The 230,686-nt window shown below is 52.5% G+C and carries 210 protein-coding genes, 1 tRNA gene, 1 other RNA gene, 3 pseudogenes and 1 other annotated feature (2 of these 216 running past the window's edge); of the genes and pseudogenes, 110 read left to right on the top strand and 105 right to left on the bottom strand.

Annotated features, from left to right (window positions below; genetic code table 11):
* Window positions 1–148, top strand: the end of a protein-coding gene (locus AC534G_RS19145; RefSeq protein WP_038638234.1) for a YajQ family cyclic di-GMP-binding protein. The gene continues 344 nt to the left of window position 1, outside the view; only the last 148 of its 492 coding nucleotides appear in the window; its start codon lies off the left edge, out of view; it ends in the stop codon at window positions 146–148.
* Window positions 149–227: 79 nt separating this feature from the next.
* Here the strand turns inward: AC534G_RS19145 and AC534G_RS19140 are convergent, their stop codons facing one another.
* The gene (locus tag AC534G_RS19140; RefSeq protein ID WP_038638246.1) at window positions 228–1,592 is read right to left on the bottom strand and encodes an MFS transporter; all 1,365 of its coding nucleotides are present in this window, start codon (window positions 1,590–1,592) and stop codon (window positions 228–230) included.
* Window positions 1,593–1,774: 182 nt separating this feature from the next.
* Here AC534G_RS19140 and AC534G_RS19135 point away from each other — a divergent pair, with 182 nt between their 5' ends.
* Genes AC534G_RS19135 through AC534G_RS19125 form a run of 3 tightly spaced genes read left to right on the top strand, consistent with a single transcriptional unit; the run spans window position 1,775 to window position 3,059 of the window.
* The gene (locus AC534G_RS19135; RefSeq protein WP_003021598.1) at window positions 1,775–2,257 is read left to right on the top strand and encodes an Hcp family type VI secretion system effector; all 483 of its coding nucleotides are present in this window, start codon (window positions 1,775–1,777) and stop codon (window positions 2,255–2,257) included.
* Between the two features lie 11 nt (window positions 2,258–2,268).
* Window positions 2,269–2,736, top strand: coding sequence for an STM2901 family protein (locus tag AC534G_RS19130; protein ID WP_110498637.1), 468 nt, complete (start codon window positions 2,269–2,271; stop codon window positions 2,734–2,736).
* On the top strand, window positions 2,736–3,059 hold the full coding sequence (locus AC534G_RS19125; RefSeq protein ID WP_110498636.1) for a DUF1493 family protein: 324 nt from the start codon (window positions 2,736–2,738) through the stop codon (window positions 3,057–3,059). Before AC534G_RS19130 ends, AC534G_RS19125 begins: the two co-directional genes overlap by 1 nt.
* A gap of 57 nt (window positions 3,060–3,116) precedes the next feature.
* Here the strand turns inward: AC534G_RS19125 and cyoE are convergent, their stop codons facing one another.
* The 7 genes from cyoE to AC534G_RS19090 form a co-directional block, all read right to left on the bottom strand.
* A complete protein-coding gene (gene cyoE / locus AC534G_RS19120) occupies window positions 3,117–4,007 on the bottom strand; it encodes a heme o synthase (protein ID WP_003831005.1) in 891 nt (296 codons plus the stop codon).
* Between the two features lie 11 nt (window positions 4,008–4,018).
* Window positions 4,019–4,348, bottom strand: a complete 330-nt coding sequence (locus tag AC534G_RS19115) for a cytochrome o ubiquinol oxidase subunit IV (protein ID WP_003831006.1) — start codon at window positions 4,346–4,348, stop codon at window positions 4,019–4,021.
* The gene (locus tag AC534G_RS19110; protein ID WP_003831007.1) at window positions 4,348–4,962 is read right to left on the bottom strand and encodes a cytochrome o ubiquinol oxidase subunit III; all 615 of its coding nucleotides are present in this window, start codon (window positions 4,960–4,962) and stop codon (window positions 4,348–4,350) included. Before AC534G_RS19110 ends, AC534G_RS19115 begins: the two co-directional genes overlap by 1 nt.
* Complete coding sequence (cyoB, locus tag AC534G_RS19105; RefSeq protein ID WP_038638255.1) at window positions 4,952–6,943, bottom strand: cytochrome o ubiquinol oxidase subunit I; 1,992 nt, start codon at window positions 6,941–6,943, stop codon at window positions 4,952–4,954. The genes AC534G_RS19110 and cyoB overlap by 11 nt, the downstream gene beginning before the upstream one ends.
* A 10-nt stretch (window positions 6,944–6,953) precedes the next feature.
* Entirely contained in the window at window positions 6,954–7,910 is a 957-nt protein-coding gene (gene cyoA, locus AC534G_RS19100; protein WP_038638258.1) for a cytochrome o ubiquinol oxidase subunit II, read from the bottom strand.
* A 585-nt stretch (window positions 7,911–8,495) separates the two neighbouring features.
* Window positions 8,496–9,971 (bottom strand): muropeptide MFS transporter AmpG, encoded by a 1,476-nt coding sequence (gene ampG / locus AC534G_RS19095; protein ID WP_038638261.1) that lies wholly within the window; start codon window positions 9,969–9,971, stop codon window positions 8,496–8,498.
* A gap of 44 nt (window positions 9,972–10,015) precedes the next feature.
* The gene (locus tag AC534G_RS19090) at window positions 10,016–10,594 is read right to left on the bottom strand and encodes a lipoprotein (RefSeq protein ID WP_003021617.1); all 579 of its coding nucleotides are present in this window, start codon (window positions 10,592–10,594) and stop codon (window positions 10,016–10,018) included.
* A 306-nt stretch (window positions 10,595–10,900) separates the two neighbouring features.
* Between AC534G_RS19090 and bolA the strand changes: the two genes are divergently transcribed.
* From bolA to fadM, 9 genes are all read left to right on the top strand, one after another.
* Window positions 10,901–11,218, top strand: coding sequence for a transcriptional regulator BolA (bolA, locus tag AC534G_RS19085; RefSeq protein WP_038638264.1), 318 nt, complete (start codon window positions 10,901–10,903; stop codon window positions 11,216–11,218).
* Window positions 11,219–11,564: 346 nt separating this feature from the next.
* On the top strand, window positions 11,565–12,863 hold the full coding sequence (gene tig / locus AC534G_RS19080) for a trigger factor (protein ID WP_003021622.1): 1,299 nt from the start codon (window positions 11,565–11,567) through the stop codon (window positions 12,861–12,863).
* Between the two features lie 247 nt (window positions 12,864–13,110).
* Window positions 13,111–13,734, top strand: coding sequence for an ATP-dependent Clp endopeptidase proteolytic subunit ClpP (clpP, locus tag AC534G_RS19075; RefSeq protein WP_032939995.1), 624 nt, complete (start codon window positions 13,111–13,113; stop codon window positions 13,732–13,734).
* Between the two features lie 126 nt (window positions 13,735–13,860).
* On the top strand, window positions 13,861–15,135 hold the full coding sequence (gene clpX, locus AC534G_RS19070; protein WP_003831013.1) for an ATP-dependent protease ATP-binding subunit ClpX: 1,275 nt from the start codon (window positions 13,861–13,863) through the stop codon (window positions 15,133–15,135).
* Between the two features lie 184 nt (window positions 15,136–15,319).
* Entirely contained in the window at window positions 15,320–17,674 is a 2,355-nt protein-coding gene (lon, locus tag AC534G_RS19065; protein ID WP_038638272.1) for an endopeptidase La, read from the top strand.
* A 209-nt stretch (window positions 17,675–17,883) separates the two neighbouring features.
* Entirely contained in the window at window positions 17,884–18,156 is a 273-nt protein-coding gene (hupB, locus tag AC534G_RS19060; RefSeq protein ID WP_003021629.1) for a nucleoid-associated protein HU-beta, read from the top strand.
* A 267-nt stretch (window positions 18,157–18,423) separates the two neighbouring features.
* Window positions 18,424–20,298: a peptidylprolyl isomerase gene (ppiD, locus tag AC534G_RS19055; protein WP_085047635.1), complete on the top strand. Its 1,875-nt coding sequence runs from the start codon at window positions 18,424–18,426 to the stop codon at window positions 20,296–20,298.
* Between the two features lie 146 nt (window positions 20,299–20,444).
* Window positions 20,445–20,819 carry a helix-hairpin-helix domain-containing protein gene (locus tag AC534G_RS19050; RefSeq protein WP_038638279.1) on the top strand — a complete coding sequence of 125 codons (375 nt, stop codon included), beginning with the start codon at window positions 20,445–20,447 and terminating at the stop codon, window positions 20,817–20,819.
* Between the two features lie 104 nt (window positions 20,820–20,923).
* Complete coding sequence (gene fadM / locus AC534G_RS19045) at window positions 20,924–21,322, top strand: long-chain acyl-CoA thioesterase FadM (RefSeq protein WP_038638282.1); 399 nt, start codon at window positions 20,924–20,926, stop codon at window positions 21,320–21,322.
* Window positions 21,323–21,380: 58 nt separating this feature from the next.
* Here the strand turns inward: fadM and queC are convergent, their stop codons facing one another.
* Window positions 21,381–22,076, bottom strand: coding sequence for a 7-cyano-7-deazaguanine synthase QueC (gene queC / locus AC534G_RS19040; RefSeq protein ID WP_110498635.1), 696 nt, complete (start codon window positions 22,074–22,076; stop codon window positions 21,381–21,383).
* Between the two features lie 64 nt (window positions 22,077–22,140).
* Window positions 22,141–23,841, bottom strand: coding sequence for an SgrR family transcriptional regulator (locus tag AC534G_RS19035; protein ID WP_110498634.1), 1,701 nt, complete (start codon window positions 23,839–23,841; stop codon window positions 22,141–22,143).
* A 143-nt stretch (window positions 23,842–23,984) separates the two neighbouring features.
* Between AC534G_RS19035 and cof the strand changes: the two genes are divergently transcribed.
* Complete coding sequence (cof, locus tag AC534G_RS19030; RefSeq protein ID WP_069323962.1) at window positions 23,985–24,803, top strand: HMP-PP phosphatase; 819 nt, start codon at window positions 23,985–23,987, stop codon at window positions 24,801–24,803.
* Between the two features lie 50 nt (window positions 24,804–24,853).
* Here cof and AC534G_RS19025 read toward each other — a convergent pair whose 3' ends face one another.
* Window positions 24,854–25,909, bottom strand: a complete 1,056-nt coding sequence (locus AC534G_RS19025; RefSeq protein WP_110498633.1) for a PLP-dependent cysteine synthase family protein — start codon at window positions 25,907–25,909, stop codon at window positions 24,854–24,856.
* Between the two features lie 116 nt (window positions 25,910–26,025).
* On the opposite strand from AC534G_RS19025, the gene decR reads away from it, so the two are divergent.
* The 5 genes from decR (at window position 26,026) to amtB (ending at window position 31,945) form a co-directional block, all read left to right on the top strand.
* Window positions 26,026–26,484: a DNA-binding transcriptional regulator DecR gene (gene decR / locus AC534G_RS19020; RefSeq protein ID WP_003831023.1), complete on the top strand. Its 459-nt coding sequence runs from the start codon at window positions 26,026–26,028 to the stop codon at window positions 26,482–26,484.
* Window positions 26,485–26,528: 44 nt separating this feature from the next.
* Complete coding sequence (locus AC534G_RS19015; protein ID WP_110498632.1) at window positions 26,529–28,301, top strand: SmdA family multidrug ABC transporter permease/ATP-binding protein; 1,773 nt, start codon at window positions 26,529–26,531, stop codon at window positions 28,299–28,301.
* Complete coding sequence (locus AC534G_RS19010; protein ID WP_110498631.1) at window positions 28,294–30,072, top strand: SmdB family multidrug efflux ABC transporter permease/ATP-binding protein; 1,779 nt, start codon at window positions 28,294–28,296, stop codon at window positions 30,070–30,072. Before AC534G_RS19015 ends, AC534G_RS19010 begins: the two co-directional genes overlap by 8 nt.
* 216 nt (window positions 30,073–30,288) lie before the next feature.
* Window positions 30,289–30,627 (top strand): P-II family nitrogen regulator, encoded by a 339-nt coding sequence (gene glnK / locus AC534G_RS19005; protein ID WP_006685697.1) that lies wholly within the window; start codon window positions 30,289–30,291, stop codon window positions 30,625–30,627.
* A 31-nt stretch (window positions 30,628–30,658) separates the two neighbouring features.
* Window positions 30,659–31,945 (top strand): ammonium transporter AmtB, encoded by a 1,287-nt coding sequence (amtB, locus tag AC534G_RS19000; protein ID WP_085047630.1) that lies wholly within the window; start codon window positions 30,659–30,661, stop codon window positions 31,943–31,945.
* A 72-nt stretch (window positions 31,946–32,017) separates the two neighbouring features.
* Here amtB and tesB read toward each other — a convergent pair whose 3' ends face one another.
* Window positions 32,018–32,878, bottom strand: coding sequence for an acyl-CoA thioesterase II (tesB, locus tag AC534G_RS18995; RefSeq protein WP_038638304.1), 861 nt, complete (start codon window positions 32,876–32,878; stop codon window positions 32,018–32,020).
* A gap of 211 nt (window positions 32,879–33,089) precedes the next feature.
* Between tesB and AC534G_RS18990 the strand changes: the two genes are divergently transcribed.
* A complete protein-coding gene (locus tag AC534G_RS18990; RefSeq protein ID WP_038638307.1) occupies window positions 33,090–33,659 on the top strand; it encodes a YbaY family lipoprotein in 570 nt (189 codons plus the stop codon).
* A gap of 30 nt (window positions 33,660–33,689) precedes the next feature.
* Here AC534G_RS18990 and AC534G_RS18985 read toward each other — a convergent pair.
* Window positions 33,690–34,079 (bottom strand): annotated as a pseudogene (locus AC534G_RS18985) (MGMT family protein).
* 84 nt (window positions 34,080–34,163) lie between these two features.
* Here AC534G_RS18985 and ffs point away from each other — a divergent pair.
* The 3 genes from ffs to AC534G_RS18970 all read left to right on the top strand — a co-directional run bounded on the left by ffs (window position 34,164) and on the right by AC534G_RS18970 (window position 34,881).
* Window positions 34,164–34,260, top strand: an RNA gene (ffs, locus tag AC534G_RS18980) — signal recognition particle sRNA small type.
* A gap of 154 nt (window positions 34,261–34,414) precedes the next feature.
* Complete coding sequence (locus AC534G_RS18975; protein WP_038638313.1) at window positions 34,415–34,666, top strand: hypothetical protein; 252 nt, start codon at window positions 34,415–34,417, stop codon at window positions 34,664–34,666.
* Window positions 34,663–34,881, top strand: a complete 219-nt coding sequence (locus AC534G_RS18970; protein WP_038638314.1) for a hypothetical protein — start codon at window positions 34,663–34,665, stop codon at window positions 34,879–34,881. Before AC534G_RS18975 ends, AC534G_RS18970 begins: the two co-directional genes overlap by 4 nt.
* A 59-nt stretch (window positions 34,882–34,940) precedes the next feature.
* On the opposite strand, the gene yczR is transcribed toward AC534G_RS18970, so the two are convergent.
* Complete coding sequence (gene yczR, locus AC534G_RS18965; RefSeq protein WP_110498629.1) at window positions 34,941–36,368, bottom strand: MocR-like transcription factor YczR; 1,428 nt, start codon at window positions 36,366–36,368, stop codon at window positions 34,941–34,943.
* Window positions 36,369–36,457: 89 nt separating this feature from the next.
* On the opposite strand from yczR, the gene yczE reads away from it, so the two are divergent.
* Together yczE and AC534G_RS18955 are read left to right on the top strand one after the other, a co-directional pair.
* The gene (gene yczE / locus AC534G_RS18960) at window positions 36,458–37,087 is read left to right on the top strand and encodes a membrane protein YczE (protein WP_038638321.1); all 630 of its coding nucleotides are present in this window, start codon (window positions 36,458–36,460) and stop codon (window positions 37,085–37,087) included.
* 64 nt (window positions 37,088–37,151) lie between these two features.
* On the top strand, window positions 37,152–37,505 hold the full coding sequence (locus AC534G_RS18955; protein WP_038638323.1) for a DUF1428 domain-containing protein: 354 nt from the start codon (window positions 37,152–37,154) through the stop codon (window positions 37,503–37,505).
* A gap of 51 nt (window positions 37,506–37,556) precedes the next feature.
* Here the strand turns inward: AC534G_RS18955 and pdeB are convergent, their stop codons facing one another.
* Window positions 37,557–39,110 carry a cyclic di-3',5'-guanosine monophosphate phosphodiesterase PdeB gene (gene pdeB, locus AC534G_RS18950; RefSeq protein ID WP_038638327.1) on the bottom strand — a complete coding sequence of 518 codons (1,554 nt, stop codon included), beginning with the start codon at window positions 39,108–39,110 and terminating at the stop codon, window positions 37,557–37,559.
* 188 nt (window positions 39,111–39,298) lie between these two features.
* Here pdeB and AC534G_RS18945 point away from each other — a divergent pair, with 188 nt between their 5' ends.
* Both AC534G_RS18945 and ykgO read left to right on the top strand, forming a co-directional pair.
* Window positions 39,299–39,559 carry a type B 50S ribosomal protein L31 gene (locus tag AC534G_RS18945; RefSeq protein WP_038638331.1) on the top strand — a complete coding sequence of 87 codons (261 nt, stop codon included), beginning with the start codon at window positions 39,299–39,301 and terminating at the stop codon, window positions 39,557–39,559.
* A 1-nt stretch (window position 39,560) separates the two neighbouring features.
* A complete protein-coding gene (gene ykgO / locus AC534G_RS18940; protein ID WP_005125190.1) occupies window positions 39,561–39,701 on the top strand; it encodes a type B 50S ribosomal protein L36 in 141 nt (46 codons plus the stop codon).
* Window positions 39,702–39,774: 73 nt separating this feature from the next.
* Here the strand turns inward: ykgO and AC534G_RS18935 are convergent, their stop codons facing one another.
* The 6 genes from AC534G_RS18935 to acrA form a co-directional block, all read right to left on the bottom strand.
* Window positions 39,775–40,245, bottom strand: a complete 471-nt coding sequence (locus AC534G_RS18935; protein WP_069323967.1) for a YlaC family protein — start codon at window positions 40,243–40,245, stop codon at window positions 39,775–39,777.
* Between the two features lie 116 nt (window positions 40,246–40,361).
* Window positions 40,362–40,913, bottom strand: a complete 552-nt coding sequence (gene maa, locus AC534G_RS18930; protein WP_110498628.1) for a maltose O-acetyltransferase — start codon at window positions 40,911–40,913, stop codon at window positions 40,362–40,364.
* 185 nt (window positions 40,914–41,098) lie between these two features.
* Window positions 41,099–41,317: a hemolysin expression-modulating protein Hha gene (gene hha, locus AC534G_RS18925; protein WP_002892050.1), complete on the bottom strand. Its 219-nt coding sequence runs from the start codon at window positions 41,315–41,317 to the stop codon at window positions 41,099–41,101.
* A 27-nt stretch (window positions 41,318–41,344) separates the two neighbouring features.
* On the bottom strand, window positions 41,345–41,719 hold the full coding sequence (gene tomB / locus AC534G_RS18920; RefSeq protein ID WP_003021733.1) for an Hha toxicity modulator TomB: 375 nt from the start codon (window positions 41,717–41,719) through the stop codon (window positions 41,345–41,347).
* Between the two features lie 487 nt (window positions 41,720–42,206).
* A complete protein-coding gene (gene acrB / locus AC534G_RS18915) occupies window positions 42,207–45,356 on the bottom strand; it encodes an efflux RND transporter permease AcrB (RefSeq protein ID WP_038638345.1) in 3,150 nt (1,049 codons plus the stop codon).
* A 22-nt stretch (window positions 45,357–45,378) separates the two neighbouring features.
* Window positions 45,379–46,572, bottom strand: coding sequence for a multidrug efflux RND transporter periplasmic adaptor subunit AcrA (gene acrA / locus AC534G_RS18910; RefSeq protein WP_038638348.1), 1,194 nt, complete (start codon window positions 46,570–46,572; stop codon window positions 45,379–45,381).
* A 141-nt stretch (window positions 46,573–46,713) separates the two neighbouring features.
* Here acrA and acrR point away from each other — a divergent pair, with 141 nt between their 5' ends.
* Both acrR and mscK read left to right on the top strand, forming a co-directional pair.
* On the top strand, window positions 46,714–47,364 hold the full coding sequence (gene acrR / locus AC534G_RS18905; protein ID WP_069323969.1) for a multidrug efflux transporter transcriptional repressor AcrR: 651 nt from the start codon (window positions 46,714–46,716) through the stop codon (window positions 47,362–47,364).
* Between the two features lie 127 nt (window positions 47,365–47,491).
* A complete protein-coding gene (gene mscK / locus AC534G_RS18900; RefSeq protein ID WP_069323970.1) occupies window positions 47,492–50,857 on the top strand; it encodes a mechanosensitive channel MscK in 3,366 nt (1,121 codons plus the stop codon).
* Window positions 50,858–50,896: 39 nt separating this feature from the next.
* On the opposite strand, the gene AC534G_RS18895 is transcribed toward mscK, so the two are convergent.
* The 3 genes from AC534G_RS18895 to priC form a co-directional block, all read right to left on the bottom strand.
* Complete coding sequence (locus tag AC534G_RS18895) at window positions 50,897–51,820, bottom strand: Rpn family recombination-promoting nuclease/putative transposase (protein WP_038638355.1); 924 nt, start codon at window positions 51,818–51,820, stop codon at window positions 50,897–50,899.
* Between the two features lie 69 nt (window positions 51,821–51,889).
* Window positions 51,890–52,057, bottom strand: coding sequence for a pleiotropic regulatory protein RsmS (rsmS, locus tag AC534G_RS18890; protein WP_006685679.1), 168 nt, complete (start codon window positions 52,055–52,057; stop codon window positions 51,890–51,892).
* A gap of 14 nt (window positions 52,058–52,071) precedes the next feature.
* Window positions 52,072–52,599 carry a primosomal replication protein N'' gene (priC, locus tag AC534G_RS18885; RefSeq protein ID WP_110498627.1) on the bottom strand — a complete coding sequence of 176 codons (528 nt, stop codon included), beginning with the start codon at window positions 52,597–52,599 and terminating at the stop codon, window positions 52,072–52,074.
* Window positions 52,600–52,668: 69 nt separating this feature from the next.
* Between priC and AC534G_RS18880 the strand changes: the two genes are divergently transcribed.
* From AC534G_RS18880 to hemH, 8 genes are all read left to right on the top strand, one after another.
* The gene (locus AC534G_RS18880) at window positions 52,669–53,046 is read left to right on the top strand and encodes a DUF454 family protein (protein WP_038638360.1); all 378 of its coding nucleotides are present in this window, start codon (window positions 52,669–52,671) and stop codon (window positions 53,044–53,046) included.
* Between the two features lie 194 nt (window positions 53,047–53,240).
* A complete protein-coding gene (apt, locus tag AC534G_RS18875; RefSeq protein WP_006685676.1) occupies window positions 53,241–53,792 on the top strand; it encodes an adenine phosphoribosyltransferase in 552 nt (183 codons plus the stop codon).
* A gap of 117 nt (window positions 53,793–53,909) precedes the next feature.
* Window positions 53,910–55,838, top strand: coding sequence for a DNA polymerase III subunit gamma/tau (dnaX, locus tag AC534G_RS18870; protein ID WP_110498626.1), 1,929 nt, complete (start codon window positions 53,910–53,912; stop codon window positions 55,836–55,838).
* Window positions 55,171–55,235 (top strand) — a sequence feature (DnaX frameshifting element). (Overlaps the previous gene by 65 nt.)
* Before the next feature lie 57 nt (window positions 55,839–55,895).
* Complete coding sequence (locus AC534G_RS18865; protein WP_003021764.1) at window positions 55,896–56,225, top strand: YbaB/EbfC family nucleoid-associated protein; 330 nt, start codon at window positions 55,896–55,898, stop codon at window positions 56,223–56,225.
* Entirely contained in the window at window positions 56,225–56,830 is a 606-nt protein-coding gene (gene recR, locus AC534G_RS18860; RefSeq protein ID WP_003021767.1) for a recombination mediator RecR, read from the top strand. Before AC534G_RS18865 ends, recR begins: the two co-directional genes overlap by 1 nt.
* A gap of 110 nt (window positions 56,831–56,940) precedes the next feature.
* Window positions 56,941–58,815, top strand: a complete 1,875-nt coding sequence (htpG, locus tag AC534G_RS18855; RefSeq protein WP_110498625.1) for a molecular chaperone HtpG — start codon at window positions 56,941–56,943, stop codon at window positions 58,813–58,815.
* A gap of 231 nt (window positions 58,816–59,046) precedes the next feature.
* A complete protein-coding gene (adk, locus tag AC534G_RS18850) occupies window positions 59,047–59,691 on the top strand; it encodes an adenylate kinase (RefSeq protein WP_003021773.1) in 645 nt (214 codons plus the stop codon).
* A gap of 181 nt (window positions 59,692–59,872) precedes the next feature.
* Window positions 59,873–60,835, top strand: coding sequence for a ferrochelatase (hemH, locus tag AC534G_RS18845; protein ID WP_038638369.1), 963 nt, complete (start codon window positions 59,873–59,875; stop codon window positions 60,833–60,835).
* On the opposite strand, the gene aes is transcribed toward hemH, so the two are convergent.
* Window positions 60,832–61,791, bottom strand: coding sequence for an acetyl esterase (gene aes / locus AC534G_RS18840; protein WP_110498624.1), 960 nt, complete (start codon window positions 61,789–61,791; stop codon window positions 60,832–60,834). The two genes, hemH and aes, sit on opposite strands and share 4 nt — an antisense overlap.
* A 151-nt stretch (window positions 61,792–61,942) precedes the next feature.
* Here aes and gsk point away from each other — a divergent pair, with 151 nt between their 5' ends.
* On the top strand, window positions 61,943–63,247 hold the full coding sequence (gene gsk / locus AC534G_RS18835; RefSeq protein ID WP_038638375.1) for an inosine/guanosine kinase: 1,305 nt from the start codon (window positions 61,943–61,945) through the stop codon (window positions 63,245–63,247).
* Between the two features lie 89 nt (window positions 63,248–63,336).
* On the opposite strand, the gene ybaL is transcribed toward gsk, so the two are convergent.
* Both ybaL and AC534G_RS18825 read right to left on the bottom strand, forming a co-directional pair.
* The gene (gene ybaL, locus AC534G_RS18830; RefSeq protein ID WP_110498623.1) at window positions 63,337–65,016 is read right to left on the bottom strand and encodes a YbaL family putative K(+) efflux transporter; all 1,680 of its coding nucleotides are present in this window, start codon (window positions 65,014–65,016) and stop codon (window positions 63,337–63,339) included.
* A gap of 225 nt (window positions 65,017–65,241) precedes the next feature.
* Window positions 65,242–66,462, bottom strand: a complete 1,221-nt coding sequence (locus AC534G_RS18825; protein ID WP_038638381.1) for an MFS transporter — start codon at window positions 66,460–66,462, stop codon at window positions 65,242–65,244.
* A 174-nt stretch (window positions 66,463–66,636) separates the two neighbouring features.
* Between AC534G_RS18825 and ushA the strand changes: the two genes are divergently transcribed.
* Window positions 66,637–68,289: a bifunctional UDP-sugar hydrolase/5'-nucleotidase UshA gene (ushA, locus tag AC534G_RS18820; RefSeq protein ID WP_110498622.1), complete on the top strand. Its 1,653-nt coding sequence runs from the start codon at window positions 66,637–66,639 to the stop codon at window positions 68,287–68,289.
* 93 nt (window positions 68,290–68,382) lie between these two features.
* Here ushA and ybaK read toward each other — a convergent pair whose 3' ends face one another.
* The 3 genes from ybaK to copA all read right to left on the bottom strand — a co-directional run bounded on the left by ybaK (window position 68,383) and on the right by copA (window position 72,461).
* Complete coding sequence (gene ybaK / locus AC534G_RS18815) at window positions 68,383–68,862, bottom strand: Cys-tRNA(Pro)/Cys-tRNA(Cys) deacylase YbaK (protein ID WP_003831056.1); 480 nt, start codon at window positions 68,860–68,862, stop codon at window positions 68,383–68,385.
* A 202-nt stretch (window positions 68,863–69,064) separates the two neighbouring features.
* The gene (locus tag AC534G_RS18810; RefSeq protein WP_069323976.1) at window positions 69,065–69,859 is read right to left on the bottom strand and encodes a TraB/GumN family protein; all 795 of its coding nucleotides are present in this window, start codon (window positions 69,857–69,859) and stop codon (window positions 69,065–69,067) included.
* A 100-nt stretch (window positions 69,860–69,959) separates the two neighbouring features.
* Window positions 69,960–72,461, bottom strand: coding sequence for a copper-exporting P-type ATPase CopA (gene copA / locus AC534G_RS18805; RefSeq protein ID WP_069323977.1), 2,502 nt, complete (start codon window positions 72,459–72,461; stop codon window positions 69,960–69,962).
* A 109-nt stretch (window positions 72,462–72,570) separates the two neighbouring features.
* Here copA and cueR point away from each other — a divergent pair, with 109 nt between their 5' ends.
* Complete coding sequence (cueR, locus tag AC534G_RS18800; RefSeq protein ID WP_069323978.1) at window positions 72,571–72,981, top strand: Cu(I)-responsive transcriptional regulator; 411 nt, start codon at window positions 72,571–72,573, stop codon at window positions 72,979–72,981.
* On the opposite strand, the gene AC534G_RS18795 is transcribed toward cueR, so the two are convergent.
* From AC534G_RS18795 to AC534G_RS18780, 4 genes are read right to left on the bottom strand one after another with little or no spacing between them, the layout of a single operon-like run.
* On the bottom strand, window positions 72,978–73,694 hold the full coding sequence (locus tag AC534G_RS18795) for a DUF3142 domain-containing protein (protein ID WP_110498620.1): 717 nt from the start codon (window positions 73,692–73,694) through the stop codon (window positions 72,978–72,980). The two genes, cueR and AC534G_RS18795, sit on opposite strands and share 4 nt — an antisense overlap.
* Window positions 73,664–75,808, bottom strand: a complete 2,145-nt coding sequence (locus AC534G_RS18790; protein ID WP_110498619.1) for a PA5441 family protein — start codon at window positions 75,806–75,808, stop codon at window positions 73,664–73,666. The genes AC534G_RS18795 and AC534G_RS18790 overlap by 31 nt, the downstream gene beginning before the upstream one ends.
* A gap of 20 nt (window positions 75,809–75,828) precedes the next feature.
* Window positions 75,829–76,287 (bottom strand): NfeD family protein, encoded by a 459-nt coding sequence (locus AC534G_RS18785; RefSeq protein WP_085047615.1) that lies wholly within the window; start codon window positions 76,285–76,287, stop codon window positions 75,829–75,831.
* Entirely contained in the window at window positions 76,284–77,201 is a 918-nt protein-coding gene (locus AC534G_RS18780) for an SPFH domain-containing protein (protein ID WP_003831073.1), read from the bottom strand. Before AC534G_RS18780 ends, AC534G_RS18785 begins: the two co-directional genes overlap by 4 nt.
* A 402-nt stretch (window positions 77,202–77,603) precedes the next feature.
* Between AC534G_RS18780 and fetA the strand changes: the two genes are divergently transcribed.
* Window positions 77,604–78,281, top strand: a complete 678-nt coding sequence (gene fetA, locus AC534G_RS18775; protein ID WP_110498618.1) for an iron efflux ABC transporter ATP-binding subunit FetA — start codon at window positions 77,604–77,606, stop codon at window positions 78,279–78,281.
* Window positions 78,268–79,047 (top strand): iron efflux ABC transporter permease subunit FetB, encoded by a 780-nt coding sequence (gene fetB, locus AC534G_RS18770; protein ID WP_038638405.1) that lies wholly within the window; start codon window positions 78,268–78,270, stop codon window positions 79,045–79,047. Before fetA ends, fetB begins: the two co-directional genes overlap by 14 nt.
* A 78-nt stretch (window positions 79,048–79,125) precedes the next feature.
* Here the strand turns inward: fetB and AC534G_RS18765 are convergent, their stop codons facing one another.
* The 3 genes from AC534G_RS18765 to tesA form a co-directional block, all read right to left on the bottom strand.
* A complete protein-coding gene (locus AC534G_RS18765; protein WP_069323982.1) occupies window positions 79,126–79,980 on the bottom strand; it encodes a co-chaperone YbbN in 855 nt (284 codons plus the stop codon).
* Window positions 79,981–80,038: 58 nt separating this feature from the next.
* Window positions 80,039–80,809, bottom strand: coding sequence for an SDR family oxidoreductase (locus AC534G_RS18760; RefSeq protein ID WP_069323983.1), 771 nt, complete (start codon window positions 80,807–80,809; stop codon window positions 80,039–80,041).
* Window positions 80,810–80,972: 163 nt separating this feature from the next.
* On the bottom strand, window positions 80,973–81,590 hold the full coding sequence (gene tesA, locus AC534G_RS18755; RefSeq protein ID WP_087051704.1) for a multifunctional acyl-CoA thioesterase I/protease I/lysophospholipase L1: 618 nt from the start codon (window positions 81,588–81,590) through the stop codon (window positions 80,973–80,975).
* On the opposite strand from tesA, the gene ybbA reads away from it, so the two are divergent.
* The 6 genes from ybbA to AC534G_RS18725 all read left to right on the top strand — a co-directional run bounded on the left by ybbA (window position 81,558) and on the right by AC534G_RS18725 (window position 88,784).
* On the top strand, window positions 81,558–82,244 hold the full coding sequence (gene ybbA, locus AC534G_RS18750; protein ID WP_079938336.1) for a putative ABC transporter ATP-binding protein YbbA: 687 nt from the start codon (window positions 81,558–81,560) through the stop codon (window positions 82,242–82,244). The genes tesA and ybbA overlap by 33 nt on opposite strands.
* Window positions 82,241–84,655: a putative ABC transporter permease subunit YbbP gene (gene ybbP / locus AC534G_RS18745; RefSeq protein ID WP_038638413.1), complete on the top strand. Its 2,415-nt coding sequence runs from the start codon at window positions 82,241–82,243 to the stop codon at window positions 84,653–84,655. The genes ybbA and ybbP overlap by 4 nt, the downstream gene beginning before the upstream one ends.
* Before the next feature lie 187 nt (window positions 84,656–84,842).
* The gene (locus AC534G_RS18740; protein WP_110498616.1) at window positions 84,843–85,976 is read left to right on the top strand and encodes a porin; all 1,134 of its coding nucleotides are present in this window, start codon (window positions 84,843–84,845) and stop codon (window positions 85,974–85,976) included.
* 245 nt (window positions 85,977–86,221) lie between these two features.
* Entirely contained in the window at window positions 86,222–87,052 is an 831-nt protein-coding gene (locus AC534G_RS18735) for a MetQ/NlpA family ABC transporter substrate-binding protein (protein ID WP_038638419.1), read from the top strand.
* A gap of 63 nt (window positions 87,053–87,115) precedes the next feature.
* Entirely contained in the window at window positions 87,116–88,132 is a 1,017-nt protein-coding gene (sfbB, locus tag AC534G_RS18730; protein WP_038638422.1) for a virulence-associated ABC transporter ATP-binding protein SfbB, read from the top strand.
* Window positions 88,125–88,784 (top strand): methionine ABC transporter permease, encoded by a 660-nt coding sequence (locus AC534G_RS18725; protein WP_003831085.1) that lies wholly within the window; start codon window positions 88,125–88,127, stop codon window positions 88,782–88,784. Before sfbB ends, AC534G_RS18725 begins: the two co-directional genes overlap by 8 nt.
* Here the strand turns inward: AC534G_RS18725 and mnmH are convergent, their stop codons facing one another.
* Complete coding sequence (mnmH, locus tag AC534G_RS18720) at window positions 88,785–89,879, bottom strand: tRNA 2-selenouridine(34) synthase MnmH (protein ID WP_110498615.1); 1,095 nt, start codon at window positions 89,877–89,879, stop codon at window positions 88,785–88,787.
* Between the two features lie 69 nt (window positions 89,880–89,948).
* A complete protein-coding gene (gene allS, locus AC534G_RS18715; RefSeq protein WP_038638428.1) occupies window positions 89,949–90,875 on the bottom strand; it encodes an HTH-type transcriptional activator AllS in 927 nt (308 codons plus the stop codon).
* 227 nt (window positions 90,876–91,102) lie between these two features.
* Between allS and allA the strand changes: the two genes are divergently transcribed.
* The 10 genes from allA to glxK all read left to right on the top strand — a co-directional run bounded on the left by allA (window position 91,103) and on the right by glxK (window position 102,952).
* Complete coding sequence (gene allA / locus AC534G_RS18710) at window positions 91,103–91,585, top strand: ureidoglycolate lyase (RefSeq protein ID WP_038638430.1); 483 nt, start codon at window positions 91,103–91,105, stop codon at window positions 91,583–91,585.
* Window positions 91,586–91,660: 75 nt separating this feature from the next.
* Window positions 91,661–92,482, top strand: a complete 822-nt coding sequence (allR, locus tag AC534G_RS18705) for an HTH-type transcriptional repressor AllR (protein WP_038638433.1) — start codon at window positions 91,661–91,663, stop codon at window positions 92,480–92,482.
* 84 nt (window positions 92,483–92,566) lie between these two features.
* Window positions 92,567–94,348 (top strand): glyoxylate carboligase, encoded by a 1,782-nt coding sequence (gene gcl / locus AC534G_RS18700; RefSeq protein ID WP_199981051.1) that lies wholly within the window; start codon window positions 92,567–92,569, stop codon window positions 94,346–94,348.
* A gap of 12 nt (window positions 94,349–94,360) precedes the next feature.
* Window positions 94,361–95,137, top strand: coding sequence for a hydroxypyruvate isomerase (gene hyi, locus AC534G_RS18695; RefSeq protein WP_087857075.1), 777 nt, complete (start codon window positions 94,361–94,363; stop codon window positions 95,135–95,137).
* A 100-nt stretch (window positions 95,138–95,237) separates the two neighbouring features.
* On the top strand, window positions 95,238–96,116 hold the full coding sequence (gene glxR, locus AC534G_RS18690; protein WP_087857076.1) for a 2-hydroxy-3-oxopropionate reductase: 879 nt from the start codon (window positions 95,238–95,240) through the stop codon (window positions 96,114–96,116).
* 67 nt (window positions 96,117–96,183) lie between these two features.
* Entirely contained in the window at window positions 96,184–97,434 is a 1,251-nt protein-coding gene (locus AC534G_RS18685) for an MFS transporter (RefSeq protein ID WP_038638443.1), read from the top strand.
* A gap of 98 nt (window positions 97,435–97,532) precedes the next feature.
* Window positions 97,533–98,993 (top strand): allantoin transporter, encoded by a 1,461-nt coding sequence (locus AC534G_RS18680; RefSeq protein WP_085047603.1) that lies wholly within the window; start codon window positions 97,533–97,535, stop codon window positions 98,991–98,993.
* A gap of 71 nt (window positions 98,994–99,064) precedes the next feature.
* The gene (gene allB / locus AC534G_RS18675; protein WP_110498613.1) at window positions 99,065–100,426 is read left to right on the top strand and encodes an allantoinase AllB; all 1,362 of its coding nucleotides are present in this window, start codon (window positions 99,065–99,067) and stop codon (window positions 100,424–100,426) included.
* 58 nt (window positions 100,427–100,484) lie between these two features.
* Window positions 100,485–101,783 carry a uracil/xanthine transporter gene (locus AC534G_RS18670; RefSeq protein WP_110498612.1) on the top strand — a complete coding sequence of 433 codons (1,299 nt, stop codon included), beginning with the start codon at window positions 100,485–100,487 and terminating at the stop codon, window positions 101,781–101,783.
* Between the two features lie 20 nt (window positions 101,784–101,803).
* A complete protein-coding gene (gene glxK, locus AC534G_RS18665; protein ID WP_110498611.1) occupies window positions 101,804–102,952 on the top strand; it encodes a glycerate 3-kinase in 1,149 nt (382 codons plus the stop codon).
* 79 nt (window positions 102,953–103,031) lie between these two features.
* Here glxK and allE read toward each other — a convergent pair whose 3' ends face one another.
* Genes allE through allD form a run of 3 tightly spaced genes read right to left on the bottom strand, consistent with a single transcriptional unit; the run spans window position 103,032 to window position 106,134 of the window.
* Window positions 103,032–103,817 carry a (S)-ureidoglycine aminohydrolase gene (gene allE / locus AC534G_RS18660; RefSeq protein WP_087857081.1) on the bottom strand — a complete coding sequence of 262 codons (786 nt, stop codon included), beginning with the start codon at window positions 103,815–103,817 and terminating at the stop codon, window positions 103,032–103,034.
* Window positions 103,818–103,827: 10 nt separating this feature from the next.
* A complete protein-coding gene (allC, locus tag AC534G_RS18655) occupies window positions 103,828–105,063 on the bottom strand; it encodes an allantoate deiminase (protein ID WP_061381596.1) in 1,236 nt (411 codons plus the stop codon).
* A 21-nt stretch (window positions 105,064–105,084) separates the two neighbouring features.
* On the bottom strand, window positions 105,085–106,134 hold the full coding sequence (allD, locus tag AC534G_RS18650) for an ureidoglycolate dehydrogenase (protein WP_069323995.1): 1,050 nt from the start codon (window positions 106,132–106,134) through the stop codon (window positions 105,085–105,087).
* Window positions 106,135–106,450: 316 nt separating this feature from the next.
* On the opposite strand from allD, the pseudogene AC534G_RS18645 reads away from it, so the two are divergent.
* From AC534G_RS18645 to AC534G_RS18630, 4 genes and pseudogenes are all read left to right on the top strand, one after another.
* Window positions 106,451–108,117: pseudogene (locus tag AC534G_RS18645) on the top strand (acyl-CoA synthetase FdrA).
* 9 nt (window positions 108,118–108,126) lie between these two features.
* Window positions 108,127–109,386 carry a YlbE family protein gene (locus tag AC534G_RS18640; RefSeq protein WP_110498609.1) on the top strand — a complete coding sequence of 420 codons (1,260 nt, stop codon included), beginning with the start codon at window positions 108,127–108,129 and terminating at the stop codon, window positions 109,384–109,386.
* 11 nt (window positions 109,387–109,397) lie between these two features.
* Window positions 109,398–110,207 carry an oxamate carbamoyltransferase subunit AllH family protein gene (locus AC534G_RS18635; RefSeq protein ID WP_110498607.1) on the top strand — a complete coding sequence of 270 codons (810 nt, stop codon included), beginning with the start codon at window positions 109,398–109,400 and terminating at the stop codon, window positions 110,205–110,207.
* Between the two features lie 3 nt (window positions 110,208–110,210).
* Window positions 110,211–111,104, top strand: a complete 894-nt coding sequence (locus tag AC534G_RS18630; RefSeq protein ID WP_085047596.1) for a carbamate kinase — start codon at window positions 110,211–110,213, stop codon at window positions 111,102–111,104.
* Window positions 111,105–111,145: 41 nt separating this feature from the next.
* On the opposite strand, the gene purK is transcribed toward AC534G_RS18630, so the two are convergent.
* From purK to ppiB, 4 genes are all read right to left on the bottom strand, one after another.
* Window positions 111,146–112,213, bottom strand: a complete 1,068-nt coding sequence (gene purK, locus AC534G_RS18625; protein ID WP_110498606.1) for a 5-(carboxyamino)imidazole ribonucleotide synthase — start codon at window positions 112,211–112,213, stop codon at window positions 111,146–111,148.
* Window positions 112,210–112,719, bottom strand: a complete 510-nt coding sequence (purE, locus tag AC534G_RS18620; RefSeq protein WP_042309959.1) for a 5-(carboxyamino)imidazole ribonucleotide mutase — start codon at window positions 112,717–112,719, stop codon at window positions 112,210–112,212. The genes purK and purE overlap by 4 nt, the downstream gene beginning before the upstream one ends.
* Window positions 112,720–112,957: 238 nt before the next feature.
* A complete protein-coding gene (gene lpxH / locus AC534G_RS18615) occupies window positions 112,958–113,680 on the bottom strand; it encodes a UDP-2,3-diacylglucosamine diphosphatase (RefSeq protein ID WP_110498605.1) in 723 nt (240 codons plus the stop codon).
* Between the two features lie 2 nt (window positions 113,681–113,682).
* On the bottom strand, window positions 113,683–114,177 hold the full coding sequence (gene ppiB, locus AC534G_RS18610; protein ID WP_003021875.1) for a peptidylprolyl isomerase B: 495 nt from the start codon (window positions 114,175–114,177) through the stop codon (window positions 113,683–113,685).
* A gap of 173 nt (window positions 114,178–114,350) precedes the next feature.
* On the opposite strand from ppiB, the gene cysS reads away from it, so the two are divergent.
* The gene (gene cysS, locus AC534G_RS18605) at window positions 114,351–115,736 is read left to right on the top strand and encodes a cysteine--tRNA ligase (RefSeq protein WP_085047594.1); all 1,386 of its coding nucleotides are present in this window, start codon (window positions 114,351–114,353) and stop codon (window positions 115,734–115,736) included.
* An 89-nt stretch (window positions 115,737–115,825) separates the two neighbouring features.
* Here cysS and AC534G_RS18600 read toward each other — a convergent pair whose 3' ends face one another.
* From AC534G_RS18600 to folD, 3 genes are all read right to left on the bottom strand, one after another.
* Entirely contained in the window at window positions 115,826–116,350 is a 525-nt protein-coding gene (locus tag AC534G_RS18600; RefSeq protein ID WP_069324001.1) for a metal-dependent hydrolase, read from the bottom strand.
* A gap of 124 nt (window positions 116,351–116,474) precedes the next feature.
* A complete protein-coding gene (gene ybcJ, locus AC534G_RS18595; protein ID WP_016152124.1) occupies window positions 116,475–116,687 on the bottom strand; it encodes a ribosome-associated protein YbcJ in 213 nt (70 codons plus the stop codon).
* A gap of 1 nt (window position 116,688) precedes the next feature.
* On the bottom strand, window positions 116,689–117,555 hold the full coding sequence (gene folD / locus AC534G_RS18590; protein ID WP_003021887.1) for a bifunctional methylenetetrahydrofolate dehydrogenase/methenyltetrahydrofolate cyclohydrolase FolD: 867 nt from the start codon (window positions 117,553–117,555) through the stop codon (window positions 116,689–116,691).
* A gap of 573 nt (window positions 117,556–118,128) precedes the next feature.
* Here folD and fimA point away from each other — a divergent pair.
* The 6 genes from fimA (at window position 118,129) to sfmF (ending at window position 124,213) form a co-directional block, all read left to right on the top strand.
* The gene (gene fimA / locus AC534G_RS18585; protein WP_038638492.1) at window positions 118,129–118,698 is read left to right on the top strand and encodes a type 1 fimbrial major subunit FimA; all 570 of its coding nucleotides are present in this window, start codon (window positions 118,129–118,131) and stop codon (window positions 118,696–118,698) included.
* Window positions 118,699–118,775: 77 nt separating this feature from the next.
* Window positions 118,776–119,309 carry a type 1 fimbrial protein subunit FimI gene (fimI, locus tag AC534G_RS18580; RefSeq protein ID WP_087857085.1) on the top strand — a complete coding sequence of 178 codons (534 nt, stop codon included), beginning with the start codon at window positions 118,776–118,778 and terminating at the stop codon, window positions 119,307–119,309.
* A gap of 41 nt (window positions 119,310–119,350) precedes the next feature.
* Entirely contained in the window at window positions 119,351–120,043 is a 693-nt protein-coding gene (gene fimC, locus AC534G_RS18575; protein ID WP_038638498.1) for a type 1 fimbria chaperone FimC, read from the top strand.
* A gap of 7 nt (window positions 120,044–120,050) precedes the next feature.
* Window positions 120,051–122,672, top strand: a complete 2,622-nt coding sequence (locus AC534G_RS18570) for a fimbrial biogenesis usher protein (protein ID WP_069324005.1) — start codon at window positions 120,051–120,053, stop codon at window positions 122,670–122,672.
* Window positions 122,673–122,676: 4 nt separating this feature from the next.
* Window positions 122,677–123,684 (top strand): type 1 fimbria D-mannose specific adhesin FimH, encoded by a 1,008-nt coding sequence (fimH, locus tag AC534G_RS18565; protein WP_038638504.1) that lies wholly within the window; start codon window positions 122,677–122,679, stop codon window positions 123,682–123,684.
* Complete coding sequence (gene sfmF, locus AC534G_RS18560; RefSeq protein WP_038638506.1) at window positions 123,677–124,213, top strand: fimbria assembly protein; 537 nt, start codon at window positions 123,677–123,679, stop codon at window positions 124,211–124,213. The genes fimH and sfmF overlap by 8 nt, the downstream gene beginning before the upstream one ends.
* Before the next feature lie 49 nt (window positions 124,214–124,262).
* Here the strand turns inward: sfmF and fimZ are convergent, their stop codons facing one another.
* From fimZ to fimW, 3 genes are all read right to left on the bottom strand, one after another.
* The gene (gene fimZ / locus AC534G_RS18555) at window positions 124,263–124,895 is read right to left on the bottom strand and encodes a fimbria biosynthesis transcriptional regulator FimZ (protein WP_038638509.1); all 633 of its coding nucleotides are present in this window, start codon (window positions 124,893–124,895) and stop codon (window positions 124,263–124,265) included.
* A 586-nt stretch (window positions 124,896–125,481) separates the two neighbouring features.
* On the bottom strand, window positions 125,482–126,204 hold the full coding sequence (gene fimY / locus AC534G_RS18550; RefSeq protein WP_110498847.1) for a fimbria biosynthesis regulator FimY: 723 nt from the start codon (window positions 126,202–126,204) through the stop codon (window positions 125,482–125,484).
* A gap of 386 nt (window positions 126,205–126,590) precedes the next feature.
* Window positions 126,591–127,184, bottom strand: coding sequence for a fimbria biosynthesis transcriptional regulator FimW (gene fimW, locus AC534G_RS18545; RefSeq protein WP_110498604.1), 594 nt, complete (start codon window positions 127,182–127,184; stop codon window positions 126,591–126,593).
* Window positions 127,185–127,221: 37 nt separating this feature from the next.
* Between fimW and AC534G_RS18540 the strand changes: the two genes are divergently transcribed.
* Window positions 127,222–127,401: a hypothetical protein gene (locus AC534G_RS18540; RefSeq protein ID WP_038638517.1), complete on the top strand. Its 180-nt coding sequence runs from the start codon at window positions 127,222–127,224 to the stop codon at window positions 127,399–127,401.
* Between the two features lie 38 nt (window positions 127,402–127,439).
* Window positions 127,440–127,516, top strand: a tRNA-Arg gene (locus tag AC534G_RS18535).
* Between the two features lie 204 nt (window positions 127,517–127,720).
* On the opposite strand, the gene uspF is transcribed toward AC534G_RS18535, so the two are convergent.
* The 5 genes from uspF to cusR all read right to left on the bottom strand — a co-directional run bounded on the left by uspF (window position 127,721) and on the right by cusR (window position 131,654).
* Window positions 127,721–128,149 carry a universal stress protein UspF gene (uspF, locus tag AC534G_RS18530; RefSeq protein WP_110498603.1) on the bottom strand — a complete coding sequence of 143 codons (429 nt, stop codon included), beginning with the start codon at window positions 128,147–128,149 and terminating at the stop codon, window positions 127,721–127,723.
* 163 nt (window positions 128,150–128,312) lie between these two features.
* A complete protein-coding gene (locus AC534G_RS18525) occupies window positions 128,313–129,116 on the bottom strand; it encodes an MBL fold metallo-hydrolase (protein ID WP_110498602.1) in 804 nt (267 codons plus the stop codon).
* An 83-nt stretch (window positions 129,117–129,199) separates the two neighbouring features.
* Window positions 129,200–129,409, bottom strand: coding sequence for a PcoE/SilE family metal-binding protein (locus AC534G_RS18520; protein ID WP_110498601.1), 210 nt, complete (start codon window positions 129,407–129,409; stop codon window positions 129,200–129,202).
* A gap of 120 nt (window positions 129,410–129,529) precedes the next feature.
* Window positions 129,530–130,981, bottom strand: a complete 1,452-nt coding sequence (locus AC534G_RS18515; protein WP_110498600.1) for a Cu(+)/Ag(+) sensor histidine kinase — start codon at window positions 130,979–130,981, stop codon at window positions 129,530–129,532.
* Entirely contained in the window at window positions 130,971–131,654 is a 684-nt protein-coding gene (gene cusR, locus AC534G_RS18510; RefSeq protein WP_038638530.1) for a copper response regulator transcription factor CusR, read from the bottom strand. The genes AC534G_RS18515 and cusR overlap by 11 nt, the downstream gene beginning before the upstream one ends.
* Before the next feature lie 195 nt (window positions 131,655–131,849).
* Here cusR and AC534G_RS18505 point away from each other — a divergent pair, with 195 nt between their 5' ends.
* The 4 genes from AC534G_RS18505 to AC534G_RS18490 all read left to right on the top strand — a co-directional run bounded on the left by AC534G_RS18505 (window position 131,850) and on the right by AC534G_RS18490 (window position 138,136).
* A complete protein-coding gene (locus AC534G_RS18505) occupies window positions 131,850–133,232 on the top strand; it encodes an efflux transporter outer membrane subunit (RefSeq protein WP_110498599.1) in 1,383 nt (460 codons plus the stop codon).
* A gap of 32 nt (window positions 133,233–133,264) precedes the next feature.
* Window positions 133,265–133,612 carry a cation efflux system protein CusF gene (gene cusF / locus AC534G_RS18500; protein ID WP_069323108.1) on the top strand — a complete coding sequence of 116 codons (348 nt, stop codon included), beginning with the start codon at window positions 133,265–133,267 and terminating at the stop codon, window positions 133,610–133,612.
* 76 nt (window positions 133,613–133,688) lie between these two features.
* The gene (locus tag AC534G_RS18495; RefSeq protein ID WP_110498598.1) at window positions 133,689–134,981 is read left to right on the top strand and encodes an efflux RND transporter periplasmic adaptor subunit; all 1,293 of its coding nucleotides are present in this window, start codon (window positions 133,689–133,691) and stop codon (window positions 134,979–134,981) included.
* Between the two features lie 11 nt (window positions 134,982–134,992).
* Complete coding sequence (locus AC534G_RS18490) at window positions 134,993–138,136, top strand: CusA/CzcA family heavy metal efflux RND transporter (RefSeq protein ID WP_496594452.1); 3,144 nt, start codon at window positions 134,993–134,995, stop codon at window positions 138,134–138,136.
* Between the two features lie 52 nt (window positions 138,137–138,188).
* On the opposite strand, the gene rclR is transcribed toward AC534G_RS18490, so the two are convergent.
* Complete coding sequence (gene rclR, locus AC534G_RS18485) at window positions 138,189–139,043, bottom strand: reactive chlorine-specific transcriptional regulator RclR (protein WP_110498596.1); 855 nt, start codon at window positions 139,041–139,043, stop codon at window positions 138,189–138,191.
* A 235-nt stretch (window positions 139,044–139,278) separates the two neighbouring features.
* Between rclR and rclA the strand changes: the two genes are divergently transcribed.
* From rclA to AC534G_RS18455, 6 genes are all read left to right on the top strand, one after another.
* Window positions 139,279–140,604: a reactive chlorine resistance oxidoreductase RclA gene (rclA, locus tag AC534G_RS18480; protein WP_110498595.1), complete on the top strand. Its 1,326-nt coding sequence runs from the start codon at window positions 139,279–139,281 to the stop codon at window positions 140,602–140,604.
* Between the two features lie 168 nt (window positions 140,605–140,772).
* Window positions 140,773–141,003, top strand: a complete 231-nt coding sequence (gene rclB / locus AC534G_RS18475; RefSeq protein WP_038643060.1) for a reactive chlorine resistance periplasmic protein RclB — start codon at window positions 140,773–140,775, stop codon at window positions 141,001–141,003.
* Window positions 141,004–141,014: 11 nt separating this feature from the next.
* Complete coding sequence (gene rclC / locus AC534G_RS18470; protein ID WP_038638553.1) at window positions 141,015–141,575, top strand: reactive chlorine resistance membrane protein RclC; 561 nt, start codon at window positions 141,015–141,017, stop codon at window positions 141,573–141,575.
* A gap of 568 nt (window positions 141,576–142,143) precedes the next feature.
* Complete coding sequence (locus AC534G_RS18465) at window positions 142,144–142,839, top strand: flagellar brake protein (RefSeq protein WP_085047572.1); 696 nt, start codon at window positions 142,144–142,146, stop codon at window positions 142,837–142,839.
* Window positions 142,840–142,860: 21 nt separating this feature from the next.
* A complete protein-coding gene (locus tag AC534G_RS18460) occupies window positions 142,861–143,442 on the top strand; it encodes a helix-turn-helix transcriptional regulator (RefSeq protein ID WP_170973229.1) in 582 nt (193 codons plus the stop codon).
* A gap of 99 nt (window positions 143,443–143,541) precedes the next feature.
* Complete coding sequence (locus tag AC534G_RS18455) at window positions 143,542–144,309, top strand: putative bifunctional diguanylate cyclase/phosphodiesterase (protein ID WP_110498594.1); 768 nt, start codon at window positions 143,542–143,544, stop codon at window positions 144,307–144,309.
* A gap of 144 nt (window positions 144,310–144,453) precedes the next feature.
* Here the strand turns inward: AC534G_RS18455 and AC534G_RS18450 are convergent, their stop codons facing one another.
* The 3 genes from AC534G_RS18450 to AC534G_RS18440 form a co-directional block, all read right to left on the bottom strand.
* Window positions 144,454–153,792, bottom strand: coding sequence for an autotransporter outer membrane beta-barrel domain-containing protein (locus tag AC534G_RS18450; RefSeq protein ID WP_199983061.1), 9,339 nt, complete (start codon window positions 153,790–153,792; stop codon window positions 144,454–144,456).
* 194 nt (window positions 153,793–153,986) lie between these two features.
* Window positions 153,987–154,565, bottom strand: coding sequence for a helix-turn-helix transcriptional regulator (locus AC534G_RS18445; protein WP_038638567.1), 579 nt, complete (start codon window positions 154,563–154,565; stop codon window positions 153,987–153,989).
* A gap of 617 nt (window positions 154,566–155,182) precedes the next feature.
* Window positions 155,183–156,358, bottom strand: a complete 1,176-nt coding sequence (locus AC534G_RS18440) for a coiled-coil domain-containing protein (protein WP_087857102.1) — start codon at window positions 156,356–156,358, stop codon at window positions 155,183–155,185.
* Window positions 156,359–156,650: 292 nt separating this feature from the next.
* On the opposite strand from AC534G_RS18440, the gene pheP reads away from it, so the two are divergent.
* Entirely contained in the window at window positions 156,651–158,045 is a 1,395-nt protein-coding gene (gene pheP / locus AC534G_RS18435) for a phenylalanine transporter (RefSeq protein WP_038638573.1), read from the top strand.
* Between the two features lie 54 nt (window positions 158,046–158,099).
* On the opposite strand, the gene AC534G_RS18430 is transcribed toward pheP, so the two are convergent.
* Window positions 158,100–159,344: a mechanosensitive ion channel family protein gene (locus AC534G_RS18430; RefSeq protein WP_110498592.1), complete on the bottom strand. Its 1,245-nt coding sequence runs from the start codon at window positions 159,342–159,344 to the stop codon at window positions 158,100–158,102.
* A gap of 71 nt (window positions 159,345–159,415) precedes the next feature.
* Window positions 159,416–160,855 carry an MFS transporter gene (locus AC534G_RS18425; protein WP_496594451.1) on the bottom strand — a complete coding sequence of 480 codons (1,440 nt, stop codon included), beginning with the start codon at window positions 160,853–160,855 and terminating at the stop codon, window positions 159,416–159,418.
* A gap of 107 nt (window positions 160,856–160,962) precedes the next feature.
* Between AC534G_RS18425 and AC534G_RS18420 the strand changes: the two genes are divergently transcribed.
* Entirely contained in the window at window positions 160,963–161,826 is an 864-nt protein-coding gene (locus tag AC534G_RS18420) for a helix-turn-helix transcriptional regulator (RefSeq protein WP_085047567.1), read from the top strand.
* Window positions 161,827–161,872: 46 nt separating this feature from the next.
* Here the strand turns inward: AC534G_RS18420 and nfsB are convergent, their stop codons facing one another.
* The 3 genes from nfsB to AC534G_RS18405 form a co-directional block, all read right to left on the bottom strand.
* Window positions 161,873–162,526 (bottom strand): oxygen-insensitive NAD(P)H nitroreductase, encoded by a 654-nt coding sequence (gene nfsB, locus AC534G_RS18415; protein WP_069323119.1) that lies wholly within the window; start codon window positions 162,524–162,526, stop codon window positions 161,873–161,875.
* A gap of 118 nt (window positions 162,527–162,644) precedes the next feature.
* The gene (locus tag AC534G_RS18410; protein ID WP_038638590.1) at window positions 162,645–163,013 is read right to left on the bottom strand and encodes an MmcQ/YjbR family DNA-binding protein; all 369 of its coding nucleotides are present in this window, start codon (window positions 163,011–163,013) and stop codon (window positions 162,645–162,647) included.
* A complete protein-coding gene (locus AC534G_RS18405) occupies window positions 163,013–163,594 on the bottom strand; it encodes a TetR/AcrR family transcriptional regulator (protein WP_370620829.1) in 582 nt (193 codons plus the stop codon). Before AC534G_RS18405 ends, AC534G_RS18410 begins: the two co-directional genes overlap by 1 nt.
* Window positions 163,595–163,784: 190 nt before the next feature.
* On the opposite strand from AC534G_RS18405, the gene AC534G_RS18400 reads away from it, so the two are divergent.
* Together AC534G_RS18400 and AC534G_RS18395 are read left to right on the top strand one after the other, a co-directional pair.
* The gene (locus AC534G_RS18400; protein ID WP_110498591.1) at window positions 163,785–164,897 is read left to right on the top strand and encodes an MBL fold metallo-hydrolase; all 1,113 of its coding nucleotides are present in this window, start codon (window positions 163,785–163,787) and stop codon (window positions 164,895–164,897) included.
* Window positions 164,898–164,914: 17 nt separating this feature from the next.
* A complete protein-coding gene (locus AC534G_RS18395; RefSeq protein WP_003021996.1) occupies window positions 164,915–165,256 on the top strand; it encodes a RamA family antibiotic efflux transcriptional regulator in 342 nt (113 codons plus the stop codon).
* A gap of 21 nt (window positions 165,257–165,277) precedes the next feature.
* On the opposite strand, the gene AC534G_RS18390 is transcribed toward AC534G_RS18395, so the two are convergent.
* A complete protein-coding gene (locus AC534G_RS18390) occupies window positions 165,278–165,526 on the bottom strand; it encodes a DUF1158 domain-containing protein (protein ID WP_069323123.1) in 249 nt (82 codons plus the stop codon).
* Between the two features lie 66 nt (window positions 165,527–165,592).
* Complete coding sequence (locus AC534G_RS18385; RefSeq protein ID WP_069323124.1) at window positions 165,593–166,711, bottom strand: YbdK family carboxylate-amine ligase; 1,119 nt, start codon at window positions 166,709–166,711, stop codon at window positions 165,593–165,595.
* Window positions 166,712–166,854: 143 nt separating this feature from the next.
* Here AC534G_RS18385 and AC534G_RS18380 point away from each other — a divergent pair, with 143 nt between their 5' ends.
* Complete coding sequence (locus AC534G_RS18380; protein WP_110498590.1) at window positions 166,855–167,559, top strand: GNAT family N-acetyltransferase; 705 nt, start codon at window positions 166,855–166,857, stop codon at window positions 167,557–167,559.
* Window positions 167,560–167,579: 20 nt separating this feature from the next.
* Here the strand turns inward: AC534G_RS18380 and entD are convergent, their stop codons facing one another.
* Together entD and AC534G_RS18370 are read right to left on the bottom strand one after the other, a co-directional pair.
* Window positions 167,580–168,257: an enterobactin synthase subunit EntD gene (gene entD / locus AC534G_RS18375; protein WP_496594450.1), complete on the bottom strand. Its 678-nt coding sequence runs from the start codon at window positions 168,255–168,257 to the stop codon at window positions 167,580–167,582.
* Window positions 168,258–168,306: 49 nt separating this feature from the next.
* Window positions 168,307–170,580: a TonB-dependent siderophore receptor gene (locus AC534G_RS18370; RefSeq protein ID WP_069323126.1), complete on the bottom strand. Its 2,274-nt coding sequence runs from the start codon at window positions 170,578–170,580 to the stop codon at window positions 168,307–168,309.
* A gap of 253 nt (window positions 170,581–170,833) precedes the next feature.
* Between AC534G_RS18370 and fes the strand changes: the two genes are divergently transcribed.
* From fes to wzz(fepE), 4 genes are all read left to right on the top strand, one after another.
* Window positions 170,834–172,051, top strand: a complete 1,218-nt coding sequence (gene fes / locus AC534G_RS18365; RefSeq protein WP_080700403.1) for an enterochelin esterase — start codon at window positions 170,834–170,836, stop codon at window positions 172,049–172,051.
* Window positions 172,052–172,081: 30 nt separating this feature from the next.
* Window positions 172,082–172,300 (top strand): MbtH family protein, encoded by a 219-nt coding sequence (locus AC534G_RS18360; protein ID WP_038638608.1) that lies wholly within the window; start codon window positions 172,082–172,084, stop codon window positions 172,298–172,300.
* Window positions 172,297–176,187, top strand: a complete 3,891-nt coding sequence (gene entF, locus AC534G_RS18355) for an enterobactin non-ribosomal peptide synthetase EntF (protein ID WP_110498588.1) — start codon at window positions 172,297–172,299, stop codon at window positions 176,185–176,187. The genes AC534G_RS18360 and entF overlap by 4 nt, the downstream gene beginning before the upstream one ends.
* Window positions 176,188–176,415: 228 nt before the next feature.
* Window positions 176,416–177,549, top strand: a complete 1,134-nt coding sequence (wzz(fepE), locus tag AC534G_RS18350) for an LPS O-antigen length regulator Wzz(fepE) (RefSeq protein ID WP_110498587.1) — start codon at window positions 176,416–176,418, stop codon at window positions 177,547–177,549.
* A 45-nt stretch (window positions 177,550–177,594) separates the two neighbouring features.
* Here wzz(fepE) and fepC read toward each other — a convergent pair whose 3' ends face one another.
* The 3 genes from fepC to fepD are packed head-to-tail and all read right to left on the bottom strand — an operon-like array spanning window position 177,595 to window position 180,385.
* Window positions 177,595–178,392, bottom strand: coding sequence for an iron-enterobactin ABC transporter ATP-binding protein (fepC, locus tag AC534G_RS18345; RefSeq protein WP_038638617.1), 798 nt, complete (start codon window positions 178,390–178,392; stop codon window positions 177,595–177,597).
* The gene (gene fepG / locus AC534G_RS18340; protein WP_085047549.1) at window positions 178,389–179,381 is read right to left on the bottom strand and encodes an iron-enterobactin ABC transporter permease; all 993 of its coding nucleotides are present in this window, start codon (window positions 179,379–179,381) and stop codon (window positions 178,389–178,391) included. The genes fepC and fepG overlap by 4 nt, the downstream gene beginning before the upstream one ends.
* The gene (fepD, locus tag AC534G_RS18335) at window positions 179,378–180,385 is read right to left on the bottom strand and encodes a Fe(3+)-siderophore ABC transporter permease (RefSeq protein WP_069323129.1); all 1,008 of its coding nucleotides are present in this window, start codon (window positions 180,383–180,385) and stop codon (window positions 179,378–179,380) included. Before fepD ends, fepG begins: the two co-directional genes overlap by 4 nt.
* Before the next feature lie 109 nt (window positions 180,386–180,494).
* Here fepD and entS point away from each other — a divergent pair, with 109 nt between their 5' ends.
* Window positions 180,495–181,730, top strand: coding sequence for an enterobactin transporter EntS (gene entS / locus AC534G_RS18330; RefSeq protein WP_069323130.1), 1,236 nt, complete (start codon window positions 180,495–180,497; stop codon window positions 181,728–181,730).
* A gap of 39 nt (window positions 181,731–181,769) precedes the next feature.
* Here entS and fepB read toward each other — a convergent pair whose 3' ends face one another.
* Entirely contained in the window at window positions 181,770–182,726 is a 957-nt protein-coding gene (gene fepB / locus AC534G_RS18325) for a Fe2+-enterobactin ABC transporter substrate-binding protein (RefSeq protein ID WP_069323131.1), read from the bottom strand.
* A 187-nt stretch (window positions 182,727–182,913) separates the two neighbouring features.
* On the opposite strand from fepB, the gene entC reads away from it, so the two are divergent.
* From entC to AC534G_RS18290, 7 genes are all read left to right on the top strand, one after another.
* Window positions 182,914–184,089: an isochorismate synthase EntC gene (gene entC / locus AC534G_RS18320; RefSeq protein WP_110498586.1), complete on the top strand. Its 1,176-nt coding sequence runs from the start codon at window positions 182,914–182,916 to the stop codon at window positions 184,087–184,089.
* 9 nt (window positions 184,090–184,098) lie between these two features.
* Window positions 184,099–185,709, top strand: coding sequence for a (2,3-dihydroxybenzoyl)adenylate synthase EntE (gene entE, locus AC534G_RS18315; protein ID WP_110498585.1), 1,611 nt, complete (start codon window positions 184,099–184,101; stop codon window positions 185,707–185,709).
* Window positions 185,710–185,722: 13 nt separating this feature from the next.
* Complete coding sequence (locus AC534G_RS18310; protein WP_069323134.1) at window positions 185,723–186,580, top strand: isochorismatase; 858 nt, start codon at window positions 185,723–185,725, stop codon at window positions 186,578–186,580.
* Window positions 186,580–187,335, top strand: a complete 756-nt coding sequence (entA, locus tag AC534G_RS18305; protein WP_110498584.1) for a 2,3-dihydro-2,3-dihydroxybenzoate dehydrogenase EntA — start codon at window positions 186,580–186,582, stop codon at window positions 187,333–187,335. Before AC534G_RS18310 ends, entA begins: the two co-directional genes overlap by 1 nt.
* Before the next feature lie 2 nt (window positions 187,336–187,337).
* On the top strand, window positions 187,338–187,751 hold the full coding sequence (gene entH / locus AC534G_RS18300) for a proofreading thioesterase EntH (protein WP_110498845.1): 414 nt from the start codon (window positions 187,338–187,340) through the stop codon (window positions 187,749–187,751).
* A gap of 184 nt (window positions 187,752–187,935) precedes the next feature.
* Window positions 187,936–190,041, top strand: a complete 2,106-nt coding sequence (gene cstA, locus AC534G_RS18295) for a pyruvate/proton symporter CstA (RefSeq protein ID WP_006685575.1) — start codon at window positions 187,936–187,938, stop codon at window positions 190,039–190,041.
* Between the two features lie 63 nt (window positions 190,042–190,104).
* Window positions 190,105–190,302, top strand: coding sequence for a YbdD/YjiX family protein (locus AC534G_RS18290; protein WP_006685574.1), 198 nt, complete (start codon window positions 190,105–190,107; stop codon window positions 190,300–190,302).
* Between the two features lie 97 nt (window positions 190,303–190,399).
* On the opposite strand, the gene AC534G_RS18285 is transcribed toward AC534G_RS18290, so the two are convergent.
* Window positions 190,400–191,488: an oxidoreductase gene (locus tag AC534G_RS18285; protein WP_110498583.1), complete on the bottom strand. Its 1,089-nt coding sequence runs from the start codon at window positions 191,486–191,488 to the stop codon at window positions 190,400–190,402.
* Between the two features lie 131 nt (window positions 191,489–191,619).
* Between AC534G_RS18285 and AC534G_RS18280 the strand changes: the two genes are divergently transcribed.
* Complete coding sequence (locus AC534G_RS18280; protein ID WP_085047541.1) at window positions 191,620–192,780, top strand: pyridoxal phosphate-dependent aminotransferase; 1,161 nt, start codon at window positions 191,620–191,622, stop codon at window positions 192,778–192,780.
* Here the strand turns inward: AC534G_RS18280 and AC534G_RS18275 are convergent, their stop codons facing one another.
* The 4 genes and pseudogenes from AC534G_RS18275 to dsbG all read right to left on the bottom strand — a co-directional run bounded on the left by AC534G_RS18275 (window position 192,781) and on the right by dsbG (window position 196,643).
* On the bottom strand, window positions 192,781–193,398 hold the full coding sequence (locus AC534G_RS18275; RefSeq protein WP_038638649.1) for an IbrB-like domain-containing protein: 618 nt from the start codon (window positions 193,396–193,398) through the stop codon (window positions 192,781–192,783).
* Window positions 193,383–194,606, bottom strand: coding sequence for a phosphoadenosine phosphosulfate reductase (locus AC534G_RS18270; RefSeq protein WP_038638652.1), 1,224 nt, complete (start codon window positions 194,604–194,606; stop codon window positions 193,383–193,385). Before AC534G_RS18270 ends, AC534G_RS18275 begins: the two co-directional genes overlap by 16 nt.
* 173 nt (window positions 194,607–194,779) lie before the next feature.
* The gene (gene citR / locus AC534G_RS18265; RefSeq protein WP_110498582.1) at window positions 194,780–195,691 is read right to left on the bottom strand and encodes a DNA-binding transcriptional repressor CitR; all 912 of its coding nucleotides are present in this window, start codon (window positions 195,689–195,691) and stop codon (window positions 194,780–194,782) included.
* A gap of 206 nt (window positions 195,692–195,897) precedes the next feature.
* A pseudogene (dsbG, locus tag AC534G_RS18260) lies at window positions 195,898–196,643 on the bottom strand (thiol:disulfide interchange protein DsbG).
* Window positions 196,644–197,009: 366 nt separating this feature from the next.
* On the opposite strand from dsbG, the gene ahpC reads away from it, so the two are divergent.
* Together ahpC and ahpF are read left to right on the top strand one after the other, a co-directional pair.
* The gene (gene ahpC / locus AC534G_RS18255; protein ID WP_004859485.1) at window positions 197,010–197,573 is read left to right on the top strand and encodes an alkyl hydroperoxide reductase subunit C; all 564 of its coding nucleotides are present in this window, start codon (window positions 197,010–197,012) and stop codon (window positions 197,571–197,573) included.
* A gap of 150 nt (window positions 197,574–197,723) precedes the next feature.
* On the top strand, window positions 197,724–199,289 hold the full coding sequence (ahpF, locus tag AC534G_RS18250; protein WP_038638660.1) for an alkyl hydroperoxide reductase subunit F: 1,566 nt from the start codon (window positions 197,724–197,726) through the stop codon (window positions 199,287–199,289).
* A 104-nt stretch (window positions 199,290–199,393) separates the two neighbouring features.
* Here ahpF and uspG read toward each other — a convergent pair whose 3' ends face one another.
* Window positions 199,394–199,822, bottom strand: coding sequence for a universal stress protein UspG (gene uspG / locus AC534G_RS18245; protein WP_016152215.1), 429 nt, complete (start codon window positions 199,820–199,822; stop codon window positions 199,394–199,396).
* Between the two features lie 188 nt (window positions 199,823–200,010).
* Window positions 200,011–200,421: a nucleoside diphosphate kinase regulator gene (gene rnk / locus AC534G_RS18240; protein WP_005120853.1), complete on the bottom strand. Its 411-nt coding sequence runs from the start codon at window positions 200,419–200,421 to the stop codon at window positions 200,011–200,013.
* A gap of 276 nt (window positions 200,422–200,697) precedes the next feature.
* On the opposite strand from rnk, the gene AC534G_RS18235 reads away from it, so the two are divergent.
* Window positions 200,698–201,528 (top strand): alpha/beta fold hydrolase, encoded by an 831-nt coding sequence (locus AC534G_RS18235; RefSeq protein ID WP_038638697.1) that lies wholly within the window; start codon window positions 200,698–200,700, stop codon window positions 201,526–201,528.
* Window positions 201,529–201,624: 96 nt separating this feature from the next.
* Entirely contained in the window at window positions 201,625–202,248 is a 624-nt protein-coding gene (locus tag AC534G_RS18230) for a flavin reductase family protein (protein WP_087857129.1), read from the top strand.
* Window positions 202,249–202,289: 41 nt separating this feature from the next.
* On the opposite strand, the gene rna is transcribed toward AC534G_RS18230, so the two are convergent.
* From rna to citC, 8 genes are all read right to left on the bottom strand, one after another.
* The gene (gene rna, locus AC534G_RS18225; protein WP_069323149.1) at window positions 202,290–203,096 is read right to left on the bottom strand and encodes a ribonuclease I; all 807 of its coding nucleotides are present in this window, start codon (window positions 203,094–203,096) and stop codon (window positions 202,290–202,292) included.
* A gap of 110 nt (window positions 203,097–203,206) precedes the next feature.
* Window positions 203,207–204,670 (bottom strand): citrate/succinate antiporter CitT, encoded by a 1,464-nt coding sequence (gene citT / locus AC534G_RS18220; RefSeq protein WP_069323150.1) that lies wholly within the window; start codon window positions 204,668–204,670, stop codon window positions 203,207–203,209.
* A gap of 25 nt (window positions 204,671–204,695) precedes the next feature.
* Window positions 204,696–205,601 carry a triphosphoribosyl-dephospho-CoA synthase CitG gene (gene citG / locus AC534G_RS18215; protein ID WP_038638706.1) on the bottom strand — a complete coding sequence of 302 codons (906 nt, stop codon included), beginning with the start codon at window positions 205,599–205,601 and terminating at the stop codon, window positions 204,696–204,698.
* Window positions 205,570–206,124 carry a citrate lyase holo-[acyl-carrier protein] synthase gene (gene citX / locus AC534G_RS18210; RefSeq protein WP_038638710.1) on the bottom strand — a complete coding sequence of 185 codons (555 nt, stop codon included), beginning with the start codon at window positions 206,122–206,124 and terminating at the stop codon, window positions 205,570–205,572. Before citX ends, citG begins: the two co-directional genes overlap by 32 nt.
* A gap of 3 nt (window positions 206,125–206,127) precedes the next feature.
* Window positions 206,128–207,660 carry a citrate lyase subunit alpha gene (gene citF, locus AC534G_RS18205; RefSeq protein ID WP_110498580.1) on the bottom strand — a complete coding sequence of 511 codons (1,533 nt, stop codon included), beginning with the start codon at window positions 207,658–207,660 and terminating at the stop codon, window positions 206,128–206,130.
* Window positions 207,661–207,669: 9 nt separating this feature from the next.
* On the bottom strand, window positions 207,670–208,578 hold the full coding sequence (locus tag AC534G_RS18200) for an aldolase/citrate lyase family protein (RefSeq protein WP_069323153.1): 909 nt from the start codon (window positions 208,576–208,578) through the stop codon (window positions 207,670–207,672).
* Complete coding sequence (gene citD, locus AC534G_RS18195; protein WP_003831276.1) at window positions 208,575–208,871, bottom strand: citrate lyase acyl carrier protein; 297 nt, start codon at window positions 208,869–208,871, stop codon at window positions 208,575–208,577. Before citD ends, AC534G_RS18200 begins: the two co-directional genes overlap by 4 nt.
* Entirely contained in the window at window positions 208,868–209,944 is a 1,077-nt protein-coding gene (citC, locus tag AC534G_RS18190) for a [citrate (pro-3S)-lyase] ligase (protein ID WP_038638718.1), read from the bottom strand. The genes citD and citC overlap by 4 nt, the downstream gene beginning before the upstream one ends.
* A gap of 388 nt (window positions 209,945–210,332) precedes the next feature.
* Between citC and dpiB the strand changes: the two genes are divergently transcribed.
* Together dpiB and dpiA are read left to right on the top strand one after the other, a co-directional pair.
* Window positions 210,333–211,994 carry a sensor histidine kinase DpiB gene (dpiB, locus tag AC534G_RS18185; RefSeq protein WP_038638721.1) on the top strand — a complete coding sequence of 554 codons (1,662 nt, stop codon included), beginning with the start codon at window positions 210,333–210,335 and terminating at the stop codon, window positions 211,992–211,994.
* Window positions 211,963–212,643, top strand: coding sequence for a two-component response regulator DpiA (gene dpiA / locus AC534G_RS18180; protein WP_003831279.1), 681 nt, complete (start codon window positions 211,963–211,965; stop codon window positions 212,641–212,643). The genes dpiB and dpiA overlap by 32 nt, the downstream gene beginning before the upstream one ends.
* A gap of 149 nt (window positions 212,644–212,792) precedes the next feature.
* Here the strand turns inward: dpiA and dcuC are convergent, their stop codons facing one another.
* Entirely contained in the window at window positions 212,793–214,175 is a 1,383-nt protein-coding gene (gene dcuC / locus AC534G_RS18175; RefSeq protein WP_110498579.1) for an anaerobic C4-dicarboxylate transporter DcuC, read from the bottom strand.
* Between the two features lie 451 nt (window positions 214,176–214,626).
* On the opposite strand from dcuC, the gene pagP reads away from it, so the two are divergent.
* Together pagP and cspE are read left to right on the top strand one after the other, a co-directional pair.
* The gene (gene pagP / locus AC534G_RS18170) at window positions 214,627–215,190 is read left to right on the top strand and encodes a lipid IV(A) palmitoyltransferase PagP (protein ID WP_038638726.1); all 564 of its coding nucleotides are present in this window, start codon (window positions 214,627–214,629) and stop codon (window positions 215,188–215,190) included.
* A gap of 188 nt (window positions 215,191–215,378) precedes the next feature.
* Window positions 215,379–215,588 (top strand): transcription antiterminator/RNA stability regulator CspE, encoded by a 210-nt coding sequence (cspE, locus tag AC534G_RS18165; RefSeq protein WP_000034825.1) that lies wholly within the window; start codon window positions 215,379–215,381, stop codon window positions 215,586–215,588.
* Window positions 215,589–215,640: 52 nt separating this feature from the next.
* On the opposite strand, the gene crcB is transcribed toward cspE, so the two are convergent.
* Window positions 215,641–216,024 carry a fluoride efflux transporter CrcB gene (gene crcB, locus AC534G_RS18160; protein ID WP_003831281.1) on the bottom strand — a complete coding sequence of 128 codons (384 nt, stop codon included), beginning with the start codon at window positions 216,022–216,024 and terminating at the stop codon, window positions 215,641–215,643.
* Window positions 216,025–216,114: 90 nt separating this feature from the next.
* Between crcB and AC534G_RS18155 the strand changes: the two genes are divergently transcribed.
* The gene (locus AC534G_RS18155) at window positions 216,115–216,903 is read left to right on the top strand and encodes a deaminated glutathione amidase (protein ID WP_110498578.1); all 789 of its coding nucleotides are present in this window, start codon (window positions 216,115–216,117) and stop codon (window positions 216,901–216,903) included.
* 128 nt (window positions 216,904–217,031) lie between these two features.
* Complete coding sequence (gene tatE, locus AC534G_RS18150; protein WP_038638735.1) at window positions 217,032–217,235, top strand: twin-arginine translocase subunit TatE; 204 nt, start codon at window positions 217,032–217,034, stop codon at window positions 217,233–217,235.
* Window positions 217,236–217,332: 97 nt separating this feature from the next.
* Here tatE and lipA read toward each other — a convergent pair whose 3' ends face one another.
* The 10 genes from lipA to AC534G_RS18100 form a co-directional block, all read right to left on the bottom strand.
* A complete protein-coding gene (gene lipA, locus AC534G_RS18145) occupies window positions 217,333–218,298 on the bottom strand; it encodes a lipoyl synthase (RefSeq protein ID WP_038638737.1) in 966 nt (321 codons plus the stop codon).
* Between the two features lie 206 nt (window positions 218,299–218,504).
* On the bottom strand, window positions 218,505–219,146 hold the full coding sequence (lipB, locus tag AC534G_RS18140; RefSeq protein ID WP_110498577.1) for a lipoyl(octanoyl) transferase LipB: 642 nt from the start codon (window positions 219,144–219,146) through the stop codon (window positions 218,505–218,507).
* Window positions 219,147–219,259: 113 nt separating this feature from the next.
* Entirely contained in the window at window positions 219,260–219,523 is a 264-nt protein-coding gene (ybeD, locus tag AC534G_RS18135) for a DUF493 family protein YbeD (RefSeq protein ID WP_003022706.1), read from the bottom strand.
* Between the two features lie 106 nt (window positions 219,524–219,629).
* Entirely contained in the window at window positions 219,630–220,841 is a 1,212-nt protein-coding gene (gene dacA / locus AC534G_RS18130; protein WP_038638745.1) for a D-alanyl-D-alanine carboxypeptidase DacA, read from the bottom strand.
* Window positions 220,842–220,983: 142 nt separating this feature from the next.
* On the bottom strand, window positions 220,984–222,078 hold the full coding sequence (gene rlpA / locus AC534G_RS18125) for an endolytic peptidoglycan transglycosylase RlpA (RefSeq protein WP_038638749.1): 1,095 nt from the start codon (window positions 222,076–222,078) through the stop codon (window positions 220,984–220,986).
* A 10-nt stretch (window positions 222,079–222,088) separates the two neighbouring features.
* Complete coding sequence (gene mrdB, locus AC534G_RS18120) at window positions 222,089–223,201, bottom strand: peptidoglycan glycosyltransferase MrdB (RefSeq protein ID WP_006685529.1); 1,113 nt, start codon at window positions 223,199–223,201, stop codon at window positions 222,089–222,091.
* Between the two features lie 2 nt (window positions 223,202–223,203).
* A complete protein-coding gene (gene mrdA / locus AC534G_RS18115; protein WP_006685528.1) occupies window positions 223,204–225,105 on the bottom strand; it encodes a peptidoglycan DD-transpeptidase MrdA in 1,902 nt (633 codons plus the stop codon).
* A 30-nt stretch (window positions 225,106–225,135) separates the two neighbouring features.
* Window positions 225,136–225,603: a 23S rRNA (pseudouridine(1915)-N(3))-methyltransferase RlmH gene (gene rlmH, locus AC534G_RS18110; protein WP_003022725.1), complete on the bottom strand. Its 468-nt coding sequence runs from the start codon at window positions 225,601–225,603 to the stop codon at window positions 225,136–225,138.
* Window positions 225,604–225,606: 3 nt separating this feature from the next.
* Window positions 225,607–225,924 carry a ribosome silencing factor gene (rsfS, locus tag AC534G_RS18105; protein WP_003022728.1) on the bottom strand — a complete coding sequence of 106 codons (318 nt, stop codon included), beginning with the start codon at window positions 225,922–225,924 and terminating at the stop codon, window positions 225,607–225,609.
* A 254-nt stretch (window positions 225,925–226,178) separates the two neighbouring features.
* A complete protein-coding gene (locus AC534G_RS18100; RefSeq protein ID WP_110498576.1) occupies window positions 226,179–226,790 on the bottom strand; it encodes an adenosylcobalamin/alpha-ribazole phosphatase in 612 nt (203 codons plus the stop codon).
* Window positions 226,791–226,886: 96 nt separating this feature from the next.
* Here AC534G_RS18100 and cobD point away from each other — a divergent pair, with 96 nt between their 5' ends.
* Window positions 226,887–227,981 (top strand): threonine-phosphate decarboxylase CobD, encoded by a 1,095-nt coding sequence (gene cobD, locus AC534G_RS18095; protein WP_110498844.1) that lies wholly within the window; start codon window positions 226,887–226,889, stop codon window positions 227,979–227,981.
* On the opposite strand, the gene nadD is transcribed toward cobD, so the two are convergent.
* The 4 genes in view from nadD to leuS are tightly spaced (at most 14 nt apart) and all read right to left on the bottom strand, a layout consistent with a single transcriptional unit that may run on beyond the window.
* Window positions 227,956–228,597: a nicotinate-nucleotide adenylyltransferase gene (gene nadD, locus AC534G_RS18090; protein WP_087857163.1), complete on the bottom strand. Its 642-nt coding sequence runs from the start codon at window positions 228,595–228,597 to the stop codon at window positions 227,956–227,958. The genes cobD and nadD overlap by 26 nt on opposite strands.
* A 1-nt stretch (window position 228,598) precedes the next feature.
* A complete protein-coding gene (holA, locus tag AC534G_RS18085) occupies window positions 228,599–229,630 on the bottom strand; it encodes a DNA polymerase III subunit delta (RefSeq protein WP_038638754.1) in 1,032 nt (343 codons plus the stop codon).
* A complete protein-coding gene (lptE, locus tag AC534G_RS18080) occupies window positions 229,630–230,223 on the bottom strand; it encodes an LPS assembly lipoprotein LptE (protein WP_038638758.1) in 594 nt (197 codons plus the stop codon). The genes holA and lptE overlap by 1 nt, the downstream gene beginning before the upstream one ends.
* A 14-nt stretch (window positions 230,224–230,237) precedes the next feature.
* A protein-coding gene (leuS, locus tag AC534G_RS18075) for a leucine--tRNA ligase (protein ID WP_110498575.1) crosses the window boundary here: on the bottom strand, window positions 230,238–230,686 show its 3' portion. Its footprint extends 2,134 nt past the window's final position; the window shows 449 of its 2,583 coding nt (coding positions 2,135–2,583); its start codon lies off the right edge, out of view — the gene reads right to left on this strand; its stop codon occupies window positions 230,238–230,240.

Genomic DNA, 230,686 nt, shown 5'->3' with positions numbered 1-230,686 from the left:
AGACAGCAAGCTGAAAGTGCAGGCGCAGATTCAGGGCGAAGAAATCCGTGTAACCGGCAAGGCGCGTGACGACCTACAATCTGTTATGGCGCTGGTTCGCGGCGGCGACCTCGGCCAGCCGTTCCAGTTTAAGAACTTCCGCGATTAAGTCGTAATGCCCGCTTATCCGGCCTACAGGTAGCACACGCTATTTGTCGGCCGGATAAGACGTCGCCATCCTGCAATCTTCACGCCTGGCTGATGGCCTGCTCAACCTCAAATCGATTGGTCACTTTGCTGTCGATTTTTATGTAGGCCGAATGTTCTTGCGCCACAATTAACACTTCGCTTATCCCTTCTTTAGCCAGCAGACGCTGCTTCAGGGTGTCATCCGCGGCAATCTCCGGTGGGATTTCCACGCGCAGGCTGCTAACGTACGGCGGTTCTTTCATTGTGCTGGCCACCAACAACCACACTGCCGCCAGAAGCGCGCCGGCCAGGAATACCGCCTGCCCATCAAACATGTCGACAACCCAACCGCCCAGCGAACCGCCAATCGCCACGCCAAGAAACTGGCTGGTGGAGTAAACGCCCATCGCCGTACCTTTATAGCCAGCCGGAGACTCTTTACTGATAAGCGAGGGGAGGAGGGCTTCCATCAGGTTGAAGGCGAGGAAGAATATCTGCACGCCCGCAATCAGCCCCCAGAAACGAATGTTTGCGCTCCACAATACAATTTCGGCAACAAGAATCAGTAACACGCAGGCGAGGAACACGCGTTTCATCCGGCGTTTCACTTCGGCGTAAATGATGAACGGCACCACGGAAACGAAGGACAGCAGCATCGTCACCAGATAAATTTTCCAGTGTTCGGCGGCGGGGAAACCCGCTTTCGCCAACTGACCTGGCAAGGCGACGAAAGTGGACATCAGTAAAATGTGCAGACACATGATGCCGAAGTTGAGCTTCAGCAGTTTTGGCTCCGCCAGTACTTTGCTGAAGCTACCTTTTACCATGCCTGATTCGCGGTTCAGTACGTGGGTCGTGCTATTGGGAACGACCCAAATGGTCAGCACGATACCTGTGGTAGCAAGGCCCGCGATCATCCAGAACAGCGCGTGTAGCCCCAGCGCGTGGGTAACGATCGGCCCCAATACCATCGCAATGGCGAAGGTGATACCAAAGCTGACGCCGATAAACGCCATTGCTTTGGTTCGGTTTTGCTCGCGGGTTAAGTCGGACAATAGCGCCATTACGGCGGCGGCAATCGCGCCAGAGCCTTGCAGAGCTCGACCAAGAATAATCCCCCAGATTGAATCTGAGAGGGCGGCAATCACGCTGCCGAAAACGAATACCGCCAGTCCGCCGACAATAAGCGGCTTACGACCGATGCGGTCTGACAGCAGACCAAAGGGGATCTGGAAGATGGCTTGCGCCAGGCCATAAATACCGATAGCAAGTCCGATCAAGGCTTCGCTGGCACCCTGTAGCGCCATACCGTACGTGGTCAGAACCGGCAGGACCATAAACATGCCAAGCATGCGCAACGAAAATACGGTCCCTAAACCCCAGGTGGCGCGCAACTCACCGGGCGTCATTTTGTAATCGTTCATTCCCACCTCTGTATTAATTTCGCGCCTAGTGTAAAGCGGGGAAGGGGTGGGGTAAACCTCTACGATATGTGGAATTGTGTAGTGGGATAATTGAAATAATTACTTTAGCAACTAATTTACTTGCGATAATTACAGGTGTAGTCTTTTTGTGGTTGTTACTAATGGAAACAGGGAAAAGGAAAATGGCAATTCCAGGCAATATGTGGATTTATGACGATGGTGGCGCGCTGATAAAGGGCGGGTGTGACGTAAAGGGAAGAGAATACAGTATTGAATTTAAAGGTTTTCATCACAATCTCTCTATTCCCACCGATAATGCAACGGGTAAACCAACAGGCACACGCCAACATTCACCGATGATGATCGTCAAAGAGTTTGACTACTCGAGTCCCTATTTATACAAAGCGGTTGCTTCTGGTCAGAATCTTAAGTCTGCAGAGATTCGTTGGTACAAAATCAATGATGCGGGTCAGGAAGTGGAGTATTTCAACATGCTGCTCGAGGGCGTGCGGATTGTCTCGGTCTCTCCTACGATGGCTGGGCCAGAAGACAAAAACAACAATCACCTTGAAACCATAGAATTACGCTACGAAAAAATCACCTGGAAGCATTGCGACGGGAACATAATCTATACCGACGCATGGAATGATCGGCAGACGGCATAATGGGTGATTGAATGGACACAACTGAAGAAGCGAATGGAACCTATTGGTATCACGGTCACGCTAACGTAACGTCGGGTGAACTGTTTGATTTGATATTCATCGAGCAGTTGGCCGATTCATTAGGTATCACCACGGAAGCTGTTACGCTGGTTTTGATCGGCCAACCATTTATTCCTGTGGAAGGAAAGCTATCAGCAGCCACAAACACCCCAGGCACTAGTATTGCATCAATTCTATGTAGAAAACTTCTGAAAGGGGCTCGGTTCCCGTTTGGTTTAAGACTACACGCTCCTATGGGGAAGTTTTCCAAATTAAAGATGGTTCCAACAAACCAAATAGCAACTTACTTAGGCCGCTGGGTTCCTTTTATCGGGCATGCTCAGTTAATCGTGCTTTTGTTCGCGGTGACAAAACATACCCGCGATAAATACAACCTCATCGCGCGACCCAAAGATCGCATACAGTGGACATCTTTCTGATGAGAAATTATGAAGCTGAAGTTATTGAGTACATCATGAAGAATTACCCAATCAGGGAACGCTGGTTTAGACCTGATCTTAGGCAGGTTACTAAAGAATGGACCCTGGAGGATGATTTTCAGTTTGTTCCGGAAGATGCGTATGATTTTTTAGCTGATTTATTTGAGCATTTTGATATTGAATATTCGAATTTTGATGGGAGGAATTATATTGAACAAGAATACCCTTTCTGGAAAAAAGAGCCTCCCGAAATAGAGTTAAAACCTCTGACAGTAGGGATGATCATTGAGTCAGCAAAGGCCGGGAAATGGCTATATGATTGAATAGTTTTCTTGCTAATAAAAAGGGTGCCAAAGCACCCTTTTCTTATCTGCCGATTCTTACCAGACGTAAGTCAGCAGGTTCTGCGAGTTTGGCACCATAAAGTCGACGGACATCATCACGCTGAGCGCGGTAATGGCGATGATGGAGAAGCCGAACAGCTTGCGCGCCCAGACTCTGTCATCTTCCACTTTATAACCGCGCAGCGCCATGCCCAACCACCAGACGCTCACCGCCGCCGCAACAATCAGGTATTTATAACCTGCATAGCCGCCCAGGGTTAGCATCAGCGTGGCGATAGCAAATGCCACGATATACAGCGTGATATGGTTCTTCGCGACCGAAATGCCTTTTACCACTGGCAGTACAGGGATGTTGGCAGCCTGATAATCCTTGAAGCGGAAAATCGCAATCGCGTAAGAGTGCGGCATTTGCCACAGGCTGAAAATAGCCAGCAGAATCAGCGCACCGCTATCGAACTCACCGGTTACGGCGCAGTAGCCAATCACCGGCGGCGCAGCGCCGGAGAGTGAGCCAATCAGCGTACCGTAAACGGAATGGCGCTTCATATACAGGCTATAGACGCCCACGTATACCACGAAGCCCATCACCCCCAGCCAGCAGGCCAGAGGGTTGGCGCCAAACCACAGCAGCATAAAGCCAGCAATACCCAGCAAGGTGGCGTATACCAGCGAGACGGCAGGAGAAATCAGACCTTTAACCAGCACGCGGTTTTTGGTCCTCTCCATCTTCCTGTCGATATCCCTGTCGATATAGTTGTTAAATACACAACCCGACGCCACAACCAGTGACACCCCAACCAGCGTGTAGATAAACAGGGGATAGTCGATGCTGCCTTTCGAGGCCAGCAGGAACCCCCCAATCACCGAGATCAGGTTGCCAAAGATGATGCCTGGTTTCGTAACTTGCAGGTATTGCTTAAACATCATAATCGCCGCTCTTAGTGCATCATCATGTTGTAGTTAAGGTTCCACATAATCCAGATGGAGCCCACAACCAGAATGGCGATGATTAGCACAGTAAAGACAAAGGCCGTCATGTTCCAACCTTCATCAGATTTGCTATTCATGTGCAGGAAGCACACCAGGTGCACCAGAATCTGTACCACGGCCATTGCCAGAATAGTTCCCAGAATGACGGCCGGAGAGGCAGAACCTGTCATCACCATCCAGAACGGAATGACCGTCAGGATGATCGACAGGATAAAACCTGTCATGTAGGTTTTTACGCTGCCATGGGATGCGCCGCCGCTCTCGTTAGAATGACTCATTACATCGCCCCCATCAGATAAACAACAGTGAACACACAGATCCACACCACATCCAGGAAGTGCCAGAACAGGCTCAGGCACATGATGCGGGTACGGTTAGTACTGGTCAGGCCGCGACGGGCAACTTGCACCATCAGCACCGCCATCCAGATAAGACCGGAGGTGACGTGCAGACCGTGCGTGCCGACCAGCGCGAAGAACGCAGACAGGAAGCCGCTGCGATCCGGGCCCATACCGTTAACAATCAGGTGATGGAATTCATAGAGTTCCATCCCGATGAATCCGGCACCGAACAAGAAAGTCAACGCCAGCCAGGAGATGACCTGGCTCTTGTTGTTCTTATACATGGCGATCGCCGCCATGCCGTAAGTAATGGAGCTAAATAACAGCAGGAATGTTTCAACCAGAACGAACGGCAGTTCAAAAATGTCCTTACCTGTCGGGCCACCTGCGGTGCCGTTCACCAGAACGGCATAGGTTGCAAACAGAATTGAGAACAGAATGCAGTCGCTCATCAGGTAGACCCAGAATCCGAAGATCTTGGTCTGGCCTGCATCGTGGTGCCCGTGTTCGTGCGCGTGGGCAGTCGCGTGCGTTAAAGTATCAGTTGCCATTTTTCAGCCCTGCCTTAGTAATCTCATCGAAATGCTGGTTTTCCAGTTTTTCGACTTCCGGGACCGGCACGTAGTAATCCACGTCTTCATCAAAGCTTTTCACAATCCAGCTAATGATCATGCCTGCGAAGCTTGCAATCGCCAGCCACCAGATATGCCAGATCATGGCGAAACCAAACAGTGTTGCGAAGGCGGTAATGACGATACCGGCACCGCTGTTCTTCGGCATATGAATCTCTTCATAGTGCGTAGGCTGCTTGTACGCTTCACCTTTTTCTTTCATTTCCCAGAAGGCATCACGCTCGTGAACGTGCGGCACAACGGCAAAGTTATAGAATGGAGGCGGGGAAGAGGTTGCCCACTCCAGCGTACGACCACCCCATGGGTCACCGGTCAGGTCACGGTTCTGCTCGCGGTCGCGAATAGACACGTACATCTGAATGAACTGGCACAGGATACCCAGTGCAATCAGCGCGGCGCCACAGGCGGCAACAACCAGCATCGGATGGAACTGCGGATCAATCTGCTGGCTGAGGCGACGGGTCATACCCATAAAGCCCAGCACGTACAGCGGCATAAATGCCACGAAGAAGCCGATGATCCAGAACCAGAATGCGCGTTTACCCCAGGTTTCGTTCAGCGTGAAGCCAAACGCTTTTGGCCACCAGTAGGTCATACCCGCGAAGCAACCAAATACCACGCCGCCGATGATAACGTTATGGAAGTGCGCAATCAGGAACAGGCTGTTGTGCAGTACGAAGTCCGCACCCGGCACCGCCAGCAGTACGCCGGTCATGCCGCCGACTGAGAAGGTGACGATAAAGCCAATCGTCCACAGCATTGCTGAGTGGAATACGATACGGCCCTGATACATGGTGAACAACCAGTTGAAGATCTTCACCCCGGTCGGGATGGCGATAATCATGGTGGTAATACCGAAGAAGGCGTTTACGTTTGCGCCGGCACCCATGGTGAAGAAGTGGTGCAGCCAAACTATGAACGACAGAACGGTGATACACACGGTTGCCCACACCAGCGAGGTGTAACCAAACAGACGCTTACGCGAGAAGGTTGCTGCGACTTCGGAGAATACCCCGAATACTGGCAGGATCAGAATGTACACTTCCGGATGGCCCCAGGCCCAAATCAGGTTGATGTACATCATCATGTTGCCGCCCATATCGTTGGTAAAGAAATGGGTGCCCAGATAGCGATCCAGGGTCAGCAACGCGACGGTAACCGTCAGAATTGGGAACGAAGCGATAATCAGGATGTTCGCGCACAGAGATGCCCAGCTAAATACCGGCATCTTGAACATGGTCATTCCTGGCGCACGCATCTTAATGATGGTCACAAAGAAGTTGATACCGGTCAGGGTTGTACCAATACCGGACAACTGGACTGCCCATATCCAATAATCGACCCCGACGCTTGGACTGTACTCTATCCCCGAAAGAGGCGGATACGCCAGCCAACCGGTCTGCGCGAATTCACCGACGCCCAGAGACAGGTTAACCAGGATTACGCCAACAACGGTGAACCAGAAGCTCAGGTTGTTCAGGAACGGGAATGCAACGTCACGTGCGCCAATCTGTAGTGGAACCACCAGGTTCATCAGACCGATAACAAATGGCATTGCCACGAAGAAGATCATAATCACGCCGTGAGCCGTGAAGATCTGGTCGTAGTGGTGAGGTGGCAGGAACCCCGCTTCACCTGCAGAAGCCAGCGCTTGCTGACTACGCATCATGACGGCATCGGCAAAGCCACGAATCAACATCACGATTGCGACGATGACATACATGATGCCAAGGCGTTTGTGGTCAACCGAAGTTAGCCACTCTTTCCACAGGTAGGTCCACTTACCGAAGTAAGTGATAAGGCCGAGTAAGGCCGCACCACCGATGATAATGGCAGCGATCGTAACCATGACGATTGGTTCATGGAACGGAACTGCATCAAGTGTCAATTTTCCGAACATCGTATTCTTCTCAACCCCTTGAGTTGGCGGATTCCGCGTGGCTCATGTCCATGCCTTCCATACCTTCGTGTGCGCTGTGCTCACCTTCTGGTTGGGTCATGTCCATGCTCTTACCGTGAGCCATAAATTTGTTAATAACATCTTTAAACAAATCAGGTTTCACGTTGGAGAAGTATTCCACCTGGTTGTATTCGCTTGGCACAGCCACTTTTTCGAACGCAGCCATGTCGCTCATGGTGTTCGGAGACTGCTTAGCTTTAGCAACCCATTGGTCGAATTCGGCGCGGTCCTTTGTTGCAATAGCCTTGAATTTCATACCGGAGAAGCCTGGTCCGCTATAGCTTGCGGAGATACCATCATAAGTACCGACTTCATTGGCGATCAGATGCAGTCGAGTCTGCATACCAGCCATGGCATAAATCTGGCTACCCAGACGCGGGATAAAGAAGGAGTTCATCACGGAGTTAGAGGTCACTTTGAAGTAAACCGGAGTGTTCGCCGGGAAAGCGATTTCATTCACGGTTGCAATGCCCTGTTCCGGATAGATGAAGAACCATTTCCAGTCCATGGAAACCACTTCAATGGTAATGGGCTTCTCGTCATGCGCCAGCGGTTTGCTTGGCTCAAGAGCGTGAGTGGTTTTCCAGGTCAGCACGGCAAGGAAAATGATGATTAAGATCGGCACCGTCCAGACCACAGCTTCCACTTTATTGGAGTGTGACCAGTTCGGGCTGTACTTCGCATCTTTATTGCTTGCACGATACTTCCAGGCAAAACCAACAGCCATCAAGATGGCAGGAATAACGACGATCAACATCAGGCCAAATGCCGTCAGTATCAATGACCGTTGTTCCAGTCCAATCTGTCCTTTAGGGTCAAGCAGCGCAGAATTACAGCCACTGAGCAACGCAGTGCCTGCAATTAATGACAACCATCCCAAACTTTTATTGTATTTCCTGAGTCTCATTTAACGACCTCAATTCCACGGGACCGGGTGGCGTTTAAAGTGTGAGGTCATTTTACGGGAAGGTTACATTACTGTAAACATCATTGGATCTGTGTTACCGGGTTCTGCCGAGCGTGTCACATATGTTGCAATATATGTCGGGTTGGCTTTAAGAACCTGTTGCAACATCACGTTATAACGAAAGCAGGCAGGTGAGGGACGTGCGGAGGGCAATTGGTATAACCAATACCAAAATAAAACAATTAATTAACAATTGATTATCAATAAAAAGACAATTACAGAACAAAAAATAAATTTTTCATGGCTGAATCGAGTAAGGAAAATAGCATGTATAAAAGGCGTCAATAATTTCCAAATTCTATGGCGCACAAAATAACAAATAATATTTTTTCTCAGTTGTTGTTTATTTAGCCGTTATAATTACGCAGGGTGATTACAACGGCTAAATATGCTCGTCATACTTCAAGCTACGGGTGTGTTGGCTTTCCTCGCTCACCCCAGTCACTTACTTATGTAAGCTCCTGGGGATTTGCTGCGTCGCCGCCTTCCCGTAACTCGAATTATTTAGAGCATAAATATGCAACATCACGCCAGACGGGTTTTGCGCAATGCCAGATAATCCAGCAATCCGCCGAATACCACTCCGCAGACCGCGACCACCACCGAGATTTCAAGCAGTTCCGGCAGGAAGGAGAAGTTGGTGTAGTCCAGTGCGTTAAGGGTCAGCAACAATAGCCAAACTGCCAGCAAACAGCAGCCCGCGACTAGCGTCATTAATGCCAGACCGTACGCGCCACGAAATTCCGTGCGCGGAATAAAGCTTTCATTTTGCCAGCTATGTTCCAGCGTCTGGCGACAAACCAGCAGCAGGAGGAGTCCAGGCAGCGCGGCAAACACGGAGAACAGATAAAACGTGGGCCACCCGTGCGCTTCGACAAACCAACCCGCTACCGGACCTACGTACACGCGGCCAACCGCTGAAAGCGCGGAGAGCAGGGCGAACTGGGTCGCTGAGAAGGACTTATTGCACAGCGTCATTAATAAGGCGACAAACGCCGCGGTGCCCATCCCGCCACACAGGTTCTCAAAGAAGACGGCGGCGGCCATACTGAACATGTGTTTGTCAGTGACGGACAGCAGCCAGTAACCTGCGTTTGATGCCCCTTGCAGAATACCGAAAATCAATAATGCGCGGAACAGCGAGAGGCGCTGCATCAGGATTCCGCCGTACAGCGCGCCAACAATGGTTGCCAGCAGCCCCAGCGTTTTATTCACCACGCCGACTTCACCCGCATCAAACCCAACCCCGCGGATTAAAAAGGTGGTGGTCAGACTCATGGCGAAGGCATCACCGAGTTTATACAGCACGATGAGGAGCAGAATCAGCCAGGCATTGTTGCGGCCAAAAAAGTCTCGCAGCGGAGCCGCAACCGCCTGTTCCAGAGATTTAGGCACCGGAATAGCATCTGTTGGTTCTGGCGCTAACAGGGTGGCGATGATGCAAGGGATCAGCAGCGCCGCCATCAGCCAATACATTCCCTGCCAGCCGAGCCAGCGGTCGGCCATCCACAGGGCCAGTCCGCCGGAAACCAGCATCCCTAAACGGTAACCCAGTACGCTGATTGCCGCACCTGCGCCACGCTCTTCGGTGGGCAATACGTCGGTTTTCCAGGCGTCAAAGACGATATCCTGCGATGCCGAACAAAACGCGATCACCACCGCCAGCGCGGCCATCCAGCGTAGCTGCGTACCCGGCTCCAGAAAGCCCATCGCGGCGATAGAAATCAATAGCAGTAGCTGGGTCGCCAGTAGCCAACCGCGACGTCGGCCCAAAAACGGCGGCGTATAGCGGTCCATCAATGGAGACCAGAGGAACTTAAATACGTAGGCCTGGCCGACCAGAGAAAAGAAACCGATGGTTTTAAGATCGATATTTTCGACCGTCATCCACGCCTGGAGCGTACCGGATGTCAGTGCGAGCGGTAATCCGGAGGCGAACCCCAGAATGAGCAGGATAGCTGAACGTGGTTGCTGAAAAATACGTAAGTAATGACTGGACATGGGCTTCTATAGGCCCGACGAACGCCGGGCCATATGGGCAGAAATTAACGAGCGTTCTGCTTGATGAAATCGTGAACGCTGGTGTCCTGAGACATATCAGCGATGGTGTCGGTCAGGACGCTGTTAACGGCATCAGCAATATTTTTGTTGGAGGCCTGCAGCGCGCCTTCAACAGAGTAGCTTGCGCGGTAGTTTTTGGTCATCTTGTTACCGTTTGCCGCGGTCGCAATAATAGCGATGTCTGCTTTAGTGGCGATATTGTAACGCACGCTACCCTGAGACACGTCAGCATACAGCTGGCTAACAATGATTTGCAGGTTTACTGCGCCGTTCGGACCAATCATATAACCACGCGCGGTCATCTGTTTTTCCAGCACTTCTTGCAGCAGGAAACGCAGATCGCGGGAAGCGGTCAGGGTAACCAACTGGTTGTCGCGGGTGACTTTTGCCAGCGCCTGATCCTGACGCTGGTCGGCGCCGTTGATACTCACGGTCACGCCCATCAGGCTCGGATCCTGCTGCGGCAGGGTAATTTTAGGGGAGACTTCAATGGTGGTAGGCGGCGTTGCGCATCCTGCCAACATAAACATCGCAACTAACGGGAAGAGGATTTTTTTAAACATGCCAGGGCTCTCAGCGAATCTAAATTGTGTGGTTAGAGAAAATTCCCGCCATCATAACATCGCCAACGATGAGGGGAAGTGGGTAACGCATGTAAATTCATTGTGTTGTCCTTTTTATGACTTTGTGGAGACCAGAAACGGACTTTTTGCAATAAACCAAAGAATGAAATGAGTGAACTTCATTCGTTTGGCTGAGAAAATCAGACAAGCGCTAATTTTTTGTTGCTAAGGTGTAATGAAAACGGTAAAAGCGGCTAGTATTTAAAGGGATGGGTGACATCTCAGCGTTGTCGGAGGAAAAATTTCATGATGATTCGTGAGCAAATAGAAGAAAAATTAAGGGCAGCGTTCCAACCCGTATTCCTCGAAGTTGTGGATGAAAGCTATCGTCACAATGTCCCGGCAGGTTCTGAAAGCCACTTTAAGGTTGTGCTGGTTAGCGATCGTTTTACAGGTGAACGTTTTCTTAATCGTCATCGGATGATTTACGGCACGTTAACGGCGGAACTCTCCACAACCGTACATGCGTTAGCCCTGCATACCTATACCATTAAGGAGTGGGAAGCGTTGCAGGACACGATCTTTGCGTCGCCCCCTTGTCGTGGAGCCGGGAGCATCGCGTAGAAAAACGGATTTGCAACAACCGATGTTTTTCCAGTATGTTGCTACAGAATATGTGAAAACGGCCTGCGGGCCGTTTTGTTTTGTCTGAATTCTGGGGGAGTCGTACAGTATTCAGACAAAAATTAGCCGGGAATTGTGAAAAAAGCCGCAGCAACGCGCGATAACCGTTCTCGACTCATAAAAGTGATGCCGCTATAATGCGCGTCTTATTTTTCGGAATGTCTTCGGGATGATTCTGACGACAGGGAATGTGATTGCTTATGAGAACATCCCAGTTCCGCGAAGCCAACAACCTGTGCTTGCGGAGAAGAGTTGACCGAGCACTGTGATTTTTTGAGGTAACAAGATGCAAGTTTCAGTTGAAACCACTCAAGGCCTTGGCCGCCGTGTAACGATTACTATCGCTGCTGACAGCATCGAGACCGCTGTGAAAAGCGAGCTGGTCAACGTAGCGAAGAAAGTGCGTATTGACGGTTTCCGCAAAGGAAAAGTACCGATGAATGTTGTTGCTCAGCGTTATGGCGCTTCCGTGCGTCAGGACGTGCTGGGCGACCTGATGAGCCGCAACTTCGTTGACGCGATCATCAAAGAAAAAATCAATCCGGCTGGCGCACCGAACTACGTTCCGGGGGAATACAAGCTGGGTGAAGATTTTACTTACGCGGTAGAGTTCGAAGTGTACCCGGAAGTTGAGCTGACTGGCCTGGAAGCAATCGAAGTTGAAAAACCGGTTGTTGAAGTCACCGACGCTGACGTTGATGTAATGCTGGACACTCTGCGTAAGCAGCAGGCTACCTGGAAAGACAAAGACGGCGCTGCTGATGCAGAAGACCGTGTAACCATCGACTTCACCGGTTCTGTAGACGGCGAAGAGTTCGAAGGCGGCAAAGCGTCTGACTTCGTACTGGCGATGGGCCAGGGTCGTATGATCCCAGGCTTTGAAGAAGGCGTTAAAGGCCACAAAGCTGGCGAAGAGTTCACTATCGACGTGACCTTCCCGGAAGAGTACCACGCTGAAAACCTGAAAGGTAAAGCCGCTAAGTTCGTTATCAACCTGAAGAAAGTTGAAGAACGCGAACTGCCGGAGCTGACTGAAGAATTCATCAAACGTTTCGGCGTGGAAGATGGTTCCGTAGCCGGTCTGCGTGCTGAAGTACGTAAAAACATGGAGCGCGAGCTGAAAGGCGCTGTGCGTAACCGCGTTAAGTCTCAGGCGATCGAAGGTCTGGTAAAAGCTAACGACATCGACGTACCGGCTGCTCTGATCGACAGCGAAATCGACGTTCTGCGTCGTCAGGCTGCGCAGCGTTTTGGCGGTAACGAGAAACAAGCTCTGGAACTGCCGCGTGAACTGTTCGAAGAACAGGCTAAGCGTCGCGTAGTTGTAGGCCTGCTGCTGGGCGAAGTTATTCGCACCAACGAGCTGAAAGCTGACGAAGATCGCGTTAAAGGCCTGATCGAAGAGATGGCTTCTGCTTACGAAGATCCGAAAGAAGTTGTTGAGTTCTACAGCAAAAACAAAGAGCTGATGGACAACATGCGTAACGTCGCTCTGGAAGAACAAGCTGTTGAAGCCGTTCTGGCGAAAGCGAAAGTGACTGAAAAAGCCACTTCCTTCAACGAGCTGATGAACCAGCAGGCGTAATTCGTCGCTTTTGTAGCACGAATTTCGTACGCAAGCCCGTCACCTTTTGGTGGCGGGTTTTTTTTTGTCACGCATTTTGCATGGGAAGAGTGCGAAAACAGCGTTTCAGTGTTAGCGTTACAACAAAAGATTGTTATGCTTGAATTATGGCGATGTCGTACCCATTACTGAGGGACTAGCTGATAATCCGTCCATAAGGTTACAATCAGCACAGCAGGTTTTTTCAAATTTTATCCAGGAGACGGAAATGTCATACAGCGGCGAACGAGATAACTTTGCACCCCATATGGCGCTGGTGCCGATGGTCATTGAACAGACCTCACGTGGTGAGCGCTCTTTTGATATCTATTCTCGTCTACTTAAGGAACGCGTCATTTTTATGACTGGCCAGGTCGAAGACCATATGGCTAACCTGATTGTGGCGCAGATGCTGTTCCTGGAAGCAGAAAACCCGGAAAAAGATATCTACCTGTACATCAACTCCCCTGGTGGGGTAATTACTGCCGGGATGTCTATCTATGACACCATGCAGTTTATTAAGCCGGACGTCAGCACCATTTGTATGGGCCAGGCGGCCTCAATGGGCGCGTTCCTGCTGACTGCCGGGGCGAAAGGTAAACGTTTTTGCCTGCCTAACTCTCGCGTCATGATCCACCAGCCTCTGGGCGGTTACCAGGGCCAGGCAACGGATATTGAAATTCATGCCCGCGAAATCCTGAAGGTAAAAGGGCGCATGAACGAACTTATGGCGCATCATACGGGTCAATCTCTTGAGCAGATTGAACGTGATACCGAGCGCGATCGCTTCCTCTCCGCTTCTGAAGCGGTAGAGTACGGTCTGGTCGACTCGATTTTGACCCATCGTAATTAATGCCCAGTGCGCAGGTGTGCCGCTATAATTACCTGGAGCGGCACAACGCTGACTAGCGTCTTGCGCCTGAGAATGGCATTTGCGTCGTCGTGTGCGGCACAAAGAACAAAGAAGAGGTTTTGACCCATGACAGATAAACGCAAAGATGGCTCGGGCAAATTGTTGTACTGCTCTTTTTGCGGCAAAAGCCAGCATGAAGTGCGGAAGCTGATTGCCGGTCCATCCGTGTATATCTGCGACGAATGTGTCGATTTGTGTAACGACATCATTCGCGAAGAGATTAAGGAAGTAGCACCGCACCGTGAACGCAGTGCGCTGCCGACGCCACATGAAATTCGCAATCACCTGGACGATTACGTTATCGGTCAGGAACAGGCGAAGAAAGTGTTGGCGGTCGCGGTATACAACCATTACAAACGTCTGCGCAACGGCGACACCAGCAATGGCGTCGAGTTGGGCAAAAGTAACATCCTGCTGATTGGCCCGACGGGGTCCGGTAAAACGCTGCTGGCTGAAACGCTGGCGCGCCTGCTGGACGTTCCGTTTACCATGGCTGACGCCACCACGCTGACCGAAGCCGGTTATGTGGGTGAAGATGTTGAAAATATTATTCAGAAACTGCTGCAGAAGTGCGACTACGACGTACAGAAAGCGCAGCGCGGGATCGTCTATATCGATGAAATCGACAAGATTTCTCGTAAGTCTGACAACCCGTCCATTACCCGTGACGTTTCTGGCGAAGGCGTACAGCAAGCGCTGTTGAAACTGATCGAAGGTACGGTTGCCGCCGTTCCGCCGCAGGGGGGGCGTAAACATCCGCAGCAGGAGTTCCTGCAGGTTGATACCTCCAAGATCCTGTTTATCTGCGGTGGCGCGTTCGCTGGTCTGGACAAAGTGATCGCTAACCGTGTTGAAACCGGCTCCGGCATTGGTTTTGGCGCAACGGTAAAAGCGCAGTCTGATAAAGCCAGCGAAGGTGAGCTGCTGTCGCAGGTGGAGCCGGAAGATCTGATCAAATTTGGTCTGATCCCTGAGTTCATCGGTCGTCTGCCGGTGGTGGCAACGCTGAGCGAACTGAGTGAAGAAGCGCTGATCCAGATCCTGAAAGAGCCGAAAAACGCCCTGACCAAGCAGTACCAGGCGCTGTTCAACCTTGAAGGTGTCGATCTGGAGTTCCGTGAAGAAGCGCTGGATGCGATCGCCAAGAAAGCGATGGCGCGTAAAACCGGTGCCCGTGGTCTGCGTTCCATCGTCGAAGCCGCGCTGCTTGACACCATGTACGATCTGCCTTCGATGGAAGACGTCGAAAAAGTGGTGATCGATGAGTCGGTGATTGGCGGTCAGAGCAAGCCATTGCTGATTTACGGTAAGCCGGAAGCACAGCAGGCATCTGGCGAATAATTCATCAATTCATACAGACATTTAATTAAAAAGGGGGGATTTTATCTCCCCTTTTATTTTTCCGTAAACATGGCGTTGAATGTGTGGGAAACATCCCCATATACTGACATACATGTTAAAGGTGGTGTGAAGCACAGTCGTACCACCTGATTACCTGGCGGACACTAAACTAAGAGAGAGCTCTATGAATCCTGAGCGTTCTGAACGCATTGAAATCCCCGTATTGCCGTTGCGCGATGTGGTGGTTTATCCGCACATGGTCATACCCTTATTTGTAGGGCGGGAAAAATCTATCCGTTGTCTGGAAGCGGCTATGGACCATGATAAAAAAATCATGCTGGTCGCACAGAAAGAAGCGTCAACGGATGAGCCGGGTGTAAACGATCTTTTCACCGTCGGGACCGTGGCCTCTATTTTGCAGATGCTGAAACTGCCTGACGGCACCGTAAAAGTGCTGGTCGAGGGGTTACAGCGCGCGCGTATTTCTGCGCTGTCTGACAACGGCGAGCATTTCTCTGCAAAAGCGGAGTACCTTGACTCGCCTGCCATTGATGAGCGCGAACAGGAAGTGCTGGTGCGTACCGCTATCAGCCAGTTCGAAGGCTATATCAAGCTGAACAAGAAAATCCCACCAGAAGTGTTGACGTCGCTGAACAGCATTGACGATCCCGCGCGTCTGGCGGACACCATCGCTGCGCACATGCCGCTGAAGCTGGCAGACAAGCAGTCCGTGCTGGAGATGTCCGACGTTAACGAACGTCTGGAATATCTGATGGCGATGATGGAATCTGAAATCGATCTGCTGCAGGTTGAGAAACGCATTCGCAACCGCGTGAAGAAGCAGATGGAAAAATCCCAGCGCGAGTACTATCTGAACGAGCAGATGAAAGCTATTCAGAAAGAACTCGGCGAGATGGATGATGCGCCGGACGAAAACGAAGCGCTGAAACGCAAAATCGACGCGGCGAAAATGCCGAAAGAGGCAAAAGAGAAAGCCGAAGCAGAGCTGCAGAAGCTGAAAATGATGTCTCCGATGTCGGCGGAAGCGACCGTGGTCCGTGGCTACATCGACTGGATGGTACAGGTACCGTGGAATGCGCGTAGCAAGGTCAAAAAAGACCTGCGTCAGGCGCAGGAAATCCTCGATACCGACCATTACGGTCTGGAACGCGTCAAAGACCGTATCCTTGAGTATCTCGCGGTTCAAAGCCGTGTGAACAAAATCAAGGGGCCGATCCTGTGTCTGGTTGGGCCGCCGGGGGTAGGTAAAACTTCTCTGGGCCAGTCCATCGCGAAAGCGACCGGGCGTAAATACATCCGTATGGCGCTGGGCGGCGTACGTGATGAGGCTGAAATTCGCGGTCACCGCCGGACCTATATCGGTTCGATGCCGGGTAAACTGATCCAGAAAATGGCTAAAGTGGGCGTTAAAAACCCGCTGTTCCTGCTCGATGAGATCGACAAAATGTCTTCCGACATGCGTGGCGATCCGGCTTCCGCGCTGCTTGAGGTGCTGGATCCAGAGCAGAACGTGGCGTTCAGCGATCACTACCTGGAAGTGGACTACGATCTCAGCGACGTGATGTTCGTTGCGACTTCGAACTCCATGAATATTCCGGCGCCGTTGCTGGATCGTATGGAAGTGATCCGTCTGTCCGGCTACACCGAAGACGAGAAGCTGAACATTGCTAAACGTCACCTGTTGCCGAAACAGATTGAGCGTAACGCGCTGAAAAAAGGCGAGCTTACGGTCGACGATAGCGCCATTGTGGGCATTATTCGTTACTACACCCGTGAAGCGGGCGTGCGTAGTCTGGAGCGTGAAATCTCTAAACTGTGCCGCAAAGCCGTGAAGCAGTTGCTGCTCGACAAATCACTGAAACATATTGTGATCAATGGCGACAACCTGCACGACTACCTGGGCGTACAGCGCTTTGACTATGGTCGCGCGGACAACGAAAACCGCGTCGGTCAGGTGACCGGTCTGGCGTGGACGGAAGTGGGCGGCGATCTGCTGACCATCGAAACCGCCTGCGTTCCGGGTAAAGGCAAGCTGACCTACACCGGTTCTTTGGGTGAGGTAATGCAGGAGTCTATTCAGGCTGCACTGACCGTGGTGCGCGCGCGCGCGGAAAAACTGGGTATTAATCCGGACTTTTACGAAAAACGCGACATCCACGTTCACGTACCAGAAGGGGCGACGCCGAAAGATGGTCCAAGTGCCGGTATTGCCATGTGTACCGCGCTGGTTTCTTGTCTGACCGGTAACCCGGTACGCGCCGATGTGGCGATGACCGGCGAGATCACTCTGCGTGGTCAGGTGCTGCCAATCGGTGGTTTGAAAGAAAAACTGCTGGCGGCGCACCGTGGCGGCATTAAGACGGTCTTAATTCCAGATGAAAACAAACGTGACCTGGAAGAGATTCCGGACAACGTGATTGCCGATCTGGACATCCATCCGGTGAAACGTATCGAGGAAGTTTTGACGCTTGCGCTGCAAAATGAACCCTCTGGAATGCAGGTTGTGACCGCAAAATAGTGACCTCGCGCAAAGAGCACTAATAAAAACAGGGCTGGCAGGCCATTTCGGACTTGCCAGCCTTTTTTTGTATAGCTAATTTAGATGACGGATTAGGCTTGCCATCATTAACGGGTGTTGTAAGGGCATGGCAGGCCTGATATAACTGCTGCGCGGTCGCACTTTGAAGGATTCAGGTGCGATATAAATTATAAAAGAGGAAGAGAAGAGTGAATAAATCTCAACTGATCGACAAAATTGCTGCAGGGGCTGATATCTCTAAAGCTGCGGCTGGACGTGCGTTAGATGCAATTATTGCTTCTGTTACCGAATCCCTGAAGGAAGGCGATGACGTAGCGCTGGTAGGTTTTGGTACTTTTGCCGTTAAAGAGCGTGCTGCCCGTACTGGTCGCAACCCGCAAACAGGTAAAGAGATCACCATCGCCGCGGCTAAAGTACCGGGCTTCCGTGCAGGTAAAGCACTGAAAGACGCGGTAAACTAAGTGATTTCCCCTTTGGGGATGTGACGAAGTACAAGGGCGCATCAACTGATGTGCCTTTTTTATTTCTGATTCCGGTACTTTCTACGTGTTGTGGGCTGACAATTGCCCCCGTTTCTTGTCACAATAGGCCTTTGTGCGCAGCGTTCAGGAAACGCTATGCTGCGTGAAGCATATATACTCAAAATCCTTGCCGCCGTTGTTGTAACAACGTGCAGGCGGCTTGAAGGATAACGCGTATAGTCATCTACAGCGGAGTGTGGTTACACCATGATGGACAGCTTACGCACGGCTGCTAACAGTCTCGTGCTCAAGATTATTTTCGGTATCATTATCGTGTCGTTCATTTTGACCGGCGTGAGTGGTTACCTGATTGGCGGGGGCAACAATTACGCCGCCAAAGTGAATGGCCAGGAGATCAGCCGCGGGCAATTCGAAAATGCGTTCAATAGCGAACGTAACCGCATGCAGCAACAGTTGGGCGATCAATACTCTGAGCTGGCGGCGAATGAAGGCTATATGAAAACGCTGCGTCAGCAGGTGCTGAATCGTCTTGTAGACGAAGCGCTGCTGGATCAATACTCCCGCGAGCTGAAGCTCAATATCAGCGACGATCAGGTTAAACAGGCTATTTTCGCCACGCCTGCTTTCCAGGTGGACGGCAAATTTGATAACAACCGCTACAATGCGATTGTTAATCAAATGGGAATGACCGCCGATCAGTACGCTGAGGCATTACGTAATCAGCTTACTACCCAGCAGTTGATCAACGGCGTTGCCGGTACGGACTTCATGCTGAAAGGCGAAACCGATGAGCTGGCGGCGCTGGTCGCACAGCAGCGTATCGTGCGTGAGGCGACGATTGACGTTAACGCGCTTGCCGCGAAGCAATCCGTTACCGAGCAGGAAGTTGCCAGCTACTACGAGCAGAATAAAAACAACTTCATGACGCCGGAACAGTTCCGCGTGAGCTACATCAAGCTGGACGCTGCTGCACTGCAGGAGACGGCCAGCGATGCTGATATTCAGTCTTACTATGACCAGCATCAGGACCAGTTCACTCAGCCGCAGCGTAACCGCTACAGCATTATTCAGACGAAAACGGAAGATGAAGCTAAAGCGGTACTGGATGAGTTGAGCAAAGGCGCAGATTTCGCTGCGCTGGCGAAAGAAAAATCAGCCGACATCATCTCTGCCCGTAAAGGTGGCGATATGGGATGGCTGGAAGATTCCACCACTCCGGATGAGCTGAAAAATGCCGGCCTGAAAGACAAAGGCCAACTGTCCGGTGTGATTAAATCTTCCGTTGGTTTTCTCGTTGCGCGTCTTGATGACGTACAGCCTGCGCAGGTTAAACCGCTGAGCGAAGCCCGTGACGACATTGCGGCGAAAGTGAAGCAGGAAAAAGCGCTGGATGCGTACTATGCGCTGCAGCAGAAAGTGAGCGATGCAGCCAGCAACGATAACGAATCCCTGGCGGGTGCGGAGCAAGCTGCCGGTATGAAAGCGGTTGAAACGGGCTGGTTTAGCCGTGACAGTCTGCCGGAAGAGCTGAATTTCAAACCCGTCGCTGACGTCATTTTCAATGGGGGTCTGGTTGGCGAGAACGGTACGCCTGGCAGTAACTCTGACATCATTACCGTGGATGGCGATCGCGCGTTTGTGCTGCGTATTGCAGAGCACAAAGCCGAAGCCGTTAAGCCACTGGCTGAAGTGAAAGAGCAGGTTACTGCGCTTGTTAAGCACAATAAAGCAGAGCAACAGGCTAAGCTGGATGCTGATAAACTGCTGGCGGACCTGAAAGCCGGTAAAGGTGATGAAGCGATGAAAGCGGCGGGTCTGAGCTTTGGTGAGGCGAAAACGCTGAGCCGCACTGGTCAGGATCCTCTGAGCCAGGCAGCCTTTGGTCTGAGCCTGCCAGCGAAAGACAAACCGAGCTACGGCGTGGCGAACGATATGCAGGGTAACGTTGTTCTGCTGGCGCTGGACGAAGTGAAAGCGGGTTCGATGCCTGAAGCGCAGAAGAAAGCGATGGTTCAGGGGATCACCCAGAACAACGCGCAGATTGTGTTCGAAGCGCTGATGAGCAACCTGCGTAAAGCCGCAAAAATTAAAATCGGTGACGCGCTGGAACAGCAGCAATAACCGAGGCAGTTCGCAAAAAATTGCAAAAAGTTGTATTAACCAAAGGCCGCTTTCGCGGCCTTTTCCATTTCTGTTATTTGCCGTTTGTCTGCTGTTCCGCACCTCGCTATCGTGATTCCACTGTTAACAAACACGGAGAAAACAGTATGAAACATGGAATCAAAGCCCTGCTTATCACCCTTTCATTGACCTGCGGCGCTATGGCCCAAAGCGCATTGGCTGCAGAGCCCGTTGCCAAAAACCAGGCGACTCAAACCAAAGCGGATGCTTCCACAGTGGCGCAAAGCAAGGCTACGCAACCCGCTAAAGCAAGCGATGATGAAGGCACCAGGGTAAGCATCAACAGCGCTTCTGCGGAGGATTTAGCGCGAGTGATGAATGGGGTCGGACTGAAAAAAGCCCAGGCCATTGTCAGCTATCGAGAAGAGTACGGGCCATTTAAAACGGTCGATGATTTAAAGCAGGTGCCGGGGATGGGAAGTTCTTTGGTAGAGCGTAACCTGGCAGTTTTAACACTTTAATAACTTGCAGAGCGCTGAAAGTTTGCCAGACTATAGAGGTCATACCAGTTATGGCCTCTTCACCCTGAATATGTACATATAAAAAAACGTAAGGTTTCTGCGCTATGCAAACACAAATCAAAGTCCGTGGTTATCATCTTGATGTCTATCAGCACGTCAACAATGCCCGTTATCTTGAGTTTCTGGAAGAAGCACGCTGGGATGGACTGGAAAACAGCGACAGCTTTCAGTGGATGACCGCTCACAACATCGCTTTTGTGGTTGTGAATATTAATATCAACTATCGCCGTCCGGCGGTGCTGAGCGACCTGCTGACTGTTACCAGTCAGGTACAGCAGTTAAATGGCAAAAGCGGCGTGTTGAACCAGACTATCACCCTGGAGCCGGAAGGACAGGTGGTAGCAGATGCGTTGATTACCTTCGTCTGTATTGATTTGAAAACGCAAAAAGCGCTACCGCTGGAAGGAGAGTTGCGCGAGAAACTGGAACTGATGGTGAAGTAGTGGCTGCGAGTGCTTGCAGGCCGGATAAGCAAAGCGCCATCCGGCATCGCTCAACCCATTACTTTAACCCGGTTTTCTGCTTCATCGCCGTCATCACTGCCGGTTTATCCGCCAGATAATGGTTAAGACCGTTGGCGCGCAGATTACAGGCCGCGCAGTGACCACAACCGTCACCTTTGATACCGTTATAGCAGGTCAGCGTTTCTTCGCGTACCAGGTCCAGCTTGCCCCAGTAATCGGCCAGCGCCCAGGTTTCGGCTTTATCGATCCACATCAGCGGAGTTTCAAAGCGGATATCTTTTGCCATCCCCAGGCTCACGGCATGGTTCAGAGCCTTGACGAACTCATCGCGACAGTCAGGATATCCAGAGAAGTCGGTTTCACAAACGCCGGTAATGACCGTCTCTGCCTGTACCTGATATGCGTAAATCGCCGCCAGCGTTAAAAACAGAATATTGCGTCCGGGCACAAAGGTATTGGGAATGCCGTTCGCATCCGGTTCGTAATCAGGCACCGGAATGTTATCACGGGTCAGGCTACTGACAGCCAGTTCGCTAAGCAGCGTGACATCAAGCACTTTGTGCGCACGCGCGCCGAGTTTTAAGGCCAGATCACGTGCGACATCAATCTCAGCGCGATGGCGCTGACCATAATCAAAGGTCACGCAGTGCACTTCATCATACTGATGTAGCGCTTGCGCCAGACAGGTCGTGGAGTCCTGACCTCCACTGAATACAACAACGGCACGTTTCATGGCTTTTCCTGACAAATAACGAAACCCATATGGTAGCGCCTGGACGTGGTGTCGACCAGCTTCTTCATGCTGAAGGGGGCGGTAACCAGGCTTCGGTGAACTCAAACCAGCCGCGAGGATTCAGGCGAACACCGTTCACGCCCGGTGGCGCGCTAATACGATAGTGATAATTGAACAGCGGAGTCAGCGTGGCATCATGCATCAGCGTGGCGAACACTTGCTGTAACGCCGCGTGACGATCGTCTTCATTGGCCTGGACTTGCAGGGCATCCAGCGTGGTTTGCAAGTGCGTGTATTCAGGCGCATTGAGTACATGTGACCACAGTTGATCGCAACGTAACCACTGTTCGAGGGTATATTCAGGCGCTTCGCCAATCAGTCTGTCTCCCATCATCAGGTCGGCCTGCGCTAAAGGATGATTACCGTCCCAGTTTTTAGCATTATGAAATATAAGCGTTAATTCACAGCCGAGTAGCGCCAGCGTCTGGCGAAGCTGTTCAGCCATGGCATGTAGTTCAACCGGCAGGTGATATGCCAGCGTCAGTTTTTCCGGTAGCGCTACCTCGTTCAACTCATCCCATTGCGGGATCGTCCATCCAGGCAGCAGCGCATTGCTTGGGGTTATCAGGTTTTCATCTACCTCCAGCGTTTGTAGCAGGGAAGAGCGATGGATAATATTGACCAGCCGGCGGGCTTGCAAGGTATTCAGGCGCGCGCTTTTTCTGAGCGTGAGATAGCAAAAACCGAGGCTTATCCCGCTGCTCACCTGGCTTAGCATGGGCAACTCTTCGGGTTTACCTATCGCTATTTGCACCGGATGGCGACAGCTGGTGCCCAAGTCCTGGGAGAAGAGTTGCGGAGTTATCCAGTATTCGATCGCTTTCAGGAGTGGATGACTCAGGTGGTAGTGATCGTGACTCTCGATACGCACCAGCTCAGGGGTAAACAACGTCAACCGGAATGGACCGGTACCCACAAACGGGTGCTCAGGATGTGCCAGGTGACTGCTGTAGCTTGCCAGACGGTGCGCCAGCCAGAAGTCGGGACGATGCAGAATAAAGGTCAGACACTGGGGATGGGTCACCTCAATATGTTTGACGCTGATGAACAGCTTATTCAGCGCGGGTAGTTCTAACAGCTTCAGCAACTGCTGATGTAGCTGCGTACTGCTGACGGCATCGCCGTTATGCCAGTACAGCGTGGAGCGAATATAGAAATCCCAACGCAGGCCGTCGGCGGAGATATTCCAGTGGTGAGCTAAATCACCGCAGGGGCGTTGTGTATGCGTGTCAAACCGGGTCAGGCCAGAGAATACCTGCCCGGCGAGATGTTGCTCTGCGCGGCCAGGGAGAAATCCGGGGTGCAAAGGGTCGAGCTGGCGGTAATAGGGGATACGCAGGGTTGGCGTGTCGTTTTGCCACTGACCGCCCATAAACGGTTGTAGCAGGGTTCTTAATTCACCCGGCGCCAGTTCGGCCAGCTCCAGCACGCTAAGCTGTTCCCCCTTTTGCAGCGCCTGCTCCATCATGGTATTGCGTAGCGAGTCCGGCGTAACTAAAAAGCGTAGCTGCCCGCGTTTACCCCGCCCCGATTGGGCGTGCCACTCCAGCCAGCCTGCATCCTGCGCTTGTTTTAACAAGGTTCGCACGTGGCGTTCGCTGCAAAAACAGCGTTCAGCCAGTTCGCCAATGGTCACCGACTGCGGCTCCCCGTTCGAGGGCTGCCACAGGCGTTGGTACTGGTTCAGGCGATTAAGCAGACGCATTGATACTTTATCCTTCAAGGTGCCCGTTAACGGTTTTTACGCAGAAAACCCGGAACAATTCATTTTATCTATTCACTATTACTTCCGTATATCTCAGGTGATACTGAATCACAAGTTAACCGCCTCACAGTGTGGAGAAAGAAATGGCTCGTCTGGCTGCATTTGATATGGATGGCACTCTTTTGATGCCGAATCACCATTTAGGTGATGAAACGCTTTCAACGCTGGCGCGCCTGCGTGAACGTGATATCACTCTGACATTTGCCACCGGTCGCCATGTGCTGGAGATGCGCCACATTCTGGGTTCTATTTCGCTGGATGCCTTTTTAATCACGGGTAACGGTACGCGCATTCACTCGCTGGAGGGTGATGTGCTGCACCGCCAGGATCTGGATCCGAATGTTGCGGATAGTGTATTGCACCAGAAGTGGGACACCACGGCCAGCATGCATGTCTTTAATGACAACGGTTGGTTCACCGGACAAGAAATTCCAGCGCTGCTTCAGGCGCATGTGTATAGCGGATTTCGTTACCAGATCGTGGATGTGAAACGTATTCCCGCCCACCAGGTAACGAAGATCTGTTTCTGCGGCGATCATGACACGCTGATCCGTCTGCGCATTCAACTCAATGAGGCGCTGGGTGAACAGGCGAATCTCTGTTTCTCCGCGGTTGATTGCCTCGAGGTGCTGCCGCTGGGATGTAATAAAGGTTCTGCGCTGGCGGTATTAAGCAACCACTTAGGTTATTCAATGGCCGAGTGTATGGCGTTTGGCGATGCCATGAACGATCGCGAAATGTTAAGTAGCGTAGGGCGCGGCCTGATTATGGGTAACGCGATGCCGCAACTGATTGCTGAACTGCCTCATTTATCGGTGATTGGGCATTGCCGTAATCAGGCAGTATCACACTTTTTGACGCATTGGCTGGACAATCCGCATCTACCTTATTCCCCCGAATGAGAGATCCCTTCCAGCAAGCCAGACTTCGCGTCTGGCTTTTTTTTGTCTGATTAGTGGGTATTCAGGAGTTGAGCCAGCTCCGCTTTCCACGGCGTTAAATCCCCGATGTGCGCGTCGACCCACTGCGGGTTGTAATAGGTTTCCAGATAACGTTCGCCGCTGTCACACAACAACGTCACCAGCGATCCCGTTTCTCCTGCATCGCGCATACGGGCGGCAAGTTGTAATGCTCCCCACATGTTGGTGCCGGTTGAGGCGCCAACTTTACGGCCCAGCTGTGTCTCCAGCCAGTGCGCGGTGGCCACGCTGGCGGCATCAGGCACGCGCAGCATTTCATCGACCACGTCAGGAATGAAAGACGGTTCTACGCGTGGGCGACCGATCCCTTCGATTTTGCTACCTACCGGGCTGCGTAAGGTTGCATCGCGATCTTGCCAGAAGGGCAGAAAGACCGAGTTTTCCGGATCCACCACCATCAAACGAGTGTCGTAGCCCTGACAACGAATATAACGGCCAATGGTCGCCGAGGTGCCGCCGGTTCCGGCACTCATCACGATATGCCGGGGAACGGGGTTGGGCTCGCATTGCATCTGCCGAAAGATACTGTCGGCAATATTATTGTTACCACGCCAGTCGGTGGCGCGCTCAGCGTAAGTGAACTGATCCATGTAATGGCCGTTCAGCTCACGCGCCAATTGTTCAGAAGCCGCATAAATTTCGCAGGCGCTTTCCACGAAATGACAGCGCCCGCCATAAAACTCAATCTGTTCAATTTTACGTTTCGCAGTACACGAAGGCATAACGGCGATAAACGGTAATCCTAACAGACGGGCGAAATACGCTTCGGAAACCGCCGTTGAGCCGGATGATGACTCGATGATGGTAGTGCCTTCTTTGATCCAGCCATTGCACAGTCCATACAGAAACAGTGAGCGTGCCAGACGATGTTTCAGGCTCCCGGTCGGATGCGTGCTCTCATCTTTTAAATAGAGCTGAATGCCCGGAAACGCCGGGAGCGACAGACGAATGAGATGCGTATCCGCAGAACGTTGATAATCCGCGTTGATTTCATTGATGGCGTTTTTAACCCAGGAGCTATTCATCATTAAAAGATATCCATTTGTCATTTTGTGCCCAGAATAGCGAAAAGCACGGAAAAAATTGTTGCCATTTAGCCTTTAAAATAGAATGTAAGGAGAAAATTCTTCTCTGTGGAGTGGATATGTTAGACAAAATTGACCGTAAGCTGCTCGGCTTACTGCAACAAGACTGCACCCTTTCTTTGCAGGCGTTAGCAGATGCCGTTAATCTGACTACCACCCCTTGCTGGAAACGCCTTAAACGGCTTGAAGATGATGGTATCCTGCTGGGTCGAGTCGCCCTGCTGGATCCCGAAAAACTGGGGCTGGGCTTAACCGCGTTTGTGTTGATCAAGACTCAGCACCACAGCAGCGAATGGTATTGCCGCTTTGTCACCGAAGTCACCGGAATGCCGGAAGTTCTGGGATTCTGGCGTATGGCAGGGGAGTATGACTACCTGATGCGGGTCCAGGTCGCCGATATGAAAAGCTATGACGAATTTTATAAGCGCCTGGTGAACAGCGTGCCGGGCCTGTCTGATGTCACCTCCAGCTTTGCGATGGAACAGATTAAATACACAACTGCTCTACCGATTGAATAATTCTCCCGGCGCTCATTGCCGGAAATCTTGTCAGGACATAACGCGTGCGATTATTTGCTCAATTAAGCTGGTACTTCCGCCGGGAGTGGCGTCGCTACCTTGGAGCAGTGGCTCTGCTTATTATCATCGCCATCCTTCAGCTTATCCCGCCGAAAGTGGTCGGGATCATTGTGGATGGCGTAACAGCGCAACGCTTCACCACCGAGCGGCTGCTGATGTGGGTTGGCACAATCGCCCTGATTGCGGTGGTCGTGTACTTGCTGCGCTATGTCTGGCGCGTACTGCTGTTTGGTGCATCCTACCAACTGGCGGTTGAGCTGCGGGAAGATTATTACCGTCAATTGAGTCGCCAGCACCCCGAGTTCTATCTGCGCCACCGTACGGGTGATCTGATGGCGCGCGCCACTAACGATGTCGATCGGGTGGTGTTTGCCGCTGGCGAAGGCGTGCTGACGCTGGTGGATTCGCTGGTGATGGGGTGTGCGGTAATGATCGTGATGTCTACGCAGATAAGCTGGCAACTGACGCTTATTGCGCTACTGCCGATGCCGGTGATGGCGTTAATGATCAAACGTTACGGTGATCGACTCCATCACCGTTTTAAGCTGGCGCAGGCGGCGTTCTCCAGTCTTAACGATCGTACTCAGGAGAGCCTGACCAGCATTCGCATGATCAAGGCTTTTGGCCTGGAGGATCGGCAGTCGGCGTTATTTGCCGCAGATGCTGAAGACACCGGTAAGAAAAACCTGCGGGTGGCGCGTATTGACGCCCGTTTTGACCCAACGATTTATATCGCCATTGGGATGGCTAACCTGCTGGCGATTGCCGGAGGAAGCTGGATGGTGGTGCACGGTTCGCTGACGCTCGGCCAGCTCACCAGCTTTATGATGTATCTCGGTCTGATGATTTGGCCGATGCTGGCGCTGGCATGGATGTTTAATATTGTCGAACGCGGCAGCGCCGCCTACAGCCGTATTCGCGCCATGCTGGCTGAAGCGCCGGTGGTGGATGACGGTACTGAACCGGTGCCGGAAGGACGCGGCGAGCTGGCGGTGGCGATTCGCGAATTTCGCTACCCATTGACGGCTCAGCCAGCGCTGGAAAACGTGAATTTCCAGCTCAGACCCGGACAGATGCTGGGCATCTGCGGCCCGACCGGCGCGGGGAAAAGTACGGTGCTGTCGCTGATCCAGCGTCATTTCGATATCAGCCAAGGGGATATACGTTTTCATGATATCCCGTTATCGCGCTTACAACTTGATAGCTGGCGCAGCCGGCTGGCGGTGGTTAGCCAGACGCCGTTCCTGTTTTCAGATACCGTCGCCAATAACATCGCGTTAGGACGCCCGCAGGCCACGCAGGAAGAGATCGAACATGTGGCGCGTCTCGCCAGCGTTCATGAGGATATTTTACGTCTTCCGCAAGGCTATGATACTGAAGTGGGCGAGCGCGGCGTGATGCTGTCCGGCGGGCAAAAACAGCGAATCTCTATTGCCCGTGCTTTGCTGTTGAATGCTGAAATTCTGATCCTGGATGATGCGCTGTCGGCAGTAGACGGCCGTACCGAGCATCAGATCCTGCATAACCTGCGCCAGTGGGGCGAAGGCAGAACTGTGATTATCAGCGCTCACCGTTTATCGGCCCTGACGGAAGCCAGCGAGATTATTGTGATGCAGCATGGGCATATTGCTCAGCGTGGTGAGCATGACGTGTTGGTGCAGCAGCCAGGCTGGTATCGCGATATGTTTCGTTATCAGCAACTGGAAGCGGCGCTGTCCGATGCGCCAGAGATAAACGGGGAGGCGGCTAATGCGTAGTTTTGGGCAATTATGGCCGACCCTGAAAAGGCTGCTGAAGTACGGTTCGCCATGGCGAAAACCGCTGGCGATTGCGGTAGTCATGCTGTGGGTGGCGGCTGCGGCTGAAGTCAGCGGCCCGCTGCTAATTAGCTATTTTATCGATAACATGGTGGCGAAAAACAACCTGCCGCTGGCGATGGTCGCCGGGCTGGTTGCGGCGTATGTGGGATTGCAGCTGCTGGCGGCGGGTCTGCATTACGCGCAGTCACTGTTATTTAATCAGGCGGCAGTTGGCGTGGTGCAACAGTTGCGCACCGATGTCATGGACGCAGCGCTTCGTCAGCCGCTCAGCGCCTTTGATACTCAGCCCGTCGGGCAGCTTATCTCCCGAGTGACGAATGACACTGAAGTGATTCGTGACCTGTATGTGACGGTAGTGGCAACGGTTCTGCGCAGTGCGGCCTTGATCGGTGCGATGCTGGTGGCGATGTTTAGCCTGGAGTGGCGTATGGCGCTGGTCGCGATGGTCATTTTCCCGGCGGTGCTGGTGGTGATGGTGATTTATCAACGCTACAGCACACCGATTGTGCGCCGGGTTCGCGCTTATCTGGCGGATATTAACGATGGCTTTAACGAAGTCATCAACGGCATGAGTGTTATCCAGCAGTTCCGTCAGCAGGCGCGATTTGGCGAGAGAATGGGCGAGGCCAGCCGTTCGCACTATATGGCGCGGATGCAGACCCTGCGACTGGATGGCTTTTTGCTGCGTCCGCTGCTTAGCCTTTTCTCGGCGCTGATCCTCTGCGGTTTATTGATGCTGTTCAGCTTTACCTCTGGCAGTTCGATCGAGGTGGGGGTGTTGTATGCGTTTATTAGCTATCTCGGGCGGTTGAACGAGCCGCTTATCGAGCTGACGACCCAGCAGTCAATGCTGCAGCAGGCGGTTGTCGCCGGTGAACGTGTGTTCGAATTGATGGATGGGCCACGTCAACGCTATGGTGACGATGACCAGCTGCTAAAGAGTGGGGATATCGAGGTAGATAACGTTTCATTTGCTTATCGTGACGACAATCTGGTGCTGCAAAACATCAGTCTGTCCGTGCCTTCGCGTAGCTTTGTGGCCCTGGTCGGGCACACCGGCAGCGGCAAAAGTACGCTGGCCAGCCTGCTGATGGGATACTACCCGCTGACGCAGGGGGAAATCCGCCTTGATGGGAGACCGCTGTCTTCGCTGAGCCACGGGGTATTGCGTCAGGGCATCGCGATGGTGCAGCAGGATCCGGTGGTGATGGCGGATACCTTCCTGGCAAACGTCACGCTGGGCCGCGATATCTCAGAAGCGCGGGTATGGCAGGCGCTGGAAACCGTGCAACTGGCGGAACTGGCGCGCGGCCTGAGCGAGGGAATTCATACCCGGCTGGGCGAGCAGGGCAATAATCTCTCCGTTGGGCAGAAACAGTTGCTGGCGCTGGCGCGGGTGCTGGTTGAAACGCCGCAGGTACTGATCCTCGATGAAGCCACGGCCAGTATTGACTCCGGCACGGAACAGGCGATTCAGCAAGCGCTGGCGGCGGTACGTGAACACACCACGCTGGTGGTGATTGCGCATCGCTTATCGACGATTGTCGATGCGGACACCATTCTGGTACTGCACCGTGGACAGGCGGTTGAACGTGGTACGCACCAGCAATTACTGGCGGCGCAAGGCCGTTACTGGCAGATGTATCAACTGCAGCTGGCGGGCGAAGAGCTGGCGGCCAGTACGCAAGAGGATTCCATTATTGCCTGATAGCTGAGACCAACCCGGTTTCGTAGGCCGGACGGCAATCAACAATCTGGTGCAAAAATGTAACGCACTATGCACCGTTATAGTGCGTTTTTTCTTTTTCTCCCCCCACTCCCCTCGGCTGGCCGAATCATCCTGCTTTTTCATTCCTGGCACATCCCTTGCAGTATTCATCTGGTGTATCTGCAGCCACTACTGAATTCTGACTGGAGGGGATCTATGAAGCTGGTTACCGTGGTAATCAAACCGTTCAAACTGGAAGACGTCCGCGAAGCCTTGTCGTCTATTGGTATTCAGGGGCTGACCGTCACCGAAGTGAAGGGGTTTGGCCGACAGAAAGGTCATGCCGAGCTTTACCGTGGGGCTGAATATAGCGTCAATTTTTTGCCCAAGGTGAAGATTGATGTGGCGATTGCCGATGACCAACTGGATGAAGTGATCGATGTCATCAGCAAGGCGGCCTACACCGGAAAAATTGGCGACGGCAAAATCTTTGTCGCCGAGCTGCAACGCGTGATTCGTATTCGTACCGGCGAAACTGACGAAGCCGCACTGTAACGTCTGGCACACAGTGATAGGAAACCAAAAAATGAAGATAGCAACGATGAAAACAGGTATTGCTTCACTGGCGCTGTTGCCGGGACTGGCGATGGCGGCACCGGCGGTTGCGGATAAAGCGGATAACGCGTTTATGATGATCTGTACCGCGCTGGTGCTGTTTATGACCATTCCTGGCATTGCGCTGTTTTACGGCGGTTTGATTCGCGGTAAGAACGTGTTGTCGATGCTGACTCAGGTGACGGTGACATTTGCCCTGGTCTGTATTTTATGGGTGGTTTATGGCTATTCACTGGCCTTTGGCGAAGGGAATAATTTCTTTGGCAACTTCAACTGGGTATTACTGAAGAACATTGCGCTGACGGCGGTCACGGGGAGCTTCTACCAGTATATTCACGTTGCTTTTCAGGGCTCTTTCGCCTGTATCACCGTTGGGCTTATCGTTGGGGCGCTGGCTGAGCGTATTCGCTTCTCGGCGGTACTGATTTTTGTGGTCGTGTGGTTAACGCTGTCTTACATCCCAATAGCCCACATGGTCTGGGGCGGCGGTTTGCTGGCTTCTCATGGCGCACTGGATTTTGCCGGCGGGACGGTTGTACATATTAACGCGGCGATAGCCGGTCTGGTGGGGGCTTATTTGATTGGCAAACGCGTCGGTTTTGGTAAAGAAGCTTTTAAGCCGCATAACCTGCCGATGGTCTTCACTGGCACCGCCATTCTCTACATTGGCTGGTTTGGCTTTAATGCCGGTTCTGCGGGCACGGCGAATGAAATCGCTGCGCTGGCCTTCGTCAATACCGTGGTCGCCACCGCTGCCGCCATCCTCGGGTGGATCTTCGGGGAATGGGCGTTGCGCGGTAAACCGTCTCTGCTGGGGGCCTGTTCTGGGGCCGTTGCGGGTCTGGTTGGCGTAACGCCTGCATGTGGTTATATCGGTGTCGGCGGCGCGTTGATTATTGGCGTGGCAGCCGGTCTGGCGGGCCTGTGGGGAGTGACGATGCTGAAGCGTTTTCTGCGCGTGGACGATCCGTGTGACGTGTTTGGTGTTCACGGCGTGTGCGGCATTGTCGGCTGTATCCTGACCGGGGTTTTTGCCGCCAGCTCGCTGGGTGGCGTGGGGTTTGCCGAGGGCGTGACCATGGGGCATCAGCTGCTGGTGCAACTGGAAAGCGTGGCGATTACCATCGTCTGGTCCGGCGTGGTGGCCTTCATCGGTTATAAGCTGGCGGATATGACGGTGGGTCTGCGCGTACCAGAAGAGCAGGAACGCGAAGGTCTGGATGTGAACAGTCACGGCGAGAACGCCTACAACGCCTGATTTCTCAATATGCCGGATGGCGCTAACGTTTATCCGGCCTACAACGATGTAGCCTGTAGGCCGGATAAGACATCAATTACGATTACGCATGACCCCTTCCTGTACGGTAGAAGCGACCAGCACGCCATCCTGCGTATAAAATTCCCCGCGCACAAAGCCCCGGGCACCGGAGGCGGAAGTACTTTCGACGTTATACAGCAGCCATTCATTGATATTGAACGGACGATGGAACCACATTGAGTGGTCAATGGTGGCGATCTGAATTCCTTTTTCCAGGAAACCAATCCCGTACGGTTGCAGCGCGACGGGCAGGAAGTTCAGGTCAGAGGCATAACCCAGCAGATACTGATGGACGCGCAGATCGTCTTGCAGTTCACCGTTGGCGCGGATCCATACCTGACGGGTCGGAGGTGCGACATGACCTTTTAAGGGGTTATGAAACTCCACCGGGCGCACTTCCAACGGACGATCGTTGATGAACTTTTCTTTCAATAACGGTGGCAGAAGATGCGCCACTGAGCGGGCAATTTCTGTTTCTGATTTCAGCTCATCGGGACCCGGCGCATCCGGCATGGTTTTCTGATGTTCAAACCCGTCTTCTGGTGCCTGAAAGGAGGCGGTCATGTAAAAAATGGGTTTACCATTCTGGATTGCGGCAACGCGGCGCGCGCTGAAGCTGTTACCATCACGCAGGACTTCTACATCATAAATGATGGGTTTTTGGCTATCGCCGGGGCGTAAAAAGTAGCTGTGAAAGGAGTGCACCAGACGTTCTTCCGGAACGGTTTCTTTCGCGGCATACAGCGCCTGACCGACAACCTGTCCGCCAAAAACCTGACGTAACCCTAAGTCTTCACTTTGGCCGCGAAAGAGCCCTTCTTCAATTTTTTCCAGATTTAACAGTGTCAGCAAATTTTTGAGTGCCAGACTCATAGGAGCTCTCCAGGTGATATCGATGTCGCGCGAGTTAGGCAGAGTATAACGCAATTTTAAAAGTGGTCCGATGGGTGCAATTGTCTGAATTACTGGCCTATTACAGGCAAAAACAGCTGTCTTGTGCCACACTTAATCACGTTATGTTTTTGTTAACCACTCTTCTGGCGAGGAAAGTTCTCGCTGGTGCATAGATGATAAGGAGAATTTAATGAAACTCGTGCACATGGTAAGTGGTTTAGCGGTTGCAGTCGCTCTGGCGGCCTGCGCCGATAAAAGTGCAGATATTCAGACACCTGCGCCAAGCCCTAATACGTCAATTTCTGACACACAGTCTAAAATTCAACAGCCGAATGTATCTGGTACAGTATGGATCCGCCAGAAAGTGGCCTTGCCACCGGATGCTGTGCTGACCGTTACGCTGTCGGATGCGTCGCTGGCCGATGCGCCATCAAAAGTGTTGTCGCAAAAAGCGGTGCGTACTGAAGGCAAGCAAGCGCCATTCAGCTTTGTATTACCGTTTAACCCGGCAGATATTCAGCCCAATGCGCGTATTCTGCTGAGTGCGGCAATTACGGTGAATGGCAAACTGGTCTTTATAACCGATACCGTTCAGACGGTTATCAATCAGGGCGGGACGAAAGCCGACCTGACGTTGGTTCCCGTGCAGCAGACCGCAGTTCCGCTTAATGCTGGCGGCGGCGCAACCACCACGGTGCCTTCGACTTCACCAACCCAGGTGACTCCGTCTTCAGCCGTTCCTGCTCCCACGCAGTACTAAAGCAGTCGAACCCTCTCCATGAGGAGAGGGTTAGTACACCCAGCGATAGCGCTGTAAATCGATTTGCCCGCTGCCGGAAACGACAATCCCTTCTGCCAGCAACGCCTGACGTTGTCGTTGCAGATCGGGGCCCGTCAATGAAATAGCGCCGTGGCGATTGACGACCCGGTGCCAGGGCAGGGAACTACCTTCGGGGAGACGCTTAAGTACGCTGCCCACCTGGCGCGCAGCGCGCGGCGATCCGGCAAGTCTGGCGACATCGCCATAGGTGGTGACGAATCCTTCGGGGATTGACGCGACGATTTGCCAGACGCGTTGGGGGAAAGTGTCTTGTATATCCATCATTTATTCCTGCGCTAATCCTTCAGCATAATCCTGAATGGCGAGTGAGTGAAGCCGCATTGCGCAAGAAAACAGCATCCGATGCTGGATGGGTTGCATTTACAGGGTACACCAGTGATAATGCGCCTGCGCGTTGGTTAACAACGCTCTCAATGGGGGCTCTGTTGGTTCTCCCGCAACACTACTCTGTTTACCAGGTCAGGTCCGGAAGGAAGCAGCCAAGGCAGATGACGTGTGTGCCGGGATGTAGCTGGCAGGGCCCCCACCCAATTCTGCCGTCCGGCAATTTCCTTCTGCTTATCTTCTTTTTCTTTGTCACTGTATTGTCATTTTATTGTCATCAAATGCTGTCAATGTGTTTCGGGGATGTTGTTTGACGCTTTTACCGTCGCCGATCACAAGGACTTTTTACAATGTCGACTGCTGTACTGAATGTCAAAATTGATGAAGCGCTGAAAGAAAAACTTCGTCATTACGCCGAAGTGCATAATGAAAATCTAAGTGTCGCGACGGAAAAGCTGCTGCTGATCGCCTTTTCCGCCGTTGAAGAGGCGGGAGTCTCCGCTGAGGATATCGACAGCCAGCATACGGAAGAATCCGTCGTTGATGCACTGACTCCTAAAGAAATCAAAGCATTGCGCAGATTACTGAAGAAGAAAAAATGAAACAACAATCGTTCTCAACCGCCTGTAATTACAGCGAAGCCTGTGAATTGCTGCGATCTGGCTATGTGAAACATGTTCGCCTGAGCTGGAATGTCGGCAGCGATGAGTTCTTCCGTATTGCTTCCGACTGGTGTGATGCCGGGGCAAAAATTAAGAAGGACGGTGAGAATTTTGTGATTTCCCTGAAAGGTTTTCCGGTTCCTCCGCAGTTGTAATTGTGCCGGGACGTTGTTGTCCGTCACAACATACAAAAGCGGGCCCTTTGGCCCGTCGCTTAAATTATTTTGCGCATTTTCCCGCTGCTGGCCTGCAAACGCAGGTTATCCCAAATGGGTTGCAACACCCTGAAGGCGGCGCGTGCTGTATCATCCGGCAATGTGAAGGGCATGCGCAAAAAACGATCGAATGCGCCATCGAGGCCGAAGCGCGTACCGGTTCCTAACTGAATTCCCGCGCTTTCGGCGCGCGCAGCAAAGAGCGTCGCCAGCGTATCGGGCAGTTCGACCCAGAAAGAGAGTCCTCCTTGTGGTTGGGTAAACTGCCATTCCGGGAAATGTGTATGCATCAGGCTGGAGCACAGGTCGCGCTGCGATGCCAGCAAGCGTCTTCTGTCAGGCAGAAAGCGCCCGGCGTTATCCAACAACCAACGGGTGGCGAGTTGTTCAAGTACCGGAGAGCCCAAATCGAAAGTGTCGCGGGTTTGTACCAGGGCGGCAATTGTTCGTGACGAAGCCCGAATCCAACCCAAACGTAATCCTCCCCAAAAGCTTTTCCCTGCCGAACCCAGTGAAATGATTGGGGCATCGCGATTGAACGCGGTAAGCGGCGGTGGTGGCGGGGCGTCGTACCACAGGTTCACCATCGTCTCATCGACGACCAACGTCGTACGTGTTCTTTCGGCAATATCCGCCACGACCTGGCGGGTTGCGGCGTCCATACAACGCCCGGTCGGGTTGTGGAAGTCCGGCATCAGGTAGGCCATTCTGGGCGCCGTTTGCGCAATAGTGGCGACCAGACCCGCCGTATCCCAACCCTGCCCGGGTAGCGACACGCCAACGGGTCGACAGGATGCGCCCTGAATAGCGGCAATCGCCAGTGGATACGTGGGGTGATCAACGACGACGCGATCGCCAGGACCTGTCAGCAAACGCAGGATGAGCGCCAGACCGCTGACCGCGCCATTCACCACCATTATTTCATCGGGCTGCGTTGGGAGTCCGCGCTCGCAATAATGCCGGGCGATGGATTCACGCAAAGCTGGCAGCCCCTGCGGCAGATACCCGGAACTCAGCAGATGCTGCGGCATCGCGAACAACGCTTGCTGATAAGCCTGATGAATTTCGGGACCGGCACTGAGCGCTGCCGTGGACAAATCAAGCGCTGTGCCAGTGCTGGTTCGCGTTGGCACATGGCGAATATGTTCCGGCAGAATAACCCGCGAACCGCTCCCATGACGGCTCTCCAGATAGCCTTCTTCACGCAGTTGCGCCATCGCGCTGGCGACGGTGGTTCGGCTCACTTCCAGAACGGCAGCGAGTTCACGCTCGCCGGGCAAACGGCTATCCAGCGCCAGCCGACCATCGAGAATCAATAGACGTAGCGCTTCTGCCAGCTGTCGCCAGAGGGGCGTTCGCGAGGGGCTTTCCTGCCAGTGGCCGAGCAGGCGCTGCAAAGACTGACTTCCATAACGGCGAGATGACATAGCAGTCCACTTTTTGAAAACTGGACGTTAATCATAGTGCCAATTGCGGGGAAGATGAAAGCTATCTGAGAGTGAGAGGGGGAAAAAGCATGCTGCGTCGTTTACTTCAGCTGTATATCGGTCTGGCGCTGTACGGTGTGTCGACGGCCATGTTTGTTCGCGCCGATTTAGGGGCCGATCCGTGGAACGTGTTTCATCTGGGGGTGGCCAATTTACTGTCGATGAATATCGGCGTGGTGATTATTGTCGTAGGCGTGTTGGTGCTGCTGGCGTGGATACCGCTACGCCAGCGTCCCGGATTTGGCACCCTGAGCAATGTTATTATGATTGGGCTGGCGGCAGATGCCGCGCTGGTGATGATCCCGGGATTCGAATCCCTGCCGGCGCGCAGCGTCCTGCTGGTGACCGCGGTGATCCTGAATGCATTAGCCACCAGTTTATATATTGGCGCTGGTTTTGGCGCGGGTCCACGGGACGGCCTGATGACCGGTATTCACGCGCGTACCGGATGGCCAGTACGACGCATTCGCACCGCAATTGAAGTGTCAGTGTTGCTTATTGGTTGGCTGCTGGGGGGAACCGTGGGGGTTGGCACGGTATTGTATGCGCTGGCTATTGGGCCGTTAATTCAGATTTGCCTGCCGTGGTTTCGCCAACAGCCACAGTCGCGTATCCGAGTCAGGAGTGAACCTGGGGCACGATCGCCTGCTGGCGACTAAACTTAACCTCGACTGACGCGGCCAGAATCGGCTTGCTGCGCAGTACACTTCGGAGGTTTTTCTCATGAAGTATGTTGATGGTTTTGTCGTTGCCGTACCCGCTGAAAACAAGGAGGCGTACATTGCGATGGCGGCGAAAGCAGCTCCGCTTTTCAAGGAGTTCGGCGCATTACGCGTGGTGGAGTGCTGGGCAGATGATGTCCCCGACGGCAAATTAACCGATTTTCGCATGGCAGTGAAAGCGCAGGATGATGAAGAGGTGGTATTCAGTTGGATTGAATACCCTTCCAAAGAGGTCCGCGATGCGGCGAATCAGAAGATGATGTCCGATCCCCGTATGAAGGAATTCGGTGAGTCTATGCCATTTGATGGCAAACGAATGATCTACGGCGGATTTGCGCCCATTATGGACGAGTGATATGACTGGCTGTGCGGCGTGCCGCCAGCCATCTCAACATCTACAGCCATGTCACAGCCGTTTTTCAGCCCACAGAATAAATTCCGCTTTTGGCAGTGCTTTACTGTAAAGCCAGCCCTGACCGTACTGCACGCCATGTTGGCGTAGCCAGGCTGCCTGATTTTCAGTTTCGATACCTTCTGCCACCATTTCCAGCTTCAGCGTTTTGGCAATCTCAATGATATGCGGCGTCACGTTGTTGTACTCCAGGGCATCAACAAAGGATTTATCGATCTTCAGGATGTCCACATCCAGATCCTGTAAATAGCTCAGGCTGGAATAGCCGGTTCCAAAATCATCGATGTATATTGAATGTCCCGCCTGACGATATTTAGCAATAAACGGCGCGCTGTTTTTCGGATCGGCAAACTCGCGTTCGGTCAGTTCCAGCGCGATTTGCGCTGGATTAAGCTGCCAGTGCTTTACCTTCTGGCCTAACAGAGCGGGAAGCGTTTCAGAAGCCAGATCGGCTGACTCAAGGTTAATGGAGATATGCTGATCCGGGTGTTGACGCAGCCATTTTCCTAAATCGTCAAATACACTTTCAATTATCAAACGCGTGAGGGGTTTTGTTAGTCCGGTCTCCTGCGCCATCGCGACAAAAATTTCAGGCGACAGATAGCTCCCATCGGCCTGCTGCCAACGGGCCAGTGCTTCTGCCCCGACCACTTTTCCCGTTGTTAGCGAAATAATGGGCTGGTAATGGACTTTGATATCCCGATGCTGGATAGCATCCTGCAACTGGTGATGGGGGGACTGTAAGCGACGCAAAATGCGCAGAATAAAGGCGGCGGTAAGCAGGCCGATGATAATCCCGGCCGGGAGCCAGATCAGGGCTTGTCGGTGCCAGGTTTTTTGTAATGGTAGGGTAGATGCCCAGGTGACGATCGTGATGCCCAGTTCAGGAAAGGGGCGGGCATTAAAAATATTGCTATCTTTCTGAAAATGAGTGATCGAATGTTCTTGTTTTACATGCTGCAAAACGTCCGATGGCAGCGCGGCGCTACTGGCAACCACCACGTTGCGCGCGGTGCCAATGATAGTGACTTCGATTGGCCATGAGCCAAACGGGATGACGTCAATAAAGGAACCCGGATCGACCATCACGACATAATGCTCGCTACCTAAAGCTGCCATAAAACGCTTGATGCCCAAATCATTTTGCGTAGTAAGCCATGCGCGATATCCATCCGGCGTGACTTTCATTGCTGGTGGAAATGCGGCAGCCTGGCTGTTTTTTTCCAGAGATGAACATTGCGGAACATTGTCTTTGAGATACAGCACTTCCTGAATATAGCGATAGCTATATGACAAGCGACGCATTTCCAGCAGATGCTCATCACTGCAAGGCACTCCCTGAAAGGACTCTATGTGGCGTAATGCTTTCCTGGCCTGCTCGCCGACGCGTTCTGTGCGCAATGCGACTCGTGTTGAGAACATATCGAGTTCATCAATAAACTTTGTTTCGACCTGACGATGTGCCAGCCACATGCTTAAACCTACGGGGGCGAGGATAGAAAGAAACAGCACCCCTGTCACCAGGCTTATCAGATGTCGTGTTGTCACAATGATATCCTTATTAACACAGCGTAAGGAAAGTATATCCGAAAGCCGAAAAAGCTATTCGATTGGCATCATATATTTAGGGCCACTTATCACCCCGTTTGTTTGCCCGTCGCGTAAATCAGGTTGTGATTTAAATACGAGTGGTGTACTTTAATGGTTATGTTATAACGTAACAATTTGGGGTTGCCATGAAACCGGATATCCATCCTTTTTATCGTACCGTGGTGTTTCACGATACCAGTGCCAATGAATACTTTAAGGTCGGTTCGACCATCAAAACCGAACGTGAGATTGAGTTCGAGGGGAAAACGTACCCGTATGTGACCCTTGATATCTCTTCTAAGTCACATCCGTATTACACCGGAAAACAAAAGACCTTTGACAACGAAGGTAGCGCAGCCCGCTTCCAGAAACGTTTTGGTCATTTTATTGGCGCTAAGCGAGGTTAAAATGCAGGTACTCAATTCGCTTCGCAGCGCAAAACAGCGGCACCCTGACTGCCAGATAGTGAAACGCAAAGGGCGTTTGTATGTTATCTGTAAAACAAATCCGCGATTTAAAGCGGTACAGGGCCGTAAAAAAAGACGTTAATTTCTTTGCCGGCATTCAGGGGCTAAAGTGCGTTTCCTTCACAGGGACGCACTTTTTTATGTCAGAGGCGAAATTACTGGCTGGCCTGCGGGCGGGTGAGCGTAAACACATCGTAGAACGAGAGTTCGCCTTTACGTGAAATCATCTTTTGCAGTTGTGTTTTATGCTCGCTATCAACGGAAGGGGAGTGCAAAATAGAGTCGATGAGTGAGGAGGGAACAAAACGCGTGTTGTACCATTCACCGTTATAACAAACTCTGAAATCCAGGACGTCGATGTCTTCATAGCGATAACGCGGCGCCACGTCAAAAAAGAAAAAGCCGTTAAGTATGACAAACAGTACTACCAGCAGCCATACCGAATCGACCAGCGTTTCTGACTGTAGCATTACCGCCAGCGTGGCAAACCATGCCACATACATACCGATAAACAGCCCCGGATGTTTGCGAATAAAACTGATGCTAAAGCGCGGTTTGTTGTCGCGCTTCTCGCGAATATTTAAGTCATCGATTGTTTCGGTAAGCAGGCGCTGTATTTCTGTCATCTCTTGCCTTCGTGATATCTGCAAAATTCAGGAGCGATCGCCCTATTTTAAAAGGGGATACCTGCTGAAGGTAGTAACAGATTAACCGCAATTTAGCATAACAGTTACATTTTAGATCACAGCGTTTTGATGGTCCTCGCGGGATTACCGCCGACTACGCTGTTTGCCGGAACGCTTTTCGTCACCACCGCGCCAGAGGCTACAACGACATTATCACCGAGCGTGACGCCGGGATTGATCACTGCGCGGCCACCTATCCAGACATTGTTGCCGATAGTCACGGGCTTTCCGAACTCCAGGCCACTGTTGCGTTCGGTCGCATCCAGAGGGTGTGTCGCGGTATAGATATGGACGCCGGGTGCCAGCATGCAGTTGTCGCCAATATGGATTGGACAGACATCAAGCATGACGCAGTCGAAGTTGGCGTAAAATTCTTTACCGAGATAGATGTTATAACCGTAATCACAACGGAAAGAGGGTTCAATATATGCACCTTTGCTTTGACCCAGCAGATCATGCAGGATGGCCTGACGCTCACTTTTTGCCTCTGGCGAGGTGAGATTGTAGCGGTGAGTCAACTGACGAGCGCGTAGTCGGTCGTTGCGCAACGTTTCATCTGCCGGGCGATAGTGTTCGCCGGCGATCATTTTTTGCTTTTCTTTACTCATTACGAATTCCCTGTGTCCTGATGATCATTTCAGCACAGTAAAACGCAATGCAAGCAAGGGGAACGTTCCCGTTGATTCGCTGTGATCGTAATCACATGATTTGAATTAAATAACCATTGTAAATACGAAAATGGTCAGTCAGACAAACAAATGTCCCGCTATACCTGACTTAACCTCGAGAGCAATTAGCGAATGAATTTCCAAACGGAAGTTGGAATCTTGTCGTAGAGCTTATTCATGGTCAATTCAGCAAGACGGTGATCCGCTGCTGAGTAAAATACAGCCAGTTCGTTGTCGGACAATTCATATTTATTTTTTTCAATAACGCGCTCAAGCGTGTCAATTGTCTGGCAGCGTCGCAGGCGCATCAAATAATCTGTTTTAGTTAATGGTTTATCAGACATAACTCTTACCTATGATTGTAATAATTTTTAACAAGACAAACTAACAGGATTAGCCCTGGTGGCATTGACAAAACAGCGAAACAGTCGATTACCTGATTTCCGCCATTTCTGCAGATCCTGCGTATTAATACCATAACTGCTGAACAACATAAAAGTGTCATCCAGGTATTCATCTATCTGCGCAATCAGCTTATTGTCCTCATTGTACTTAATTTTATAATTAAGTGCGAAGGTTGCAATATGCTCTATCAGTTCATTGAGCTGCAAGCTGGTTGCAGAGGTAGGGTCGTTAACCCAGCCATGGTTACTTTGTTCAAGGTTTGCAAGACAGTCATGATACAGAGTTTCGCAGAGAAATTTAAGCTGCGCGATATCATGTCTTTTGGGTGAGTATTCATCCATAACGCATCCCCTTCTTCGTGGCTTAAACTAACCGAACACCTTCGGGATGGATACAACAAACTACCTGGAACTTGCCCGCGACTCCTGATGATTTAACTATAATCTAGTCTAAAAAAGATTTCATCGTCATATCACGAAAAATTACAATTATGCAAAATTATGACGTGGCGTCATTTTTACATTTTAACAGATAAGTACAGTTATTTGAAATCGGACAATTTCTTTATTCTTCGGGCAATCATCGGGTTATCTTCATTAGCTATCGCAACGACAGGCAACAACCGCCAGGATGGCGCGATAACCAGGAATAATCTTAATATTTATTAAGGTAAATAAGAACTCTCAACACTTTTTAAGAATAGCCTTTAAGGCTACAGGGATTATATCGCTTATTTAAGCCGGAGAAAATAAACCGAATTTCAATAAGTGGATTTTATGATTTTTCCAGAAAAAAGGCCGCTTGCGCGGCCTTATCTTTAGAAAGGTATCAATGATGATCGACTGAGTGGCTATGCTCAATATCTTCATTTTTGCGGCTAAAGCGGCGGCGTACCACCACAAAGAACACCGGAACAAAGAAGATAGCCAACACGGTTGCCGTCACCATCCCGCCCATTACGCCAGTACCAACGGCGTTCTGCGCGCCGGAACCTGCGCCGGAGCTGATTACCAGCGGCATTACACCCAGAATAAAGGCCAGTGACGTCATGAGGATCGGACGTAAACGCATGCGGACCGCGTCCAGCGTCGCCTCTATCAGACCTTTGCCTTCTTTATCCATCAGATCTTTGGCGAATTCGACGATAAGTATCGCGTTCTTCGCCGACAACCCAATGGTTGTGAGCAGGCCTACCTGGAAGTATACGTCGTTGGTCAGACCGCGGAATGTCGCCGCCAGCAATGCGCCGATAACCCCCAACGGTACTACCAGCATAACGGAGAACGGAATTGACCAGCTCTCGTACAATGCCGCCAGACACAGGAAGACGACGATCAGTGAAATGGCATACAGGGCAGGGGCCTGGTTACCGGACAGTCGTTCCTGGTAGGACATACCCGTCCAGTCATAACCGATACCGGATGGCAGTTTGCTGGCCAGTTGCTCCATCATCGCCATCGCTTCACCGGTACTTTTACCCGGTGCGGCCTGGCCTAAGATCTCCATGGAAGGCAGACCGTTATAGCGTTCCAGACGCGGTGAACCGTATTCCCAGCGTGAGGTAGAGAAGGCGGAGAATGGGACCATCTGTCCATCGCTGCCGCGCACGTACCAGTTGCCAATATCTTCCGGCAACATACGGTATTTCGCTTCAGACATGACGTAAACTTTCTTCACACGACCACGGTCGATGAAGTCATTCACGTAGCTTCCGCCCCATGCGGCACCCAGCGTTGTATTAATATCACTAATGGAAACACCCAGCGCCTGCGCTTTTTCCTGATCGATATCGATCTTGAACTGCGGCGTATCTTCCAGACCGTTAGGACGTACGCCGACTAACAGATCAGGATGTTTCGCAACTTCACCAAACAGTTGGTTACGCGCCTGGGTCAGTTTTTCATGACCCAAACCAGCCTGGTCAATCAACTGGAAGTCAAAACCAGTAGCGGTACCTAACTCCACAATCGCTGGCAGGTTGAAGGCAAAGACCATTGCATCTTTAATCTGCGAGAATGCGCCCATCGCACGCTCGGTAATCGCCTCAACTTTATTCTCTTTACCTGGACGTTCGCTCCAGTCTTTCAGTGAGACGAACGCGATACCGGTGTTCTGACCACGACCCGCAAAACCGAAGCCGTTAACGGCAAATACCGATTCAACGTTCGCTTTTTCTTTCGTCAGATAGTAATCCGTCATTTCATCCAGCACCTTCTGGGTACGCTCTTGCGTTGCACCCGCTGGCAGCTGAGCCATTGACAGGAATACCCCCTGGTCTTCATCTGGCAGGAACGAACTTGGCAGACGAACGAACAGATAGGCCATGCCCACGACGATGATCAGATACAGCGCCAGATAACGACCGGTGCTGCGCAGAATACCGCCCACGCTGTCGGTGTAATGGTGCGTGCTCTTATCGAACATGCGGTTAAACCAGCCGAAGAAGCCTTTTTTACCTTCTCCGTGATCGCCTTTAGCAATCGGTTTGAGCATGGTCGCACACAGGGCAGGGGTCAGAATCAATGCCACCAGTACTGACAACGCCATCGCGGAAACAATGGTGATGGAGAACTGACGGTAAATTGCACCGGTAGAACCCCCGAAGAATGCCATCGGGATAAATACCGCTGACAGCACCATTGCGATACCCACCAGCGCGCCCTGAATCTGGCCCATTGATTTACGTGTCGCTTCCTTCGGCGGTAGTCCTTCTTCCGCCATAACACGTTCAACGTTCTCGACCACCACGATGGCGTCATCCACCAACAGGCCGATGGCGAGCACCATCCCGAACATCGTCAGGGTGTTTATCGAGAAGCCGAAAATCGCAAGGACAGCAAACGTACCCAACAGCACCACTGGCACAGCGATAGTCGGAATCAACGTCGCGCGGAAGTTCTGCAGGAACAGATACATGACCAGGAACACGAGGATGATTGCTTCCGCCAGCGTTTTCACCACTTCGTGAATAGAGATTTTCACGAACGGCGTGGTGTCATATGGGTAAACGATCTTCAGACCTGACGGGAAGAACGGTTCCATCTTCTTCAGTTCATCGCGGATAGCGTTTGCCGTGTCCAGGGCGTTAGCGCCTGTCGCCAGCTTGATACCCAGACCGGATGCTGGTTTACCGTTGAACTTCGCAATGATGTCGTAGTTCTCGCCGCCCAGCTCCACTTTCGCCACGTCACGTAAACGAACCTGGGAACCATCCTGATTCACTTTCAGCAGAATTTTGCTGAACTCATCGGCGGAGGTCAGACGGGTCTGCGCGATGATCGACGCGTTAAGCTGCTGGCCTTTCACCGGCGGCGTACCACCTAACTGACCGGCTGCAACCTGGGCGTTTTGCGCTTTGATTGCGTTGATGACATCAACCGGCGTCAGCTGGAAATTGTTCAGTTTGTTCGGATCCATCCAGATACGCATTGCGTACTGTGAACCGAACAGCTGAACATCGCCCACGCCTGAAGTACGGCTAATGGCGTCCTTCATGTTGGCACCAACGTAGTCGGAAATATCCTCCTGCGTCATGGTGCCATTGGTGTTGATAACACCGACGACCATCAGGAAGCTGCTGGATGACTTCTCAACGCTAACCCCTTGCTGCTGTACTTCCTGCGGCAGTAACGGCATAGCCAGCTGCAGTTTGTTCTGCACCTGTACCTGCGCGATGTCCGCATCAGTACCAGACTGGAAGGTTAGGGTGATCTGCACGGTACCCGTGGAGTCACTGTTTGAGGACATGTACATCAGGTTATCGATACCGTTCATATTCTGTTCGATAACCTGCGTAACAGTATCCTGTACTGTTTTGGCATCAGCGCCAGGGTAGGTCGCGGAGATCGTCACTGCTGGCGGTGCAATAGTCGGATATTGCGCTACCGGCAATTTGAGGATCGCGAGCCCCCCTGCCAACATGATGATAATGGCGATCACCCACGCAAATATTGGGCGATCGATAAAGAAATTAGGCATGTCTTAACGGCTCCTGTTTAAGTTAAGACTTGGACTGTTCAGGCTGGCTACCGCTTGCGGCTTGCTGGTTGTTATCCGCGGTAATCTCCTGGGCTTTTACCTGCGCGCCAGGACGTACTTTTTGCAACCCAGTGACAATCACGCGGTCGCCCGGCTTAAGTCCATCAGTGACTAACCATTTATCGCCAATCGCTTGTGCGGCGACAATTTGACGCATTTCAACTTTGTTATCTGCACCGATAACCAAGGCACTGGCATCGCCACGCGGTGTGCGGGTAACGCCTTGCTGCGGAACCAGTAATGCAGTTGGGTTAGTCCCTTCTTCCAGACGAGCACGGACGAACATTCCCGGTAGTAAGGTGTGATCCGGGTTAGGGAAGATGGCGCGTAACGTAATCGAACCGGTGGTTTGATCTACCGTAACATCGGAAAACTCCAGCGTACCGGCCTGCGGGAACTTGATGCCGTCATTGGTCACCAGCTCGACTTTCGCTTTACCGTTCTCTTGCTTCAGCGTGCCGTTGGCCAACTCTTGTTTCAGGCGCAGGAAGTCGTTACTTGACTGCGTCACGTCTACATAGATAGGGTCCAATTGCTGAACGGTAGCCAGTGCGGTCGCCTGACCGTTTTGCACCAGAGCGCCTTCCGTAACGGATGACTTACCAATGCGGCCGCTGATCGGCGACGTCACTTTGGTATAGGCCAGATTGATGCGTGCAGTTTCTACTGCGGCTTTCGCGGCGACAACGGCGGCGTTCGCCTGCTGTGCGTCTGCCAGCGCGCTATCGTAATCCTGTTGACTGATGTACTTAGTACCCAACAGTTTCTGATAACGTTTGACCGTCAGTTGAGCGATATTTGCTGCGGCTTGTGCTTTGGCCAGATCGCCTTTTGCGCTCTCATAAGCGGCCTGGTAAGTCGCAGGATCAATCTGATAGAGAGATACACCCGCTTCGATGTCACCACCTTCCGTGAAATTACGCTTCAGGATAATACCGCTAACCTGAGGACGAACTTCTGCAATGCGATACGCACTGGTGCGACCCGGGAGTTCGGTTGTTATTTGTAGAGGTTCAGTTTTGAGCGTAACAACTCCAACCTCTGGCATCTGCTGGCCCCCTTGTTGGGCCTGTTTGTCGTCACATCCTGTTAGCGCTAAGCTGCCTGAGAGCATCAGAACGACTGCCAGAGGCGTTAACCCTCTGTTTTTGTTCATATGTAAACCTCGAGTGTCCGATTTCAAATTGATCAATGGCTTAAAGCCCATAAACCCATTGCTGCGTTTATATTATCGTCGTGCTATGGTACATACATTCACAAATGTATGTAAATCTAACGCCTGTAAATTCACTGACCTATGGCACGAAAAACCAAACAACAAGCACAGGAAACACGACAGCACATTCTCGATGTTGCTCTGCGTTTGTTTTCGCAACAAGGGGTATCATCCACCTCGCTTGCGGAGATCGCAAAAGCCGCTGGTGTCACGCGCGGCGCAATCTATTGGCATTTCAAAAACAAATCGGATTTATTCAGTGAAATTTGGGAGCTAGCAAAACCTAACATTGATGAGTTAGAGACTGAGTATCAAGCAAAATTCCCCGACGATCCACTATCAGTATTAAGAGAAATTTTAATTTACGTTCTTGAAGCTACCGTGACAGAAGAACGCCGACGTTTGTTGTTGGAAATTATATTCCACAAATGCGAATTTGTCGGGGAAATGGCCTCTGTTCAGTTGGCTCAACGCAGTCTGTGTATTGAAAATTACGACCGTATCGAACAAACATTGCGGCAGTGCATGAATGCCAACATGCTGCCGGAAAATCTGAACACGCGTCGCGTGGCGGTGCTGTTGCGTAGCTATGTTACGGGAATTATAGAGAACTGGTTATTTGCTCCTGAATCTTTTGATCTGAAAAAAGACGCGCGTGAATACGTCGCAGTACTACTGGAGATGTGTCTTCTCTGCCCAAGCCTGCGGGTTAACGTGGCGAAATCCTGCTAACTTTTGCGGTCTGAACCAGGAATTATCCTGGTCGTTTTGCCTGCTGCTATTCTGCTGCTCACAGCCGTGATATTCTTGCCGCTTGACTATTTCCGGTCACTTTTCCGGTTCAGAAACGTTCATTCTCATGACTATGTTGCAGCTCTATAAACGTTCACAGCATCTTATTGCTATTACCTTTCTTTTCTTCATTCTATTGCTTTCTTGCCAGTCGTCAGCATTTGCACGGGCGCAACAGAGTGGGGATCTGCCGACGAAAGCGGATATTCAGAGCCAACTGGACGCGCTGAATAAACAAAAAGATCTCTCCGCGCAGGATAAGCTGGTTCAGCAGGATCTGACCGATACCATCGCCACGCTGGATAAAATCGATCGCGTGAAAGATGAGACCGTACAGCTTCGGCAGAAAGTTGCCGAGGCGCCGGAGAAAATGCGTCAGGCGACGGATGCGCTAAATTCGCTCAGTGATGTTGATAATGACGATGAAACGCGAAAAACGCTGAGTACGCTCTCCTTACGTCAACTGGAGTCGCGCGTGGCGCAGGTATTGGATGACCTGCAAAGCGCGCAAAATGATTTGGCCGCTTATAACAGCCAACTGGTATCGCTGCAGACTCAGCCAGAGCGCGTGCAAAATGCGATGTACACCGCGTCGCAGCAAATGCAGCAAATCCGCAATCGGCTTGATGGTAATAATGTGGGGGAGGCGGCGTTGCGCCCCAGCCAGCAGGTGCTTCTGCAGGCGCAGCAAGCGCTACTGAACGCGCAGATCGACCAACAGCGTAAAAGCCTTGAAGGCAATACGATTTTGCAGGACACCTTGCAAAAACAACGCGATTACGTGACGGCAAACAGCAATCGTCTTGAGCATCAGCTCCAGCTCCTGCAAGAGGCTGTAAACAGCAAACGGCTGACGTTAACCGAAAAGACGGCGCAGGAAGCGGTATCGCCTGACGAAGCTGAGCGTATTCAGTCTAATCCGTTAGTGAAGCAGGAACTGGACGTCAACCATCAGCTTAGCCAGCGTCTGATCGCCGCGACCGAAAACGGCAATAACCTGATGCAGCAAAATATTAAGGTTAAAAACTGGCTCGATCGCGCGCTGCAATCCGAACGCAATATTAAAGAACAGATCGCCGTCCTGAAAGGCAGTCTGTTGTTGTCACGTATTCTGTACCAGCAGCAACAAACGCTGCCGTCGGCAGATGAGCTTGCTGATATGACCAACCGGATCGCCGATTTGCGTCTGGAACAATTTGAGGTCAACCAGCAGCGTGACGCCCTGTTCCAGAATGATGCGTTTGTCGCCAAACTGGAAGAAGGGCACAGCAACGAAGTCAACGGTGAAGTCCATGATGCCCTGCTGCAGGTCGTGGATATGCGCCGGGAGCTGTTGGATCAGCTGAATAAGCAACTGGGCAACCAGTTGATGATGGCGATTAACCTGCAAATCAACCAGCAGCAGTTGATGAGCGTGTCGAAAAACCTGAAAGGGATCCTCACCCAGCAAATTTTTTGGGTTAACAGTAACCGTCCAATGGACTGGGACTGGATCAAAGCCTTCCCGCAAACGCTTAAAGACCAGTTTAAGTCGATGAAAATCACCGTGAACTGGGAAAAAGCCTGGCCAGCGGTATTTATTGCCTTCCTGGCAGGATTGCCGCTGCTGCTCATTGCCGGGTTAATCCGCTGGCGTTTGAAATGGCTGAAAGAATATCAGGCGAAATTAGCCGCCGCGGTAGGCAACCTGCGTAATGACAGTCAGCTCAATACGCCAAAAGCGATACTGATCGATCTCATCAGAGCGCTGCCAGCGTGTCTGATTATCCTCGCCGTGGGGCTGATTCTGCTTACCATGCAGCTGAATATCAGCGACCTGCTGTGGGCGTTCAGTAAGAAGATGACCGTCTTCTGGCTGGTATTTGGTCTGTGCTGGAAGGTGCTGGAAAAAGATGGTGTGGCGATACGCCATTTTGGCATGCCTGCAAAGCAAACCAGCCACTGGCGTCGCCAGATTGTGCGTATTAGCCTGGCGTTGTTACCGCTTAACTTCTGGTCAGTTGTTGCTGAACTGTCGCCGCTCAATCTGATGGATGATGTGCTTGGTCAGTCCGTTATTTTCCTCAACCTGTTGCTGATCGCCTTCCTGGTATGGCCAATGTGCCGTGAAAGCTGGCGTGACAAAGAGTCGCATGGTCTGCGTCTGGTCACCATTACCGTGCTGTCTATTATCCCGATTGCATTGATGGTGCTGACGGCGACAGGGTATTTCTACACCACGCTGCGCTTGTCGGGCCGCTGGATTGAAACGGTTTATCTGGTTATTGTCTGGAACCTGTTGTATCAGACAGTGCTCCGCGGGTTGAGCGTGGCGGCGCGGCGCATCGCCTGGCGTCGTGCGTTAGCGCGTCGTCAGAACCTGGTGAAAGAAGGGGCAGAAGGCGCAGAACCGCAAGAAGAACCGACCATTGCGCTGGAGCAGGTTAACCAGCAAACCTTACGTATCACCATGCTGGTGATGGTTGCGTTGTTTGGTGTTCTGTTCTGGGCAATTTGGTCCGATCTGATCACCGTGTTCAGTTACCTCGACAGCATTACGCTCTGGCATTATAACGCTACAGAAGCGGGGGCCGCAGTGGTGAAAAGCGTCACCATGGGCAGCCTGCTGTTTGCGATTATTGCGTCAATGGTCGCATGGGCGCTGATTCGCAACTTACCCGGCCTGTTGGAAGTGCTGGTGCTCTCGCGATTGAAGATGCGCCAGGGAGCGTCGTATGCGATCACCACCATTCTTAACTATGCGATCATCGCCATCGGTGCGATGACGGTCTTCGGTTCGCTCGGCGTCTCGTGGGATAAACTACAGTGGCTGGCCGCAGCCTTGTCGGTTGGTCTTGGTTTTGGTTTACAGGAGATTTTCGGTAACTTTGTTTCCGGTCTGATTATTCTGTTTGAGCGCCCGGTACGCATCGGTGATACCGTGACTATCGGAACATTCTCGGGAACGGTCAGCAAGATCCGTATTCGTGCCACCACTATTACCGACTTTGATCGCAAAGAGGTGATCATCCCGAACAAAGCCTTTGTGACGGAGCGTTTGATTAACTGGTCGCTTTCCGATACCACTACGCGTCTGGTGATCCGCATTGGCGTGGCCTACGGTTCGGATCTGGAGAAAGTGAAGAAAGTGCTGTTGCAGGCGGCGATGGAACACCCGAAAGTGATGCACGATCCAGAACCAGCGGTGTTCTTTACCGCCTTCGGCGCCAGCACCTTGGATCATGAGCTGCGTTTATACGTGCGTGAACTGCGCGATCGTAGCCATACGGTTGACGAACTTAACCGTGCGGTCGATCGTTTGTGTCGTGAAAATGACATTGATATCGCCTTTAACCAGCTCGAAGTGCACCTGCATAATGCGAAAGGGGACACCGTGACCGAGGTTAAGCGTGACATCATCAAAGGTGATGATCCGACGCCTTCGGTAGGTTAAGTTGCAATCAGGGCGGCCATTTTGCCGCCCTGATTGTATTTAGTGAGTCAGCGCTGTCAGTTCTTCCTGCGTCAGGCCCGTAAGGTGTGTAATCAGATCCGGTTCCAGGCCGCGGGCGAGCATTTTTTGTGCGATATCACGCGCTTCTGCCTGCCGACCTTCTTCTAACCCTTTTTCCAGCCCTTGCTGCATGCCTTCCGCTCTACCTTTTTCTTCTAACCATTCAGCAATTGTCATCAGCTGTTCCTTGTACTGTGGCGCACTCTGCGCCAGTTGGCGGACAAGTACGCCGGGTTCCGTGGTATTTCCTGCTTTCAGCATGTAATTAATCAAAACGTCGAGCTGATATTCTGTCAGGCGATCCTGCGTTAAGAGCGTAATGAGTTGATCCAATAACTCGCTCAGATCGCGTTGCCGAATATGTTTTTGCAGGAGTTCCAGCATCGCTACCCGTTGATGCTGCATGATCTGATTATCTGGCATAATGGTCAGGTCTACCAGCGCAAATTCATTGCCATAAAGCGCTTTCGCAAGCTGTGGCTCGCTAAACAACTGATGCCAGTTGAGAGTATAGGGCCACGGGCTTTCCGTACCATGATAAAACAGTACAGGTACCACCAAAGGTAAGGTTTTATGCCCGGCGTTAAGGTGATGCTGCATAGCAGCAACAGCGTAGCGCATCAGGCGAAAGGCCATTAATTTATCGGGTTTACTCTGATGCTCAATCAGCGCATAAACGTAGCCGGGTCCATGTGTTGTTTGCAGGGAATAGAGGATATCTGAATAGCAGGTGCGTAAATCGTCCTCAATAAAGCTGCCTGATTCCAGCGTTAATGTTTCCATATCGCATATATTGAGAAACGCTCGAGGCAGATGGATCTGCAAAAAATCTCGGGCGACCTCTTTTTGCGTCAGCATTTGCCGAAAGACCGCATCGTGCGGCGTGGTGGGGAGCCGTTCCATGATCTGTCCGTTATCGTCGTGATGTTGCGACGACTCTGACATCGAAGCCAATGACAGACCAGAGGGCAATCAATCAGTTTGCGAGGCGCCTTCCGCACTTTTAAGCTTATTTTCATAATCGCGCATAACGATCTCCAGCGCGCGTAGCACTGTGCGTGCTGGAAGCTGATTTTCTTCAAGTAAAACAATCAAATCGACGGCCAGTTTGACCTCGTCCGGGGCGTTCTCTAATGACATAAATTCTCCGGGTATTAACGGGTTAAACGCGCCAGCACGGCTTCTATTCTTGCCAGCGCATGGCGACAGCGCGTCAGTCGCGCCTCGAATGCTTCTACTTCACGATGCAATTTCTGTTGTTCTTCAAAACCCGTAGCCAGGGACAGGCGCTCCTTGCGTTCACGCGTCATTTCAACCAGCCGGCGTTCAAATTCCTGGTGTTGAACCCGCTTGCGCTGCCAACGCGCCAGACCGGGAGAGGCGCAGTCCCACTCTCTGAGCGACCAACTGGCTGTTTCGCGTGAAATCGCCTCTAACTGTGAAGCAAGGTGTTCCGCAAGCCAGCTAATTTGGGGGAGTTGTTGCTGATCCACCGCGCGGCGTAGGGCCGTGAGATTATCTTCTGCTTCATCCAGACACGCCTGCAGCAACGTGCTGCGAGTATGAAACAGATGCCTGTCAAAGCGGGCGCTAAGCGTTGTATGATGCGCCAACGGGGCACAACGCTTTCGCAGGCGGTTAAGCTGGTTTTCGAGCGTCTGTAGCAGCATGACGGTTTTCACGACAACACTCCGATGAAAATGAGAACTGTTATGCTAAAGTAGCGATTCTCTGTGTTAAGTATTCATATTATGCAACGCATTATTCTAATCATCATTGGCTGGCTAGCGGTAGTATTAGGAACGCTGGGCGTGGTATTGCCGCTATTGCCCACGACGCCATTTATCCTGTTGGCTGCCTGGTGTTTTGCCCGCTCATCGCCGCGTTTTCACGATTGGCTGCTGTATCGTTCGTGGTTCGGCGGGTATCTGCGCCATTGGCAAAAACACCGCGCGATGCCGCCGGGCGCAAAGCCGCGCGCTATTTTGCTGATATTGATTACGTTTGGTATTTCACTGTGGCTGGTCAATATGATGTGGGTACGCGGCCTGCTGCTGGTTATTCTCGCCTGTTTACTGATTTTTATGTGGCGGATCCCGGTGATTGATGAAAAACAACAAAAGCAGTAAAGCGCAATAATCGCTGTTGCAATTGTCGCTCACAGCCAGTAAATTCGACCGTTTTCGAGCACAGGCGCAGGTGGTCAAAGGTTAAGCAAATGTAACCCTGGCCCTTAATATAGACACAAAATCATTCAAGACACGTCGAGGATGAAGTGTATAGTGCGCCGTGAAGTAATACCGAATTAATCAGGCACAAACTTATGACCGCGACTGCACAGCAGCTTGAGTTTCTCAAAAATAGCATCAAAAGCATCCACGACTACCCGAAACCGGGCATTCTTTTTCGCGATGTCACCAGCTTACTGGAAGACCCGAAAGCCTACGCCCTCAGCATTGAATTGCTGGTTGAACGCTACAAAAATGCGGGTATCACTAAAGTGGTTGGCACCGAAGCGCGTGGCTTCCTGTTTGGCGCGCCGGTAGCATTGGGTCTGGGCGTCGGCTTTGTTCCGGTACGTAAACCCCGCAAGCTTCCGCGTGAAGTGATCGCCGAGAGCTATGAGCTGGAATACGGCACCGATCAGCTGGAAATCCACGTTGATGCCATCAAACCGGGCGATAAGGTACTGGTTGTGGACGACCTGCTGGCAACCGGCGGCACGATTGAAGCCACCGTGAAACTGATCCGCCGTCTGGGTGGCGAAGTGACCGATGCTGCTTTTATCATCAACCTGTTTGACCTGGGCGGCGAACAGCGCCTGGAAAAACAGGGGCTGACCTGTTATAGCCTGGTTCCGTTCCCGGGTCACTAAGTCGGCTATCTCATCTCGGCTGAAGTAATACCGAGACACACAACCTCGCCGTCGCTGCGAGGTTGTGTTAGCATTATCCTCCTGTGAATCCACCCTCCAGCCTTTCAGAGCCTGCCAATGAGTTATCAGGTCTTAGCCCGAAAATGGCGCCCACAAACCTTTGCTGACGTTGTCGGCCAGGAACATGTGCTGACGGCACTGGCGAACGGCTTGTCGTTAGGGCGTATTCATCATGCTTATCTGTTTTCCGGCACCCGTGGCGTCGGGAAAACCTCTATCGCCCGTTTGCTGGCGAAGGGACTAAACTGTGAAACCGGTATTACCGCCACGCCGTGCGGCGTGTGCGATAACTGCCGTGAAATCGAGCAGGGGCGTTTTGTCGATCTGATTGAAATCGACGCCGCCTCACGCACCAAAGTCGAAGACACCCGCGACCTGCTGGATAACGTCCAGTACGCGCCTGCGCGCGGTCGCTTTAAGGTCTATTTGATCGACGAAGTGCACATGTTATCGCGCCACAGCTTTAACGCCTTGCTGAAAACGCTCGAAGAGCCGCCTGCACACGTTAAATTCCTGCTGGCGACCACCGATCCGCAGAAGTTACCGGTGACTATCCTGTCGCGCTGTTTGCAATTCCATCTTAAAGCGCTGGATGTTGAACAGATTCGCCATCAGCTTGAGCATATCCTCAAACAAGAGCATATCGCCCATGAGCCACGCGCGTTGCAACTGCTGGCCCGCGCCGCGGACGGCAGCCTGCGCGATGCGCTGAGTCTTACCGATCAAGCGATCGCCAGCGGCGATGGTCAGGTGTCGACCGACGCGGTGAGCGCCATGCTCGGCACATTGGACGATGACCAGGCGCTCTCGCTTGTTGAAGCGGTTGTCGCGGCTGACGGCGAACGCGTTATGACGTTGGTGAACGACGCCGCCGCGCGGGGTATTGAATGGGAAGCGCTGCTGGTTGAGATGTCGGCTTTGCTGCATCGCATTGCTATGGTACAGCTTTCGCCCGCCGCGCTCGGCAGCGATATGGCCGCCATTGAACAGCGTATGCGCGAACTGGCGCGAATCGTTCCGCCAACTGACATACAGCTTTACTACCAAACCCTGTTAATCGGGCGCAAAGAACTGCCGTATGCGCCGGACAGGCGAATGGGCATCGAAATGACGCTACTGCGTGCGCTGGCTTTTCATCCGCGTATGCCGCTGCCGGAGCCTGAAGTCCCGCGCCAGTCGTTTGCCCCCGTCGCGCCGACTGCGGTGATGACCCCGACGCAGGTACCGCAGCAGCCTGCGCCAGCGCAACAGCAACAGAATGTGCCGCTCTCCGAGGCCACCAGCCAGGTGCTGGCGGCGCGCAGCCAACTGCAACGCGCTCAGGGAGCAACCAAACCAAAAAAGAGTGAACCGGCAGCCGCTTCCCGCGCGCGGCCGGTGAATAATGCTGCGCTGGAAAGACTGGCCTCGGTGTCGGAGCGTGTTCAGGCGCGTCCGGCCGTCTCTGCGCTGGAAAAAGCGCCGGCGAAGAAGGAAGCGTATCGCTGGAAAACGACCAATCCCGTAGCCGAAGTTAAAGAAGCCATTGCCACGCCGAAAGCGTTGAAAAAAGCGCTTGAGCATGAAAAAACGCCGGAACTGGCGGCAAAGCTGGCGGCAGAAGCCATTGAGCGCGACCCCTGGGCTGCTCAGGTGAGCCAGCTTTCGCTGCCTAAACTGGTGGAGCAGGTGGCGCTTAATGCCTGGAAAGAAGAGAATGGCAACGTGGTTTGCCTGCACCTGCGTTCCTCGCAACGGCATCTTAATTCCAGCGGCGCGCAGCAAAAACTGGCCGAAGCATTGAGTACCTTAACGGGGTCAACGGTTGAATTGACCATCGTTGAAGATGATAATCCTGCGGTGCGCACGCCGCTGGAGTGGCGTCAGGCCATTTATGAAGAGAAACTCGCGCAGGCGCGTGAGTCGATTATTGCGGATAATAACATTCAGACGCTGCGTCGTTTTTTCGATGCAGACCTGGACGAAGAGAGTATTCGCCCCATTTGATCGTCAGCCTGATGGTTGGACGGTCGTCATCCCTTAACGTGATTGAGAGAGAAGCCTATGTTTGGTAAAGGCGGTCTGGGTAACCTGATGAAACAGGCCCAGCAGATGCAGGAAAAAATGCAGCAGATGCAGGAAGAAGTCGCCAAGCTGGAAGTGACCGGCGAATCTGGCGCGGGTCTGGTAAAAGTGACCATCAACGGCGCGCACAACTGCCGTCGCGTGGAGATCGATCCAAGCCTGCTGGAAGACGACAAAGAGATGCTGGAAGACCTGGTCGCTGCGGCATTCAACGACGCGGCGCGTCGCATTGAAGAGACGCAGAAAGAGAAGATGGCTTCTGTTTCTTCCGGAATGCAGCTGCCGCCTGGCTTTAAGATGCCGTTCTGATGCAAACCAGCCCGCTGTTAACTCAGCTTATGGAAGCACTGCGCTGTCTGCCGGGCGTTGGCCCGAAGTCTGCGCAGCGCATGGCGTTCACGCTACTTCAGCGCGATCGCAGCGGCGGGATGCGTCTGGCGCAGGCGTTAACGAAGGCGATGTCGGAAATCGGTCACTGTGCCGATTGCCGCACCTTCACAGAGCAGGATGTCTGTAATATCTGTTCGAACCCGCGTCGCCAGGAAAACGGTCAGATCTGTGTGGTGGAGAGTCCGGCGGACATCTATGCCATTGAGCAAACCGGCCAATTTTCTGGACGTTACTTCGTGCTGATGGGGCACCTGTCACCGCTGGACGGTATTGGCCCTGATGATATCGGGCTGGATCGCCTTGAACAGCGACTGGCGTCTGAGCAAATCAACGAACTGATTCTCGCGACCAATCCCACGGTCGAAGGAGAGGCGACCGCCAACTATATTGCTGAGCTTTGCATGCAGTATGGCGTTGAAGCCAGCCGTATCGCCCATGGTGTACCGGTCGGCGGCGAGCTGGAAATGGTCGACGGCACCACGCTGTCGCACTCTCTGGCCGGGCGTCACAAGATTAAATTCTGAACAAACGGAGGCCGCGACGGCGGCTTCCGCTTGAAATCCTTCGCGCTTGTCCCCATTTCACCCTCAACGTGTTTTTACCATTGAAAATGGCATTGTTGAGGTAGATCTACATGAAAGGACAAGAAACTCGTGGTTTTCAGTCAGAAGTAAAACAGCTTCTGCACCTGATGATCCATTCTCTGTATTCCAATAAAGAAATCTTCCTGCGTGAGCTCATCTCTAACGCCTCGGATGCGGCAGACAAGCTGCGTTTCCGCGCACTGTCTAACCCGGACCTGTACGAGGGGGACGGTGAACTGCGTGTGCGTGTCTCCTTCGATAAAGATAAGCGTACGTTGACCATTGCTGATAACGGCGTGGGGATGAACCGTGATGACGTCATCGATCATCTGGGGACCATTGCGAAATCCGGCACCAAATCTTTCCTCGAATCCATGGGCTCCGATCAGGCGAAAGACAGCCAGTTGATCGGTCAGTTCGGGGTTGGCTTCTACTCGGCGTTTATCGTGGCCGATAAAGTGACCGTACGTACCCGCGCGGCGGGCGACAAACCTGAGAACGGCGTGTTCTGGGAATCTGCGGGCGAAGGTGAATACACCGTTGCCGACATCACCAAAGACGATCGCGGCACCGAAATCACTTTGCATCTGCGCGAAGGCGAAGACGAGTTCCTTGATGACTGGCGCGTACGTTCCATCATCAGCAAATATTCCGACCATATCGCGCTGCCGGTAGAGATCGAAAAATCTGAAGAGAAAGACGGCGAGACCGTGGTTTCCTGGGAAAAGATCAACAAGGCGCAGGCGCTGTGGACGCGTAACAAGTCGGAAATTAAAGACGACGAGTACAACGAATTCTACAAGCATATTGCCCACGACTTCACTGACCCGCTGACCTGGAGCCACAACCGTGTGGAAGGTAAGCAGGAGTACACCAGCCTGCTGTACATTCCGTCGCAGGCGCCGTGGGATATGTGGAACCGCGATCACAAGCATGGTCTGAAACTGTACGTTCAGCGTGTGTTCATCATGGACGACGCCGAGCAGTTTATGCCGAACTATCTGCGCTTTGTGCGCGGCCTGATAGATTCCAACGATCTGCCGCTGAACGTTTCCCGTGAGATCCTGCAGGACAGCACCGTCACCCGTAACCTGCGCAGCGCGCTGACCAAACGCGTATTGCAGATGCTGGAAAAACTGGCGAAAGATGACGCCGAAAAATACCAGACCTTCTGGAAACAGTTCGGCCTGGTGCTGAAAGAAGGTCCGGCGGAAGACCACGCTAATCAGGAAACTATCGCTAAGCTGATGCGCTTCGCGTCTACGCACACAGACTCCTCCGCACAGACCGTGTCGCTGGAAGACTATATCTCCCGTATGAAAGAAGGGCAGGAGAAAATCTACTACATCACTGCAGACAGCTATGCGGCGGCGAAGAGCAGCCCGCACCTGGAACTGCTGCGTAAGAAAGGCATTGAAGTGCTGCTGCTTTCTGACCGCATCGATGAGTGGATGATGAACTACCTGACTGAGTTCGACGGCAAGCCGTTCCAGTCCGTTGCGAAAGCCGACGAGTCCATCGATAAGCTGGCGGATGAAGTGGACGAGAGCGCGAAAGAAGCGGAAAAAGCGCTGACGCCGTTCGTTGAACGCGTGAAAACGCTGCTGGGCGATCGCGTCAAAGACGTGCGTCTGACCCACCGTCTGACCGACACGCCGGCCATCGTCACCACCGATGCGGATGAAATGAGCACCCAGATGGCGAAACTGTTCGCTGCTGCGGGTCAGGCCGTACCGGACGTGAAATATATCTTTGAACTTAACCCGGACCACGTGCTGGTAAAACGCACGGCGGATACCCAGGACGAAACGCAGTTTAAAGAGTGGGTTGAACTGCTGCTGGATCAGGCTCTGTTCGCCGAACGCGGCACGCTGGAAGATCCGAACCAGTTCATCCGCCGTATGAACCAGTTGCTGGTATCCTGATAGCCATCATCTAATGCCGGATGGCGCTAACGCGTATCCGGCCTACCATATCTTTTACTCGTAGGCCGGATAAGGTGTGTACACCGCCATCCGGCAATTTCACTCCTTATTTTCAATTTTCCCTCCATTAACCGTTTCAGCGTCGGGCGTCTTCCTTGAGCCAATTGCGTGATGGTGGTATCGTTTAGCGCTTTTTAAAAAATATCGACAACCTTTAAGGGGATTTTCGTAATGCGTATCATTCTGCTTGGCGCTCCGGGCGCGGGTAAAGGAACTCAGGCTCAGTTCATCATGGAGAAGTATGGTATTCCGCAAATCTCCACCGGTGATATGCTGCGTGCCGCCGTGAAATCTGGCTCCGAGCTGGGCAAACAAGCGAAAGACATCATGGACGCCGGTAAGCTGGTGACTGATGAGCTGGTGATCGCGCTGGTAAAAGAGCGTATTGCTCAGGAAGACTGCCGTAATGGTTTCCTGCTCGATGGCTTCCCGCGTACTATTCCGCAGGCTGACGCCATGAAAGAAGCAGGCATCAACGTCGACTACGTTCTGGAGTTCGACGTACCTGACGAGCTGATCGTTGACCGTATCGTGGGTCGTCGCGTACACGCTGCTTCTGGCCGCGTTTACCACATCAAATTCAACCCGCCTAAGGTTGAAGGTAAAGACGACGTAACCGGCGAAGAGCTGACCACCCGTAAAGACGATCAGGAAGAGACCGTACGTAAGCGCCTGGTGGAATACCATCAGATGACCGCGCCGCTGATCGGCTACTACTCTAAAGAAGCGCAGGCGGGTAACACCAAATACGCGAAAGTTGATGGCACTCAGGCTGTTGCTGACGTGCGCGCAGCGCTGGAAAAAATCCTCGGTTAAGTTTTAGCGCAGTCAATGCCGGATGGCGGTGTAAACACCTTATCCGGCCTATGATTTTTTTGTAGGCCAGATAAGCGCAGCGCCATCGGGCAAATTCACATCTTACCTCTCGCAGCAATTAGTTCTTCTTCATCACTTTTCCGCTACAATTATCAACAATTTGAATCGATAAGAGGCGGTAATGCGTCAGACGAAAACCGGTATCCTGCTGGCAAACCTTGGCACCCCCGATGCCCCCACTCCTGAAGCTGTTAAACGCTACCTGCGCCAGTTTTTAAGCGATCAACGTGTAGTTGATACTTCCCGCCTGCTGTGGTGGCCGTTGCTGCGTGGGGTGATCCTGCCGCTGCGTGCGCCACGCGTGGCAAAGCTATACCAGTCAATCTGGATGGAAGAGGGTTCGCCGCTGATGGTCTACAGCAAGGCACAACAGCAGGCGCTGGCACAACGCCTGCCCAATACGCCTGTTGCGCTGGGCATGAGCTATGGTTCGCCTTCGCTTGAAAGCGCAGTCGACGAACTGCTGGCAAGTGGCGTTGAACACATTGTCGTGTTACCCCTGTATCCGCAATATTCCTGTTCGACGGTGGCGGCGGTGTGGGATGAACTCGCGCGCATCCTGGCGCGTAAACGCGGTATTCCCGGCGTCTCCTTTATTCGTGATTACGCCGATGACAGCGCTTATATTGACGCGCTGGCAAAAAGTGCCCGTGACTCCTTCGCCAAACACGGCGAACCCGATTTACTGCTGCTCTCCTACCACGGGATTCCACAGCGTTACGCCGACGAAGGCGACGACTACCCGCAGCGCTGTCGCGATACGACGCGTGAGCTGGTCTCTGCGCTTGGCCTGCCGCCGGAAAAAGTGATGATGACCTTCCAGTCGCGTTTTGGTCGCGAACCGTGGCTGACGCCGTATACCGACGAAACGTTAAAAATGCTGGCGGAGAAAGGGACCCGACATATCCAGGTTATGTGTCCGGGCTTTGCGGCAGATTGCCTTGAAACGCTGGAAGAGATCGCGGTGCAAAACCGGGAGATTTTCCTCGAGGCTGGCGGCCAGCAATATGAGTATATTCCGGCGCTGAACGCCACACCGGAACATATCGAAATGATGGTTAAACTGACCGCAGCCTATCGTTAAAGTTGTGCTTTGAAGTAACGCGCGCCCTCCCGCAAGGCATCGTCGGCGGTTTTCATCATCCGCGAGTAGTGCAGGAAGGCGTGCAGCGTGCCGGGGTACATTTTGTACTGGCAGGGCTGCTGATGTGCCTGTAGCGTCTGAAATAATAAGCGGCTGTCGTCAATCAACGGATCGAACTCCGCGCCGGCGATATAACATGGCGGCACGTCGCGCGTCAGGTCGTTATTGAATAAGCAATAATACGGCGACTCGCGATCGTCGGCGCTACGCAGGTACGCGTTTTCGTACATCTGCAGATCCTCCCGCGATAAACCATCCCACGCTCCGCCCATCAGCCGTCGGCTGGGCGAATCCCGCAGGCCGTAAAGTCCATACCACAGCAATATGCCAGCGACTTTGCCGCAGGCAATCTGTTTGTCCCGCAGCCACAACGCGCTGGCAAGCGCCAGCATCGCGCCAGCGGAATCACCGGCAAAACCAATATGATCCACATTCAAAGAATAGTCGCCCGCGTGTTGGTGATAATACTGACAGACGGCGACAATCTCCTCGATGGCTTGTGGGAAACGAGCCTCCGGCGAGAGAGAATAGTCGATGCCAATTACCGTGCACTGCGTGTAAAGCGCCAGTAAGCGCATAATGCGATCGTGAGTATCAAGATTACCAAGAATGAAACCGCCGCCGTGCAGATAATACAGCGTGGCCTGGCTATGGGGTTGCGGAGAATAAATTCGCGTGGCAACGGGGCCGCGCGCGGTAGAAATGACGCATTCTCGGGTATTCATCTGCGGGGCATCGGCATTCCACAATTGCCGTTCGTGGATATAGTGTTGGCGCTGGGCCACGATGTCATCGGCGGCGGGCCAGGGCGGCAGATCGTCGCGATGAAAATTCACCACGGTTTTCATTTCGTCTGAAATTCTGTCGAGTACGGGGATCTTATTTTCCGGCTTCATAAACGCTCCTTGTGAAGGTGATTTATTGTAGAAATCCCCCCCGTATAAACTGCGATCCCATCGTCCGATATTGAAACTCAGCGCCGCATCGCATGCGTACAGGGGAATGTGCTACCATGCACCGCTCAGCTAATCACCCGTAAAATCGACCATGAAATTTCCCGGTAAACGTAAATCCAAACACTATTTTCCTGTCAGCGCGCGCGATCCGTTGCTGCAACAGATTCAGCCTGAAAATGAAACCAGCGCAGCCTGGGTGGTGGGTATCGACCAGACGCTGGTAGATATTGAAGCCAAAGTTAATGATGACTTTGTAAAGCGTTATGGATTAAGCGCCGGGCACTCTCTGGTGATTACAGACGATGTCGCCGAAGCGCTCTACCAGGAACTGGTACGTGACAATTTGATCACTCATCAGTTTGCCGGTGGAACTATCGGTAACACGATGCACAACTACTCCGTGCTGGCAGATGACCGCTCGGTGCTGTTGGGCGTGATGTGCAGCAATATCGAGATTGGTAGCTACGCGTACCGTTATTTATGTAATACCTCCAGCCGTACCGATCTGAACTACCTGCAGGGCGTTAATGGACCGATTGGTCGCTGCTTTACGCTGATTGGCGAATCCGGTGAGCGCACGTTCGCTATCAGCCCCGGACATATGAATAAGCTGCGGGCGGATAGCATCCCGGAGGCGGTTATTGCCGGGGCCTCCGCGCTGGTGCTGACCTCCTATCTGGTGCGTTGCGAACCGGGCGAGCCGATGCCGGAAGCGACCATGAAGGCGATTGAATATGCCAAAAAACACAATGTGCCGGTGGTCCTGACGCTGGGTACCAAATTTGTTATTGCCGATAACCCACAGTGGTGGCAGGCATTCCTGAAAGAGCATGTCTCCATTCTGGCGATGAATGAAGAAGAGGCCGAAGCGCTGACCGGCGAGAACGATCCGCTGCTGGCGTCCGACAAAGCGCTGGATTGGGTGGATCTGGTGCTGTGCACTGCGGGTCCGGCAGGTCTGTATATGGCGGGCTTTACGGAAGAGGAAGCCAAACGTAAAACCCAGCATCCGCTGCTGCCAGGGGCTATTGCCGAATTCAACCAGTATGAATTCAGCCGCGCCATGCGCCATAAAGATTGTACTAATCCGCTGCGCGTGTATTCGCACATCGCACCGTATATGGGCGGGCCTGAAAAGATCATGAACACCAACGGCGCTGGCGACGGCGCGCTGGCGGCATTGCTGCATGATATTACCGCCAACAGCTACCACCGCAGCAACGTGCCTAACTCCAGCAAGCACAAGTTCACCTGGCTGACCTATTCGTCGTTAGCCCAGGTATGTAAATATGCTAATCGCGTGAGTTATCAGGTGCTGAATCAACATTCACCACGCCTGACGCGCGGTTTGCCAGAGCGTGAAGACAGTCTCGAAGAGTCGTACTGGGACCGCTGAGTTCTTGCCCGATAGCGCTGCGCTTATCGGGCCTACTCTGGTGTGGGAATACGTAGGCCGGATGGTGTAGCGCCATCCGGCACGTAATATTAACTGGCAGTAGCAACGTCACCGGCAGGTGGCGTTTCAATCAGCTCCAGCATAGTGCGGGCGATTTCACGCTCGCCCATGACGACCTGACTGGCCCCGCGGTCGGTAATATATTCCACTTCATCGTCATAATGCGCGCGGGCGATAATCTCAATCGACGGGCACTTTTCGCGAGCGGAAGCGACGATTTCACCAGCTTCATAGCCGTTTGGAATTGTCAGCAGCAGCCAGCGCGCGCAATCCAGATGCGCCAGATTCATTATCTCTTCGTTGGCGGCATTTCCCAGCACCGCGCGGATCCCGCGCTCACGCAGTTCATCCACCCGCGTACGTGAGGTTTCGATAACCACCAGCGGAATCCCGGCAGCCATCAATTTTTCGCCCAGCAGACTCCCGACGCGGCCAAAGCCTACCAGCAGGGCGTGATTGCAGATATCCACCGGAATTTGTTTCTCTTCTTCGATGGCTTCTTCCAGCGTCTGCTCTTCCAGCGTTTCGGTTTTCGCGAGATATTTTTCTAACACCGCGAACAGTACCGGATTGAGCATAATCGACAGAATAGCTCCCGCCAGCACCAGGTTTTGCCCTGCCTGCGGTAACAGGTTTAGCGCCATTCCCAGACCCGCCAGGATGAAGGCAAACTCACCAATCTGCGCCAGGCTGGTGGCAATGGTGAGCGCTGTACGTTGGGAGTGGCCAAACAGGCGCACGAGGAAATAGGCGGCAACGGATTTACCAAAGACGATAATCGCCAGCGTGCCCAGTACCGCCAGCGGTTGCTGGATCAAGATTAACGGATCAAACAGCATCCCAACGGATACAAAGAACAATACGGCGAACGCATCGCGCAACGGCAGGGTGTCATGCGCCGCACGGTGGCTCAGTTCGGATTCGTTCAGCACCATGCCAGCGAAGAACGCGCCCAGAGCAAAGGAGACATCGAACAATTCCACTGCGCCAAACGCGATGCCTAACGCCAGGGCAAGGACTGACAGAGTAAACAGCTCTCGTGAACCGGTGGCGGCGCTACGCGCCATGATCCACGGTACCAGGCGACGGCCAACCAGCATCATAATGGCGATAAACGCCACCACTTTACCAATGGTAATGCCCATATCGACGGCCAGCGATGCAAAGCCGACATCTTCTTTTTCCAGCATTCCGGCGACGGCGGGCAGAAGAACCAGCGTCAGCACCATCATCAGATCTTCAACAATCAGCCAGCCTATAGCAATTTGCCCGCGCTGGCTGTCAATAAGCTGCCGTTCCTCAAGCGCACGCAGTAGCACTACGGTACTGGCGGTTGAAAGACACAGTCCAAAGACGATACCCACCATTAGCGACCAGCCCATCACCGCTGAAAGCGCCATACCCAGTAGCGTCGCCACAGCTATCTGGGCAATCGCGCCGGGAATGGCGATGGACTTTACCGCCATCAAATCCTTCAAGGAAAAGTGTAGCCCCACGCCGAACATCAGCAGAATTACGCCAAGCTCCGCCAGTTCAGGCGCGAGTTTGGTATCAGCAACAAAACCAGGTGTAAATGGACCGGCCAGAACGCCCGCTAACAGATATCCCACCAGAGGAGAAATACGTAGTTTATTGGCAATCATGCCTAATATAAAAGCGAGCACAAGGCCGCCGACAATGGTGGTGATAAGCGGGGTGGCGTGATGCATTCCGTCTCCTTTGGTTGCTGTGTTGATCCTGAAAACCTAAATTCCGAGTAATAGTTTATGACAATTTTAATGTTTATGTTTATGAATAATTATTGAATTTTGATGAAAACGGGATTTTAGACGTAAAAAAGCACGGATCGGAAAACTACAGGGGTATGCGGGGAGTAAAGGCTGATGGTCTCTGTAAGTGAAGACGGCCAAAGTTTACTTTTGGCCGTCAGAAAATCAGGCTTTATGTCGGTTATCAGGTAAGAATATGGTCAGTATCCCCAGAAGAGGCAGGAAAGCACATATTTTATAGACCAAATCAATACTGGTATGGTCAGCAATCAGCCCTAAAACCGCGGCTCCCAAGCCGCCCATGCCAAAGGCAAACCCGAAAAATAGCCCAGAAACCATGCCGATACGACCCGGAAGCAGCTCCTGCGCGTAGACCAGAATGGCAGAAAAGGCAGATGCGAGGATAAAACCAATGATCACGGTTAAAATCCCGGTCCATTCCAGAGTTGCATAGGGTAAAACGAGGGTAAATGGCGCTACGCCGAGGATAGAGCCCCAAATAACATATTTTCTGCCAATCTTATCACCTAACGGTCCACCAATTACGGTCCCAGCCGCAACGGCAAACAGGAAGGCAAACAGATGAAACTGAGCGTTTTGTACCGATAATCCGAATTTTTGCATCAGATAAAAGGTGTAATAGCTGCTGATGCTCGCCATATAGAAGTATTTGGAGAAAATCAGCACCAGCAGAATGCTAACCGCCAGTACCACTTTATTACGCGGTAATGGATTAACAACAGTGACTTTCGGTTTTCCTTTGCTCATCCGATGCTGCGCGGCATACCAACGGCTGATTTGCGCCAGAACCACAATCGCTAATAACGCGGCCAACACAAACCAGGCTACATTACCTTTACCATATGGCGCGATGATGACAGCCGCCAGCAAGGGCCCGAGAGAGCTACCGAAGTTGCCGCCAACCTGGAAAATTGACTGGGCGAGGCCATGACGACCGCCGGAAGCCATGCGCGCCACGCGGGATGACTCCGGGTGAAACACCGATGAACCCGTACCGACCAGCGCCGCGGCGAGTAATACCATATGGAAACTGCCTGCCATGGCCAGCAATACGAGCCCGCTTAGCGTGAAGCACATACCAATAGGCAGCGACCACGGCATTGGATATTTGTCCGTCCAGTAGCCGACAACCGGCTGAAGCAGCGAGGAGGCGAGCTGGAAGGTTAGCGTAATCATCCCGATCTGCATAAACGTCAGCGAGAACTCTGACTGCAAGAGCGGGTAAATCGCCAGGATCAGCGACTGGATCATATCGTTTAGCAGATGAGAGAGACTGATCGCCCCTAAAATGCCAAATGAGGTGCGTGCTTTAGCAACCGACGCTGACGCGCCAGCCACTGGCGGGGTTGGTTCACTTATTGCCATAGAAAGTCACTTCTGTTTGGGTTGCGATTATGAGGGTAATCTATTTTGTTATTATTACCTGCCTAACATACCTGCGGAAGGTGTTTGAAGGAAGTCTCATTTCTGAAAACATTTTCGACTATTATTTCATATCATTGTAATTTCAGTCGTTGATTTTGGCTCAGGGAGAGAAATATGAAGTTTTTAAAGCGGGGCGTGGCGCTGGCGTTATTCGCCGCATTTGCGCTGGCAGGTCAGCCTGCGCAGGCGTACGAAAAAGATAAAACCTACAAAATTACCATTCTGCATACCAACGATCATCACGGCCACTTCTGGCGCAGTGAATATGGGGAATACGGGCTGGCGGCGCAAAAAACGCTGGTGGATGGTATTCGTAAAGAGGTGGCGGAAGAAGGGGGAAGCCTGCTGCTGCTTTCCGGCGGCGATATTAACACCGGCGTACCGGAATCCGATCTTCAGGATGCGGAACCTGATTTTCGCGGCATGAACCTGATTGGCTATGACGCGATGGCGGTTGGCAATCACGAATTTGATAACCCGCTAACCGTGCTGCGCCAGCAGGAAAAATGGTCCAAATTCCCGTTTCTCTCGGCCAATATCTATCAGAAAAGCACCGGCGAGCGGTTGTTTAAGCCGTGGGCCATCTTTAAGCGTCAGGATTTAAAAATTGCCGTACTCGGTTTAACCACTGACGATACGGCGAAAATTGGTAACCCGGAATTTTTCACCGATATCGAATTCCGTAAATCTGCCGATGAAGCCAAACTGGTCATCCAGGAACTCAATATGGGTGAAAAGCCAGACATCATTATTGCGACCACCCATATGGGTCATTATGACAACGGCAATCACGGCTCGAACGCCCCTGGCGACGTAGAGATGGCGCGTAGCCTGCCGGCGGGTTCGCTGGCAATGATTGTGGGTGGTCACTCACAGGATCCGGTGTGTATGGCCTCGGAAAACAAGAAGCAGGTTGATTACGTACCGGGCACGCCGTGCGCGCCAGATAAGCAAAATGGCATCTGGATTGTGCAAGCGCATGAGTGGGGGAAATACGTGGGCCGGGCGGATTTTGAGTTTCGTAACGGCGAAATGAAAATGGTGAACTACCAGCTCATCCCCGTCAACCTGAAGAAAAAAGTGACCTGGGATAACGGTAAAAGTGAGCGCGTACTCTACACCCCGGAAATTGCTGAGAATCAGCAAATGCTCTCGCTGCTGACGCCATTCCAGAATAAAGGTAAAGCGCAACTGGACGTGAAGATTGGTAGCGTCAATGCGCGCCTCGAAGGTGACCGTAGCAAAGTTCGTTTCGTACAGACCAATATGGGGCACCTGCTGTTGGCTGCGCAAATGGCGCGGACCAGCGCTGACTTTGGCGTGATGAGCGGTGGCGGTATTCGTGATTCCATTGAAGGCGGCGATATTACCTATAAGAGCGTGCTGAAGGTGCAGCCGTTCGGCAATATTGTGGTGTATGCCGACATGAGCGGGAAAGAGGTGATTGACTACCTGACCGCCGTGGCGCAAATGAAGCCGGACTCCGGGGCCTATCCGCAGTTTGCCAACGTCAGCTTCGTGGCGAAAGACGGTAAACTTAACGATCTGAAAATCAAAGGCGAACCGGTTGACCTGGCTAAAACTTATCGCATGGCAACGCTGAGCTTCAACGCCACCGGCGGCGATGGTTATCCGCGAATTGATAACAAGCCAGGCTATGTGAATACCGGGTTTATCGATGCGGAAGTGCTGAAAGAGTACGTGCAGAAAAACTCACCGCTGGATGCCAGTGCGTATGAGCCGAAGGGCGAGGTGAGCTGGCAGTAACAGGGCGGAATGCCGGATGGCGGTGCGGCCTACAGGTCAGTGCGGTTTGTAGGCCTTAAAGCTGCGGCCATCAGGCCTACATTCTACAATCGCTTAATCCCGGCGGGCTATGTCGGCGAACTTCGCATCCAGAATTTTCGCCAGATCGCCCGCTGCCAGTTCGATATCCAGCCCGCGTTTGCCACCGGAGACATAAATGGTGTCAAACGTTTGGGCTGGGGCGTCGATGAGTGTCGGCAATCTTTTTTTCTGTCCCAGTGGGCTGATACCGCCTACCAGATACCCCGTTGTTCGCTGCGCAACCATTGGATCGGCCATATCGACCTTTTTGGCCCCTAACGCTTTGGCGACTTTCTTAAGATCCAATTGACCCGCCACCGGCGTGACGGCAACGGCCAGATGCTTCATATCGCCATTTACGGCAACCAGCAGCGTTTTGTAAACCTGGTCTGCATTCAGACCTAACTTGCGTACTACTTCGTCACCAAAGTTTGTTTCGGACGGATCGTGATCGTAGGTGTGGATCTGGAAAGAAATTTTGTTTTTTTCGAGTAATTTAACGGCGGGTGTCATAGCAATTTTTCCTGGCCCAGACAAAATACGAGACAAGCATACGCCTGATGGTGGTCTAAAAAATAGTACCATCTTGCGCAATAGTATTGGCAGGATGATGACTTTGAGCGACAATCGACCTACACCGATGCTTTAAGCACCGGGATCATAATAATGATGAAATTCCTCTTTGACGGGCCAATAGAAATATTGGCCATTTTTTTTACCGTAACATCTCCGGCAAATTGCCTTCTCCGTACAGATGCAGTGCGCCTACGGCCACCACATAATGGCCGGCTGGCATCGCCCTGAGTCGATCGCGCCAGGCGACATTGCGCTGATGCATCAATACGTCATATAACGACTGGCTGAAAGTATTAGGAAGCGTCAATTCGCTATCGCGCGGCGGCGTTTTAAGCCACCAGCCCATCATTTGTTGCAACAACCTGGCGTTGGTATGCCAGTGCGTCAGGGTATCATCCAGAAGAGCCTGGCCATTATCGGGTAACTGGCATAGCAGCTCGATTTGACTGGATGAACCTTCCAGCTCGATCACCGGTTTGTGAGCCTGTTTTGCCGCTTTCAGCAGTTGGTAATCAATCCCGTATTCCGCCCGCAACCCCAACTGTTGTGCCTGCGTCGCCTGTAATACCATGGCTATTTGCCATAAAGGTTGTGTCGATAACAGGGAAGGGGAAATGCCCAATTCACTGGTGACTTTACGCAGATTATCTAATTGTTCTTCACTGATGCGTTCTTCCAGGGCGGCAAAGGTCGGAAGATTAGCAAATGGCGCGTCATCGCCGGAAACATCGGCTTCGACAATCAGCGCATCAGCACGATTGAGCTTTTTGAGTAATTTGGCAGGCAGAGGCGCCATATCACGGCTACCCATGTGAATACTGCCAATCAGATGAAAATGGCGGTTGCCGGGTAAAGAGATATCAATGGCGGGCCAGGTATAGTGGTTGCCGCGCAGTGCAGACCATAATGTTTTTACCCGGTATAACAAATCCATACGACCTCCCTAAGTGGACTTCCATGCTAGCGCGTGGTCCGGGAAGGTGCAACGCGTGAATTGCCGGATAGCGCGGTTGATAGCGCTATCCGGCAAAGGCTTACTCTTTCGGTTTGAAGCGTAGCAGACGGTTAGCGTTGCTTACTACGGTAATGGAGGAGAGTGCCATCGCTGCGCCGGCAACCACCGGGTTGAGCAGCGTTCCGGTGAACGGCCACAGGATCCCGGCAGCAACGGGGATACCGATGCTATTATAGATAAACGCGCCGAGCAGGTTCTGCTTCATGTTGCGCAGCGTTGCCCGTGAGATAGACAGCGCATCCGCAACGCCCATCAGGCTATGACGCATCAGCGTAATCGCGGCGGTTTCAATCGCCACATCGCTGCCGCCACCCATGGCAATCCCTACATCGGCCTGCGCCAGCGCAGGCGCATCGTTGATACCGTCACCGACCATGGCAACCTGACGTCCCTGGCTTTGCAGACGCTTAATCGCCTCGGCTTTGCCGTCCGGCAGAACGCCCGCAATCACCTCATCAATACCTGCCTCTTTGGCAATGGCGTTGGCGGTCGTTGGGTTATCACCGGTGAGCATCACCAGACGATATCCGGCGCGGTGCAGGCGCTGGAGCGCCGCCACGCTGTCGCTACGCAGTGGATCGCGCACCGCTAACAGCGCCGCCGCTTTACCGTCAATCGCCAGCAGTACCGGCGTTGTCCCTTGGGAGGCTTGAGCGGTAATCTCAGCTTCCATTTCAGTGGTATCTACCTGCTGTTCATTGAGCAGCGCCTGGTTTCCCAGCAGCAGCATGTGACCTTCCGTTTCGCCACTGACGCCCAAACCGCGCAGCGTACGGAACCCGTTGACCTGCGGCAACGTGACATCACCGGCTTTGTCCAGAATCGCCCTGGCCAGCGGGTGACTGGAACCCTGTTCAAGGGCCGCAGCCAGGCGAATCGCCAGCGCTTCATCGGTATTGCCAAACGTTTTGATGGCGACAACCTGTGGCTTACCTTCAGTCAGCGTCCCGGTTTTATCAAACACAATGGTATCGAGCGTACTGGCGCGCTGCAGCGCATCGGCATCGCGTACCAGGACCCCAAACTCAGCGGCGCGCCCAACACCGGAAATAATCGACATTGGCGTCGCCAGGCCCAGTGCACAAGGGCAGGCAATAATCAGAACGGTGGTGGCAATCACCAGCGTATAGACAATTTGTGGCGCCGGTCCGAAGAAATACCAGATAGCTGCGCTAACCAGCGCAATAACGACCACCACAGGAACGAATACCGAGGAGATGCGGTCAGCCAGTTTGCCAATCTCCGGTTTACTGCTTTGCGCCTGGCGCACCATGCGAATAATGCGCGACAGCGTGGTATGGCTGCCTACGGCGCTGGCGCGGAATAGCACGCTGCCGTCCTGTACGACCGTACCGGCGTGGACGCTATCGCCTTCGCCTTTTTGTTGCGGGATCGGCTCCCCGGTCAGCATGGCTTCATCCAGCCAGGCTTCGCCCTGAGTGATTTCGCCATCGACCGGAACCCGGTCGCCGGTGGTCAGGCGCAGCAACATTCCCGCCTGAACGTCAGCCAGCGGCACACTCTTTTCACCTTCATCGGTGACGACGCGTGCGGTTGGCGGTGTCAGATCGAGCAGTTTTTCCAGCGCTTTGGAGGAGCGTTGGCGAGCCCGCGCTTCCAGCATATGTCCGAGGTTAATCAGACCGATAATCATCGCACTGGCTTCATAATAAAGGTGTCGCGCTTCCATCGGAAACCACTGCGGCCAGAGGTTGACGCTCATGGAATAGAGCCATGCCACCCCCGTACCCAGCGCCACCAGCGTATCCATGGTCGCGGTGCCATTCATCAGGCTTTTCCACGCATTGCGGTAAAAGTGACCGCCAGCGAAAACCATCACGGCAAGCGTTGCCAGACCAATCGCCAGCCACAGGCTGCGGTTGTCGTCACTCACCATCATGTTATCGCCAATCATTCCCCACACCATGACCGGTATACCCAGCAGCAGCGCGACGGCTGCCTGCCAGCGAAAACGTTTCATGGTCGCAACGGCGGTTTCCTGCTGGCGCTCGCGGCGCTTCGCGTCATCTTCTATAGCTTCAGCGCCGTAGCCCGCTTTTTCCACCGCCTGCACTAAATCTGCGGCGGACGCACTGCCCATTACCAGCGCAGTACGTTCCGCCAGGTTTACCCGTGCCTGGGTGACGCCGGGTACGCTTTGCAGAGCATTTTGTACGCGGGTCACACAACTGGCGCAGCTCATGCCGTTTAACAGCAACTGTTGGCTGTCATCATCAGCCGTAGCTGCCGGAAGCTCGGAAGGGACCGCTGCCAGTGCTTCCGACGGGATTGATGACTCCGTCAGCGGTTTAGCCTTTGGGTGGCTTAACTCCGCGCCGTAACCGGCTTGTTTGATGGTTTCAATCAGCGCTTGTGCACTGGCGCTCCCGGTGATGTGCGCTTCAGTCACAGTGACATCCGCTTGCTCAACGTCCGGGCGTTGCTCCAGACTCTCTTTAACGCGTTTTACGCAGTGACCGCAGGACAGGCCGTCCAGGGTTAGATCGATTGTTTGAGACATAACTAATTTCCTCTATGAATGGTCGGTTACTTATTGACCTTGGCAATCGTTTTGACTAACTGTTATAAAGGTTAAACCTTCCATCAAGGGGAAGGTCAAGGGAGAAGAGATGAATATATCCGATGTTGCTAAAAAAACCGGTTTAACCAGCAAAGCGATACGCTTTTATGAAGAAAAAGGGTTAGTGACGCCGCCGCTGCGTAGCGAAAATGGCTATCGCACATACAACCAACAGCATCTGAATGAACTGACGCTGCTGCGTCAGGCGCGGCAGGTTGGTTTTAACCTGGAAGAGTGCGGTGAGCTGGTAAACCTGTTTAACGATCCGGCGCGTCACAGCGCGGACGTAAAAAAACGCACATTAGAAAAAGTCGCGGACATCGAGCGGCATATCAGCGAGCTACAGGCCATGCGCCTGCATTTACTGGCGCTGGCGGAGAGTTGCCCTGGCGATGACAGCGCCGAATGCCCGATCATGGATAATCTTTCTGGCTGCTGTCATCACAAAGCGAAGGTTTAACGGCGAGGGGGATTAAGCATAAACACCACCGTACCGCGGTACCACGGGGATTTCTCCAGCTGCGCTTCAGCCTGCCGATCCCGGCTACCGTTTTGCACCAGTCCCAGCTTAAATGGAATGCGCAGGCGGCTGAGCGCGGGCAGATACGCCTGGTAATTCGGCACTGTGCGCCGTCCCTGATAGCTCTGCACTACCAGTTCATCAACCGCCAGCGCGTTCAATGTGGCGACGTCGCCCGTTTTGGCCCAATCCAGTAGTCCGGTCACGCCAAGCGCAAACTCGGCCGGTAGCTGATGGCGTAGCTGCTGTAGAAAACGGGCGTAATCGGTTAGCTGGTGGGTCGCCGCGTCAAAATCAACCTGCAGGCCGATGACGTGATTACCAGCGTTCTGCCAGCGTTGCATCAGCCGTATGATACGGGCAGGAATCACCTCCGGTACGTCGAGCGTGGTAAAGCGGACCGTCAGCCAGATTGAGGGAAAAGTCAGTCGACTGACCGGCAGTCCCAGGCGCTGGAAAACCACGTTACCCGACCGAACCAGCACCTCACCCTGATGCAGATAGACCGTTTGCGCGTTTTTCAGCTCGTCACTGGCTTTCACTCCGGACCACAGCCAGAAGGCCGGATGGTCACGCGCGGCGACGATATCCGCCGCCTGTGCCTGGCCCACCAGTAGCGCGGTTACCAGTAATATTTGAGTTTTTGCGCCCACGGGCTTCCCGGATACTGCGTTTTCAGTTGGGTGAACCAGCCCTTACGCTGCAGTTTATCCACGTCTTCACCGCCACATTCGTTAGAGCCAGATGGCGCATAGCACATGATGGCGCGATACAGTGCGAAGCTCTTATCTTCGACTTCCGCGGTGGGTGAGGTGATTATCTGCTGATAGTAGCTTTGCCTGTCGAACTGGCCAAACGGCTCCTTACGAGAAATTGCGGCTTCAAGCACATCGTTGCCGGTGCTGTTTTTCCACAGATCAACATGCGTTTGCGTGGTACGGAAAAATTCACCTAAACAGTTCAGCGCGTGGGCATCATCCGCTTTTTTGCTCAGGACCGTTACCGTTTCATTGAGGCTGCGGCAGGTGTAACCGGCCTGAGCCGCATCGCCGTTCCAGTCAAAAGTGCTCAGGTTGACGTCGTTAAACGCCTCGTCAATGACCGGCGGCGTGATGTCGCTGACAAGCTTTTTATCGTTTAACCAGTCGCCAAAACGATTCTCGGTAAGATCCCGTACCAGCAGCGTATGCAGGGCGATGGTACGCTCTTCGTTATTGGGCCCATGGACGGCCTGCTGGCGCAGTTGTTCCAGTGTGGCCTGCGTTTTCAGCACCTGCGAGCGAAAGCGCAGGTTGGTCACCGCGCTTTCCGGGGCGAAGATTGCCGCTACGTCACCGCTATAAACCAGCGTGGCGGCGAGCTTAGCCTGTACATACTGCCGCTGTTCGTTGTCCTGGCTGAGAGTCAGCAACTGCGGCCAGAAATCACGCGCCGCGGCCCAATTCTTCTGGCCCATCAGCGCTTCGCCGTACAGCACCTGTTCGCTGAAGGCCAGCGTATCGCGCGGTGCCAGTTTTTGCGCTGGCGCGACCGCCTGGATAATCGCCGCATAGTTGCCCGTCGCCAGCCACAGATTCAGTTGCAGATCGCGCCACAGCGGCAGTTTTTGGCTCTGCTCAAACACCGGCTTGCTGGCGTCGAGTTGCGCCTGGGTCAGCGTGGGTTTGTTATCGCTATTCAGACGCAGCGCGCGTAACAGTTCGATGTAGCTGACTCGCGGCGCATCGGGGAAGGCTTCCAGCACGGATTGCTCGTAGAACGCCATGCCGTAGACATTATCGTATTCGATGACAATTTTACGCAGCTGCTGCGCGTCAGCCGCTTGCTGGATCGTCTGCTCATACAACCCGGCCAGTTGCGGCCACGCCTGTAAATACCAGTTAATACGACGCAACATACCGCGGGTGGAGTCGGCGTATTGCCCCTGCGGAAAGCGTTGCAAATAGGCTTGCGCCAGAATCTGAGCCTGAGAGGCGTCCTCGCGGTTAATTTTAGCGATGTCAAAATCGCCATATTCGCCCACGCTGTTCTGACTGCTCTTGTTCAGCGCCGTACGCATCAGCATGTATTGCGCGGTCTCCGCCAGCCACGGGCGATCGCTCTTAGCGAGCTGAGTGAAATCCCGTTCGGCACTGGCATAATCACCCGCATAGAAGCTGGCGGCTGCCGCGAGATAACTTTTGTAGTGTTGAGCTGGCGAATCCGCCGGGAGAGTGGCGAGAGATGACTCAATCTGTTCACGGGTCGCGTCAGAGTACAGCCCCATACGCGCTTGCGCTAAGGCCTGGCGTTGCTCTGCTGTTAACGCGGCATCGGCCAGCAGTGCGGCAAAATACTGGCTGACGCTCTCGGTATTATTCGAAACATGACGGTTCTCATGCTCAGCGTCGTTGAGATTGGCTTCATCCGCATTAATGTTCAGCTCGGCCATCTGTCGGGAGAGGGGGCTATCTTCAGCGGATACCGGGGCAGAGGCTGGTTGTGGGGCTGTTTCATCCCACTGCGGGTGATACGCAAAATAGAAATCGCGGGAGCGGGTGATATCTTCAGGCATCGACTGCACGGGCAGATCAAAAGCTTTTTCCTGGCTCAGCAGTCGCAGCAGGTTGTCGCGGCTGTCGTTTTCCGGGTTAAAGGTCGGCGTTCCTTTCAGCAGGCAGCTGTCGTCGCTCCATTTGCAGTCTTCCATATCGAAGGAGGCAAATGCCTGAGGCGCGCCAGCCAGCAAAGAACAAAGGGCAACGGCGAGAGACGTCTTCCTGATCATAGTCTGAATTCCTGTCTATTTTAGTGTGGTACCGCTTTGATAATCAGGGTAATTCCCTCAACGGCAATGACTTCAACCTGCGTTCCCGCGCTCAAATCGTCGCGGGCGCTGACGGGCCACGAACTGTCGCCGACGCGCATATGTCCGCGACCATTGACCAGGGCGCTTTCCAGAATAAATCGACGGCCAACCAACTGCTGACCGCGCTGGTTAAGATGGCTGTCGGCGGGTTTCTGCTCTTTCACGCGTTTTGCCAGCCACTTCCACCACAGCCAGGCCGCCAGCAGCGTGAGTACAGCAAACATCGCTCCCTGCCACGCCCAGTCGAGCGGGACGAGCCAAACTACCAGTCCGGTTAGCACCGCTGCTACGCCGCTCCATAGCAAATAACCGTTGCCGCCCAGCATCTCGGCGGCGAGCAACAGACCGCCGAGGCTAAGCCAGAAGATGTGCGGATGTACCAGAATCATCGCTATCATGATTTTTTCCGCTCGCTGGCGCTGTCCTTAACCAGTTCCGCGATCCCGGCAATCGAACCCATCAGGCTGCTGGCATCCAGCGGCATCATCACCACTTTGCTGTTATTCGACGAACCGATATGCTGCAACGCTTCGGTGTATTTCTGCGCCACGAAGTAGTTCACGGCCTGGATATCCCCGGCGGCAATGGCTTCAGAAACCATCTGCGTTGCGCGGGCTTCTGCTTCCGCGGAACGTTCACGCGCTTCAGCCTGTAAAAACGCGGACTGACGTTCACCTTCCGCTATCAGGATTTTCGACTGCTTCTCACCCTCCGCCTTGACGATTTCCGCCTGGCGGATACCTTCTGCTTCCAGAATGTAGGCGCGCTTGGTACGTTCGGCTTTCATCTGCGCGTTCATGGCGTCAATCAGTTCCGCCGGTGGGCGCACGTCACGAATCTCAATACGGGTGATTTTGATGCCCCAGGGATTGGTGGCCTCATCAACAATATGCAGCAGGCGCGTGTTGATGTTGTCACGCTGGGAGAGCATTTCATCAAGCTCCATCGAGCCGAGAACGGTACGAATGTTGGTCATGGTCAGGTTGATGATTGCCAGTTCGAGGTTACTGACTTCATATGCCGCTTTTGGCGCGTCGATCACCTGAATAAAGCACACAGCATCAATCGAGACGTTGGCGTTATCTTTGGAGATGACTTCCTGAGAGGGGATATCAAGCACCTGCTCCATCATGTTGATCTTACGACCAATACGATCCATGAACGGCACAACAAGGCTTAACCCAGGTTGCAGAGTTTTGGTGTAACGTCCGAAACGTTCCACCGTCCACTGGTATCCCTGTGGGACGATTTTGACGCCTGCGCCGACGATGACCAGCGCGACAAAAATAAGAATAGGAATAAAAATGAGCATTGATGAAACCTCCTGTTGTGCTGTCCTTTACTGCTTCATTAGTCAAATTATACCCGATTAATCAAGGTGGCTCCCCTATAATAAATTACAGGAATATACCCTTCATACTTCAAGCTGCATGTGCGTTAGCTACGTTATTCGGCCCATCCTTGGGCCTCGCCCCTGCGGGGCCGCTGTAAGCAGCGTTCAAATCTGCTCCCGGCAGATTTGTCGTTCACTCCAGTCACAGAGTTAGCTATGCTCCTGGAGATTAATGAGGGACATCCATGTCCCTCACCGAAGGCCAGCCTTTGGCTGTTCAAATTCGTTCCTGACGAATTTGTCACTCACTTGCCGCCTTCATGCAACTCGAATTATTTTGGGTATAGACTGTCTGCACGAAAGAGGAAAAAAGGATCGATAATGGAAGAAAGCAGCATTTTGCTTCAGTTGAAAAATGTCGCATGGCAGGCAGGGGCGACGCAGGTTCTCAATAACATCTGTTTTAATCTCGATGCCGGAGAATTTAAGCTGATTACCGGCCAGTCCGGCTGCGGTAAAAGTACGTTACTGAAGATAGTGGCGTCGTTAATTAGCCCGAGTTCCGGTGAAATCCTTTTTGAGGGCAAGGAGATATCAACGCTAAAGCCTGAAGCTTATCGCCAGCAGGTCTCTTATTGCGCGCAAACGCCCGCTTTGTTTGGTGACACCGTCTACGACAACCTCATTTTTCCCTGGCAAATTCGCGATAAACGCCCGGAACCGGATATATTTCTGGAAGACCTGGCCCGTTTTGAGTTGCCCGAGAGTATCCTCAAAAAAGGGATCAATGAACTGTCCGGCGGGGAAAAACAGCGCGTCTCGTTAATTCGTAATTTGCAGTTTCTGCCTAAAATCCTGCTGCTTGATGAAATCACCAGCGCGCTGGATGAGTCCAACAAACGTAACGTGAATGAATTAATTCACCACTATGTTCGCGACAAGAAAATTGCCGTGCTGTGGGTGACGCACGATAAAGATGAGATTAATCACGCGGATAATGTCATAACTCTTCAACCGCACGCCGGAGAAATGCAGGAAGTCAGCAATGAACGAGCATAATATTACCAATGAATCACTGGCGTTAGCGATGATGCTGGTGGTGGTCGCCATACTGATCAGTAACAAAGAAAAGCTGGCGCTGGAAAAAGATATTCTCTGGAGCGTTTGCCGGGCGGTGGTTCAGCTTATTATCGTCGGCTATGTGCTGAAATATATTTTCGGCGTCAATCACAGCATTCTGACCTTATTAATGGTGCTGTTTATCTGTTTTAACGCCGCCTATAACGCGCAAAAACGCAGTAAATATATTGATAACGCTTTTCTCTCGTCGTTTATTGCCATTACGGTTGGGGCGGGGTTGACGCTGTCGGTACTGGTGTTGTCCGGCTCTATCGAGTTCACGCCGATGCAGGTGATCCCAATTTCCGGGATGATTGCAGGCAATGCGATGGTGGCGGTGGGGCTGTGTTACAACAATCTGGGGCAGCGGTTTAACAGTGAACAGCAGCAAATCCAGGAAAAGCTCAGCCTCGGCGCGACGCCGAAGGTTGCTTCCGCGCCGCTGATTCGCGACAGCATTCGCGCCTCGCTGATCCCGACGATCGATTCCGCCAAAACCGTGGGGTTGGTGAGTTTACCGGGGATGATGTCTGGGTTGATTTTTGCCGGTATTGACCCGGTAAAAGCGATTAAGTATCAGATTATGGTGACGTTTATGCTGCTTTCGACCGCCAGCCTGTCAACCATTATTGCCTGCTACCTGACCTATCGGAAGTTCTATAATTCACGCCACCAATTAGTCGTAACGCATTTGAAGAAGACGTGATGTGATGCCGGAGGGCGCGGTATTTGTCGAATTTCCAGGCCCGATAGGCGCAAGCGCCATCGGGCAAAATCAAACGGATTAGTACAGCAGCGCGTACAACTGGCGGCGGTATTTCGAGGCCAGCGCATCGCCGGTTCCCAGCGCGGCAAGGATCTCCTGGAAGGTCTTACGCGCCTGACCGTCGGCAGCGGTAAGATCTTTCTTCAGGTGGCTGAACAGCAATTCCAGCGATTCTTCGTTACGTCCGACCTGATGGAGTTGAATGGCCAATTGCGTGGCCAGCGCGGCATCCTGCGGGTTGCTGGCAACCTGTTGCTGCAACTGTTGGATTTCCGGCGTATCCGCCGCCTGCTTCAGCAGTTCAATCTGTGCCATCAGTCCCTGATAACGGGTATCCTGATCTTGTAACGGAATCGTTTTCAGCACCGCTTCGGCATCGTCAGAACGATTGAGGGCGATTTGCGTTTCCGCCAGCAGCAGGCCGATTTCGCTGCTCTGGTTGGAGATTTGCCAGGCTTCTTTCAGCAGCGGCAGCGCATCCGCGTGATTACCGGCTTCGATAAACTCGATAGCCTGGCGTGCTTTCAGCTCTTCTTCGCTCGGCAGCACTTTCTCCAGCAGCGCGCGAATAACCTCTTCTGGCTGCGGACCCTGGAAGCCATCTACCGGCTGACCGTTCTGGAACAGATAAACCGTTGGGATCGCGCGCAGTCCAAACTGGGAGGCGATCATCTGTTCCGCGTCGCAGTCGAGCTTAGCGAGAATAAACTGACCATTATACTGGGCGGCAAGGCTCTCCAGCACCGGCGTTAATTGCAGGCAATGCTGGCTGCGCTCAGACCAAAAATAGAACAGGACCGGCGTGGTCATCGACTGTTCAAGGGTCTGCTGCAGGTTCGATTCATTAATATTAACAATATTCTGTGTGGACATGGAGTTACTCTCTTTTGTCGATTTCTTGTTACATGGGGGCTGACGCGCGAGCTTCAACTCAACCCTGTAAAATTTTGTCCATTATGCGGCCTGGCAGCAGGCGTTTAAGCAGCATAACGGCCCAGGTCACCAGCGTAACCGGATAACGTAGCTTCGGTTTGTCGCTTTCGAACGCGTGACGCACTTTGGCGACAACCGCTTGTGGTCCCAGCGTAAACCGCGCGGCAATGCCGGGATTTTCCACGGGGGCATCGCTTTGTGTCTGGTTGACGTTTTCGGTAAAACGGGTGCGGATGGGGCCCGGTTCAATCAGGCTGACCTTAATCCCACTGTGACGCAGCTCCATACGCAGCGCGTCGGACCAGGCTTCCAGCGCATATTTACTGGCGGCATAGGCGCCACGTCCCGGTGTGGAGATCAATCCCATTACCGAGGAGGTCATCACGATGCGTCCTTCGCCGTGAGGTAGCATGGCGGGCAACAGGCGCATGGTAAGCTGATGCGCGCCAAAAAAGTTGGCGGAAAACTGCTGCTCCATCTGCTCGCGGCTAATCGTGGGCAGTGGGCCGTAGACGCCGTATCCGGCGTTGTTAAAGATCCCATATAAACGATTATCGGTCAGGGCGATCACCTCATCGGCGGCGCGATCCACGCTTTCGGGTGAATCCAGATCCAGCAATACGCCGGTGAATCCCATGCTGTTCATACGCGCGACATCGTCAGGTTTGCGGCAGCCGGCCAGAATTTGAAAACCCTGGCGCTTTAGCTCAAGTGCGCTTTCCAGGCCGATTCCGCTGGAACATCCTGTTATTAAGACCGATTTTTGCATAACTTTACCTGTCAGGATCTCCGTTGTTTTACGAGTCGTGATTTACTATATCCGTCATACTTCAAGTTGTCTGTGCGTTGGCTACGCTCGCTCATCCCAGTCACATAGTTATCTATGCTCCAGGGAACTCTCTCACTTGCCGCCTTCATACAACTCGAATTATTTAGGATAGAAAAGGAGTGAGATGTTGCGCCATCCAGTCGGCAATAAACGGCTGGGCGTCACGATTAGGGTGAATACCATCATCCTGCATCCACTGGGGTTTCAGATAAACCTCTTCCATAAAAAAGGGCAGCAGAGGGATATCAAACTCTTTGGCGAGCTTTGGATAAATCGCGCTAAAGGTTTCATTATAACGGCGACCGTAGTTTGCCGGCAGACGAATTTGCATCAATAGCGGTTCGGCATTTGCCGCTTTCACGTCCTGCAGGATCGTGCGCAGGGTTTGCTCGGTTTGCGCAGGCGCAAAGCCACGCAGGCCATCGTTGCCGCCAAGTTCGACCAGTACCCAACGCGGCTGGTGCTGCTTGAGTAATGCAGGCAGACGGGCCAGGCCCTGCTGCGAGGTGTCGCCGCTAATGCTGGCATTCACCACCGGCGTTTTGGTTTGCCATTTATCATTAAGTAGCGCAGGCCATGCGGCGCTGGCGGACATACGGTATCCGGCGCTCAGGCTGTCACCCAGAATTAATAACGTGTCCGCAGCGGCGGCGCGGAAAGTTAACAGGACCAGGAACAGGAAAGGCCAATGCCAGCGGAAAACATTGTTGAAGTTCATCATCTTAAGAAATCCGTCGGTCAGGGTGATCATGAGCTATCCATCCTTACCGGAGTTGAACTGGTTGTCAAACGCGCCGAGACCATTGCGCTGATTGGCGAGTCGGGATCGGGGAAATCCACGCTGCTGGCGATCCTCGCCGGGCTGGACGATGGTTCCAGCGGTGAAGTGAGTCTGGTGGGGCAGGCGCTACATACCATGGATGAAGAAGCCCGGGCGCAGCTGCGGGCAAGACATGTGGGATTCGTTTTCCAGTCGTTCATGTTAATCCCGACCCTGAACGCGCTGGAAAACGTCGAACTGCCCGCGCTGCTGCGTGGCGAAAATAGTGGTAAAAGCCGCGACGGGGCCAAAACGTTGCTGGAGCAACTTGGGCTGGGAAAACGTCTGGATCATCTTCCGGCCCAGCTTTCCGGCGGGGAGCAGCAGCGCGTGGCGCTGGCACGGGCCTTTAACGGGCGTCCGGATGTGCTGTTTGCCGATGAGCCGACGGGCAACCTCGATCGCCAGACCGGAGACAAAATTGCCGACCTGTTGTTTTCTCTGAACCGGGAACACGGCACCACCCTGATTCTGGTGACGCATGACCCGCAGCTGGCGGCGCGTTGCGATCGGCGCTTACGTCTGGTGAATGGACAGTTGCAGGAGGAGGCATGATTGCCCGTTGGTTCTGGCGCGAATGGCGCTCGCCTTCATTACTGATTGTCTGGCTGGCGCTGAGCCTGGCGGTAGCCTGCGTACTGGCGCTGGGCAACATCAGCGACCGTATGGAAAAAGGGCTGAGCCAGCAAAGCCGCGAGTTTATGGCGGGAGATCGCGCGCTGCAAAGTTCACGTACCGTGCCGAAAGCGTGGATTGACGAGGCGCGGCAGCGGGGGTTGAAAGTCGGCGAGCAGCTGACTTTCGCGACCATGACTTTTGCCCGTGACACGCCGCAACTGGCGAACGTCAAAGCGGTAGATGATGTGTATCCGATGTACGGCACGTTGCAGACCAATCCGCCGGGGCTGAAACCGCAGCCGGGTTTGGTGCTGCTGGCCCCACGCCTGATGGCGCTGCTTAATCTAAAAATCGGTGATTCCATTGACGTCGGAGACGCCACGCTGCGTATCGCCGGCGAGGTGGTGCAGGAGCCAGATTCCGGTTTTAATCCGTTCCAGATAGCGCCGCGCCTGATGATGAGCATGGCGGATGTCGAAAAAACGGCGGCGGTCCAGCCGGGAAGCCGCGTGACATGGCGCTATAAATTTGGCGGAACGCCGCAGCAACTGGACGCGTACGAAAAATGGCTGTTGCCGCAGCTAAAGCCTGAACAGCGCTGGTACGGGCTGGAGCAGGATGAAGGCGCGCTGGGGAAATCACTTGAACGTTCACAACAGTTTCTGCTGCTGTCGGCGCTGTTAACGCTGCTGCTGGCGGTCGCTGCGGTTGCTGTGGCGATGAGCCATTATTGCCGCAGCCGTTACGATCTGGTGGCTATCCTGAAAACCCTCGGCGCGGGCAGAGCGCAACTGCGTAGGCTGATTGTTGGTCAATGGCTGATGGTGCTGGCGTTGTCTGGCGTGACCGGTGGGCTTTTCGGGCTGTTGTTTGAGCACGCGCTGGTGGTGTTACTCAGGCCGGTCCTGCCCGGCGATCTGCCGCCCGCCAGCCCCTGGCCGTGGCTGTGGGCCTTAGGCACCATGACGGTAATTTCGCTGTTGGTAGGGTTGCGTCCTTATCGGCTACTGCTGGCGACGCAGCCGCTACGTGTGTTACGCCGTGACGTGGTGGCAAACGTCTGGCCGCTGAAGTTTTATTTGCCGGTGGTATTGGTTGTTGTGGTCGTCCTGCTCGCTGGACTGATGGGCGGAAGCCTGCTGTTATGGGCTGTGCTGGCCGGTGCGGTAGTACTGGCGCTGGTGTGCGGCGTACTCGGTTGGATGCTGCTTAACGTGCTGCGTGGTCTGACGCTCACCTCGCTGCCGTTGCGTTTAGCGGTCAGTCGACTGTTGCGCCAGCCGTGGTCAACGCTCAGTCAACTGTCGGCATTTTCACTTTCCTTTATGCTGCTGGCGCTGCTGCTGGTGCTGCGCGGCGATCTGCTCGATCGCTGGCAGCAGCAAATGCCGCCGGAAAGTCCAAATTATTTCTTGATCAACATTGCCAGTGAGCAGGTTGTACCGCTGAAGTCATTCCTGTCGGAACATCAGGTGATCCCGGACTCGTTCTATCCCATTGTACGTGCGCGTCTGACAGCCATTAATGATAAGCCGACCGAAGGAAATCAGGATGAGGCGCTTAACCGCGAACTTAATCTGACCTGGCAGGATACCCGCCCGGATCATAACCCGATAACTGCCGGAAGCTGGCCGCCAAAAGCGGGTGAAGTGTCGATGGAAGAAGGGCTGGCGAAGCGGCTAAACGTGAAGCTCGGCGATCGGGTGACCTTTATGGGCGATACCCAGGATTTCAGCGCCACGGTCAGCAGCCTGCGTAAAGTGGACTGGGAAAGCCTGCGGCCTAACTTCTTCTTTATTTTCCCTTCCGGGGCGCTGGACGATCAGCCCCAGAGCTGGTTAACCAGCTTTCGTTGGGAGAACGGCAACGGCATGTTGACGCAGCTTAACCGCGAATTCCCGACCATCAGCCTGCTGGATATTGGCGCCATCCTCAAACAGGTGGGCCAGGTGCTGGAGCAGGTAAGTAGAGCGCTGGAAGTGATGGTGGTGCTGGTTACCGCCTGCGGCATGTTGTTGCTGTTGGCGCAGGTTCAGGTGGGGATGCGTCAACGTCATCAGGAACTGGTGGTCTGGCGCACGCTGGGAGCAGGCAAGAAATTGCTGCGTACCACGCTGTGGTGCGAGTTCGCTATGCTCGGGATGGTCGCCGGGCTGGTGGCGGCCATCGGTGCGGAAACCGCGCTGGCTGTATTGCAAACCCGCGTATTTGACTTCCCGTGGGAGCCAGACTGGCGGCTGTGGGTTGTGCTGCCGCTTTGTGGGGCATTGCTCCTCTCTTTATGCGGCGGATGGCTCGGTTCACGACTGCTTAAAGGTAAAGCGCTGTTCCGTCAGTTCAGTAATTAATTCCTGCCAGTGATGATTACGCACCGGTTTTTTAAATCGGTGCGTTTTTTTATCTATGTAGCACAAATTGATAACCCATTGATATTTAACAGCACAGAACAATAAAAACCCAACAACACGAGTGTATTAATAAACGTTAATATTTGTATGCTTAATAATTGGCAGGCTATCTATCAAGGTACAAATAATGACTATAAAAAAAACGGCGCTGGCGGTATCGATCGGCGCAGCAGTGGCATTAACGACTTTCGCTTCCCAGGCGGAAATCACGATCCTGAAACAAGATCCGCAGGCGGGCGATCCGCTGAGCCGTCTTAACTTCACCGTCGGCGGGAGTATTCGTCCGCAGTTCCAGAATATGGCCGGTGACGATGGTAAGAATGGCTACAAACGTAATGGCTTCGACGGCGGGACGCGTTTCCGCTTCGCCGCAGACTACTATCTGTTTGATGATATCAGTTGGGTGAGCTACTACGAGCTGGGCGTTAACTTCCCGGCCATGTTCAACTGGGATAATCACTACGCTGACGGCGCCAACGATACCACGCGTCGTATGCTGTACACCGGTCTGAAGAGCGCGACCTGGGGTACGCTGACCTTCGGCCAACAGAACAGTATTTACTATGATGTGGTCGGGGCGAAAACGGATATCTGGGATTACGATATGATCGGTCAGGCGCCAGGTAACGGTATCAATGGCGACTATGACGGTTCCTATCGTACACGTAAATCATTGAAGTATAAGAGAACGGTGGGGGATGTTGATCTCTACGCATCTTATCTGTTCAGCGATGATTACAACCCGAACAACGGCCTGCGCTACAAGCGTAAAGGCGGCGGCTCGTTGGGTGTGGATTACCACATCACCGATGACCTGACCTGGGGTACGGCGTGGAACTACACCCGTGCGGAAATGCGTGGCGACACCAGCAAAACCTACGATCAAAACATCGTCGGTACCGCACTGAGCTGGAAACCGGACAACTGGACCTTCTCAATGGGCGGCGGCTGGTATCAAAACTTCATGACCACCAAAAAAGTTTCGGTTAACGACTACTTTGCCGGTGATGCCTGGGGTCTGGAATACTTCGCGGGTTATACCTTCCCGATTGGTCAGTATGCGCTGAAATCTGTTCAGCCGTACTTTATGGGCGATCGTATCGAATACGTGAATGGTCGTAACTATCTGCGTACCGACAACGGTGTGGGTATCAGCTTCCAGTTGGATTACGGTTTCCGTGTGGATTACGAACACGTCTTTACCTCCAGCACCGACAACCTGGGCGATATGAACCTGGTGCGTCTGCGTTACGACTTCTAAGTCAATTTTCCTTCCAAAGCCGGGTAGCCAGGGCGTTATCCGGTTTTTTACTCTCCGTTGCCGAAAAACGCATAAGCACCTTCCTTGCACATTCAACGACATACTTCGCAACATCATGAAATAATTTCAAGGACAGCGGGTTGTGATCTGTGTCATGTTAGAAATCTGCCTGTTATCAGGCCAACGAGAACAACGCCGCATGAACGGCGTGAGACATGACACCACAACGTTAAAATGGAGAAAATATGGGATTGCGTCAGAGTTTACGCGTCGCGACCGGGGCGCTGTTACTGGCCTGCGGCTTACAATTTGCTCATGCGAACAGTGACCCGCATACCATCGTGTTTGGCGTCGCGCCTGGACCGTACGGCGATATGGTGAAACAGGCTATTGCCCCTACGCTGAAAGAGAAAGGCTATAAGGTGGTGGTGCGCGAATTCAGCGACTACGTGCAGCCGAATATGGCGCTCTCCAACGGCAGCATTGATGCCAACCTGTTCCAGCACTCGCTCTATTTTGACAAATTCACCGCCGATAAAGGGCTGAAGCTGAGCAAGCTGATTGTGGTCCCAACGGCCGGGATGGGGTTTTACTCGCACAAAATCAAAAGTCTGGATGAGTTGAAAAAAGGGGATGTGATCACGCTGTCCAACGATCCGACCAACCTGGCTCGCGGTCTGCGTTTCCTGCAATCCATTGGCCTTATCACCATCAAAGACAATATCGATCCCACGAAAGCCTCCGAGCGTGATATCGCCAGCAACCCGAAAGGGCTGGTGTTTAAACCCTTGGAAGCGGCGCAACTGCCGCGCACTTTGGACGGTGTGACCGGCGCGCTGGTCAACGGTAACTTTGCCGTGGCGGCAAAACTGGATCTTTCCAGCGCCATCAAGCAAGAGCATCTGGATGAAAACCTGAAAAATATCATTGCGGTACGCAGTGAAGATGCGGATAAACCGTTCGCGAAAGATATTGTTGAAGCGGTGAAGTCTCCGGCGTATCGCGCGGTGATCGACGATCCGCAAAACATCTACAGCGCTTTCCAGAAACCGGAATGGATGTCGGCAGCCCAATAATCGCTGCATGCAAGGGTTAACAGGGGCAGCGGCGACTGCCCTTTTCGCATTTCTGAGGTGGATATGATTGAGATAGAAAAGGTTTGCGTGGATTTTACCGCAGGCCGTGGACCCTCAACCCGGGCGGTTGATGACGTCAGCTTGCATATTGGCGCGGGCGAGATATTTGGTATTGTCGGGACCAGCGGCGCGGGGAAAAGTACGCTACTGCGCACCTTGAACGCCTTAACGCGTCCGAGCAAGGGAAGTGTGAAGGTGAACGGCGTAGAAGTTTCTGCGCTGGAAGGCGCTCAGTTACGTAAAGCGCGTCAGCGCATTGGCATGATTTTTCAGCACTTTAATCTGATGCATACCCGCACCGTGGCGCAAAACGTCGCCTTTAGTCTGAAAGCTGCCGGGTGGGAACGCAGCAAGATTGCTCCACGCGTCACGGAGATTCTGGCGCTGGTCGGACTGTCTGATAAGGCGAACCGTTTTCCGGTTCAGCTCAGCGGTGGTCAGAAGCAGCGCGTAGGTATTGCCCGTGCGATTGCTAATCATCCGGATGTGTTGCTGTGCGATGAACCCACTTCCGCGTTAGATCTCGAAACCTCGGCCACGATTCTGGCGCTGCTTAAGCAGATCAACCAACAGTTGGGGATCACGATCGTGCTGATCACTCACGAGATGAACGTGATCAAATCGATTTGCGATCGCGTGGCGGTGATGTCAGGCGGCAAGGTGGTGGAGTCCGGGGAGGTGTTTGACGTTTTTGCTCACCCACAGCACGCCTTCACCCAGCAACTGGTGTCGCATACCCTCAATCTGACGCTACCTGAGCGTCTGCGCCAGCATCTGCCCGGCCAGTTGCTGAAAATTCTTTTTATCGGCGATTCGGCGGAACAGCCTGTGCTGTCAGAAGTTGCGGTTAAATTTGGCGTGGCGGTGAACATTCTGCACGGCAAAATTGAATATATCGGAGAACGCGCGCTGGGGATTCTGGTGGTGCAACTCACCGCGCCGCATAACCCTTCTGCGGTGGATGTCGCCGTGGAACATATTCGTCAACGTACTGCTCAAGTGGAGGTGATTCGTGGATGATTTATTGCCTGATTTGACGCTGGCGTTTAATGAAACCTTCCAGATGCTGAGCATCTCAACGGTGCTGGCGATTATTGGCGGTTTGCCGCTCGGTTTTCTAATTTTCGTCACCGATCGGCATTTATTCTGGCAGAACCGTTTTGTGTATCTGCTCAGCTCCGTGCTGGTAAATATTATCCGCTCGGTACCGTTTGTGATCCTGCTGGTGCTGCTGCTACCGCTCACCCAGTTTTTGCTCGGCAATACCATCGGACCGATTGCCGCCTCCGTGCCGCTTTCCGTGGCGGCGATTGCTTTTTATGCCCGGCTGGTGGATAGCGCGCTACGCGAAGTGGATAAAGGCATTATTGAGGCGGCGGAAGCGTTCGGCGCCAGCCCAATGCGCATCATCTGCACCGTGTTGTTGCCGGAGGCCAGCGCGGGACTGTTGCGTGGACTGACGATCACGTTGGTGAGCCTGATCGGTTACTCCGCGATGGCCGGGATTGTCGGCGGCGGCGGGGTAGGTGACCTGGCGATTCGCTTTGGTTATTACCGCTATGAAACCCAGGTCATGATCGTCACCGTTGTCGCGTTGATTATTCTGGTGCAGGTCGTGCAGGTGCTGGGCGACTGGCTGGCGAAACGCGCGGATAAGCGCGACAGGCATTAATTACTGTGCGTTAAGCCATCCGGCCACGTCCTGCCATGTGCCGCGAAAGACGATTTTCGCGGCTTTCTTTTCCAGTTGATAGCGATACATCGGGTCGTAATACTCGTTGAGCAACGGCACCAGCCAGCCCATGTGGGCGTCGGTACTGCCCGTCGACTGCTGTTCGCGCAGAGCCACGTCAAGTAAGGCTGTCAGCTCGGCAAAGCGCTGTAACCCCAGACGACGGCGAATAGCGAACAGGCCGTGGTGCAGATACTCACTGTATTCCTGCCAGCCCAGGATCTCACCATAAGCGTGGGTAAAATCGTGGTGCATGCGCACGAAATACTCCTCGCGCAGGCGCTCCAGACGCAGCTCAAAAGGATCGTCCACCACCGCAATGGACGCCTCGGTCATGCGCTCGCGCAGGCATTCGGGCAGATGGTTAGCGCCGATCATCCGGCCTTCATCTTCCAGCACCCACTGGCGCAAATTCTGTCGGCTGTCCGTTTTGAGCATTTCGACCGCCAGCAGGTTTTCAAAACTCGCCTGGCTTAGCTGCGGCTCTACGGTACGTCCAAACGAGGAACCGCGATGGTGCGCCAGTCCTTCGAGATCCACACCGTTCGGCTGCTGTTGAACCAGTTGCGTTTTACCGTTCCCGGTACAGCCGCCAATTAAGACGATCGGTTTTTGCACCAATTCTTCCGTTATCCGTATGACCGCCTGGCGCAGAGCCTTATAACCGCCCTGTATCAGCGGGTAGTCAATGCCGGACTCGTGCAGCCACTGCTGCACAATATGCGAACGCTGACCGCCGCGCGCGCAGCATAAATATCCTTTTGGATACTGGCGACAAGCACTCTGCCAGGCGTACATGCGCTGTTGGCGGGTTTCACCCGAGACCAGTTGATGGCCCAATTCCAGGGCAGCCTCAGGCCCCTGACGTTTATAACAGGTACCGACGGCGGCGCGTTCGTCATCGTTCATTAAGGGGAGATTGACTGCGCCCGGCATCGCGCCTTGTTGAAATTCGACGGGGGCGCGTACATCGATAATAGGCGTACCGGCGAGCAGAATCGCGCGATAGTCCTGTGCTGTTTGTGTGTCTTGCATAGTAAAAAACGAAACCTCAAATCATCTTGCGTATCATTTTACGCGCCAAAGAGCAGGATGACTTGATTTTCAATCGCGTGCATTGTTGAAAATTGCTAAAAATCCGGCGATTTCTGGTTTTCGCTGCGTAAATAACGTCACAATATCTTCCACAGCCTTACCTGCGCCAAACTTATGCCAGGCGAGACTTAAGGGTGAAGGGGGGCGCATAGTAGGAATAATGCTACTGACCAGTTGCCCGTTATCAAGCAATGGCTGGCACAGCGGTTGCGGAACAAAGCCGATACCCACCCCAGCAAGATGCGCCGCAATTTTGGTTTCCATGTCCGGGACAATAATCTCTTTTTGGCCGGGAAGCCGCCACGCGACCCGTTTGGTCAGGGTGCGCGCACTGTCTTCAATGTTGATCGCCGGAAAACGGCGCAACTGCGCTTCCGTTAATGGACCACTGACGTCTGCCAATGGATGATTCGCCGACATAACAAACCGCCACTGAACAGACCCCAAAGGATCGAGGGTAAAGGTGTTGGCCATTGGTTCAGTACCCGTGACGCCGATAGCCAGAGAGAATCCTTCATACAGCAGTGAATCCCAGACGCCCATATAGATTTGCCGGGAAAAGTGAAACTGAGTAAAGGGATAGCGGGCGTTAAGCCAGGATAACAGGCGAGCGACGGCTTGCGGGCTATACAGCAGGTTGTTGACCACGATATTCACCTGACGCTCTACGCCGTCGTTCACTTGCTGTAATTCGCTGGGCATGCTGTCCAGCCAGGCGAGCCAGTCCTTTGCTTGAGAAAGAAGATGCGAGCCCGCGGCGGTTAACGTAACGCTGCGGGTGGTGCGAAAGAACAGAGCAACCCCGGTATTTTCTTCCAGAAGCTTAATGCGATAGCTGATGGTGGCCGTGGTTTTACACAAGCGATCCGCCGCCCTGGAGAAACTCCCTGTTTCGGCTACGCCAATAAAAGTACGCAGTGTTTCTGGATCAAACATCGTCAGCTACTCCCTGAATGCTCTTCCGCAAGCCTGATTTCTTGTTCTCTGATTTATAAGTATTTTTACATAATGGCCTTGTTTAAATTGTGGTCTAAATCGAATTTTGGAAAAATATTCCAACTTTTGTGTTGATGTTAAATCCCGAAGGTTTTAGATTGCATGATATTGAAGCCGCTAACTGTTCTGGCTGCGGTTCAGAGGAATTCAGTTACAAGGAAAAGATGATGAAACTTGAGGTATTACCGTTAAATCAGCACACGTTCAGCGCCTATGGCGATGTCATCGAAACCCATAAACGTGATTTTTTTCATATCAATGATGGGTTGGTTGAACGTTATCACGATCTGGCTAATGTGGAGATCCTTGAGCAGGACCGAACGCTCATCAGCATTAACCGCGCGCAACCGGCAGCGATGCCTATTATTGTGCATGAACTGGAGCGCCACCCGCTGGGTACCCAGGCATTTATGCCCATGAAGGGCGAAGCGTTTGTGGTGATTGTCGCGCTTGGTGAGGACAAACCCGATCTTTCTACCTTAAAAGCCTTTATCACCAATGGTCAACAGGGGGTGAATTACCACCGAAACGTCTGGCATCACCCGCTGTTTGCCTGGCAAACCGTGACCGATTTCCTGACGGTCGATCGTGGTGGTAGCGATAATTGCGATGTTGAACGTATCCCGGCACATGAACTCTGTTTTGCGTGACGCTATTGGCCTTCTTGCTTAATATGAGCATATTGTTCATTGTTTATGCTCATATTTTGGGCCGGAGTAAATGTAGTGGAGACGGAAGTAAGACGGCGCGGCAGGCCTGGACAGACGGAGCCAGTTGCGCAGAAAGGCGCTCAGGCGCTCGAAAGAGGTATTGCGATTTTGCAGTATCTCGAAAGAAGTGGGGGGAGTTCGTCAGTCAGCGATATTTCCGGCAGTCTGGATTTACCGCTCTCCACGACTTTTCGCCTGCTAAAGGTTTTACAGGGTGCTGATTTTGTCTATCAGGACAGTCAGTTAGGATGGTGGCATATCGGTTTAGGCGTCTTCAATGTGGGCTCCGCGTATATTCATAATCGCGACGTCTTGTCGGTAGCCGGACCATTTATGCACCGATTAATGCTGCTGTCAGGCGAAACGGTGAATGTCGCGATTCGTAATGGCACTGAAGCGGTGCTGATTGGCCAGAAGGAGTGCAAATCGATGGTCAGGATGTGTGCACCTTTGGGCAGCCGTATGCCGTTGCATGCTTCCGGTGCGGGGAAAGCACTGCTTTATCCGCTGATGGAAGAAGAGTTAATGGACATTGTCGTGAAAACGGGTTTGCAGCAGTTTACGCCGAACACGTTGGTGGATTTTCCTACTCTGCTGCGTAATCTGGAACAGGCGCGCGAGAATGGCTATATCGTTGATCACGAAGAACATGTTGTTGGATTGAATTGCATCGCTTCGGCTATCTATGACGATGCAGGCAGTGTAGTGGCTGCCATCTCTATTTCGGGGCCCGCATCCAGACTGACGGAAGATCGTTTTATTAGTCAGGGGGAGCTGGTACGGGATACAGCACGAGATATCAGTACGGCGCTTGGGTTAAAAGCACCCGTAGCTTAAGTCGCAACCCGCTCAGAGGAGCGGGACTTTTTTGGATTTTTTTAAAGTTGGAAAAATTTTCCAATAAATAGAGGTAGAAAGAAAATGGCAAAAATGAGAGCCGTTAACGCGGCAATGTATGTGCTGGAAAAAGAAGGTATCACCACCGCATTTGGCGTGCCTGGAGCGGCAATCAACCCGTTCTATTCCGCAATGCGCAATCACGGCGGCATTCGTCACATTCTGGCTCGCCACGTTGAAGGCGCCTCCCATATGGCGGAAGGTTATACGCGTGCCGCTGCAGGCAACATTGGCGTCTGCCTTGGCACTTCTGGCCCGGCTGGAACTGACATGATCACTGCACTGTATTCCGCCTCTGCCGACTCTATTCCTATTTTATGTATCACCGGCCAGGCGCCTCGTGCCCGCCTGCATAAGGAAGATTTTCAGGCTGTCGATATTGAATCTATCGCCAAACCGGTCAGCAAAATGGCGGTAACGGTACGTGAAGCGGCACTGCTGCCACGGGTTTTACAGCAGGCATTCCACGTCATGCGCTCAGGTCGCCCTGGCCCGGTGCTGATCGATTTGCCTTTTGATCTCCAGGTTGAAGAAATCGAATTCGATCCCGACATGTATGAGCCGTTGCCGGTGTACAAACCTGCCGCCAGCCGCAAGCAAATTGAGAGAGCGCTGGAAATGCTGAGCCAGGCGGAACGTCCGGTTATCGTAGCGGGGGGCGGGGTGATTAATGCTGATGCTTCCGCACTGCTGCAACGTTTTGCGGAGCTGACCCATGTACCGGTTATCCCCACGTTGATGGGCTGGGGATGTATCCCTGACGATCATGAGTTAATGGCTGGCATGGTCGGGCTACAAACCGCGCACCGCTACGGAAATGCCACGCTGCTTGCTTCTGATATGGTGTTCGGTATTGGTAACCGTTTTGCTAACCGTCACACCGGCTCGGTCTCGAAGTACACCGAAGGGCGCAAAATCATTCATATCGACATTGAACCGACGCAAATTGGCCGTGTTCTGTGCCCGGATTTGGGCATTGTTTCTGATGCCAAAGCCGCGCTGACCTTGTTGATTGACGTCGCTCAGGAAATGCAGAAAGCCGGACGTTTACCTTGCCGGAATAGCTGGGTTGATGAATGCCAACAGCGTAAGCGGACGTTACTGCGTAAAACCCACTTCGACAATGTCCCGGTGAAACCGCAGCGTGTCTATGAAGAGATGAATAAAGCCTTTGGTCGCGACGTTTGCTACGTCACCACCATCGGATTATCACAAATTGCCGCTGCGCAAATGCTGCATGTGTTCAAAGAGCGTCACTGGATCAACTGCGGCCAGGCAGGCCCTCTCGGCTGGACGTTGCCTGCGGCATTAGGGGTTTGTGTTGCCGATCCAACACGCAATGTCGTCGGGATTTCGGGGGATTTTGACTTCCAGTTCCTGATTGAAGAACTGGCGGTAGGCGCGCAATTCAATATTCCTTACATCCATGTGCTGGTCAACAACGCCTATCTGGGCCTGATTCGTCAATCGCAGCGTGCTTTTGATATGGATTACTGCGTCCAACTGGCGTTTGAAAATATCAACTCCAGCGAAGTAAACGGCTATGGCGTCGATCACGTCAAAGTGGCAGAGGGATTAGGTTGTAAGGCTATTCGCGTCTTCAAACCTGAAGATCTCGCTCCGGCGTTTGAGCAAGCCAAAGTCCTGATGGCGCAGTATCGCGTTCCGGTTGTTGTCGAAGTGATCCTTGAGCGAGTGACCAATATCTCGATGGGTAGCGAGCTGGATAACGTGACCGAGTTTGAAGAGGTTGCAGACGGTGCAGTTGATGCGCCAACCGAAACCTGTTTTATGAAATATGAATAGAGGAGGTGACAGATGTTACGGTTCTCAGCCAATCTTTCCATGCTGTTTCTGGAATACAGTTTCCTTGAGCGTTTCGACAAAGCGGCGCAAGCGGGGTTTCGTGGCGTAGAGTTTATGTTTCCCTACGATTACGACATTGACGTCTTAAAGGAAAAACTGCAGACCAACAAGCTGGAGCATACGTTGCATAATCTCCCCGCCGGAGATTGGGCGGCGGGTGAACGTGGTATCGCCTGTATTCCGGGGCGCGAAGAAGAGTTTCGTGATGGTGTGGCCGCGGCTATTCGCTATGCGAAGGGACTAGGTAATAAAAAAATCAATTGCCTGGTAGGTAAAACACCAGCGGGTTTTTCAGCTGAACAGATCCAGCAAACGCTGGTGGAAAATCTGCGCTATGCGGCCAACATGTTAGCGAAAGAAGATATTTTATTGCTGATTGAGCCGATCAACCATTTTGATATTCCTGGTTTCTTTCTCACCGGTACGCATCAGGCGTTAGCGTTAATTGATAGCGTCGGATGCAATAATATCAAAATTCAGTATGACATTTATCATATGCAGCGCATGGAAGGGGAATTAACCCAGACCATGACCACGTGGGCAAATAAAATAGGTCATTTGCAAATTGCTGATAACCCTCGTCGCGGAGAGCCAGGGACCGGGGAAATCAATTATGACTTTATTTTTAAGTTTATTGACAAATCAGGTTATGACGGGTGGGTAGGCTGCGAATATAAGCCGCTGACGACCACCGAAGCGGGATTATCGTGGATTAATCAGTATCGATAATTTGTAAGTAATTTCAGGCAACACTATTTTTTCCACTCTGTTGGAAGGGAATCGTTTTGCCTGAATTCAGGAATACCGACAGATATAAAAGAGGTTGCAAATGAAACTGGGATTTATTGGCCTGGGTATTATGGGATCGCCAATGGCGATTAATCTGGCGCGTGCCGGACATCAATTACATGTCACGACCATTGGTCCGGTGGCTGAAGAGTTGCTGTCACTGGGGGCGGTTAATGTTGAAACTGCGCGTCAGGTGACTGATTTCGCAGACATTATATTCATTATGGTGCCGGATACGCCGCAGGTTGAAGAAGTGCTTTTTGGTGAACACGGGTGCGCTAAAACCGCATTGCAGGGAAAAACCATTGTCGATATGAGTTCTATTTCTCCTATCGAAACCAAGCGTTTTGCTCAGCAGGTTAATGAACTTGGCGGGGATTACCTGGATGCGCCTGTGTCCGGTGGGGAAATTGGCGCTCGCGAAGGGACGCTGTCCATTATGGTTGGCGGTGAAGCTGATGTATTTGAACGGGTGAAACCGCTCTTTGATATTCTGGGAAAAAATATCACTCTGGTGGGCGGGAATGGTGATGGCCAAACCTGTAAAGTGGCTAACCAAATTATCGTGGCCTTAAATATTGAAGCCGTTTCTGAAGCGTTGGTATTTGCCTCTAAAGCGGGCGCGGATCCGGTTCGCGTGCGTCAGGCATTAATGGGCGGGTTTGCCTCATCTCGTATTCTGGAAGTACATGGTGAGCGCATGATTAAGCGCACTTTTGATCCCGGATTCAAAATTGCACTGCATCAAAAAGATCTCAACCTTGCATTACAAAGTGCTAAGGCGCTCTCATTGAATTTGCCTAATACGGCAACCTGTCAGGAGTTATTTAATACCTGTGCCGCGAATGGTGGAAGCCAGTTGGATCACTCGGCAATGGTTCAGGCCCTGGAATTAATGGCTAATCATAAATTGTCATGATCGTTGGTATCGCTGCAATCCTGCAGCGATACATTTTAATCAGACACACTTTGGAAAGGTGCATGTCATGAGTGAAAAAAATACATCCGGTATTGAATACTGGAAGAAGATCGTCGTCGTAATGAGTCTGGGTTGGGTTGCAATATGGATTTATCGCACCGTATTAACCCCTATTTATCCTGAGATTCAGGCTTCCCTGGGCAATGTCAGCAATGCTGAAATTGGCGCCATCGCCAGTTTCTATTTTTTCGCCTATTGCAGTATGCAAATTCCCTGCGGAATTTTGGTCGATAAGCTTGGCCAGAAAATTATGCTGATGTGTGGGTTTACGCTCTTTATTATTGGTACGCTCAGTATTGCAAAAGCCACGGGACTGGTGATGATCTATGCCGGTTCGCTGATGGCAGGAGCGGGCTGCGCCTCTTTCTTTAGTTCCGCGTATTCCCTCTCTTCGGCAAATGTCCCGCAGGCTCGCCGTGCACTGGCAAACGCCATCATTAATAGCGGCTCTGCGATTGGGATGGGGATCGGTTTAATCGGCTCCAGCGTGTTGGTTAAAAGCATGAGCATGGCCTGGCAAAACGTGTTGTTCCTGGTTGCGGCTGTGTTAGTGGTGATGTTGTGCGTATTTACTTTGGTTATCCGCGGTAAGGCAAAAAGCGAAACGGCGGTGTCAGAGCAAAAAACGCAGACGGCAACGATGACAGAAGAGAAAAGTCCGCCGCTGTTTTCGGGTTTGTTATGCAGCGTCTACTTCCTCTATTTCTGTACCTGTTATGGCTATTACCTGATTGTGACCTGGCTTCCGTCCTATCTGCAGACTGAAAGGGGATTTGATGGTGGCGCGATTGGGGTTGCCTCGGCTTTGGTCGCCGTGGTGGGGGTTCCCGGTGCGTTGTTCTTCAGCCATCTGTCCGATAAATTCCGTAACAGCAAAGTCAAAGTCATTCTTGGGCTGGAAATTATGGCCGCCGCAATGCTGGTGTTTACGGTGTTATCGCCGAATACCACGATGTTGATGGTCAGCCTGACCCTGTATGGTTTACTGGGAAAAATGGCGGTGGATCCCATCCTGATCTCCTTCGTGTCTGAACAGGCGTCGGCGAAAACGTTGGGCAGAGCATTTAGCCTGTTTAACTTCTTTGGTATGAGTTCAGCCGTTATTGCGCCAACGTTAACCGGATTTATTTCCGATTTGACTGGCTCAAAAGAGATAAGCTTTGTCATCTCGGCTTGTCTGGTTGTTACCGGAACGCTTATTTTTGCCGGCGTGACGTTATATAAAAAGAAAGCAACACCAGTTACTGCTTCAGCATAAAAATATAATTAAAACTATTTGCATTACTTAATATATTGTTTTTGTTCCACATAGCTAAACCCATTACAACGTTATCCGATACGTGACAAGAGGGATTTATGGAACAGCAAAGAGATCTATACCAACAACGTGGTTATAGTGACGACTTATTACCGAAAACGGCAGCACAACGAAACTGGAAAACATTTAACTATTTTACTTTATGGATGGGGTCAGTACATAACGTACCTAATTATGTTATGGTTGGCGGGTTCTTCATTCTCGGGCTGTCCACATTCAGTATTATGTTGGCTATTATTATTAGTGCATTGTTTATTGCATTAGTCATGGTTATGAACGGCGCCGCCGGAAGTAAATACGGTGTACCTTTTGCAATGATTCTGCGTGGCTCGTATGGCGTACGTGGCGCGCTTTTCCCCGGATTATTAAGAGGCGGGATTGCGGCAATTATGTGGTTCGGGCTGCAATGTTATGCCGGATCGCTGGCTTTTCTTATTCTGATTGGCAAGATATGGCCTGGGTTTTTAACGCTGGGCGGTGATTTTACACTACTGGGGTTGTCTCTGCCGGGGTTAATCACATTTCTTATCTTTTGGCTGATTAACGTTGGTATCGGTTTTGGCGGTGGTAAAGTATTAAATAAATTTACTGCGATCCTGAACCCTTGCATTTATATCGTTTTTGGCGGAATGGCTATCTGGGCGATATCCCTGGTAGGGATTGGCCCCATTCTTGACTACATTCCGGGCGGTGTGCAAAAAGCGGGAAACAGCGGATTCCTGTTCCTGGTAGTGATTAACGCCGTGGTTGCGGTATGGGCCGCTCCGGCGGTGAGCGCATCGGACTTTACGCAAAATGCCCACTCATTTCGTGAACAGGCGTTAGGCCAGACGCTGGGTCTTATTGTCGCGTACGTGTTATTTGCGATTGCCAGCGTGTGTATTATTGCCGGTGCCAGTATTCATTATGGAATGGATACCTGGAATGTGCTGGATATCGTACAGCGTTGGGACAGTCTGTTTGCCTCATTCTTCGCAGTTTTGGTTATTCTGATGACCACAATCTCAACAAACGCTACGGGTAATATTATCCCGGCTGGTTATCAGATTGCCGCAATTGCGCCAACAAAACTAACATATAAAAAAGGTGTATTGATTGCCAGTATTATTAGCTTACTGATTTGTCCATGGAAGCTTATGGAAAATCAGAGCAGCATTTATCTGTTTCTGGACATCATCGGCGGTATGCTCGGTCCTGTTATTGGTGTTATGTTGGCGCACTATTTTGTCGTTATGCGTGGCAAGATTAATCTTGATGAATTATATACCGCCAGTGGTAATTACCAATATTATGATAATGGATTTAACCTGACGGCATTCTCCGTAACGTTAGTGGCGGTAATTCTTTCACTGGGTGGAAAGTTTATTCCATTGCTTGAGCCGTTATCGCGAGTGTCGTGGTTTGTTGGGGTTATTGTCGCATTTGTGGCATATGCCTTACTGAAAAAAAGAACGGTTGGACAACCTGCCGCAGTAGAAAAAGCAACAGGTCAGTTGTAATGAAATCAGTAAACGTAGGTGTAAGCGTGCGTTATTTATAAAACTATCTGTATCCATACAAGGAGTTCGTTATGTCTTTTGATTTAATTATTAAGAACGGTACTGTTATTTTAGAAAATGAAGCTCGTATTGTTGATATTGCCGTCCAGGCAGGAAAAATCGCCGCCATTGGCGAGAATCTTGGGGAGGCACAGCAGGTAATGGATGCGACAGGTCTGGTGGTTTCACCGGGCATGGTCGATGCGCATACCCATATCTCTGAGCCGGGGCGTACACATTGGGAAGGCTATGAGACCGGAACGCGTGCCGCGGCAAAAGGCGGTATCACCACAATGATCGAAATGCCTCTCAACCAACTGCCCGCGACGGTGGATCGCGAAACCATCGAACTTAAATTTGATGCGGCAAAAGGCAAATTGACCATTGATGCCGCGCAGCTTGGCGGTCTGGTTTCTTACAACCTTGATCGTTTGCACGAGCTGGATGAGGTCGGTGTCGTCGGTTTCAAATGCTTCGTTGCCACCTGTGGCGATCGCGGAATCGACAATGACTTCCGTGACGTTAACGACTGGCAGTTCTACAAAGGCGCGCAGAAGTTAGCAGAAATGGACCAGACGGTGCTGGTGCATTGCGAAAATGCGCTCATTTGCGACGAGCTTGGCGAGGAAGCTAAACGCGAAGGCCGTGTGACGGCACATGATTATGTGGCTTCACGTCCGGTTTTCACCGAAGTGGAAGCTATTCGCCGTGTGCTGTATCTGGCGAAAGTCGCCGGTTGCCGCCTGCACGTTTGCCATATCAGCAGCCCGGAAGGCGTGGAAGAAGTGACCCGTGCCCGCCAGGAAGGCCAGGATGTGACCTGCGAATCCTGCCCGCATTATTTTGTGCTGGATACCGATCAGTTTGAAGAGATTGGCACGCTGGCAAAATGTTCTCCGCCGATCCGCGATCGACAGAATCAACAAGGCATGTGGGAAAAACTGTTCAATGGTGAGATTGACTGCCTGGTTTCCGACCACTCGCCATGCCCACCAGAAATGAAGGCTGGCAATATCATGCAGGCGTGGGGCGGCATTGCCGGACTGCAGAGCTGCATGGACGTCATGTTTGATGAGGCCGTGCAAAAACGCGGTATGTCGCTGCCGCTATTCGCTAAATTGATGGCAACCAACGCCGCAGATATTTTTGGCCTGAAACAGAAAGGACGTATTGCCCCGGGTAAAGATGCTGACTTCGTCTTTATTCAACCGGACAGCAAATACGTTCTGAAAAACGAAGACCTGGAATACCGTCACAAAGTCAGCCCGTATGTTGGCCGGACGATTGGCGCGCGCATTACGAAAACTATTCTTCGCGGGGATGTTATCTATGACATCGAGCAGGGATTCCCGGTAGCGCCAAAAGGTCAATTTATCCTTAAACATCAACAATAATGTGATGCGAATTAATGCCCGTCATGCTGGCGGGCATTCTCTATTTTAAGGTATGAATATGCTTCCTGTTATTAACCGCGAAAGTTTGCTATCTGGCTTTCAGTGGTTTTTCTTTATTTTTTGCAATACGGTCGTGGTCCCCCCAACGCTGGTTTCTGCTTTTCATCTCCCCGCGAGCAATCTGTTAATGCTCACGCAATACGCTTTTTTCACGACATCGCTGGCCTGCCTTGCGCAGGTTATTTGTGGCCATCGTCGCGCCATTATGGAAGGGCCTACCGGTTTATGGTGGGGCACCATTCTGACAATTACCCTGGCTGAGGCGTCACGCGGGACACCGCTCAATGATATCGCCACCAGTCTGAGCGTCGGGATTGTCATTTCCGCTGTGCTGACGATGATTATCGGCTTTAGCGGCTTAGGACACCGGTTGGCCCGGCTATTTACCCCAACGGTGATGGTCTTTTTTATGCTGCTGTTGGGCGCTCAGCTCACCACTATCTTTTTTAAGGGCATGTTGGGATTGCCTTTTGGCATTGCTGACACCAGCGTCAAAATTCAACTGGCGCCTTTTAGCCTGGCGGTTGGCGTGATGTGCTTCATCCTTGCGATGATCATTTTTTTACCGCAGCGGATCTCCCGTTATGCCCTGCTGGTGGGGGCGGTAGTGGGATGGGGACTCTGGCGATTGTGCTTTCCATCAACGTCTTTGCCGTCTGGTGAATTAAGCTGGCAGTGGTTCCCGTTAGGCAGTCATGGCAGGCTGTTACCCGGTATTATCCTGACGGCGGTTATCACCGGTCTGGTGAATATCAGTAATACCTATGGCGCGGTGCGCGGCACGGACGTCTTTTATGCGCATCAAGGCTCCAGCAGCTCGCGTTATCGTCGTAGCTTTATCATTTCCGGTTTTATTACACTGGTGACAGTGCCTTTTGCCGTGATTCCATTTTCGCCTTTTGTCTCCTCTATCGGGCTGTTAACACAAACTGGCGACAGTTCGCGAAAATCATTTATTTGCGGCAGCGTATTATTTTTATTGGTGGCGATAGTGACGCCGCTAACCCGCTTATTCTGCGCCATTCCACTGGCGATCAGCAGTGCCGTTATGCTGGTCTCTTATCTGCCGTTGCTCTATTCCGGTCTGGTTTTCAGCCAGCAAATCACCTTTACCGCACGAAATATTTATCGGCTGGCACTCCCGCTGTTTGTGGGCATTTTTTTGATGGGGCTGCCACCGGTTTATTTACAAGATCTTCCACTGACTATTCGGCCATTACTGAGTAATGGCTTATTGGTGGGGATTTTACTGGCAGTGCTTATGGAAAACCTCATTCCATGGGAACGCATTAAATAACAGGATGAAAAGGATTAATGATGAAAATTGTAATTGCGCCAGATTCGTTTAAAGAGAGCTTAAGCGCCGAACAATGCTGCCAGGCAATTAAAGCTGGATTTTCAAGCATATTCCCGGATGCAGAATATATTTGTTTGCCAATTGCGGATGGCGGGGAGGGGACCGTGGATGCCATGGTGGCGGCGACTGGTGGAAAAGTGGTCTCGCTGGAGGTCTGTGGGCCGATGGGGGAAAAGGTCATGGGATTTTATGGCCTGACCGGTGATGGAAAGACCGCCATTATTGAAATGGCTGCGGCGAGTGGACTGATGCTCGTCGAACCGCAGGCGCGTAATCCGCTGCTGGCGTCAAGTTACGGTACTGGCGAACTGATTCGGCATGCGCTGGATGCCGGTATTCGTCATATTATCCTCGGTATCGGCGGGAGTGCGACAGTTGATGGCGGCATGGGGATGGCTCAGGCGCTGGGCGTGCGGTTTCTTGACACGCAAGGGGCATCATTGAGGGCGGGAGGCGGTAGCTTGTCTCGCCTCGCGAGCATTGACCTGCAACAGTGCGATCCGCGGCTTACAGCATGTCGGATCGAAGTCGCTTGTGATGTGGACAACCCATTGGTTGGCCCGCGCGGCGCGGCAAGGGTATTTGGTCCGCAGAAGGGGGCGACGCCGGAAATGGTTGAGAAACTGGAGGAAGGGTTACTCAACTACGCGCATGTGCTGCAAGCGTTGACCGGTGAAGAGGTCTCTCAGGTTGCGGGCGGTGGGGCGGCGGGCGGAATGGGCATCGCCGCGGCTATCTTTCTGCAGGCCATCATGAAACCAGGGATTGAGATTGTGCTGCAGGCTGTGCAACTGGAGCAGTCCATCAAAGATGCATCGCTGGTCATCACCGGCGAGGGACGTATTGATTCGCAAACGGTCGGGGGAAAAGCGCCAATCGGTGTTGCTTCTGTTGCTATGCAGCATCGTGTTCCGGTTATTGGTATCGCCGGGGTGCTGGGGGAAGGCGTGGAGGTGGTTCACGATCATGGTATTGATGCGGTATTCAGTATTTTGCCGCGACTCGCGCCATTGGCGGAAGTGCTGGCGAGCGGTGAAACCAACCTTTATTACTGCGCGCGTAATATTGCTTGCGCGATGAAGCTCGGTCAGGCGATGAATCTGCGTTAAGCATAAAAAAAGCCACGGTGTTAACCGTGGCAAAACCCAACATAGCTAAATAAAAAATTATCAGGCGGGCTGTTCGCCGTTAAATCTCTACATCCCGGTTGCAATCTTTGGAATAGATATAGCTGAATGCTTCGCCACGCCCCACGCCGTAACCCGCCTGCAGGGAGTATGCGCCCATAAAGATGTAGTCGCCTTTTTTCACCGGGATCCATTGGTTATCGAGGTTATAAACGCCCTGGCCTGAGAGAATATAAGCCCCATGTTCCTGTACGTGCGTTTCGATATAACCATGGCTGGCGCCGGGTTCGAATGACAGAATATGCATATTCATATCGAAGCCTAATTCTTTAGGCAGGAAATCCAGCAGGATTACGTCATCCATGCCTTCATAATGAATACGTTCTAACTGGTTGGCATTACCGGAGACCAGCCATGGCGAATGGCCGGCCACCGGCGTATAACGCCGTTTGTATAAAAACAGTTGGCTGTCTTCTGTCTGGGCATTATTAAAGGTGAGCAGTTCACCTGGCGGGCAATACAGATATCCGCCCTGAGACAAAGCAAATGTTTTACCTTCCGCTTTTGCCTCAACTTTGCCGGAAATAACATACACGAACGTTTCAATACCTTCGCCGCCAAAACCGCTGTGGTGGCCGCCGTTCTGGTGTAGGGTCACCAGATAGTCAACAAATGACGCGCCCAGTTTTGGCGTTGAGAGGATGGTGACGTCACAGTTTTCAAAACCCGGAATGATATTTTTAACCAGTCCGTCCGGGGTTAACAGGGCAAAGTTACCGTGTTTTACAATTGCGCGATTAGCCAGTAAATCATCGCGATAACCCGTGACGTTATTCAGATATCCCATGAATGGCTCCTTATTTCTGCCAGGCAAGTTGATGAAGCATTAATGCCAGAGTTTTGACCCCTTCGGCAAGGTCGTTAATGTTTGTGCGTTCAGCGGGGTTGTGGCTGATACCGTTAATGCTGGGAATGAAAATCATGCAGGTCGGTACACGAGGGGCAAAAATCTGCGCATCATGGCCCGCGCCACTGTGCATGACACGGTAGTTCAGTTGTTCCTTTTCACACAGTTCGGTAAGGGTGGAGACCAGTTTACTGTCCATCGGGACTGGCGTTTCATCCATCCACAAATCGATATCAATACCGATATCCATTTCATCACAGATGGCGCGCATGTCGTTTTCCAGTTGCTGAGTAAAATCACGCAGTACGTCGGCATCGGTATGACGGCAATCGATCGTGAAGGTCGTTTTTCCAGGCACCACGTTGACGGTGTTTGGCTGTGGCTCTACTTTACCAAAGGTCAGTACCAGAGGATCGCCATGCTTTTTGGCTTTCTCGATAGACTGGCTGCAGATGCGACTGAAAGCGTAAACGGTATCGCGACGGTAGCTCAGCGGCGTTGTACCTGCATGGTTGGATTCGCCGTTCAGCGTTACCGTATAGCGACGTTGGCCGACAATCGCGCTGACGACGCCTATCGACTGACCATTACTTTCAAGCACGCAACCTTGTTCGATGTGTAATTCAACGAAGGCTTTGATGTCATTACGAGCATGAAGCGGCTCTGCGGGGAGGGTAAAGCCGCAGGCGTTCATTGCGTCAACAAAACGGGTGCCTTTCGCGTCCTGGATGTTACGGACGTCATCAGGATTTGCCAGTCCAAAAATGTTTTTGCTGCCCCAGAATACATACGGGAAACGGCTGCCTTCCTCTTCCGCCATGGAAACGACTTCGACCGTTTTCAGCGGTGCGCCATAGGTGCTCTTGAGCCAGTCAACCGCGAGCCATGCCGCCAGTGCGCCAAACTGGCCGTCAAGATTGCCGCCGTTGACGACGGTATCAATATGCGAGCCGCTTAAAATGACCTGTTCCGGCGATTCGCTCCCGAGCAGACGACCGTATAAGTTGCCCACTTCATCAAAGCGCGTTTCCAGGCCACTGGCGTCCATACGCTTTTTGAATTGCTGTTGTGTTTCAAGCCATTCTGGCGAATACAGCAAGCGCGTCATCCCACCGGTAGGATCCGCGCCAAAGGAAGAGAGCCAGGGAAGGGTTTCTTCAATTGCGTGACGAAAATGGTTGATCATATGAAATTCCTGTTTCAATAATTATTGTGCAAAGGGATTCTTTGTTTCGTATGACTTGAGATAGAGGGCATCGGAAATCAGGTATTGATAAATATCGTCAACAATGTCGATACCATGGACCGCGGCATTGCGTTGATTAATATCTTGATCCTGTCCGGGGTAATAAACTTGTTTAAAGCCGGGGGCCGGAGTAATGTTATTTAACTCTTGCATGGTCTGGCTGAGGTGCTGGCGGAATAATTGGCTGGAGGAGAAAAAGTCGGGATTAATAACCAAATGCAGTTGGCCTAAATTCCGACCGGCATGTAAATCCTCATACATTGAACTGACCTGACGACCAAACGGTAATCCCAATAAAATGCCGGATAACACATCGATCATCATCATCAGGCCATAGCCTTTAGGCCCGGCCGCAGGTAGCAACGCATTGACAGCAAAGGGATCGGAAGTTGGCGCGCCGTTTTTATCGACTGCCCAGGTATTAGGAATCGGCTCGTTGCGGGAGCGGGCATCCAGAACTTTTCCCCATGCCTGCACCGTTGTCGCCATATCAAACGTCATGATGTCGTCGCCTTCTCCTGGCGCAGCGAAGGCTAACGGATTGGTACCGTAGTAAATATCTGCGCCGCCGAACGGTACCACCATCGGGTCGGACTGGCACACGGAGAGGCCGATCAGACCAGCGCGAGCGGCTTGCTGCACAAAGTAAGAAATGGCACCGCTGTGCCCCATTCGGCTAATGCCAACGACGGCGACACCATTTTTTTTAGCAATTTTAATGGCATGCTCCATACCCATCTTTGCTGCGACTTGCCCGGCGGCATTATCGGCATGCAAAATCGCTGTACAGGGACCGGTTTCTTCAAAACGAAATGTGGGTTCGCGGTTAGTGCCGCCTTTTGAAATGCGCTCAGCATAGTATTCAACGCGTACGGCGCCATGAGAGTGAATGCCTCTGGCATCGGCGTAAACCAATACCTCAGCAACCGTTGTGGCGTGCTCACGTTTTAGTCCGGCCTTGCAAAGCTTATTCTCGATAAGCTGGTGGAGTGTTTCCCGACTGATTTTCATCTGTCTTCCTTTTTAACGACGGTGTGAAGCATGACTGCCGTTAACATACCGGGAATAAAAATTGATTATGTGATCCAGACACACAAAAAAATATAGTTAGAATTTATTTGATAATCAGTATGGATTTGCCCTTTCTTTTTAAATAAATAATGCCGTTAGAAAATAATGTTTAATCTTCTGGTGGTTATTAAATTTATTTTGTTAATAATTCCAGTGTGATGCCAGTCACTCTATTTGTGATCCCAGATATATACCTTGAGCTACACATTAACACTACTCGTGCAATTGCCATGGGTGCAATTATTAAGGGGTTGTTATGATCCACGCCTTTATTAAAAAAGGGTGTTTTCAGGACTCTGTCAGTTTAATGATTATTTCACGCAAGCTGAGTGAGTCCGAAAATGTAGACGATGTATCGGTCATGATGGGAACGCCAGCGAATAAATCATTGCTGGAAACGACCGGGTTTTGGCATGACGATTTTAATAATGCGACGCCAAACGATATTTGCGTGGCGATTCGTACTGAAACGGCTGATGAAAGTATTACACAGGCCATTCTGCAACAACTGGATGAGTCGTTGCAGCAGCTGGCGCAGGCCACCGGCGGTAGCCAAACGCTCCTGCAGGTCAGACGCTGGGAAAGCGCGTGCCAGAAACTGCCTGAGGCGAATATGACGCTCATTTCCGTTGCTGGTGAATACGCGGCGGAACTGGCGAACCAGGCCTTGGATCGCAACCTGAACGTCATGATGTTCTCCGATAACGTTACCCTGGACGATGAAATCGCTCTGAAGCGCCGTGCGCAGGATAAAGGTCTACTGGTGATGGGACCTGACTGCGGAACTGCCATGATTGCGGGTACGCCGCTGGCTTTTGCCAACGTGATGCCGGAAGGCAATATCGGTGTGCTGGGCGCCTCCGGGACAGGGATTCAGGAGCTCTGTTCACAGATAGCGCTGGCCGGGGAAGGCATCACCCACGCCATCGGTCTGGGTGGGCGCGACCTGAGCGCCGAGGTGGGGGGGATTAGCGCGCTTACCGCGCTGGAGATGCTTGGCGCAGACGACAAAAGCCAGGTGTTGGCTTTTGTGTCGAAACCGCCGGCGGAGGCTGTTCGCCAGCATATCGTGAACGCGATGAAGGCCACCGGCAAACCCGTGGTAGCTCTGTTTTTAGGTTACACCTCCGCGGTCGCTCGCGATGAAAATGTCTGGTTTGCCGCGACGCTGGACGATGCGGCCCGTCTGGCCTGTTTACTGGCGAGAGTCGCGGCGCGACGCAGCTCGCTTTCAACCACAGGAGACGGTGTGATCCGAGGGTTATACACCGGAGGTACGCTGGCCGCCGAAGCCGCTGGGCTGCTGGCCTCCCATCTGAATGTCGCCGCGGATGCACAACATCATCATGGCATGATGCTGGATGCCGCCGGGCACCAGATTATCGATCTGGGGGATGATTTTTACACCGTCGGGCGGCCGCATCCGATGATTGACCCTGCCTTACGTAATCAACTGATTACGGATCTGGGGGGGCAGCCGCAGGTACGCGTGCTGCTAGTTGATGTCGTGATTGGTTACGGCGCGACGGCAGATCCGGCCGCATCGCTGGTTCAGGCCTGGCAGAAGGCGTGCGCTGCGCGAGACCACGAGCAACCGCTGTATGCGATTGCGACGGTGACAGGTACAGAACGCGATCCGCAGTGTCGCTCACTGCAGATTGCCACACTGGAAGATGCCGGCATTGCCGTAGTGAATTCACTGCCCGAGGCAACGCTGCTTGCCGCCGAACTGATTCGTCCATCTCAACCGTTATCTGACAAATCCGCACCTTCGCTACTGGAAAAGTGGCGGTCATCAATGCCGGGTTACGCAGTTTTGCACTGGATTTACAGGCTGCGGAAATGCCTGTGGTGCATTACCAGTGGGCGCCTGTCGCTGGCGGTAATAAGAAACTGGCTCGTTTATTAGAACGTTTGCAATAAGGGGTTCCAATGTTTACATCAGTGGCGCAAGCCAATGCTGCAGTAATCGAACAAATTCGTCGTGCGCGTCCACACTGGCTGGATGTGCAACCTGCCTCCTCATTAATCCGCGAGCTCAATGAAGGGAAAACGCTGCTGCATGCGGGACCGCCAATGCGTTGGCAAGAAATGACCGGTCCGATGAAAGGGGCCTGTATTGGTGCATGTCTGTTTGAAGGGTGGGCCAATGATGAGATGAGCGCGCTGGCTTTACTGGAGCAGGGCAAAGTCCGGTTCGTACCTTGCCACCATGTTAATGCTGTGGGGCCAATGGGGGGAATCACCTCTGCCAGCATGCCGATGCTGGTGGTGGAAAATATCACCGACGGTAACCGGGCTTACGGCAATCTCAACGAAGGGATTGGCAAAGTGATGCGCTTCGGCGCGTATGGTGAGGATGTCCAGCAGCGTCTACGTTGGATGCGCGATGTCCTGATGCCTGTTTTAAGCGCGGCGCTGGCCAATCTGGAACAGGGTATTGATCTGACCGCCATGATGGCGCAGGGCATTACGATGGGCGATGAGTTTCATCAGCGCAACATTGCCTCTTCAGCTCTGCTGATGCGAACCCTGGCGCCGCAAATTGCCCGTCTGGAACATGATAAGCAGCAGATTGCTGAGGTGATGGATTTCCTCAGCGTGACCGACCAGTTCTTCCTTAACCTGGCGATGGCTTACTGCAAAGCGGCAATGGATGCCGGGGCACTGGTGCGTTCCGGCAGTATTGTGACCGCAATGACCCGTAATGGCGACATGTTCGGGATCCGGGTGAGCGGACTTGGCGATCGCTGGTTTACCGCGCCGGTTAACACACCGCAGGGGCTGTTCTTTACCGGCTTCTCGCAGGAACAAGCTAACCCGGATATGGGCGATAGCGCCATCACCGAAACCTTTGGGATTGGCGGTGCCGCGATGATCGCGGCCCCTGGCGTAACGCGGTTTGTCGGCGCCGGAGGAATGGAGGCCGCGAAGTCCGTTTCCGAGGAGATGGCTGAAATCTATCTGGAACGCAATATGCAGTTGCAGATCCCTGGCTGGGATTTCCAGGGGGCTTGCCTTGGTCTTGATATCCGTCGCGTCGTGGAAACAGGTATTACGCCGCTGATCAACACGGGTATTGCCCATAAAGAAGCCGGTATTGGTCAGATCGGCGCGGGCACCGTTCGTGCGCCGCTGGCCTGCTTTGAGCTGGCTCTGGAAGCGCTGGCTGAAAGTATGGGCATTAGCTAAGAGAGCCGCGCATGATGATCATCCGTCCTCTGATGGGCAGTCAGCAGTCTCCGGATTTTCGCCAGTCATGGCAGCTATCCGGGATCTGGCGGCGCTCGATTAACCTTGTGGCCGAAGGGGGCGCACTGTTAACGCTGCACCGCCAGGGCAGTGGTTTTAGCCCGGGAGGATGGGTGATCCGTGCGTCTGACTTTGATGCGCTGCGTACGGCGTTAAGCGGTAGCGAAACCCCTCAGGCTGTCCCCGAGGGGATTGTGCTGGGACCGTTTCTGTTACGCCAACCGCAGCGTTGTTGTTCGTTGAAAATAACGTCCCGTCCACATGCCCCGCGCCTTGCATCCGCCTGGATGGATCGCGGCGAGGAAACGGGATTATTCGGGCCGTTAATGCTGGCGGCAAATTTGCCTTTGTGCCCCGAGTTACGTCAGTTCCGCCATTGCTTTTTCTCGGCGCTGGCTGGCTTGTCGACAGACTGGCGGCAGTGGTTAGGCAAGGGGCCAGGTTTAACGCCCAGCCATGATGATACGCTGACCGGAATGCTGCTGGCCGCCTGGTATTTCGGCGCGCTGAATAAGGATTCCGGCCATCGTTTCTTTGAATATTCCGGCAATCTTCAACTGGCAACGACCGTGGTTAGCGTGAGCTACTTACGTTACGCGGCATTAGGATATTTCGCTTCACCTTTGCTCCACTTCACTCATGCTTTGGGCCGACAACAAAGGATGGACGCGGCGATAAATTCGCTGCTGGCGCTCGGGCATACCTCCGGCGCAGACACCCTGTTGGGGTTCTGGCTTGGGCAACAAATTATAGAAGGATAGGGAATGAAAACGCTGGTTGTTGCTCTTGGCGGCAACGCATTATTGCAGCGCGGCGAGGCGCTGACGGCAGAAAATCAATATCGTAATATTGCCAGCGCCGTACCTGCCCTGGCGCGTCTGGCACGTTCGTACCGCCTGGCCATCGTACATGGCAATGGGCCGCAGGTTGGTCTGTTGTCGTTACAGAATCTTGCCTGGAAAGAGGTTGAACCTTACCCGCTGGATGTGCTGGTGGCAGAGACTCAGGGCATGATTGGTTATATGTTGGCGCAAAGTCTGACCGCTGAACCGGAGATGCCGCCGGTGACCACAGTGTTAACGCGAATTGTGGTGTCTGAAGACGATCCCGCGTTTATGGCGCCGGAAAAATTTATCGGCCCGGTGTATTCGCCTGAAGAACAAACGCAACTGGAAGCCACCTACGGCTGGCATATGAAACGTGACGGCAAATACCTGCGTCGTGTTGTCGCCTCGCCTGAGCCTCGCCAGATCGTCGAAAGCGATGCCATTAAGCTCTTGCTCAAAGAAGGCCATGTGGTGATTTGTAGCGGCGGTGGCGGCGTGCCGGTGACCGGGGAAGGGGTAGGGTCTGAAGCGGTCATTGATAAGGATCTGGCGGCGGCATTGCTGGCTGAACAGATCGATGCCGACGGTCTGGTTATCCTCACCGATGCTGATGCGGTCTATGAGAACTGGGGCACGCCAGAGCAACGTGCGATTCGTCAAGCCTCTCCTGATGAACTGGCGCCGTTTGCTAAAGCCGATGGTTCGATGGGGCCAAAGGTGACAGCCGTAAGCGGATACGTGAAGCGACGTGGAAAACCCGCGTGGATTGGCGCGCTGTCTCGCATTGAAGACACGTTGGCGGGGAAAGCCGGAACCTGCATTCGTCTGTAAAAGTAACGGGAGGCGTGCGCAGGCGCACCTCCCGTATCGGTTTATTTCAGCTTTGACTGCGCCCAGATGATGCCGCTGGCATATTCCGGCGGCAGCAGGGGAATGAGCGCTTCCAGCGTGGCGCTAAGGCGCGCGGTATCGCTGTCGCTCAGATTCAGGTGTCCCACCTTACGCCCTTCGCGTACCTCTTTGTCATACCAGTGCAGATGCACCAGCGGCAGCTTCAGCCAGTCATAGTTCAGGTCGCTGCCGATCAGGTTTACCATCACCGAAGGATTGTTCACCACCGGCGTCGGCAGCGGCAGGCCGGTAATGGCGCGCAGGTGCAGTTCAAACTGGCTAATGCTGGCGCCGTTTTGCGTCCAGTGCCCGCTGTTGTGCACGCGCGGAGCCAGTTCATTGATCAGCAAATCTTCCGGGGTGATGAAACACTCCATCGCCATCACACCGACATAGCCCAGCTCCTGCATGATGGCAGAGAGCATCGCTTCGGCCTGCGCCTGATGTTTAGCGTTAGCCTGCGGAAATACCACGCTGGTGCGCAGAATGCCGTCCTGATGCAGGTTATGGGTCAGCGGATAGAAGACAGTGCTGCCGTCGTGCGCACGCGCGCCAACCAGCGAGACTTCACCGGAGAAGTTGATTCCTCGCTCGACGATGCACTCGCCGTAGCAGTCGTCTGGCAGTTGTTCGGTTTCATTCGCGCGTAAACGCCACTGTCCACGACCGTCGTAGCCGCCGACGCGACGCTTCACAATCGCCAACTCGCCGAGTTTGTCAAACACCGCAGACCATTCGCTTTTATCCGCCAGCAGTTGCCATGGTGCGGTCGCCAGGTTGAGTTTGTCAAAAAGCTGTTTTTGCGTCAGACGGTCAGCAATAATCGGGAAGACGTCGCGGTTAACAAACGCCGGGTGACGCGCCAGTTCGCGAGTGAGCGCCGTTTCCGGCCAGCGCTCAATCTCAGCGGTAATCACGCTTTGTTGAAAAGGAACGGCAGCGGGTTCGGCGTCCAGCCCGACGGGCCAGACCGCAATCCCCAGCGGCTCACCGGCCTGACGCAGCATGCGTCCTAGCTGACCATTGCCGAGTACACAGACCTGCTTCATGCGACACCTCGCGGGTCCGGGTTCTCCAGTACCTCATCGGTTTGCGCTTTACGCCACTCAGCCAGACGCTGATGCAATTCTTTGTCGTGTGTTGCCAGAATTTGCGCGGCCAGCAGGGCCGCATTGGCTGCGCCCGCTTTGCCGATCGCCAGCGTGCCCACCGGAATACCGCGAGGCATCTGTACGATGGAGTAGAGACTGTCTACGCCGCTCAACGCTGCGCTTTGTACCGGAACGCCTAAAACAGGCACCAGCGTTTTCGCCGCAATCATACCTGGCAAATGTGCAGCACCACCGGCACCGGCAATAATCACCTGATAACCGTTTTCTTCAGCGCCTTCGGCGAAACTGAACAGTTTGTCTGGGGTACGGTGGGCGGAGACGACCTCAACATGGTGTGGAACGTCCAGCATTTCGAAGATTTCGGCGGCGAACTGCATGGTAGCCCAGTCGCTTTTGGACCCCATCACGATGGCGACACGCGCCGGATTATTGCGGGAAGACATGCGTCTGAAAACTCCTGTGGTGCACTACACTCGACTTTTGAGGGCACAGAGAATAGCATAATTCACCGTCAAGGAAAACGATTGCGCGCTTTACACTTCACTCTTCAAGCTGCCTCTTTGTTGGCTGCATCTGCTCACCCCAGTCACTTACTTTAGTCAGCTCCAGGGGATTCACGGATTTGCCGCCTCGATGCAACTCGAATAGTTTTGTGTAAAGAGGAACGGGGTATTTGCAGAATTAAAACGGGAATGCGATCAGTTCAACGTCGTGTGGTGTGACTTTGATCATCGAACCTTCGCTGTGCCAGGCGCCTAATACTACGCGGAACGCGGGTTGCCCATTGGCCGTAAGTTCGTGGACTGCCGGACGGTGGGTATGACCGTGAATTAACCACTGGGCCTGATGTTTTTCCAGCTCGGCAATAACGGCCTGCTGATTCACATCCATGATCTCCAGCGACTTACTGCTGTTGGCTGCTTTGCTGTTGGCGCGCATTTTCGCGGCAATACGTTGGCGAATGAACAATGGCAGGGCGAGGAATAGTTTTTGTAGCCAGTGTTGATGCACTTTGGCGCGAAACGCCTGATAGCCAGCATCGTCGGTGCATAACGTATCGCCATGCATGATCAGCACCTTGCGACCATACAGATCGAGCACTTTCTCTTCGGGCAGTAAGGTCATGCCGCTCTCACGGGCAAAACGTTTGCCGAGCAGAAAATCACGGTTGCCGTGAATAAAAAAGCAGGGAACGCCGGAATCAACCAGTGCTTTTATCGCCGCGGCTATTTGATGATGCAGCGGATTAGGGTCGTCGTCGCCAATCCAGGCTTCGAACAGGTCGCCGAGAATGTACAGCGCATCGGCTTGTCGCGCATCACCGGCTAAAAAACGCAGAAAACCGGCGGTGATCGCCGGTTCTTCTGTGCAGAGGTGAAGATCTGCAATAAACAGTGTCGCCACGATTACTCGCTGACGGTCACGTTTTCGATGATGACGTCTTCTTTCGGCACATCCTGATGCATACCGCTGCGACCAGTGGAAACGCCTTTGATTTTATCAACCACGTCCATGCCTTCAACAACTTCAGCAAACACGCAGTAACCCCAACCCTGCATGCTTTCGCCAGAGAAGTTCAGGAAGTCATTGTCAGCAACGTTGATGAAGAACTGTGCGGTTGCGGAGTGCGGAGCCTGAGTACGCGCCATTGCCAGCGTACCACGGGTGTTTTTCAGACCGTTGTTCGCTTCGTTTTTGATCGCTTCTTTTGTGGCTTTTTGCTTCATGCCCGGCTCGAAACCACCGCCCTGGATCATGAAACCGTTAATAACACGGTGGAAAATGGTGTTGTTATAAAAACCTTCGCGGCAGTAGTCCAGGAAGTTTTTAACTGTTTCAGGCGCTTTATCATCAAACGTTTTGATTACGATATCGCCGTGATTAGTGTGGAAAGTAACCATTTTTGCATCCTGTTCCGATAGATTGGTGCTTCGACCCTGTTAAGGGTCAGAGTTAGGGGTGTGTTATAGCATAACCGCAAGCTGCGATCACCTTGCAAAGTGTGCTGCTTCGATTACGAATAATATGTATTATACGGATATTATTACCCACACACGTCTACACGGAATCTTCGATGTTAAAAATCTTTAATACACTGACGCGCCAAAAAGAGGAATTCAAACCTATTCATGCCGGGGAAGTCGGCATGTACGTGTGTGGTATTACCGTTTACGATCTCTGTCATATTGGCCACGGACGTACTTTCGTTTCTTTCGACGTCGTTGCGCGTTATCTGCGCTTCCTCGGCTATAAGCTGAAGTATGTGCGCAACATTACCGATATCGACGACAAAATCATCAAGCGCGCGAATGAAAACGGCGAGAGCTTTGTCGCGCTGGTCGATCGCATGATTGCGGAAATGCATAGCGATTTCGATGCGCTGAATATTCTGCGCCCCGATCTGGAACCTCGCGCTACGCATCATATCGCCGAGATTATTGAGATCACCGAACAGCTGATCGCCAAAGGTCACGCCTATGTTGCCGATAATGGCGACGTGATGTTCGATGTCCCGACTGATCCGAACTACGGTCAGTTGTCACGCCAGGATCTGGATCAACTGCAGGCAGGCGCACGCGTTGACGTGGTTGACGTGAAGCGCAACCCGATGGACTTCGTGTTATGGAAAATGTCCAAAGAGGGGGAACCGAGCTGGCCATCTCCGTGGGGCGCTGGTCGTCCGGGCTGGCATATCGAGTGTTCGGCGATGAACTGCAAACAGTTGGGCAACCATTTTGATATTCACGGTGGCGGCTCCGACCTGATGTTCCCGCACCATGAAAACGAAATTGCCCAGTCCACCTGTGCGCACGATGGCGAATACGTGAACTACTGGATGCACTCCGGGATGGTGATGGTTGACCGCGAGAAAATGTCCAAATCGCTGGGCAACTTCTTTACCGTGCGCGACGTGCTGAAATACTACGACGCCGAAACCATTCGCTACTTCCTGATGTCGGGTCATTACCGTAGCCAGTTGAACTACAGCGAAGAGAACCTGAAACAGGCGCGTTCTGCGCTGGAACGTCTGTACACTGCGCTGCGCGGCACTGACAAGTCCGTTGCTCCTGCGGGTGGCGAGGCCTTTGAAGCGCGTTTCATTGAAGCGATGGACGACGACTTCAACACCCCGGAAGCGTACTCCGTGCTGTTTGATATGGCGCGTGAAGTTAACCGCCTGAAGGGTGAAGATATGGCGGCGGCGAACGGTATGGCTGCGCATCTGCGTAAACTCTCCAGCGTGCTGGGCTTGCTGGAACAGGATCCAGAAGCATTCCTGCAAAGCGGCGCGCAGACGGATGACGGTGAAGTCGCCGAAATTGAAGCGTTAATCCAGCAGCGTCTGGACGCCCGTAAGGCGAAAGACTGGGCGGCGGCCGACGCCGCGCGTGACCGTCTCAACGAGATGGGCATCGTGCTGGAAGACGGTCCGCAGGGCACCACCTGGCGTCGTAAGTAACTCTGTAAGCCCGGTGGCGCCTACGCTTACCGGGCCTACAAAAGAGCGAGTGTTGGCCGGATAAGACGCAGCGCGTCGCATCCGGCAGATTAATATTTTCGATACCACCACAGCACACCCATCATCATCATTCCCGGTAGCCACACCCATAATAATTCCGAAATAATCACCTGATGCCCGTAAGGGGTCGCGTAGCGTGACAGCGCGAACGGCGCGACTTTAATCACCTGCCACGGCGCGAAAAAGCGTTCATCCGACCACGGCCACAGCCAGCCGACGCCTTTGCCGCCGGTGGTGACAGAATCCAGCACACTGTGCGATAGCAGTGAAACTGTCAGGAATAGCCAGCAGCGAATCAATCCGGCTTTAAACCATCGTCGGCCAATCAATACGCAAAGTAGCGGCACGACAAAGGCGAACAGCAGTGAGTGGGTAAATCCACGGTGGCCAAACACGTTGCCGTAGGCGACGCCAAGCTTAAATGACAGCACGTCGGCATCCGGCAGCATCGCCAGAATGACGCCAGTAAACAGTAATCGTGGGGGGATGACTTTAAGTCCGAGACCTAATCCTAAACAGAGTGGAACGGCCGCGTGAGTAACGATGGTTGGCATGATGTTCGCTTCATGTGGGAAAACGACATGCTAACTGTTCACTGTGAAGTGGGGATGAAGTTATTATCTGAAAATGAGACGGGGAAGCGGCCGGACAGGGCGTTAACCTCATCCGGCACTCGGGTCACGCTACGACGTTAATGCTGTGGCCTTCAAAGCTGACGGTCTGTCCGGCAACGATTTTACAGCGTTTGCGCGTTTCAACCGCGCCATCGACCTTCACCAAGCCTTCGCCAATAGCGATCTTTGCCTGGGCGCCGCTTTCGCTCCAGCCTTCCAGCTTCAGCAAATCGCAGAGTTCAACGTGTGGGTGCTTACCCAGTGAAAATGTGGCCATCTTAAACGTCCTTTACATCATGGTATTCAACACACGCCTGTAGCGTGTTTTCGATAAGTGTGGCGACAGTCATTGGGCCTACGCCGCCCGGTACTGGCGTGATATATGACGCACGTGCGGCTGCATCTTCAAAGACCACATCGCCCACTACTTTACCATTCTCCAGACGGTTGATGCCGACATCAATCACAATCGCACCTTCTTTGATCCACTCGCCGGGTATAAAGCCCGGTTTGCCGACAGCAACAATCAGCAGGTCCGCATGCTCTACGTGGCGACGCAGATCTTTGGTGAATCGGTGGGTGACCGTAGTGGTGCAACCAGCCAGCAGCAGCTCCATGCTCATCGGGCGACCGACAATATTTGAAGCGCCAATCACTACGGCGTTCAGACCATAGGTATCGATGTTGTAACGCTCAAGCAGAGTGACAATCCCGCGCGGAGTACATGGACGCAGACGCGGCGCGCGTTGACACAGACGACCAACGTTATACGGGTGGAAACCGTCTACGTCTTTATCTGGTGCGATGCGTTCCAGCACCTTAACGTTGTCGATACCTGCCGGTAATGGCAGTTGTACCAGGATACCGTCGATGGTGGTATCTGCGTTGAGCGTATCGATCAGCTCAAGAAGCTCCGCCTCGCTGGTGGTTTCAGGCAGGTCATAAGAGCGGGAGACAAACCCCACTTCGTCACAGGCTTTGCGTTTACTCGCGACATAAATCTGCGAAGCCGGGTTGCTGCCTACCAGCACAACAGCCAGGCCCGGGGCGCGTAATCCAGCCGCTAAACGCGCCTGAACTTTTTGAGCAACCTCAGAGCGCACCTGCTGCGCAATCGTTTTACCGTCAATAATCTTTGCTGCCATCAGAGAGAGGATTCCATCTGTTACGTTAAATCGAAGGGGATGTCACTATTTTGTCAGAAGCAGAACGTGCTGTCAGTTTTCGTTTGCGTTTTTACGTGCGATCGCGGGGAGAGCGGTCAGTGAGCAGAGGCGGTTCAGTCGCTGAAGCCCTGCGCATTATTCATGATCATGCTAATTAAATTTAACGTCAATGAAACAACTCATCACCCTGGTATTTTCAAGGTTAATGCACCATAAACCAGTCTGTTACGTTTGATTATGATGTCTTTTACCTCATTTTTACTCGGATTTTTCCTGGATCCCAATAAGAATTAGCCAGGGCCATTAAAAGGATTTGCAGGTATTTTTCATTAATTTAAATGTTTAATTTAACGCTGTGACGAAATAGTCATATTCGCGAAGATTAATTAGTGAATCAAATACTCGGAGAGTTGGGTAAAGGTTAGCTAATTCTCTTGCGATATATATCTTTACAGGATGCAGAGATAATTCGCCTGACATTTAATGTCGATAATGATTCAAACGGATCCCGCAGGACGCCGGAGCCGGATGTGTGTAATTCAAGGGAAATCCATGAAACGTAAATTAATAGCCTCTTCTGTTATTGCCAGCCTGATGTTAGTCGCGGGCGCAGCGGTTGCGGCCGATCCGGCAGCGACCGATCCGGTAAGCGTTAGCGGCGGTACTGTTCATTTTGAAGGTGAACTGGTCAATGCAGCCTGTGCCGTCAGCACTCAGTCATCCGATCAGGTTGTTACGTTAGGCCAGTATCGTACCGCCAGTTTTACTGCAGTCGGTGATACCACGGCACAAATCCCGTTCACTATCGTACTGAACGACTGCGACCCGAAAGTGGCTGCGACCGCCGCGGTTGCTTTCTCTGGCCAGACCGACATCACTAACAATAACCTGCTGGCCGTTTCCTCCTCGGATAACAGTACTACCGCGGGCGGTGTAGGGATTGAAATTCTGGACAATACGTCCACCGCGCTGAAGCCGGATGGAGCAACCTTCTCTACCGCTCAGGCGCTGGTAGAAGGGACCAACACCCTGCGTTTCTCTGCCCGTTATAAAGCGACCGCGACCAGCGCTACGCCGGGTCAGGCGAATGCCGACGCGACGTTTATCATGAAGTACGAATAAGCCGTTCAGATTCGCGCAAGGATGATGTTCGCCTCATTGGATGAGGCAATATCCGGGGATGAAAAAGGATGCGGCAGATGATAGGGAAAGGCGTGGCGCTGGCGGGAATGCTGTGCGTAATGCCTGCGCTTGCTCATACGGTAATACTGGAAAGCGGACGCCTCCACTTACGGGGACAGCTCGTTAACGGCGCCTGTACGGTCGCCACCGACAGCCAGAATTTGCGGGTGCAAATGGGGCAATATCGTACCAATGCCTTCTCCGGAACGGGAAGCTTTGCCTCTACCAGCGTACCGTTTTCACTGCGATTAACATCGTGCAGTTCTGATGTTTATGACCACGTCGGGATTGCGTTTGCCGGTGTGACGCCAGCGGAAGATCCGCAGGTTTTTCTGGCCAGCGGCGATGCGTCTGCATCTTCGGGGGTTGGTCTGGCGTTATTTGACGAGCGACAACGGCAAATAATTCCTAATGCGCTACCGCTTCATTACGCGCCGATTATCACCCAAGAGATGACGTTTCATTTCACTGCTCGCTATCGGGCCGTCTCGGAAAATATCACACCGGGAATACTTCGTTCAGACGTGTGGTTTACGTTGGTTTATCCCTGATTTATTTCCCAACGATAATCGCATCAAAGGTATTTGTAGCTATGTTTAATAATCTAAAATCAGGTTTTATCCTTTTACTGGCCTTATTTTCTGCTGCCAGTGTGCAGGCAGCCGGCGGCATTGCATTAGGCGCTACCCGTGTTATTTATCCAGCTGATGCCAAGCAAACTTCGCTGTCTATTAGCAATAGCGATACCAAAGAACGTTACCTGGTAAATTCATGGATCGAGAATAGCGCAGGGGTTAAAGAAAAATCGTTTGTCGTGACGCCTCCGTTGTTTGTCAGTGAGGCTAAAAGTGAAAACACGTTGCGTATCATCTACGCAGGCGCGCCGCTGCCAAAAGACCGTGAATCGCTGTTCTGGATGAACGTGAAAGCCATTCCGTCAGTCAACAAGAACAGCCTTGAGGGTAAAAACGTTCTGCAACTGGCGATTTTGTCGCGCATTAAACTTTTTGTCCGCCCAAATAATCTGCCGCACATCCCGGAAGATGCTCCCGGCATGCTGCAGTTTTCCCGTTCCGGCAACCACCTGAAAATCAACAATCCGTCTGCGTATTACGTCACTCTGGTCAACCTCACTGTGGGGAAAACGAAGATCGATAACGTCATGGTTGCGCCAAAAAGCGATACGCAGGTGCTGCTGCCAACGGGCGTACAGGGCAACGTTACCTTCCAGACGGTCAATGATTATGGCGCGGTGACCACCGCCCAAACGGTAAGCGTGCGTTGAGATAACGATGAATAAGACAACGTATTTTCCTGACCTGTTACCGGGGGTTACGCCACCGCTGGCGGGGGTGGCGTTGTCCACGCTGGCGGCGCTCTTTCCCTCTTTAAGCCATGGGGAAAGCTATTTCAATCCGGCATTTTTATCTGCGGATACGGCAACCGTGGCGGATTTATCACGTTTTGAAAAAGGTAATCATCAGCCTGAAGGCGTTTATCGTGTGGATATCTGGCGCAATGATGAATTCGTTGCTACCCAGGACATTCATTTTGCCAGCAGTGCGGGAAAGGCAGGGGAGAAGTCTGGCGGACTGATGCCATGCTTTGGACTCGACTGGGTAAAACGCCTGGGCGTTAATATTGCCGCGTTTCCGGCACTCAGTCAGGATCCGAACGCGACCTGTATCAATTTGCCTGAGGCGATTCCCGGCAGTGAAGTTGCCTTTGATTTTTCTACTTTGCGCTTAAACATCAGTTTGCCGCAGGCGTCGATGTTAAACAGCGCGCGCGGCTACATTCCACCGGACGAATGGGATGAAGGGATCCCGGCGGCGCTGATTAACTATAACTTTACCGGTAGCCGTGGGAGCGATACTGACAGCTATTTCCTGAGCATGTTGAGTGGCTTGAACTATGGACCCTGGCGGCTAAGGAACAATGGCGCGTGGAGCTATTCCAAAGGTGACGGATACCATTCACAAAGCTGGAAAAACATCGGTACATGGCTTCAGCGCGCGGTTATCCCGCTGAAGGGTGAACTGGTGATGGGCGACAGCAATACCGGAAATGACGTTTTTGACAGCGTCGGTTTTCGTGGCGCGCGACTCTATTCCTCAGACAGCATGTATCCCGACAGCTTACAAGGCTACGCGCCTACCGTACGTGGCATTGCGCGTACCGCAGCGAAACTGACTATTCGTCAGAATGGCTACGTGATTTATCAAAGTTATGTTTCACCGGGCGCTTTTGCGATAACCGATCTTAACCCGACCTCCTCCAGCGGTGACCTTGAGGTGACGGTGGATGAGAAAGACGGTAGCCAGCAGCGCTATACGGTGCCGTACTCCACGGTTCCGTTGTTACAGCGAGAAGGGCGTTTCAAGTATGACGTGGTTGCCGGGGATTTTCGCAGCGGCAATAGCCAGCAATCCTCACCGTTTTTTTTCCAGGGAACATTAATCGCCGGGTTACCAGAGGGGTATACCGCTTATGGTGGTACGCAGTTAGCCTCACGTTACACTGCGGTAGTTTTAGGTACTGGCCGAAATCTGGGGGATTGGGGGGCAGTTTCCGTCGATTTAACCCATGCGCGCAGCCAACTGGCGGATGACAGTACGCACCAGGGGCAGTCTCTGCGTTTCCTGTATGCGAAGTCATTGAACAATTTTGGCACTAACTTTCAGCTGTTGGGCTACCGCTACTCTACGCGTGGCTTCTATACACTCGACGACGTCGCGTATCGCAGTATGGAAGGCTATGAGTACGAATACGACAGCGAAGGCAATCGCCACGACGTGCCGGATGTGAAGAGTTACCACAATCTGAGCTATAGCAAGAAAGGCCGTTTTCAGATCAACATTTCGCAGAATCTGGGGGATTACGGATCGCTGTATATCTCAGGTAGCCAGCAAACGTACTGGAATACCTCAGACACCAATACCTGGTATCAACTGGGCTATGCCAGTGGTTGGCAGGGGATTAGCTATTCACTCTCCTGGTCGTGGAATGAATCAGTCGGCATCTCCGACACCGACCGCATTATGGCGTTCAATATGTCAATCCCGTTCAGCCTGCTGAGCGGGCGGCGTTACTCGCGTGATAATGCCTTCGATCGCACCTACGCCACCTTTAATGCCAACCGCAATAGCAACGGACAAAATAGCTGGCAGAGCGGGATCGGCGGTACGTTGCTGGATGGCCGTAACCTGAGCTATAGCGTGAATCAGGGTCACAGCAGTACTAATGGTTACAGCGGAAACGCCAGCGCTAACTGGCAGGCGGCCTATGGCACGCTGGGCGTGGGATACAACTACGACCGCGACCAGCATGACTACAACTGGCAGCTCGCCGGCGGTGTGATAGGGCATGAGGACGGCATTACGCTTAGTCAGCCGCTCGGCGATACCAATGTGTTGATCAAAGCGCCAGGCGCTCAGGGTGTGCGGATAGAAAACCAGACCGGCGTGCAGACCGACTGGCGTGGATACGCGGTGATGCCGTATGCCACCGTCTATCGCTATAACCGCGTCGCGTTAGACACCAATTCGATGAATAACAATACCGATGTGGAAAACAACGTCAGCAGCGTCGTGCCAACGCAAGGGGCATTGGTGCGAGCGGCGTTTGATACACGTATCGGTGTGCGGGCGCTGATGACGGCGAAATATGCCGGTAAACCTGTGCCATTTGGCTCCGTGGTGCGTGAAAACACCAGCGGCGTGACCAGTATGGTGGGTGAAGACGGGCAAATTTACCTGAGCGGCCTGCCGCTTAAAGGCGAGTTGCTGATCCAATGGGGGGAAGGCGCAAAAGCTCGTTGCGTGGCGCATTATGCCTTGCCTGAAGAGAGCCTGAAACAGGCGGTGACGCTCACGAATGTGACGTGCGAATCACCAGCGGCACGACAGGAATAATACGATGAAACGACAAACAGGTTTGTTACTGGCAAGCGCGTTACTGCTGATGGCGCAACCGTCCTGGGCAACGGTCTGCCAAAATTCGAATGGCACACCAACGGATGTTTTTTACGATCTGTCGAATGTCTTTAACAGCAGCAACAACCAGCCGGGACAGGTGGTGACGTTGCCGGAAAAATCAGGCTGGATTGGCGTCAATGCCACCTGTCCGGCAGGGACGACGGTGGATTATACCTATCGAAGCTATGTCACTGAACTTCCGGTTCAAAGTACCGAGGGCGGTTTTCAGTACCTGAAACTCAATGACTACCTGCTGGGGGCTATGAGCATCACCGACAGTTACGCCGGGTTGTTTTATCCCCCGCGTAACTATATCCGCATGGGGACTCACCCTAACGTGCCGAAGCAGCAACCTTTTGGCGTAATGGATTCAAAGCTGGTGTTTAAACTCAAAGTGATCCGCTCATTTATTAACATGGTGCCTATTCCCCGGCAGACGATGTTCAGAGTCTATGTCACCACCAGTACCGGAGATGCGCTGAGTACGCCGGTTTACACCATTAGCTACAGCGGTAAGGTGGAGGTTCCACAAAACTGCGAAGTGAACGCCGGACAGATTGTCGAGTTTGATTTTGGCGATATTGGCGCATCGCTGTTTAGCAAGGCGGGCGCGGGCAACAAGCCCGAAGGCATCAATCCGCAGACAAAAACGGTGGCCATAAAATGCACCAACGTTGCCGCTCAGGCCTACTTGACCATGCGGGTAGAAGCGGAGAAAGCCTCCGGGCAAATGATGGTTTCAAACAACCCGGATTTAGGTTTCATTGTTGCCGACAGCAGCGGTAATCCGCTAACGCCTAACAATCTGTCCAGCACTATTCCATTTCAACTGGACGACAACGCCGCGGCGAGTGTTGGGATCCGGACATGGCCGGTCAGCGTGACGGGTAATAAACCCACGGAAGGGCCTTTTACTGCCCGTGGCTATCTGCGAGTGGACTATGACTAATAAGCAAAAGCCCGCCGCATGGGCATTTCTGGCGATTATGCCGATGCTGGCATTCAGCGCGTTATGCCAGGCCGCCTCGTCGCTGGGAGAAATCAATATTGAACTGCGCGGTAACGTGGTGGATTTTACCTGCGCGGTGATTGCCAGCGACAGCAATAAGTCGGTTGATTTAGGCACCTGGCCGACAAAGCAGTTACAGACCAGCGGAGACACCACCCAACCGGTCTCGTTTACGCTGAAGCTTGAAGGCTGTCCGCCGGGATCCGCATCGATAACGTTCTCCGGGACCCCGGCCCCAGGTACTACGCTACTGGCGCTCGATAACGCGCTTATGGCGCAAAAGGTGGCGATTGAGCTGCGCGATAGCGACCGGACGCGATTGCCGCTTGAGCAGGCCAGCCAGACCGTCGGTATTGATGAGAATGGCAATGCCACGCTGACTTTTTTTGCCAACTATATCGCGCTGGCTGATGGGGTGCAGCCCGGGGTCGCCAGGGCCGATGCCACGTTTATGATTAACTATAACTAATCATTGCGCTGACAAAACACTCCCGAACGACATCTCGCCGGGAGTGTTGTTACATTAATTCATGCATTTTGGCGTAGTCGATCAGTTCAACGATGGTATGCAAACCGAGCTTGGAGTAGATATTAGCTTTGTGAGCGCTAATCGTTTTATTGCTGAGTAGCAATTGCTCAGCAATTTCCTTGTTGGATAGCCCGTTTGCCAGATAACGTAAAACCGTCACCTCGCGGTTAGAGAGCGGCATATCATTTAATACACCTTTTTGTACATTTACATTGTTAATAAAGTTCAGTGTATCCGAAGGGAAAAAAGAATATCCTGATAAAATCATTTTTACCGCATTGTAGATATCATTTAGATCCTTTCGTTTACTGACAAAACCATTTGCCCCAGCGCGAATAGCGCGCCCGGCATAAAAAGACTCAGATTTTGAAGACAGAAATAGCACCCGAGTATTCTCCTGCAATGATTTTATTCTCTTGAGTAATGTAAAGCCATCAGAGCCAGGCAGTTCAATATCCAGGATGACAAGATCGACAGGGTACGTGCGTAGATGTTCTATTGCCGCGCGGCTGTCATCGGTTTTCAGCACAACCTGAATATTACTGTTTTTTTCGAGGAGTACTTCTATCGACATTCTGACAATAGGGTGTTCGTCCATAATGATAACGGATGCTGGTTTCATTGTTGTATGCCTCAAACTGTTTGCGTATCTTGCGAATTTGATAAAACATCAGGCGTTATAATATTGTCAAATAGCCAAGAGTTGTTCTGAGGAGAACCGAATAAATACTATTTCGTCCTTGTTTATTCGGTTGTTCTTCTACAGAACAATGAATTTGTGGAACATCCATTTCACACTGGAAAAACTAACAATTAATCAGGAAACAGTGAGGATTATACCTGCTCCACTCTTTCGGAAAAGACTTACAACATCCCGATTGTTAATGGCAGTTAGGATGTTCTGAAAGATCCAGATGTGTTAATGACTATTGGCATTATTTATCTGCGGTTCGAATTATGGCAGATTGAAAATTTATTTTAAATAGTAAAAACGATACAATAAGCTAATTGTTTAGGTTTTGTTAAGTCAGCGGAAACACTATTTTCGAGCGATGTACGCAGAAACAGTAAGGTTAAGTGTTGAAGAGGTGGTATCTATAATACCAGGAATAGTTGTAAATATTAAATATTTGTGAAAATTGGATCAATTTTCTCATGCTAAAATAAGTAATTTCCTAAAAAATCTTACTGGACATAGGGTTATGGTGTTAAATTAAATGATGAGAGGTAACGTTGAGACGATGTATCAGATGCAAAAAGCGCTGCCGGTTTGGTAATCCCAGGCGGGTAATCAACTGGTTCAGGCGATAGATGATGCGGTGGTAGGGTTGTGTCTGTAACTGAGCAATCTTTTTTAAGGAGTTACCTTGTAAAAGTAAGGTCACCATCTCCCAATCGACCTGCTTTATGCGCCTCGAATGAATATAATTTAGCACCGGGGATAATAATGCCTGACGCATCTCTGGGAGGTGTAGACTGCGTGATAAGATATAAAAGGGGCCAGACAGTGATATAAAGCTTTTAAGATCTTCATCATGACTGGAAAGCAATATGAAGATTTGGATATCATTCCGCTGTTTAAGTAGTTGGCGCAGGCACTGAAGAATATCGAAGTAAGAGCTTGTTAAGCCTTCTATATCAACCACTAACTGACTAATGACCGACTTTTGCAGGCAGACCAGCGCCGATTCAATGGACCGGAAGATCGCGGTGCGCGTGCCTGAGAATAAATGGCGGCTCAGTGTATAGGCAAGATAATAGTCTCCTGTAATAATCGCCTGAGATATAGTATCGCCCGGTATGGTGTATTCGATTTTTTGCGCCAGATACTCGATTTGGTCGAATACTTGTGAGGTACAGTGGGGATATTGATGGGTACAGTTAGCGTTTCGTATACGGCGATGTCGTTCCCGGCGTTTTGCGCTGTGCATCCGTTTCCATTCCATTTCTGTTGCGGCAGGTCTGGATAAATTGCTGACAACAAACATCCCTGACCCAAATTTTTCCAGCGCGACGGTGAGTTCCCTTGTGCCGTTGGGTTTCAATGTCTTCAACAATCACCAGACTGGCAATTGAGTATCCCATCAGAATAATCTGCCGGAAGTTTTCTGATGTCTTACTCAATGCCCAAAAGATCGTTTTATCCAGTTCAACCTCTCTCTGGGGTTAGTTAAAATATTACCGGGTGTACCTTTCGGTTACCTCATGAATAGTATGACTGGATTATTCTGGCAGTCAGCTGCCAGGTACAGTAGGAGCCGATACTTAATTGATGGTGAGATATTTCTCAATAAAAAATTAGGCGGAGAGGTTCCACCTAATTTTGTAGAAAGTTCAGATGCGCACGGATGTATCTTAAGAATTGCTGATCGTTTTTCACGTGCAGCTTTTTCATAATGCTGCGACGGGTTGCTTTGGCATGGATATCGCTGATTGAGAGCAGGTGAGCGGTTTCGGCTAACGTATATCCGCTGGCAAGAAACATTAACAACTGGCGCTCTGCAATAGAAAAGTTGCGGGTGGTGCAGTAATGGCAGATAGTCGCCGGTACGCTGTTGCGTAACGCGCGTTTTTGTAAGATGAGGACTAATTTTTTGGTGATCTCGTCAACGTCATCTTCCCGATAGATCAGCGGCAACATGTACAGGCAGGGCCGGAACATCAGCTTATCTTTATCGTTTCTGTTACAGATCACCACCCGGTGTTGGCGCCTGGTGTGAACCGGAACCTGATAGCATTCAGCGCTGAGCCAATCTTCATCCAGTGAGATAAACGCGATGTCGGCGCGATCGATCTCCTCGACAGGCAAAAAACTAATCTCCTGATGCCACTGACTTGCCAGATGGGAAATAATGATTTTCAGTCCGTGTTCGAAGTGACTATTTTCTTCCTTGATGGCGATACTTAACATTGAAGAGTTCCTGAACCGCTGGAAAGAGGGTAAGGGAATGTTAAGCAAAATCATAAATATTCTAAATACATGTATCCTTAAATCTGGCGCTATGCGGGCTGAGTTGTTACCAGGTGATTTCCTGGATACCCTTGAACGAGCAGAAAAAATCAACATTCGTACACTTCACCAGCAACTGAAACAAAAGGCATTGACTCAGCAAGCGCTGACCGTATAATTCACGCGTTTCTCTGCATGAAGTTATCACTTCACAATGCGCCCTTAGCTCAGTTGGATAGAGCAACGGCCTTCTAAGCCGTAGGTCGTAGGTTCGAATCCTACAGGGCGTACCATTTCACAGTAAGCCCAATTCTTAGCTTCTGCATACCGCTACGACGTTTCCTTCTCCAGCCATATTTCTACTTCATTAAGACTGTGTTGCACACATCTTGCTGGCTGAGCGAATTTGCGTGCTGGATAATCAGCACTGAGTGCTGAGCTCAGTCCGAAAAAAAACGGGAGTAAATTTACTCCCGTTTTTATTATGTTAGCCAGTGTCACCGTACAACCAGCACCGGACATTTCGCATGGCGGACTACGGCAGAAGCCGTTGAACCCAGCAGGTAGGTGCTAAAACCAGGCTTATGCGAGGCGATGACGATAAGTTCGGCGTCAACCGCCTCCGCCAGTTTGAGGATCTGATCCTTCGGCGGGCCGTAAACGACGTGGATTTCACTCCTGCCAGCAGGAATGTTGAATTGCTTAACAATCTCTTCGAGTTTTTCGCTGGCCTTGGCCTGCAGACCACTGCGATCCGGGAATTCGCTTGAGTAGGCCAGCCCCAGCGAGGCATAGAACGGAACGGTAGGAATAACGGCCAGAAAATGGACCTTGGCGGTTTTGGCATGCGCCTGAACCTGCGGCACAACATGGCGGGTTAAATCGGCTTCAGAGATATCAATGGGCACCAGAATTGAGCGATACATATTCACTACCTCCTGTTTGTTTACCTCTATCCTGAGTGTACCCAAGGTTGTCTCTGTATAATAAGTGACCAGATCAAGGTTACGTGCATAATTGTCGTCAATGATAAACGGGGAACGTAAGTTCCCGTTTTCTAATGCAGATGTGGGCCACGTTTTACCGCCTTTAGTTCGCCAGCACGATGACATCCCCCGTTGCCGGGGCTTTTGTTCCCGGTAGCCACAACCGTCCCCACGAACCGGTACAATGACAGCCGAGCAGTTTTTCCGGTTGCTGCTGCTTAATAAATTGCCGCGTCCGCCACAGCTTAGCGGGGGAGGCGGCGCGTGAATGGAACCCACCGATGAGGGCGTGAATTTTGCGAATGCCGGTGATGTTCTGGCAATGGCGGACGATATTTTCTATTCCTCGGTGCCCGCAACCGGTAATGATCACCAGCCCACGGTCAGATTTATAGATCAATACGCCTTCATCGCTGATGTAATCCGGCTGAGGTGTTTTCTCGTGAATAACACCGTAGGCCTGCGGTGTGGATACGCTAATTTCCCCGGACCACAAAAAACGATCGCTAATCGCCAACGGTTCGCGGGTGTATTCCATATTCAGGCGAGAGTAGTCGTTATCGCGGGAGAGTTTTTTAATTTGTCGCGGCTTTCCCGCAAGCGTTATCGACGCGTAACGCTCACAGGCTATTTGAGGATGGCAAATAATACGACTGTTATCGGCAAGCCAGGGGACGCCGCCACAATGATCGTAATGACCATGTGACAGCACCACGGCGGTTAATTGTGTCAGGTCGATCCCCATTTGCGCGGCGTTTAGAATGAAGCTGTCATCCGGCCCGGTATCAAACAGTATGTTGGTGGTTTCATCCTGAATTAACATGCTTAATCCAGGCTTTGCCCGTAATGATTTATCTGCGCCAGCAGCGCGCCGGTTTTCAAGCAATACCGTGAGGGTTAAAGCCATGCCTGACTCCAGTATTAAAACGGCATACTGTAACGCACAGCTTTTGAGAGCGCTGTGATCGCAGCGCCCTTTGGCGTTATCCGTTATTGTGCAGAGTTTGCCTGCGCACGGTGTTTTTCCGCCTGTTGCTCATGGGCATAGGAATGAGCATTATTTGTCGACTGATGTACTACCATCGCTTTTTCATGTTCATTCATTTGTGAAAATGATTGTGCATGGGATGACGTTTCTGCCGCATTAACGCCCGCTGAGATAAAAAACGCGATAGCTAAAAAAGAGGACATCTTATTCATCATATTTCTCCTGTGTGGGTTTACGGAAGAAATTATAATTAGCGCACGCTGTCAGCGACGTGACAGGAATATGACGGTTAAGTCAGAGAACAGGAATGACTTAACCGTCGTCACTAAAGATTAAATTGCATGCCGGGGCAGCGTCAGAATAAAGCGGGTGGCATGTGAATCAGATGTCACCGCAACGTTTCCCTGATGGGCAATGACTATCGATTTCACGATCGCAAGGCCAATACCGCTGCCTTCTCCCTTACGTTGCCGGGAAGGATCTACCCGATAGAAGCGGTCAAACAGCCGCGGAAGATGTTGCGGAGGAATTGGCGGGCCGGGGTTCTCAACGACTATCTGCACCTGTTCATCGGCCTCTTTCACCCGCACGGTCACTGACTCGCCTTTTGGCGTGTAGCGCATGGCGTTTGAAAGCAGATTACTCATTGCCCGGCGTAACATTAACGGATCGCCCGATACCCAGCATTCGCGTCCCTCAAAGCGTAAACTAACCTCACGTTCTTCTGCCCAGGCCTCGAAAAAGTCGAACACTTTACTGACCTCATCAGCCAGATTGAGCGCGGTCTTTTCCGGGATCAGTTGATTGTTGTCCGCTTGCGCCAGAAACAGCATGTCACTCACCATCTTCGACATCCGGCCAAATTCTTCGAGATTGGAATACAGCACGTCCTCCAGCTCTTTTTGGCTACGGGTCTGGCTCAGCGCAATTTCTGTTTGCGTGACCAGGTTAGTGATTGGGGTGCGGATCTCATGGGCAATATCCGCTGAGAAATTCGACTGACGTTTAAAAACATCCTCGATGCGTTCGATCATGTGATTAAACGAACTTACCAGCTGTTCCAGTTCAATAGGCACGGCTTGCGGGTCGAGGCGTACGTCGAGATCTTTCGAGGTGATATTTTGGATGCGGCGACTGACATTACGGATCGGTTCATGACCTTTATAAACGGCGAACAGCACGATAAAAACAATCATCATGCTAATCAGTGATGCCGTCATAATCAGCTTGTTTTTCAGGTCATTAATATAGTGCAGATGAAAATCGATCGATAATGCCAGGTACAGCGTATATGCCGGTTTTCCATCGGCAAGCTGGCCTACAGGCAAACGAATCATGCGCCAGTTTGATGATGTCATCTGACCGTGCGTATGTTTGGGCGTTTGCAGTATGGGGCCGGATATAATAAAGACATCGCGGGCTTGGGCATTTTTATCCGGCCTTGCACTGGCGATAAATTGCCGAAGATCCGGGGCGTCAGGTGAATGAAAAATAGCCTTCTGATTGCTATCTTCCAGAGAAATAATGACGTTCGAGTAACCTGCCACGACGTTTTTTAGCGTTTCCAGTCGGCGTGGTTCAGGTTCTTTCGGTTGATTAAGAATACGCTCCAGCGTGGCGCTGATCTCTTGTAAATCATTGATGTCCTGCTCGGCGAAATGCACTTTCACTGAGTGGATCATTATCCATGCGAAGGCGAAAAATGAAGCGATAGTCGCCAGACTGATGAAAAAGGTCAGTCGCGTCGCCAGGGAAAAAGGGCGTTGCCATCGTTTACTGGCCATCAGGAACCTCAAGCATATATCCCACGCCGCGCACGGTCTGAATCAGTTTCGGCTCAAAGTCATTATCGATTTTGGCGCGCAGACGCTTAACGGCGACATCGATGGCGTTGGTATCGCTGTCAAAATTCATATCCCAGACCTGAGAGGCAATCAGCGAGCGGGGTAAAACTTCTCCCTGGTGGCGCAGGAAAAACTCAAGCAGCGTAAACTCTTTGCTGGTCAGGGTGATGCGCGCCCCGCTGCGGGTGACTTTTCTACTCACCAGATCAACCATTAAATCTGCGACCTGAAACTGGCTTTCAACAATTACCGCCGCGCCCCGGCGTAATAGCGTTCTGACCCGCGCCAACAGTTCGGCAAAGGCAAACGGTTTGACCAGGTAATCGTCAGCGCCTAATTCCAGACCTTTAACCCGATGTTCAATGGTACCCAGCGCAGTGAGGAGAAGAATGGGCATGCCTTTATTGGCGCTACGCAGCATGCGTACGATATCCCAGCCGTTTACATCCGGCAGCATGATGTCGAGGATGAGCAGATCGTAATCGCCGGTCATCGCCAGGTGGTACCCGTTCAGGCCGTTATCCGCCAAATCCACGACAAAACCTGCTTCCGTCAGGCCTTTCGTCAGGTATTCACCGGTTTTTTTCTCATCTTCGACTATCAAAATCTTCATCGCATTCTCCTTCTCGCACTGCTTGTGCGGACTTTCAATTCTAGGGAAGCGGGATCGGATAGCAATCGGTTATTGGGAAAATGACAGTTTTGTCATTTTCCTGTCACCGGTTAAACAGAGTCACTTCGTTAAAGTACAACCCTATAAATTCCTACATATTTTAGGGTCATCAGTCCGGTCAGGACGTGAAGAACTATGAGCAAATTTAAGCTTCTTACCCTCAGCGCTATATTCGTTCTCGCCGGTTGTTCATTAGCGCCGGACTATCAGCGCCCGGCTTTGCCGGTGCCACAGCAATTCTCCTTAAGCCAGAATGCGCTGGTGTCAGCCTCTGGGAATTATCAGGACACCGGTTGGCGGACCTTCTTCATTGACGACCAGGTTAAGGTGCTGATTGGTGAGGCGCTGGCCAATAACCGCGATTTGCGTATGGCTGTGCTGAAGGTTCAGGAGGCGCGAGCGCAATATGGCGTCACGGACGCTGACCGCTATCCGCAAATTACGGCAGGATCCAGCGGTACCTACAGCGGTAAATTAAAAGGCGACAGCAGCACCGATCGCGAATTCGAGGCCGGACTGAATCTCAGTTTCGATTTGGATTTTTTTGGTCGGCTGAAAAATATGAGTGAAGCCGATCGACAGAATTTCTTTGCCAGCGAAGAGGCGCGTCGGGCGGTACATATCTCATTAATCTCTAACGTGTCGCAAAGTTATTTCAATCAGCGTCTGGCTTATGCACAACTGCAAATTGCCGAAGAAACGCTGCAAAACTATCAGCGTTCCTACGCCTTTGTTGAAAAACAACTGGTCACCGGTAGCACTAATGTACTGGCGCTGGAACAGGCGCGGGGCGTGATTGAAAGTACGCGCAGCGAAATCGCGAAGCGTAAAGGTGAACTGGCGCAGGCCAACAACGCGCTGCAACTGTTGCTGGGTACCTACGGAAAATTACCCGACGATCGAGCGCGCAGTCGCGGAGATATTAAACCGGTTACGCTGCCGCCATCACTCTCGTCGCAAATACTGTTACAGCGTCCGGATATTATGGAAGCTGAGCACGGATTAATGGCGGCGAATGCCAATATCGGCGCCGCGCGGGCGGCATTTTTCCCGTCGATTACCCTGACCAGCTCCGTGTCCAGTAGCAGCAGCGATCTCTCCAGCTTGTTTAATGCTGCCAGCGGCATGTGGAATTTTGTCCCCAAAATAGATATTCCAATTTTTAACGCCGGACGTAATCAGTCCAGGCTCGATCTGGCTGAAATTCGCCAACAGCAGTCGGTGGTGAATTACGAACAAAAAATTCAGGGCGCATTTAAAGAGGTGGCCGATGCGCTGGCGTTGCGCCAAAGCATTGCCGATCAAATTAGCGGCCAGCAGCGTTATCTGGCGTCATTGCAAATCACCCTACAACGTGCCAGAGCGCTGTATCAGAATGGCGCGGTTAGCTATATCGAAGTTCTGGACGCCGAACGTTCTTTATTTGCCACGCAGCAATCGCTGCTCGATCTTAATTACGCCCAGCAGGTTAATGAAATTAAGCTGTTTGCTGCCTTAGGCGGCGGTTGGGTGGAGTAAACCTTAATATTAACTTTTCAGGAGCATCAACTATGAATACTACCGCCAAAGCCGTGCTGTTAAGCCTTTTCTCTGTGGTCATATTTAACGCTCAGGCCAATGAGCATCAACATGGCGAGATGATGAGTATGCAGCCGGCGGCTCAACAGGAACAACGCATTAGCGCGACTGGGGTGATTGAAGCTGTTGATATGGAAAGTAAAAAAGTCACGATTAAACATGATCCTATTCCGGCGGTGAACTGGCCGGCGATGACGATGCGTTTTACGCTGGTGGCCGACACCAGGGCTGACGATATTAAACCGGGCGATAAGGTCGCGTTTACGTTTGTTCAGCAGGGAAATCTCTCTGTGTTACGCGATATTCACATCAGTAAATAACGTTCTCGCTGGTCTCTTTAATTCTTGCCCGGGTTCTTGCGAGCGCGGGTGAGATTATCGCGCAATGGAAATCATTATGGCGTCTTTAAATATTAAAAATACCGCGCTTATTCTCGCTGGCATGATTGCAGGTGGGATTATTTCTGTCGGTGTTTATACTTATTATTCATCCGCAAAAGTATCGACCGAAACCGGACAGGCTTCGCCAAAAGAAGCCAGAAAAGTTCTGTTCTGGTATGACCCCATGTATCCGAATACGCGTTTTGACAAGCCGGGCAAATCGCCGTTCATGGATATGGATTTAATCCCGAAATATGCCGATGAAGAGACCGCAAGCGCGTCAGCACCTGGCGTGCGCATCGATCCCACTCAGACCCAGAATCTGGGGCTAAAAACGGAACCCGTGCGTCGGGGACCACTGCACTATGCGCAAACTTTCCCGGCTAACGTGAGCTATAACGAATACCAGTTTGTTATTGTCCAGGCACGCTCCGCTGGCTTTATCGAGAAGGTTTACCCGCTTACTGTGGGTGACAAAATCAAGAAGGGTTCTCCGCTCATTGACCTGACGATTCCTGACTGGGTTGAGGCGCAGAGCGAATATTTGCTGCTGCGCGAGACCGGCGGCAGCGCGACGCAGGTGGAAGGGATTCTGGAGCGATTACGCCTTGCCGGTATGCCGGAAGCGGATATCCAGCGTTTAAAGTCGACGCGTAAAATTCAGACCCGCTTTACCCTGAAAGCCCCCATTGATGGGGTGATCACCGCATTCGATTTGCGTACCGGCATGAATATTTCTAAAGACAATGTGGTCGCGAAAATTCAGGGAATGGATCCGGTATGGGTCAGCGCGTCGGTCCCGGAATCTATTGCCTGGCTGATTAAAGATGCCTCGCAATTTCGCATCACTGTTCCTGCCTGGCCGGATAAGCCATTCACCATCAGTAAGTGGAGTATTTTGCCAAGCGTTGATGCTACCACGCGTACCCTCCAGCTGCGTTTGCAGGTTGATAACCCCGACGAAGCGCTCAAGCCTGGAATGAATGCTTACCTGCAATTGAAAACGCAAAGCGAGCCGATGCTGCTGATCCCGTCTAAAGCGTTAATTGATACGGGTACCGAACAGCGGGTGATTACCGTTGATCAGGAAGGTCGATTTGTGCCGAAGCAGGTTGCTGTATTCCATGAATCTCAGGGGCTGACGGCTATTCGCTCAGGCCTGGCCGAAGGTGAAAAAGTGGTGTCCAGCGGCCTGTTCCTGATTGACTCCGAGGCGAATATTTCTGGCGCCCTTGACCGTATGCGCGCCCAGCACAGTGGTGCGCAAGACGCAGGCGCGATGCCAGCCCAGGCGACCCATTCACATTGAGGACATGATAAATGATTGAATGGATTATCCGCCGTTCAGTGGCAAACCGCTTCCTGGTGATGATGGGGGCGCTGTTTCTCAGCATCTGGGGAACCTGGACCATCATTAACACCCCGGTTGATGCGCTGCCCGATCTCTCTGATGTCCAGGTGATCGTCAAAACCAGCTACCCCGGACAGGCGCCGCAAATCGTCGAGAATCAGGTCACTTACCCCCTGACCACCACCATGCTGTCGGTACCGGGCGCGAAGACGGTGCGCGGCTTCTCGCAGTTTGGCGATTCCTACGTCTATGTCATTTTCGAGGATGGTACCGATCCTTACTGGGCGCGCTCGCGCGTACTGGAATATCTCAACCAGGTGCAGGGAAAATTACCGGCAGGTGTTAGTGCCGAAATGGGGCCGGACGCCACGGGCGTCGGCTGGATCTTTGAATATGCGCTGGTGGATCGCAGCGGAAAACATGACCTCGCGGAATTACGTTCTCTTCAGGACTGGTTTTTAAAATATGAGTTAAAAACGATTCCTAACGTGGCGGAAGTGGCCTCGGTGGGCGGCGTGGTTAAACAGTACCAGGTGGTTATCGACCCGATGAAGCTGACGCAATATGGCATCAGCCTGGCGGAGGTGAAATCTGCGCTGGATACGTCAAATCAGGAAGCGGGCGGCTCGTCGGTGGAGATGGCTGAAGCCGAATATATGGTGCGCGCCAGTGGCTATCTGCAAACGCTTGATGATTTCAATAATATCGTCCTGAAAACCGGGGCCGACGGTGTACCGGTTTATCTGTGCGATGTGGCACGCGTTCAGATTGGACCGGAAATGCGCCGCGGGATCGCCGAGCTGAACGGCGAAGGCGAAGTGGCGGGCGGGGTGGTTATCCTGCGCTCCGGTAAAAATGCGCGTGAGGTGATCTCCGCCGTTAAAGCCAAACTCGACACCCTGAAAAGCAGCCTGCCGGAAGGCGTTGAGGTAGTTACAACATACGATCGCAGTCAGCTTATCGATCGCGCCATTGATAACCTGAGCTATAAGCTACTGGAGGAGTTTATCGTCGTTGCGCTGGTGTGCGCGCTGTTCCTGTGGCATCTGCGTTCGGCATTGGTGGCGATTATTTCCCTGCCGTTGGGGCTGTGTATCGCGTTTATCGTGATGCATTTCCAGGGGCTGAACGCCAATATTATGTCGCTCGGGGGAATTGCCATTGCCGTCGGGGCGATGGTTGATGCGGCAATCGTGATGATTGAGAATGCCCATAAGCGGCTGGAAGAGTGGGGGCATCAACATCCGGGTGAAACGCTGGATAACGCCACGCGCTGGAAGGTCATTACTGACGCCTCGGTGGAAGTCGGCCCGGCATTGTTCATCAGCCTGCTGATAATTACGTTGTCGTTTATCCCTATTTTCACCCTTGAAGGGCAGGAAGGGCGGCTGTTTGGTCCGCTGGCGTTCACCAAAACCTATGCCATGGCGGGCGCGGCATTTCTGGCTATTGTGGTTATTCCGATCCTGATGGGATTCTGGATCCGCGGAAAAATACCGGCGGAAAGCAGTAACCCGCTTAACCGCTTTCTGATCCGTATTTACCATCCGCTATTGCTGAAGGTGCTGCACTGGCCCAAAACCACTCTCCTGGTAGCGGTGCTGTCAATACTGACGGTTATCTACCCGCTGAATAAAGTCGGTGGTGAATTCCTGCCGCAGATTAATGAAGGCGATTTGCTGTATATGCCTTCGACACTACCGGGGATCTCGGCGGCGCAGGCGGCGGACATGCTGCAAAAAACCGATAAGCTGATCATGACCGTTCCTGAAGTGGCGCGCGTATTTGGTAAAACCGGTAAAGCGGAAACCGCAACTGATTCCGCGCCGCTGGAAATGGTTGAAACGACGATCCAACTGAAGCCGCAGGATCAGTGGCGTCCGGGTATGACGATGGACAAAATCATCGCCGAGCTGGACAAAACCGTGCGCTTGCCGGGGCTGGCGAATCTGTGGGTGCCACCAATTCGTAACCGTATCGACATGCTCTCTACCGGGATAAAAAGCCCTATCGGGATTAAAGTGTCAGGTAACGTGCTGGCTGATATCGATGCGACGGCGGAACAAATTGAAGAGGTGGCCAGAACCGTGCCAGGCGTCGCCTCTGCGTTAGCTGAGCGTCTGGTAGGGGGACGCTATCTCAACGTGGATATTAATCGTGAGAAAGCGGCTCGTTATGGCATGACCGTTGGCGATGTACAGCTGTTTGTGACCTCCGCTGTGGGGGGCGCAATGGTGGGCGAAACGGTAGAAGGGATCGCGCGTTATCCTATCAACCTTCGCTATGCGCAGAGCTATCGCGACAGCCCGCAAGCGCTGCGTAATCTGCCCATTCTGACCCCTATGAAACAGCAAATCACGCTGGCTGATGTGGCGGATGTCACGGTCGTTTCTGGGCCGTCAATGTTAAAAACAGAAGATGCGCGACCCACCAGTTGGATTTACATCGATGCTCGCGATCGTGACATGGTTTCGGTGGTGAACGATCTGCAAAAAGCGATCGCGGAAAAGGTGCAGTTAAAGCCGGGGACCAGCGTGGCGTTCTCCGGGCAGTTCGAACTGCTTGAACGCGCCAGCCATAAGCTCAAATTGATGGTGCCGATGACGCTGATGATTATCTTCGTCCTGCTTTATCTGGCTTTCCGTCGCTTTGGCGAAGCGCTGTTGATTATCACCAGCGTCCCCTTTGCCCTGGTAGGGGGCATCTGGTTCCTCTACTGGATGGGGTTCCATATGTCGGTCGCGACCGGAACCGGGTTTATTGCGTTGGCCGGCGTGGCCGCAGAGTTTGGCGTGGTGATGCTGATGTATCTGCGTCACGCCATTGAAGCAGAGCCTGCGCTGGAAAACCCGCAAACCTTTACGGCGGATAAACTGGATGAAGCGTTATATCACGGCGCTGTACTGCGCGTGCGCCCGAAAGCGATGACCGTGGCGGTGATTATCGCCGGTCTGTTGCCCATCTTGTGGGGGACGGGAGCCGGGTCAGAAGTGATGAGCCGCATAGCCGCGCCGATGATTGGCGGCATGATCACCGCGCCGCTGTTGTCGCTATTCATCATTCCGGCTGCGTATAAGCTGATGTGGCTGCACAGACATCGCAAGCAAAAGTAACCTTCTCAATCATACGCCTGTCTTCGGTTGGTACCCCGAAGCAGGCGTAGCGCTATGCTTCCAGCGCTTTCACGCGTTTGCGGTACTCGCCCGGCGTACAGCCGAATTCGCGTAGAAAGACTTTATAAAACGATGACTCGCTGGCGTAGCCCACCGATTCAGCTACCACAATCAATGGTTGCGATCCGCGTGACAACATCTGAGCGGCGAATTGCAGGCGCAAAGTGGTTAACACTGCCATCGGTGTGGAGTTTGACACTTCACGGAATAATTGCGCAAAGCTGGCCCGCGACATGTGTACGCGCTTCGCCAGCTCTTCGACGCTCCATGCAAAGGACGGTGATTCGAGCATCAAAAACACCACAGATCCGAGTTTGGGGTGCAGCAGTAAATTCAACACGTTTTGTGCGGGCGATGCTCTGGTTAACCACTCACGAACGGCTAAGGCGAACAGCGTGGCGCATTGTTGGCTGCATACAGCGCTGGAACCCGGCAGCCCACTGATGGTTTCCTGTTGCAATAGCGCAATCACGGCCTTGAGCCAGCAGCTGACGGGACTCTTTTCTTCAGGCGCCAGAATCAGTGCTTCCGGCAGCGCGGTTAAAAAATAGCGTGAGGTGGCGTGCAGTCGCAGGCTACCGCAAACGATATGCGTTTGTTCATCCCCTGACTGGCAAAGTCGATGGGCGGAGTTCTGCGGCAGGATAACAAGAGTCCCTGGCCGCAGGGTGAAAGATGTCCCGTCAGGCATGTCAAGTTGGGCTGCTCCCTGAGTGACTGTATGCCAGCGGATAACGGATAGCTCGCCCGCCGCATGCGGCAGTTGCCAGTTTCTGCTCAACAAACAGTTTTGATCGATCGAGCCTTGCGGGTCGTTAAGCATGAGTAATCGACTAAGGGCATCCATGAAGACTCCTGGGCAGTTTTAATCACTATTGGTTTGGCGGAATTATCTCGTCAAGTTTAAATTAAAGTAATACCTTCAAGATGTTAATTTATTATGCTTATGTGTTTCATGAAAAGAGGTTAAAAGTGATTTAGACGATTTAACAGTTATAAGCGCGTTCTGGATACATTTCCCTTGTCTGGTTACCCCTATACTTCAGTTCAACAAATGAACAGTGACCAGGCGGAGAGAGAGCATGAATCAGTATCAGGCGATTATTATTGGATTTGGCAAAGCGGGTAAAACGCTGGCAGCTACCCTGGCAAAAACGGGCTGGCGGGTGGCGATTGTTGAACAGTCGAATACCATGTATGGCGGGACATGCATCAACATCGGCTGTATTCCAACCAAAACCCTGGTACATGACGCTGAACTTCAACATGATTTTGCTGCGGCGATGCAGCGCAAGGCTGCCGTTGTCAGGTTCCTGCGCGATAAAAACCTCCATAATCTGGCCGACCTGGAAAATGTCGATGTGATCGACGGTCGTGCTGAGTTTGTCGATAACCATACTGTGCGAGTCGTGCAGTCAACAGGCGCGATTGAGCTAAGCGGCGAGAAGATCTTTATTAATACCGGCGCGCAGTCAACGGTTCCAGACGTGGAAGGGTTAACCACCACACCGGGGGTGTTTGACAGCACCGGGCTGTTGAATTTGACGCAACGGCCTGAACGTCTGGGAATTTTGGGTGGCGGTTACATTGGTGTGGAGTTCGCATCAATGTTTGCCAACTTCGGCAGCAAAGTTACCCTTTATGAAGCCGCTCCGCTGTTTTTAGCCCGTGAAGATCGGGATATTGCCGAAACTATCGCCAGGATTTTACGCGATAAAGGCGTTGAGATTATCCTTAACGCCAACGTACAGGCGGTTTCGTCCGGGGACGGCGCGGTACAGGTGAAAATGCCGGGAGGCGTCCAGACCGTGGATGCGCTGCTGGTGGCATCGGGCCGCAAACCGGCGACCGAAAACCTGCAGTTGCAGAAAGCGGGTGTGGATGTAAACGACCGCGGCGCCATTATTGTGAATAAATATTTGCGTACCTCGGCAGATAATATTTGGGCAATGGGCGATGTTACCGGGGGGTTGCAGTTCACGTACATCTCACTGGATGACTTCCGCATTGTGCGTGACAACCTGTCAGGCGAGGGGAGACGTCACACCGGCGATCGTCAAAATGTACCGTATTCCGTCTTTATGACGCCGCCGCTTTCCCGCGTGGGGATGACCGAAGAACAGGCTCGCGCCAGCGGTGCTTCTGTGCAGGTCGTCACGCTGCCGGTCGCGGCGATTCCGCGTGCGCGAGTGATGGATGACACACGCGGCGTACTTAAAGCGGTGGTGGATAGTGAAACGAAACAGATATTAGGTGTTTCGCTATTATGTGTGGATTCGCATGAGATGATTAATATCATCAAGACGGTTATGGATGCAGGATTACCCTATACAACCTTACGCGATCAAATATTTACCCATCCGAGTATGAGTGAATCATTAAACGATCTCTTTTCTCTCGTTAAATAATAAAAGCGTAGTCTGCATGTTTGCCCCACCCGTGTGGGGCTTTTTTTGTCTTTTTAACGGCTGGATACTCATTGACAGTTATTCTGGCGTCCTGGATGAAATAAAATAAATTGGCATGTTTTATTATATTGCCACTGAAATCACTGTTTAATGGAAATAGGAATGAACATGTTTAAAACTACGTTACTAATGACCGCGTTACTGACTGCACCGGTGACATTTTCCGCATTGGCGCAAACCGAAGTTGTCCATGTTAGCGTGTCTGCCATATCTGGTGCGCCTTCAGAGATAGAGGATGCTATTGCGAAACTGGCGCAGGAAAATAATGCAACGTCCTGGAAAATCACCTCAATGCGCATTGATGGCAGCACTCACGCAACGGCAATTTTATACAAGTGAGGAGCGCCTGCATGGAAAAGTATCTGCGTTTACTCAGTAAGGGCGATAAAATTGGATTGACCTTAATTCGCCTGAGCATTGCAATTGTTTTTATCTGGATTGGGTTATTAAAATTTGTACCTTACGAAGCTGACAGTATTACGCCATTTGTTGCTAATAGCCCGGTAATGTCATTTTTTTATGAACATCCAGAAGAGTATAAGCAGCATTTAACCCACGAAGGTGAGTTTAAGCCACAGGAGCGTGAATGGCAGGCGGCGAATAATACCTATACATTCTCCAATGGTCTGGGCGTAGTCGAAGTTCTTATCGCTTTATTGGTGCTGGCAAATCCTGTTAGCCGTTGGCTGGGATTAATTGGCGGCATACTGGCATTTGCTACGCCGATTGTTACCTTATCCTTTTTGATTACCACACCAGAGGCATGGGTAATGCCGTTGGGCGATTTACATCATGGTTTTCCGTACTTGTCCGGGGCCGGGCGTCTGGTATTGAAAGACACGCTAATGCTGGCGGGAGCAGTGATGATCATCGCAGACTCATCTCGATCAATAATTAAGCAGCGGTATTGAATTTTTAACGTTGTACCCTCTGTAAGGTAGCAAGCCACTCTAGTTCTATTCGGTATTTGCCGGGCCAGCAGGATGCTGGCTTTTTTCTGACTTAAGGGAAATTTATTTAATATATAAAATGTAATTATTCACTTTATAACAATCACGCGTCAGGCTGTATTGGCAGTTAATGATATGAAGATGTAAGCATCATACGCACTGACGACAAAAGCGCGACAACCTGCGCATTGCCCAACCATCCCAACACCTTCATTTTTATTTGTTTTTTTCTGTGCAATTCTTGCTATTTGTTATCTCAAAACAGCATCTTAAATAAAATTATTATTCATTTTTGTTATAGTTAATCCATAAGTTCGCGTGGTTTTAAGCGCGGCTTAAGCTAGAATTATCCTGATTAAATGTTTTTACGTATCAATAATTGGCTAAAGATAGTTAAAAACTTAATTTTTAACCAACTGTCTGACATGGAATCCACTATGGTAATTAAGCACCAGGGCGGATGCTGATCTCGCGTTTTTGGGTAACCAAGAGCGGGACATATCTTAAATATGGAAATAAGGGTTTTAGAATGAGCTTTGGATTAGCAAAGGACAACAAGTTTGAAATCATCGCTATCCTTCGTGAAGAGCTGCACAAGAAAACGAAACTGGAAGTCTTATGCGAAAACAGTAGCGTTATCACACAGCTAGAGAAGGTCGATTTCGAACGGTTTGTCATCTCCGGCCATGAAGAGATTGTGCCTGAAAAGGTCCAATACTTTATCCTGCACAGCGAAAGCGGGATTGTAAAATTTAGTGCCAGATTTGAACAAACCCCACCCGCAGGTGCGGAGGCAGGATTATCCTACCTCATCCCGGATATGATTTTCTTTGCCCAGCAGCGACAAAATCAGCGTTTTTCCTTCCTGAAGGGTTATGACTTTTTCTGTTTTGGTCGTTACAAAAACGGAGAAAACTACTCTTTCAGGATTAAAAACATCTCTCAGGGTGGCTGTGCGTTAATTGTTAAAGATGTAAATACCCGCTTTGTTTATAAAGATGCGGTGATTAAAAATGCCTCACTGGAGTTTGATACGTTTGGCAGTTTACAGCTGGATTTAAAAGTGATCGATGTCGTCACGATCAATGAGTTTGATGAGGATAATCAGTTGTACTCCTGTCATCAGATCTCGTGTGAGTTCGATTTTAAAAATCGTCGTGAAGAGGCTGAAGTCGAGAAAATTATTATCAAATTTTTAATGAGTAACAAGATCAGAAGCTTATAAGGAGCGGTAAACAGGATGTTGATGTGTGGCAATGATAATTTTGTGGGCAACGGTATGTTCGCCTACCTGACCAGCAAACATGTACCTGTACAAACATTCCAGTTTGAGGATATGTTGCATCAGTCATCATTATGTCAGCATCAAACCATGATTTTTAATATCATTAATAATGAACAACCGTGTTCAGACGTCGTACAGTTTCTGAATAAAAATCGATTCAAGTTCTATAATAACGTCGTAGTCATTGTAGCTGACAGTTTGGTGGCGAAATTATGCGTGGAGTTATTATATATTGAGAAAGCAATAGTGTTGACTGAGAAATCTTCACTGCGAGATTTCGGTCAATTAGCGACGTTGTCAGTCGGGAAATGGAATCCCCGGCTGTATCGTTCGCAGAAAAGGTTAACCGAAAGGGAACAGCAGATCCTGAGTTTGCTGGTAAGTGGCTATACCGCTAAAGAAATTTCTGAGTTAGTGAGCCTTAACTATAAAACCATTCAGGCTCATAAAATGCGCGTCGTCGCCAAGTTGGGACTGAACAATACTTCTGATTTAAATAAATTAATTGTCAGATTCACCCATCGGATGTCTTTTTTACCCTAGTCTGGTGATTCTTTTCTGATGTAAAACATATCATAGTAGATATAATTCGGGAGCGATGCTGACTGGTTTTAAATTTTATGATTTGTAGAGGTAGAGGGAATGTTTAATTCCAACGAGGTGCTCACCGCGCTTGAACAGGCATTGAATACCAGTCAGTTTTATATGGTTTATCAGCCCATTTTTAATTTGCACACTCAGCAAATTAGCGGATTTGAAGCATTAATGCGTTGGAACAGCCCTCAGATGGGGATGATCTCTCCCGATATTTTTATTACGTTATTGGAAGACAGTGGCAATATCATTTCAATTGAAGACATGGTTACCCACACCCCCTGGGATGTGGCGACGTCCTGGCCCGATCCTCTTGTATTATCAATCAATATTTCCGCACTTGAATTTTGTGACCCTCTCTTACCGCAACGCGTCAGACGTAATCTCACCCTCTGTGGACTACCGCCTTATCGATGCCAAATTGAGGTTACGGAAACGTCACCACTGCGCGACAGCCAGATAGCGGTTAACAATATGCTGGAGCTAAAGGAGATCGGGGTTAAACTCGCTCTTGATGATTTTGGTACCGGTCACGCAAATCTTAATTATCTGCTGAAGTATCCTTTTGATACCCTAAAAATTGATAAGGAATTTGTTGCTGGCATTGAGCCCGATACCCGATCGACAAAGATTGTTGAGGGCATTATTTCACTGGCGCACAATTTTGGTATTGAAGTTCTTGCTGAAGGGGTGGAAACCCAGTCCCAACTGGACCGTTTAACGCAGATTGGTTGTGACAAAATTCAGGGCTTTTTCATTTCTCCGCCGGTGTTAGCAGAAGAAATCTCGTTACTCCTGACGCAGTATAATCGTTAATCCCACCTTTTTACGTTTCCCAACCCCTTGATTGTTCTGCGTTGTCGTTAAGTTCGTAGGACTGATAAGCGTAGCGCATCTGGCAGCCCTGAAAGGCAAAAAAAAGCCCCCTGCAGAACAGAGGGCTGGTGAGTTTATGACTGCTTAGAACGATTTCTTAAAGCCAATGGAAGCATTGATCGGTGCTTCAACTTGCGACTTACTGCCACCGTTGCTGAATTGCGTACCCAGTTCACCGTAGACCTGCACGTTTCTGTCGATTGACCAGGACAGACCGGCCGCAACTTCGGTGCTGGAGTACTGCTGTGAGGATTCGAGCGTGGTGGTGGCGACCGCATTGCTAAAGTGCGTTTTGTCTTTTGAACCCAGACCCTGCCAGACGTTTACCCTGCCGTACGGCTGGAATTTGCCATGGTTGGTGTCATAGTCAGCAACCAGACGTACGCCCAGACGGGCGGTAAAGGAATCAGCGGTATCCATTTTCACTTTCGTTTGGGTCACACCGTCAAGACGACCATTATCAAAATCGCTGTATTGGTAGATTAACTGAGCCTGAGGTTCCAGACTCCAGGCGCTTGAACCCAGACGGAACGATTTACCCACCTCCGTTGACGCCGTCAGCGTGTTGCCTTTGACGGTATAAGAACCGTTATTCCCGGTCGCCGCCAGGCGAGATTTATGGTTACCGTACTGCAGGACGTTATCAACATACATCCCGTCGCCCGAGAACCAGGTGGCGTAACCGCCGACGTAAAACGCATTGTCGTCGATGTTTCCGCCTTTGCCGTCGCTACCCGTCTTCGTGCCTTTCACATTGCTGTCGATGTCAAGGATGCTGGTATACATCCCGGCTTTCCAGCTTTCGTTAGCATACATATCGACGCCGACCTGGATACCCATAGTATGGGAGCTGGTTTGCGTCCCGGCCGCATCGTCCAGTTTGGTTTTACCGGAGTAACCAAGCATTCTCGCCCAGGCGCGATTATCTTCATCAATGCCCGGTTTAACCTCGTCGCCCATACGTTGGTGCATGTTACCCAGCAGACTAATGTCACCCTGACGCACGACGCTGGCAAGGCCTGAATACAGCATGGTTTCCGGACGATATTCGCTTCTCAGATACCAGTTTTCCCCCTGACCCTGAGCATTGCCCGCATGCAGTTGGTACTCAAACGCGCCTGCTGCCATACGATCGGCGGCCAGGTGGAAGGCGTCGCGCGACGTTTGCGCGGTGGTGGTAGCGCCATTGAGGGCCGTGACCACCTCGATACCATCCCCGACGGTCGGTGCGCCGAGGCCAGAACCATCAACGTCCAGCAGCGTACTCCCGCTGGCTTTACCGCCATCAATAATCAGACGGTCGGCAATACCTGCACCGCTACCATTCTGAATGGCCGCCATGTTGATGATCCCTTTTTCGCCGACGTAATCCCCTTTGACGGTTAACGTTGTGCCAGTCTGCTGGCCGATGAGCGAGACATCACCGCCGTTGCTCAGGCCTGCGACGGTCTGGTTGTATCCCTGCGTGTTCAACATGGTGTCAGCGACAACGTAGTGGTGTGACGCGCTACTCAGGGTGTTGGTATTACCCGCCTGCAGTACGCCGTTGGCAATCAACGTTGCGCCGCTGTAGCTGTTTTCACCTTGCAGTTCCGTAATACCGCTGCCGGTCTGGTGCAACTGGCCTTTACCGCTGATATTGCCCGTTAACGCCAGGGTATCCGCGCGATCAACCTTGAGTACGCCGTTATCAACGATATCTCCCTGAATGCTGCCGATGTTACCGCCATTACCCAACTGTAAAACGCCTTGTTCGATGGTAGTGCCCCCGGTGTAGGTATTATCCAGCGTCAGGGTGAGGGAGCCTTTACCGGTTTTGGTCAGATGACCATTACCTTCGACTTCCGTCAGCAGGGAAACGTTATGTCCGTTGGTATCGAATGTCCCGCCGCCGGATTCCAGCGTCACCTGACGGGCGGTATCAAATGCTTCGCCATACTTCAGCGTACCGCCGTTGAAGGTAATACCCGTCTCTGGCGCGCCAAGGTTGGTATCACCCGCCACCTGCAACGTACCTGAGGTGATGGTGGTTCCACCGCTGTAGGTGTTGTCGCCAGTGAGGATCAGCGTCCCGAGATCGCCTTTATTCAGGCCGCCGGTACCGCGGATCACGCTGTTGATAGTTGCGGTGTAGTTTGCGCCGTCTACCGTGCCATCGCCGACGCGAATCAGCGTGTTCGCTGTGTCGGTGGTAATGGCCTCACCACCCACGCGATAGCCATCGGTGGCGAACTGTGCGCCGCTGATGATAACGTCGCCTTTGCTGTTATCGACGGTGACGTTGCCCGCTTCACCCTGGAAGACCGCGAAGGCGGCATCGGTAAACGGTGCGTTCAGCGCGCCTTCTGGCGTGGATTCATCCGTGGTCCAGTTGTCGTTCCCCTGGCTGGATTGCCAGATACCGTCGCCGCCGTTGATGACGCCGTTGTTTTTCAGTTCGCCATTCTCACCGCCGGTGCCGTCCCAGAAGCGCAGCGTCAGTCCGGCATGGTTGACCAGGTTAACCTGGTTGTTAACCGAGGTTTGCACGTACAGGCTGTCTGCGGCTTCCGGCGCGTTGGCAATATCCATCACATTGTTGGTCAAGGTGCCGGTGTAGTTGATGACGCGGTAAACGCCCACGTCAAAGCTGCCGCCCGGAGAGGTCTCGATATTGAGCTTACCGTCGAGCGTCAGGTCGCCGTTCACATCAATCAGGTCGTTGAAGGCACCGCCTGGGGTATAAGCCTGACCAAACTGATAATCCAGTTGGGCGTTGTCACTCAGCGTCAGTGAACCGGTGGTCAGTTTACCCACGCTGTTGATGGCGGCGCCAGCTGTAATATGACCGTCGTCCATCACGTCAACCGCGCCGCCGATAATACCGTTCCCGCCGAGCGTCGCGCCGGATTTAACCGTTACCTGACCGGTCGCGGCAGACTGGTTGCCGTTGACCAGCAGCACGCCTTCATTGACGTCCGTGGTGCCGGTGTAAGTGTTATCGCCTGTCAGCGTTAAGGTGCCGTCACCGATTTTCACCAGGCTACCGTCGTTACCGCTGATAATGCCGCTGATGGTGTCATCAAGTTGCAGATTCCCCAGCGACAATGCTTTATTGCCCAATTCGACATTCCCCGCGCCGGATAACGAGCCGATAGAGGTTGCGCTGTCGACCGCGCTGATATCGACCTTACCGCCCACCAGGTTTTTAACGACGGTATTTTCCGCCATCGCCAGGTCGGCAAAGGTCATCAGTCCGCTGTTATTCACGCTGGCATTGCCGCCGCTGGCATTCTCTTCCAGAGCCAGCGTACTGTCTTTTGCCACGTTAACCGTCGCGTTGCCTGCGGTGGCGTTGTCGGTTAACAGCGCTTTTGCAGCGCCAGTCAGGTTGAGTTTGGCGCTTGCGGCGGTGACATTATCCGCCAGCGTTAACAGGCTGTCGGCGATGTTCATGGTCAGGGATTTCAGACTGGTATCTGTCCCGCTGACATTGAGCGTCGCCCCCTTATTGACGTTCACGGTGCTGCTTTCATTGCTACCAAAGGCCCCGGTCTTGCTGACGTTGACCGTGACATTGTTGGCATTACCCGTACCGGCGATTTCGGTATCGCCTTTGTAGCTGTTGGCGCGATCGAGCGACAAGGTGCTGCCCGCGTCGCTTGAGCTGCTGGTGACTTTCAGTTTACCGTCGCCGGTAATCTCACCGGCTGGCGTGAAGTGGCGCGAATTGAGGTCAAACACCGCCGCGTTATCACTCGCTCCCAGCTCGATAGTGCGATTGCTGGTCAGGTCCGCACCCATCTGCAGGGTGGAGCCGTTGTTAATAACCAGATCGGTTCCGCTTTGGCCGAGGTTGCTGTCAGAGGAAATCTGCAACGTACCGCCATCAATGCGTGTGCCGCCGCGATACTCGTTTTCACCGCTGAGGATCAGACGACCAGGGTCGGTTTTCACCAGCGTCAGTTTGTCAGTCGTGCTGGCTTCGCGGATCACCGACTCAATGGCCGCGGTAAAGTTTTGACCCGCGCCACCGGCGCCAACGCGCAGCAGCAGTTCACCGGTGCCTGGCGTCTGGCCTGCATGGGTCGCGTTTTCTGTGGTGGCATACGCGTTAAGCGCATCACCTTTAACGATATAGCCATCGGCGTCAAACTGCGCCCCGGAGAAGTTAACTTCGCCCGCGGCGTTATCCACGGTAACGGTTCCGCCTTTGGTGGTGAAGACGGCAAAGGATTTCTGCGCCCAGGGGGCGTTACCTTCACCGGTTGCCGTGGTCCAGTTGTTATCGCCCTGATGGCCAATCGCCATCCATTTACCATCGCCGCCGTCAATTTTGCTGTCGCCTTCAATGCCCGACGCGCCGTGGCTCTGGTTCACGTCGGCACCGTCCCAGAACTGCAGGGGAACGCCGTTGGCGTTCACCAGGTTGACCTGTTTGTCGATTGAGGTCTGGACAAAAATATTGCTCTTATCCTGGCTGTCCGGTATTACGCCCAGCTCCAGCGTCTGGTTATTCAGCGTGCCGCCGTAGTTATAGATACGATATACGCCCGGTCCGAAGTTCCCACCCTGTGAGGTGGTAACATCCAGGGTTCCGTCAAGCTGCAAATCGCCTGCGACGTTCACCAGATCGTTCAGCGCACCGCCTGGCGTATGAGCGTTGCCCAGTTCGAAAGCGGAGGTCGTTTTGCTGCCAAGCTGCAGATTACCGTTAATGGTGAGCGTACCCGCACCGCCATCACCCGCGCTGAGGGTGGTGGCATCGTTCATCAATACATTGCCGCCGATAATGCCATTCCCACCAAGTGTGGATGTGCCGCTGACGGTCGTTGCGCCGCGCGCCGCGCTTTGATCGCCATTCACCAGCAGCGTACCGTTGGTGACGGTGGTGTCGCCGGTATAGGTGTTATTGTCGTTCAGACGGGTAATGCCGCCGCCGATTTGTTGCAGCGCGCCGATGCCAGAGATCACCCCGTTGAGCAGGACGTTGTTGGCGCGGTTGATCGCCAGCACGCCATTGTCGATGATGTCAGATACGGCGCTGACTTCGCCCTCATTGCCGCCGTCACCCAACTGCAACGTACCGGTTTGCGCGATGGTGGTAGAGCCGGTGTAGCTGTTGTTGGCGGTAAACACCGTGGTGCCGCCCGCCGCACGTTCAAATTTCCCGTCGCCGCTGATGATGCCACGATAGATCTGCGCCGCTGACGCATCTCCCAGGGTATCGAAGATAACCCTGCTGCCTGCGCCCTGGGTCGTCACATCGTAATCGCCAATGCTGGCGGCAGTACTGGTCGACTCAACGTGATCGCCGGTGCGCAGCGTTGCGCCATTGTTTACGGCAAGGGTTTTGCTCGCCAGACTCAGGTTTTCAACGATGCGTACATCCGCGTTTGATCCGCTGATGGTCAGGGAATCCCAGCCGGTGCCAATGTTGGTGCCGGTATTCAGGTTGTCGCTGGCAAGCGTGCCAATCTTCGCGTCTTTCGTATTGGTGAAGGTGAGGGCATTGCCCGTACCCGCAGCGGTAATGATGTGGCGCGTTTTATCCAGTATTACATTGCCGATGTTGGCTTTATTGTTGCCGCCAGTGCCAGCGAAATTCACTTCGCCCGCATAGGAACCGCTGCGCCAGTTGAAGGTATCTCTGCCTTCGCCGGTATTGATTACGCCGCTGGTGATACCGCCGCTGATATCAATGGTGTCATTGCCTTTACCAGACTGAATAGCCACCGCCGTGTCGTTGATGGCCTGAAGGGTACCGGTATTGGTGATTTTTTTCTTGCTGTCGCCGCTGGCGTCAATCACCGGTGAAGTCGTGCTGGCAGAAATAATCTTCCCGCTGTTGGTTAATGCGCTGACGTTTTTCGCAATGATCGCAGAACCGCCTGCGCTGTTATGTACGTTGATGTCGGCACTGGTCGTGACCTGGCCATCCGTGTTGGCGCGGATACCGCTACCTTCGCTGTTTCGCACCTCAACGGTATAGCCTTTGCCGATGGTCAGATCGCCCGTCACCGCGTCGCCATTGCGCTGCTCAAAGGCGAAACCGGTACCTTTCCCGTTGACGTTGAGGATGTTGTTCAGGCCATCGTTCATGGTCAGCGCGACGCTGGTGCGGATCCCTGGACCATCGTTGGAATCGATAGTGACATCACGCAGTGTGATATTGGTGTTGTTGGCATCGTTTTGAATACCGGCACCAGTCCCCTCAGCGCGAATCATCACGCTTTGCGCGGCCAGCGCGCCTGCGCCCTCGGCCAGACGAATACCGTCAGCAGATCCATTAGTGGTAATGCTGTCGCCAGTTTTACCGTTGATCAGCAGACTGGCCCCCTGGGTCAGCAGAACGCCAGCAGTACCATCATCAACCTGAATTTTGCCCAGCTTACTAATCTGCGCGTTATAGCCTGAGGCGCGTACGCCGATGCCGTTGCTGACATGCAGGGCGCTGGAGGAGTTATTGGTTAAGTTCCCGCCTTGTTGCACATCAACGCCGATGCTGTCGACGCTGGCCAGATCGATGATCGCTTTGGTATCGAGGAGCAGGTTGCCCAGATTTCTCGCCACATAGGCAATAACCTTGTTGCCGCTGGCTTCAGAGGTAATCTTCGCGTTTGAGGTGAGGGTGGTGCTCGTGGCATTCCCCTGCGTGTCGCCATTCAATTGATGCGCCTGACCATCCACCACCCCGGCAACGGTGCTTTCACCGGTTAAATTGATGGTGGTTTTATCGCTGATGGTACCGTTGGCGCCGCCTTCGATGATCAGCGCTGCGGAGTTGGTGCCCTTAACGGTAAACGTCGCTTCCCCGGTATCTACGCTACTGCCTGCGCCGGTGGCGAGCACGCCAACAGAATTGTTGCCGCTGAGCGTCAGATTCAGGTCAGAAGTAGACTGATCTTTCGGGTTAGTCGTATTACCGGCCAACAATGCGCCATTGGCGATACGGAAAATAGTGGTGCGATCCTGGCCGTTGTCATTCATCACCGCCTGCCCAATATTGGCGGTCGCGCCTTTACCATACAGGTAATAACCAATCTGATCGGTGTTGTTGAACGCCGGGCTACTCAGACTATCGACGTTAGCGATGGCGTTATCACGCACGTGTACGCCGATGTTACCTGCCTGATTCAGGGTGATATCAGAATAGACATTGACCGTTGCCTGACCGTTGGTGCCGCCTTCTGCCCAAATAGCATAGTTTCGGTTACCGACGCCGCCGTCACCGTCTACTACGATAGAACCAGAAGCGCTGGTGGTGACTTCGGCATTTTTCTTATTGGCGCTGACGTGGATCCCGACGTTATTGTTGCCATTAACGTTAATTTTGCCGTCATTTCTAATGATCTGACCATTCTCTGCGCCACTGTCACGCACAGTGATGCCGTAGTTCTTGCTGGTGCCTCCACGGCCATCGCCATTGATTGCGATAGTGCCGGTATTCAGCACATTACCTGTTGCATTGCCGATCAGGATCCCGGCGGCGTTACGTATGCCGACGCCAAGGGTGATGAGACCGTTGTTAATCACCTCTTTGGCGCTTTTGGTCATGATACCGGCGCTTGGGCTGGAACCGCCTGGCAGTATGGCATCCTGGGAGGAGTTATTAGCATCGCGGCCAAGGTAAATAGAGGCATTCTGGGTGTTGGTAAATGTGGCGTTGTCCGCGACTTCTACGCCAAAGGCGGTGCCGTTACCAAAGGGGGTATTGTTTTTGTGTCCGTTGACGATATTGATATCGCCGTTATTAGTGCCTTGCGCGTCGTTGGACAACTGCATACCAATGGCCAGCGTCAACGAAGTCTCGGGATCGTCTTTACTCCAGGGATCGGCAGCAGAAGCGGTACCGAAGTTATCGGTAGTAATCGCCTGGTTGATTGTGCCTTCGTTGGTAATTACGCTGGCGCCTTGCCCCTGCATGCCAAATGCACCGTAGCTGTTGACGTTTTGGTTACCGTCCTTATCAATAAACAGCCCGGCGTTAATCGTTCCGTGGTTGGTTGCCGTCGCATCTTTCGCCAGCATGCCAATTGCCAGGCTCTGGCCGGTAGAGGTACGCAATGCGTTCAGTTCGCCCAGGTTAGTGATAACCCCGCCGTCAATGGCTTTCATCACGCCATTAATACTGCCGTCTACGGCGATCATCGCATCTTTATTCAACGTACCGGCGGTACCTGCGCCGTTGGCATAGATAGCGTGTAGCTCACCGCGTTCGGCGGTCGTGTTATTGCTATGCGACTCGCCATCGGTCCAGACGTCGTAATCCCAGGAGATAACATCAGATGACTTACCTGAAGTCAGTAAGTCATCTATCAGCTCAGCATACTTCGCTTGCGCGGCGGAGACGGTTGTGATTTGACTGTCTTCAACATCCAGCCACAACTGGATCTGACTGACTTTTTGTCCATCCGGTTTTTGCGCGGCATCATCGCTTTCGCCTAACAACCAGCTATTGAACTCAGCCAGTTCCGCAGCAGTGGTAATTGAGAACGTTTTTTCCCCCGTTTCGATCACCTCGCCAGCGTCGTTATAGCCATATGTCATCAGCGTTACATCGCCGCCAAATACGGAGGTTGTCCTGGAACCGTTAAACGTTTTGGTCGGAATAACGGGGGCGGCGTTAAATTTGATGTAGTTATCGGATTGCCAGTTCACCTGGCTGTTGGCGCCTTGCGCTTCCAGCAGCGAGGAATCTTTAGCCAGTAATTCGATGGTATTGGCTTTGTCACGTACATGAAGCGTATCGTTGCCAATATTCAGATTGGCCGTGGCGCCATTGGTCGCCAACGCGATGCCAAATTGCTTATAGATTTGCGTTTGTTGCGCATCATACGTATTTAAAACAGCATCGCCGATTTGTGACTCAGTGATAAACCCGGCTAACGCACTGGTATCAAAAACTTTAATGGTTTCTGGCTCTCCAGGAAGCGCCGGATCAAAAATATCAAAGTCCGTACTTTGCGAAGGCTTCGCTGACTGGGTATGAGTCAGGTATTCTGCCAGCTCTTCCTCCGTAGAGATTGTTTTTACGCTCTGGTCAGGGCTGGTAGCCTTAAGCGTGATTTTGCCGGTTTGCAGCAGCTCCCGGATAGTCGTTGACTCAACAACGCCGCTTTGGCCTGGGGTAATCGTCGGGATCGCGCCGCTGATATTGAGCGCCTGACCAGTGGTATTATCTTCATATAAGAAGCCGTAGTTATGAATTCCCTCATAAACGCCAGCGGAAATTCCTCGCTGGTAGTCAGTAGAAATATTATGATCGCCGATATCAATAATCGGATCAGCCGAGGCCATCATCGACGCTCCGCTTAATGCGCCAGCAGCGAGGACGGCGACAGTTTTACGTGAACTACTTTTTTTCTTGCCTTTAGTTAATTCAGAAACGACCACCCAGATGCCGAGCGCCGCGTTCCAAATAATGCTGTAAACTTTGTTCATATATAACCCTCGTCTACATTCCTGTTATGTATGTGTTAATACGTTGAGTTGTTGGCTATGATTGGCCCGCGGATGCGCTACCCGGCATATTGATTTTTGGGAATAGGGCTCCCTTCCGAGCGTTGCGGAATTTAAAATGAGCCGAAAGGAAAGAGTTAAATAATAACCGTGATAATTGTCCTTAAATAAGTCAGTTACGGCTGGCTATAGTGGGAAATGGTGTACTTGAGCCGGGTGTTATTTTTGCCGAGCTTTCTGGCAATGTTGCTTTTGTACGCCCCGATGGTTTTTTCACTTTTTTGTGACGCCCCGGCGATTTGTGCCAATGACCAACCCCGGGCAAGCATCATCATGACATTGAATTCGTTTGCGGTAATTTTAGTATGTAGTGCGTTGATATTATTTTGTTTTTTATTCTGTATGATACGTGTAACGGCATGCAGTAGCCGATCGAGACTGGCATCTTGATCGAGTAATTGCATGTTCTTCCCGCAAACGGTTTGAAAAAGAGAAAAGGTGGCTTCATCTGCCAAAACAATAATTTTTGTGGCAGGGCGGATAGCCATGCTGCGGATAATCCGGGCATATTTTAAAAAATCTGATTTGTCAGGATTAATAATGATGTAATCCGTGCCATCTGGCAGGAACTTGATTGCTGAAAACGTCTGAGAGGAGTGGTATGTAATATCAATATATAATGATGAACCACGTAGAATTTCTCGCATGCCTAGCCAGGGATAAAGTGAATCACCCAAAAAAATAGCCTTAGACATTACGATCTCCTTGAAATTTTAATGCAAGCAGTCGCCTCTTTTTTCTGGCTGAAAAAAGAGTTTCTTGCGACGCGTGGAATGTTAATTAAATCTCGTATAACGTTCTTTGGCTTGAACGTATCCTTATTTATTGCCGATTCAACAGATATTTTCTGTATTTATTTGAAGCATTAACTATTCTGAAAGTAGATATTACACTTTGTTAAAATTTAAGATAAATCGTTTATATCACCTCTGAGCAGATGATTGATAGATTTCGCTTATGGATCACCACAAGAATGGGCCCACCTTTTCCATAAAGGCAGGATATTCTTGGGATTATTGACGGCGATTTATTTAAAAATGATTATATTTCAAAGGAATGCCAGCTTGTGATGATGGACTGGTTGGTGGGTAGGAGAATTCTTAATTAAGATTAGGAAGAAGGGGCGGGTGGGAACAGTGAAGGTGGAAATATCGCCAAATTTACATTAAGCATCTAAAAATGTTTTAATTTAAGACTATTTATCCAATTTAATTTGTATTCATAGTTTTTTATTCTGAGTTGGTCTTTTTGTGCTTTATTTGAGCATGTTGCTTGCCGTTGTCATTTTATCTGCTTACTTCGCTGCTCGCGCTCAGCCCGCTAACAGCTCCTGCTCGACCTGTTGCACCTGTTGTTCCAGCGAGTTGCGGATTTCCGTCAGCGCCCGTTGTTGGTCAGAGAAGTAAGCCTCTTTATCGGTCACGGAGGAAGCAAGGCGCCAGGCGTTTTCCGCCTCTAGTTCGGTAATCTCTTTCAGCAGTGCGTTAATTTGTTCTCTGAGCTGCTGTATTTTGCTGCGTAAATGCTGCAGATCGTTCAATCGGTCGCTCGCCATCATCGGTTCGAGACCACTTTGTAACTGGGTCAGTAACGCCCGTACGGCGGCAAGGTCGGCATTTTGGCGCGCCTGGTTAAGCTGTACCATCATCTGATGCGCTTTCTCTTTCAGATCATCCGCCACTACGTCCGGGTGGCAAAGACGACTGGCCTGCCGCCACAGGCGCTTTAGCTCGCTACGCTCATCGGGAGAAAGTCGTTGATCGCGGGTAAAACGATGCTGTGCGTCCTGCTGCTGCTCCTGATATTCATCATATTCATGACTGGCCTCTTCTTGTGCCTGGCGAGTCGCGCTGTCGTCCTGGCGAGAAAAGTCGTTTTCCAGTTCACGAATCTCCGCCAGCAGGGCGGTGATCAGCTCCGTTTGTTGCTGAATGCGTTGCCGGGTTTCGACAGATTCGCGCGAATCTGAGTGCTGGTTCATCCATTGCTGCTTGAGTCTGGCCAACTGCTCAACGGCCTGGGAAATATAGTGCTGACAGGATTGATAGTCTTTTTCCCGGCGTTTTCGCTCCGCTTCCTGCTTACGTTGCGCGCTGGCGGCCAGTTGCTTACGCAGCTCAAGGATGCGGCTCATCAACGGCCCAAGACGAAGATGGTATAGATCGTTGAAATCATCGAGGATTTGAATGCGCGTGTTGCGCTTATCAATCAGGTCACGCAATTGTGTTTCAAGCGCTTTCAGTTCGAGTTTACTCGCCGCAATCGCAGGATCCTGCCACGTAGAGACTGCCCGCTGAGATTGCAGCCAGGCGGTGATTTCACGCAGAGCATCGCTAAAGCGCCGGGCTTCGATCGCCTGCACGATGGTGTCTGGCACGACTGACAAAGGCTCATTTTTCAGATGCGCCACCTGTTGGAAAATAATCTCCTCATCTTCCAGTTCAATAGCGCTTTTGACGATTTCCAGTCGTTTGATGATCTTATTCATGACAGTCGTTGCCTGGCCTGGCTTAAAAATGAGTGACTGAAATACAACAGGCTCACCCATTTGAAAATGTTAGAAAAACAGTAAGGTGCATTCTGTGGCCTGCAATGCCTTTTCGTCCAGAATAATTCACTGTAATTATGAAAAGCGTGAGCTCTGGTAAGGAGCAGCCCATGAAAAATAACAACGGCTCAGGCATCGCTGATGACCATGGTGTTAAACGATTGCGCCTTGCGGCAACCAGGTTGAAATGTTAAAAGAAGCCCCTTCAATAAAAACGACACAGGGGAAGGGCGTGAAAAACGCGTCAACTGCATCTGACACCAGCGTGTCTGATGCCGCGTCGACGAATGAGCCGACGCTTCAGCGGGGGTTGCAAAACCGCCATATTCAGTTAATTGCGCTGGGCGGCGCAATTGGAACCGGACTGTTTTTGGGCATTGGTCCGGCCATTCAGATGGCGGGGCCTGCGGTGTTACTGGGTTACGGCGTAGCCGGAATCATCGCTTTTTTGATTATGCGTCAACTGGGCGAAATGGTGGTGGAAGAACCCGTTTCCGGATCGTTTGCCCATTTTGCCTATAAATACTGGGGACCGTTTGCTGGCTTTTTGTCCGGCTGGAACTACTGGGTGATGTTTGTGCTGGTTGGCATGGCGGAGCTGACAGCGGCCGGAATCTACATGCAGTACTGGCTGCCCGATGTCCCCACCTGGATTTGGGCCGCCGCGTTTTTTGTGATCATCAACGCCGTCAATCTGGTTAACGTACGTCTGTATGGCGAAACGGAATTCTGGTTTGCGCTGATTAAAGTGCTGGCCATTATCGGCATGATTGGCTTTGGTATCTGGATGCTGTTTTCCGGTAACGGCGGGGAACATGCGAGCATCGATAATCTCTGGCGTTACAACGGCTTTTTTGCCACCGGCTGGAACGGATTGATCCTCTCGCTGGCGGTGATTATGTTCTCGTTTGGCGGGCTGGAATTGATAGGGATCACTGCCGCGGAAGCGCAGGATCCGCAGAAAAGTATCCCGAAAGCGGTAAATCAGGTGGTGTACCGTATTTTGCTGTTTTACATCGGTTCCCTGGTGGTGCTGCTGGCCTTGTACCCGTGGGTGGAAGTGAAATCAAACAGTAGCCCGTTCGTGATGATTTTCCATAATCTTGACAGTAACGTGGTGGCTTCTGCACTGAACTTTGTCATTCTGGTGGCTTCGCTGTCGGTCTATAACAGCGGTGTTTACTCGAACAGCCGCATGCTGTTTGGCTTGTCCGTGCAGGGAAATGCGCCGAAGTTTTTAACCCGCGTCAGTCGTCGTGGCGTTCCGGTGAACTCATTGATTCTGTCCGGCGCGATTACGTCACTGGTGGTGTTGATCAACTATGTGCTGCCGCAAAAAGCGTTCAGTCTGTTGATGGCGCTGGTTGTCGCGACGCTGCTACTAAACTGGATTATGATTTGTCTGGCGCATTTGCGATTCCGCGCGGCGATGCGCCGCAAAGGACGTGATACCCAGTTTAAAGCGCTGCTGTATCCGGCCGGAAACTATCTGTGCATTGCCTTCCTCGGCATGATTCTGGTGCTGATGTGCACCATGGATGATATGCGCTTGTCCGCTATTCTGCTGCCGATATGGATCCTGTTCCTGTTTGTTGCCTTCAAACTGCTGCGCCGTAAATCCCGCTAATATCTAACCGATCTCATCCTGGCGATGAGATCGGTCACCACTTCTCATTGCCGATTAACGCTGAAAAGCCCCTGACAATGCGCGAATATCATTTCCGGTAGGTGACTGATGAATACGTAAGCCAAACTCTTCGATCACTGCGAATATATGGTCGAAGATATCAGCCTGAATACTTTCATATTCCAGCCAGACTACCGTACTGGTAAAAGCATAAATCTCGATCGGCAAACCATGATCGTCTGGTGCAAGCTGGCGTACCATTAACGTCATATCTTTGCGAATCCGCGGATGGTGACGTAAATATTCGTTCAGATAGGCGCGGAAAGTGCCAATATTGGTCATCCGGCGGTGATTCAATACGGATTCAGGCGCATCCAATAGCTGATTCCACTCGTCAATTTCCTGATGACGCGTGGTTAAATACGGCTTTAGCAGGTGTGCTTTATGCAGTCGCTGGCGTTCATCTTCGTCAAGAAAATGAATGCTGGTGGCATCAATGCTGATGCTGCGTTTAATGCGTCGCCCCCCGGAAGCAGACATCCCGCTCCAGTTTTTAAAAGAGTCCGATACCAGTGACCAGGTGGGGATAGTGGTGATGGTGTTATCCCAGTTGCGCACTTTCACCGTGGTCAAACCAATATCGATAACCGCGCCGTCTGCGCCGTATTTCGGCATTTCCAGCCAGTCGCCCAACTTCAACATATCGTTGGCTGAAAGCTGTATGCCGGCCACCAGGCCGAGGATTGGGTCTTTAAACACCAGCATTAAGACGGCGGCCATCGCGCCCAGGCCGCTTATCAGTATTGCCGGGGACTGACCAATCAGCAGGGAAATCATCAAAATCCCAACGATAATTGCGCCGATCAGTTTGATTCCCTGGAATATACCTTTCAACGGTAGCTGAGATGCGGCTGGGAGTTTTTGCGACAGATTGAGAATAACGTCCAGCAGGGAGAACAGGGACAGCAGGGCGTACATCATGATCCACAGCTGAGCGCAGGTCACTAATATCTCTGCGGCTTCGCTGCCTTTTTGTAACCACAGCGCGGCCTGAATGTTGACAATGATACCCTGCAGGGTGAATGCCAGCCGGTGAAATAACTTGTTCTGCGTGATGATTTGTAGCCACAGACGGGAGCTGGCGTTCGCGCGCTTTTCAAATGCGCGCAGCACCACCCAGTGCAAAATAACGTGAACAATAATGGCGGTGAGAAAAATAATGCCAAAAATCATCACCAGCGAGGTGGTGTGGTTTATTTCAATGCCGAGTTCTTCTACCTGAGATATCAATTCCTGCATAATGTCTCCTTAATAAACAGCGGCCTATGATGACCGCTGTCAGGAGCTTATGCAAATTACGCTCGTCTTGCCTACGATTTTGCGGCGATGCTGGCGCACACCGGATTGATATTCAGCGTGCGGCGAAATAAAAAGGTAGTCAGTAACAGTACGGTCATCATTGTGGCTTCGACGGCTAAAAAGCCGATAACCGAGCGCGTGTAATCACCATGGTAATGTTGCTGCAGATGCAGGAACAGCGCCCCCAACACGGCGGGACCGATTCCTAATGTTGCCTGCTGCAACGTACTCAGAATGGTGGTTCCGGCGCCCGCATCGTGCGTGGCGATATCGCGCATACCGATGCGATAAAAACTGTTCACAATCAGCGCCTGACCATAGCCGATAAACGCTGTCGCCGGAACGAGCGTAATGGCTGAGGTATGCATACCTGAATACCAGAAGGTCATCATTAAGCCCATCAAGCCAGCGATCTGAATAATCAACCCGGTGAGCAGAATACGTCCCGTGCTATAGCGGGCAATGAGTCGCGGTGCGTAACAGGCGGAAATAAAATAGGCTGCGCCAAGCGCAATAAAGCTATTGCCGGATTCCCATGGCGCCATCCCCAGACCGGCCTGTAGCGTTAGCGCCATACAGAACATAAATCCTGACCAGGCGCTAAAAAACAGTAATGCGATCAGCACGCCGAACCGGATGCTGCTGAGTTTTAACAGGCGTGGCGGTAAGAGAGGATGTTGCCCGGTCTGTTCTTGTCGTAACGCATTGCTGCGCATCCACCATCCCAAAGGCAGGATGGCGACCAGAGCAAGCTGAGTCTGCCACGGCCAGCCGGTTTCCGGGCCTAATGCCATGGGAAACAACAAGCAGCAGAGAATCGCAGCCAGACTGCTGGTGCCCAGCCAGTCGATGCGGGTTCGGGTTTCTCGCGTGGTTTCCGGGACATAGCGTTGGCTGAACATCAGAACTAACAGACAGATCGGGACATTAATAAAAAAGGCGTTGCGCCAGCCCAGCCCTGCAATATCTGCCGAAACCAGCCAGCCTCCGCCCATCTGGCCGACAATAAACGCGATGCCGCCAATTCCTCCATACAAACTGATGGCCCGCGCATGTGCAGGACCTTTCAGCGTGACGTGCAGGGTGGCAAGGATCTGCGGCACGATTAGCGCCGCGCCCGCACCTTGTAGAACGCGGGCAGCCAGTAACATATGAATGGAATTCGCCATCCCGCATAAAAGAGAGGCGATGCCAAACAGCACGACGCCTGTCATAAACAGGCGGCGGCGACCATAGTTATCACCGAGTTTGCTGCCCAGCGCCAGACAAACGGCGAAAGTCACCCCGTACAAAGCGACAATCAGCTCCAGCTGTGTGGTGGTGGCCTGAAGCGACTGGGTAATGGAATCCAGAGCGACATTGGTAATTGATGTATCAATGAGCGGGAGCATTTGGCCTGTCAATAACAGGAGCAACCCTATGCGGCCGGGTGAAACAGTTGATGTACTCATAGTAACTCCATTGCATCATTTTGCAGATGGACGTAGCATCACTGAAAAATTAAACGGGTACCAGTTCCTGGTTATACTGGTATTGGTACTACTATGCTGGAGAGTCCATGTCGGTAATAGCGCAACAGGAATCCGCGGTTATTCTCCCTGATGACAGCCGCAAGCAGCTTGGCGCGTTTTTACGTGCGCGACGGGAAAGCCTCGATCCGCAGCGTCTGGGTCTGCCGCGCATTGGGCGGCGAAGAACGCCCGGTCTGCGCCGCGAAGAAGTCGCGATGTTGGCTAACGTTGGCGTCACCTGGTACACCTGGCTGGAGCAGGGGCGAGAGGTCAATCCGTCGCAAGCGGTCTTGCTGAATGTAGCGAGCGCGCTGCAATGCAGTCCGCTGGAAACCCGCCACCTGTTTGTACTGGCCGGATTGACGCCACCGGAATCCACGCCGGTGATGGTGTGTGAAGGGATTGCGCCAGGCACCCGAAAGATGCTCGACAGCCTGATGCCGCAGCCCGCCAGTATTCAGAAACCCAGTTTTGACATCGTGGCCTGGAACGACAGTTTTTGCCGGTTGATGGGCGTTGATTTCTCCACGCTCCCGAGCGAAGACCGCAACTGTATTTACCTCTATCTCACGAATGAAACCTGGCGTAGCCGGATAGAAAACTGCGATGTATTACCGACGTTTGTTTCTTATTTCCGTGCGGCAATGGCGGAACATCGCAGCGATCCTGTTTGGGAAAATAAACTGGCGCGCTTTTTTGCCGCATCGTCTGAGTTTGAAGCATTATGGCATCAGCGTTATGACGTTCGCGGTGTGGAAAATCAGGTCAAAAACTTTGTTCATCCGCAGTTAGGGCGTTTTAGCTTGCAGCAAATGTACTGGTATTCCGCCCCGCGTAACGGTTCGCGGCTGCTGGTTTATTTACCGATGGATGAAGCGGGGGAGCAGGCTCTGGCGTGGCTGAATCAGTAGTGATACGCCCGATGACGGCGACACGCATCGGGCATAACGGCAAAAATCAGACTTCAGTCAGCGTTGTTTCCAACGGCAGACGAGATTTCGGCAGCGCGGCGTTGAAATCCTCTACGCTGTGATGACCTACCGGGACCACGACTACGCTGGTGAAACCTTTTTCTTTCAGGCCAAACTCTGCGTCGAGAACGGCAGCATCAAAGCCTTCGATTGGCACCGCGTCCAGCCCCATCGCCGCAACGCCCAGCAGGAAGTTACCGACGTTCAGGTACACCTGTTTCGCCATCCAGTGGTTGTCATCTTTGAGATCTTTGCGGTGCAGGTCGGCAAAGAAAGTACGGCCTTTGTGGTTAGCGGCTTTGGCTTCCGGGGTAGCGAAACGGCCATCGCGCTCTTCTTGATCGACGACGCGCTCCAGCCATGCATCGTCCATCGCCGTTTTGGCGCAGAACACCACAACGTGGGATGCATCCAGCATTTTACGCTCGTTGAATACAAAGCCGCCGGCTGCGGATTTCGCCACGCGCGCTTTACCTTCGTCAGTGCTGGCAACGATAAAGTGCCACGGCTGAGAGTTGGTGCTGGACGGGCTAAACTGCAGCAGCGTTTTTAATTTTTCGGCCTGCTCAGCGGTCAGTTTTTTATTCGGATCGAATGCCTTAGTGGAGTAACGTTTTAAGGCGACAGAAACAATATCCATAACTACTCCTGGTGGTTTTCCTACCCTGCGGGTGCGTTTAGTTTCAGCAGGGTACAGGGTTAGCGAGAAAATGATAAGAGCGAAAAATGCAAAAACACTTATCGACGCTAACGATAAATCAGCCTGGCCGCAGGCGTTGCTGATCGCGCTTAGGCAAACCATCCACCACCCGGTGCCATGAGTCGCTCACCAGGTCCGTCAGCAATGACTCGGTAATGTCGTCGCCTGGATAGACTGAGATCCAGTGCTTTTTATTCATGTGATAACCGGGTTCAATGCTGGGGTAGATCTGCTGATTTAACAGTGATTTTTGCGGATCGGATTTCAGGTTAACCAGCGGGCGTCCGTGATGTTCAAAGACCAGCATGAAAATCTTGCCGCCGACCTTGAACACGTCGTATTCCGGGCCAAAAGGCCAGCAGTGCTCAGTAAAAGGCAGTTCAAGCGCAAGGCGCTTCGCGCAGACATGCAGTGTCTTTCCATCCATTATTTTTCCTCGCGGGTCAGGGCGCGCCACATGGCTTCAAACCCCAACGAAATGTATTCCGTCGCGCGGGCAGGGTTGCGGGCAGCGAATTCCATGGTTGTTTCTGCAAGTGTCAAAAAAAGCCCGTCGCCGAAGGCGCGATACTCGTCCGACATAAATTCAGGGCGCACGGAGCGATGACAAAGATCGCGCAGTTCCGGAAACATATCGTCAGCCTGCTGTTCAGTTTCTTTGCTGATTTCCTCGCTGACGGCCAACTGACGAATGGTGCGATGTCCGCAGGTATGATTCAGACCCCAGCTAATGTAGCTGTTCCAGATGTAGTGAGTCATGGTTTTGGCATCGGTCACTGAACGGTCCAGATTGGCCATCATCGACTGGCAGAGATCGTGTTTTAAAAAGAGGTAAAGCTCGTTGATCAGATCATCTTTGGTCGCGAAATAGCGAAACAACGTTCCCTCCGCAACCCCTGCATTGCGCGCGATTACGGCGGTTGAGGCCGCAATACCTGATTGTGCAAATGCTGTGGTTGCAGCTTCCAGTAATGCCAGTTTTTTGTCTTCACTCTTCGGACGAGCCACTACACTTTACCCTTAAGTCTGTAAAAAACATGATTGAATCACGGCCTTTGCAGCACCGCAACGGAGAATGTCAAAGATTGAAAATCATCTTGACGGCGAACTTTCGATTTCTATAATGAGTGCTTACTCACTCATAATCAAGAGTCAGTCGCGCAAACCAGCGGAAAGGAGGCGCGTTTAAGGTCAGGATATGAAGCGTCTCACAGTTTGTGTGGTTGTTATTATGCTTATTGCCGCTGCTACAAGTTTACCGTTTGTACTCAATGCCGGATTTGGCCAGGCGCCGCAAGGGGCACAACTGAGTCAGGTTGAACAGTCGCCACACTATCGTGATGGACAGTTTCATAATCAGGTGCCAACACCGGGCTATACCGGTAACAAAGGTATGCTGGCGGCCTGGTGGGAGTTTCTGGTCGCTAAGCGTGAAAATGCGCGGCCAGCGCAGCCGTTACCGCTGGTGGCGAGCGATCTCGCCGGGTTACCGCCGCAGCAGGATACTCTGGTCTGGCTGGGCCACTCCTCATGGTATTTGCAACTGGCGGGTCAACGCATCCTGATTGATCCGGTGTTCAGCAACTATGCCGCGCCGTTTTCATTTCTGAACAAAGCCTTTGCCGGGGATTATCCGTGGACCGCGCAGACGATGCCGGAGATCGATCTGCTCATCATCTCGCACGATCATTATGACCATCTGGATCTCGCCACCATCAAGGCGTTAATGCCGAAGATTAAACGGGTGATTACGCCGCTGGGTGTGGGGTCGCATCTGCGTTATTGGGGAATGCGCAGCGAGATAATCGACGAACGTGACTGGAATCAGTCCGTCAGAGTGACGGATTCACTGATTGTTCATGTTCTGCCAGCCCGCCATTTTTCGGGGCGAGGCATTAAGCGTAATCAGACGCTGTGGGCCAGCTTTATGTTTGAAATGCCGGGGCAGAACGTTTATTACAGCGGGGATTCCGGCTACGGGCCGCATTTTAAAGCCATTGGCGAGCAGTTTGGCGCGGTTGATTTGGCGATTATGGAGAACGGTCAGTATGACCAGGACTGGAAGTTTATTCACATGATGCCGGAAGAGACGGCTCAGGCCGCGGCGGATCTGCATGCGAAAGCCGTTTTGCCCGGTCACGCAGGTCGTTTTGTTCTGGCGAAACATACCTGGGATGATCCGTACAAACGACTGGCGCTTGCCAGCCGCCAACAAGATTACCGACTGCTGACGCCGATGCTGGGTGAACCGGTCATACTGTCCGAACCGGACCAAACGTTTACGGCCTGGTGGCAGCAGGCGAATCAATGAACACAGGGGAGAGCATGATGACGATTTCTGCTCAGGTAATTGATACGATTGTTGAATGGATTGATGATAATTTGAATCAACCATTGCGCATTGATGATATTGCACGCCATGCGGGTTATTCAAAATGGCACCTACAGCGTCTTTTTATGCAGTACAAAGGCGAGAGCCTGGGGCGTTACATCCGTGAGCGTAAACTGCTGCTGGCGGCGCGCGATCTGCGCGATACCGATCAGAAAGTGTACGACATCTGTTTGAAGTACGGATTCGATTCACAGCAGACTTTTACGCGTATTTTCACCCGTACGTTTAGTCAACCGCCGGGCGCTTATCGCAAAGAAAATCATAGCCGAACGCATTAACGGTACCGGGTTCTCGCGGGTTTAATCCGCCAGCGAGAACCAGCGCCGCCAAATGTAGCGCAGCACAAAATACTCAATCACCCCCAGTAGTAAAAACCACAGGCAAAACAGCAACGTGTAAAACTGGTTGAGATCCATCAGATGAAAAGTGGCAACGAGTTTTTGCGCCAGCACCAGGCCAAGTGAAGGGGCAGGTAAGAGCAGGCAGGACAGAAAAGCCAGCAGCAGGATCCCAGCGGCGGTCATCAGCGATTCAAGCGGGTGTTTCATGGTATTGTTAAACTTGAGTTAAAATACCATTGTCCGGGATCTCAGCGGGCAACGCAAACCCCACACCTAAAGCCCTGCCCAAATCTCACAGTGTTTTTTCACCAGACCACTCAACGATCCGCCTTCCGCCACGAAATCACGCATATTCTGTGCTTCATCATGACCATGTTTAACCTGCAGGCGTAAGGCTTCAATCGCGCTGGTCGCTCCCACTTTCTCCGCAGAGGCGGCGACATTCTCCAGCAGTCGTAGCGTGTCATCCGCCAGGCGATGCCCATCGCCCGTATTCACGTCGGTGACAATCCCCGCCATACCAAAGCGACAGGCCTGAAAACGGTTGAATTTATACAGTAAATAATCACGCTCCTGGTGTTTGAATGGACGTTTGGTGAGTAGCCAGTGGGCGGTGGACTGTATCAGTCCCGCCATATTGACCGCGTGTTTAAGGGTCAACGGAGTGTCCATTACCCTAACCTCAACCGTACCGAAGTGCGGGCTGGGGCGGATATCCCAGTGCAAATCTTTAATGCTATCAATCATGCTGGTGTAAGCCAGGCGACGGAATAGTCCCGTAAATTCCTGCCAGTTATTCACCCATGGCATCGGACCATTATCGGGAAAGCCGGAGAATATATTCAGGCGCGCGCAGGCAAATTGCGTGTCGGATGTCTGCATGTAAGGCGAGGCGGCAGAGAGCGCAATAAAATGAGGAACAAATCGCGACAGCCCGTGCAGGAGGTAAATTGCATCATCACCGTTGGCGCAGCCAACATGGACGTGCTGACCGAAAACGGTCGCCTGCTGAATAAGATAACCAAAATTTTCCAGGTTACGTCGATAGCGTTCGTCATCGCAGACTTCCTGACGTTGCCATTTTTGAAATGGGTGCGTACCACCGCCGCAGATGGCGAGGTGATGCTCTGCCGCAACCCGCATGATTATCTGCTGCATGGCCGACAATTCAGCATCAGCCTGGTCGATATTGCGACAAACCCCGGTTGCCATCTCCAGCATACTTTCGGTGATATCGTGCTTCACTTCCCCGGCGGTAAGCTGTGGCTTAATGGCGTCAATCAGCCGGGAAGAATCCTGGCTCAGGTCGTAACCTGGGGGATTAACCACCTGCATTTCCAGTTCAATGCCTAGCGTAAAAGGGTCGGAAACATGAAAATCGGGTAGTGACATAGGGTTCTCTTCAGCGTTGATTTTAATTAAGTATAGAAGGACTGCTGGTTTTCTGTTTTGCGTAAGAAATCACCGGGTGACGCTTTGAAGGTGAAATGGCAGGTGCTATAACTATTTTTTGCTTCGCAACAGGGGTTGAATCCGTGCTGGAAATAAATCTTTATGGTCAGACTGTCGGCGATGTTGTGCCGGACTGGAAGGGGGCCGCCGTGCTGCCACGGGAAGAGCTTGTTGGACAGTATTGCCGTTTGGTTCCTCTGGATGCCGACAGCCATGCCGCCGACCTGTTTGATGCCTATGCGCAGGCACCCGACGATCGCGACTGGACCTGGCTTGCAAGCTCCCGCCCAACGAGCGTTGAAGCCGCGGCTTGCTGGATCGCGGCAAAATCCACTGACGCCTCTCTGGTTCCCTATGCGGTAATTGAACAGCTTTCCGGGCGTGCCGTTGGCCTGGTGTGCTTTATGGCGATCGAACGGGAGCATGGCTCGGTCGAAATTGGTCATGTGACCTGGTCGCCGCGCATGAAAAATACGGTACTCGGCACCGAAAGCGTCTGGCTGCTGCTGCGTCAGGCGTTTGCGTCAGGCTATCGGCGCGTGGAGTGGAAATGCGATTCGTTGAACACGGCGTCGCGACGGGCGGCAGAGCGTCTGGGGTTTATCTTCGAAGGGCGTTTTCGCCAGAAGATCGTGCGTAAGGGGCGCAACCGCGACAGCGACTGGTTATCAATGATTGACAGCGAATGGCCGCAGCGCGATGCCGCATTGCAGCGGTGGCTGGCTGCCGACAACTTTGATGAACATGGGCGGCAACGCAGGTCGATGGCAGAGTGCCAGCAGGTATAGCACGTTTCCCCGTTGACGATTCAGACAGAAAAGGAGCGTGAGCATGGCGTACTGCTCGTGCAAAAGGTAATGACGTTTTCATCGCGCTGAAACCAGCGAACGTTAATTTCCTGCCCGGCGAGGCCTGGCGAAAATAAGGGCTGAATTTGCAAGGTTACCTGGGTTGGGGTGAGGGCGGTAACTTTAGCGCTGGCGAACCCCGGTAACGCCGTAGTGTGTTCCGAAAACGTTTTATACAGGCTCTCCTTTGCGCTGAATGTCAGGGTTAAGGCGAGCGGAAAGGGCAGGCTGGCGTGATGCATAATCTGTCGTTCGTGGTTATCGATAATGCCGTCAGCCAGCTCAACGGCGGTTTGTGGCGTAAAAACAGCTTCTATATCCAGCCCAACGGAATGTGTCGATACCACCGCCAGCGCTGTCGATGCGCTATGGCTGATGCTGCCAAACAGATTTTGCGGCCACAATGGTTGGCGTTGCCTGCCGATGCCGGGCACAGTTTTGATACCGTATTCACGTAATGCATGTACTGCGGCAATACGTCCTGCTAAGTGCTCTGTTTTACGCTTACGTCCACTGGACAGGAGCTGAGCGTGGTGGGGCAGCCAGAGCAGGTCCTGCTCATGGAAGCTGGCGGGATCGAACTCGACAATGTGCAGCGTGTGGTCTGCGAAAGTGAGCGGTGTGTGCGTGGTGAGCATGGTAGTTATGATTTCCCTCTCCCCGCAGGGAGGAGAGGGGGAAACGTTATCAGAAGTGTGTGTTAACGCTCATGAACCACGTCCGGCCCGGTTCGTTATAGGTGTTCGCGCCCGCGCCCGCCATATAGTTTCCGGTCACAATATCGCCCGTGGTCTGGGCATTACCTTCACGCCACAAACGCTTGTCAAAGACGTTATCCACGCCGCCGGTCAGGCTGACGTTTTTCGTCACATCCCAGGTCGCGCTCAGGCCGACGATGCTGTACGGGCTGACTTCACTCGCCGAACTGCCGGTTACCGGTTTGCCCTGGTAATCATATTTCTTCGGCTGCTGTTTACCGTACCAGGTGAAGGTGGATTGCAGCGACAAATCTTCGCGTGCCTGCCAGCTCAGGGTCGAGTTCAGCGTGTACTCAGGAATAATCGACAGGCGTTCGCCGGTCTCTTTATTCTTACTTTGCAGCATGTAAGTGATGTTGTTGGTCCAGGTAACGGTTTCGCTAACCGGCACGTTCAGCGTACCTTCCAGACCCTCAACCACCGCTTTAGGAATGTTTTCCCACTGATAGATATCGGTGTAAGTCGTCTTCCCTTTGCTGGTGATGGACGTTCTGTCGAACGGTACCGTCCCCGCTTCAATCTTGTTGCGGTAATCGTTGCGGAACCAGGTTACCCCGGCCAGCCAGCCGTCACGCTTAAACTCAAGACCAATCTCTTTGTTGATACTGGTTTCGGCCTTCAGATCGTCGTTGCCCATCATGTAGCAACCGATGCCGGTCGCGGAGCCGGTGGCGTAGCAACCCTGGCCTTTACTGTAGAGAATATAATTCGGGTTGAGCTGATACAGGCTTGGCGCTTTATAGGCGCGCGCAATCCCCATCTTCAGGGTGAAGTCATCGCCCAGACCTTGTGACAGGTTCAGAGATGGGCTCCAGTTATCGCCGACGATGCTGTGGTGATCGAAACGCAGACCCGGCGTCAGCATGGTGCTGTCGGTCAGTTCCATGTTGTTTTCAGCAAACAGAGAGAAAATTTCCGCATCGGAGTACGGGCTGCGGTTGGTGCTGCTGTAGCCTGGGATATCACCGCCCATAAAGGTCTGCGAATTGGAGAGCATATCCTTCATGCGCTGCTGATTCCACTCGGTACCGAGCGTCAGGTTTTGGTTGACCAGCAGGTCCAGTGGAATGCTGATTTCACTGTGCAGCATGACGTCATTCAGGTCGGCATCGACATATTTTTGTGACGCATTCGGGTCAAAGATCCCCTCGGTTCCTCCCGCCAGACCTTCAGGCGTACGGGAGTTACGCGTATGTTCATATTGCACCCAGTTGCTGGTGGTAACGCCATTATCCCAGCCGCCGTTCCAGGTCAGAGAGTAGTTCTGACGATAAAGGCGGTTGGTCTCTTTCCCGTAGTTATCTTTCACCAGTTGGTTGGTGTTGGTGTTTTGGGTATCGCCTGCGTACAGGTTGCCCTGGCGGCTATAACCCGCTTCCAGTTCCAGCGACTGGAGCGGGGCGAAATCCCAGCGAACTACGCCGTTAATGTCTTTATTGATAACGCCTTCACGACCGGCCGGTAAGGTATTGGCGTAGGTGCCGGTACGTTCTGACTGATGACCCTGGTTGATATCCCAGGCATCGGCCTGCGTTTTATCCAGATTACCGTACAGACGGAAGCTGAAATCCCCGCCCATTGGGCCGTTCAGGCTAAAGTTGGTACGTTTGGTCGAGCCTTCGTCTTTGTGTTCCGGGGCATTGAAATAGGTATCCCACGAACCGTGCCATTCATTGCTGCCTTTTTTGGTGATGATATTCACCACGCCGCCCGCAGCTCCGTTGCCGTAACGTGCTGCGGCAGGACCACGCAGCACTTCAATACGCTCGATCATTTCCGGTGGCACCCAGGCGGTATCGCCACGGGTATCACGCTCGCCGCGCCAGCCCTGACGCACGGAGTTACGGCTGGTCACCGGCTTACCGTCGATCAGAATCAGGGTGTTTTCTGGACCCATACCACGAATATCAATCTGACGGTTGTTACCGCGCTGGCCGCTGGTTGAGTTGCCGGTCAGGTTAACGCCAGGCATGGTACGGATGATTTCCGCAACATCGCGCGCGGGAGGATTTTTACGGATTTCATCCGCGGTGATGGTTGAAACACCCGGCGCCTGCAGGTTTTGCTGCGCGGCGGTAACGACGATGGTGTCTTCATGAGAGACAGCGGCGTTATCAGTTTGATCTTCTGCCATTGCTGGCAGTGCTACCCCGTAAATCCCTAAATTGACCAATAAGGCCAGTGAATGAATCTTGTTGTTCATTGTATGTCCTGCTGTTCTTTTAGCCACGAGTACCCATGTGCCGTGGTGCGGCATTTGGTCTGATGTCGCCCGCATCCGCGTAAACCCTCCGTTCCAGAAAAAGTACGCAGCGCCAGGTCGGTTTATAAGTGGTGAAAAACTGTGCACGCTTCCCACAGCGCGACAATACGCTATTGCAAATGCAAATAGTTATCAATAATATTATCAATATATTTCACGCTAGATCATAAAAATTCACAGTAAACATGGGGTTATGGCGGTGACGACGTTAAAGACGGGAAGCGAAGCGTGGTGGCAGTCGAAAAAAGGCCCGGAGTGGGAGCGTGAAGAGAACGGAAATTATCGGGTAACCTTCTGGTGGCGTGACCCGCAGGGAACGGAAAAAGAGTCAGCCATTCGTCGTGTGTGGGTCTATATCACCGGCGTCACCGACCATCATCAAAATGTCCCCCCTCAGTCGATGCAACGCATTAACGGTACAAATGTTTGGTGCTGGAGTGTTTCCCTCAGCGCCAACTGGCGCGGTAGCTACTGCTTCATTCCCACCGCTCGGGATGACATTTTTGCCGCGCTGGCGGCGGACGAAACGCCTGGCCGAAACGTGCTGCGTGAAGGCTGGCGACAATTGTTACCGCAGGCGATTGCCGATCCTCTCAATCCGCAGAGCTGGCGGGGAGGTCGTGGCCATGCGGTGTCAGCGCTCGAAATGCCAGACGCTCCCGTACAGCCCGGCTGGGATCAGCCTGCGGCTCCCGATTGCCCCGCAGTTTGCCTGCAATGGCACAGCGCCAGGCTTTGCAATACGCGTCGCGTATGGGTATTTACCACCGGTGACGACCAACCAGAAGCACGTCCGCTGGCTATCCTGCTGGACGGTCAGTTTTGGGCGCAAAGTATGCCGGTGTGGCCTGCGCTGGCTTCGCTCACGCACCGCGGAGATCTCCCTCCCGCCGTATATCTCCTGATTGACGCTATCGACACATCTCATCGTAGCCGCGAACTGCCGTGTAACGCCGATTTTTGGTTGGCGGTACAGCAGGAGCTTTTGCCGCTGGTGAAGGCGACCACTGCGTTCAGTGACGATCCGCAGCGCACGGTGGTTGCCGGACAAAGTTTTGGCGGGTTGTCTGCGCTGTATGCCGGGCTGAACTGGCCCGCGCGCTTTGGCTGTGTGCTCAGCCAGTCCGGTTCTTTCTGGTGGCCGCATCGCGGCAGTCATCAGGATGGGGCGATTGTTGAACAACTGAAGAGCGGCAAGGTCAGCGTTCAGGGACTGCGTATCGTTCTGGAGGCCGGGATACGCGAGCCGATAATTTTTCGTGCCAATCAGGCGCTATATGCCCAATTACCCTCTGCACCACAATCTATTTTCTGGCGTCAGGTTGATGGCGGACACGATGCGCTTTGTTGGCGCGGTGGCCTGATGCAAGGGCTAATGACGCTCTGGCAGCCGCTTTCCGAGACGATTTAACCGGACGATGTTCCACGACAGGAGTTGAGTATGGAGTTCAGTAACCCCTTCGATAATCCGCAGGGCCAGTTTTACATTCTGCAAAACCCACAGCGTCAGTTTAGCCTCTGGCCGCAGCAGTGCTCACTTCCTGCTGGCTGGCAAGTCGCGTGCGAACCGCAATCGCAGGAAGCCTGCCAGCAATGGCTGGATGCAAACTGGACCACGCTGACGCCAGCAAACTACATTGATGTGCAGGAGGCTCAATGACTCAGCGTTTACCGTTAGTCGCGGCTCAGCCGGGGATCTGGATGGCGGAAAAACTCTCCACCTTGCCCTCGGCGTGGAGCGTGGCGCACTACGTAGAATTAACCGGTGAACTGAACGCGCCGTTACTGGCAAAGGCAATCGTTGCCGGTCTGGAGCAGGCTGATACTCTGCGGATGCGGTTTAGCGAAGATAACGGTGAGGTCTGGCAATGGGTTGATCCTGCGCTCACCTTCGCGGAACCTGAAATTTTCGACCTGCGCGAAAAATCTCACCCACATGAAGCAGCCCGCGCACTAATGCAGGCCGATCTGCAACAGGACTTACGCGCTGATGGTCATAAACCGTTGGTTTTCCATCAGCTGATTCAGGTAGGTGATAACCGCTGGTACTGGTATCAGCGTTACCATCATCTGCTGGTTGATGGCTTCAGCTTTCCGGCCATTACCCGCCAGATAGCCGCCATTTACTGCGCATGGCAGAGTGGCGAACCCACGCCGGATTCTCCTTTTACGCCGTTTGCCGAGGTCGTGGAAGAGTATCAACAGTATCGTCAAAGCGATGCCTGGCAACGTGATGCTACTTTCTGGACCGAGCAGCGTAAACAGTTACCGCCCCCGGCGTCGTTGTCGAACAAACCATTACCGGGGCGCTCGGCCAGTGCCGATATTATTCGTCTGAAGCTCACCGCGCCTGAAGGCGCGTTCCGCCAGCTTGCAGCACGTATGCCTGATGTGCAGCGTGCGGATCTGGCTCTCGCGCTGGTAGCGTTGTGGCTGGGACGTTTATGCAGCCGAATGGATTATGCCGCCGGATTTATCTTTATGCGGCGTATGGGATCGGCGGCACTCACGTCCACCGGACCGGTTTTAAACGTTTTGCCCTTTGGCGTGAGGCTGGATGCGGCAGAAAGCTTGCCTGCGCTGGCACAGCGGTTGGCAGGGCAGTTGAAGAAAATGCGCCGACATCAGCGTTATGACGCTGAACAAATTGTGCGCGACAGCGGGCGTGCAGCCGGTACCGAGCCGCTGTTTGGCCCGGTGCTGAACGTGAAAATATTCGATTATCAGCTAAATATTCCCGGCGTTCAGGCGCAGACCCATACCCTGGCGACAGGCCCGGTCAACGATCTTGAGCTGGCGCTATTCCCGGATGAAAACGGTGGGCTGAGTATTGAAATCCTCGCCAATAAACAGCGTTATGATGCCGCGACGCTGGCGCAACACGCATCGCGTTTAACCGCGCTTATCGAACAGTTTGCCGACAATCCGGCGCTCTGCTGTGGTGAGGCCGGGATGCTGTTGCCAGCGGAATATGAGCAACTGGCGAAGATTAACGACACGACCGTGGAGATCCCGGCCACGACGCTGAGCGCGCTAGTGGCACAGCAGGCCGATAAAACGCCGGATGCCCCGGCGCTGGCCGATGCTCGTTATCAGTTTAGTTATCGTGAAATGCGCCAGCAGGTTGTGGCGCTGGCGCACCTACTGCGCGCGCGGGGCGTACAGCCAGGTGACAGCGTTGCCGTGGCATTACCGCGTTCAGTATTCCTGACGCTGGCCCTGCACGGTATTGTTGAAGCCGGAGCCGCCTGGCTGCCATTGGATACCGGATACCCGGACGATCGCCTGCGGATGATGCTCGAAGACGCAAAGCCAAAATTAGTGATCGCCACCGATGATCAACTGGCGCGCTTTGGCGATATCCCGGGACTGGAAAGTCTGTGCTACAACGCGCCGCTGTCAGTGGGAGATACCGCGCCGTTGGCCCTCTCTCAACCGCATCATACGGCCTATATCATTTTTACTTCCGGTTCTACCGGCAGACCCAAAGGGGTGATGGTCGGGCAAACGGCGATCGTCAACCGCCTGTTGTGGATGCAAAATCACTATCCGCTGACAGCAGAGGATGTGGTGGCGCAAAAAACGCCATGCAGTTTTGATGTCTCGGTGTGGGAATTTTTCTGGCCGTTTATTGCCGGCGCAAAATTGGTGATGGCGGAGCCCGAGGCGCACCGCGATCCGCTGGCGATGCAGCAATTCTTCGCCCAATACGGGGTGACGACCACTCACTTTGTTCCTTCCATGCTGGCTGCTTTTATTGCGTCATTGACGCCGGAAACTGCGCAGAAAAGTTGTGCTTCGCTGAAGCAGGTATTCTGCAGCGGCGAAGCCTTGCCTGCAGATTTATGTCGTGAGTGGGAACAGTTGACCCATGCGCCGTTGCACAATTTGTACGGACCAACTGAAGCGGCGGTTGATGTGAGCTGGTATCCGGCCTGGGGGGAAGCGCTCGCCGCCGTTACCGGCAACAGCGTACCGATTGGTTATCCGGTATGGAACACCGGTTTGCGGATCCTCGATGCCATGATGCGTCCGGTGCCCTTCGGCGTAGCGGGTGATCTATACCTGACGGGGATCCAACTGGCGCAGGGCTATCTGGGACGAGCGGATCTGACGGCAAGCCGCTTTATCGCCGATCCGTTTAATGCCGGTGAACGCATGTACCGTACCGGGGATGTGGCCCGCTGGCTGGAAAATAGCGCGGTGGAATACCTGGGGCGCAGCGATGACCAGCTTAAAATTCGCGGACAGCGTATTGAACTGGGGGAAATTGATCGGGTGATGCAGCAACTGCCCGATGTCGAGCATGCTGTTGCCTATGCCTGCGTATTTAATCAGGCTGCGGCGACCGGCGGCGATGCGCGTCAACTGGTGGGGTATCTGGTGTCGCAATCGGGTTTACCGCTGGACACCTCTGCATTGCGGGAGAGTCTGCGCGAAAAACTGCCAGCGCATATGGTGCCGACGGTATTGCTGCAACTGGCGGCGCTGCCGCTCAGCGCGAACGGTAAATTGGATCGTAAAGCGTTACCGATGCCTCAGCTAACGTCACGCACAACGGGACGTGCGCCGCGCCCTGGGATCGAAACCACCATTGCGCACTCTTTTGCGGCCTTGCTGGATTGTGAGGTCAATGATGTGGAGGCAGATTTCTTCGCGCTGGGCGGACATTCTCTGCTGGCGATGAAGCTGGCGGCGCAATTGAGTCGTATGTTTGAACGACAGGTGACGCCAGGTCAGATTATGGTGGCTTCTACCGTTGAACAACTCAGCGCATTGCTGGAGAGTGATGATGATGAACAGTCGCAGCATCTGGGGTTTGAGACGCTGCTGCCGCTGCGTGAAAGTCACGGCCCAACGCTGTTTTGCTTCCATCCCGCGTCGGGTTTTGCCTGGCAGTTTAGCGTGCTGTCGCGTTACCTCAGCCCGCAGTGGTCGATTACAGGCATTCAGTCGCCGCGACCGGATGGACCCATGCAAACGGCGGAAAACCTCGATGCGGTATGTGACCATCATCTGGCAACGCTGCTTAACCAGCAGCCTCACGGGCCATACTATTTATTAGGTTACTCGCTGGGGGGGACGCTGGCGCAGGGGATTGCCGCGCGTTTACACGCCCGGGGGGAGGATGTTGCCTTCCTGGGGCTGCTGGATACCTGGCCGCCGGAAACGCAAAATTGGCAGGAAAAAGAGGCCAATGGCTTGGATCCTGCCGTACTGGCGGAGATCGAGCGTGAACGTGAAGCGTTCCTGGCTGCACAGCAGGGGAATGCGTCTGATGCGTTATTCAACGCTATCGAAGGCAATTATGCGGATGCGGTTCGCCTGTTAACCACAGCCCACAGCGTAGCTTTTGCGGGCCACGCTACGCTGTTTGTGGCTGAACGCACATTACCGCAGGACGTTAGCCCTGAACGTAGTTGGTCACCATGGATATCCAGTCTGGAGGTTTATCGTCACGACTGCGCGCATGTCGACATCATTTCTCCCACCGCGTTTGTGACGATAGGGCCTGTAATCAATGCGTTGATTAATCAATCTGCGTAACAAAGTCACTTTTGCTATTACGGCAATCGAACAACTCCATAATGCAATGTCATGTTGTGGAGTTGTTGCTTTGGTGTGGAATGGGGTGGCGAAGGGAGTGAATAAATTCCGAAGATAATTTTTGGTAGGGGGCAGATGCGTAAAGAAAGTTTCAGATAATTCTGACTAGCTGGTAGACTTCTCCCACGGGAGTGTTTTTCTTTTGGGAAAGTTTTCAGGTCACGCAACATGTCATCATTGAATATTAAGCAAGACAACGTTTCGGAATTTACTGCTTATCCTCAGCCTACGGTAAACGCCAACGAAATTGATTTAATTAACCTGGTCGAAATCTTATGGCGCGCCAGGACGAAAATTGTGGCTACCGTTTTCGCTTTTGCCTGTGCGGGTATTCTGGTCTCTTTCCTGCTGCCGCAAAAATGGACCAGTCAGGCCATCGTGACGCCGGCAGAACCGGTTCAGTGGCAGGATCTCGAGAATACGTTGACCAAATTGCGCGTGCTGGATATGGATATTAACGTCAGCCGCAGTGATGTGTTTAACCTGTTTATCAAAAAATTTCAGTCGCCCTCATTGTTAGAAGATTATCTGCGTTCTTCACCCTATGTGATGGAGCAATTGAAGGGCGCTGATATTGACGAAATGGACCTGCACCGCGCAATCGTCAGGCTCGGTGAAAAAATGACCGCGGTTGATAGCAATGCGGGAAAAAAGAGTGAGACCTCGCTGTATACCTCATGGACACTGAGCTTTACCGCCCCTCAGGCCGAAGAAGCCCAGTCTGTGCTACAGGGTTATATCCATTATATTTCTTCTATTGTTGAGAAAGAAACGCTGGAAGATATTCGCAATAAACTGTTCATCAAAACTAGCTTCGAGAAAGAAAGGCTGGCGATGGATCGCGTCAGGCTCAAAAACCAGATGGAAGCAAATATTCAGCGCCTCAACTACTCCCTGGAGATTGCGAATGCCGCCGGGATTAAAAAGCCGGTCTACAGTAATGGCCAGGCGGTGAAAGATGATCCTGATTTCTCTATTTCACTGGGCGCTGATGGTATCTCGCGTAAATTAGAAATTGAAAAATCAGTAACAGATGTTGCGGAAATTAACGGAGAATTACGTAACCGCCAATATCACGTTGATCAGCTGTTAGCCATGAACGTGAGTGACGTAAAATTTACGCCGTTTAAATATCAGCTTTCACCTTCACTGCCAGTGCATAAAGATGGTCCGGCTAAATCGATGATCGTTATTCTGGCTGCGTTACTGGGTGGCATGGTGGCCTGTGGCGGCGTTCTGCTGAACTATGCCATGGTGTCGCGTAAGCAAAAAATGGCATTTATCGATCAGCAACTGGTGTGATTAATTGTCGTATGGCGGCAGGCAGCCGCCATACGTTAACTCTCGCTATTTGTTGCGCCCTAGCGGTACGACTAACGGCGTGCCGGCAACCGGATCGTCGATAATCATACAGCGTAATCCATAGATTTTTTCGATAAGCTCCGCCGTAACAATCTCCTTCGGCGCCCCCTCGGCAATAATTTTTCCGTCACGCAGCGCAATCAGGTGCGTTGCGTAGCGACAGGCCTGATTGAGGTCGTGCAGAACGGCGGCCAGCGTATAACCCTTCTCCCGGTTTAGCTCACTGAGCAGCTCCAGCAGATCAATCTGATGACTGATATCCAGCCAGGTGGTGGGTTCATCGAGCAACATAATCGATGTTTCCTGCGCCAGCACCATTGCAATCCATGCGCGCTGGCGCTGTCCGCCGGAAAGCGTATCTACACTTTGCGCCGCCAGATGGGTGATCCCTGTGGCCTGCATCGCTGTGTTTACTGCGATTTCATCTTCTTGCCGCCAGCGGGTAAACAGCGGCTGATGTGGGTAACGCCCGCGAGCAACCAGCTCCTGTACAGTAATATCACCCGGCGTTGTGGCGTTTTGCGCCAGCAAACCTATTCTGCGTGCGACCTCTTTGCTGGCGTAGTGCTGAATATGTTCACCGTCGAGCCAAACCTTGCCGTGGGCGGGCGTCATCAGACGACTCAGTGTGCGCAGTAGCGTTGACTTCCCGCAGCCGTTTGGCCCAATAATCGCGGTAAAGTGACCGTCGGGAATCGACACATTGAGATTTTCCGCGACGGTAAACTTGCCATAACCCAGCGTTAACTGGTCGCCGCGCAAACGGGCAACTGATTCGATCATTTTTTGCGGGACTCCTGAATTAACAAGACGATAAGATAAATACCGCCGAGGCTTACGGTGACAACGCCCACCGGAAGCTGATAAGGCATAAACAGCTGTTGGGCGCATAAATCCGCCATCAGCAGCAGCAGCGCGCCGCATAGCGCTGACAGGGTTAATCCCCAGCGGGATGTGCCGCTAAGTCGACGCGCAATATGGGGGGCGACGAGAGCTATAAAGGAAATTGGACCTGCCAGCGCGGTGGCGGCGGCGGTCAGTACCACGGCGACCAGCATCATCATCAGACGCGAACGCTCAACGCTGACGCCTAGCGCACAGGCGCTGTCGTCACCCATTTCCAGTAAACGCATCCGGCGCACCAGCAGCGTGGCGCACACCAGCATCACAATAATCAGCGGGGCAGAAGGCCAGGTCTTGGCCCAGGTCAGGCCATTGAGCGAGCCGGCGTTCCACAGTCCGGCCGTTAATGCGGTTTCTAATGACGCTTTCAGCAGCAGCCAGGTGTTGAACGCCACCAGCATAGCGCGTATGCCGATACCGATAATAATCAGCCGGAAGGTGTCGATGCCGTTGCGCCAGGCGAGCGCCCAGACAACCAGTGAAGTCAGGATCCCACCCAGCATAGCCGCCAGCGCGATAGCGGTGAGATGCTGTCCAAACAGCACCATTGCCACCAGTACACCGCTCCAGGCACCGGTATTGAAACCCATCACATCCGGGCTGCCCAGCGGGTTGCGCATCAGCGACTGAAATATTGCGCCGCTCACGCCGAGCGCCGCGCCAATCAATAACGCCATGAGCACGCGCGGCAAACGCCATTCGGTGACCACCAGCGTGATACTGCGCGGCGCATCGCCGAACAGAGCGGCAATAATTTGCTGAGTTTCCAGCGTAACGACGCCGCTACGCAGGCTCCACAAGCCAACGGCGAGACAGCCTACAACCAGCAGCAGGCTGCTGATGACCAGACGACGGGAGAGGTGCATCATGCGCCACCCCCGCGCGATTTACGGCGAACCAGAAAGATGAGCACCGGCGCGCCGATAAACGCGCTGACCACCGAAACACGTAGCTCGCCGGGGACAATCAGGCGACCGATGATATCGGCAATTAACAGCAGAGAGGGGGTCGCAAGAAGGGTAACGGGCAGTGACCAGCGGTGATCCGCCCCCACCAGCCAGCGCGCCATATGCGGCATCATCAGGCCGATAAAGGCGATAGGACCAACAATTGCGGTCGCGCTGCCGCACAGTACGGTAATCACCAGCAGGCCAATAAACTGCGTGCGGGCGACTTTACTGCCCAGCGCGGTAGCAGTGTCGCTACCAAGACTCAGGCTATTCAGGGCGCGGCTGAGAAACAATGCGGCAGCCGCGGCAATCAATACCGGCACCAGCACCACCTTCAGCGTTTGCAGGCTGCGGATATCCAGCGAACCGGCCTGCCAGAATCGCAACTGATCGTAGACGTCCGGGTTGAGTAGGGCGATGCCGGTGGATAGCCCTTCGAGCACTGCACCCAGCGCAACGCCCGCCAGAGTCAGTCGTACCGGACTGAGCTGTCCGCCGCCCTGGCTACCGGTAAACGCCACAATCAGCGAGGCGATCAGCGCCCCGGAAAAAGCCATCAGCAATTGTTCCTGTGGGGAAGAGAAACCGAACAGCGACGCGCCCAGCACGATGGCGAAGCTGGCGCCAGAATTAACCCCAAGGATCCCCGGATCGGCGAGCGGGTTACGCGTGAGCGTTTGCATTAAGGCGCCCGCCAGACCCAGCGCGCCGCCGGCGAGCAGTCCTGCCAGCGTACGTGGCAGTCGCGCGTCCAGCACGATGGTGCAATCCGCGCTTTGGCAACTGCCGGTGAGTGCATCCAGCACCACGGATGCAGGTAGCGATTTTGCGCCAATAACCAGACTTAATACCGTGGTGAGAACAAGTAATAACAATAGTCCGGGCACGGCGAAAGCGCGTGTCGCGGAAACAGAGCATGACATATCAACTTCCCTGATAATGATAGTAATTATCGTTATCGATCTTATTTGGATATGTTAGCATGTGCAGCCATCGAATGGATATTGAAAAAGTACCTGGTAAGGCTCTGTAATGAATCGACAATCCTGGCTGCTTAATCTCAGCCTGTTAAAGACCCACCCTGCATTTCGCGCCGTCTTCCTCGCTCGTTTTATTTCCATTGTCTCTTTGGGACTACTCGGTGTGGCGGTTCCGGTACAGATCCAGATGATGACCCAGTCGACCTGGCAAGTGGGTTTATCGGTGACATTGACCGGTAGCGCAATGTTTATTGGCCTGATGGTTGGCGGCGTACTGGCCGACCGCTATGAGCGTAAAAAAGTGATCCTGTTGGCGCGTGGAACCTGTGGCGTCGGCTTTATTGGTTTGTGTCTGAATGCGCTGCTGCCCGAACCGTCGTTACTGGCGATTTATCTGCTTGGCTTATGGGACGGTTTCTTTGCCTCGCTGGGCGTGACGGCTTTGCTGGCAGCAACGCCGGCGTTGGTCGGGAGGGAGAATTTGATGCAGGCCGGGGCGATTACCATGCTGACGGTGCGTTTGGGTTCGGTCATTTCGCCGATGCTTGGTGGAGTGCTGCTGGCGACCGGTGGCGTGGCCTGGAACTACGGGCTGGCGGCGGCAGGCACGTTCATAACCTTACTGCCTTTATTGAGCCTTCCCGCGTTACCTCCACCGCCGCAGCCGCGCGAGCATCCGCTGAAATCGCTGCTGGCAGCATTTCGCTTTTTGCTCGCCAGTCCGCTGATTGGCGGCATTGCGCTGCTCGGCGGCCTGTTGACCATGGCGAGCGCCGTGCGGGTGCTGTATCCGGCGCTGGCGATTAACTGGCAGATGTCGAGCGCGCAAATTGGTTTGTTGTATGCGGCCATTCCTCTTGGCGCGGCGGTGGGCGCTTTGACCAGCGGACAGCTGGCGCACAGCGTTCGTCCGGGATTGATCATGCTGGGTTCTACCGTGGCTTCATTCCTGGCTATCGGTCTGTTTGGGTTGATGCCGGTCTGGGAGCTTGGGGTTGTCTGCCTGGCGCTGTTCGGTTGGTTAAGTGCGGTTAGCTCTTTGTTGCAGTACACCCTGTTACAGACGCAGACGCCAGAAGCGATGCTCGGGCGAATTAACGGTTTGTGGACGGCGCAGAACGTCACCGGGGACGCGATTGGCGCGGCGTTGTTAGGTGGTTTGGGTGCGATGATGACGCCGGTCGCCTCGGCAAGCGTGAGTGGATTTGGGCTGGTGATTGTCGGTCTGCTACTGCTGTTGTTGCTGGGGGAATTACGTCGATTCCGGCAAATGCCTGTGAATACCTGACGGGCCGGATAGGGCGTTAGCCGCATCCGGCGCTGGCGATTAAAAGAGAGCTGACAGACGTTGCAACAGCAGCGTCGCGCTGTAGTAGTCGAGACGGAAGGTTTCCGTGCCCAGGGCGTAAACACGTTTATTTTGCACGGCTGGCAGATGCGCCAGAAGCGGATTGGCATAAATGGCGTCGGCATCTTTGCTGTCGCCAGCAAACAGGAACAGTGCTTCGCCGTTCAGGCCAGCCGCCAGATTTTCACCGCCAAGCTGGATGATATCGTGGCGTTTGCCCTGGCTCTGGCTGGTGTGCAAACCGGCAGGTAGCGGCGCCAGCGTGAAGCCTAACTGTTCCATCAGCTTGCCCTGTGCCGACTCAGGCGTCCAAAGATTGGCGCTGTGCGCCGCAGCGGTATAGACCAGCGCGTTGACCGGCTGTGGCGGTAGGGTGATCCGTTGCTTAACCGCTTGCAGTTGCTTATCAAATTCGGCAATTCGCGCGGCTGCCTGCGGCTCCTGACCGGTAATTTCACCCAGTTGCGTCAGCAGCGTCTGCCAGCTTTTGTCGTCGTAGTTGATGATAAGCGTGGGCGCAATGGTGGACAACTGATCGTATAGCGCGAGGGCGGAGTCGCCGCCGGTGGCGCTTACCAGAATCAGATCCGGCATTTGTGCCGCGACGGCTTCCGCACTTGGTTCGCCGATGTACAGACGGCTGAGTTTGCGTTCCCTGGCCACGTCGCTCCATTGACGTAAAAAGCCCTGCGCATCGCCAATGCGGTTGTTCGGCGTGGTGGCGCCGCTGGCGATGACCGGGGCATCAATCGCCAGCAGCGAGCCGGTAAGGGTGACGCTGGTGGAGACAATGCGTTGCGGCTTATGCTCCAGCGTATGCGTGCCACGGCTGTCGGTGATCTGACGCGGCCAGTCGGCGGCGTGACCTAAAGAAATTCCTGAAATAAACAAACCAGTCAGTAAAAGCACGGTGCGACGAAAAGAGGGGAGACTCACGAATCAGCTTCCTGTTATCAGTATGGTTAATGCTTCTCATTTTCATTGTTAGCGAGCGAGGATGCAAGCCAAAGTCGCACATTGTGCTGCCGCAAGAGTTGACATACAGCCGCTTTGCTTTTAGGTTAGCGACCGAAAATATAAATGATAATCATTATTAGAGCCTTTATCATTTTTGGAGGATGATATGGATATGTCACTGGCCGAGGAAAAAACGCAGACTATGCCGACGCTCGCTCCCGACAGTTTTTTCTTTATGTCGCCGTATCGTAGTTTTACGACGTCAGGATGCTTCGCCCGCTATGCGGAACCGGCAATTGATGGCGATTCGCCAGACAGCCCTTTCCAACACAAAATGCACGCACTGTTTGCTGATGCCAAATCGCAGGGCATCGCTAACCCCATTATGGTCGGGGCAATTCCTTTCGATACCCGCCAGCCATCATCGCTGTTTATTCCCCAATCGTGGCAGAGCTTCTCTCGCACGGCAAAGCAGCAATCATCACGTTACTTTAACCGGCATCAGTCATTAAACGTCGTTGAGCGTAAATCGATTCCGCAACAGGACTTTTTTGAAGAGATGGTCGCCCGGGCGGCTGCGCTGACGGCCACGCCGGAAGTCGACAAAGTGGTGTTGTCACGTCTGATCGATATCACCACCGATGCCAACATTGACAGCGGTGCGCTGCTGGAGCGTCTGGTGGCGCAAAATCCGGCGAGTTACAACTTCCATGTCCCCATTGAAGACGGTGGCGTATTGCTTGGCGCCAGCCCGGAACTGCTGTTGCGCAAAGAAGGCGATCGTTTTAGCTCGCTGCCGCTGGCCGGTTCGGCGCGCCGTCAGCCTGATGATGTGCTGGACAGGGAAGCGGGGATCCGCCTGCTGGCATCTGAGAAGGACCGCCATGAGCACGACCTGGTGACGCAGGCGATGAAAGCCGTGTTGCGCGATCGCAGCAGTGAATTGCAACTCCCTTCCTCTCCGCAACTGGTCACTACGCCTACGCTCTGGCACCTCGGCACGCCGTTTGAAGGAAAAGCCAACGCAGAGGAAAACGCGCTGACGCTGGCGTGCCTGTTGCATCCGACGCCTGCGCTGAGCGGTTTCCCGCATCAGGTTGCGCGCAACATTATCGCCGAGCTGGAGCCGTTCGATCGCGACTTGTTCGGCGGCATTGTCGGCTGGTGTGATGCTGAAGGTAATGGCGAATGGGTGGTGACGATCCGCTGCGCGAAGCTGCTGCGTAATCAGGTTCGTTTCTTTGCCGGCGCCGGTATTGTGCCTGCGTCTTCTCCGGTTGCGGAATGGCGTGAAACGGGAGCCAAGCTTGCCACCATGTTGAATGTTTTTGGACTGCATTAAGGAGTCATGATGAGTATTCCTTTCACCCGTTGGCCGGAGGAGTTTGCCCGCCGTTACCGTGAAAAAGGCTACTGGCAGGATTTGCCGCTGACCGACATTCTGACCCGTCACGCCGAGAGCGACCATACGGCGGTCATTGATGGTGAACGCCATCTGAGCTATCGCCAGTTGAATCAGGCGACTGACAATCTCGCCTGCAGCCTGCGTCGTCAGGGAATCAAACCTGGCGAAACCGCGCTGGTGCAGTTGGGCAATGTGGCGGAGCTGTATATCACGTTCTTTGCGCTGCTCAAGCTGGGCGTCGCTCCGGTGCTGGCGCTGTTTAGCCATCAGCGTAACGAACTCAATGCTTATGCTAAACAGATCGCACCCGCGTTACTGATCGCCGATCGCCAGCATGCGCTGTTTAGCGGGGAAGATTTTCTCAATACCTTTGTGGCTGAACACAATTCAGTGCGCGTGGTGCAACTGCGCAATGATGAAGGCGAACATAACCTGCAAATGGCGATAGACCAGCCTGCGGCTGATTTTACCGCGACGCCATCGCCTGCTGATGAAGTGGCGTACTTCCAGCTTTCTGGCGGTACCACCGGGACGCCGAAGCTTATTCCTCGTACCCATAACGATTACTACTACAGCGTGCGTCGCAGTAATGAGATCTGCCGCTTCACCAGGGAAACGCGCTATCTGTGCGCGATCCCGGCGGCGCATAACTACGCCATGAGTTCGCCTGGTTCGCTTGGCGTGTTCCTGGCTGGCGGCACCGTGGTTCTGGCGGCTGACCCGAGCGCAACCTTATGTTTCCCGCTGATTGAACAGCATCAGGTTAACGTCACGGCGCTGGTGCCGCCGGCGGTGAGCCTGTGGCTGCAGGCGATTGCGGAGTGGGGGAGCAATGCGCAATTGGCTTCGCTGACGCTGCTGCAGGTCGGTGGGGCACGGCTTTCCGCCTCGCTTGCGGCGCGTATTCCGGCGGAGATTGGCTGCCAGTTGCAGCAGGTTTTTGGCATGGCGGAAGGGCTGGTGAACTACACCCGTCTGGACGACAGCCCTGAGCGCATCATCAATACCCAGGGCCGTCCGATGTGTCCGGATGATGAAGTCTGGGTCGCCGATGCTGATGGTAATCCCCTGGCGCAGGGCGAAACGGGCCGCCTGATGACGCGAGGTCCGTACACCTTCCGGGGTTACTTCAACAGCCCGGAGCACAATGCCAGCGCCTTTGACGCCAACGGTTTTTACTGCTCCGGCGATCTGATCGCTATCGATCAGGATGGCTATATCACCGTACAAGGGCGTGAGAAGGATCAGATCAACCGGGGTGGCGAGAAGATCGCAGCAGAAGAAATTGAAAACCTGCTGTTACGCCACCCATCGGTGATCCATGCAGCCCTGGTCAGTATGGATGACGAACTGATGGGCGAGAAAAGCTGCGCATGGCTGGTGGTGAAAGAGCCGCTGCGCGCGGTGCAGGCGCGCCGTTTCCTGCGTGACCAGGGCGTGGCGGAATTCAAATTACCTGACCGTGTGGAGTGCGTTGAGTCACTCCCGCTAACCCCGGTCGGTAAAGTGGATAAAAAACAATTACGTCAGTGGCTGGCGTCACGTTCACTGGCCTGAAGGAGAAAAAGAGATGGCAATTCCTAAACTGCAGGCTTATGCACTGCCTACGGCGCTTGATGTTCCAGCCAATAAAGTCGACTGGACGTTTGAACCTGAACGCGCCGCGCTACTGATCCACGACATGCAGGACTATTTTATCGGCTTTTGGGGTGATAACTGCCCGATGATGGCGCAAGTGGTGGCTAACATTGCCGCACTGCGTCAGTTCTGCAAAGAGCACAACATCCCGGTGTATTACACCGCGCAACCCAAAGAACAGAGCGATGAAGACCGCGCCCTGCTGAATGATATGTGGGGACCAGGCCTGACGCGTTCGCCGGAACAGCAAAAGATCGTTGATGCGCTGGCTCCCGATGAGGCGGATACCATCCTGGTGAAATGGCGTTACAGCGCATTTCATCGCTCTCCGCTGGAGCAGATGCTTAAAGATACTGGCCGAAATCAACTGATTATTACCGGTGTGTATGCCCATATTGGCTGCATGACCACTGCGACTGACGCGTTCATGCGCGATATCAAGCCGTTTATGGTCGCCGATGCGCTGGCGGACTTCAGCCGTGATGAACACCTGATGTCGCTGAAATACGTGGCGGGACGTTCCGGTCGGGTGGTGATGACCCAGGAACTTTTGCCGACGCCGGTTCCGGTGAGTAAAGAGGCGCTGCGCAGCGTGATTCTGCCGCTGTTGGATGAGTCCGAGGAGCCAATGGATGACGAAAACCTGATCGACTACGGGCTGGATTCCGTGCGCATGATGGCGCTGGCGGCGCGCTGGCGTAAAGTTCATGGCGATATTGATTTCGTGATGCTGGCGAAAAACCCGACCATAGACGCCTGGTGGAAGCTACTCTCCCGCGAGGTGAACTGATGGCCGGATTTGATTTTACCGGGAAAACCATCTGGGTGACCGGCGCGGGTAAAGGCATTGGCTACACTACGGCACTGGCATTTGTGAAAGCCGGCGCGCAGGTGACTGGCTTCGATCGCGAATTTCCTCAGGATAACTACCCGTTTGCGATCGAAGTGCTGAATGTGGCCGATGCCGGGCAGGTGGCTGAGGTGTGCCAGCGAGTCCTTAAAGCATGCGAGCGGCTGGATGTGTTGGTCAATGCCGCCGGTATTCTGCGCATGGGGGCCACTGACGCGCTGAGCGTTGAAGAGTGGCAGCAGACGTTTGCCGTTAACGTTGGCGGCGCGTTCAATCTGTTTCAGCAGACGATGGCGCAGTTTCGTCGCCAGCAGGGCGGGGCGATCGTGACCGTCGCCTCAGATGCGGCGCACACGCCGCGGATCGGCATGAGTGCTTATGGGGCGTCAAAAGCCGCGCTAAAAAGCCTGGCGCTCACCGTCGGACTGGAACTGGCGGGCAGCGGTGTGCGCTGTAATGTGGTGTCGCCTGGCTCGACCGATACTGACATGCAGCGCACGTTATGGGTCAGTGATGACGCGGAGGAGCAGCGTATTCGCGGGTTTGGCGAACAGTTTAAGCTTGGTATCCCGTTGGGGAAAATCGCCAGACCGCAGGAGATCGCCAACACCATTTTATTCCTCGCCTCCGACCTTGCCAGCCACATTACGCTACAGGATATCGTGGTGGATGGCGGCTCAACGCTGGGAGCATGATGATGATCTGGAAACGCCATCTCACGCTGGATGAATTAAATGCCACCAGCCACAACACCATGGTCGCGCACTTAAGCATCCTTTATACCCGGCTGGGCGATGATGTGCTGGAGGCCGAAATGCCGGTTGATACCCGCACGCATCAGCCGTTTGGTTTGCTGCACGGCGGCGCGTCGGCGGCACTGGCCGAAACGTTGGGTTCAATGGCGGGTTATCTGATGACCCGCGACGGGCAGTGTGTGGTCGGTACAGAACTGAACGCCACGCACCATCGGGCGGTTTCGCAGGGCAAAGTGCGCGGCGTTTGTCAGCCGCTGCATCTCGGACGGCAGAATCAAAGCTGGGAAATCGTCATCTTTGATGAGCAAGGACGACGCTGTTGTACCTGCCGATTAGGTACTGCGGTGATGGGGTGAACTCGCCCGACAAAGTAAAATGAAATTGCAGGGTTAACAGGTAAATGAAGTGATCTAGTTAACACTGCAATGTAAAAACTCAGTGATACTTCGGGTTTGTATGGTTGTCATGTTGTTAAATTCAGAAAAGATGTTATAGAAACAAAATGTAACATCTCTCTGACCTGGACAACGGATAATCAATATGAATAAATCAGGGAAGTACCTCGTCTGGACAGTGCTCTCTGTGATGGGAGCATTTGCCCTCGGCTATATCGCATTAAACCGTGGTGAACAGATCAACGCGTTGTGGATAGTCGTGGCGTCGGTCTGTGTCTACCTTATCGCTTACCGTTTCTATGGCCTGTACATTGCGAAAAATGTGCTGGCGCTGGACCCGACGCGTATGACGCCAGCCGTGCGCCATAACGACGGTCTGGATTATGTTCCTACCGATAAAAAAGTGCTGTTCGGTCACCATTTTGCGGCGATTGCCGGGGCGGGTCCGTTAGTCGGGCCGGTACTGGCGGCACAAATGGGTTATCTGCCGGGTATGATCTGGCTGCTTGCCGGGGTGGTACTCGCGGGGGCTGTGCAGGACTTCATGGTGCTGTTTGTTTCTACCCGTCGCGATGGTCGTTCCCTTGGCGAACTGGTGAAAGAAGAGATGGGCCCAACGGCGGGCGTTATTGCGCTGGTAGCCTGTTTTATGATCATGGTGATTATCCTCGCGGTACTGGCGATGATCGTCGTGAAAGCGCTGACCCACAGCCCGTGGGGAACCTACACCGTCGCGTTTACCATTCCGCTGGCGATCTTTATGGGGATCTACCTGCGTTATCTGCGTCCGGGTCGCATTGGCGAAGTGTCGGTCATCGGTCTGGTATTCCTGGTGTTTGCCATTATTTCCGGCGGTTGGGTGGCCGAAAGTCCGACCTGGGCACCGTATTTTGACTTTACCGGCGTACAACTGACGTGGATGCTGGTGGGCTACGGCTTTGTCGCTGCCGTGCTGCCGGTATGGCTGTTGCTGGCCCCACGTGATTATCTCTCTACTTTCCTGAAAATCGGCACCATTGTTGGCCTGGCGGTAGGGATTTTGATCATGCGTCCGACGCTGACCATGCCTGCGCTGACCAAGTTTGTTGACGGTACTGGCCCGGTCTGGACCGGTAACCTGTTCCCGTTCCTGTTTATTACCATTGCCTGTGGTGCGGTATCTGGCTTCCACGCGCTGATCTCTTCCGGTACCACGCCGAAGATGCTGGCGAACGAAGGGCAGGCCTGTTTTATCGGCTATGGCGGAATGTTAATGGAATCCTTTGTCGCCATTATGGCGCTGGTTTCCGCGTGCATCATCGATCCGGGCGTGTACTTTGCGATGAACAGCCCGATGGCGGTGTTGGCTCCGGCGGGTACGGCGGATGTCGTGGCTTCTGCGGCGCAGGTGGTCAGCAGTTGGGGCTTTGCTATTACTCCGGACACCTTGCATCAAATCGCCAATGAAGTCGGCGAACAATCCATCATTTCCCGCGCAGGCGGTGCGCCGACGTTGGCCGTTGGGATGGCGTATATTCTGCATGGTGCGCTGGGCGGCATGATGGATGTGGCGTTCTGGTATCACTTCGCCATTCTGTTTGAAGCCCTGTTTATTCTGACGGCAGTTGACGCCGGTACACGCGCCGCACGCTTTATGCTGCAGGATCTGTTAGGCGTGGTATCACCGAGCCTGAAACGTACCGACTCACTGCCTGCGAACCTGTTGGCTACAGCGCTGTGCGTACTGGCCTGGGGTTACTTCTTACACCAGGGCGTGGTGGATCCACTGGGCGGTATCAACACCCTGTGGCCGCTGTTTGGTATCGCCAACCAGATGCTGGCCGGTATGGCATTGATGCTCTGTGCGGTGGTGTTGTTCAAGATGAAACGTCAGCGCTACGCATGGGTGGCGCTGGTGCCAACGGCCTGGTTGCTGATTTGTACTCTGACTGCGGGCTGGCAGAAAGCGTTTAGCCCGGATGCGAAAATTGGCTTCCTGGCTATCGCCAACAAGTTCCAGGCGATGATCGACAGCGGTAATATTCCGGCGCAGTACACCCAGTCGCAGCTGACGCAACTGGTGTTTAACAACCGCCTGGACGCGGGCCTCACTATTTTCTTCATGGTGGTCGTCGTGGTGCTGGGGCTGTTCTCGATTAAAACTGCGCTGGCGGCGCTGAAAGAGGACAAACCGACTTCGAAAGAAACGCCGTACGAACCAATGCCTGAGAATGTCGAAGAGATCGTGGCGCAGGCGAAAGGCGCGCACTAATATTCTCTTAACCAACAAGCCCTCTCCGGTACGGGGAGGGCGTTTGTACGACAGGGAATCACTATGTTTGAAACGCTCTCCAAAGCCGGGAAGTATTTAGGGCAAACCGCCCGCTTGATGATCGGTGTGCCGGATTATGACAACTATGTTGAGCATATGCGCGTCACGCATCCGGATCAGACGCCAATGACCTACGAAGAGTTTTTCCGCGAGCGGCAGGATGCGCGCTATGGGGGCAAAGGCGGCGCGAAGTGCTGTTAATTTTTTGCCGGATGCGCTGACGCTTATCCGGCCTACAACAATGCTTTGGCCGTAGGCCTGATAAGGCGAAGCCGTCATCAGGCAACCTGCACCATAGTCACACCGTAAACGATTCTACCTTCTCAAACGCTGCGCGCAGGGTATCTGGCGTTAACGTTACCGGCAGCGCATGAATAGATTCGACCGGGCGCAGGGTATGCGCAATCACCTTATCGATCTCAGCGCGATTTGCTATATCCACGTCTAACTGGGCCAGCCTGGTGGGGAGATTGAACCGCTGATAAGCGGTGACAAGTTGCGCCAGCACATCATCTTGTCCAAGCAGTGCGCACTGCACCAGTATGCCGTATGCCACTTTGGTGCCATGGAGAAATTTCTCCGTTTGCGGGAGGACGGTCAGACCGTTATGGACCGAATGTGCCGCCGCCACACGGGTGTAGCGCTCGCCCAGGCCGCCGACCATACCGCCGCCGGCTATAATCGCATCCACCACGTCGCAAAACGCCTGGGTTAGTTCACCACGCTGCTTATCTGCCAGTGCCTGCTCGCTGCTTTCCAGCAGGACGTCGCGGATGGCCAGCGCGCCGTTGATGCCCAGACGTACGGTCAGAGGTAGCGTTTCTGGCTGCGGAGCCAGCACCACTGCCTCATACCATTTCGCCAGCGTATCGCCAATACCGGCCAGTAAATACTCTTCAGGCGCGTTAAGTATGATTCGTGTCTCAACCAGCACCAAAAAATTGGCATCGTCGAATATTTCGAAATGCAGCGCCTGACCGGCATCGTTGTACCAGACGGAAAGCGGCGTCCAGGCCGCGCAGGTGGCGGCAATAGTCGGGATCGCCACGAAAGGTAAATCAAGGCGGCGAGCCAGCGCTTTAGCCGTATCGAGCAGTGTACCGCCACCCACGCCAATCACGATGCTGCGATCATCTCCCGATTCTTTTGCCAGTTGAGCAACATCGGTTTCGCTGCAATGTCCCGTAAACAACAGGCGCTTAGCTTCGGCAAGATGAAAAGCTTCTGGCAGATAAGGACGCGCCGCGGCGATAGCTCGCTCACCGTAGACCCAGACGGCGTGTGAGAGTTGATCCGGGGTGAAAAAGTCGTGCAGTCTGGAGAGGCTACCGGTGTGGGAAAAGTAGTTAGCCGGGCCGGTGACGACGCGAATCTCGGTATTACTCATGTTGTGTTGTCCTTGTGCTGTCCTGATCTGGCAGGTTATTTTTATATAGACGTCTGAACGTCTTGATTGCCAAATACTAACATCGTGCTATAGTGGCTTCAACAACAACATCACACGTCGGGATAACAATAATGAGCAATAACCCACTGATTGTGCAAAGCAAGCTCCCAAATCTGGGGACCACAATATTTACGCAAATGAGCGCGCTGGCACAGCAGCATCAGGCCATTAACCTCTCGCAGGGATTTCCTGATTTTGACGGTCCACATTTCTTGCAGGAACGTCTGGCATATCATGTCGCGCATGGCGCTAACCAGTATGCGCCGATGACGGGCGTGCAGCCGCTGCGCGAAGCCATTGCCGATAAAACCGCGGAGTTGTACGGTTATAAGCCCGATGCGACAAGTGAAGTCACCGTCACGGCAGGGGCCACAGAAGCATTGTATGCAGCCATTACGGCGCTGGTGCGGCCTGGTGATGAAGTCATCTGTTTTGATCCGAGCTACGACAGCTACGCGCCTGCGGTGGCGTTATCCGGCGGCGTGGTGAAACGTATTGCGTTGCAACCGCCGTCATTTCGTGTGAACTGGCAGGAATTTGCCACGTTACTCAGCGAGCGCACCCGGTTAGTGATCCTCAATACACCGCATAACCCATCTGCTACCGTCTGGCAGCGCGCTGATTTTGATGCGTTATGGCAGGCGATTAAAGAGCGCGAGATTTTTGTTATTAGCGACGAAGTGTATGAGCATATCTGCTTTGCCGCTCATGGACATGCAAGCGTGCTGGCTCATCCGCAGCTACGGGAACGCGCTGTTGCCGTTTCATCTTTCGGTAAAACGTATCATATGACCGGCTGGAAAGTCGGCTATTGCGTTGCACCCGACGCCATTAGCGCCGAGCTACGCAAAGTCCATCAGTACCTGACGTTCTCAGTCAACACACCGGCTCAGCTGGCGCTGGCGGATATGCTGCGGGAGAGCCCAATACACTACCGCGAGCTGCCCGCGTTTTATCAGAGAAAGCGTGATGTGCTGGTGAATGCGTTACGCGACAGCCGACTGGAAATTCTGCCGTGTGAGGGGACCTATTTTCTGCTGGTCGATTACAGTGCGGTCTCAACGCTTACTGACGTTGAGTTTTGTCAGTGGTTAACTAAAGAAGTGGGGGTTGCGGCGATACCGCTGTCGGTGTTCTGCGCCGATCCTTTCCCGCATAAGCTGATCCGCCTATGTTTTGCCAAGCAAGAATCGACGCTGTTAGCAGCCGCAGAGCGTCTGGTTTCGCTGTAATTATTTTACTGTCCAGGCTTTGGAAAACCGACGGTCGGCAAATAACTCCTGCAGGCCGTTGATTTGTTTCAGTCGCAACACTTCATCGTTATCCATGCCGAGTTCTTTAGCGATTTTTTCTTCACTCCAGCCCAGTTGCGATAATTCACGCACGATTTCCGACATGGCGTGGATTTGGTGGCGTCCGCGGGCGCGGTTATGGCGGATTGTCGCCGCCATACGTTCATGGCGATCGCGTTCCAGGCAGGCGACGGGCAGATAGCCTTTTAATCGTGGTTTTAGCGATGCTTTGTTTTTTCCTAATTCATGGCGGTGAAAGCCATCGATGATTTCATACTCTTCTTCCGTTGAGTGAACCACGACAATCGGCTGGGTGAAGCCATCCGCTTCGATGGATTTCAACAGCAGCTTTTTCTCCGGCGGCGCAACGTTATTAGGATTGTAATCATTGGGCGAAATGTGATCGCTTTTAATCCATAACACGCAATCTACTGGTTCTTCACGAAATGGACTGACGCTGTGGATTGCCATTCTGAATTCATTAATGGCTTCAATTCTATCTTTTTCTGGCAAACCAGAAAGAAAGCCGAGGAGTTCCTGTGTTAATCGTTGTTGCATAACAACCCCCATTCCTGACGTTTGGTTTTCATGCGTTCAGTATATCGCTGGTAGTTTTTCGTTTTTGTGGGGCTGAACGAAAGTGCCCGACACCAGTAATCATTATTCAGGAGTACTTTGCAGATCCTTCTCCATGAGGGGATATCCCTGGAACCAATATCGCCTTCCTGACTTTCCGGGATATTGTCCATGCCTTTTTTCTTATACCACTGTATATAGACAGCGATTTTGTTGCGGTAATGTTCTGCGGTCTGTTCTGGCATGCTGTGTAATAGCAGCATGGCGTATTGCTGCCAACTTAAATGCTCTGGTTTGAGTATTTTCCGATGACCGTAAAAATGGTTGTCATGACCGGCGTAAATCCCGCCGCTTTTAACGCCGCTGACGCGGGCGCACATAGCCGCCCATCGCTGTGGCTCAATGACATGGTACAGCCACAGCCCCTGGCGTTGTTCTGGTCCAAAGGGCTCGCAAATACGCATATATCGTGTTGGGACTCCGGCCTGATACATCAGGTTATACAAGGGATTGCATGGCATTTTTGTCTTTGCAAACCATGTCCAGATATCGGCTGTTTTCCAGTCATATAACGGATAAATATACCAGGTGTGTCCACCTGGCGCTGCCGTCGTCCACGGCTTGTCATCGGCAAAACGTTGCTTACGCGAGTTGGCGATGGCCACAAAGCGGTTATAGGACTCGTCCGCGCGAATGCCGACCATCATCGCTGCGGGACGCTTTTGTGAAAACCAATCTGCGAACTCGCGAACAAAAAGCTCAAAGGTCATACCGGGCTGATAGAAAGAAAAGAAATTGGGGTCGGTTATGGCATCGGCTGGTGGCTGACGCACCCACTGTATATTCGGCTCCCAGCACTGCCATTCGGGTTGATATTGTGAAAGCGCGTTTTGTGTGGTCAGAGGTAATGCGACCCAATAAAATTCTTCGATAACATCGGAATAACTCTCGCGTAGCGCCTGGACATAATCGATAGTGCAGGAAAACTGAGCTTCCCAGTCAATAAATAATACGCTAATTTTTTTCTGTAACTGGCGGGCAAGGGTGGCTGTAAGATGGAGCATAAGACCGGAATCTTTTCCTCCCGATAATGAAACACAAATGCGCGGCAGTGTGTTGAGCGTCCATGTAATGCGCTCCTGTGCGGCTTCAAGTACATGTTGAGTTAGAGGTATTTTATAAACAGACATATCAAATCCATAGTGAGGCGCTGTTATTCCCCGCTATGGTAAATGGTCAGCATAAGAAATGCTAATCTATATGTGTCGTAATTTTTACAACTTATTCATCATTTCAATAAATAACTTTAATGAATTGTTAATATGAATTAATTATACCCATCGGGAAAATGTTTAACAGGCGTTTATTCGCTATCTGGTATGATTTTTTTTATATATGAGGCAAAGGAATCGTTAGAAAGCGAAGCGCGGTTATACATCATATACAGTTTTGCTGACGGTAATTTCATATCGACGCTAATCTCTTTGAGATTAAAGACAGGGGAGTAAAAATCGTACATAACTCTGGGTATAACACCAATGATATCAGTGTTTGATATAACGTTAACGATTGAAATCAAAGAGTCGCTACTGAAACCAATTTTACGATTGGCTAAAAAATGATTCGTTTGTGATTGATAATCTTTCATCCCCTGTTCCTCAGTGAGGAATAATGTAAATTTTTCCTTTAATAATTGCTCTATGGTACTTGAATCATTAATTCGGGGATGGTTACTGTTACGGACTAACACCCCTTCAATCGTTTTTAACGGCATGCATACAATGGAGCGGTTATGTACTGGTACGATTGTCAATACCAGATCCGCTTTGCGGTAAGATAAAATATTTTCAGCAGTTTCCGCGCTCATTAGAATGTCATGATGCTCAATTTCAATATCAATATCAGAATCTTCTCGGAGGGAATGAACTACTTCGTGTAAATGAAAACTGGTTGTCATTGGCGGGCAATAAATGATAAATTTTTTCTTTAAACTGGAGTTATGCATGATGTTAATTGTTTGCTCCAGTGAGTTGAGGTTTTGTTCCAGATGATGATGAAGATTGATGCCAGTTACCGTAGGCGTGATGCCTTTTCCTGAGCGAATGAACAATGGATCGTTAAACTGAGTACGAAGTCGTTGCAATGACTGACTCACGGCTGAAGGCGTAATAAAAAGTGTTTCCGCAGCCTTGCTGATGCTCAGGTGCTGATAGATACATTCAAAAATAACAAGCAAGTTTAGATCGAATTTTTTAAGATCGTAAAGATTAGCCATGTATACTTTCCTCTGACGGTAAAATTTGTAATAATTAAATTATGAAATAGTTTGAAATGTACTTATTTACAGGCTTTATGTTTCAGTGCTTAATGAACGATTAATTTAAACTAACATAGCACAAAACACTTAATTTTCACGAGAAAAAAAAGAAATGTGATGAGTGATTGAAATGAGAACGATAACAATCACTCATTTTATTACCTTTATTTATTTCCCATGATAATGTTTAATTTCTCCTCATCGGGTAACCCGACTTCCTGTTGCAGCGTATTGTCTTTACTCATGTAGTAGATGGCTGGCGTCACGTTAGCACCCAAATCATCCATCAACTTTTGATTGATATTGAGTATCTTCACCTGCTCGGGCGGGAGAGAGGCAGGAATTTCCAGCTTCATTTTGCCGCCGGAGGCTTCATAGTCATGCCAGGTTTTGGCCGGATCTTTTGTCGACAAGATTGCGGCAGCTGTTGCCGGGCTTTCAGGTTTGATTACGCCCACCAGTAGCGTACGCAACTGAACTTTACCGGAATCGACCCACGGACGCCCCTGCTGCCAAAACTGTTTGCAATAAGGGCAGAAGGGATCGGCGAACACGTAGACAATCACCGGGGCATCTTTCTTACCATCCAGAATCCATGAGGCTTTTTCCATTCGCTGCCACATCTCGCGCCCTGCTGGAGCATAGATCTCTTTTTCTATCAGTGCATTACTGAGGTTTTCACCTTTCTCATTGTACATGTAGCCTGAGATAGCATGTTTGCCGTCGGGCGTGACGTAGATAGTGACGCCCATATCCTGATATTTACCCAGATAACCTTTCATTCCGCCGGGGGCATCGAAAGGTTTCACAATAGTAATGCCCTGTTTCTCAATGGCTTTAACAGGGGCAGGTAGCTCTTCGGCATGAACGAAGCGGGAAGCAAGGATAAGAGTAAGGTACGCTTGAACATTGATTTTCCTTATAAAATCAGAAGGAAAGGGGACTGAATTGCAAAACCTATCACAGCCATAGGTAAGATCGACAGTCTGTCGATTGCCCTTTCTTTAGTTGGGTGATGTAATCCCAATCGCTGTTACGACCTTTGTTAAGGTAATGTAGAGCGCAACACATAGCCAGTTCTGCTGGTACTGAAGTTACCTGCGGGTAGCTCGGGTAATGAGGCTCCCTGCAAAGGGGGCCTTTTTTACTTTTGTCTTTTAGGTTCGATTGAGGGAGTTGTTAGTTAACGCTTATTGATTTGATAAAGGAAACGCATTAGCCCTTGGAAGAGATTTTCGTTAACTTATCTCTCAACGAAAACACGGAGGAAGTACAGATGTCTTTGATTAATACCAAAATTAAACCTTTCAAAAACCAGGCGTTCAAAAACGGTGAGTTCATCGAAGTAACCGAGAAAGATACCGAAGGTCGCTGGAGCGTCTTCTTCTTCTATCCGGCTGACTTCACCTTCGTATGCCCGACCGAACTGGGCGACGTTGCAGACCATTATGAAGAACTGCAGAAACTGGGCGTAGACGTTTACTCTGTTTCTACCGATACCCACTTTACGCACAAAGCATGGCACAGCAGCTCTGACACCATCGCAAAAATCAAATATGCAATGATCGGCGACCCGACTGGCGCCCTGACCCGTAACTTCGACAACATGCGTGAAGATGAAGGTCTGGCTGACCGCGCAACCTTCGTTGTTGACCCGCAGGGTATCATCCAGGCAATCGAAGTTACCGCTGAAGGTATCGGCCGTGATGCGTCCGACCTGCTGCGCAAAATTAAAGCTGCACAGTATGTTGCATCCCACCCAGGTGAAGTTTGCCCGGCTAAATGGAAAGAAGGTGAAGCGACACTGGCTCCATCTTTAGACCTGGTTGGTAAAATCTAAGCTAATTTGCAGGCCGGATAAACATAGTGCATCCGGCATTCCACAGGCGCAAATTTGCGCCTGTTTCATTCCAGCACCATGACGCAAGTTGCATTAATGCAGTCCCGCGAAGTCGGCTTGCATGATGATGTTTTCAGAGAGGGAAGAAGAATGCTCGACACAAATATGAAAACCCAGCTCAGGGCTTACCTTGAGAAACTGACCAAACCTGTTGAGCTGATTGCTACGCTGGATGACAGCGCTAAATCGGCAGAAATAAAGGAACTGCTGACTGAAATTGCTGAACTGTCAGAAAAAGTCACCTTCACAGAAGACAATACTCTGGCAGTGCGTAAGCCATCGTTCCTGATTACCAATCCTGGCTCTCACCAGGGGCCGCGCTTTGCGGGTTCTCCGCTGGGCCATGAATTTACCTCGCTGGTGCTCGCGCTGTTGTGGACAGGTGGTCATCCGTCAAAAGAGGCGCAGGCGTTGCTGGAGCAGATCCGCGATCTCGACGGTGATTTTGAATTTGAAACCTATTATTCACTCTCCTGCCATAACTGTCCGGACGTGGTGCAGGCGCTGAACCTGATGTCGGTACTGAACCCACGCATTAAACATACGGCGATTGACGGCGGTACGTTCCAGAATGAAATCACCGATCGTAACGTGATGGGCGTTCCGGCGGTATTTATGAACGGTAAAGAGTTCGGCCAGGGTCGCATGACGCTGACTGAGATCGTGGCGAAGGTGGACACCGGCGCAGAGAAACGTGCGGCTGAAGAGTTGAACAAGCGTGATGCTTATGACGTACTGATTGTTGGTTCTGGCCCTGCGGGAGCGGCTGCGGCGGTGTACTCTGCACGTAAAGGTATCCGCACCGGTCTGATGGGCGAACGTTTTGGCGGTCAGGTTCTGGATACCGTTGATATTGAAAACTATATCTCGGTACCGAAAACCGAAGGCCAGAAACTGGCTGGCGCGCTGAAAGCACACGTTGATGACTATGATGTTGATGTGATCGACAGCCAAAGTGCCAGCAAACTGGTTCCTGCGGCGCAGGAGGGTGGGCTGCATCAGATTGAAACGGCATCCGGCGCGGTGCTGAAAGCGCGCAGCATTATCATCGCGACCGGTGCGAAATGGCGCAACATGAATGTTCCGGGCGAAGATCAATATCGCACCAAAGGCGTAACTTACTGTCCGCACTGTGATGGCCCACTGTTTAAAGGCAAGCGTGTGGCGGTGATTGGCGGTGGTAACTCCGGTGTTGAAGCCGCTATCGATCTGGCGGGCATAGTGGAACATGTGACGCTGCTGGAGTTTGCTCCTGAAATGAAGGCCGATCAGGTGCTGCAGAATAAACTGCGTAGTCTGAAAAACGTCGACATCATTTTGAATGCGCAAACGACAGAAGTAAAAGGCGATGGCAGCAAAGTCACTGGGCTCGAGTATCGTGACCGCGTGAGCGGCGATGTTCACAGTGTAGAACTGGCAGGTATTTTTGTTCAGATTGGTCTGCTGCCGAACACCAACTGGCTGGAAGGCGCCGTTGAACGTAACCGCATGGGTGAAATTATCATTGATGCGAAGTGCGAAACCAGCGTGAAAGGTGTTTTCGCTGCAGGTGACTGCACAACCGTACCCTATAAGCAGATCATCATCGCGACAGGCGAAGGCGCGAAAGCCTCGTTAAGCTCCTTTGATTATCTGATTCGCACCACAGTAGCATAAAAAAGTAAGACTCACCTGCAATGCCAAAACCGCCAGTCATTCGCTGGCGGTTTTTTTATCCCTGTATCCCCCCTCTTGCTGGGGGGATAGCAAAATTGTCGCTGTTAACGGACAACCAGTACCGGCAGAGTGGCGTGGCGGACAACGCTGGAGGCGTTTGAGCCGAGCAGGTGGGTACTGATGGACGGGTTACGTGACCCAATGACCACCACATCCGCATTCAACTCTTCACCCAACTCGTTGACCACGTCACGGACGCTACCAAAGCGCACGTGTTGTTTAATGCGGGAGGGATCGATGCTGAAGTGACCGACCATTGTTTGCAGACGCGTTTCCGCTTCGTGTTGCAGATGCTCTTCAAAACGACGAACGTCTGCCGCAAAGCGGTGCAGGCTTAAGCTCGCTGAGCCTGGCAGCACATGCAGCAGATGGATAACGCCGTTTTCCTGTGCCAGGAATTCTGCATGGCGAATAGCCTTGTCACTCAGTTCCATTTCGAATACATCAACAGGCATTATGATTGTGTTGTACATAAACATTCTCCTTGTCATTACATGAACACATAACAGCATAGTATTAAAAATGATTCTGTCAGTCACGGCACAGATTTATGTTTTGCGAACAGGAAATAACGTGAGGAGCGGGGAGATGAGGAGTAACCGGAAAGAGGATGCAGATGCATCCCCTGCAAGATAAAGCGAATAGCTTTGATAAGACAGAGTTAGCGCAGGTAGTCGCCCGCAGCTTCTGGTTGGTACTCAAGCTCGATGACTTCGAGGTGTGTTGATGTACCGCCCGGCAGTTCCCAGTGAATGGTGTCGCCAACGCGCAGGCCCAGCAGTGCCGCGCCAACAGGCGCCATGACGGAAAGCTGTGTGCTGCTGTCAGTCATATTAGCCGGATACACCAGGGTACGCACACGGACTTCGCCATCACTCAGATTGCGGAATTTCACGCGGCTGTTCATGGTCACGACATCGTGCGGCATGGTTTCTGGAGAACACATTTGCGCGCGATCCAGCTCGGCGTTCAGGGCGTCGGCAATGGGTAAACCAGCAAACGCAGGTTGCTCCAACAGGCGGTCAATGCGTTCCGCATCGAGGTCGTTAATGATGATAGTTGGTCTGGACATTTATTACTCCATGTCGTCGATACTGCGGGTGCGCAGGTAAATAATCCCAAAAGAAAACCCTCACCGTCAGGCGGCAAGGGTTTAGCTTGTATGATGATACTGAGACTTACCCCATGTTTGAAGTGATTTAGTTCACATTCAGGTAAATCATCAATATTGTCGCATATGGTGTGATTTTAGCCGAAAAACGTGATCGTTCTCCAATTTGCATTATGCTTTTTAAGCGCTCGTTGCGGGTGCGTCAATACAACTCAGTGTTCCGCTACAGGAGATCTCATGAGCCAGTACGACAAACTTACCTTAAAAGACGGCAGCTATTTGCATTTTAAAGACTGGGGAAGTGGACAGCCCATCGTGTTCAGCCATGGTTGGCCGCTGACAGCAGATGCGTTTGAGGATCAGATGCTGTTTCTTGGGTCGAAAGGATTTCGTGTGATCGCCCATGACAGACGCGGACATGGCCGCTCGGCCCAACCGTGGGATGGCCACAATATGGATCAGTATGCTGACGATCTGGCTGAACTTACCGCGCATCTCAATCTTAAAGATGCCGTGCATGTTGGGCACTCTACCGGCGGTGGGGAAGTGGCGCGTTATATTGGCCGCCATGGGACGCAGCGGGTGGCAAAAGCGGTGTTAATTGGCGCGGTGACGCCCATCATGATCAAGACCGACTTTAACCCGAATGGCGTGCCGAAAGAGGTGTTTGATGGCATCCGGGAAGGGGTAGTGAACGATCGCGCCGCCTTCTTCTATGAACTGACCGCGGCATTCTATGGTTATAACCGTCCGGGCGCAAAAGAGTCGAAAGCCGTCCGGGAAAGTTTTGTTGAACAGGGCTTACAAGGGTCCATCAAAGCGTTGTACGACTGCATTCATGCGTTTTCAGAAACAGACCTGCGTGGCGATCTCGAAAAAATGACCATCCCGACGCTGGTGATCCACGGCGATGACGATCAGATTGTCCCGTTTGAAACCTGCGGCAAGGTCGCGGCGGAAATATTGCCAGATGCGCAGTTGAAGGTATATGCCGGAGGTTCTCACGGTATTTGCACCACCCATAAACAGCAGATCAATGGCGATCTGCTCAACTTTATTCAGTCGTAATCTTTAACGGATTGTTCTACGCTGATCTTCTTTTTCCAGGGAGATGAGCGAAGCATAATTCGTGCTGCGCTACCGTTAATGACACCAGAGAAGGCTATGTATTTCTATCAACCATCACAGGGACACGGCTTACCGCACGACCCGCTAAATGCCATCATTGGACCGCGCCCCATTGGCTGGATTGCGTCGCGCGACAGTAACGGGCGACATAACCTGGCGCCATACAGTTTCTTTAATTGCTTTAACTACCATCCGCCGATTATTGGTTTTGCCAGCAGCGGCTGGAAAGACAGCGTGCGGAATATTGTCGAAACCGGTGAGTTTGTCTGGAACCTGACCACCCTTGAACTGGCTGGCGCGATGAATGAAACGTCTGCCAGCTTGCCGCACGGCGAGGACGAGTTTTTTGCCGCTGGGCTGAATAAAGCCGACAGCCGGATTGTCAGCGTGCCGCGCGTGGCGCAAAGCCCGGTTAATTTTGAGTGCCGTTTATCGCAAACTCTGCAACTGACCACTGCTGACGGCGCGCCTGTAGAAACCTGGCTGGTGCTGGGAGAAGTGGTGGGCATCCATATAGACGAAACGCTACTGGAAGAAGGCATCTACCAGACGGCGAAAGCGAAGCCGGTACTGCGTGCGGGTGGACCCACGGCGTACTATTCAATCAGTGAAACACACCGTTTTGATCTGGTTCGCCCGGACGCCCGTTTGCAACGCTAAGCATGCAGACCGACGCCCGGTTTGCGCGTCGGTCGTGATTTTCAGTATCCTGCCTTGTCGATAATAAACTGTTTACCGCAGTTACCCGGATGCGGCTGCGGTAAGAATGACTGCGCAGATAGCGGTTGATTGATGGTGTCGGCTTTCAGGGATAGCTGGATCTCTGTGAGATAAGCCGGATTGCCGTGGCAGCTTAGCTTCACGGCTTTGACGTTCTCTTTGCCCCAGCTTTTGGCGATAGCGGCGTCAAATGCGTTGCGGCTGACGGTTTTGCCGTAGTTATCCGCGAGGAACTTGCCCGCTTCACTGTTTTTGAATTCATTATTCAGCCGCACCATCGTGCCAAAGTACACGTCGGGATCAAAACCAAAACAGGCGCCGTGTTTGGCATACTCGTAGCGTTCCAGGCAGGATGTTCCGCCAGCGCCTGGCATCACCGCGCTCAGTTTCGCCGCACTCTCCAGTGACAGGCCGGTTTCAGGCGCTGCGCATTTACGGCTGGCGCGCGCTTCAGGCAGGTTAGGAATGGGGCGTGTTGCGCAGCCAAAACGCATCCAGCGGCGGTTGTCTACCCCGCGAGCGGCGATCGATTTTGGCAGGCTGGGCCACAGGCCGTGAACGGTCAGAAAATCCACTTTGTCTGCAATCTCTTTTTGCAGACGACATTCGTCGGGTTCCTGACGATTACGCTCGTGTTGGCTTTGACAGAAACCGGTTTGCCAGGAGAGGGCCAGCACGTAGCGGTCAAAATCAGCGTACTGTTTTGCCTGAAGTTCATCGGCCTGAGCCACAGAAACTGGCAGCAGAAGCGCTGCCAGTAAAGAAGAATAACGCCACGTTGATGTCATGATGATTTCGGATACTTATATAAATTCTGAATATCATCTATTTAATCATAAAAAATGCCAGTCAGGTTTAGCTGACTGGCATCATTTTCATCAGGCGTGAGCCGGAATGATTAGCTCCACATTGCCAGAATCGGCCAGCCGACCAGCAGAAGCATAGCGATGTAGATAACGCCGAAGATAGCTCCCAGACGCCAGTAGTCTTTAGACTTCACATAACCACAACCGTAGATGATAACGCCAGGGCCGGTTGCATACGGCGTCAGGCAGCCCATGATACCGATGGACAGCACCAGCAGGATACACAGATGTTCCATTGGAACGCCCGGGATACCTTTACCGACCGCCAGAATTACCGGCAGCATGGTGGCGGTGTGTGCGGAAAGGCTGGCGAACAGGTAGTGAGCAAAGTAGAACACCAGCACCAGCACGATCACGGTCGCGTTAGGTGAGAAGCCTTCCAGGTGCGTGCTCATGGTGTTAGCGAACCAGTCGATGAAGCCTGAACGGGTCAAACCATTTGCCATAACAACCAGCGTGGCGAGGTTTACCAGTGTGTTCCATGCGCTGTTATAGCGGGTAATATCTTTCCACGGTACAACGTGTAGCGCCAGCATCAGGGAAACCGCCAGCAGACCCACCGCGGTGGCATCAATCAGTTTACCCCCGAAGACCCACAGACCCAGGCTGAGCAGAACCAGACCGATCAGGGTCAGCTCTTTACGCGTCAGTTTACCCATGGTTTTCAGTTCTTCACCGGCCCATGCGGCAACTTCAGTACTGTGAGTGACTTCTGGTTTGTACAGAACATAGGACAGCCACGGCGCAACGATCAGCAAAATAATACCGACCGGCAGGAAGCTGAGGAACCATTGCAGCCAACTGATTTGAATGCCAGCAATTTTGTTGACGAATTCCAGACCCAGTACGTTCGGCGCCGCGCCGGTCACGAACATAGAGGAGCTCAGGCTGGTACTGATGACCATCATCCACATCAGATATCCGCCGATACGGCGTGCGGAAGGATCGTTCGGGAATGATTTAAACAGCGGCGGCAGGTTTTTGATAACCGGGAATACGGTACCACCGGTACGCGCGGTGTTGGACGGTGTAAACGGCGCCAGCAGGATGTCGATAATAACAATCGCATAGCCCAGCGTCAGGGTACGTTTACCCATGAATTTCACCATGAACAGCGCGATACGACGACCCAGGCCGGTAACTTCATAACCCAGTGCGAAAATAAACGCGCCAAACACCAGCCACACGGTGGTGCTGGAGAAGCCCGCCAGACCCCATTTCAGCGCTTGCTTACCCGCTTTGAATGCCGGGTCGGCCAGCTCGGATGCGTCAAACAGCAGATAGTTACTGCCGATAACGCAGATCGTCACGGCGATAAAGCTGATTGCCGTTGCCGGAATGGGCTCCAGAATCATCCCGACAATCATGGCCACGAACACGGCAAAATAGTGCCATGCCTGTGGGGGCATGCCATCAGGGACGGGGATAAGAAACATGACGCCCATGACTACCAATGGGGCCAGTAACTTCCAAATTTTATCTTTTGCTAAAGACATGTGTGTGATTCTCCGGAAAGGATCTTTAATTGTGATAATGATGAACTTGTGAAATCTGAGCTAAGAACCATGTGACGATCAGCAGATCGGCGCAGCCTCCAGGACTGAGGTTGCGTTCAATGCACTGTTGGTCGAACTGGCGTAGGTATTCGAGATCGGCAGGGGTACGAATTCCGCCTTGTTGTAACAACGTGGAAGCCTGCTGCTGTAACCAGCGCAAACCTTCTGCGCCACCACGGGAAGCCACGTTGGTGTCGCCGTTGATAGACATCAGCAGCAGTAACGTATCGAGTAACGCCAGTTCAGGATCGCGGCCCTCAGCCAGCAGTGCACGGTAGTGCGGCAGAGCATGCTGAATGACGAGGGGATATCCTGCTTCGGCTTCGCCGCGTGCGCCGGTTAATCCCAGTTGCTGATAAAGACGTTGGCCAGCCGTGAGTTGTTGGTTGTTCTGGCGCAGTTCGCGCTCGGTCAGGCCACGGCAAAATGTTGCTGCCGTAGAGCAAAGGGTTTCAGCGGTAACGCTCAGGCGGAGCTGGAGCAGGCGGCCAATGGCGGCGCACAGTAATCCCAGCGAGAAGATGCTGCCTTTATGGGTGTTCACTCCGGCAGTAGCGCGAAACATATCGGCTTCGCAGGCCATGCCCAGCGGACGTAGTCCTGGCAGGACATCTTCCGGCGGCTGCTGTGCGCTAAATGCGCCGTATTCGATAAAACGCGGCAGCCATGTCTGAATCGCTTCAGCACTGCGATAAAAATCTTCCAGCGCCATATCTTTATGCGCGCCGTTATTAATACGATCCACCAGACCCGGTTTAGGCGACAGGTTGACTTCCGTCAGCATGGCGCGCCACGCCAGCGTGGCGTAAGCGTCAGGCAGATCCAGAGGAAGAACTGCGTTATGAGTTGATGTTGCGGGAATCGGCATCATGCAGCAGTGCCTCCATCTGAGTGAGTAAGTCGGAAAGCGCGTGAGTTTTACCTCGCGCGCATTCGGCAGCGCTTTGCTCGCACAGCAGACAGCGGCGGGCAGGGAGCGCGAAATGACGCCGGGACAGAATTTCCCCTTCAGGGTTCAGGACGTCGATGTCCCATAACCGTCCCAGCGGATGTGAATGCTCAAGTCCGATAGTGGCGAGCTTGAGGTCCTGGGCCGGAGCCTCAATGGCCAGCAGGCCTTCCGGTCCGCTGGCAGAGACCAGCGCAGTTTGCTCCCTGACAATCCAGGCGGATTTTTCCGCCAGCGCGAGCAGGGCGGTGACGCCGTGATTAAAGATGCGACGGGTTAATTCGCTGTCTTTAATCGGACCTGGCGCGACCACGGTAAACGAGACCAGTGGCGCGTGATGACGCGTGAGCCAGGCATGCTGCCTTGCTTGTCTCTCATCTCGGCTGGCGAGCAGCTCAGGGATGGAAACCGCGTGGCAGGTGGCGTGTTCAGGGAGCAGGTGCATGGCTTATTCCTTCACCTGATGCACAACGTCAATTACCGAACCATCGCGGTAGCGCACAACGGCAATTACGCGATCGGTAAATTCGATGGCGCGCGGTTGACCGGTTAGCTGCTGTGCACGTTCGCGCAGCCATTCAATCGACACCACTTTCATGCCAGCTTCTTGCAGGCGTTCCGCCAGTTCAGGGCGAGCAGGGTTGACGGCGATACCGTGGTCGGTAACCAGAATGTCAACGCTGGAACCTGGAGTTACGCAGGTCAGCACGTTATCTACCAATGTCGGGATGCGTCCACGAACCAGCGGTGCGACGATGATAGAAAGCGCTGCGGCCACAGCCGTATCGCAGTGACCACCGGAAGCGCCACGCAGTACGCCGTCGGAGCCGGTCAGTACGTTAACGTTGAAGTTGGTGTCTACTTCTAATGCGCTCAGTACCACAACGTCCAGGCGGTCAACGGATGCGCCTTTCGAGCCCCAGTTAGCGTACTGGTTAGCGCTAATCTCAATGTGATTTGGATTGCGGGCCAGGGATTTCGCGGCGGTACTGTCGAAGCTTTGTACATCCAGCAGTTTGCGGATTAAGCCTTTTTCATGCAGATCAACGATGGTGGCGGTGATGCCGCCCAGCGCGAAATCGGCATGGATGTCACGGCTACGCATTTTGTCTTCCAGGAAACGGGTAACGGCCAGAGACGCGCCGCCGGTTCCTGTCTGCAATGAGAAGCCTTCATTGAAGTAACCGGAGTTAGCAATGACGTCTGCCGCGCTGCGGGCGATCAACAATTCACGCGGATTGGTGGTCATACGGGTCGCGTCAGCACCAATTTTGTCCGCATCGCCGACCTGGTCGATCTGCACGATCAGATCCACTTGATCCTGGGTAATGCTGGCCGGGTTGTGCGGATAGCTCAGCAGTTGTTCTGTCAGCAGAACAACCTGCCTGGCGTTCTCGGCATCGACGCGGGCATAGCCCAGTGAGCCACAGCACGCTTTGCCGGTATAACCGTTAGCATTACCAAACTGGTCGCACGCCGGTACGCCGAGGAATGCGACATCAATGTTGAGTTCGCCACTTTGCACCAGGTGTACACGACCACCGTGGGAGTGGATTTGCACCGGCTCAGCCAGCAGACCACGAGAGATCTCTTCTGCCAGCGGGCCACGCAGCCCGGAGGTATAAATTCGGCTGACCACGCCCTGACGGATGTGCTCAACCAGCGGCGCGTGGCAGTCGCTCAGGGAGCTTGAGGCCAGCGTCAGATTTTTAAAGCCCATGTTGGCGATGGCGTCCATCACCAGGTTAATCGTCAGATCGCCACCGCGAAATGCGTGGTGGAAAGAGATGGTCATACCATCCTGTAAACCTGAACGATGAATGGCGTCTTCCAGATTAGCGCACAGCTTTTTGTCGCGCGGTTTTTGCGCCTGCAATTCTACTTTTGCGGTGCTCTGATAAGCGGAAAGCTCGCTTTCTGCATGACGGCTCCAGGTCGCCACGCGATCCTGGCGTTGAGACTGTTCGATTTTCTGCGTCATTTTTTTGCCTTATTCTTCGCGAATGCCGGAAAGTTCTGCACGGGAGATAACCAGAAGGGCGCGCTCGATAACCGGGCTGTCGACCATCTTGCCGTTCAGGGAAACCACGCCACGACCTTCGCGGGCGGCAGCTTCAGCGGCTTCCACCACCAGACGGGCATGAGCCAGCTCTTTGCGCGTCGGGGCATAGAGGTTATGCAGAAGTTCAATCTGGCGAGGGTTGATCAGCGACTTGCCGTCAAAACCCAGTTGCTTGATGTGTGAGGCTTCATGCAGGAAACCTGCTTCGTTGTTGGCATCGGAATAGACGGTATCGAACGCCTGAATACCGGCAGAGCGCGCAGCCTGCAAAATAGAGCAGCGGGCAAACAGCAGTTCAGTCCCTTCCGGGGAACGTTCAGTGCGCAGGTTACGCACATAATCTTCAGCACCCAGTGCAATACCAATCAGACGCTCGGAAGCGTGGGCGATTTCTACCGCGCGGGTAATGCCTAACGGCGATTCGATAGCGGCTAACAGACCGGTGCTGCCGGGTTCGCGACCACAGGCGTTTTCGATGCGCAGGATTTCGCTTTCGATGTCGATGACATCCTGTGCGGTATCGGTTTTCGGTAAACGCACGATGTCGGCGCCGCCGCGCACAACGGCTTCGAGGTCGTTGATGCCCCATTCGGAGTCGAGGGCGTTTACGCGCACGATGGTTTCTACGTCGTGATACAGCGGATGTTGCAGCGCGTGGTACACCATGCGGCGGGCGGTATCTTTTTCACGCAGCGCGACGGAGTCTTCCAGGTCGAACATCAGCGCATCAGCCGGGTAGATAAACGAGTTGCTGACCATGGCGGCATTGGCGCCCGGTACGAACAACATGCTACGGCGGGTACGGGTTTTACGTTGTTGTAAAGATTCGGCAATCACTGGCAATCCTCCCATGGCAGTGCCGGAATACCGCCAGCGCGGGCCAGTAGTGCTTCCAGTCGCGCACGTAAAATGCAGTCCAGTGCGCCTTTATCATCAACATTTAATTGCACGCCGCGTACGTTGTAGCGGGACAGTACGTCCAGAATGGTGGCCCGAATGGCATCACCGAACTGCTTTTCGACGCTACTGTTAACCTGCAGGTCAATATCCTGCGAATCGAGTGGGGCGATGCGAATCATCACATCACCGGACTCGAGTGTGCCTGCGACGGCTGCCTGGTTTATTTTCATTTTTCACCTGTTGCTAATGCGGGGGTATTTTGGCGGACTGCCGCACCCGATGAGGCTCGTTCAACCATGCTTTGCAGATAGCGCAGCGTGGCGTCAGGAACCAGGGATGCGATAGCCGTGAGATCTTTTTTAACCAGCAGCTTGCGCACCCAGGAGGCGGAAATCGGCATCTCCTGGAAGCACAGCCGCTCAATTTCCACCAGTTCAATCGGTGGGGCGGGAAGCGTTGGGGTCTCCAGCCAGTAACGCATATCGTTGTTGTACTGGGAGGTGACGGTGCAATACGGCTCGGTACCCACGAAACGGTGCGTAACGCCGAGAGCCGGGGCCAGGTACTGGCGGAAGATTTTCAGGTCTATTTCGGTGTAGCAGTGGTTAATAACGCTCTGCTCTTTGATGAAGTAGCACGGGAACGTAGCGCGGGAAATGATGTATTCCGAACCGCGATGCACGGTTAAACGCGGAATGTCTTTTGTCCCTTTAAGTACCAGATCCAGTCGGTCTTCATACGGAAAACGCGAGGTATCTTCTTTCACCAAAAACAGATGCAGCCAGTCACATTGCGCGGCCGCCTGTTGGATCAGAAAACGATGACCGTTGGTGAAGGGGTTGGCGTTCATGACGATACAGCCAATTTTTTTCCCTTCATGACGCTGTTTTGCCAGCGATTCGGCGTAGCGTTTCAACCGCGTGGTGCTGTTTTCCATCAACACCATAATGCCGGGCACGCTGGTGAGTGTGGAAAAGCCGCACTGTTTAAACAGCGATTCGTACTCGGTTTTGGTATAGATGAAGAGGTGCGTACAGTGGCGCTCATAGGCGAGGTTGATGAGTTCTGTCGCCAGCGTCAGCGCCAGGCCTTCACCGCGCACGGACTCACAAATCGCGACGCACTTAATGATATTTCCGGCGATACCGCCACAGGCAATCAGGCGATCGTCACGGGTGACGGTGATAAATACTTCGACGGTGGTATCAACGCTCAGATCGTTCTCTTTCAGAAATTGCGCGATAGCCGCCATCTTTTTATTTTCTGAGCGTTTAACTTGCGTGAATATATTATTACCGAACATAGTAAATAGAGCCCCGATGCTATATTTGTTACTGGGTTTCTGTTTTTGTTGCTCTGATTAGCAACCTGATAACGTTTTGTTTGCAATTGAAGGGAATGGTTTTTTATTACGGAGTATTTCTTTTTTTCCCTGCTGCATACATCGTAAGGAGTATTTTGGAGGTAATTTTTGATTTATTTCACAATAAGTTAGAAGGTTTTAATGTGTTTTATGGTTTTAAGTTTTTTAATTAATTTAACCCGGAAATAGCGCGTGGTTTTAATTTGTTTAATTGATTTAAGGTGGGGAATCTGCAACGATCCTGTTTTATATCGTCACTTTTAAATAAAACATTTTTATTACAACTACAATAGAAAATAAGTTTCGGTAACGTCGGTGAGGAAAATTTATGGCAGAACAGAAAAATAAAACACGGTTTCCTTTTTTTCGCAGTCTGGCGTTTCCGTTACGCATTTTTCTGCTCATTCTGGTCGTTTCTGTTCTTATTATCGCAGCGTTAGCACAATACTTTACCGCCAGTTTTGAAGATTATCTGACGACACATGTCCGCGATATGGCAATGAACCAGGCCAAAATCATCGCCTCTAATGACAGCATCATCACGGCGGTGAAGCATCGTGATTACAAGCGTCTGGCGACTATTGCCGACAAACTACAGAGCGGGACTGATTTCGATTATGTGGTGATTGGAGATACCCACTCTATTCGTCTTTATCATCCGAACCCGGAAAAAATTGGTTACCCGATGCAGTTCACCAAGCCTGGCGCGCTGGAAAAAGGTGAGAGCTACTTTATTACCGGCAAAGGATCTATTGGGATGGCAATGCGCGCCAAAACCCCTATCTTTGATGACGATGGCAAAATCATTGGCGTGGTCTCAATTGGCTATCTGATCAGTAAAATTGATAGCTGGCGATCGGATTTCTTACTGCCAATGGCTGGGGTATTTATCCTGCTGTTGTTGGTACTTATGCTGCTCTCCTGGTTTTTTGCTGCCCATATTCGTCGGCAGATGTTGGGGATGGAGCCTAAACAAATCGCGCGGGTGGTGCGTCAGCAGGAAGCGCTGTTCAGCTCGGTGTATGAAGGGTTGATTGCCGTGGATCCTGACGGATATATCACTGCGATAAACCGCAGTGCGAGGAAAATGCTGGGGCTGTCATCGCCGGGCAGAAAGTGGCTGGGCAAACCGGTAAATGAAGTCGTTCAGCCAGCGGACTTTTTCACCCAGCAGATTGCGGAACAACGCCAGGATGCGATGGTTAATTTTAATGGGTTGAGCGTTATCGCCAACCGTGAGGCGATTCGCTCCGGTGACGAACTGCTCGGCGCCATTATCAGTTTTCGTAGTAAAGATGAAATTGCTACCCTTAATGCGCAATTAACGCAAATCAAACAGTATGTTGAGAGCCTGAGAACGCTGCGTCATGAGCACCTGAACTGGATGTCGACTATCAATGGCCTGCTGCAAATGAAAGAGTATGACCGGGTGCTGGCTATGGTTCAGGGCGAGTCACAGGCGCAGCAACAACTGATTGACAGCCTGCGCGGCGCCTTTGCCGATCGTCAGGTGGCGGGTCTGTTATTTGGTAAGGTGCAACGTGCGCGGGAACTGGGTCTTACGATGACCATTGTTCCTGGCAGCCAACTGCGCCAACTGCCTGAAGGGCTGGATAGCACAGAGTTTGCAGCAATTGTTGGCAATCTGCTTGATAATGCATTTGAAGCGAGTTTACGCACCCAGCAAGGCAACAAAGTCGTCGAACTTTATTTGAGCGACGAAGGGGATGATGTGGTCATCGAAGTTGCCGATCAGGGATGCGGTGTGCCGGAAGCATTGCGTGAAAAAATATTTGAACAGGGTGTAAGCACCCGTACCGATGAACCAGGCGAACATGGCATCGGTTTGTATCTGATTGCAAGTTATGTGAGGCGCTGTAACGGGGTGATTACGCTCGAAGATAACTCCCCTTGCGGCACCTTATTTTCTTTATTTCTTCCGAAAGTGAAAAAAAATAATGACGGAACCATTAACGCTACTGATCGTTGAGGATGAAACGCTACTGGCGGAAATGCATGCTGAATATATCCGCCATATACCCGGCTTCAGCCAGATATGGCTGGCGGGTAATCTTGCGCAGGCAAGAATGATGATTGAGCGTTTTAAGCCCGGTTTGATTCTTCTTGATAACTACTTGCCGGACGGTAAGGGTATTACTTTGTTGCATGAGCTGACCCAGGCGCGTTATCCGGGCGGTGTGGTCTTTACCACGGCGGCCAGCGATATGGAAACGGTCTCCGAGGCCGTGCGCAGCGGCGCGTTTGATTATCTGGTCAAACCTATCGCTTACGAGCGGTTGGGGCAGACGCTGACGCGGTATCAACAGCGCAGACGCATGCTGGCAGGCAATGACAGCGCCAGTCAAAAGCAGATTGATGAAATGTTTAACGCCTACGCGCGCGGCGAGCCGAAAGGCGATTTGCCGACCGGGATTGATGCGTTAACGCTGAATGCGGTGCTGAAGCTATTTGCCGATCCGACGGTACATCATACTGCGGAAACGATCGCCCAGGCGCTCACCATCAGTCGTACGACCTCCAGACGTTATCTGGAGTACTGCGCCAGCCGCCATTTGATTATCGCGGAGATTATTCACGGGAAGGTGGGTAGACCGCAGCGTATTTATCACGGCGGCTAATACACGTCATCCTTTAAGCTGCCTCTTTGTTGGCTGCGTGCAGAAACCCCAGTCACATAGTTATCTATGCTCCTGGGGATTTCTTTACTTGCCGCCGCGATGCAGCATAAATGATTTTGTGTATTAAGGTCAGGTATTGACAGGTATCGTTAACCGCCAATCAGGGCAGACGTTGCCGGTACCATCACTTCGGTGGCGATAATCACCACCAGCAGTCCGACCAGCACCGGAACCGAGGTACGTTTCACAACTTCGAACGGAGAAATCTTCGCCATCCCAGCCACCGCCACAACGACGCCGGAGACTGGGGAAATGGTACGCCCGAGGTTGGAGGCCTGAAGCATCGGGATTGCAAGGTAAGCCGGGTTAATGCCGGAAGAGTGTGCCAGTTTCGGGATCATCTCAACGAAAGCATAGAACGGCGCGTTACCGGAACCCGTGGTCATTGCTGCCAGCATGGTCAGGATCACCAGTACCAGCATCAGAATAATACTCGCTGAGCCAAACGAGGTGGCGATAGAAATCAGACTTTGAATAAAGCCGATGGTACTCAAGCCCTGGGCAAAAACACCCGCAGCGACGAGCAGCATCACTACGTTAGCAAAGGCGTCCGCCATGCCCCGGTAAGCGACCTCCAGACCTGAAAACACCTTCTGAGTATTGAATCCGCGAACAAATTCCAGAACAGCGGCGATGAGCATGCATAGTACCAGGATAGTAATAATGTGCAGCTGCGGACCCCATTTACCATCAAAAATCAGAACGCCTACGATCGGTGTAAATGGCAGGATGGCATAAAACGACGGCGCGGTAGTGGTGATTTCTGCTACGTCTAACATTTCGTGAGAAATGTTCTCTTTTTTATCCAGGTAGCGCTGCCAGAAAAAGTGTGCGAGCGCCATAGCAATGATGGCGGCAATAGAAATTGGCAGCGTGGTTTTAAACGCGAAATCAATCAACGGCATTTCTGCGGCTTTTGCCGCCAGCACCACATCACCGGATGTCGGTGAAAGAATGATTGCGGCAGGGGAAGCGCATATGGCCGCTGCGGCGCCACGGCTGATCCCAACGTTAACCATAACCGGGAAAAGCGTTGCCATCAGCAATACGCCCAGGCCGGTAGCTGACGAGACTGCCAGCGACATCAGACAAGCGACGAAATAGGCGGCAATCATCAACAGATAAGGTGAGTTGATATATTGCAGCGGTTTGGAGGCCAGCTTAACGACCATATCGTTCGCGCCAATATGCGTCATGTAGGCGGCAAAACCACACAGCATCATAATCATCATGCCGAGATCGCCACCGCGGCTCATCAGCAAAATTTTAATGTATTCAACAATGTCTGTAGTAGTATAGCCCGTCGTTGCTGCGCTGGAAGGCAGAACTTTATGTCCCATCACCGCACTGATAATCAGCAAAACCAGACCGCCAACAAACAGTACGCCGGTGGCGGAATAACCTTTGATGATGTAGCGCGCTACACCCACAATAACCACAACCCCAATAAGGAGTTCAATAAATGTCAACATTGTTTCCCCTGTCGCATTGCTGCCCGGAAAGTAAAAAAACTAAAAAAAGTAAAAAGTGGTGACAGAATGTGCCTAATAAACCGATAACTATTGCTGATTGAAATCAATAAAAATACGGATTCAACCGATGGCCTGACTGTTTTTTCAACATCGTGGTTTAAAAAAGAATATCCCCGGCAAAAACTGTGAAACAGCATTGCTGTTGTGTGTATTTTGATATGAGAGTGTTAAATTATTGTTTCTTTATTTGTCCATCACGTTTGAGAAGAACAATTTATTAGCAATCAAGAGAAAATTATTCCTGTAATAAAGCCCAGTAAATAGAGGGGCAATCATCTTATAAGTATTGCCCGAAGAATATTCTGATTTTTTACCTGCGCATTTTTGTTAAGTTAACATTAAGGTTGAGTTTGCTACAATTGCTAATAACTCCCAGGATGGTAATTAAGTTGTGATTGTCGCTAAACGATATTTTCTCATTTTTTCATTTCTTTTTATTCAGTTAGCTTTCATTCCCCAGGGCGCTGCTGAAGATAAAGGCTGGTTTGCCACGTTTAAAGATAATGTCAGTGAAACCTGGCAGCAGCCGGAGCATTATGACCTGTATGTACCGGCTATTACCTGGCATGCCCGTTTTGCCTACGATAAAGAAAAAACGGATCGCTACAATGAACGCCCATGGGGGGCCGGATTTGGCCAATCCCGTTGGGATGATAAAGGTAACTGGCACGGGCTTTATATTATGGCCTTTAAGGATTCCTACAATAAATGGGAACCGATTGGCGGCTACGGCTGGGAGAAAACCTGGCGACCGCTGCCTGATGAAAACTTCCATACCGGCCTCGGCTTTACCGCTGGTTTTACCGCACGCGATAACTGGAACTACATTCCCGTGCCGGTGCTGTTGCCGCTGGCGTCAATCGGTTATGGTCCGGCAACGTTCCAGATGACCTACATTCCAGGAACCTATAACAATGGTAACGTCTACTTTGCGTGGTTACGCTTCCAGTTTTGATGGACTGCCTGTATTGTCAGTCAGGTTTTAAAAAAACCATTAAAAACATATGGATGGGAACGGTTACTGAAAAATAACGCGACATTTATCACTTTTTGATAAAGTTCGACTGGACAAAGCGCATCACAATTGTTGTACTGATACCCGACACAGCATTTGTGTCTATTTTTCATGTAAAGGTAATTTTGATGTCTAAGATTAAAGGTAACGTTAAGTGGTTTAATGAGTCCAAAGGATTCGGTTTCATTACTCCGGAAGATGGCAGCAAAGACGTGTTCGTACACTTCTCTGCAATCCAGACCAATGGTTTTAAAACTCTGGCTGAAGGTCAGCGCGTAGAGTTCGAAATCACTAACGGTGCCAAAGGCCCTTCTGCTGCAAACGTAATCGCTCTGTAAGCATACGACAGCAAGCATTCAAAACCCGCTTAATTGCGGGTTTTTTTTCGCTCTAATGTGCGGGAGAGGCAGAAACCAGCCAGAATGCCAGGGCGGTCATCGCAAATGATCCCAGTAGATTAACCAGCACATTCACCATAGCCCAGCCAAAGCGTCCTTCCTGGAGTAAAAACACGACCTCTGCCGAGAAGGTGGAGAACGTTGTCAACCCGCCGCAAAAGCCGGTAGTAATCAGCACTTTCCACATTGGATCGATGTTTGTCATGCGATTAAACCACGCCAGACCCATACCAATGATAAACGCGCCAAGTAAGTTTGCCGCCAGCGTACCGAATGGGATAGCCTGATGCAGTGGGTTGAAGCGCATGCTCAACATCCATCTTGCTACGCTACCTGTACCACCACCGATAAAAACCGCTAAAAGAAGTTGTAACACTGCTAAATCCTGCTATTTGATTGTATATAGGATGAGTGTAACGCTGAATAATCACTGTTGGCGAGCCTGACAAACTTTTCTGGAGGGAATATGTTCGTTGCAGCAGGGCAGTTTGCCGTGGGACCTTCGTGGGAAAAGAATGCAGAAACCTGCGCTTCATTAATGTCTCAGGCCGCAGGAGAGGGAGTATCGTTGTTGGTACTACCGGAGGCGTTGCTGGCCCGTAACGATATTGACCCTGACCTGTCAGTGAAGTCAGCGCAATTGCTGGAGGGTGGGTTCCTGACGCGTTTACTCCGAGAAAGCGCGCAAAATGAAATGACGACAATTCTGACGATTCATGTTCCTTCTGTGCCAGGTCGGGCTTTTAACATGCTGGTGGCGTTGCGGGGAGGTCGGGTTGTTGCCCATTATGCAAAATTGCATCTTTACGACGCGTTTGCGATTCAGGAGTCGCGAAATGTCGATGCAGGAGACGCCATAGCGCCGCTGCTGGACGTAGACGGATTAAAGGTAGGGTTGATGACCTGCTATGACCTGCGTTTCCCTGAGCTGGCGTTAGCGCACGCTCTGCAGGGGGCAGACATTCTCGCTTTACCTGCCGCCTGGGTGCGGGGAACGCTAAAAGAGCATCACTGGGCAACATTGTTGGCGGCAAGGGCTCTTGATGCTACTTGCTATGTTATTGCCGCTGGAGAATGTGGTAATAAGAATATTGGGCAAAGCCGGGTCATCGATCCCTTTGGGGTGACCATTGCCGCAGCGGCAGAAACACCGGCGCTGATTATGGCCGAGGTTTCTGCAGAGCGGGTGAAGCAGGTCAGGGCGCAACTTCCGGTGTTAATTAACCGACGCTTTGCGCCACCGCAATTATTATGACGTTTTTTTAAACAAGACTTGATTCACCTTGTTACAGATTGCTATTGTGTGCGCGCGTCGAAAGGCCGTTAATATTCTCAGGTTAATATGGCGCATTATGTAGCCTGGTTTAAGTTAAGAAGGTATCTATGGGTGAGATTAGTATTACCAAACTGCTGGTGGTTGCCGCACTGGTCGTTCTGCTGTTTGGTACCAAGAAGTTACGTACACTGGGTGGAGACCTGGGAACGGCAATTAAGGGCTTTAAGAAAGCGATGAACGACGATAATACCGATGCCAGGAAAGAGGCTGATGGTAGCGTTCAGGCGGAAAAGCTCTCTCATAAAGAGTAATATCAGGAGCATGATGCTCATACTGTGTGCTCTGTATGAAAAAAACCGGCAAATTGCCGGTTTTTTTATTGCTGATATGTAAGTGAGTATTACACGATTACTTCACTTCCAGCCCTTTGGCCTGCATATCAGCGTGGTATGAAGAACGAACAAACGGGCCGCAGGCTGCATGGGTAAAGCCCATCGCCATGGCTTCGGCTTTCATCTCGTCGAACTCATCCGGGCTGACATAGCGTTGCACCGGCAGGTGATGGCGGCTTGGCTGTAAATACTGCCCCAGCGTCAGCATAGTCACGCCATGACTGCGCAGATCGCGCATCACTTCAATAATTTCGGCATTGGTTTCACCCAGACCTACCATCAGACCCGATTTAGTCGGGATCTCCGGGTGCGCGTCCTTGAAACGCTCCAGAAGCTTCAGCGACCAGTTGTAGTCCGCTCCCGGACGGACATTGCGGTAAATACGCGGTACGTTTTCGAGGTTGTGGTTAAATACGTCCGGCGGCGTGGCCGTGAGGATATCCAACGCGCGATCCATACGACCACGGAAGTCAGGCACCAGCGTTTCGATTTTAATCGATGGGCTTTTCTCGCGGATAGCGGTGATGCAGTCAGCAAAGTGCTGAGCACCGCCGTCACGCAGATCGTCACGGTCAACGGAGGTAATGACGACATAGCGCAGCGCCATGTCCGCAATGGTCTGAGCCAGTTTCAACGGCTCGTTGACATCAGGCGCAACCGGACGGCCATGGGCAACGTCACAGAATGGGCAACGGCGAGTACAGATTGCGCCGAGGATCATAAAGGTTGCGGTTCCGTGATTGAAACATTCAGCCAGGTTAGGGCAGGAAGCTTCTTCGCAGACAGAGTGCAGGCCGTTTTTGCGCATTGCCGCTTTGATGCCCTGGATGCGGGTGGAGTCCGCTGGCAGTTTTATTTTCATCCATTCCGGTTTACGCAGCAGGGCTTCACGCTCTGTTGCCACATTTTTAACCGGGATAAGAGCCATCTTATCGGCATCGCGGTATTTAACACCGCGTTCCATCACAATGGGTTTACTCATAGCTTGCGTGTTCCAGTTGCGAATTACGAAGGAAAGCGTTTCAATTCAAGGGAATGTTGCATTTATCAACTATTTTTGAATTAGTGAGACGCAGTATATCATTGAAACGGGCCAGAAAGCAGCCTGACAGGCTGGCAAAATGTAAAATAGTTGTTGTTTTGTGCCATTTGCCACAACATATGCCGTGGCAAAGTATAACTGCCTTTTTAGTCCGCAACGTACTCGTGCGGTGGGTTACCCAACAGCGCCAGAATGTTGGCCAGCAGGCGTGGGCGAATGCTCTCAGTCGTGGCAGCGTTATCCCATTGCGATACTTTTGCCATCTCCATTCCGGCATAACCGCAAGGGTTGATACGCAGGAAAGGCGACAGGTCCATATCCACGTTAAGCGCTAAGCCGTGAAATGAACATCCCTTACGAATACGTAACCCTAATGAGCAGATTTTCTTCTCACCGACATAAACGCCTGGCGCATCGGCTCGCGGGTGGGCGTCGATGCCAATTTCCGCAAGGGTATTGACGACAGTTTGCTCCAGCAGCGTAACCAGTTCGCGAACGCCCAGTTTGCGGCGTTTCAGGTTCAACAGCACATACATGACCTGTTGACCTGGTCCGTGGTAGGTCACCTGACCGCCGCGATCGCTCTGAATCACCGGAATATCTCCCGGCATCAGTACATGCTCGGCTTTACCGGCCTGACCCTGGGTAAAGACAGGATAATGCTCTACCAGCCATATTTCATCATGACTGTTTTCATCGCGGGTATCGGTAAATTCGTGCATGGCCAGAGAGACTGGCTCGTAAGGTTGAAGACCGAGCTGGCGGACCAGAATTTTATCCTGATACAAAACGGCATCTCCGTAGATACTCACACAGAGTAGAGAATGTTAAAGAGGGGAAAAGTATATCACAGGAGGAAGGGGTTACCCGAGCGGGGATGCAGCGGGTAACCGACAGGTTTTTACAGCACCATGCGTACGATATCAATATTGCCTAATTCTTCGTACAGTGTTTCAACCTGCTCAATGTGTGTAGCAGTGATGGTGATAGAGACCGAGTGGTAGTTGCCTTTGCTGCTCGGTTTTACCGTCGGAGAGTAATCACCTGGCGCATGGCGCTGTACCACTTCAACCACCTGATCAACCAGCTCAGGCAACGCCTGCCCCATTACTTTGTAAGTAAATGGAGTAGGGAATTCAAGCAGTTCGTTAAGTTTGGTTTTCATGTCAGCTCCGGCGTTACATCAAAAAATAATAACTCCCACAGCGCGTGGGAGTTATCTGGATACCTAGTATATGGGGACGTAAATCACACTTTCAAGTGTTCGATTTTTAGCCAAACCAGTGATGGAACATTAATTTAATGTAATCAATGATTTTCCCAAAGAAGTTGCCTTCCGGGATTTCCTGCAGCACGACCAGCGGGCGCTGCTCGATGGTTTTGCCATCAAGCTGGAAGTTGATGGTACCGACAACCTGGTTTTTCTGCAGCGGCGCGTGCAGTTCAGTGGTGTTCAGCACATAACTTGCTTTCAGATCTTTCATACGGCCGCGCGGAATGGTCAGGTAGACATCCTTATCGACACCTAACGATGCGCGATCGGTGTTACCAAACCAGGCGGGTTCTGAGGCAAATTCTTTACCCACTTTCAGCGGGTTGACGGTTTCGAAGAAACGGAAGCCCCAGGTCAGCAGTTTTTTGCTTTCGGTTTCGCGACCTTTATAGGTGCGGCCACCCATTACGGCGGAGATCAGACGCATCTGGCCTTCGGTTGCGGATGCAACAAGGTTATAGCCAGCTTTATCGGTGTGACCGGTTTTGATACCGTCGACATTCAGGCTGTTATCCCACAGCAGACCGTTACGGTTTAACTGACGAATGCCGTTAAAGGTGAACTCTTTTTCTTTATAGATAGAGTATTCATTAGGTACATCGCGAATCAGCGCCTGACCAATCATCGCCATATCGCGGGCTGAACTGTACTGACCGTCAGCATCAAGACCATGAACGGTCTGGAAGTGGGTGTTTTTCAGACCCAGCGCGTTCACATAGCTGTTCATCAGGCCGACGAAAGCATCCTGGCTGCCGGCAGCGAAGTCAGCCATCGCCACACATGCGTCGTTCCCGGACTGCAGGTTAATACCACGGATCAACTGAGAGACAGGAACCTGCATGCCTGGCTTGAGGAACATCAGCGATGAACCTTTAAAGACCGGGTTACCCGTAGCCCATGCGTCATTGCCAACGGTGACCAGATCGGTTTCTTTGAACTTCCCGGCTTTCATCGCCTGGCCGATGACGTAGCTGGTCATCATCTTGGTCAGGCTGGCGGGGTCGCGGCGAGTGTCAGCATTCTGTTCTGCCAGAACTTTACCTGAGTTGTAATCAATCAGGATATACGACTCCGCATCGATCTGCGGAACGCCGGGGATCATGGTTTTAATATTCAGGTCATCGGCATGGGCAGCAGAGAGAGTAGCTGCGCAGAGAGCCGCGGTGAGCGCCATACGCTGCACGAAACGAGCGGAAAAAGTGGTCTTCATGGTCTGAACTACGACGTCCGTGATGAAATTAAAAAAAGTGCCCTACTATAGCAAATGCATAACGGGCAGGCATCTGACTTTCCGCGTGACTTTGTTAATGTCATTTACGGAAATTGACAATTCAGATACCCGGTTTACGTTATTACATGCCGGTGATGAAGGACTGTAATTGCGCCTCGGATTGAAGACGCTGCTGCAATGAAGAGGCTTCAGTTTTACTGGCGAATGGCCCCATCTGAATACGCCATACCGCGCCGTTTTGCACTACCCGTCCAGGGACGCCAAACTGCTGACTTAAGCGCTTTTGATACTGCTGCGCACGGGTTTGATCGCTAACGGCACCGACCTGAACGACATAGCGTCCGTTGGCCGTAGCGGCTGGCGCGGTAACGGTCGCTGGCGCGGATACCGGGGCAGTTGACGCTGCGGGAGCGGCGGTTACAGGCTGTGTCGCAGGCGTGGGTTCGCTGCCTTCAAGTACACCGGCAGCAAGCGTTGTCGGCGCGCCGAGGAAACCACTGCTGTTGACCGGCGCACCGCTGGTATCCTCGCTTTTCAGCGTGGAATTACTGATAGGGCGGATATCGTTTTGCGCCTGACCCGCATCCGGTGCGGAAGACATCGCGCCGCCACCGCTTAAATCAGGACGAGCCGGCAGGGCATAGGTTTGTTTCGCCACAGTTGTGCAGGCCATTCCCGGGCCGGATAATGAACCATCCTGCGCGACGATGATAGGGTCGATACGCACTTTGGTGTTGTTAGACGTGTTCAGTCGATCTGCGGCGGCACGTGAAAGTGAAATGACGCGATCGTTGCCATAAGGGCCGCGATCGTTAATGCGTACGACGATCATCCTGCCGTTTGCCAGGTTGGTGATTCTGGCATAGCTTGGGATCGGCAGCGTCGGGTGCGCAGCGGTCAACTGCATTGGGTCAAACGCTTCACCAGACGCGGTTAAATTGCTTCCAGGCTCCGCATCATAAATAGCGGCAAGCCCAGCCTGGCTAAAGCGGGAGGGATCCTGGACTATTTTGTAGCTCTTACCATCACGCTGGTAGTCCTGATTCGCCGTTGGGTTCAGGGGTTCAAAGCGCGGATCGGCCCCGCTGATTTCAACAATCGGACCATTACACACCGCAGGCTGCGGCGCGACAGCAACCTGTTGCTGACCATCATCATTCGAACACGCCGCGAGCATTCCTGCTGCGATGCAGATACCAAGCCACTGCTTACGCATTGCGTACCCCTTACACGCTTTTCGACAACATTTTTCTATGGGTGTGGATCGACATAACAATCCCGAACCCGGCCATCAGCACGATCAGTGCCGAGCCTCCGTAACTGACCAATGGGAGTGGAACCCCAACCACAGGTAGAATACCGCTCACCATACCAATATTTACGAAGACATAAACGAATAATATCAACATTAAACCACCCGCCATGACGCGACCAAAGGTGGTTTGTGCGCGAGCAGCGATCCACAACCCGCGCATAATCAGCAAAATGTACAGCGTCAGCAAAATCAGGATCCCCACCAGGCCCAGCTCTTCCGCTAAGACGGCGAAGATAAAGTCAGTGTGGCGTTCGGGTAAAAACTCAAGCTGCGACTGCGTACCGTGCAGCCAGCCTTTACCGCGTAATCCGCCGGAACCAATAGCAATTTTAGACTGAATAATGTGATAGCCCGCGCCCAGCGGATCGGTTTCTGGATCAAGTAACATCATGACGCGCTGACGCTGGTAGTCATGCATCAGGAAGAACCACAGTATCGGAATAAACGCGGCGACTAAAACTACTGCCACACCGATTAAACGCCAGCTTAAACCGGAAAGGAACAGGACAAACAGACCAGAAAGGGCAACCAGAATTGAGGTGCCGAGGTCAGGCTGAGCGGCAACCAGAAGCGTGGGCATAAAAATCAGCACCAGCGCAATCGCGGTATTTTTTAGCGATGGCGGGCAGACGTCGCGGTTGATGAAGCGCGCGACCATCAGCGGTACGGCAATCTTGGCGATTTCAGAAGGCTGAAAGCGCACGATACCCAAATCCAGCCAGCGCTGGGCGCCTTTGGAAATAGCGCCGAAGGCGTCAACCGCCACCAACAGAATGATACAGAAGATATAGAGATAGGGCGCCCAACCTTCATAAACCCTGGGGGGAATTTGCGCCATCACCACCATGATGACCAGACCCATCGCGATCTGGCCGACCTTACGCTCCATCATGCCAATATCCTGGCCGCTGGCGCTCCAGATGACCAGCGAGCTGTAGACCAGCAGAGCCAGCAAAATAAGCAACATTGTGGGATCGATGTGGATTTTGTCCCAAAATGTTTTTTTGTTCGGATTATCCGTCACGATTATTGGTCCTCAGCTGCTGCAACCGCTGGGTTTTCCGCAGGCAGATTGGTGTTGTTGTCGCCCAACATAATGTGGTCAAGGATCTGGCGCATAATCGTCCCTACAGCCGGACCCGCGCCGCCGTTTTCAAGGATCATGGCGACAGCGACCTGGGGTTTATCATAGGGTGCGAAGGCCGTCATTAACTTGTGGTCACGTAAACGTTCGGCGATCTTATGCGCGTTATAGGTTTCATTCGCTTTCAGGCCAAAGACCTGTGCGGTACCGGATTTCGCCGCAATTTTGTAAGGCGCGCCAGCGAAATATTTATGTGCAGTCCCGTTAGGGCGGTTAGCGACACCGTACATACCGTCTTTGGCGATTTCCCAGTAACCGGAATGAATATCGCCAACGGGCGGTTCGTGCGGCTGAACCCATGGCACTTGCTTGCCATTTTCTGCCGTGCTCATCAGCAGATGCGGGACTTTTACCAAACCGTCGTTGATAAGGATCATCAGCGCTTTACTCATCTGGATAGGGGTTGCCGTCCAGTAACCCTGACCGATGCCGACCGGAATGGTATCACCCTGGTACCATGGTTTTTTAAACCGTTTTTGCTTCCATTCACGGGTTGGCATGTTCCCGGAACGTTCTTCGGCAAGATCAATACCCGTATATTGGCCATAGCCAAACTTGCTCATCCACTCGGAAAGCCGGTCTATCCCCATATCATAGGCGATTTGATAGAAAAACGTATCCGCGGACTCTTCCAGAGAGCGGGTAATGTTCAGGTGGCCGTGACCCCATTTTTTCCAGTCGCGGTAACGTTTCTCAGAGCCGGGTAACTGCCACCAGCCCGGATCGAACAGACCGGTATTGCGGGTGATGACGCCCGCGCTTAATGCAGAAACCGCCACGTAAGGCTTAACCGTCGACGCCGGAGGATAAACGCCTTGCGTGGCGCGATTAACTAATGGGGTATTCGGATCATTGAGCAACCCGGAGTAATCTTTACTGGAGATGCCATCCACAAACAGGTTCGGGTCGTAGCTTGGCATGGAGACCAGCGCCAGAACGCCACCGGTACGCGGGTCGGTGACCACCACGGCGGCGCGGCTACCTGCCAGCAGCGTTTCAATATACTGCTGGAGCTTCAAATCCAACGTGAGGTAAATATCATGCCCTGCCTGCGGCGCGACCTCTTTCAACTGACGAATGACACGACCGCGGTTGTTGACTTCAACTTCTTCATAGCCGGTCTGCCCATGCAGTACGTCTTCATAGTAACGTTCAATACCGAGCTTACCAATATCATGCGTCGCAGCGTAGTTAGCCAGTTTGCCGTCTTTGTCCAGGCGGTCCACGTCTTTATCGTTGATCTTCGATACGTAGCCAATCACGTGGGTCAGGGCGGAACCGTAAGGGTAATAGCGGCGTTTATAGCCTTTAACTTCAACGCCAGGGAAGCGATATTGATTTACGGCAAACCGTGCGACCTGAACTTCCGTCAGGTTGGTTTTTACCGGAATAGAGGTGAAGCGGTGTGAACGGGCGCGCTCTTTTTTAAACGCGGCAATATCGTCATCCGTCAGGTCTACGACGTTGCGCAGCGCGTCGAGCGTATCCTGAATGTTATCTACCTTCTCCGGCATCATTTCAATCTGATAAATGGTGCGGTTAAGGGCAAGCGGAATTCCGTTACGGTCATAAATAATGCCGCGACTGGGAGGAATGGGTACCAGTTTAATGCGGTTTTCGTTCGAACGGGTCTGATAATCAGTAAAGCGAACGATTTGCAGATTATACAGGTTGGCGATCAGCACGCCGGTCAGCAGCAAAATCCCCAAAAAAGCGACCAGCGCCCGGCGCACAAACAGCGCGGACTCAGCCGAATAGTCGCGAAAAGAATTCTGTAGTTTCATCCGCTGCTTAATCTACTCAAGAATCAATGATCACTCACGGTGATAAGGATGGTTGGTGGTAATGCTCCACGCCCTGTACAGACTCTCTGCGACCAGAACCCGAACAAGAGGGTGAGGTAGGGTTAATGCAGAGAGTGACCAGCTTTGTTCCGCCGCGGCTTTACAGGCGGGAGAAAGACCTTCCGGCCCGCCGATCAGCAGACTGACGTCACGACCGTCCAGTTTCCAGCGCTCCAGTTCGGTCGCCAGTTGCGGCGTGTCCCAGGGTTTGCCCGGAATATCAAGGGTGACGATGCGGTTTTTGCCTGCGGCGGCCAGCATCTGCTCACCCTCTTTGTCGAGAATGCGTTTAATGTCCGCGTTCTTGCCGCGTTTTCCTGCCGGGATTTCGATCAGCTCAAAGGGCATATCTTTCGGAAACCGACGCAGATATTCGGTAAATCCGGTTTGTACCCAGTCAGGCATTTTCGTACCCACAGCGACAAGTTGCAGCTTCACGCATTAACTCCAGAGTTTTTCCAGTTCATACAGGCGACGGCTTTCTTCCTGCATCACGTGGACAATCACATCGCCGAGGTCAACGACGATCCAGTCAGCGACGTTCTCGCCTTCCACGCCGAGCGGCAGCAGGCCGGCAGTGCGGGACTCCTGAACAACGTGATCTGCGATAGACATAACGTGACGGCTGGATGTACCGGTGCAGATAATCATGCAATCAGTGATACTGGATTTACCCTGAACGTCTAAGGCGATGATGTCTTGACCTTTCAGGTCATCAATTTTGTCGATTACAAAATCCTGGAGTGCTTTACCCTGCAAGTGTTCCCCCTGGGTGAAAAGAGTTAAAAACGTCTGTTAGTATACCTGAACCAGAGGCGATATCGGGACAAATGTCTCCGAAAGCGCTTTTGAAGTGCGCTATCATCCCACCCCACGCCACAGAATGCATCGCCATTTTTGTAAAACAATTTCTGCAAAGCTCTGAAGGGCGGGAAAAGTCAGGTTGCGGAGGATAACAGCCTGTCAGGGGGTGTCAATGGGAGAGAGGCCCTTCGGCAGAAAAAAACGCGCATTCACTCCCCGTCGTCCCATGCGGCCCGGCTGTTAAGCACTTTCAGAACCGCGAAATCGTCACATAAATCTATTGCGCTCCAGCAGCCTTGTTCGACGCGGAAATGCCACATTGCCGCAGCCGGCATGGACAGCAGGCGGGCGACCAACACGCTCAGCACGCCCTGATGACTCACCACCAGCAGGTTTTGACACGCTTTATAATCGGCAAGTTGGGCAATGAAGCGTTCAACCCGCTGAGAAAATGCCTGAAAGCCTTCGCCATTCGTTGGCGTTGCGTTCTGCCAGTCGTTACACCATAAGGCGTAATTTTCAGCGTCTTCGCGCGCTAAATCGCGATGGTGGCGCATTTCCCAGTCACCAAAAAACATCTCATTCAGTTCAGGCATAATGCGCACAGGGAGGTCGCGATCGCCTAAGATCAACCGGGTTGTATGGCGGGCGCGTTCGAGTTCGCTGCAAAGAACATTGTCGACAGAAAGATTGCGTAACAGCTTGCCCACTGTTTGCGCCTGTGCGATCCCCCGCTCCGTTAGCGAGGTGGGGGCGTGGCCGCTGTATAATCCGGCGACATTGGCGTCGGTTTCGCCATGCCGTACTAACCAGAGTCTCATGTTTTCCTCGTGAAGCTATTCGCACAAAATATGATGTTTGCCCTGATTGCGCAGAGTTTTTTCACTAAAATACCCTTTTTTACGTGGAGCGGCACGATGTCTTTATTGAAGAGCGCGCATGGTGGTAATACCCGAGAAGCCGCCGAATTGTTGGGGATCTCGCCTGAACAATTGCTGGATTTTAGCGCGAATATTAACCCGCTGGGTATGCCGGCAAGTTTAAAACGCGCGATTATCGACAATCTGGACTGCGCGGAGCGTTACCCGGATGTCGATTACGCTCAACTGCATGCGGCGCTGGCGCATCATCATCAGATCCCGGCCTCGTGGATCCTGGCTGGAAACGGCGAGACCGAGTCTATTTTTACCCTGGTGCATGGCCTTAAGCCACGTCATGCGATGATCGTTACGCCCGGATTTGCGGAATATCGTCGGGCGTTGCAATGGGGGGAGTGTGCGATTCATGAATTTGCGCTGCGTGAAGAGGATGGCTGGCAACTTACCGAGGCGATTCTTGATGCGTTAACCTCTGAGCTGGACTGCCTGTTTCTCTGTACGCCTAACAATCCTACCGGTTTACTGCCAGATAACCACCTGCTACGTGCGATTGCCACCCGTTGTGAGCGGCTTGGGATCAATCTGATCCTTGATGAAGCGTTTATTGATTTTATTGCCGGTGAGCCGGGATTTATCCCGCTGCTGCACGGGAATCCACATATTTGGGTGCTGCGCTCGTTGACTAAATTCTATGCGATACCGGGATTGCGTTTGGGGTATCTGGTCAACAGTAACCAGCACGCCGTTGTACAGATGCGTAGCCAACAAATGCCGTGGTCAATTAATGCGTTTGCTGCCCTTGCAGGCGAGATTATTTTACGCGATAGCGCCTATCAGCAGGCGACGTGGAAATGGCTGGAGCAAGAGGGCGCGCGGTTTGATCTACAGTTGCAAGAGCTGTCCGGCCTGACGGTGTATCCCGGCCGGGCAAATTATCGTTTATTACGCTGCGATCTGACGGATGTTGATCTGCAACGCGCCATGCTCGAACAACATGTTTTGATCCGCAGTTGCGCTAACTATCCGGGGCTGGATACGCACTATTATCGCGTAGCCGTTCGCAGCATGGAAGAGAATAACCGACTGCTGGCGGCATTACGCAAGGCGCTTAGCGGTACAACCCTTGTTGATTGATATAGTCAAGCACAGCGCCCGGCAGTAAGTCGTCGCACGGCTCCCCTTTTTCCAGGCGCTCGCGGATCAGCGTGGCGGAGATGTTAAACCACGGCGTTTCGGCCAGGTAAATTTTCCCGCAGGGCAGGTTGTGCAGGTCTTCCGGCGAATGGGTCAGATGATCCTCCAGCCACTGCTGGTGCTTTTCCTGCGCCATCTCGAGTGGGTAGCCCGGGCGTCGGCACACAATAAGATGCGTGTTACCCAAAATCGTGTCGTAGTCATGCCAGGACGGAAAGGTTAGCAGCGAGTCCTGACCAATAATAAACGCTAACGGCACGTCCGGACCTTGCTCTTCACGCCACTCTTGTAGCGTTTGCGCGGTGTAGGAGGCGGTATCGCGTTTGAGTTCGCGTTCATCCAGAGAAAACAGCGGCTTATCAGCAATGGCCAGTTCAACCATGCGCTTACGTTGTTCGCCGGACGCTTCGGGTTGCGCGCGATGTGGCGGCACGTTATTGGGCATGATGATGACCCGGGAAAGGCCAATCAGATTAGCCAGAATTTCAACCGGTTTAAGATGACCATAATGCACCGGATCAAAGGTGCCGCCGAACAGAGCCTGCAATGATTTCATATCAACCATCAATAAAAACATCGGCCAGCGATTTATGGCAGAGCAAAAGGGAAAGTCCCTCAAGTTCCGCCCACACTGACTGACCATAGTCTTGTTTAAGCGTAATTTCCGTACGCGTTAACAGCGTCACGGCCTGACGCAGCTGTGCCGGATTTAGCCGGTTAAGCGCGTCTCCCATCATGCCACGGCGATTTTGCCACACACGATGTTTATCAAACAACGTGCGTAAGGGCGTATGGGCCGACTGCCGTTTCAGGTTGACCAGCAACAGCAATTCGCGCTGTATCGTACGCAGTAAAATAACCGGCTCGCTGCCCTCAAGGCGTAACTGTTGCAGGATGTGCAACGCGCGCTTGCTTTTGCCCATCAGCAGCGCATCCACCCAGTGGAATGGGGTAAAGTGCGCGGCATCGTTAACGGCTTTCTCTACGCGAGGTAGCGTGAGTTTGCCATCAGGCCATAGCAACGCTAACCGCTCAAGGGCTTGCGCCAGTGCTAACAGGTTACCTTCATAGCAATAGCATAATAGCTGATTGGCTGCGTCATCCAGTTGCAGGTTGTTAAGTTTCGCTCTCGCGGCAACCCAGCGTGGAAGCTGTGCTTGTTCCGGCGTCTGGCAGCTAACCTGAACCGCGTTATTCGCCAGCCCGGTATACCATGCGCCGTTTTCCTGCGCCTTAGTCAGTTTGTTGCCGCGAACAATCAGCAGCAGATCGTCATGAAGCAAAGTAACGAGCGAAGCGAGTTGTTCGTTAATGGCGGCATTGGGGCCATTTTCAGGCAACTGCAGGAGTAGCGTTTGACGGCTGGCAAACAGGCTCATCGCCTGGCAGAGTGAAAATATTTCTCCCCAGTCGGTGCTGGTGTCCAGAGTAAAAGCGTGGTGTTCTTCGAATCCTTGCGTTGCGGCAGCCAGACGGATGGCATCCTGGCTTTCCTGCAATAAAAGGGGATCGTTGCCCAGTAGTAAATACGCCGCGCGCAGCCCTTCATTGAGCTGTGCGCGGAGTTGTTCAGGGTACAGCTTGAGCATCAGTTACCCAGCGTGGTGGAAACACGCGCCGGAGATGACGCAGGCGCTGCAGGTTTCGTCGCTGCTGGCTCAGCATCCACACTGGATGACTGAGTATCGGCCAAATGTACGCTTGGCAGCTTACGAATCAACTGTTCTGCCGCTTTGTCGTACATCTCTTTGATGATCATGTCCTGCTCGTTATCCTTCGCCAGTGCAGCCTGTGGGTTGTCAAAGAACGAACGATAAACTTTGGCGCTGATGGGGTAAATATCATGTCCCGGAATCAGTACGGTAGCGCTTACGGACATCACCATCTGGTATTCAGCCGTTTGACCATTCTGGAATACCGACGCCGTATCCTGCGAAATGCTGACCGCGCCAAGGCGTAAGGACGTCACATCTTTGCGCATGGTACCGTCTTCAAGCAGCGTAACGCCGTTCAGACGCAGCTGATTACGCACCGCGCGGCTTAATGGGCCATTCGGATCGCCAGAGTTCAGGATCATGGTTTTCATTGAGGGTGGAACCTGCGTAGTACTACGCAGATGCCAACCACACCCGGCGGTGACCAGCACCGCCAGAGATAACAACAATGTTGTCAGAAGTCGCACGCTTCCTCCCGCGCTTAGCCAACGACCAGATTGAGGAGTTTACCCGGTACGTAAATCACTTTACGCACGGTAACGCCATCAAGATATTTTGCCACCAGGTGTTCCTGGCCAGCACGTTCACGAACCTGTTCTTCAGTGGCGTTTACCGGAACGGTGATTTTGCCACGTACTTTACCGTTAACCTGAACGACAACCAGCGTTGAGTCTTCAACCATAGCGCTTTCGTCAGCTACTGGCCACGGTGCGTTATCGATATCGCCTTCGCCTTTCAGCGCCTGCCACAGGGTGAAGCAAACGTGTGGGGTGAACGGGTTAAGCATACGCACAACGGCCAGCAACGCTTCCTGCATCAGGGCGCGGTCCTGCTCGTCTTCCTGCGGCGCTTTCGCCAGCTTGTTCATCAGTTCCATAATCGCCGCAATTGCGGTGTTAAAGGTCTGACGACGACCGATATCATCGGTGA

The sequence above is a fragment of the Citrobacter sp. CRE-46 genome, assembly GCF_059615875.1.
Note: the sequence above shows the minus strand (reverse complement) of the source record. Positions and strands in the feature narration are given on the sequence as shown.

Excerpts from the sequence above, each read along its gene's own strand:
- cyoE (WP_003831005.1), bottom strand. The coding sequence starts at position 4,007 with ATGATGTTTAAGCAATACCTGCAAGTTACGAAACCAGGCATCATCTTT.
- AC534G_RS18880 (WP_038638360.1), top strand. The coding sequence starts at position 52,669 with ATGCAACGCATTATTCTAATCATCATTGGCTGGCTAGCGGTAGTATTA.
- acrA (WP_038638348.1), bottom strand. The coding sequence starts at position 46,572 with ATGAACAAAAACAGAGGGTTAACGCCTCTGGCAGTCGTTCTGATGCTC.
- glxK (WP_110498611.1), top strand. The coding sequence starts at position 101,804 with ATGAAAATTGTAATTGCGCCAGATTCGTTTAAAGAGAGCTTAAGCGCC.
- AC534G_RS18385 (WP_069323124.1), bottom strand. The coding sequence starts at position 166,711 with ATGTCACTACCCGATTTTCATGTTTCCGACCCTTTTACGCTAGGCATT.
- yczR (WP_110498629.1), bottom strand. The coding sequence starts at position 36,368 with ATGTCATCTCGCCGTTATGGAAGTCAGTCTTTGCAGCGCCTGCTCGGC.
- AC534G_RS18465 (WP_085047572.1), top strand. The coding sequence starts at position 142,144 with ATGAGCTTTGGATTAGCAAAGGACAACAAGTTTGAAATCATCGCTATC.
- AC534G_RS18490 (WP_496594452.1), top strand. The coding sequence starts at position 134,993 with ATGATTGAATGGATTATCCGCCGTTCAGTGGCAAACCGCTTCCTGGTG.
- AC534G_RS19110 (WP_003831007.1), bottom strand. The coding sequence starts at position 4,962 with ATGGCAACTGATACTTTAACGCACGCGACTGCCCACGCGCACGAACAC.
- htpG (WP_110498625.1), top strand. The coding sequence starts at position 56,941 with ATGAAAGGACAAGAAACTCGTGGTTTTCAGTCAGAAGTAAAACAGCTT.
- rclB (WP_038643060.1), top strand. The coding sequence starts at position 140,773 with ATGTTTAAAACTACGTTACTAATGACCGCGTTACTGACTGCACCGGTG.
- sfmF (WP_038638506.1), top strand. The coding sequence starts at position 123,677 with ATGACTAATAAGCAAAAGCCCGCCGCATGGGCATTTCTGGCGATTATG.
- hyi (WP_087857075.1), top strand. The coding sequence starts at position 94,361 with ATGTTACGGTTCTCAGCCAATCTTTCCATGCTGTTTCTGGAATACAGT.
- AC534G_RS18670 (WP_110498612.1), top strand. The coding sequence starts at position 100,485 with ATGCTTCCTGTTATTAACCGCGAAAGTTTGCTATCTGGCTTTCAGTGG.
- cof (WP_069323962.1), top strand. The coding sequence starts at position 23,985 with ATGGCTCGTCTGGCTGCATTTGATATGGATGGCACTCTTTTGATGCCG.
- AC534G_RS19050 (WP_038638279.1), top strand. The coding sequence starts at position 20,445 with ATGAAACATGGAATCAAAGCCCTGCTTATCACCCTTTCATTGACCTGC.
- dcuC (WP_110498579.1), bottom strand. The coding sequence starts at position 214,175 with ATGTTGACATTTATTGAACTCCTTATTGGGGTTGTGGTTATTGTGGGT.
- cusF (WP_069323108.1), top strand. The coding sequence starts at position 133,265 with ATGAATACTACCGCCAAAGCCGTGCTGTTAAGCCTTTTCTCTGTGGTC.
- decR (WP_003831023.1), top strand. The coding sequence starts at position 26,026 with ATGTTAGACAAAATTGACCGTAAGCTGCTCGGCTTACTGCAACAAGAC.
- ahpC (WP_004859485.1), top strand. The coding sequence starts at position 197,010 with ATGTCTTTGATTAATACCAAAATTAAACCTTTCAAAAACCAGGCGTTC.
- ampG (WP_038638261.1), bottom strand. The coding sequence starts at position 9,971 with ATGTCCAGTCATTACTTACGTATTTTTCAGCAACCACGTTCAGCTATC.
- AC534G_RS18865 (WP_003021764.1), top strand. The coding sequence starts at position 55,896 with ATGTTTGGTAAAGGCGGTCTGGGTAACCTGATGAAACAGGCCCAGCAG.
- AC534G_RS19130 (WP_110498637.1), top strand. The coding sequence starts at position 2,269 with ATGGACACAACTGAAGAAGCGAATGGAACCTATTGGTATCACGGTCAC.
- gcl (WP_199981051.1), top strand. The coding sequence starts at position 92,567 with ATGGCAAAAATGAGAGCCGTTAACGCGGCAATGTATGTGCTGGAAAAA.
- adk (WP_003021773.1), top strand. The coding sequence starts at position 59,047 with ATGCGTATCATTCTGCTTGGCGCTCCGGGCGCGGGTAAAGGAACTCAG.
- AC534G_RS18895 (WP_038638355.1), bottom strand. The coding sequence starts at position 51,820 with ATGGAACGGCTCCCCACCACGCCGCACGATGCGGTCTTTCGGCAAATG.
- ushA (WP_110498622.1), top strand. The coding sequence starts at position 66,637 with ATGAAGTTTTTAAAGCGGGGCGTGGCGCTGGCGTTATTCGCCGCATTT.
- clpP (WP_032939995.1), top strand. The coding sequence starts at position 13,111 with ATGTCATACAGCGGCGAACGAGATAACTTTGCACCCCATATGGCGCTG.
- rclC (WP_038638553.1), top strand. The coding sequence starts at position 141,015 with ATGGAAAAGTATCTGCGTTTACTCAGTAAGGGCGATAAAATTGGATTG.
- cusR (WP_038638530.1), bottom strand. The coding sequence starts at position 131,654 with ATGAAGATTTTGATAGTCGAAGATGAGAAAAAAACCGGTGAATACCTG.
- ybaK (WP_003831056.1), bottom strand. The coding sequence starts at position 68,862 with ATGACACCCGCCGTTAAATTACTCGAAAAAAACAAAATTTCTTTCCAG.
- citG (WP_038638706.1), bottom strand. The coding sequence starts at position 205,601 with ATGATGCCGATTCCCGCAACATCAACTCATAACGCAGTTCTTCCTCTG.
- AC534G_RS18810 (WP_069323976.1), bottom strand. The coding sequence starts at position 69,859 with ATGGATTTGTTATACCGGGTAAAAACATTATGGTCTGCACTGCGCGGC.
- allC (WP_061381596.1), bottom strand. The coding sequence starts at position 105,063 with ATGATCAACCATTTTCGTCACGCAATTGAAGAAACCCTTCCCTGGCTC.
- entH (WP_110498845.1), top strand. The coding sequence starts at position 187,338 with ATGATCTGGAAACGCCATCTCACGCTGGATGAATTAAATGCCACCAGC.
- tig (WP_003021622.1), top strand. The coding sequence starts at position 11,565 with ATGCAAGTTTCAGTTGAAACCACTCAAGGCCTTGGCCGCCGTGTAACG.
- rnk (WP_005120853.1), bottom strand. The coding sequence starts at position 200,421 with ATGTCCAGACCAACTATCATCATTAACGACCTCGATGCGGAACGCATT.
- mscK (WP_069323970.1), top strand. The coding sequence starts at position 47,492 with ATGACTATGTTGCAGCTCTATAAACGTTCACAGCATCTTATTGCTATT.
- rclR (WP_110498596.1), bottom strand. The coding sequence starts at position 139,043 with ATGGATGCCCTTAGTCGATTACTCATGCTTAACGACCCGCAAGGCTCG.
- dnaX (WP_110498626.1), top strand. The coding sequence starts at position 53,910 with ATGAGTTATCAGGTCTTAGCCCGAAAATGGCGCCCACAAACCTTTGCT.
- AC534G_RS18155 (WP_110498578.1), top strand. The coding sequence starts at position 216,115 with ATGTTCGTTGCAGCAGGGCAGTTTGCCGTGGGACCTTCGTGGGAAAAG.
- glnK (WP_006685697.1), top strand. The coding sequence starts at position 30,289 with ATGAAGCTGGTTACCGTGGTAATCAAACCGTTCAAACTGGAAGACGTC.
- cspE (WP_000034825.1), top strand. The coding sequence starts at position 215,379 with ATGTCTAAGATTAAAGGTAACGTTAAGTGGTTTAATGAGTCCAAAGGA.
- tesA (WP_087051704.1), bottom strand. The coding sequence starts at position 81,590 with ATGATGAACTTCAACAATGTTTTCCGCTGGCATTGGCCTTTCCTGTTC.
- AC534G_RS18360 (WP_038638608.1), top strand. The coding sequence starts at position 172,082 with ATGGAGTTCAGTAACCCCTTCGATAATCCGCAGGGCCAGTTTTACATT.
- tomB (WP_003021733.1), bottom strand. The coding sequence starts at position 41,719 with ATGGATGAATACTCACCCAAAAGACATGATATCGCGCAGCTTAAATTT.
- rsmS (WP_006685679.1), bottom strand. The coding sequence starts at position 52,057 with ATGTCATTAGAGAACGCCCCGGACGAGGTCAAACTGGCCGTCGATTTG.
- citX (WP_038638710.1), bottom strand. The coding sequence starts at position 206,124 with ATGCACCTGCTCCCTGAACACGCCACCTGCCACGCGGTTTCCATCCCT.
- hemH (WP_038638369.1), top strand. The coding sequence starts at position 59,873 with ATGCGTCAGACGAAAACCGGTATCCTGCTGGCAAACCTTGGCACCCCC.
- citT (WP_069323150.1), bottom strand. The coding sequence starts at position 204,670 with ATGTCTTTAGCAAAAGATAAAATTTGGAAGTTACTGGCCCCATTGGTA.
- acrR (WP_069323969.1), top strand. The coding sequence starts at position 46,714 with ATGGCACGAAAAACCAAACAACAAGCACAGGAAACACGACAGCACATT.
- recR (WP_003021767.1), top strand. The coding sequence starts at position 56,225 with ATGCAAACCAGCCCGCTGTTAACTCAGCTTATGGAAGCACTGCGCTGT.
- allA (WP_038638430.1), top strand. The coding sequence starts at position 91,103 with ATGAAACTTGAGGTATTACCGTTAAATCAGCACACGTTCAGCGCCTAT.
- entS (WP_069323130.1), top strand. The coding sequence starts at position 180,495 with ATGAATCGACAATCCTGGCTGCTTAATCTCAGCCTGTTAAAGACCCAC.
- clpX (WP_003831013.1), top strand. The coding sequence starts at position 13,861 with ATGACAGATAAACGCAAAGATGGCTCGGGCAAATTGTTGTACTGCTCT.
- apt (WP_006685676.1), top strand. The coding sequence starts at position 53,241 with ATGACCGCGACTGCACAGCAGCTTGAGTTTCTCAAAAATAGCATCAAA.
- queC (WP_110498635.1), bottom strand. The coding sequence starts at position 22,076 with ATGAAACGTGCCGTTGTTGTATTCAGTGGAGGTCAGGACTCCACGACC.
- AC534G_RS18570 (WP_069324005.1), top strand. The coding sequence starts at position 120,051 with ATGAATAAGACAACGTATTTTCCTGACCTGTTACCGGGGGTTACGCCA.
- AC534G_RS18525 (WP_110498602.1), bottom strand. The coding sequence starts at position 129,116 with ATGGCTTTAACCCTCACGGTATTGCTTGAAAACCGGCGCGCTGCTGGC.
- allD (WP_069323995.1), bottom strand. The coding sequence starts at position 106,134 with ATGAAAATCAGTCGGGAAACACTCCACCAGCTTATCGAGAATAAGCTT.
- allS (WP_038638428.1), bottom strand. The coding sequence starts at position 90,875 with ATGTTTGATCCAGAAACACTGCGTACTTTTATTGGCGTAGCCGAAACA.
- AC534G_RS18440 (WP_087857102.1), bottom strand. The coding sequence starts at position 156,358 with ATGAATAAGATCATCAAACGACTGGAAATCGTCAAAAGCGCTATTGAA.
- ykgO (WP_005125190.1), top strand. The coding sequence starts at position 39,561 with ATGCAGGTACTCAATTCGCTTCGCAGCGCAAAACAGCGGCACCCTGAC.
- AC534G_RS19115 (WP_003831006.1), bottom strand. The coding sequence starts at position 4,348 with ATGAGTCATTCTAACGAGAGCGGCGGCGCATCCCATGGCAGCGTAAAA.
- AC534G_RS18640 (WP_110498609.1), top strand. The coding sequence starts at position 108,127 with ATGTTTACATCAGTGGCGCAAGCCAATGCTGCAGTAATCGAACAAATT.
- folD (WP_003021887.1), bottom strand. The coding sequence starts at position 117,555 with ATGGCAGCAAAGATTATTGACGGTAAAACGATTGCGCAGCAGGTGCGC.
- entD (WP_496594450.1), bottom strand. The coding sequence starts at position 168,257 with ATGCTCACCACGCACACACCGCTCACTTTCGCAGACCACACGCTGCAC.
- AC534G_RS18310 (WP_069323134.1), top strand. The coding sequence starts at position 185,723 with ATGGCAATTCCTAAACTGCAGGCTTATGCACTGCCTACGGCGCTTGAT.
- AC534G_RS18945 (WP_038638331.1), top strand. The coding sequence starts at position 39,299 with ATGAAACCGGATATCCATCCTTTTTATCGTACCGTGGTGTTTCACGAT.
- cobD (WP_110498844.1), top strand. The coding sequence starts at position 226,887 with ATGTCTTTATTGAAGAGCGCGCATGGTGGTAATACCCGAGAAGCCGCC.
- AC534G_RS19135 (WP_003021598.1), top strand. The coding sequence starts at position 1,775 with ATGGCAATTCCAGGCAATATGTGGATTTATGACGATGGTGGCGCGCTG.
- ybbA (WP_079938336.1), top strand. The coding sequence starts at position 81,558 with ATGCCAGCGGAAAACATTGTTGAAGTTCATCATCTTAAGAAATCCGTC.
- copA (WP_069323977.1), bottom strand. The coding sequence starts at position 72,461 with ATGTCTCAAACAATCGATCTAACCCTGGACGGCCTGTCCTGCGGTCAC.
- purE (WP_042309959.1), bottom strand. The coding sequence starts at position 112,719 with ATGTCTTCCCGCAATAATCCGGCGCGTGTCGCCATCGTGATGGGGTCC.
- AC534G_RS18455 (WP_110498594.1), top strand. The coding sequence starts at position 143,542 with ATGTTTAATTCCAACGAGGTGCTCACCGCGCTTGAACAGGCATTGAAT.
- amtB (WP_085047630.1), top strand. The coding sequence starts at position 30,659 with ATGAAGATAGCAACGATGAAAACAGGTATTGCTTCACTGGCGCTGTTG.
- yczE (WP_038638321.1), top strand. The coding sequence starts at position 36,458 with ATGCTGCGTCGTTTACTTCAGCTGTATATCGGTCTGGCGCTGTACGGT.
- cyoB (WP_038638255.1), bottom strand. The coding sequence starts at position 6,943 with ATGTTCGGAAAATTGACACTTGATGCAGTTCCGTTCCATGAACCAATC.
- AC534G_RS19125 (WP_110498636.1), top strand. The coding sequence starts at position 2,736 with ATGAGAAATTATGAAGCTGAAGTTATTGAGTACATCATGAAGAATTAC.
- cueR (WP_069323978.1), top strand. The coding sequence starts at position 72,571 with ATGAATATATCCGATGTTGCTAAAAAAACCGGTTTAACCAGCAAAGCG.
- uspF (WP_110498603.1), bottom strand. The coding sequence starts at position 128,149 with ATGTATCGCTCAATTCTGGTGCCCATTGATATCTCTGAAGCCGATTTA.
- AC534G_RS18290 (WP_006685574.1), top strand. The coding sequence starts at position 190,105 with ATGTTTGAAACGCTCTCCAAAGCCGGGAAGTATTTAGGGCAAACCGCC.
- entC (WP_110498586.1), top strand. The coding sequence starts at position 182,914 with ATGGATATGTCACTGGCCGAGGAAAAAACGCAGACTATGCCGACGCTC.
- mnmH (WP_110498615.1), bottom strand. The coding sequence starts at position 89,879 with ATGCAAGACACACAAACAGCACAGGACTATCGCGCGATTCTGCTCGCC.
- citR (WP_110498582.1), bottom strand. The coding sequence starts at position 195,691 with ATGGCTAATCTTTACGATCTTAAAAAATTCGATCTAAACTTGCTTGTT.
- citD (WP_003831276.1), bottom strand. The coding sequence starts at position 208,871 with ATGAAAATAAACCAGGCAGCCGTCGCAGGCACACTCGAGTCCGGTGAT.
- cstA (WP_006685575.1), top strand. The coding sequence starts at position 187,936 with ATGAATAAATCAGGGAAGTACCTCGTCTGGACAGTGCTCTCTGTGATG.
- fimW (WP_110498604.1), bottom strand. The coding sequence starts at position 127,184 with ATGTTAAGTATCGCCATCAAGGAAGAAAATAGTCACTTCGAACACGGA.
- AC534G_RS19025 (WP_110498633.1), bottom strand. The coding sequence starts at position 25,909 with ATGATGAATAGCTCCTGGGTTAAAAACGCCATCAATGAAATCAACGCG.
- AC534G_RS18100 (WP_110498576.1), bottom strand. The coding sequence starts at position 226,790 with ATGAGACTCTGGTTAGTACGGCATGGCGAAACCGACGCCAATGTCGCC.
- AC534G_RS18790 (WP_110498619.1), bottom strand. The coding sequence starts at position 75,808 with ATGATCAGGAAGACGTCTCTCGCCGTTGCCCTTTGTTCTTTGCTGGCT.
- AC534G_RS18275 (WP_038638649.1), bottom strand. The coding sequence starts at position 193,398 with ATGCAACAACGATTAACACAGGAACTCCTCGGCTTTCTTTCTGGTTTG.
- AC534G_RS18785 (WP_085047615.1), bottom strand. The coding sequence starts at position 76,287 with ATGATAGCGATGATTCTGGTACATCCGCACATCTTCTGGCTTAGCCTC.
- dacA (WP_038638745.1), bottom strand. The coding sequence starts at position 220,841 with ATGAAGACCACTTTTTCCGCTCGTTTCGTGCAGCGTATGGCGCTCACC.
- AC534G_RS19010 (WP_110498631.1), top strand. The coding sequence starts at position 28,294 with ATGCGTAGTTTTGGGCAATTATGGCCGACCCTGAAAAGGCTGCTGAAG.
- fetB (WP_038638405.1), top strand. The coding sequence starts at position 78,268 with ATGAACGAGCATAATATTACCAATGAATCACTGGCGTTAGCGATGATG.
- fimH (WP_038638504.1), top strand. The coding sequence starts at position 122,677 with ATGAAACGACAAACAGGTTTGTTACTGGCAAGCGCGTTACTGCTGATG.
- citF (WP_110498580.1), bottom strand. The coding sequence starts at position 207,660 with ATGACGCAGAAAATCGAACAGTCTCAACGCCAGGATCGCGTGGCGACC.
- AC534G_RS18680 (WP_085047603.1), top strand. The coding sequence starts at position 97,533 with ATGGAACAGCAAAGAGATCTATACCAACAACGTGGTTATAGTGACGAC.
- lon (WP_038638272.1), top strand. The coding sequence starts at position 15,320 with ATGAATCCTGAGCGTTCTGAACGCATTGAAATCCCCGTATTGCCGTTG.
- AC534G_RS19140 (WP_038638246.1), bottom strand. The coding sequence starts at position 1,592 with ATGAACGATTACAAAATGACGCCCGGTGAGTTGCGCGCCACCTGGGGT.
- tatE (WP_038638735.1), top strand. The coding sequence starts at position 217,032 with ATGGGTGAGATTAGTATTACCAAACTGCTGGTGGTTGCCGCACTGGTC.
- lipA (WP_038638737.1), bottom strand. The coding sequence starts at position 218,298 with ATGAGTAAACCCATTGTGATGGAACGCGGTGTTAAATACCGCGATGCC.
- AC534G_RS18975 (WP_038638313.1), top strand. The coding sequence starts at position 34,415 with ATGTCGACTGCTGTACTGAATGTCAAAATTGATGAAGCGCTGAAAGAA.
- AC534G_RS18460 (WP_170973229.1), top strand. The coding sequence starts at position 142,861 with ATGTGTGGCAATGATAATTTTGTGGGCAACGGTATGTTCGCCTACCTG.
- ybbP (WP_038638413.1), top strand. The coding sequence starts at position 82,241 with ATGATTGCCCGTTGGTTCTGGCGCGAATGGCGCTCGCCTTCATTACTG.
- AC534G_RS18445 (WP_038638567.1), bottom strand. The coding sequence starts at position 154,565 with ATGTCTAAGGCTATTTTTTTGGGTGATTCACTTTATCCCTGGCTAGGC.
- fimY (WP_110498847.1), bottom strand. The coding sequence starts at position 126,204 with ATGCACAGCGCAAAACGCCGGGAACGACATCGCCGTATACGAAACGCT.
- fadM (WP_038638282.1), top strand. The coding sequence starts at position 20,924 with ATGCAAACACAAATCAAAGTCCGTGGTTATCATCTTGATGTCTATCAG.
- AC534G_RS18430 (WP_110498592.1), bottom strand. The coding sequence starts at position 159,344 with ATGCAGGAATTGATATCTCAGGTAGAAGAACTCGGCATTGAAATAAAC.
- AC534G_RS18390 (WP_069323123.1), bottom strand. The coding sequence starts at position 165,526 with ATGAAACACCCGCTTGAATCGCTGATGACCGCCGCTGGGATCCTGCTG.
- ybaL (WP_110498623.1), bottom strand. The coding sequence starts at position 65,016 with ATGCATCACGCCACCCCGCTTATCACCACCATTGTCGGCGGCCTTGTG.
- AC534G_RS18395 (WP_003021996.1), top strand. The coding sequence starts at position 164,915 with ATGACGATTTCTGCTCAGGTAATTGATACGATTGTTGAATGGATTGAT.
- fimC (WP_038638498.1), top strand. The coding sequence starts at position 119,351 with ATGTTTAATAATCTAAAATCAGGTTTTATCCTTTTACTGGCCTTATTT.
- AC534G_RS18635 (WP_110498607.1), top strand. The coding sequence starts at position 109,398 with ATGATGATCATCCGTCCTCTGATGGGCAGTCAGCAGTCTCCGGATTTT.
- rna (WP_069323149.1), bottom strand. The coding sequence starts at position 203,096 with ATGACATCAACGTGGCGTTATTCTTCTTTACTGGCAGCGCTTCTGCTG.
- aes (WP_110498624.1), bottom strand. The coding sequence starts at position 61,791 with ATGAAGCCGGAAAATAAGATCCCCGTACTCGACAGAATTTCAGACGAA.
- AC534G_RS18420 (WP_085047567.1), top strand. The coding sequence starts at position 160,963 with ATGTCGGTAATAGCGCAACAGGAATCCGCGGTTATTCTCCCTGATGAC.
- ybeD (WP_003022706.1), bottom strand. The coding sequence starts at position 219,523 with ATGAAAACCAAACTTAACGAACTGCTTGAATTCCCTACTCCATTTACT.
- AC534G_RS18370 (WP_069323126.1), bottom strand. The coding sequence starts at position 170,580 with ATGAACAACAAGATTCATTCACTGGCCTTATTGGTCAATTTAGGGATT.
- ybcJ (WP_016152124.1), bottom strand. The coding sequence starts at position 116,687 with ATGGCCACATTTTCACTGGGTAAGCACCCACACGTTGAACTCTGCGAT.
- ppiB (WP_003021875.1), bottom strand. The coding sequence starts at position 114,177 with ATGGTTACTTTCCACACTAATCACGGCGATATCGTAATCAAAACGTTT.
- AC534G_RS18515 (WP_110498600.1), bottom strand. The coding sequence starts at position 130,981 with ATGGCCAGTAAACGATGGCAACGCCCTTTTTCCCTGGCGACGCGACTG.
- fimI (WP_087857085.1), top strand. The coding sequence starts at position 118,776 with ATGATAGGGAAAGGCGTGGCGCTGGCGGGAATGCTGTGCGTAATGCCT.
- allB (WP_110498613.1), top strand. The coding sequence starts at position 99,065 with ATGTCTTTTGATTTAATTATTAAGAACGGTACTGTTATTTTAGAAAAT.
- entA (WP_110498584.1), top strand. The coding sequence starts at position 186,580 with ATGGCCGGATTTGATTTTACCGGGAAAACCATCTGGGTGACCGGCGCG.
- uspG (WP_016152215.1), bottom strand. The coding sequence starts at position 199,822 with ATGTACAACACAATCATAATGCCTGTTGATGTATTCGAAATGGAACTG.
- tesB (WP_038638304.1), bottom strand. The coding sequence starts at position 32,878 with ATGAGTCTGGCACTCAAAAATTTGCTGACACTGTTAAATCTGGAAAAA.
- AC534G_RS18285 (WP_110498583.1), bottom strand. The coding sequence starts at position 191,488 with ATGAGTAATACCGAGATTCGCGTCGTCACCGGCCCGGCTAACTACTTT.
- AC534G_RS18955 (WP_038638323.1), top strand. The coding sequence starts at position 37,152 with ATGAAGTATGTTGATGGTTTTGTCGTTGCCGTACCCGCTGAAAACAAG.
- fepC (WP_038638617.1), bottom strand. The coding sequence starts at position 178,392 with ATGATCGAATCAGTTGCCCGTTTGCGCGGCGACCAGTTAACGCTGGGT.
- glxR (WP_087857076.1), top strand. The coding sequence starts at position 95,238 with ATGAAACTGGGATTTATTGGCCTGGGTATTATGGGATCGCCAATGGCG.
- acrB (WP_038638345.1), bottom strand. The coding sequence starts at position 45,356 with ATGCCTAATTTCTTTATCGATCGCCCAATATTTGCGTGGGTGATCGCC.
- AC534G_RS18765 (WP_069323982.1), bottom strand. The coding sequence starts at position 79,980 with ATGTCCACACAGAATATTGTTAATATTAATGAATCGAACCTGCAGCAG.
- fes (WP_080700403.1), top strand. The coding sequence starts at position 170,834 with ATGGCGGTGACGACGTTAAAGACGGGAAGCGAAGCGTGGTGGCAGTCG.
- rlpA (WP_038638749.1), bottom strand. The coding sequence starts at position 222,078 with ATGCGTAAGCAGTGGCTTGGTATCTGCATCGCAGCAGGAATGCTCGCG.
- AC534G_RS18540 (WP_038638517.1), top strand. The coding sequence starts at position 127,222 with ATGTTAAGCAAAATCATAAATATTCTAAATACATGTATCCTTAAATCT.
- AC534G_RS19090 (WP_003021617.1), bottom strand. The coding sequence starts at position 10,594 with ATGTTTAAAAAAATCCTCTTCCCGTTAGTTGCGATGTTTATGTTGGCA.
- AC534G_RS18410 (WP_038638590.1), bottom strand. The coding sequence starts at position 163,013 with ATGGATGGAAAGACACTGCATGTCTGCGCGAAGCGCCTTGCGCTTGAA.
- dpiB (WP_038638721.1), top strand. The coding sequence starts at position 210,333 with ATGGCAGAACAGAAAAATAAAACACGGTTTCCTTTTTTTCGCAGTCTG.
- AC534G_RS18780 (WP_003831073.1), bottom strand. The coding sequence starts at position 77,201 with ATGCTCATTTTTATTCCTATTCTTATTTTTGTCGCGCTGGTCATCGTC.
- fepD (WP_069323129.1), bottom strand. The coding sequence starts at position 180,385 with ATGTCATGCTCTGTTTCCGCGACACGCGCTTTCGCCGTGCCCGGACTA.
- rclA (WP_110498595.1), top strand. The coding sequence starts at position 139,279 with ATGAATCAGTATCAGGCGATTATTATTGGATTTGGCAAAGCGGGTAAA.
- holA (WP_038638754.1), bottom strand. The coding sequence starts at position 229,630 with ATGCTCAAGCTGTACCCTGAACAACTCCGCGCACAGCTCAATGAAGGG.
- AC534G_RS18270 (WP_038638652.1), bottom strand. The coding sequence starts at position 194,606 with ATGTCTGTTTATAAAATACCTCTAACTCAACATGTACTTGAAGCCGCA.
- fimZ (WP_038638509.1), bottom strand. The coding sequence starts at position 124,895 with ATGAAACCAGCATCCGTTATCATTATGGACGAACACCCTATTGTCAGA.
- allE (WP_087857081.1), bottom strand. The coding sequence starts at position 103,817 with ATGGGATATCTGAATAACGTCACGGGTTATCGCGATGATTTACTGGCT.
- AC534G_RS18970 (WP_038638314.1), top strand. The coding sequence starts at position 34,663 with ATGAAACAACAATCGTTCTCAACCGCCTGTAATTACAGCGAAGCCTGT.
- AC534G_RS18685 (WP_038638443.1), top strand. The coding sequence starts at position 96,184 with ATGAGTGAAAAAAATACATCCGGTATTGAATACTGGAAGAAGATCGTC.
- cysS (WP_085047594.1), top strand. The coding sequence starts at position 114,351 with ATGTTAAAAATCTTTAATACACTGACGCGCCAAAAAGAGGAATTCAAA.
- AC534G_RS18600 (WP_069324001.1), bottom strand. The coding sequence starts at position 116,350 with ATGCCAACCATCGTTACTCACGCGGCCGTTCCACTCTGTTTAGGATTA.
- AC534G_RS19035 (WP_110498634.1), bottom strand. The coding sequence starts at position 23,841 with ATGCGTCTGCTTAATCGCCTGAACCAGTACCAACGCCTGTGGCAGCCC.
- AC534G_RS18495 (WP_110498598.1), top strand. The coding sequence starts at position 133,689 with ATGGCGTCTTTAAATATTAAAAATACCGCGCTTATTCTCGCTGGCATG.
- AC534G_RS18425 (WP_496594451.1), bottom strand. The coding sequence starts at position 160,855 with ATGAGTACATCAACTGTTTCACCCGGCCGCATAGGGTTGCTCCTGTTA.
- citC (WP_038638718.1), bottom strand. The coding sequence starts at position 209,944 with ATGTTCGGTAATAATATATTCACGCAAGTTAAACGCTCAGAAAATAAA.
- hha (WP_002892050.1), bottom strand. The coding sequence starts at position 41,317 with ATGTCTGATAAACCATTAACTAAAACAGATTATTTGATGCGCCTGCGA.
- bolA (WP_038638264.1), top strand. The coding sequence starts at position 10,901 with ATGATGATTCGTGAGCAAATAGAAGAAAAATTAAGGGCAGCGTTCCAA.
- AC534G_RS18935 (WP_069323967.1), bottom strand. The coding sequence starts at position 40,245 with ATGACAGAAATACAGCGCCTGCTTACCGAAACAATCGATGACTTAAAT.
- AC534G_RS18990 (WP_038638307.1), top strand. The coding sequence starts at position 33,090 with ATGAAACTCGTGCACATGGTAAGTGGTTTAGCGGTTGCAGTCGCTCTG.
- sfbB (WP_038638422.1), top strand. The coding sequence starts at position 87,116 with ATGATTGAGATAGAAAAGGTTTGCGTGGATTTTACCGCAGGCCGTGGA.
- AC534G_RS18450 (WP_199983061.1), bottom strand. The coding sequence starts at position 153,792 with ATGAACAAAGTTTACAGCATTATTTGGAACGCGGCGCTCGGCATCTGG.
- purK (WP_110498606.1), bottom strand. The coding sequence starts at position 112,213 with ATGAAGCAGGTCTGTGTACTCGGCAATGGTCAGCTAGGACGCATGCTG.
- ppiD (WP_085047635.1), top strand. The coding sequence starts at position 18,424 with ATGATGGACAGCTTACGCACGGCTGCTAACAGTCTCGTGCTCAAGATT.
- fimA (WP_038638492.1), top strand. The coding sequence starts at position 118,129 with ATGAAACGTAAATTAATAGCCTCTTCTGTTATTGCCAGCCTGATGTTA.
- AC534G_RS18400 (WP_110498591.1), top strand. The coding sequence starts at position 163,785 with ATGAAGCGTCTCACAGTTTGTGTGGTTGTTATTATGCTTATTGCCGCT.
- entF (WP_110498588.1), top strand. The coding sequence starts at position 172,297 with ATGACTCAGCGTTTACCGTTAGTCGCGGCTCAGCCGGGGATCTGGATG.
- gsk (WP_038638375.1), top strand. The coding sequence starts at position 61,943 with ATGAAATTTCCCGGTAAACGTAAATCCAAACACTATTTTCCTGTCAGC.
- AC534G_RS18235 (WP_038638697.1), top strand. The coding sequence starts at position 200,698 with ATGAGCCAGTACGACAAACTTACCTTAAAAGACGGCAGCTATTTGCAT.
- AC534G_RS18280 (WP_085047541.1), top strand. The coding sequence starts at position 191,620 with ATGAGCAATAACCCACTGATTGTGCAAAGCAAGCTCCCAAATCTGGGG.
- fepG (WP_085047549.1), bottom strand. The coding sequence starts at position 179,381 with ATGATGCACCTCTCCCGTCGTCTGGTCATCAGCAGCCTGCTGCTGGTT.
- entE (WP_110498585.1), top strand. The coding sequence starts at position 184,099 with ATGAGTATTCCTTTCACCCGTTGGCCGGAGGAGTTTGCCCGCCGTTAC.
- fetA (WP_110498618.1), top strand. The coding sequence starts at position 77,604 with ATGGAAGAAAGCAGCATTTTGCTTCAGTTGAAAAATGTCGCATGGCAG.
- AC534G_RS18520 (WP_110498601.1), bottom strand. The coding sequence starts at position 129,409 with ATGAATAAGATGTCCTCTTTTTTAGCTATCGCGTTTTTTATCTCAGCG.
- AC534G_RS18760 (WP_069323983.1), bottom strand. The coding sequence starts at position 80,809 with ATGCAAAAATCGGTCTTAATAACAGGATGTTCCAGCGGAATCGGCCTG.
- AC534G_RS18735 (WP_038638419.1), top strand. The coding sequence starts at position 86,222 with ATGGGATTGCGTCAGAGTTTACGCGTCGCGACCGGGGCGCTGTTACTG.
- AC534G_RS18630 (WP_085047596.1), top strand. The coding sequence starts at position 110,211 with ATGAAAACGCTGGTTGTTGCTCTTGGCGGCAACGCATTATTGCAGCGC.
- nfsB (WP_069323119.1), bottom strand. The coding sequence starts at position 162,526 with ATGGATATTGTTTCTGTCGCCTTAAAACGTTACTCCACTAAGGCATTC.
- maa (WP_110498628.1), bottom strand. The coding sequence starts at position 40,913 with ATGAGTAAAGAAAAGCAAAAAATGATCGCCGGCGAACACTATCGCCCG.
- nadD (WP_087857163.1), bottom strand. The coding sequence starts at position 228,597 with ATGAAATCATTGCAGGCTCTGTTCGGCGGCACCTTTGATCCGGTGCAT.
- mrdA (WP_006685528.1), bottom strand. The coding sequence starts at position 225,105 with ATGAAACTACAGAATTCTTTTCGCGACTATTCGGCTGAGTCCGCGCTG.
- AC534G_RS18230 (WP_087857129.1), top strand. The coding sequence starts at position 201,625 with ATGTATTTCTATCAACCATCACAGGGACACGGCTTACCGCACGACCCG.
- AC534G_RS18825 (WP_038638381.1), bottom strand. The coding sequence starts at position 66,462 with ATGGCAATAAGTGAACCAACCCCGCCAGTGGCTGGCGCGTCAGCGTCG.
- AC534G_RS18740 (WP_110498616.1), top strand. The coding sequence starts at position 84,843 with ATGACTATAAAAAAAACGGCGCTGGCGGTATCGATCGGCGCAGCAGTG.
- ahpF (WP_038638660.1), top strand. The coding sequence starts at position 197,724 with ATGCTCGACACAAATATGAAAACCCAGCTCAGGGCTTACCTTGAGAAA.
- cyoA (WP_038638258.1), bottom strand. The coding sequence starts at position 7,910 with ATGAGACTCAGGAAATACAATAAAAGTTTGGGATGGTTGTCATTAATT.
- AC534G_RS18505 (WP_110498599.1), top strand. The coding sequence starts at position 131,850 with ATGAGCAAATTTAAGCTTCTTACCCTCAGCGCTATATTCGTTCTCGCC.
- dpiA (WP_003831279.1), top strand. The coding sequence starts at position 211,963 with ATGACGGAACCATTAACGCTACTGATCGTTGAGGATGAAACGCTACTG.